Origin of the sequence: Pseudomonas lini, assembly GCF_001042905.1 — a bacterium.
Taxonomy (GTDB): domain Bacteria; phylum Pseudomonadota; class Gammaproteobacteria; order Pseudomonadales; family Pseudomonadaceae; genus Aquipseudomonas; species Aquipseudomonas lini.
This window is the reverse complement of record NZ_JYLB01000006.1, coordinates 57,672-284,777: the sequence shown is the minus strand read 5'-3', so window position 1 is coordinate 284,777 and position 227,106 is coordinate 57,672. Positions and strand designations below refer to the sequence as shown.

Annotated in this window: 218 protein-coding genes, 1 other RNA gene and 2 pseudogenes (1 of these 221 cut by a window edge); 87 read left to right on the top strand and 134 right to left on the bottom strand. The window is 59.5% G+C overall.

Annotated elements, in window-relative coordinates; translation table 11 throughout:
* Positions 1–665, top strand: partial view of an L-cystine transporter gene (locus tag TU81_RS19500; protein WP_038978386.1) — the 3' portion only. The gene continues 727 nt to the left of window position 1, outside the view; 665 of the gene's 1,392 nt are visible here — the last part of the coding sequence; its start codon lies beyond the left edge, outside the window; its stop codon occupies positions 663–665.
* Between the two features lie 110 nt (positions 666–775).
* Here the strand turns inward: TU81_RS19500 and TU81_RS19495 are convergent, their stop codons facing one another.
* Positions 776–1,288, bottom strand: a complete 513-nt coding sequence (locus TU81_RS19495) for a dihydrofolate reductase (protein ID WP_038980923.1) — start codon at positions 1,286–1,288, stop codon at positions 776–778.
* An 85-nt stretch (positions 1,289–1,373) separates the two neighbouring features.
* Between TU81_RS19495 and TU81_RS19490 the strand changes: the two genes are divergently transcribed.
* Together TU81_RS19490 and TU81_RS19485 are read left to right on the top strand one after the other, a co-directional pair.
* Positions 1,374–2,753 (top strand): DUF2868 domain-containing protein, encoded by a 1,380-nt coding sequence (locus tag TU81_RS19490; protein WP_048396329.1) that lies wholly within the window; start codon positions 1,374–1,376, stop codon positions 2,751–2,753.
* A complete protein-coding gene (locus TU81_RS19485) occupies positions 2,746–4,110 on the top strand; it encodes a GTPase/DUF3482 domain-containing protein (RefSeq protein ID WP_038980917.1) in 1,365 nt (454 codons plus the stop codon). Before TU81_RS19490 ends, TU81_RS19485 begins: the two co-directional genes overlap by 8 nt.
* A 147-nt stretch (positions 4,111–4,257) precedes the next feature.
* On the opposite strand, the gene TU81_RS19480 is transcribed toward TU81_RS19485, so the two are convergent.
* The 7 genes from TU81_RS19480 to TU81_RS19450 form a co-directional block, all read right to left on the bottom strand.
* Positions 4,258–4,815 (bottom strand): phosphonate degradation HD-domain oxygenase, encoded by a 558-nt coding sequence (locus TU81_RS19480; RefSeq protein WP_048396328.1) that lies wholly within the window; start codon positions 4,813–4,815, stop codon positions 4,258–4,260.
* A complete protein-coding gene (locus TU81_RS19475; protein ID WP_048396327.1) occupies positions 4,815–5,948 on the bottom strand; it encodes a TIGR03364 family FAD-dependent oxidoreductase in 1,134 nt (377 codons plus the stop codon). The genes TU81_RS19480 and TU81_RS19475 overlap by 1 nt, the downstream gene beginning before the upstream one ends.
* Positions 5,949–6,093: 145 nt before the next feature.
* A complete protein-coding gene (locus TU81_RS19470) occupies positions 6,094–7,119 on the bottom strand; it encodes a putative 2-aminoethylphosphonate ABC transporter substrate-binding protein (protein WP_038980913.1) in 1,026 nt (341 codons plus the stop codon).
* A 36-nt stretch (positions 7,120–7,155) separates the two neighbouring features.
* Positions 7,156–8,880, bottom strand: a complete 1,725-nt coding sequence (locus tag TU81_RS19465) for a putative 2-aminoethylphosphonate ABC transporter permease subunit (protein ID WP_048396326.1) — start codon at positions 8,878–8,880, stop codon at positions 7,156–7,158.
* A complete protein-coding gene (locus tag TU81_RS19460; RefSeq protein ID WP_048396325.1) occupies positions 8,880–9,956 on the bottom strand; it encodes a putative 2-aminoethylphosphonate ABC transporter ATP-binding protein in 1,077 nt (358 codons plus the stop codon). Before TU81_RS19460 ends, TU81_RS19465 begins: the two co-directional genes overlap by 1 nt.
* A 224-nt stretch (positions 9,957–10,180) precedes the next feature.
* Entirely contained in the window at positions 10,181–11,044 is an 864-nt protein-coding gene (locus TU81_RS19455; RefSeq protein WP_038980910.1) for a LysR family transcriptional regulator, read from the bottom strand.
* Positions 11,045–11,060: 16 nt separating this feature from the next.
* Positions 11,061–13,328 (bottom strand): heavy metal translocating P-type ATPase, encoded by a 2,268-nt coding sequence (locus tag TU81_RS19450; protein ID WP_038980909.1) that lies wholly within the window; start codon positions 13,326–13,328, stop codon positions 11,061–11,063.
* An 84-nt stretch (positions 13,329–13,412) separates the two neighbouring features.
* Here TU81_RS19450 and cadR point away from each other — a divergent pair, with 84 nt between their 5' ends.
* The gene (cadR, locus tag TU81_RS19445; RefSeq protein WP_007897786.1) at positions 13,413–13,862 is read left to right on the top strand and encodes a Cd(II)/Pb(II)-responsive transcriptional regulator; all 450 of its coding nucleotides are present in this window, start codon (positions 13,413–13,415) and stop codon (positions 13,860–13,862) included.
* Between the two features lie 122 nt (positions 13,863–13,984).
* Here the strand turns inward: cadR and TU81_RS19440 are convergent, their stop codons facing one another.
* From TU81_RS19440 to TU81_RS19430, 3 genes are all read right to left on the bottom strand, one after another.
* The gene (locus tag TU81_RS19440) at positions 13,985–14,956 is read right to left on the bottom strand and encodes a thymidylate synthase (protein WP_008068024.1); all 972 of its coding nucleotides are present in this window, start codon (positions 14,954–14,956) and stop codon (positions 13,985–13,987) included.
* A 65-nt stretch (positions 14,957–15,021) separates the two neighbouring features.
* Positions 15,022–15,828, bottom strand: a complete 807-nt coding sequence (lgt, locus tag TU81_RS19435; protein ID WP_038980908.1) for a prolipoprotein diacylglyceryl transferase — start codon at positions 15,826–15,828, stop codon at positions 15,022–15,024.
* Positions 15,829–15,911: 83 nt separating this feature from the next.
* On the bottom strand, positions 15,912–16,694 hold the full coding sequence (locus tag TU81_RS19430) for a sulfite exporter TauE/SafE family protein (protein ID WP_038980907.1): 783 nt from the start codon (positions 16,692–16,694) through the stop codon (positions 15,912–15,914).
* A gap of 134 nt (positions 16,695–16,828) precedes the next feature.
* On the opposite strand from TU81_RS19430, the gene TU81_RS19425 reads away from it, so the two are divergent.
* Complete coding sequence (locus TU81_RS19425) at positions 16,829–17,575, top strand: NRDE family protein (RefSeq protein ID WP_048396324.1); 747 nt, start codon at positions 16,829–16,831, stop codon at positions 17,573–17,575.
* Positions 17,576–17,662: 87 nt separating this feature from the next.
* On the opposite strand, the gene ptsP is transcribed toward TU81_RS19425, so the two are convergent.
* Both ptsP and TU81_RS19415 read right to left on the bottom strand, forming a co-directional pair.
* On the bottom strand, positions 17,663–19,942 hold the full coding sequence (gene ptsP, locus TU81_RS19420) for a phosphoenolpyruvate--protein phosphotransferase (protein ID WP_038980905.1): 2,280 nt from the start codon (positions 19,940–19,942) through the stop codon (positions 17,663–17,665).
* 22 nt (positions 19,943–19,964) lie between these two features.
* Positions 19,965–20,444 (bottom strand): RNA pyrophosphohydrolase, encoded by a 480-nt coding sequence (locus tag TU81_RS19415; RefSeq protein ID WP_007897732.1) that lies wholly within the window; start codon positions 20,442–20,444, stop codon positions 19,965–19,967.
* 143 nt (positions 20,445–20,587) lie between these two features.
* On the opposite strand from TU81_RS19415, the gene TU81_RS19410 reads away from it, so the two are divergent.
* Entirely contained in the window at positions 20,588–21,244 is a 657-nt protein-coding gene (locus TU81_RS19410) for a histidinol-phosphatase (protein WP_048396323.1), read from the top strand.
* A 104-nt stretch (positions 21,245–21,348) separates the two neighbouring features.
* Here TU81_RS19410 and TU81_RS19405 read toward each other — a convergent pair whose 3' ends face one another.
* Positions 21,349–21,777: a DUF2269 domain-containing protein gene (locus TU81_RS19405; RefSeq protein ID WP_048396322.1), complete on the bottom strand. Its 429-nt coding sequence runs from the start codon at positions 21,775–21,777 to the stop codon at positions 21,349–21,351.
* A 39-nt stretch (positions 21,778–21,816) separates the two neighbouring features.
* Positions 21,817–23,331, bottom strand: coding sequence for a threonine ammonia-lyase, biosynthetic (gene ilvA, locus TU81_RS19400; RefSeq protein ID WP_038980902.1), 1,515 nt, complete (start codon positions 23,329–23,331; stop codon positions 21,817–21,819).
* A gap of 308 nt (positions 23,332–23,639) precedes the next feature.
* On the opposite strand from ilvA, the gene rpiA reads away from it, so the two are divergent.
* The gene (gene rpiA / locus TU81_RS19395; protein WP_007897721.1) at positions 23,640–24,314 is read left to right on the top strand and encodes a ribose-5-phosphate isomerase RpiA; all 675 of its coding nucleotides are present in this window, start codon (positions 23,640–23,642) and stop codon (positions 24,312–24,314) included.
* 123 nt (positions 24,315–24,437) lie between these two features.
* Here rpiA and TU81_RS19390 read toward each other — a convergent pair whose 3' ends face one another.
* From TU81_RS19390 to TU81_RS19375, 4 genes are all read right to left on the bottom strand, one after another.
* Positions 24,438–25,355, bottom strand: coding sequence for an SdiA-regulated domain-containing protein (locus TU81_RS19390; RefSeq protein WP_038980901.1), 918 nt, complete (start codon positions 25,353–25,355; stop codon positions 24,438–24,440).
* Between the two features lie 106 nt (positions 25,356–25,461).
* Complete coding sequence (locus TU81_RS19385; RefSeq protein WP_038980900.1) at positions 25,462–26,391, bottom strand: SdiA-regulated domain-containing protein; 930 nt, start codon at positions 26,389–26,391, stop codon at positions 25,462–25,464.
* A 262-nt stretch (positions 26,392–26,653) separates the two neighbouring features.
* Positions 26,654–27,319: a fumarylacetoacetate hydrolase family protein gene (locus TU81_RS19380; RefSeq protein WP_038980899.1), complete on the bottom strand. Its 666-nt coding sequence runs from the start codon at positions 27,317–27,319 to the stop codon at positions 26,654–26,656.
* Between the two features lie 38 nt (positions 27,320–27,357).
* Positions 27,358–28,752 (bottom strand): FAD-binding oxidoreductase, encoded by a 1,395-nt coding sequence (locus TU81_RS19375; RefSeq protein WP_048396321.1) that lies wholly within the window; start codon positions 28,750–28,752, stop codon positions 27,358–27,360.
* A 205-nt stretch (positions 28,753–28,957) separates the two neighbouring features.
* Between TU81_RS19375 and serA the strand changes: the two genes are divergently transcribed.
* Complete coding sequence (gene serA, locus TU81_RS19370) at positions 28,958–30,187, top strand: phosphoglycerate dehydrogenase (protein ID WP_007897715.1); 1,230 nt, start codon at positions 28,958–28,960, stop codon at positions 30,185–30,187.
* A 63-nt stretch (positions 30,188–30,250) separates the two neighbouring features.
* On the opposite strand, the gene TU81_RS19365 is transcribed toward serA, so the two are convergent.
* Positions 30,251–30,676, bottom strand: a complete 426-nt coding sequence (locus TU81_RS19365; RefSeq protein WP_038980897.1) for a DUF4399 domain-containing protein — start codon at positions 30,674–30,676, stop codon at positions 30,251–30,253.
* A gap of 134 nt (positions 30,677–30,810) precedes the next feature.
* On the opposite strand from TU81_RS19365, the gene TU81_RS19360 reads away from it, so the two are divergent.
* Complete coding sequence (locus TU81_RS19360) at positions 30,811–31,395, top strand: transporter substrate-binding domain-containing protein (RefSeq protein WP_048396320.1); 585 nt, start codon at positions 30,811–30,813, stop codon at positions 31,393–31,395.
* Between the two features lie 124 nt (positions 31,396–31,519).
* On the opposite strand, the gene TU81_RS19355 is transcribed toward TU81_RS19360, so the two are convergent.
* On the bottom strand, positions 31,520–32,005 hold the full coding sequence (locus TU81_RS19355; protein WP_038980895.1) for a DUF523 domain-containing protein: 486 nt from the start codon (positions 32,003–32,005) through the stop codon (positions 31,520–31,522).
* Between the two features lie 2 nt (positions 32,006–32,007).
* Complete coding sequence (locus tag TU81_RS19350) at positions 32,008–32,640, bottom strand: 2OG-Fe(II) oxygenase (protein ID WP_038980894.1); 633 nt, start codon at positions 32,638–32,640, stop codon at positions 32,008–32,010.
* Between the two features lie 133 nt (positions 32,641–32,773).
* Between TU81_RS19350 and TU81_RS19345 the strand changes: the two genes are divergently transcribed.
* Complete coding sequence (locus TU81_RS19345) at positions 32,774–33,526, top strand: DUF2059 domain-containing protein (protein ID WP_038980893.1); 753 nt, start codon at positions 32,774–32,776, stop codon at positions 33,524–33,526.
* A gap of 132 nt (positions 33,527–33,658) precedes the next feature.
* Here the strand turns inward: TU81_RS19345 and TU81_RS19340 are convergent, their stop codons facing one another.
* Positions 33,659–34,606 (bottom strand): alpha/beta hydrolase, encoded by a 948-nt coding sequence (locus TU81_RS19340; protein WP_048396319.1) that lies wholly within the window; start codon positions 34,604–34,606, stop codon positions 33,659–33,661.
* A gap of 97 nt (positions 34,607–34,703) precedes the next feature.
* Here TU81_RS19340 and TU81_RS19335 point away from each other — a divergent pair, with 97 nt between their 5' ends.
* Positions 34,704–35,285, top strand: a complete 582-nt coding sequence (locus TU81_RS19335) for a DUF6436 domain-containing protein (protein WP_048396318.1) — start codon at positions 34,704–34,706, stop codon at positions 35,283–35,285.
* A gap of 103 nt (positions 35,286–35,388) precedes the next feature.
* Entirely contained in the window at positions 35,389–37,800 is a 2,412-nt protein-coding gene (locus TU81_RS19330) for a penicillin acylase family protein (RefSeq protein WP_048396317.1), read from the top strand.
* Between the two features lie 135 nt (positions 37,801–37,935).
* On the opposite strand, the gene TU81_RS19325 is transcribed toward TU81_RS19330, so the two are convergent.
* Positions 37,936–38,901, bottom strand: coding sequence for a GlxA family transcriptional regulator (locus TU81_RS19325; RefSeq protein ID WP_038980887.1), 966 nt, complete (start codon positions 38,899–38,901; stop codon positions 37,936–37,938).
* A gap of 268 nt (positions 38,902–39,169) precedes the next feature.
* Here TU81_RS19325 and TU81_RS19315 point away from each other — a divergent pair, with 268 nt between their 5' ends.
* Complete coding sequence (locus TU81_RS19315) at positions 39,170–39,811, top strand: HD domain-containing protein (RefSeq protein ID WP_048396315.1); 642 nt, start codon at positions 39,170–39,172, stop codon at positions 39,809–39,811.
* Positions 39,812–39,952: 141 nt separating this feature from the next.
* Here TU81_RS19315 and TU81_RS19310 read toward each other — a convergent pair whose 3' ends face one another.
* The 8 genes from TU81_RS19310 to TU81_RS19275 all read right to left on the bottom strand — a co-directional run bounded on the left by TU81_RS19310 (position 39,953) and on the right by TU81_RS19275 (position 49,122).
* A complete protein-coding gene (locus TU81_RS19310) occupies positions 39,953–40,843 on the bottom strand; it encodes an ABC transporter permease subunit (protein WP_007897694.1) in 891 nt (296 codons plus the stop codon).
* Positions 40,840–41,721 (bottom strand): ABC transporter permease subunit, encoded by an 882-nt coding sequence (locus tag TU81_RS19305; RefSeq protein WP_173667537.1) that lies wholly within the window; start codon positions 41,719–41,721, stop codon positions 40,840–40,842. Before TU81_RS19305 ends, TU81_RS19310 begins: the two co-directional genes overlap by 4 nt.
* A gap of 35 nt (positions 41,722–41,756) precedes the next feature.
* Complete coding sequence (locus TU81_RS19300; protein WP_048396314.1) at positions 41,757–42,899, bottom strand: ABC transporter ATP-binding protein; 1,143 nt, start codon at positions 42,897–42,899, stop codon at positions 41,757–41,759.
* A 61-nt stretch (positions 42,900–42,960) separates the two neighbouring features.
* Positions 42,961–44,058, bottom strand: a complete 1,098-nt coding sequence (locus TU81_RS19295; protein ID WP_048396313.1) for a polyamine ABC transporter substrate-binding protein — start codon at positions 44,056–44,058, stop codon at positions 42,961–42,963.
* Between the two features lie 188 nt (positions 44,059–44,246).
* Positions 44,247–45,344 (bottom strand): polyamine ABC transporter substrate-binding protein, encoded by a 1,098-nt coding sequence (locus TU81_RS19290; RefSeq protein ID WP_038980879.1) that lies wholly within the window; start codon positions 45,342–45,344, stop codon positions 44,247–44,249.
* Between the two features lie 182 nt (positions 45,345–45,526).
* Positions 45,527–46,891: an aspartate aminotransferase family protein gene (locus tag TU81_RS19285; RefSeq protein ID WP_048396312.1), complete on the bottom strand. Its 1,365-nt coding sequence runs from the start codon at positions 46,889–46,891 to the stop codon at positions 45,527–45,529.
* A gap of 58 nt (positions 46,892–46,949) precedes the next feature.
* Entirely contained in the window at positions 46,950–48,308 is a 1,359-nt protein-coding gene (locus TU81_RS19280; protein ID WP_038980876.1) for a glutamine synthetase family protein, read from the bottom strand.
* A 37-nt stretch (positions 48,309–48,345) separates the two neighbouring features.
* Positions 48,346–49,122: a gamma-glutamyl-gamma-aminobutyrate hydrolase family protein gene (locus tag TU81_RS19275; protein ID WP_048396311.1), complete on the bottom strand. Its 777-nt coding sequence runs from the start codon at positions 49,120–49,122 to the stop codon at positions 48,346–48,348.
* Positions 49,123–49,400: 278 nt separating this feature from the next.
* Between TU81_RS19275 and TU81_RS19270 the strand changes: the two genes are divergently transcribed.
* Both TU81_RS19270 and TU81_RS19265 read left to right on the top strand, forming a co-directional pair.
* Positions 49,401–50,777, top strand: a complete 1,377-nt coding sequence (locus TU81_RS19270) for a glutamine synthetase family protein (protein WP_048396310.1) — start codon at positions 49,401–49,403, stop codon at positions 50,775–50,777.
* Positions 50,778–51,029: 252 nt separating this feature from the next.
* The gene (locus TU81_RS19265) at positions 51,030–51,665 is read left to right on the top strand and encodes a TetR/AcrR family transcriptional regulator (protein ID WP_048396309.1); all 636 of its coding nucleotides are present in this window, start codon (positions 51,030–51,032) and stop codon (positions 51,663–51,665) included.
* 162 nt (positions 51,666–51,827) lie between these two features.
* Here the strand turns inward: TU81_RS19265 and TU81_RS19260 are convergent, their stop codons facing one another.
* The 7 genes from TU81_RS19260 to TU81_RS19230 all read right to left on the bottom strand — a co-directional run bounded on the left by TU81_RS19260 (position 51,828) and on the right by TU81_RS19230 (position 57,903).
* Positions 51,828–52,043, bottom strand: coding sequence for a TOBE domain-containing protein (locus TU81_RS19260; RefSeq protein WP_003229256.1), 216 nt, complete (start codon positions 52,041–52,043; stop codon positions 51,828–51,830).
* Between the two features lie 34 nt (positions 52,044–52,077).
* The gene (gene ssuB / locus TU81_RS19255) at positions 52,078–52,884 is read right to left on the bottom strand and encodes an aliphatic sulfonates ABC transporter ATP-binding protein (RefSeq protein WP_038980870.1); all 807 of its coding nucleotides are present in this window, start codon (positions 52,882–52,884) and stop codon (positions 52,078–52,080) included.
* Positions 52,881–53,663 (bottom strand): aliphatic sulfonate ABC transporter permease SsuC, encoded by a 783-nt coding sequence (gene ssuC, locus TU81_RS19250; RefSeq protein WP_038980869.1) that lies wholly within the window; start codon positions 53,661–53,663, stop codon positions 52,881–52,883. The genes ssuB and ssuC overlap by 4 nt, the downstream gene beginning before the upstream one ends.
* A gap of 6 nt (positions 53,664–53,669) precedes the next feature.
* Positions 53,670–54,635, bottom strand: coding sequence for a sulfonate ABC transporter substrate-binding protein (locus TU81_RS19245; RefSeq protein WP_048396308.1), 966 nt, complete (start codon positions 54,633–54,635; stop codon positions 53,670–53,672).
* A gap of 101 nt (positions 54,636–54,736) precedes the next feature.
* Positions 54,737–55,330, bottom strand: coding sequence for an NADPH-dependent FMN reductase (gene ssuE / locus TU81_RS19240; RefSeq protein ID WP_038980867.1), 594 nt, complete (start codon positions 55,328–55,330; stop codon positions 54,737–54,739).
* Between the two features lie 306 nt (positions 55,331–55,636).
* Positions 55,637–56,275, bottom strand: a complete 639-nt coding sequence (locus TU81_RS19235) for a peroxiredoxin (RefSeq protein WP_038980866.1) — start codon at positions 56,273–56,275, stop codon at positions 55,637–55,639.
* 293 nt (positions 56,276–56,568) lie between these two features.
* Positions 56,569–57,903 (bottom strand): OprD family porin, encoded by a 1,335-nt coding sequence (locus TU81_RS19230; protein ID WP_038980865.1) that lies wholly within the window; start codon positions 57,901–57,903, stop codon positions 56,569–56,571.
* Positions 57,904–58,271: 368 nt separating this feature from the next.
* Between TU81_RS19230 and tauA the strand changes: the two genes are divergently transcribed.
* Complete coding sequence (gene tauA, locus TU81_RS19225; protein ID WP_038980863.1) at positions 58,272–59,258, top strand: taurine ABC transporter substrate-binding protein; 987 nt, start codon at positions 58,272–58,274, stop codon at positions 59,256–59,258.
* A gap of 119 nt (positions 59,259–59,377) precedes the next feature.
* Here tauA and argA read toward each other — a convergent pair whose 3' ends face one another.
* Positions 59,378–60,676, bottom strand: coding sequence for an amino-acid N-acetyltransferase (argA, locus tag TU81_RS19220; RefSeq protein ID WP_008026003.1), 1,299 nt, complete (start codon positions 60,674–60,676; stop codon positions 59,378–59,380).
* 230 nt (positions 60,677–60,906) lie between these two features.
* Positions 60,907–62,070, bottom strand: a complete 1,164-nt coding sequence (gene argE, locus TU81_RS19215) for an acetylornithine deacetylase (RefSeq protein WP_038980860.1) — start codon at positions 62,068–62,070, stop codon at positions 60,907–60,909.
* A gap of 157 nt (positions 62,071–62,227) precedes the next feature.
* On the opposite strand from argE, the gene TU81_RS19210 reads away from it, so the two are divergent.
* Positions 62,228–63,595, top strand: coding sequence for a CYTH domain-containing protein (locus TU81_RS19210; protein WP_048396307.1), 1,368 nt, complete (start codon positions 62,228–62,230; stop codon positions 63,593–63,595).
* A 122-nt stretch (positions 63,596–63,717) separates the two neighbouring features.
* Here the strand turns inward: TU81_RS19210 and TU81_RS19205 are convergent, their stop codons facing one another.
* Positions 63,718–64,191 (bottom strand): Lrp/AsnC family transcriptional regulator, encoded by a 474-nt coding sequence (locus TU81_RS19205; RefSeq protein WP_008012567.1) that lies wholly within the window; start codon positions 64,189–64,191, stop codon positions 63,718–63,720.
* Positions 64,192–64,318: 127 nt separating this feature from the next.
* Here TU81_RS19205 and TU81_RS19200 point away from each other — a divergent pair, with 127 nt between their 5' ends.
* The 3 genes from TU81_RS19200 to TU81_RS19190 all read left to right on the top strand — a co-directional run bounded on the left by TU81_RS19200 (position 64,319) and on the right by TU81_RS19190 (position 67,017).
* Complete coding sequence (locus TU81_RS19200; RefSeq protein WP_048396306.1) at positions 64,319–64,657, top strand: hypothetical protein; 339 nt, start codon at positions 64,319–64,321, stop codon at positions 64,655–64,657.
* A gap of 90 nt (positions 64,658–64,747) precedes the next feature.
* Complete coding sequence (locus TU81_RS19195) at positions 64,748–66,532, top strand: GspE/PulE family protein (RefSeq protein WP_008012563.1); 1,785 nt, start codon at positions 64,748–64,750, stop codon at positions 66,530–66,532.
* A gap of 164 nt (positions 66,533–66,696) precedes the next feature.
* Positions 66,697–67,017, top strand: a complete 321-nt coding sequence (locus TU81_RS19190; protein WP_007899427.1) for a DUF2388 domain-containing protein — start codon at positions 66,697–66,699, stop codon at positions 67,015–67,017.
* 148 nt (positions 67,018–67,165) lie between these two features.
* Here TU81_RS19190 and gcvP read toward each other — a convergent pair whose 3' ends face one another.
* The 10 genes and pseudogenes from gcvP to TU81_RS19145 form a co-directional block, all read right to left on the bottom strand.
* Positions 67,166–70,039 (bottom strand): aminomethyl-transferring glycine dehydrogenase, encoded by a 2,874-nt coding sequence (gene gcvP / locus TU81_RS19185; RefSeq protein WP_048396305.1) that lies wholly within the window; start codon positions 70,037–70,039, stop codon positions 67,166–67,168.
* Between the two features lie 196 nt (positions 70,040–70,235).
* Positions 70,236–70,619, bottom strand: coding sequence for a glycine cleavage system protein GcvH (gene gcvH, locus TU81_RS19180; RefSeq protein WP_048396304.1), 384 nt, complete (start codon positions 70,617–70,619; stop codon positions 70,236–70,238).
* A 50-nt stretch (positions 70,620–70,669) separates the two neighbouring features.
* Positions 70,670–71,752, bottom strand: coding sequence for a glycine cleavage system aminomethyltransferase GcvT (gene gcvT / locus TU81_RS19175; RefSeq protein WP_038980850.1), 1,083 nt, complete (start codon positions 71,750–71,752; stop codon positions 70,670–70,672).
* A 156-nt stretch (positions 71,753–71,908) separates the two neighbouring features.
* Positions 71,909–73,525, bottom strand: coding sequence for an ABC transporter permease (locus tag TU81_RS19170; protein ID WP_038980848.1), 1,617 nt, complete (start codon positions 73,523–73,525; stop codon positions 71,909–71,911).
* A 177-nt stretch (positions 73,526–73,702) separates the two neighbouring features.
* Entirely contained in the window at positions 73,703–74,707 is a 1,005-nt protein-coding gene (locus tag TU81_RS19165) for an extracellular solute-binding protein (RefSeq protein ID WP_048396303.1), read from the bottom strand.
* Positions 74,708–74,953: 246 nt separating this feature from the next.
* Entirely contained in the window at positions 74,954–76,171 is a 1,218-nt protein-coding gene (locus TU81_RS19160) for a 2-octaprenyl-3-methyl-6-methoxy-1,4-benzoquinol hydroxylase (protein ID WP_167344825.1), read from the bottom strand.
* Between the two features lie 9 nt (positions 76,172–76,180).
* Positions 76,181–76,276, bottom strand: a pseudogene (locus tag TU81_RS29700) (tetrameric acyl-CoA thioesterase); the annotation flags it as partial.
* 10 nt (positions 76,277–76,286) lie between these two features.
* A complete protein-coding gene (gene ubiH / locus TU81_RS19155) occupies positions 76,287–77,474 on the bottom strand; it encodes a 2-octaprenyl-6-methoxyphenyl hydroxylase (protein ID WP_048396301.1) in 1,188 nt (395 codons plus the stop codon).
* The gene (gene pepP / locus TU81_RS19150) at positions 77,471–78,805 is read right to left on the bottom strand and encodes a Xaa-Pro aminopeptidase (protein WP_048396300.1); all 1,335 of its coding nucleotides are present in this window, start codon (positions 78,803–78,805) and stop codon (positions 77,471–77,473) included. Before pepP ends, ubiH begins: the two co-directional genes overlap by 4 nt.
* A 27-nt stretch (positions 78,806–78,832) precedes the next feature.
* A complete protein-coding gene (locus TU81_RS19145; protein WP_048396299.1) occupies positions 78,833–79,387 on the bottom strand; it encodes a YecA/YgfB family protein in 555 nt (184 codons plus the stop codon).
* Between the two features lie 267 nt (positions 79,388–79,654).
* Here TU81_RS19145 and TU81_RS19140 point away from each other — a divergent pair, with 267 nt between their 5' ends.
* From TU81_RS19140 to TU81_RS19130, 4 genes are all read left to right on the top strand, one after another.
* Complete coding sequence (locus tag TU81_RS19140) at positions 79,655–79,864, top strand: TIGR02449 family protein (RefSeq protein WP_007899405.1); 210 nt, start codon at positions 79,655–79,657, stop codon at positions 79,862–79,864.
* Positions 79,861–80,178 carry a cell division protein ZapA gene (locus TU81_RS19135; RefSeq protein ID WP_007899404.1) on the top strand — a complete coding sequence of 106 codons (318 nt, stop codon included), beginning with the start codon at positions 79,861–79,863 and terminating at the stop codon, positions 80,176–80,178. Before TU81_RS19140 ends, TU81_RS19135 begins: the two co-directional genes overlap by 4 nt.
* A 30-nt stretch (positions 80,179–80,208) precedes the next feature.
* Positions 80,209–80,387, top strand: a non-coding RNA gene (gene ssrS / locus TU81_RS29695) — 6S RNA.
* An 85-nt stretch (positions 80,388–80,472) separates the two neighbouring features.
* Positions 80,473–81,078: a 5-formyltetrahydrofolate cyclo-ligase gene (locus TU81_RS19130; protein ID WP_048396298.1), complete on the top strand. Its 606-nt coding sequence runs from the start codon at positions 80,473–80,475 to the stop codon at positions 81,076–81,078.
* A 35-nt stretch (positions 81,079–81,113) separates the two neighbouring features.
* Here TU81_RS19130 and TU81_RS30510 read toward each other — a convergent pair whose 3' ends face one another.
* Positions 81,114–81,263: a hypothetical protein gene (locus TU81_RS30510; protein WP_088500339.1), complete on the bottom strand. Its 150-nt coding sequence runs from the start codon at positions 81,261–81,263 to the stop codon at positions 81,114–81,116.
* A gap of 200 nt (positions 81,264–81,463) precedes the next feature.
* On the opposite strand from TU81_RS30510, the gene TU81_RS19125 reads away from it, so the two are divergent.
* A complete protein-coding gene (locus TU81_RS19125; protein ID WP_048396297.1) occupies positions 81,464–81,913 on the top strand; it encodes an EVE domain-containing protein in 450 nt (149 codons plus the stop codon).
* A gap of 106 nt (positions 81,914–82,019) precedes the next feature.
* Here TU81_RS19125 and TU81_RS19120 read toward each other — a convergent pair whose 3' ends face one another.
* Positions 82,020–82,427, bottom strand: a complete 408-nt coding sequence (locus tag TU81_RS19120) for a flagellar basal body-associated protein FliL (protein ID WP_038980837.1) — start codon at positions 82,425–82,427, stop codon at positions 82,020–82,022.
* 150 nt (positions 82,428–82,577) lie between these two features.
* Here TU81_RS19120 and TU81_RS19115 point away from each other — a divergent pair, with 150 nt between their 5' ends.
* On the top strand, positions 82,578–83,555 hold the full coding sequence (locus TU81_RS19115; protein WP_048396296.1) for an NADPH:quinone oxidoreductase family protein: 978 nt from the start codon (positions 82,578–82,580) through the stop codon (positions 83,553–83,555).
* Between the two features lie 220 nt (positions 83,556–83,775).
* The gene (gene glpT, locus TU81_RS19110) at positions 83,776–85,125 is read left to right on the top strand and encodes a glycerol-3-phosphate transporter (protein ID WP_007899392.1); all 1,350 of its coding nucleotides are present in this window, start codon (positions 83,776–83,778) and stop codon (positions 85,123–85,125) included.
* On the opposite strand, the gene TU81_RS19105 is transcribed toward glpT, so the two are convergent.
* From TU81_RS19105 to TU81_RS19080, 6 genes are all read right to left on the bottom strand, one after another.
* Positions 85,101–85,769, bottom strand: a complete 669-nt coding sequence (locus tag TU81_RS19105; RefSeq protein ID WP_038980835.1) for a gamma-glutamylcyclotransferase — start codon at positions 85,767–85,769, stop codon at positions 85,101–85,103. The genes glpT and TU81_RS19105 overlap by 25 nt on opposite strands.
* A 209-nt stretch (positions 85,770–85,978) precedes the next feature.
* The gene (locus TU81_RS19100) at positions 85,979–86,947 is read right to left on the bottom strand and encodes a CDP-6-deoxy-delta-3,4-glucoseen reductase (RefSeq protein ID WP_048396295.1); all 969 of its coding nucleotides are present in this window, start codon (positions 86,945–86,947) and stop codon (positions 85,979–85,981) included.
* Positions 86,947–88,413, bottom strand: coding sequence for a 4-hydroxy-3-polyprenylbenzoate decarboxylase (gene ubiD / locus TU81_RS19095; protein WP_007899385.1), 1,467 nt, complete (start codon positions 88,411–88,413; stop codon positions 86,947–86,949). Before ubiD ends, TU81_RS19100 begins: the two co-directional genes overlap by 1 nt.
* Positions 88,414–88,546: 133 nt before the next feature.
* Entirely contained in the window at positions 88,547–89,806 is a 1,260-nt protein-coding gene (gene rho, locus TU81_RS19090) for a transcription termination factor Rho (RefSeq protein ID WP_007899384.1), read from the bottom strand.
* A 247-nt stretch (positions 89,807–90,053) separates the two neighbouring features.
* Positions 90,054–90,383, bottom strand: a complete 330-nt coding sequence (gene trxA, locus TU81_RS19085) for a thioredoxin TrxA (RefSeq protein ID WP_007899382.1) — start codon at positions 90,381–90,383, stop codon at positions 90,054–90,056.
* A 123-nt stretch (positions 90,384–90,506) separates the two neighbouring features.
* On the bottom strand, positions 90,507–91,214 hold the full coding sequence (locus tag TU81_RS19080; RefSeq protein WP_048396294.1) for a FadR/GntR family transcriptional regulator: 708 nt from the start codon (positions 91,212–91,214) through the stop codon (positions 90,507–90,509).
* A gap of 257 nt (positions 91,215–91,471) precedes the next feature.
* On the opposite strand from TU81_RS19080, the gene TU81_RS19075 reads away from it, so the two are divergent.
* From TU81_RS19075 to ppx, 5 genes are all read left to right on the top strand, one after another.
* Positions 91,472–92,257: a transporter substrate-binding domain-containing protein gene (locus TU81_RS19075; RefSeq protein WP_048396293.1), complete on the top strand. Its 786-nt coding sequence runs from the start codon at positions 91,472–91,474 to the stop codon at positions 92,255–92,257.
* A 22-nt stretch (positions 92,258–92,279) separates the two neighbouring features.
* Positions 92,280–92,951: an amino acid ABC transporter permease gene (locus TU81_RS19070; RefSeq protein WP_008076077.1), complete on the top strand. Its 672-nt coding sequence runs from the start codon at positions 92,280–92,282 to the stop codon at positions 92,949–92,951.
* Complete coding sequence (locus tag TU81_RS19065; RefSeq protein ID WP_008012514.1) at positions 92,948–93,598, top strand: amino acid ABC transporter permease; 651 nt, start codon at positions 92,948–92,950, stop codon at positions 93,596–93,598. The genes TU81_RS19070 and TU81_RS19065 overlap by 4 nt, the downstream gene beginning before the upstream one ends.
* Complete coding sequence (locus TU81_RS19060; RefSeq protein WP_048396292.1) at positions 93,585–94,322, top strand: amino acid ABC transporter ATP-binding protein; 738 nt, start codon at positions 93,585–93,587, stop codon at positions 94,320–94,322. Before TU81_RS19065 ends, TU81_RS19060 begins: the two co-directional genes overlap by 14 nt.
* Positions 94,323–94,567: 245 nt before the next feature.
* Positions 94,568–96,070, top strand: coding sequence for an exopolyphosphatase (gene ppx / locus TU81_RS19055; RefSeq protein WP_048396291.1), 1,503 nt, complete (start codon positions 94,568–94,570; stop codon positions 96,068–96,070).
* Between the two features lie 192 nt (positions 96,071–96,262).
* Here the strand turns inward: ppx and ppk1 are convergent, their stop codons facing one another.
* Together ppk1 and hemB are read right to left on the bottom strand one after the other, a co-directional pair.
* On the bottom strand, positions 96,263–98,485 hold the full coding sequence (gene ppk1, locus TU81_RS19050; protein WP_038980823.1) for a polyphosphate kinase 1: 2,223 nt from the start codon (positions 98,483–98,485) through the stop codon (positions 96,263–96,265).
* Positions 98,486–98,503: 18 nt separating this feature from the next.
* Positions 98,504–99,517, bottom strand: a complete 1,014-nt coding sequence (gene hemB, locus TU81_RS19045; protein ID WP_038980820.1) for a porphobilinogen synthase — start codon at positions 99,515–99,517, stop codon at positions 98,504–98,506.
* Positions 99,518–99,724: 207 nt separating this feature from the next.
* Between hemB and TU81_RS19040 the strand changes: the two genes are divergently transcribed.
* Positions 99,725–100,357 (top strand): DedA family protein, encoded by a 633-nt coding sequence (locus TU81_RS19040; protein ID WP_007899360.1) that lies wholly within the window; start codon positions 99,725–99,727, stop codon positions 100,355–100,357.
* On the opposite strand, the gene TU81_RS19035 is transcribed toward TU81_RS19040, so the two are convergent.
* Positions 100,338–101,573 (bottom strand): sterol desaturase family protein, encoded by a 1,236-nt coding sequence (locus TU81_RS19035; RefSeq protein WP_038980818.1) that lies wholly within the window; start codon positions 101,571–101,573, stop codon positions 100,338–100,340. The two genes, TU81_RS19040 and TU81_RS19035, sit on opposite strands and share 20 nt — an antisense overlap.
* A 114-nt stretch (positions 101,574–101,687) precedes the next feature.
* Between TU81_RS19035 and elbB the strand changes: the two genes are divergently transcribed.
* Positions 101,688–102,356 (top strand): isoprenoid biosynthesis glyoxalase ElbB, encoded by a 669-nt coding sequence (gene elbB, locus TU81_RS19030; protein WP_038980817.1) that lies wholly within the window; start codon positions 101,688–101,690, stop codon positions 102,354–102,356.
* A gap of 112 nt (positions 102,357–102,468) precedes the next feature.
* Here elbB and TU81_RS19025 read toward each other — a convergent pair whose 3' ends face one another.
* Both TU81_RS19025 and TU81_RS19020 read right to left on the bottom strand, forming a co-directional pair.
* Positions 102,469–102,924: a YaiI/YqxD family protein gene (locus TU81_RS19025; protein WP_033060654.1), complete on the bottom strand. Its 456-nt coding sequence runs from the start codon at positions 102,922–102,924 to the stop codon at positions 102,469–102,471.
* A gap of 107 nt (positions 102,925–103,031) precedes the next feature.
* A complete protein-coding gene (locus TU81_RS19020; RefSeq protein WP_038980814.1) occupies positions 103,032–104,930 on the bottom strand; it encodes an FTR1 family protein in 1,899 nt (632 codons plus the stop codon).
* A 152-nt stretch (positions 104,931–105,082) separates the two neighbouring features.
* Here TU81_RS19020 and TU81_RS19015 point away from each other — a divergent pair, with 152 nt between their 5' ends.
* The 5 genes from TU81_RS19015 to TU81_RS18995 all read left to right on the top strand — a co-directional run bounded on the left by TU81_RS19015 (position 105,083) and on the right by TU81_RS18995 (position 109,838).
* Positions 105,083–106,477, top strand: a complete 1,395-nt coding sequence (locus TU81_RS19015) for a COG3014 family protein (protein WP_048396290.1) — start codon at positions 105,083–105,085, stop codon at positions 106,475–106,477.
* 205 nt (positions 106,478–106,682) lie between these two features.
* A complete protein-coding gene (locus TU81_RS19010) occupies positions 106,683–108,077 on the top strand; it encodes a COG3014 family protein (protein ID WP_048396289.1) in 1,395 nt (464 codons plus the stop codon).
* A gap of 15 nt (positions 108,078–108,092) precedes the next feature.
* On the top strand, positions 108,093–108,464 hold the full coding sequence (locus TU81_RS19005; RefSeq protein WP_038980807.1) for a YcfL family protein: 372 nt from the start codon (positions 108,093–108,095) through the stop codon (positions 108,462–108,464).
* Positions 108,465–108,503: 39 nt separating this feature from the next.
* On the top strand, positions 108,504–109,091 hold the full coding sequence (gene lpoB, locus TU81_RS19000; RefSeq protein ID WP_007899345.1) for a penicillin-binding protein activator LpoB: 588 nt from the start codon (positions 108,504–108,506) through the stop codon (positions 109,089–109,091).
* Between the two features lie 3 nt (positions 109,092–109,094).
* Positions 109,095–109,838: a hypothetical protein gene (locus tag TU81_RS18995; protein WP_038980805.1), complete on the top strand. Its 744-nt coding sequence runs from the start codon at positions 109,095–109,097 to the stop codon at positions 109,836–109,838.
* 232 nt (positions 109,839–110,070) lie between these two features.
* Here TU81_RS18995 and TU81_RS18990 read toward each other — a convergent pair whose 3' ends face one another.
* From TU81_RS18990 to TU81_RS18980, 3 genes are all read right to left on the bottom strand, one after another.
* Positions 110,071–110,703, bottom strand: coding sequence for a LysE family transporter (locus TU81_RS18990; RefSeq protein ID WP_048396288.1), 633 nt, complete (start codon positions 110,701–110,703; stop codon positions 110,071–110,073).
* Positions 110,704–110,954: 251 nt separating this feature from the next.
* On the bottom strand, positions 110,955–111,536 hold the full coding sequence (locus TU81_RS18985; protein WP_038980803.1) for a mechanosensitive ion channel family protein: 582 nt from the start codon (positions 111,534–111,536) through the stop codon (positions 110,955–110,957).
* Positions 111,536–113,446 (bottom strand): ATP-binding cassette domain-containing protein, encoded by a 1,911-nt coding sequence (locus TU81_RS18980; RefSeq protein ID WP_038980802.1) that lies wholly within the window; start codon positions 113,444–113,446, stop codon positions 111,536–111,538. The genes TU81_RS18985 and TU81_RS18980 overlap by 1 nt, the downstream gene beginning before the upstream one ends.
* A 50-nt stretch (positions 113,447–113,496) precedes the next feature.
* Here TU81_RS18980 and TU81_RS18975 point away from each other — a divergent pair, with 50 nt between their 5' ends.
* Positions 113,497–113,961 (top strand): TIGR02444 family protein, encoded by a 465-nt coding sequence (locus tag TU81_RS18975; RefSeq protein ID WP_048396287.1) that lies wholly within the window; start codon positions 113,497–113,499, stop codon positions 113,959–113,961.
* On the opposite strand, the gene TU81_RS18970 is transcribed toward TU81_RS18975, so the two are convergent.
* A complete protein-coding gene (locus TU81_RS18970) occupies positions 113,958–115,100 on the bottom strand; it encodes an AlgP family protein (RefSeq protein WP_048396286.1) in 1,143 nt (380 codons plus the stop codon). The two genes, TU81_RS18975 and TU81_RS18970, sit on opposite strands and share 4 nt — an antisense overlap.
* 192 nt (positions 115,101–115,292) lie before the next feature.
* Between TU81_RS18970 and TU81_RS18965 the strand changes: the two genes are divergently transcribed.
* Positions 115,293–115,958 (top strand): FKBP-type peptidyl-prolyl cis-trans isomerase, encoded by a 666-nt coding sequence (locus tag TU81_RS18965; protein ID WP_038980798.1) that lies wholly within the window; start codon positions 115,293–115,295, stop codon positions 115,956–115,958.
* A 61-nt stretch (positions 115,959–116,019) separates the two neighbouring features.
* On the opposite strand, the gene TU81_RS18960 is transcribed toward TU81_RS18965, so the two are convergent.
* The 7 genes from TU81_RS18960 to TU81_RS18930 all read right to left on the bottom strand — a co-directional run bounded on the left by TU81_RS18960 (position 116,020) and on the right by TU81_RS18930 (position 122,458).
* Positions 116,020–116,478: an Rsd/AlgQ family anti-sigma factor gene (locus TU81_RS18960; RefSeq protein ID WP_007899333.1), complete on the bottom strand. Its 459-nt coding sequence runs from the start codon at positions 116,476–116,478 to the stop codon at positions 116,020–116,022.
* Between the two features lie 179 nt (positions 116,479–116,657).
* Positions 116,658–117,209, bottom strand: coding sequence for a disulfide bond formation protein B (locus tag TU81_RS18955; RefSeq protein ID WP_038980796.1), 552 nt, complete (start codon positions 117,207–117,209; stop codon positions 116,658–116,660).
* Between the two features lie 261 nt (positions 117,210–117,470).
* Positions 117,471–118,709 (bottom strand): heme biosynthesis HemY N-terminal domain-containing protein, encoded by a 1,239-nt coding sequence (locus TU81_RS18950; protein ID WP_038980794.1) that lies wholly within the window; start codon positions 118,707–118,709, stop codon positions 117,471–117,473.
* Entirely contained in the window at positions 118,706–119,860 is a 1,155-nt protein-coding gene (locus TU81_RS18945; protein ID WP_038980793.1) for a uroporphyrinogen-III C-methyltransferase, read from the bottom strand. The genes TU81_RS18950 and TU81_RS18945 overlap by 4 nt, the downstream gene beginning before the upstream one ends.
* 16 nt (positions 119,861–119,876) lie before the next feature.
* Positions 119,877–120,644, bottom strand: a complete 768-nt coding sequence (locus tag TU81_RS18940) for a uroporphyrinogen-III synthase (RefSeq protein ID WP_038980791.1) — start codon at positions 120,642–120,644, stop codon at positions 119,877–119,879.
* Positions 120,641–121,582 (bottom strand): hydroxymethylbilane synthase, encoded by a 942-nt coding sequence (gene hemC / locus TU81_RS18935; protein ID WP_048396285.1) that lies wholly within the window; start codon positions 121,580–121,582, stop codon positions 120,641–120,643. The genes TU81_RS18940 and hemC overlap by 4 nt, the downstream gene beginning before the upstream one ends.
* A 129-nt stretch (positions 121,583–121,711) precedes the next feature.
* Entirely contained in the window at positions 121,712–122,458 is a 747-nt protein-coding gene (locus TU81_RS18930; RefSeq protein WP_007899317.1) for a LytR/AlgR family response regulator transcription factor, read from the bottom strand.
* A 461-nt stretch (positions 122,459–122,919) separates the two neighbouring features.
* Between TU81_RS18930 and argH the strand changes: the two genes are divergently transcribed.
* Positions 122,920–124,314 carry an argininosuccinate lyase gene (argH, locus tag TU81_RS18925; RefSeq protein WP_038980789.1) on the top strand — a complete coding sequence of 465 codons (1,395 nt, stop codon included), beginning with the start codon at positions 122,920–122,922 and terminating at the stop codon, positions 124,312–124,314.
* Between the two features lie 110 nt (positions 124,315–124,424).
* Here the strand turns inward: argH and TU81_RS18920 are convergent, their stop codons facing one another.
* Positions 124,425–125,084, bottom strand: coding sequence for a glutathione S-transferase family protein (locus TU81_RS18920; protein ID WP_048396284.1), 660 nt, complete (start codon positions 125,082–125,084; stop codon positions 124,425–124,427).
* A 124-nt stretch (positions 125,085–125,208) separates the two neighbouring features.
* On the opposite strand from TU81_RS18920, the gene TU81_RS18915 reads away from it, so the two are divergent.
* The 3 genes from TU81_RS18915 (at position 125,209) to TU81_RS18905 (ending at position 129,011) form a co-directional block, all read left to right on the top strand.
* Positions 125,209–125,493, top strand: a complete 285-nt coding sequence (locus tag TU81_RS18915; protein WP_048396283.1) for a hypothetical protein — start codon at positions 125,209–125,211, stop codon at positions 125,491–125,493.
* Between the two features lie 231 nt (positions 125,494–125,724).
* On the top strand, positions 125,725–125,970 hold the full coding sequence (locus TU81_RS18910) for a TIGR02647 family protein (RefSeq protein WP_007894898.1): 246 nt from the start codon (positions 125,725–125,727) through the stop codon (positions 125,968–125,970).
* A 194-nt stretch (positions 125,971–126,164) separates the two neighbouring features.
* Positions 126,165–129,011, top strand: coding sequence for a class I adenylate cyclase (locus TU81_RS18905; protein ID WP_048396282.1), 2,847 nt, complete (start codon positions 126,165–126,167; stop codon positions 129,009–129,011).
* 7 nt (positions 129,012–129,018) lie between these two features.
* Here the strand turns inward: TU81_RS18905 and rnk are convergent, their stop codons facing one another.
* The 3 genes from rnk to cyaY all read right to left on the bottom strand — a co-directional run bounded on the left by rnk (position 129,019) and on the right by cyaY (position 130,232).
* A complete protein-coding gene (gene rnk, locus TU81_RS18900; RefSeq protein WP_034147684.1) occupies positions 129,019–129,429 on the bottom strand; it encodes a nucleoside diphosphate kinase regulator in 411 nt (136 codons plus the stop codon).
* Between the two features lie 247 nt (positions 129,430–129,676).
* Positions 129,677–129,895: a DUF1289 domain-containing protein gene (locus TU81_RS29690; RefSeq protein WP_080772081.1), complete on the bottom strand. Its 219-nt coding sequence runs from the start codon at positions 129,893–129,895 to the stop codon at positions 129,677–129,679.
* 4 nt (positions 129,896–129,899) lie between these two features.
* The gene (cyaY, locus tag TU81_RS18895; RefSeq protein ID WP_038980783.1) at positions 129,900–130,232 is read right to left on the bottom strand and encodes an iron donor protein CyaY; all 333 of its coding nucleotides are present in this window, start codon (positions 130,230–130,232) and stop codon (positions 129,900–129,902) included.
* 307 nt (positions 130,233–130,539) lie between these two features.
* Here cyaY and lptM point away from each other — a divergent pair, with 307 nt between their 5' ends.
* Genes lptM through TU81_RS18865 form a run of 6 tightly spaced genes read left to right on the top strand, consistent with a single transcriptional unit; the run spans position 130,540 to position 135,162 of the window.
* Complete coding sequence (gene lptM, locus TU81_RS18890) at positions 130,540–130,725, top strand: LPS translocon maturation chaperone LptM (protein ID WP_038980782.1); 186 nt, start codon at positions 130,540–130,542, stop codon at positions 130,723–130,725.
* A gap of 9 nt (positions 130,726–130,734) precedes the next feature.
* Positions 130,735–131,982, top strand: a complete 1,248-nt coding sequence (gene lysA, locus TU81_RS18885; protein WP_048396281.1) for a diaminopimelate decarboxylase — start codon at positions 130,735–130,737, stop codon at positions 131,980–131,982.
* A gap of 4 nt (positions 131,983–131,986) precedes the next feature.
* Positions 131,987–132,817, top strand: coding sequence for a diaminopimelate epimerase (gene dapF / locus TU81_RS18880; RefSeq protein WP_038980780.1), 831 nt, complete (start codon positions 131,987–131,989; stop codon positions 132,815–132,817).
* A 13-nt stretch (positions 132,818–132,830) separates the two neighbouring features.
* Positions 132,831–133,556, top strand: a complete 726-nt coding sequence (locus tag TU81_RS18875; RefSeq protein WP_038980779.1) for a DUF484 family protein — start codon at positions 132,831–132,833, stop codon at positions 133,554–133,556.
* A 2-nt stretch (positions 133,557–133,558) separates the two neighbouring features.
* Entirely contained in the window at positions 133,559–134,458 is a 900-nt protein-coding gene (gene xerC, locus TU81_RS18870) for a tyrosine recombinase XerC (RefSeq protein WP_038980778.1), read from the top strand.
* The gene (locus TU81_RS18865; RefSeq protein ID WP_048396280.1) at positions 134,455–135,162 is read left to right on the top strand and encodes an HAD family hydrolase; all 708 of its coding nucleotides are present in this window, start codon (positions 134,455–134,457) and stop codon (positions 135,160–135,162) included. Before xerC ends, TU81_RS18865 begins: the two co-directional genes overlap by 4 nt.
* 184 nt (positions 135,163–135,346) lie before the next feature.
* Here TU81_RS18865 and sutA read toward each other — a convergent pair whose 3' ends face one another.
* From sutA to glnK, 4 genes are all read right to left on the bottom strand, one after another.
* Positions 135,347–135,670: a transcriptional regulator SutA gene (gene sutA / locus TU81_RS18860; RefSeq protein WP_030129119.1), complete on the bottom strand. Its 324-nt coding sequence runs from the start codon at positions 135,668–135,670 to the stop codon at positions 135,347–135,349.
* 104 nt (positions 135,671–135,774) lie between these two features.
* Positions 135,775–136,200 (bottom strand): secondary thiamine-phosphate synthase enzyme YjbQ, encoded by a 426-nt coding sequence (locus TU81_RS18855; RefSeq protein ID WP_007989493.1) that lies wholly within the window; start codon positions 136,198–136,200, stop codon positions 135,775–135,777.
* A gap of 214 nt (positions 136,201–136,414) precedes the next feature.
* The gene (locus TU81_RS18850) at positions 136,415–137,752 is read right to left on the bottom strand and encodes an ammonium transporter (RefSeq protein WP_038980776.1); all 1,338 of its coding nucleotides are present in this window, start codon (positions 137,750–137,752) and stop codon (positions 136,415–136,417) included.
* A 35-nt stretch (positions 137,753–137,787) separates the two neighbouring features.
* The gene (gene glnK / locus TU81_RS18845; protein ID WP_002555808.1) at positions 137,788–138,126 is read right to left on the bottom strand and encodes a P-II family nitrogen regulator; all 339 of its coding nucleotides are present in this window, start codon (positions 138,124–138,126) and stop codon (positions 137,788–137,790) included.
* A 416-nt stretch (positions 138,127–138,542) separates the two neighbouring features.
* Between glnK and TU81_RS18840 the strand changes: the two genes are divergently transcribed.
* Both TU81_RS18840 and TU81_RS18835 read left to right on the top strand, forming a co-directional pair.
* Positions 138,543–138,809, top strand: a complete 267-nt coding sequence (locus tag TU81_RS18840) for an accessory factor UbiK family protein (protein WP_007894783.1) — start codon at positions 138,543–138,545, stop codon at positions 138,807–138,809.
* Positions 138,810–139,285: 476 nt separating this feature from the next.
* On the top strand, positions 139,286–139,813 hold the full coding sequence (locus tag TU81_RS18835; protein WP_048396279.1) for a BRO-N domain-containing protein: 528 nt from the start codon (positions 139,286–139,288) through the stop codon (positions 139,811–139,813).
* An 11-nt stretch (positions 139,814–139,824) separates the two neighbouring features.
* Here the strand turns inward: TU81_RS18835 and TU81_RS18830 are convergent, their stop codons facing one another.
* Positions 139,825–140,088 (bottom strand): HigA family addiction module antitoxin, encoded by a 264-nt coding sequence (locus TU81_RS18830; protein ID WP_048396278.1) that lies wholly within the window; start codon positions 140,086–140,088, stop codon positions 139,825–139,827.
* A 535-nt stretch (positions 140,089–140,623) separates the two neighbouring features.
* Here TU81_RS18830 and TU81_RS18820 point away from each other — a divergent pair.
* A complete protein-coding gene (locus TU81_RS18820; protein ID WP_038980774.1) occupies positions 140,624–142,117 on the top strand; it encodes a YifB family Mg chelatase-like AAA ATPase in 1,494 nt (497 codons plus the stop codon).
* 6 nt (positions 142,118–142,123) lie between these two features.
* Here TU81_RS18820 and TU81_RS18815 read toward each other — a convergent pair whose 3' ends face one another.
* The 3 genes from TU81_RS18815 to TU81_RS18805 all read right to left on the bottom strand — a co-directional run bounded on the left by TU81_RS18815 (position 142,124) and on the right by TU81_RS18805 (position 146,682).
* The gene (locus TU81_RS18815) at positions 142,124–143,338 is read right to left on the bottom strand and encodes an aldose 1-epimerase family protein (RefSeq protein ID WP_038980773.1); all 1,215 of its coding nucleotides are present in this window, start codon (positions 143,336–143,338) and stop codon (positions 142,124–142,126) included.
* 261 nt (positions 143,339–143,599) lie between these two features.
* Entirely contained in the window at positions 143,600–145,576 is a 1,977-nt protein-coding gene (locus TU81_RS18810; RefSeq protein ID WP_048396277.1) for a methyl-accepting chemotaxis protein, read from the bottom strand.
* 185 nt (positions 145,577–145,761) lie between these two features.
* Complete coding sequence (locus TU81_RS18805; RefSeq protein ID WP_048396276.1) at positions 145,762–146,682, bottom strand: LysR substrate-binding domain-containing protein; 921 nt, start codon at positions 146,680–146,682, stop codon at positions 145,762–145,764.
* 157 nt (positions 146,683–146,839) lie between these two features.
* Between TU81_RS18805 and TU81_RS18800 the strand changes: the two genes are divergently transcribed.
* Positions 146,840–148,228, top strand: a complete 1,389-nt coding sequence (locus tag TU81_RS18800) for a NorM family multidrug efflux MATE transporter (protein ID WP_048396275.1) — start codon at positions 146,840–146,842, stop codon at positions 148,226–148,228.
* 105 nt (positions 148,229–148,333) lie between these two features.
* Here the strand turns inward: TU81_RS18800 and TU81_RS18795 are convergent, their stop codons facing one another.
* A complete protein-coding gene (locus tag TU81_RS18795; RefSeq protein WP_048396274.1) occupies positions 148,334–150,007 on the bottom strand; it encodes a putative bifunctional diguanylate cyclase/phosphodiesterase in 1,674 nt (557 codons plus the stop codon).
* A 263-nt stretch (positions 150,008–150,270) separates the two neighbouring features.
* On the opposite strand from TU81_RS18795, the gene rep reads away from it, so the two are divergent.
* Positions 150,271–152,280, top strand: a complete 2,010-nt coding sequence (gene rep / locus TU81_RS18790; protein ID WP_007894754.1) for a DNA helicase Rep — start codon at positions 150,271–150,273, stop codon at positions 152,278–152,280.
* A gap of 69 nt (positions 152,281–152,349) precedes the next feature.
* A complete protein-coding gene (locus tag TU81_RS18785) occupies positions 152,350–152,922 on the top strand; it encodes a xanthine phosphoribosyltransferase (RefSeq protein WP_007934646.1) in 573 nt (190 codons plus the stop codon).
* 129 nt (positions 152,923–153,051) lie between these two features.
* Here TU81_RS18785 and TU81_RS18780 read toward each other — a convergent pair whose 3' ends face one another.
* The 6 genes from TU81_RS18780 to dadA form a co-directional block, all read right to left on the bottom strand.
* A complete protein-coding gene (locus TU81_RS18780) occupies positions 153,052–154,974 on the bottom strand; it encodes an acetyl-CoA hydrolase/transferase C-terminal domain-containing protein (RefSeq protein WP_048396273.1) in 1,923 nt (640 codons plus the stop codon).
* Positions 154,975–155,093: 119 nt separating this feature from the next.
* Positions 155,094–155,519 (bottom strand): c-type cytochrome, encoded by a 426-nt coding sequence (locus TU81_RS18775; protein WP_082157860.1) that lies wholly within the window; start codon positions 155,517–155,519, stop codon positions 155,094–155,096.
* 170 nt (positions 155,520–155,689) lie between these two features.
* Positions 155,690–156,238 carry a cupin domain-containing protein gene (locus TU81_RS18770; RefSeq protein WP_007894746.1) on the bottom strand — a complete coding sequence of 183 codons (549 nt, stop codon included), beginning with the start codon at positions 156,236–156,238 and terminating at the stop codon, positions 155,690–155,692.
* A gap of 129 nt (positions 156,239–156,367) precedes the next feature.
* Entirely contained in the window at positions 156,368–157,441 is a 1,074-nt protein-coding gene (gene alr, locus TU81_RS18765) for an alanine racemase (protein ID WP_048396272.1), read from the bottom strand.
* Positions 157,442–157,539: 98 nt separating this feature from the next.
* Complete coding sequence (locus TU81_RS18760; protein WP_048396271.1) at positions 157,540–157,893, bottom strand: RidA family protein; 354 nt, start codon at positions 157,891–157,893, stop codon at positions 157,540–157,542.
* On the bottom strand, positions 157,865–159,169 hold the full coding sequence (gene dadA / locus TU81_RS18755; protein ID WP_048396415.1) for a D-amino acid dehydrogenase: 1,305 nt from the start codon (positions 159,167–159,169) through the stop codon (positions 157,865–157,867). The genes TU81_RS18760 and dadA overlap by 29 nt, the downstream gene beginning before the upstream one ends.
* A 156-nt stretch (positions 159,170–159,325) precedes the next feature.
* Between dadA and TU81_RS18750 the strand changes: the two genes are divergently transcribed.
* Positions 159,326–159,814, top strand: a complete 489-nt coding sequence (locus TU81_RS18750) for an Lrp/AsnC ligand binding domain-containing protein (protein ID WP_003206849.1) — start codon at positions 159,326–159,328, stop codon at positions 159,812–159,814.
* 124 nt (positions 159,815–159,938) lie between these two features.
* Here the strand turns inward: TU81_RS18750 and TU81_RS18745 are convergent, their stop codons facing one another.
* Positions 159,939–160,292, bottom strand: coding sequence for a YkgJ family cysteine cluster protein (locus TU81_RS18745; protein ID WP_007894729.1), 354 nt, complete (start codon positions 160,290–160,292; stop codon positions 159,939–159,941).
* Between the two features lie 147 nt (positions 160,293–160,439).
* Between TU81_RS18745 and TU81_RS18740 the strand changes: the two genes are divergently transcribed.
* Positions 160,440–161,753 (top strand): NAD(P)/FAD-dependent oxidoreductase, encoded by a 1,314-nt coding sequence (locus TU81_RS18740; RefSeq protein ID WP_048396270.1) that lies wholly within the window; start codon positions 160,440–160,442, stop codon positions 161,751–161,753.
* Positions 161,754–161,897: 144 nt separating this feature from the next.
* Here TU81_RS18740 and TU81_RS18735 read toward each other — a convergent pair whose 3' ends face one another.
* Positions 161,898–162,143: a DUF1127 domain-containing protein gene (locus TU81_RS18735; RefSeq protein ID WP_038980761.1), complete on the bottom strand. Its 246-nt coding sequence runs from the start codon at positions 162,141–162,143 to the stop codon at positions 161,898–161,900.
* 179 nt (positions 162,144–162,322) lie between these two features.
* On the opposite strand from TU81_RS18735, the gene TU81_RS18730 reads away from it, so the two are divergent.
* Both TU81_RS18730 and TU81_RS18725 read left to right on the top strand, forming a co-directional pair.
* Positions 162,323–163,744 carry an aminotransferase-like domain-containing protein gene (locus TU81_RS18730; protein WP_048396269.1) on the top strand — a complete coding sequence of 474 codons (1,422 nt, stop codon included), beginning with the start codon at positions 162,323–162,325 and terminating at the stop codon, positions 163,742–163,744.
* Positions 163,745–163,799: 55 nt separating this feature from the next.
* A complete protein-coding gene (locus TU81_RS18725) occupies positions 163,800–165,383 on the top strand; it encodes a phospholipase D family protein (protein WP_088500337.1) in 1,584 nt (527 codons plus the stop codon).
* Positions 165,384–165,471: 88 nt separating this feature from the next.
* On the opposite strand, the gene TU81_RS18720 is transcribed toward TU81_RS18725, so the two are convergent.
* Together TU81_RS18720 and TU81_RS18715 are read right to left on the bottom strand one after the other, a co-directional pair.
* Positions 165,472–166,614 carry an MFS transporter gene (locus TU81_RS18720; protein WP_048396267.1) on the bottom strand — a complete coding sequence of 381 codons (1,143 nt, stop codon included), beginning with the start codon at positions 166,612–166,614 and terminating at the stop codon, positions 165,472–165,474.
* A 259-nt stretch (positions 166,615–166,873) separates the two neighbouring features.
* On the bottom strand, positions 166,874–168,367 hold the full coding sequence (locus TU81_RS18715) for an aldehyde dehydrogenase (protein WP_038980753.1): 1,494 nt from the start codon (positions 168,365–168,367) through the stop codon (positions 166,874–166,876).
* A gap of 227 nt (positions 168,368–168,594) precedes the next feature.
* On the opposite strand from TU81_RS18715, the gene TU81_RS18710 reads away from it, so the two are divergent.
* The gene (locus TU81_RS18710) at positions 168,595–169,011 is read left to right on the top strand and encodes a cupin domain-containing protein (protein WP_048396266.1); all 417 of its coding nucleotides are present in this window, start codon (positions 168,595–168,597) and stop codon (positions 169,009–169,011) included.
* 136 nt (positions 169,012–169,147) lie between these two features.
* Here the strand turns inward: TU81_RS18710 and rpmG are convergent, their stop codons facing one another.
* Positions 169,148–169,303 (bottom strand): 50S ribosomal protein L33, encoded by a 156-nt coding sequence (rpmG, locus tag TU81_RS18705; protein ID WP_007894709.1) that lies wholly within the window; start codon positions 169,301–169,303, stop codon positions 169,148–169,150.
* Positions 169,304–169,314: 11 nt separating this feature from the next.
* Positions 169,315–169,548, bottom strand: a complete 234-nt coding sequence (gene rpmB, locus TU81_RS18700) for a 50S ribosomal protein L28 (RefSeq protein WP_007894701.1) — start codon at positions 169,546–169,548, stop codon at positions 169,315–169,317.
* Positions 169,549–169,992: 444 nt separating this feature from the next.
* On the opposite strand from rpmB, the gene TU81_RS18695 reads away from it, so the two are divergent.
* Entirely contained in the window at positions 169,993–171,582 is a 1,590-nt protein-coding gene (locus TU81_RS18695) for an ABC transporter substrate-binding protein (protein ID WP_048396265.1), read from the top strand.
* 186 nt (positions 171,583–171,768) lie between these two features.
* On the opposite strand, the gene radC is transcribed toward TU81_RS18695, so the two are convergent.
* Complete coding sequence (gene radC, locus TU81_RS18690; RefSeq protein ID WP_048396264.1) at positions 171,769–172,443, bottom strand: RadC family protein; 675 nt, start codon at positions 172,441–172,443, stop codon at positions 171,769–171,771.
* Between the two features lie 136 nt (positions 172,444–172,579).
* On the opposite strand from radC, the gene coaBC reads away from it, so the two are divergent.
* From coaBC to TU81_RS18640, 10 genes and pseudogenes are all read left to right on the top strand, one after another.
* On the top strand, positions 172,580–173,788 hold the full coding sequence (coaBC, locus tag TU81_RS18685; protein WP_007894693.1) for a bifunctional phosphopantothenoylcysteine decarboxylase/phosphopantothenate--cysteine ligase CoaBC: 1,209 nt from the start codon (positions 172,580–172,582) through the stop codon (positions 173,786–173,788).
* A gap of 5 nt (positions 173,789–173,793) precedes the next feature.
* The gene (gene dut / locus TU81_RS18680) at positions 173,794–174,249 is read left to right on the top strand and encodes a dUTP diphosphatase (protein WP_007894692.1); all 456 of its coding nucleotides are present in this window, start codon (positions 173,794–173,796) and stop codon (positions 174,247–174,249) included.
* Between the two features lie 65 nt (positions 174,250–174,314).
* Complete coding sequence (locus TU81_RS18675) at positions 174,315–174,515, top strand: hypothetical protein (protein ID WP_048396263.1); 201 nt, start codon at positions 174,315–174,317, stop codon at positions 174,513–174,515.
* A 17-nt stretch (positions 174,516–174,532) separates the two neighbouring features.
* Positions 174,533–175,909, top strand: a pseudogene (locus TU81_RS18670) (phosphomannomutase/phosphoglucomutase); the annotation flags it as partial.
* Between the two features lie 25 nt (positions 175,910–175,934).
* Positions 175,935–176,840 (top strand): acetylglutamate kinase, encoded by a 906-nt coding sequence (gene argB / locus TU81_RS18665; RefSeq protein ID WP_008007602.1) that lies wholly within the window; start codon positions 175,935–175,937, stop codon positions 176,838–176,840.
* 202 nt (positions 176,841–177,042) lie between these two features.
* Positions 177,043–177,303 carry a zinc ribbon-containing protein gene (locus TU81_RS18660; protein WP_048396261.1) on the top strand — a complete coding sequence of 87 codons (261 nt, stop codon included), beginning with the start codon at positions 177,043–177,045 and terminating at the stop codon, positions 177,301–177,303.
* Between the two features lie 17 nt (positions 177,304–177,320).
* Positions 177,321–177,893: a hypothetical protein gene (locus TU81_RS18655; RefSeq protein ID WP_038980739.1), complete on the top strand. Its 573-nt coding sequence runs from the start codon at positions 177,321–177,323 to the stop codon at positions 177,891–177,893.
* Positions 177,880–178,263, top strand: a complete 384-nt coding sequence (locus TU81_RS18650; protein WP_048396260.1) for a hypothetical protein — start codon at positions 177,880–177,882, stop codon at positions 178,261–178,263. The genes TU81_RS18655 and TU81_RS18650 overlap by 14 nt, the downstream gene beginning before the upstream one ends.
* Before the next feature lie 67 nt (positions 178,264–178,330).
* Positions 178,331–179,455, top strand: a complete 1,125-nt coding sequence (locus tag TU81_RS18645; RefSeq protein ID WP_231983811.1) for a type IV toxin-antitoxin system AbiEi family antitoxin — start codon at positions 178,331–178,333, stop codon at positions 179,453–179,455.
* Positions 179,443–180,312: a hypothetical protein gene (locus TU81_RS18640; protein WP_048396259.1), complete on the top strand. Its 870-nt coding sequence runs from the start codon at positions 179,443–179,445 to the stop codon at positions 180,310–180,312. The genes TU81_RS18645 and TU81_RS18640 overlap by 13 nt, the downstream gene beginning before the upstream one ends.
* A 58-nt stretch (positions 180,313–180,370) precedes the next feature.
* Here the strand turns inward: TU81_RS18640 and pyrE are convergent, their stop codons facing one another.
* Positions 180,371–181,015 carry an orotate phosphoribosyltransferase gene (pyrE, locus tag TU81_RS18635; protein WP_007894680.1) on the bottom strand — a complete coding sequence of 215 codons (645 nt, stop codon included), beginning with the start codon at positions 181,013–181,015 and terminating at the stop codon, positions 180,371–180,373.
* A gap of 82 nt (positions 181,016–181,097) precedes the next feature.
* Between pyrE and TU81_RS18630 the strand changes: the two genes are divergently transcribed.
* Complete coding sequence (locus tag TU81_RS18630) at positions 181,098–181,877, top strand: exodeoxyribonuclease III (RefSeq protein ID WP_008030595.1); 780 nt, start codon at positions 181,098–181,100, stop codon at positions 181,875–181,877.
* 189 nt (positions 181,878–182,066) lie between these two features.
* On the opposite strand, the gene TU81_RS18625 is transcribed toward TU81_RS18630, so the two are convergent.
* A complete protein-coding gene (locus tag TU81_RS18625; protein WP_048396258.1) occupies positions 182,067–182,435 on the bottom strand; it encodes a DUF4870 domain-containing protein in 369 nt (122 codons plus the stop codon).
* A gap of 29 nt (positions 182,436–182,464) precedes the next feature.
* Positions 182,465–183,187, bottom strand: a complete 723-nt coding sequence (gene rph, locus TU81_RS18620; RefSeq protein ID WP_030132447.1) for a ribonuclease PH — start codon at positions 183,185–183,187, stop codon at positions 182,465–182,467.
* 268 nt (positions 183,188–183,455) lie between these two features.
* Here rph and TU81_RS18615 point away from each other — a divergent pair, with 268 nt between their 5' ends.
* The 6 genes from TU81_RS18615 (at position 183,456) to TU81_RS18590 (ending at position 188,747) form a co-directional block, all read left to right on the top strand.
* Complete coding sequence (locus TU81_RS18615) at positions 183,456–184,319, top strand: YicC/YloC family endoribonuclease (protein ID WP_048396257.1); 864 nt, start codon at positions 183,456–183,458, stop codon at positions 184,317–184,319.
* Between the two features lie 12 nt (positions 184,320–184,331).
* Complete coding sequence (gene gmk, locus TU81_RS18610) at positions 184,332–184,952, top strand: guanylate kinase (protein ID WP_048396256.1); 621 nt, start codon at positions 184,332–184,334, stop codon at positions 184,950–184,952.
* Positions 184,953–185,119: 167 nt separating this feature from the next.
* Entirely contained in the window at positions 185,120–185,383 is a 264-nt protein-coding gene (rpoZ, locus tag TU81_RS18605; RefSeq protein ID WP_007894670.1) for a DNA-directed RNA polymerase subunit omega, read from the top strand.
* Positions 185,384–185,440: 57 nt separating this feature from the next.
* The gene (gene spoT / locus TU81_RS18600; RefSeq protein WP_038980727.1) at positions 185,441–187,546 is read left to right on the top strand and encodes a bifunctional GTP diphosphokinase/guanosine-3',5'-bis pyrophosphate 3'-pyrophosphohydrolase; all 2,106 of its coding nucleotides are present in this window, start codon (positions 185,441–185,443) and stop codon (positions 187,544–187,546) included.
* Positions 187,547–187,570: 24 nt separating this feature from the next.
* Complete coding sequence (locus TU81_RS18595) at positions 187,571–187,951, top strand: RidA family protein (RefSeq protein WP_003177257.1); 381 nt, start codon at positions 187,571–187,573, stop codon at positions 187,949–187,951.
* A gap of 55 nt (positions 187,952–188,006) precedes the next feature.
* A complete protein-coding gene (locus tag TU81_RS18590; protein WP_048396255.1) occupies positions 188,007–188,747 on the top strand; it encodes a hypothetical protein in 741 nt (246 codons plus the stop codon).
* Between the two features lie 143 nt (positions 188,748–188,890).
* On the opposite strand, the gene TU81_RS18585 is transcribed toward TU81_RS18590, so the two are convergent.
* Positions 188,891–189,745, bottom strand: coding sequence for an SDR family oxidoreductase (locus tag TU81_RS18585; RefSeq protein WP_048396254.1), 855 nt, complete (start codon positions 189,743–189,745; stop codon positions 188,891–188,893).
* Between the two features lie 189 nt (positions 189,746–189,934).
* Between TU81_RS18585 and exbB the strand changes: the two genes are divergently transcribed.
* From exbB to TU81_RS18555, 6 genes are all read left to right on the top strand, one after another.
* Complete coding sequence (exbB, locus tag TU81_RS18580) at positions 189,935–190,891, top strand: tonB-system energizer ExbB (protein WP_038980720.1); 957 nt, start codon at positions 189,935–189,937, stop codon at positions 190,889–190,891.
* Positions 190,892–190,897: 6 nt separating this feature from the next.
* Positions 190,898–191,326 (top strand): TonB system transport protein ExbD, encoded by a 429-nt coding sequence (gene exbD / locus TU81_RS18575; RefSeq protein ID WP_038980717.1) that lies wholly within the window; start codon positions 190,898–190,900, stop codon positions 191,324–191,326.
* Positions 191,323–192,069: an energy transducer TonB family protein gene (locus TU81_RS18570; protein ID WP_038980715.1), complete on the top strand. Its 747-nt coding sequence runs from the start codon at positions 191,323–191,325 to the stop codon at positions 192,067–192,069. The genes exbD and TU81_RS18570 overlap by 4 nt, the downstream gene beginning before the upstream one ends.
* 215 nt (positions 192,070–192,284) lie before the next feature.
* Complete coding sequence (locus tag TU81_RS18565) at positions 192,285–193,214, top strand: hydrogen peroxide-inducible genes activator (RefSeq protein WP_008007618.1); 930 nt, start codon at positions 192,285–192,287, stop codon at positions 193,212–193,214.
* Positions 193,215–193,223: 9 nt separating this feature from the next.
* Positions 193,224–195,299, top strand: a complete 2,076-nt coding sequence (recG, locus tag TU81_RS18560) for an ATP-dependent DNA helicase RecG (RefSeq protein ID WP_038980713.1) — start codon at positions 193,224–193,226, stop codon at positions 195,297–195,299.
* A 78-nt stretch (positions 195,300–195,377) separates the two neighbouring features.
* The gene (locus tag TU81_RS18555) at positions 195,378–196,778 is read left to right on the top strand and encodes an aminoacyl-tRNA deacylase and HDOD domain-containing protein (protein ID WP_048396253.1); all 1,401 of its coding nucleotides are present in this window, start codon (positions 195,378–195,380) and stop codon (positions 196,776–196,778) included.
* Positions 196,779–196,942: 164 nt separating this feature from the next.
* Here the strand turns inward: TU81_RS18555 and TU81_RS18550 are convergent, their stop codons facing one another.
* Entirely contained in the window at positions 196,943–197,326 is a 384-nt protein-coding gene (locus TU81_RS18550) for a hypothetical protein (protein WP_038980709.1), read from the bottom strand.
* Positions 197,327–197,915: 589 nt separating this feature from the next.
* On the opposite strand from TU81_RS18550, the gene TU81_RS18545 reads away from it, so the two are divergent.
* On the top strand, positions 197,916–198,296 hold the full coding sequence (locus TU81_RS18545; protein ID WP_038980707.1) for a DUF6124 family protein: 381 nt from the start codon (positions 197,916–197,918) through the stop codon (positions 198,294–198,296).
* Between the two features lie 55 nt (positions 198,297–198,351).
* Here TU81_RS18545 and TU81_RS18540 read toward each other — a convergent pair whose 3' ends face one another.
* The 27 genes from TU81_RS18540 to TU81_RS18410 form a co-directional block, all read right to left on the bottom strand.
* Complete coding sequence (locus TU81_RS18540; protein ID WP_038980705.1) at positions 198,352–198,792, bottom strand: hypothetical protein; 441 nt, start codon at positions 198,790–198,792, stop codon at positions 198,352–198,354.
* Between the two features lie 5 nt (positions 198,793–198,797).
* On the bottom strand, positions 198,798–199,364 hold the full coding sequence (locus tag TU81_RS18535; RefSeq protein ID WP_038980703.1) for a lysozyme inhibitor LprI family protein: 567 nt from the start codon (positions 199,362–199,364) through the stop codon (positions 198,798–198,800).
* Between the two features lie 204 nt (positions 199,365–199,568).
* Entirely contained in the window at positions 199,569–200,072 is a 504-nt protein-coding gene (locus TU81_RS18530) for a hypothetical protein (protein ID WP_007894620.1), read from the bottom strand.
* Positions 200,062–203,064, bottom strand: coding sequence for an EF-hand domain-containing protein (locus TU81_RS30555; RefSeq protein WP_048396252.1), 3,003 nt, complete (start codon positions 203,062–203,064; stop codon positions 200,062–200,064). Before TU81_RS30555 ends, TU81_RS18530 begins: the two co-directional genes overlap by 11 nt.
* Positions 203,061–204,092 (bottom strand): SEL1-like repeat protein, encoded by a 1,032-nt coding sequence (locus TU81_RS18520; RefSeq protein WP_038980699.1) that lies wholly within the window; start codon positions 204,090–204,092, stop codon positions 203,061–203,063. Before TU81_RS18520 ends, TU81_RS30555 begins: the two co-directional genes overlap by 4 nt.
* An 11-nt stretch (positions 204,093–204,103) precedes the next feature.
* Positions 204,104–206,140, bottom strand: a complete 2,037-nt coding sequence (locus tag TU81_RS18515) for a type VI secretion system Vgr family protein (protein ID WP_048396250.1) — start codon at positions 206,138–206,140, stop codon at positions 204,104–204,106.
* A gap of 28 nt (positions 206,141–206,168) precedes the next feature.
* A complete protein-coding gene (locus TU81_RS18510; RefSeq protein WP_048396249.1) occupies positions 206,169–207,185 on the bottom strand; it encodes a serine/threonine-protein kinase in 1,017 nt (338 codons plus the stop codon).
* On the bottom strand, positions 207,182–207,910 hold the full coding sequence (locus tag TU81_RS18505) for a PP2C family protein-serine/threonine phosphatase (protein WP_038980693.1): 729 nt from the start codon (positions 207,908–207,910) through the stop codon (positions 207,182–207,184). Before TU81_RS18505 ends, TU81_RS18510 begins: the two co-directional genes overlap by 4 nt.
* Positions 207,910–211,434 carry a type VI secretion system membrane subunit TssM gene (gene tssM / locus TU81_RS18500; RefSeq protein WP_048396248.1) on the bottom strand — a complete coding sequence of 1,175 codons (3,525 nt, stop codon included), beginning with the start codon at positions 211,432–211,434 and terminating at the stop codon, positions 207,910–207,912. The genes TU81_RS18505 and tssM overlap by 1 nt, the downstream gene beginning before the upstream one ends.
* A gap of 13 nt (positions 211,435–211,447) precedes the next feature.
* Positions 211,448–212,323 (bottom strand): type IVB secretion system protein IcmH/DotU, encoded by an 876-nt coding sequence (gene icmH, locus TU81_RS18495; protein WP_038980689.1) that lies wholly within the window; start codon positions 212,321–212,323, stop codon positions 211,448–211,450.
* A gap of 5 nt (positions 212,324–212,328) precedes the next feature.
* Complete coding sequence (gene tssK / locus TU81_RS18490; RefSeq protein WP_007894604.1) at positions 212,329–213,660, bottom strand: type VI secretion system baseplate subunit TssK; 1,332 nt, start codon at positions 213,658–213,660, stop codon at positions 212,329–212,331.
* A 2-nt stretch (positions 213,661–213,662) separates the two neighbouring features.
* Positions 213,663–214,163, bottom strand: a complete 501-nt coding sequence (tssJ, locus tag TU81_RS18485; protein ID WP_038980687.1) for a type VI secretion system lipoprotein TssJ — start codon at positions 214,161–214,163, stop codon at positions 213,663–213,665.
* 5 nt (positions 214,164–214,168) lie between these two features.
* A complete protein-coding gene (gene tagH / locus TU81_RS18480) occupies positions 214,169–215,365 on the bottom strand; it encodes a type VI secretion system-associated FHA domain protein TagH (protein WP_038980686.1) in 1,197 nt (398 codons plus the stop codon).
* A gap of 17 nt (positions 215,366–215,382) precedes the next feature.
* Positions 215,383–215,523, bottom strand: a complete 141-nt coding sequence (locus TU81_RS18475) for a hypothetical protein (protein WP_008150087.1) — start codon at positions 215,521–215,523, stop codon at positions 215,383–215,385.
* A 93-nt stretch (positions 215,524–215,616) separates the two neighbouring features.
* The gene (locus TU81_RS18470; protein ID WP_048396247.1) at positions 215,617–217,134 is read right to left on the bottom strand and encodes a sigma-54 interaction domain-containing protein; all 1,518 of its coding nucleotides are present in this window, start codon (positions 217,132–217,134) and stop codon (positions 215,617–215,619) included.
* 10 nt (positions 217,135–217,144) lie between these two features.
* Positions 217,145–219,802 carry a type VI secretion system ATPase TssH gene (gene tssH / locus TU81_RS18465; protein ID WP_162232627.1) on the bottom strand — a complete coding sequence of 886 codons (2,658 nt, stop codon included), beginning with the start codon at positions 219,800–219,802 and terminating at the stop codon, positions 217,145–217,147.
* 4 nt (positions 219,803–219,806) lie between these two features.
* Positions 219,807–220,814, bottom strand: coding sequence for a type VI secretion system baseplate subunit TssG (gene tssG, locus TU81_RS18460; protein ID WP_038980679.1), 1,008 nt, complete (start codon positions 220,812–220,814; stop codon positions 219,807–219,809).
* Entirely contained in the window at positions 220,778–222,565 is a 1,788-nt protein-coding gene (gene tssF, locus TU81_RS18455; protein WP_048396245.1) for a type VI secretion system baseplate subunit TssF, read from the bottom strand. The genes tssG and tssF overlap by 37 nt, the downstream gene beginning before the upstream one ends.
* Positions 222,566–222,592: 27 nt before the next feature.
* The gene (locus tag TU81_RS18450; RefSeq protein WP_048396244.1) at positions 222,593–223,018 is read right to left on the bottom strand and encodes a hypothetical protein; all 426 of its coding nucleotides are present in this window, start codon (positions 223,016–223,018) and stop codon (positions 222,593–222,595) included.
* Positions 223,011–223,433: a hypothetical protein gene (locus TU81_RS18445; RefSeq protein WP_048396243.1), complete on the bottom strand. Its 423-nt coding sequence runs from the start codon at positions 223,431–223,433 to the stop codon at positions 223,011–223,013. Before TU81_RS18445 ends, TU81_RS18450 begins: the two co-directional genes overlap by 8 nt.
* Positions 223,430–223,651, bottom strand: a complete 222-nt coding sequence (locus tag TU81_RS18440; protein ID WP_048396242.1) for a hypothetical protein — start codon at positions 223,649–223,651, stop codon at positions 223,430–223,432. The genes TU81_RS18445 and TU81_RS18440 overlap by 4 nt, the downstream gene beginning before the upstream one ends.
* A gap of 129 nt (positions 223,652–223,780) precedes the next feature.
* Positions 223,781–224,176: a hypothetical protein gene (locus tag TU81_RS18435; protein ID WP_038980671.1), complete on the bottom strand. Its 396-nt coding sequence runs from the start codon at positions 224,174–224,176 to the stop codon at positions 223,781–223,783.
* Positions 224,169–224,546, bottom strand: coding sequence for a hypothetical protein (locus tag TU81_RS18430; RefSeq protein ID WP_048396241.1), 378 nt, complete (start codon positions 224,544–224,546; stop codon positions 224,169–224,171). The genes TU81_RS18435 and TU81_RS18430 overlap by 8 nt, the downstream gene beginning before the upstream one ends.
* A gap of 165 nt (positions 224,547–224,711) precedes the next feature.
* The gene (locus tag TU81_RS18425) at positions 224,712–225,125 is read right to left on the bottom strand and encodes a hypothetical protein (RefSeq protein WP_048396240.1); all 414 of its coding nucleotides are present in this window, start codon (positions 225,123–225,125) and stop codon (positions 224,712–224,714) included.
* Entirely contained in the window at positions 225,122–226,090 is a 969-nt protein-coding gene (locus TU81_RS18420; RefSeq protein WP_048396413.1) for a DUF6402 family protein, read from the bottom strand. Before TU81_RS18420 ends, TU81_RS18425 begins: the two co-directional genes overlap by 4 nt.
* 61 nt (positions 226,091–226,151) lie before the next feature.
* Positions 226,152–226,676, bottom strand: a complete 525-nt coding sequence (locus TU81_RS18415; RefSeq protein WP_048396239.1) for a PAAR domain-containing protein — start codon at positions 226,674–226,676, stop codon at positions 226,152–226,154.
* Between the two features lie 43 nt (positions 226,677–226,719).
* Positions 226,720–227,097 carry a hypothetical protein gene (locus tag TU81_RS18410; protein ID WP_231669694.1) on the bottom strand — a complete coding sequence of 126 codons (378 nt, stop codon included), beginning with the start codon at positions 227,095–227,097 and terminating at the stop codon, positions 226,720–226,722.
* Positions 227,098–227,106 lie beyond the last annotated feature (9 nt).

Sequence of the window (227,106 nt, the reverse complement as noted above, 5' to 3'; positions counted from 1 at the left end):
CGCTGATGACCAAAGTGGTCGCCGGCTCCAACCTGCAAGACATCATCAAGCTCGGCAGTTTCGTGGTGGTGTCCTATATCGGACTGGGCTTGATGTTTGTGGTGCATGGCCTGCTGGTGTCGGCGGCCGGGATCAACCCGCTGCGCTTCTTCCGCAAGATCTGGCCGGTACTGACGTTTGCCTTCACCAGCCGCTCCAGCGCCGCCACCATTCCGCTGAGCATCGAAGCCCAGACCAGCCGTTTGGGTATTCCACAATCCATCGCCAGTTTCGCCGCCTCGTTTGGCGCGACCATTGGCCAGAACGGCTGTGCCGGTCTGTACCCGGCAATGTTGGCGGTGATGGTCGCGCCGACCGTGGGCATCAACCCGCTGGACCCATTATGGATCGCGACGTTGGTGGCGATTGTGACGTTGAGTTCGGCCGGTGTGGCCGGGGTCGGTGGCGGCGCGACCTTCGCCGCGTTGATCGTGCTCCCGGCCATGGGTTTACCGGTGTCACTGGTGGCGTTGCTGATTTCGGTTGAGCCGTTGATTGATATGGGTCGTACGGCGTTGAACGTGAGTGGTTCGATCACGGCGGGGGCGATTACCAGTCAGATGATGCAGCAGACCGATAAAGAGCTGCTGGATGCGGATGAGCATTCGGAGTTGGCTCAGGCTTAAGGCGTACCGATCGTTCCCACGCTCCCGCGTGGGAATGCCTCAAGGGACGCTCCGCGTCCAGTGACGCGGAGCGTCACGGGCTGCATTCCCACGCAGAGCGTGGGAACGATCTATGTACGCTCCCACACCTCAAAGCTATACGCCGGCTTGTCACCCTCCGCCGGATTCGGAACATTCGACACCAGTTTCCACTGGTTCAAATCAAACTCCGGAAACCACGCATCCCCTTCCGGGCTCAGCGCCACGCGGGTCAGGTATAGCCGATCAGCCTGTGCCAACCCTTGCGCATACAACTGCGCCCCGCCAATCAACATCACCTCATCGACACCCTGCTCGTTCGCCCATTGCTGCGCGCGAACCACCGCCGCCTCCAGCGACGGATAAACCTCCGCGCCTTCCAGCTGCAGATCTGCCTGACGGCTGACCACGATGTTCAACCGCCCCGGCAGCGGACGACCGAGCGAATCCCAGGTCTTGCGACCCATGATGATCGGCTTGCCGAGGGTAGTGGCCTTGAAGTATTTGAAGTCCCCCGGCAAGTGCCAGGGCATGCTGTTGTCGACGCCGATCACACGGTTTTCACCGAGGGCTGCGATCAGGCTGAGGGGGAGTGATTTAGTCATGTCGGCGAGGATACCAGAGCCTCCCTTACCCCGATAAGCGTCACAGCGGTTATGCTCACCGCTCAATTAAGCGACGGGAAGCCGCGTGACTGAACTGACTCCACTGCAAAACCTCTGGCTGAGCGAAACCATGCGCCTGCGTGAAGAACACGCGGGCCCCTTGGACGATCTGGAAGCCAATCGAATCGCCCGTAGCGCCGGCGGCGACCTGCCGACGCGTATTCAACGCCGCGCCCTATGGCTGGCCGAGCGCAACGGACAGACCCACGCCCTCAAACATTGGCTGCAAGGCGCGCGACTGGCGCTGATCGTGCTGGCCGTATTGGCGGTGATCAGTGGCGCCGGCCTGGCGTTTGCCGCGCTGGGCGACGGCCAGACCCCGGTCAATGTGTTCTGGGCGTTGGGCAGTCTGCTCGGGCTGAACCTGATTCTATTGCTGAGTTGGGCCTTGGGCCTGGTGTTCGCCGGGGAACAAGGTGCAGCCCTTGGACGATTATGGCTGTGGCTCAGTGAAAAACTCGCCCGCGATGCCAACGCCGCGCAACTGGCGCCGGCCCTGCTGCTGTTGCTGCAACGGCAGAAACTCAATCGTTGGGCGCTGGGCGTGCTGGTCAACGGATTGTGGTTGCTGGCGATGCTCAGTGCTTTAGTGATGGTGCTGATACTGATGGCGACCCGGCGCTACGGCTTCGTCTGGGAGACCACCATTCTCGGCGGCGACACCTTCGTCGCCATGACCCAAGCCCTCGGCGCCCTGCCGGCCTTACTCGGTTTCAGCGTGCCCAGCGTGGAGATGATCCGCGCCAGCGGCGATGCCGCGCTGAACATCGAAAGCGCCCGCCAGGCCTGGGCGGCGTGGCTGGTTGGGGTGCTGCTGGTGTACGGCGTTTTGCCGCGATTGTTGCTCGCATTGTTCTGCCTGTGGCGCTGGAAAACCGGCCAAGCAGCCCTGCATCTGGATTTGAACCTGCCCGGCTACGCCCAACTGCGCGAACGGCTGATGCCCACCAGCGAACGCCTGGGCATCAGCGATGCCGCGCCAGAACAACTTCATCGGGTTGAAAGCGCTGTCAGCGATCTGCAAAGCGATGGCGCGCTGTTGGTGGCCATCGAGCTGGATGACCAACGCCCTTGGCCGCCGCAATTGCCGAAAACCGTCAACAACGCCGGCATCCTCGACAGTCGTGAATCCCGACACAAACTGCTCGAACAGCTGAGCCGTTTTCCCCCGGCTCGCCTGGCCATTGCCTGTGACCCACGGCGCTCGCCGGACCGTGGCAGCCTGGCATTGATCGCCGAACTGGCCCGCAGCGCCAGCGCCACCCGTGTGTGGTTGTTGCAAGCGCCGCCCGGCGAAGCGCTGGATGCCGAACGCCTGGGCGACTGGCATGTTGCGCTACAACAACTGGACCTGCCGTTCGCCGATTGCGCGCCGTTGAACTGGCTGGAGACGGGTCATGACTAATCCATTAAAACTCGCCGTGGTCGGCCACACCAATGTCGGCAAAACCTCGTTGCTGCGAACGCTGACACGGGACGTCGGCTTCGGCGAAGTGTCCCATCGCCCCAGCACCACTCGCCACGTCGAAGGCGCGCGATTGTCGGTAGACGGCGAGCCATTGCTTGATCTCTTCGACACTCCGGGCCTGGAAGACGCCATCGCCCTGCTCGACTACCTCGAACGCCTGGAACGACCTGGCGAACGCCTCGACGGCCCGGCACGATTGGCGCGTTTTCTGGAGAGCAGCGAAGCCCGGCAGCGCTTCGAACAGGAAGCCAAGGTGCTGCGGCAATTGCTCGCCTCGGACGCCGGCCTCTATGTGATCGACGCCCGAGAGCCGGTGCTGGCCAAGTACCGCGACGAACTGGAAGTGTTGGCCAGTTGCGGCAAACCGCTGCTGCCGGTGTTGAATTTTGTCAGCAGCGCCCAGCATCGCGAACCTGATTGGCGCGAAGCACTGGCGCGGTTGGGCTTGCATGCCTTGGTGCGCTTCGACAGCGTCGCGCCACCGGAAGATGGCGAGCGTCGACTCTATGAAAGCCTCGCGCTGCTGCTGGAAAACTCCCGCGAACAACTGGAGCGCTTGATCGCCGACCAGCAGGCCCAACGTCTGGCCCGTCAGCAAAGTGCAGCGCGGCTGATTGCCGATTTATTGATCGATTGCGCCGCCTGCCGCCGCAGTGTGGTCAGCGAGGCGGCGCAGGAACAGCAAGCGATCAGCGAACTGCGCAAAGCAGTGCGTCAGCGCGAACAACGCTGCGTCGAGGCCTTGCTCAAGCTCTACGCCTTCCGCCCACAAGATGCGGCGGCCAGTGACTTGCCGTTGCTCGATGGCCGCTGGGGCGATGATCTGTTCAACCCGGAAACCCTGAAGCAGCTCGGTGTGCGGGTCGGCGGCGGTATCGCGGCCGGCGCGGCGGCCGGGGCCGGGGTTGATTTGCTGGTGGGCGGCCTGACCCTCGGCGCCGCGGCATTGGCCGGAGCGATTGCCGGCGGCGCCCTGCAAACCGCCCGCAGTTACGGCAGTCGCCTGCTGGGCAAGATCAAAGGGCAGCGAGAACTGACCGTCGACGACGGCGTGCTGCGGCTGTTGGCGTTGCGCCAGCGGCAATTGCTGCAGGCTCTGAATTCCCGTGGCCACGCGGCGATGGACAGCATTCAGGTCGCCACGCCGCAGGACAAAACCTGGCGCGAAGGCAAACTGCCCGAAGCGCTGAACAAGGCGCGGGCGCATCCGCAGTGGTCGTCGCTGAATCCGAATTCGAAGTTGAGTCAGGGGGAGCGGCAGGAGCAGGTTGAGGTGTTGGCGCAACAACTTTAAAGACCCGCAATCTGCGGTGTCAGCTCTGGCCTCATCGCGGGCAAGCCCGCTCCCACAGGGATCTTCGGTGTTCATACAATTTCTGTATCACCCGAGACCTTGTGGGAGCGGGCTTGCCCGCGATGGGCGCGACTCGATTGTGAAGCTTTACTCAGCCAGCAGCCGCAACGCCTTTTCCTTCAAGATGCCCAGATCCATCACCGGCACCCACAACTCCTTCGCCAACTCATCCCACTGACGCATCCGCAAACTGACCGCACACAACGGATCCTGCTCGAACGCCTCAGCCTCGGCAGCCGTCATCACCCCGCCCTGATACTCAAGCGTCCGCCGACTGGCTTCACTTAAACGCTCGTAGTACCCGGGCTCTTTGAGCGTCAGATAACGTTTCGCCTGAACGTGATATTCCACCAGCCGCGCCAGGCGTTCGCTGAAGCCGGCGCGACGCAAGTAATCCGCCCCCAGTCGCTCGTGGCTGACTATCCCAAAACCACCCATGTTCTCGGCACCCTCGGCGCAGATATGCCCGATGTCATGAAAGAACGCCGCCAGCACCACTTCATCATCGAACCCCTCGGCCATCGCCAGTTCCGCCGCCTGAGACATGTGCTCGATCTGCGACACTGGTTCGCCGATGTAATCGTTGTCGCCAAACCGCTCGTACAGACCGAACACCTCGGCGATCACTTGCTCATGGCGGCCCATCAACTGTCTCCCAATAAGGTCGCAACGTTACGTTCGGCCATCGCCGGCCCGACGCTCATGCCGACACCGGTGTGCATCAACGCCACGCTCACACCTGGCATCGGCTGCAGAAAGGAGAACGGCCCCGGCCCGCGTGAACCATAGACGCCCTGCCAGCGTTCGACCACTTGCACCTTGCAGCCCAACGTCTGCTCGGCCAGTTCAATCATCCAGTGATCCACCTGCTCGGCATTGAACGGTGATGGATCGCTGCCGTAATGGTGGGAATCGCCGATGATCAATTCACCGTAAGGCGTCGGGCTGATCAGCAGGTGAATGCCGTTTTCATGCAGATGGGGTGCGTCGCGCAGAATTTGCGCCTGTACCGCTGCGGCTTCCGGCAGATCGGCGAAGGCGCCGTAATGCACGCAACTCAGGCCGGTGAGCAGCGCGTGTTGCAGATCGAGGTTGATCTGCGGTCGGGCACGAAGCATTTGCAAGCGGCAGATTTGCGGATTCAGTTCGGCAATCGGCTCGGCCAACAGCGTTTGATAATCGTGGCCAGAGCAGACGATGATCTGCTCGGCGCCGAAGGTGCCGACGGTGCTGTGCAAGCGCCCCGGCTCGATGTCGCGCACCAGCGTGGAGAAGTGAAACTCGACGCCTAACTCGCGGCGCAGGTAGTCGATTAACGCCGGAATTGCTTCGCGGGAATACAGCTGCTGGTCGTCCATGCCGTGCAACGCGGCGCGGTGATGGCTGAACTGGCCCCCGTATAAATCGCGCAATGCCGCACCGCGCAGCAGGTCGACGCGGTAACCGTGCTCCATGGCGCGGCCGCCGCAGAAGGCTTCCAGCAGGTGCTCTTCCGCTTCGGTCCGGGCGAACAAGTATGAGCCGTTGCGCTTGAGTTGCAGGCCAGCCAGTTGTGCCCATTGGCCCCAGATGTCGCGGCTGGCCTTGGCCAGTTCAAGCATTGGGCCCGGAGGCTGGCCGGTGACCAGTGCCTGGCCGAAGTTGCGCACCGACGCGCCGAGTGGGGTTTCGCTGCGCTCGAAGACTTTGACCTTGAGGCCGCGTCTGGCGGCGGCATAGGCGTGGGACAGGCCGAGAATGCCGGCGCCTACGATCAGCATGTCGTTGTGGTGTGTCATCAAGAGATGTCCCGAATTCGAGACCGCCTTCGCGAGCAAGCCCGCTCCCACATTTGATCTGTGTCGTTCACAAATTTAGTGTCCGCTGGAGATCTACTGTGGGAGCGGGCTTGCTCGCGAAGAGGCCCTGTCAGCCTACGAAGATTTACTTGGCAGCCACTTTCTCGGACTTGCCGTCATAACGCTTACGCCATTCGGTAAGGATCTGGTCGCGATTCTTAGAGGCCCAGGCAAAGTCGTTCTTGATCAAACGCTGCTCATAATCCGCCGGCAATTCAGTCTGCGGCTTGGCGATACCCGGTTGCGCGAGCACGGCGAAGTTCTCCTTATAAAGCTCCATCGCCGCCGGGCTCGCAGAGAAGTCAGCCAGCTTCTTCGCCGCGTCTTCGTGCGGTGTGCCTTTGATCACGGCCGTCGCTTCGATCTCCCAGCCCAGGCCTTCTTTCGGCAGGATGATGTCAAGCGGCGCGCCCTGGCGTTTCAGCTGAACGGCCGGGTATTCGAAGGAAATACCGATCGGGAACTCCCCGGCGGCGGCGAGTTTGCACGGTTTGGAACCAGAGTGAACGTACTGGCCGATGTTCTGGTGCAGGTCGTCCATGTACTGCCAGCCCTGCTTCTCGCCGAAGGTTTGCAGCCAGGCGCTGACGTCGAGGAAACCGGTGCCGGACGAGGCCGGGTTGGGCATGACGATCTTGCCTTTGTATTCAGGCTTGGTCAGGTCCTGCCAGCTCACGGGTTTACTCAGACCCTGCTTTTCAGCCTCGACTGTGTTGAAGCAAATGGTCGCCGCCCAGACGTCCATGCCGACCCAGGCTGGCGGGTTAGCGGCGTCGCGATAGTTACCGCCGATCTTGCCCAGATCCTTCGGTGCGTAGCTTTGCAGCATCCCTTGCTGATCGAGGATCGCCAGGCTCGAGGCTGCCAGGCCCCAGACCGCGTCAGCTTGTGGACGAGCTTTTTCGGCCAGGAGTTTGGCGGTGATGATGCCGGTGGAATCGCGCACCCACTTGATCTCGACGTCCGGGTTGGCCTTTTCAAAGGCCTCTTTGTAGGTCTTCAGTTGTTCGGCTTCGAGAGCGGTGTACACCGTCAACTCGGTTTTCGCCGCAAAGGCATTCAGGCTGAAAGCGGTGAGGACAGCAGCGGCCAGGGCCAAAGGCTTGAACATGATCTTTTCCTGTTTGAGTTGAGGTGTGGGGGCAAATCAATGACTGGGCGCGGTCTGCCGCCAGGCCTGGGAGCGACGCAACAAACCGCGCGAGGCCCAGGCCAGCAGCAGGGACACGCCCGCCGAGGTGAACAGAATCAGGGTCGACATCGCCGCCGCGCCGCCGACGTTGCCGGCGTCGTCCATGTTCAACACCGCCACCGCCGCGAGGATGGTGTCAGGGCTGTAGAGGAAGATCGCCGCCGAGACGGTGGTCATGGCCGAGACGAACAGGTAGCGCACGATGTCCAGCAGCGCCGGCAGGCAGATCGGCACGGTGACCCGCAGGTAGTGCCGGTACAGCGGCGCCTTGAGCGACAGCGCGGCGGCTTCGAACTCGGCATCGAGTTGGCGCAGCGCGGTGGTGGCGGTCATTTGTGCAGTGGTCAAATAGTGAGCAATGGTGCAGACCACCAGCAGCGTCATGGTCCCGTAGAGCACATGCAGCGGGTTGCCGGTGAGGTTGAAGAAGAAGACGTAACCCAGGCCCAGCACCAGACCCGGCACCGCCATCGGTACGAAACTGAGCATGCGCAGTGTCAGATTCAGCCCGCGCTGGCCCTTGGTTTTTTCCATCAGGTAAGCACCGGTGAAGATCAGCACACTGCCGATCAACGCCGTACACAACGCCATTTTCACGCTGTTGCCGTAGGCCAGCCAGCCGCCGCCCGCCGTGTCGTTGAACTGGTAATGGTTGAGCGACAGCGACAGGTTGTACGGCCAGAATTTCACCAGCGACGAGTACACCGCCATGCCGAAGACCAGCAGCAACACCGCGCAGATCAACAGCACGATGGCCAGATAACAACCGTCGCGCAGCTTCGATGGAGCCGGTTGAAAGACTCGCGCCCGACCGCTCATGGAATCGCCATGGCGCCGACGCAGCCACGCATCGACGCCGAAGCTGAACAGCGCCGGCAGCAGCAACACCATGCCGATCAGCGCGCCGCGACCGAATTGTTGCTGGCCGACCACGGCTTTGTAGGCTTCCAGCGCCAGCACTTGATAGTCGCCACCGACCACCACCGGCACACCGAAGTCGGTGATGGTCAGGGTGAAGACGAGGCAGAACGCCGCGAACACCGCCTGACGGGTCGCCGGCCAGGTGATGCTGCGAAAGGCTTTCGCCGGACTAGCGCCCATGCTGGAAGCAGCATCGAACAGTCGCGCATCCGCCAGTGACAGCGCCGACAGCAAAATCATCAGCGCGTGTGGGAAGGTGTAGATGACCTCGCCCAGAACAATGCCCCAGAAGCCGTAGATATTGTCCGAGAGCAAACCGCGCAGCATGCCCTGATTGCCGAACAGATAAACCAGCGCAATCCCCGGCAGCATCGACGGCGCCATCAGCGGCAACAGCGACATGCCGCGCCAGATGCCTTTACCGGGAATCAATGTACGTTGCAGGGCGTAGGCAAACAGATAGGCCAGCGGTACGACGATGGCCGCGACGCTGAGGGAAACTTTCAAACTGTTGCCGAGCAACCAGTGGAAATTGGCACTGGTCAGCAGTTCACGGGCAGCCACCAGACCACCGCCCTGCCCGGCTTCAGAACTGAAACCGCGCCAGAAGATCGCCAGCAATGGCATCAACACCGCGACGCCGAGCAACACCAGCAGCAGAACCTTGCCGCCGACCACGAACAGACGGTCGCCGATCTCGGCACGGGAGGTCTGCCAAACCTGCTTGTGCGGTATCGGCAGGGCGACGTTCGCGCTCATCAGGCAAACACCTGCAGGCTGCGCGGCGGCAAGGCGACCATGATCTGCTGCGCGCCGAGACGCGGCATGGCTTCCGGCGCCAGTTCCGCCAGTAGCGCATGGCCCGGCAGTTGATCGAGTTCGAAGCTCATGCGGCAGCGGTTGCCGAGAAAAGTGATCTCGCGAACCTTGGCCGGGAACAGGTTTTCTTCATGCACCGGCGGGTTGACGTTGATGGCTTCGGGACGGCAGAACAAACGGCCCGAGGCAGTTTTAGCGCTGCCTTCAGCCAGACGCATGTTCATCCCGCCGACCTGGGCATGACTGTCGCTGCTACGGCGGAACGGCAGCCAGTTGCCCTGACCGACGAACTCGGCCACAAACGGTGTGGCCGGACGGTCGTAGATTTCCTGTGGCGTGGCGTACTGCTCGACCTTGCCGTTGTTCATCACGGCGATGCGGTCGGCCATCAGCATGGCTTCGTCCTGATTGTGGGTGACCATCAGGGTGGTGACACCGAGGTTGCGCTGCAATTGGCGCAGTTCGGTGCACAGATGCTCGCGGACCCGGGCGTCGAGCGCCGACATCGGTTCGTCCAGAAGCAACAATGAAGGGGCCGGCGCCAAGGCTCGAGCCAGTGCGACACGTTGCTGCTGACCACCGGACAATTGGCTGGGGTATTTTTTCTCACTGCCGATCAGGCCGACCAGTTCCAGCATCTGACCGACGCGCTGGCGCACTTCATCGCGACTGCTACTGGCGAGGCCGTAGGCGATGTTCGCCTCGACGGTGAGATTGGGAAACAGTGCGTAGGACTGGAAGAGAATGCCGTAGTCCCGAGCCTGAGGTGCCAGGTGGGAAACGTCGCGATCGCCGAGGTACAACTCGCCGCGGTCTTGTTTCTCGAGGCCGGCGATGCAGCGCAGCAAGGTGGTTTTGCCACAGCCCGACGGCCCCAAGAGGCACACCAGCTCACCGGCCGCCACGTCAAGGGAGACGTTATCCAGCGCGGTGAACGCGCCGAAGCGTTTCTGCACGCCGCGCACTTTCATCGGCGCGCCGGGGTTGGTCAGGGTAGTTGCAGTCGAGTGGTTCATGGACAGACCTCATCAAGCAGATGAGGGCCATCCTAGGTTTGCAATGCGTCCGTCATGTGGCAACGAGGCAAAAACGGCCGATAGTGGTATTCGGGGATTTGGGTTGGATGCGGCGGCGTACCGACGGACGCCTTCGCGGGCAAGCCTCGCTCCTACAGGGGAATGCGATCAACCTGTAGGAGCGAGGCTTGCCCGCGAAGAGGCCATAAGCATCGCCACAAGTCTCAGGCTGGGGCCATTTCCTGCGCCAACCCCAGAAACGCCGCCGGCAGCCGCGCACCTTTTCGCTCCTTGAGGCAGTACAGGTACTCGGGAATCTGCGGCGCATTTTCGATAGTCAGCACCCGCAATTGCGGATCGTGCGGCACTTCCTGCCGAGCAATGATGCTGATGCCGATGTTGCGCAATACCGCCTCACGAATCGACTCCCGGCTGCCAATCTCCAGCAACGGTCCAAAACTCACCCCCGCGTTGGCCAGCAATTCTTCGGTCAAGCGCCGAGTGGTCGAGCCCGACTCCCGCATCAACAAGGTATGGCCTGCCAGCGCACTGAGCGGTACATGATCATGCACCGCCAGCGGATGATTGCGGTGCACCGCCAGCACCAGTGGATCGCTGCCGAGCACCCGGCGAATCAGCCGCGCATCGTCCAGCAACTGCGAGGACGCAGCGACATCGACCCGGTAATCCTCCAGCGCCTCCAATACCTGTTGGGAGTTGCCGATTTCCACCGACACCTCCACCTGCGGCAAGCGCTCGCGAAAGGTCTTCACCAGGTCGAGGATGTAATACGGCGCCGTGGCAGCAATGCGCAACGTGCCCTGGACCTGACCGCTGTTACGCAGGAAAAACTCGATGTCAGCTTCCTGTTGCAACAGCGCCTTGACCATCGGCAACAACCGCGCGCCTTCGTCACTGACGCTGAGGCGGCGGCCGCCACGATAGAACAGCTCAACCGAGTACTGGCTTTCCAGATGCCGAATCTGGGTCGTCACCGTCGGTTGGCTCAGGCCGAGCTTTTTCGCTGCCAGGGTAATGCTGCCCAATCGGGCAACCATGTAAAACGCCTTCAGCTCGGCACTCAGCACGCCCTTCCCTCATCGTCTATTTGCGCAACAGGCGCAAACCGTTGAACACCACCAACAGGCTCACGCCCATGTCGGCGAACACCGCCATCCACATGGTGGCGATCCCGGCGAAGGTTACCCCAAGAAAGATCGCTTTGATGACCAATGCGAGAGCAATGTTCTGTTTGAGGATATTCGAGGTCTGCCGCGACAGGCGAATGAAAGCAGGGATTTTGCGCAGATCGTCGTCCATCAGAGCGACATCAGCGGTTTCAATGGCGGTGTCGGTGCCGGCGGCTGCCATGGCGAAACCGATCTCGGCCCGCGCCAGTGCCGGAGCGTCGTTAATGCCGTCGCCGACCATCCCGACCCGATGGCCTTGGGCATACAGCGTTTCGATAGCTTGCAGCTTATCGGTCGGCAACAGATCGCCCTGCGCCTGATCGATGCCCACATGGGCGGCGATGGCCTGGGCGGTGTGAACGTTGTCGCCGGTCAGCATCAGGGTTTTGATGCCCAACTCATGCAGCTGCTGGATCGCTTCGCGACTGGACGCTTTCACTGTGTCCGCGACGGCAAACAGCGCCAAGGGACCCGACTTGTCGAGCAACAGCACCACGGATTTGCCCTGTTTCTCCAGAGCAAACAGTTTCTCTTCCAGCGCTGGCGAACACAGGCCCAAATCTTCCACCAGGCGATGGTTGCCCAAGTGGTAGAGCTCACCGTTGATCTCGCCGCGCACGCCACGACCGGCCAGGGCTTCGAAGTTATCCACAATCAGCGGCTTGAGTTGTTTATCAACAGCCGCATTGGCGATGGCCAGTGACACCGGGTGATCCGAACGACCGGCCAGTGCCGCCGCAATGGCCGGGGCTATTTCATCTGCGATTGGGTCGAGGGACAAATAGTCGGTCTGCACCGGTTTGCCGTGAGTGAGGGTGCCGGTCTTGTCGAGGGCCAGGTAATCGAGTTTGTGGCCGTGCTCAAGATAAACGCCGCCCTTGATCAGAATCCCTTTGCGCGCCGCTGCCGCGAGGCCACTGACGATGGTCACCGGAGTGGAAATCACCAATGCACATGGGCAGGCGACCACCAGCAACACCAACGCCCGGTAGATCCAGTCGAACCACAGCGCGTCCATGAACAGCGGCGGGATCACCGCCACGGCCAGGGCCAGGATGAACACCGCCGGGGTGTAGATTTTCGAGAAGGCGTCGACGAAACGCTGGGTCGGAGCGCGTGCACCCTGAGCCTGTTCCACGGCGTGGATAATCCGCGCCAGGGTCGAATTGTTCGCTGCGGCAGTCACGGTATATTCCAGCGAACCGGACTGGTTGATGGTGCCGGCGAACACCTTGTCGCCGATGGTTTTCTCCACCGGGAGGCTTTCACCGGTGATCGGCGCCTGATCGATGGTCGAGTTGCCGGACAGCACTTCACCGTCCAGACCGATCCGTTCGCCGGGACGCACCCGCACCCGCGCACCCAGTTCGATGTCTTTAACCGGTTGGGCGACCCAACTGCCGTCGGCCTGCTGCACCGTGGCCTGCTCGGGGGCCATCTGCATCAGCCCGCCGATGGCGTTGCGCGCCCGGTCCAGAGACCTGGCTTCGATCAACTCGGCCACGGTGAACAGGAACATCACCATCGCCGCTTCCGGCCATTGGCCGATCAGGATCGCACCGGTCACTGCGATGCTCATCAGCGCGTTGATGTTCAGGTTGAGGTTTTTCAGGGCGATCCAGCCCTTTTTGTAAGTGCTGAGGCCACCGCTGAGGATCGAGATCAGCGCGATAACTGCCACCACCCAGTTTGGCGCCGCATTGGTGAAGTGGATAAGCTCGGCGGCCAGCGCCCCGACGCCGGACAGGGCAAGCGGCCACCAGGGCTTTTTCGCAGGTTTAGGGCTCGACGCCGGCGCTTCAGCGCCCTGCTCCATCGGCTCGGCGTGCATGCCGAGGGACTTGATCGCGTCGATGATCGGCGCGGTACTTGGCAGGTCATGGGTCACGCCCAACACCCGGTTGATCAGGTTGAATTCCAGTTGCTGCACACCCGAAAGCTTGCCGAGTTTGTTCTGGATCAGCGTCTGCTCGGTCGGGCAGTCCATCGCCTCGATGCGGAAACTGCTCAGCCGCGCACTGGCGGTCGGCGTCTCGCTCAACACAATCCGCGAAGGTGCCGCCGCTTTGGAGGAACAGCAGGAATCCCCGTGGCCACCATGGTTGTGCTGCTGCACAGGCTGCAGCTTGTGACTGTGATCGTGCCCGGCCTTGGGTTTGTGGGTGTGAAGAGAATCGCTCATTGGTCGCGTCCATGAAGGTGCCTGTTGCCAAGTAAAGACCCTGTAGCCACTATAGGGTCAAGCATCCTTTTGGAGATTGTCGCGATGAAAATCGGAGAACTGGCGAAACTCACCGACTGCGCCGTGGAAACCATCCGCTACTACGAGCGCGAAAACCTGCTGCCGGAGCCGGCCCGCAGCGACGGCAATTACCGCGTCTACACCCAGGCCCACGCCGAGCGCCTGACTTTCATCCGCAACTGCCGCACCCTGGACATGACCCTCGAGGAAATCCGCAGCCTGCTGGCCCTGCGCGACAGCCCGCAAGATCAATGCGAAAACGTCAACGCGTTGATCGACGAACACATCCACCATGTGAAGGCACGAATCGACGGTTTGCTGGCCTTGCAGACACAACTGCTCGACCTGCGCCAACGCTGCAGCGAAGGGCCGGATATCGATCAGTGCGGGATTTTGCAGCGGTTGGAAGTGAGCGGCGGGGTTGTGGCGACGGAGGTTGAGCATTCCCATGTCGGCAGAAGTCACGGCCACTAAGAACACCACAAAAACCTGTGGGAGCGGGCTTGCCCGCGATAGCGGTTTGTCAGTCACATCAATGTTGGATGTGGCGCCGTCATCGCGGGCAAGCCCGCTCCCACAGGTTCAGTAGTTGATCGTCAGACCGCCATTGGCGCGGTCATCGGCGCGTGGTGTTCATAGCCTTCCAACGAGAAATCACTCGGTTCGATCAACTCCAGCCATTCCGGCTGATAAACACCGGTCTTGGCAAACTCCGGCACGCGGTCGGAAATCACCAGTTTCGGCATCGGGAACGGCTCGCGCTTGAGCTGTTCGTTGAGCATGTCCAGGTGGTTTTCGTAGACGTGGGCGTCGCCGATGAAATAGGTGAACCAGCGCGGGGTGTAACCGGTCAAGCGACCGATCAGGCTCAGCAGCGCGGCGCCTTCGGTGAGGTTGAACGGCGTGCCCAGGCCCAGATCGTTCGAACGGATGTAGAGGGTCAAAGAAATCTCTTTGGTCTCGACGTTCGGGTGGAACTGGTACAGCAAGTGGCACGGTGGCAAAGCCATTTCATCAAGTTGCGCGACGTTCCAGCCGTGGAACAGGATGCGGCGGCTGCCCGGGTCCTTGATAATGGTGTCGACGCACTGGCGGATCTGGTCGATCGCCTTGTACAGCACCACGTAGGCCTGACCGTCTTCTTCGCCTTCGGCAATCTGACGATAACCCTGGCTCAACGTCTGCTCGATGGCGGCCTGGTTGCTGACCGGAATCTGCTTGTACGCCGGCCATTTGCGCCATTGCACGCCGTAGATCTCACCGAGGTCGTCTTCACCCTGACGGAACGGGTTGGCCAGCCACTGCGCATTTTCGTTGGCGTTCTGGTCCCAGACCTTGCAGCCCAGCGCACGGAATTCGGCGGCGTTGTTCACCCCACGCAGAAAACCGCACATCTCGCCGATGGCGGATTTGAAGGCCATCTTGCGGGTGGTGATCGCCGGGAAACCCTCCTGCAGATCGAAGCGCAGCATCGCGCCCGGAAAGCTGATGGTGTTCACGCCGGTGCGGTTGGCCTGTTTGGTCCCGTTCTTGATGACGTGGGCGACCAGTTCGAGATATTGCTTCATGAATTACCTGTGTCCTTGAACCCGGGGCCAAAGCCCGCGGGGTTCGAATTTATAGCGCCTGCTTCTTATACAGCAGCAGCGGGGGCCGCCGGGGCGCGTCGATAAGCCAGCCAGATCAGGAACAGCCCGCCGACGATCATCGGTACGCACAGCACCTGGCCCATGGTCAGCCAGTTCCAGGCCAGATAACCCAGTTGCGCGTCCGGCACGCGAACGAATTCGACGATGAAACGGAAGATGCCATAGAACAGCGCGAACATCCCGGACACCGCCATGGTCGGCCGCGGCTTGCGCGAGAACAACCAGAGAATGGCGAACAGCGCCACGCCTTCGAGGGCGAACTGATACAGCTGCGACGGGTGACGCGCCAGTTGCGCCGGATCGGTCGGGAAGACCATCGCCCACGGCACATCGGTGGCCTTGCCCCACAACTCAGCATTGATGAAGTTGCCGATACGTCCGGCGCCCAGACCGATCGGCACCATCGGTGCGACGAAGTCCATCAGCTGGAAGAACGACTTGCCGTTCTTTTTACCGAACCACAACGCGGCCAACATCACACCGATGAACCCGCCGTGGAACGACATGCCGCCCTTCCACACTTCGAAAATCAGCAGCGGGTTGGCGATGTAGGCGCTCAGGTCGTAGAACAGCACATAACCTAAACGGCCGCCGACAATGACGCCCATCGACATCCAAAACACCATGTCGGAGAGTTTCTCTTTGCTCCAGGTCGGGTCGAAGCGGTTCAGCCGACGGGACGCCAGCAGCCACGCGCCGCCGATGCCGATCAGGTACATCAGGCCGTACCAGTGGATTTTCAGCGGGCCGATGGCCAGGGCCACCGGGTCGATCTGCGGGTAAGGCAGCATTGCGACTCCTCGTTAGAGTTGAAACCTTCAAAATTCCCGGATGACGCTGTCACGCCAGGATTAAGCCAGGATTGCGCTGCGCGTCAGAGCAAGAAGCTCAAGCCGACGCAAAACAGCAAAGCGGCAAACAGTCTTTTCAGCAAGCGCGGCGACAGCGTGTGGGCCAGCCGCGCACCGAGGCGGGCGAAAACCATGCTGGTCAGGGCGATCCCCAGCAGCGCCGGCAAATAAACAAAACCGAGACTATGGGCCGGCAGCAGTGGATCGTGCCACCCCAGAATCATGAAACTTAATGCACTGGCCAAGGCGATAGGCAGGCCACAGGCCGACGAAGTGGCCACCGCCTGCTGCATCGGCACGCTGCGCCAGGTCAGGAACGGCACGGTCAACGAGCCGCCGCCGATCCCGAAAATCGCCGAGGCCCAGCCAATAATGCTGCCAGCCACGGTCAGACCGACTTTACCGGGGACCGTTCGGCTGGCCTTGGGCTTGAAGTCCAAAGCGAGTTGAACGGCGATGATCAGCGCAAATACACCGATGATCTTCTGCAAATTCGGCCCGGAAATCGCTTCGGCAGTCAGCGCACCGAAACCGGCACCGATCAGAATGCCCAGCGTCATCCAGGCAAAAATCGGCCAACGCACGGCCCCGCGGCGATGGTGCTCGCGAATCGCATTGACCGACGTAAAGATGATCGTCGCCAGCGAGGTGCCGACTGCCAGATGCGTCAGGATCGACGCATCAAATCCCTGCAAGGTGAAACTAAACACCAGCACCGGGACAATGATGATCCCGCCGCCTACTCCAAACAGCCCGGCCAGCACGCCCGCACAGGCGCCCAGCGCCAGATAGAGCAGAAATTCCATGTCCGCATCCCCAAGCATCCCGAATCAGGAGCGGCATGGTAACGGATGCATGGCCTCGGGCTCCACTGTGGATGGCGATGGATCGATGAGCGATGTCTGCGTAGAGTGAGCAAAAAACACACAAGGACCACCTTATGTGCCTGATTGTTTGTGCTTGGCGGCCGGGTCATGCCCAGCCGCTGATCGTGGCGGCGAACCGCGACGAATTCTACGCCCGGCCCAGCCTGCCCCTGGCGCAATGGCCGCAAGCTCCGCACGTGTATGCCGGTCGTCACCTTGAGGCTGGCGGTACGTGGCTCGGTGTCGGCGCCAACGGGCGCTTCGCCGCGCTGACCAACATCCGTGATCCCCTTCAACCACCAGCGCGCAAGTCGCGAGGCGAACTGGTGGCGCAGTTTCTCAGCGGGGACATGTCGATTGACGACTACTTAAGCGACGTTGTTGCACGTACGCTGGAATATGCCGGGTTTAACCTGCTGATCGGCAATGCCAATGAGCTATGGCACTTCAATGCCCGTGAGACAGAGGCAGTCATGCTCAAACCTGGGGTTTATGGCCTATCGAACGCGGGGCTGGATACGCCGTGGCCGAAAGTGCTCAAGGCCAAGGCAGCATTGAGCGAAGTGTTGGGCGATCCGCAGCCGCAGGCACTATTGGCCTTGCTCAGCGACCCGCAGACGGCGCCGCTTGCCGAATTGCCGGACACTGGCGTGGGGCAGGCTACCGAGACGTTGTTGTCGAGCGTGTTTATCAAGAGCCCGACTTACGGGACACGGGCGAGCACGGCGTTGATCGTTCAGGCGGATGGGGGGCGGCATATGGTCGAAAGGAGTTTCGGGCCGTATGGGGGGCATCTTGGAGAAGTGGAGATCAAAATCTAAAAGATCGCAGCCTTCGGCAGCTCCTACAGGGTTTTGCGTACACCTGTAGGAGCTGCCGAAGGCTGCGATCTTTTCGAGTCCACTCAGTCAGAGGGTCTTGACCGAAGCCGGATTAATCATCCGCGCCAACCCAAGGTTCTTCAGCGCCAACTGCAGCGAGCTGTGGATAACTTGCGGGTTGTCGATGGTCATCAGTTCCGCCAGCAATTCCTTGGCCTTGCTCAGGTTAATCTGACGCAGCATCCACTTCACTTTCGGCAAGTTGGTGGCGTTCATCGACAGGCTGTCGAAACCCATCGCCATCAACAACACCGCCGCCGCCGGGTCACCGGCCATTTCGCCGCAGATACTCACAGGCTTGCCTTCGGCATGAGCGTCACGCACCACGCTCTGAAGGGCTTGCAGCACCGCTGGGTGCAGGTAGTCGTAGAGATCGGCCACCCGCGGGTTGTTGCGGTCCACGGCCAGCAGATACTGGGTCAGGTCGTTGGAACCGACCGACAGGAAGTCCACTTGCCGGGCCAGTTCCTTGGTCTGATACACCGCCGCCGGAATCTCGATCATCACGCCAATCGGCGGCATAGGCACGTCGCAGCCTTCGTCGCGGACTTCGCCCCAGGCACGGTGGATCAGGTGCAGGGCTTCTTCCAGTTCATGGGTGCCGGAAATCATCGGCAGCAAAATGCGCAGGTTGTTCAGGCCTTCGCTGGCCTTGAGCATGGCGCGGGTCTGCACCAGGAAGATTTCCGGGTGGTCGAGCGTCACGCGAATGCCGCGCCAGCCAAGGAACGGGTTGTCTTCCTTGATCGGGAAGTACGACAGCGCCTTGTCGCCGCCGATGTCCAGGCTGCGCATGGTCACCGGTTGCGGATGGAACGCGGCGAGCTGCTCGCGATAGATCGCCAGCTGCTCTTTTTCGCTTGGGAAGCGCTGGTTGATCATGAACGGCACTTCAGTGCGGTACAGACCCACGCCCTCGGCACCGCGCTTCTGCGCCCGTGCCACGTCCGCCAGCAGGCCAGTGTTGACCCACAGCGGCATGCGGTGGCCGTCGACCGTTATGCACGGCAGGTCCCGCAATGCATCCAGACCGAGGGCCAGCTGTTTCTCTTCCTCGACCACCTCGGCGAACTGCTTGCGCAGCACGTCACTTGGGTTGGTATAGACCTCGCCGTGGTAGCCGTCGACGATCATCTGGATGCCGTCGACCTTGGAGTACGGCAAATCGACCAGGCCCATCACCGTCGGAATACCCATGGCACGTGCCAGGATCGCCACGTGGGAGTTGCCGGAACCGAGTACCGACACCAGACCGACCAGCTTGCCTTCCGGCACCTCGCCGAGCATCGCCGGCGTCAGTTCTTCGCTGACCAGAATGGTGTTGTCGGGGTAGACCAGGGTCTGCTGCCGCTCTTCCTGCAGATAAGCCAGCAAGCGTCGACCGAGGTCTTTGACGTCCGAGGCGCGCTCACGCAGGTAGGCGTCGTCCATCAATTCGAAACGGTTGACGTGTTCGGTGACCACTTGACGCAACGCGCCCTGAGCCCACTGACCGGTCTTGATCACCGTGGTGATTTCGCTGCCGAGCGAGGCATCGTCGAGCATCATCAGGTAAACGTCGAACAGCGCCCGTTCTTCAGGCCGCAGCTGGGTGGCCAGCTTGGCGGACAAGGCACGCATGTCGGCGCGCACGCCCTCGATGGCGGTCTTGAACAGGCCAAGTTCCGCGTTGATGTCGGTGATGGTCTTGTCCGGCACCACGTCCAGATCGGCCGGCGGCAGCATGACGACCGCGGTTCCGACCGCCGCGCCCGGCGAACCCGGTACACCGACGAACTTTGCTTCCTGGATACCTTTGCCCTGACGGCCCAGGCCACGGATCGAACCGGTGGCCTCGGCGTGGGCGATAACGCCGGCGAGTTGCGCGCTCATGGTCACGAGGAAGGCTTCTTCACCTTCATCGAACTGGCGGCGTTCTTTTTGCTGAATGACCAACACGCCGACAACGCGACGGTGGTGAATGATCGGCGCCCCGAGGAATGAGGCGTAGCGCTCTTCACCGGTCTCGGCGAAGTAACGGTAGCGCGGGTGATCCGCGGCGTTTTCGAGGTTCAGGGGTTCTTCACGCGTGCCGACCAGGCCGACCAGACCTTCGTTGGGTGCCATGCTGACTTTGCCGATCGAGCGCTTGTTCAAGCCCTCGGTGGCCATCAGCACGAAGCGGTTGGTCTCTGGGTCAAGCAGGTAGACCGAGCAGACCTGGCTGCCCATGGCCTCTTTGACGCGCAACACAATAATCCCCAACGCCGCCTTGAGATCCTTGGCGGAGTTAACTTCCTGGACGATCTTGCGCAGCGTATTGAGCATGGCTCGGGGTCGAACTCCGTCGTCAGTCGCGCGCTAAAAGGCGCGGGGCAAGCTCTTTGAGAGCGCGGCGATAAACCTCGCGCTTGAATGTCACCACCTGGCCCAACGGATACCAATAACTGACCCAGCGCCAGCCATCGAATTCCGGTTTACCGGTCAAATCCATCCGCACCCGCTGCTCGTTGGAGATCAGGCGCAGGAGAAACCATTTCTGCTTCTGGCCGATGCACAGCGGTTGGCTGTGCGTCCTGACCAGACGTTGCGGCAAACGATAGCGCAACCAGCCCCGGGTGCAGGCGAGTATTTCAACATCTTCGCGCTCCAGGCCCACTTCTTCGTTCAACTCGCGGTACAAGGCGTCTTCCGGCGTCTCCTGGGGGTTGATCCCTCCCTGTGGAAACTGCCAGGCATCTTGATTGATACGGCGAGCCCATAGCACCTGGCCGGCATCATTCGTCAGAATGATCCCGACATTGGGGCGGAAACCATCGGGGTCGATCACGGCAACAACCTCGCAAACGCATGTCGGGGCATTGTTCCACAAAGGTTGTGAAAGCAGCAACGAGCCGACCTACCTTATGTGCACTCTTGTGAAAAGTCCGTATTCTGGACACCTTTCTACAGACTTTTCAGCGAGTAACTGCAATGCGGCTGGCTTTATTCGACTTGGACAACACGCTTCTGGGCGGTGACAGTGACCACGCCTGGGGCGATTATCTGTGCGAACGCGGTTTCCTCGACGCCGTTGCCTACAAGGCACGCAACGACGAGTTCTATCAGGATTACCTGGCCGGCAAGCTGGATAACGACGCGTACCTGAACTTCTGCCTGGAAGTTCTCGGCCGCACCGAGATGGCCACACTGGAGCAATGGCATCTGGACTACATGCGCGACTGCATCGAACCGATCGTGCTGCCCAAGGGCATCGAACTGCTGGCCAGACACCGTGAGGCCGGCGACAAGCTGGTGATCATCACCGCCACCAACCGCTTTGTGACCGGGCCGATTGCAGCACGTTTAGGCGTCGAAACCCTGATCGCCACCGAATGCGAAATGATCGACGGTCGTTACAGCGGGCGCAGCACCGATGTTCCGTGCTTCCGTGAAGGCAAGGTGACCCGGTTGATTCGTTGGCTGGAAGAGACTGGCCACACTCTGGAAGACAGCTATTTCTACAGCGATTCGATGAATGACTTGCCGTTGCTGGAGCAGGTGGCGAATCCGATTGCTGTTGATCCGGATGTAAATCTGCGGGCCGAGGCTGAAAAGCGTGGTTGGCCGGTAATTTCGTTGCGCGATTGAACATCAAAAGATCGCAGCCTTCGGCAGCTCCTACAGGTGTACGCCAAACTCTGTAGGAGCTGCCGAAGGCTGCGATCTTTTCGGGGCATCTCTGGTTTCAAGCCTTAAACCGGCTTGGCCCCCATCAACCCCGCAATGGCGATAAAGCAGACAAAGCTGAACAACGCCAACGCAAACGTAAACTTCCCATTTCCCCCCGCGGGCGCCTTACGCAGCCGATTGAGCCGCACCACCAGCCAGAACCAGCCCAACGCCGCCACGGTATAGAGCACACTGGAAGCCAACAGCCAGGTCTGCCCCAACGGCCAGCCCACCAGATGCACCATCCACCAACCAGTGAACGGCATGCTCAGCAGCGCCAGGCCCATCAACAGCCAGATGAACACCTGCGGTCGTTGCAAGGTACGAGTGTGAGCCGTCGCGTCGCCGTTACGGCGTGTGCGCCAGACCCAGATCGCCAGTCCCAGCGCGCTGATCAACAGCAACACCGTCGCTACGCCATGAGCGATTTTGAGGGCGGTTAACGTTTCCATTGTTCGATTTCCTTATGACTTGCTCGTCAGCGTAGCCGCTCAGCCGAGAAACAGCTGATAGGCCGGGTTGTCGCTTTCGTCCCAGTACGGGTAACCGATTTCTTCCAGCGCGGCCGGTACCAGATGACGCTCGTCGTGCGGCACTTGCAGGCCTGCGACCACACGACCATCGGCCGCGCCGTGGTTGCGGTAGTGGAACATCGAAATGTTCCAGCGCCCGCCGAGTTTGTTAAGGAAGTTGAACAAAGCACCCGGACGCTCCGGGAACTCGAAACGCAGCACCACTTCATCGACAACCTGGGCGGCACGCCCGCCAACCATATGACGAATGTGCAACTTGGCCAGTTCGTTGTCGGTCAGGTCAAGCACCGGGAAACCCTGCTCGGTGAGACTGGCGAGCAGCGCACTGCGAGGGTCGTTGTCTGGATGCGTCTGCACGCCGACAAAAATGTGCGCTTCGCTGCCGGTGTTGTAGCGGTAGTTGAATTCGGTGATCTGGCGCTTGCCGATGGCTTCGCAGAACGCCTTGAAGCTGCCCGGTTTCTCGGGGATGGTCACGGCAATGATGGCTTCGCGGCCCTCGCCCAGTTCAGCGCGCTCAGCCACATGGCGCAAGCGGTCGAAGTTGACGTTGGCACCGGAGTCGATGGCCACGAAGGTATGCCCCGTGACACCGCGTTGCTCGACATACTTCTTGATCCCGGCCACGCCCAAGGCGCCGGCAGGTTCAGTGATCGAGCGGGTATCGTCGTAGATATCCTTGATTGCTGCGCAGATCTCGTCGGTGCTGACGGTGATAACTTCGTCTACGTAATCTTTGCAGATATCGAAAGTGTGCTGGCCGATCTGCGCCACCGCGACGCCATCGGCGAAGAGACCCACAGTTGGCAAAACCACGCGCTCGCCGGCCGCCATGGCGGCTTGCAGGCAGTTGGAGTCATCGGGTTCGACGCCGATGATTTTGATGTCCGGGCGCAGGTATTTCACGTACGCCGCGATCCCGGCGATCAGCCCGCCGCCGCCCACCGGAACGAAGATCGCATCCAGACGCCCCGGGTGCTGGCGCAGAATCTCCATGGCCACCGTGCCCTGCCCGGCAATGGTGTGGGGATCATCGTAAGGGTGAATGTAGACGTAGCCTTTCTCATCGACCAGTTTCAGCGAGTAGGCCAGGGCTTCCGGGAACGAATCCCCGTGCAACACCACTTTGCCGCCGCGCGAACGCACGCCTTCGACCTTGATCTCCGGGGTGGTCTTGGGCATCACGATGGTCGCTTTCACGCCCAGTACCTTGGCCGCCAGGGCCAGGCCTTGCGCATGGTTGCCCGCCGACGCGGTGACCACGCCGCGAGCACGCTCTTCATCGCTCAGTTGCGTCAGCTTGTTATAGGCGCCGCGAATCTTGAACGAGAACACCGGCTGCAAGTCTTCACGCTTGAGCCAGATATCGTTGCCCAGCCGCTCGGAGAGCTGGCGGGCAGTCTGCAATGGGGTTTCTACGGCAACGTCATAAACGCGCGAGGTGAGGATCTTTTTGACGTACTGTTCGAGCATCGGAAAGCATCACTGAGCGGGTTGGGCAGGGCCAAGGAGTCTAACCCGGCTTTTGGGCGGGCGACCACACGAATCAAGAGGTTTTAGCCTCACCAAGGGGATCATGACATCTGTAGGAGCGAGGCTTGCCCGCGAAGACGTCATCACATCCGATACAAGTGTTGGCTGATAGACCGCTTTCGCGAGCAAGCTTCGCTCCTACAGGTGGTGAATGTGACGTTGCGCCGTAAACACGGGCAATGACCTTCCCCCATCGCGAGGCCTATAATGCCGGCCTTTCGTTCCCCTTTCGGCACTTCGGAGCCCGCATGACCCAGGATCAACTCAAACAGGCCGTAGCCCAGGCCGCCGTCGACTTCATCCTTCCAAAACTCGACGACAAGAGCATCGTCGGGGTCGGCACCGGCTCCACCGCCAACTGCTTCATCGATGCCCTGGCCAAGCACAAAGGCGCGTTCGATGGCGCGGTCGCCAGTTCCGAAGCCACCGCCGCACGCCTCAAGGGCCACGGCATTCCGGTGTATGAGCTCAATACCGTCAGCGACCTGGAGTTCTACGTCGACGGCGCCGATGAAAGCGACGAGCACCTGAACCTGATCAAGGGCGGCGGCGCGGCCCTGACCCGCGAGAAGATTGTCGCGGCCGTGGCCAAGACCTTCATCTGCATCGCCGACGCCAGCAAACTGGTGCCAGTCCTCGGTGCGTTCCCGCTGCCGGTGGAAGTGATCCCGATGGCCCGCAGCCACGTGGCCCGCCAACTGGTGAAGCTCGGCGGCGACCCGGTTTACCGTGAAGGCGTGCTGACCGACAACGGCAACATCATCCTCGATGTGTTCAACATGCAGATCACCAACCCGGTGGAGCTGGAAACACAGATCAATGCGATCGTCGGCGTGGTCACCAACGGCTTGTTCGCAGCCCGCCCGGCTGATTTGCTGCTGCTGGGGACGAGTGAAGGCGTGAAAACCCTGCGCGCCCAATAAGGCAAACACCCAACAGTGTGGGAGCGGGCTTGCTCGCGAAGAGGGAGTGTCAGTCGACATCAATGTTGCTGACACACCGCTTTCGCGAGCAAGCCCGCTCCCACATTTGTTTTGGGGTGTTTATCAGTTTTGCGGTGGTTTTTTGAATACGTAGAAAAGATTCGGCTCGCTGACGAGGTACAAGGTGCCGTCGTCGTCCATGGCAATGCCCTCCGCTTGCGGCACAGTCTTCTGCAACCCCTGACGCCCCTTGCTCAGTGACAGGGTGGTCAGCGGTCGCCCATCGACATCCAGTTCCAGAATCAGTCGCGACTCATCCGACAGCGCCAGCAAATGGCCGCTGCGCTCGTCGTATTGCAGGCTCGACAGATCCCGTACGAACATCCCGGCATCACGTTTGGGGTTGTTTACCACATGCACCGCGTAGGACTTCTCCGGGTTGTAGTGCGGAAAACCCTGCACTTCGTAAATCAGCATCGGATCGCGCTCTTTGGCGACAAACAAGCGCTTGCCCACCGAGTCATAGGCCAACCCTTCGAAACCCTTGTTGCCACTCATATGCACGCCGAGGGTTATCTGCTCGGCGTCCGCGGCATCGAGGAACGTCGTGTCCTTCTCCAGATGAATCTTGATTAGCCGCTGCTGGCGCTCGTCGGTGATCACGTAAGTGTCAGCGCTGATGAATTCCACCGCCTCCGGGTCGCCAAACCCGACCAACGCCACACGCCGCAGGATTTTGCCCTCCAGGGACATCTCAATCAGTTCGGCATTTTTGTTGGTGACGGTGAACAGGCTTTTGCGCACGGGATCGAAGGTGAGGGCTGAAACATCGTCGTCCAGACCGTCAATGACTCGCGCCTCGATCACTACCTGATACTGATCCAGGCCAATCGACTGAGCATTCATCGGTTGCCATAGCGTCTGCACATTGAACCAGGTGCGCTCGAACAGACGCAGGTACTGGCCGACGGCAATCAGCACGATCAGCGCAATGACCGACAAGATCAGCATCAGGGGTTTGGGACGGGCAAGTCGGCGCATTCAGGCGAGCTCGGAAACAAGACGGGTGGATGAAATACCACGGCAGTATGAATTCAAGCTTAATGGCCACTGGCCTTCGACCACAATTACCGAAATTCGGCAGCCCCTACCGTTGTTTTTCGAAGCGATAGAACAGGTTCGGCTCACTCACCATGTACAGCGTGCCCGCTTCGTCCATGGTCACGCCTTCGGCACGGGGAATGGTTTTTTTCAGACCATTGAAACCACCCAGCAAAGTCATGAAGCTGACCTGCTCGCCTTTCTCGTCCAATTCCAGCAACAAGTGAGAGTCGGCGGACAGCACCAGGGTATGGCCAGTGCGCGAATCGATGGCCAGGGCTGACAGATTGCGAATATCCAGTTCATCGCTGGACAGCTTTTGCTTGTCTCCCTGGAGGATTGGGCTGCCGTCGCTTTTCCAGCTGAACAACACCGGTGGACGCTCTTCACCCAGCAACAGTTGCTGGTTGCGTGCATCCCAAACGATCGCTTCGAAGGCTTTATTCTGGTTTTTCGACGGACCCAGGTCATATTTCGGGAAACTGGCGATATTCAGTTCGCGAGTATCGGCATCGACCTTGACGATGGAGAGCAGGTGCGAGCGCTCATCGGTGATCGCCAACAAACCATTGCCCATGACCGCCACCCCTTCCGGGTTGCTCCAACCCACCAGCGGCATTTTGCGCAATACATCGCCCTGCAACGTCAGCTCGACCAGGAACGGGTTCTTGCCCATCACCGCAAACAGGGTTTTGGTCTGCGGGTCATAAGACACGTCTGACGCTTCATCCTTCTCCATGCCCGGCAGCTGCTTGGCGTCGATCACCGCCCGGTAATCCGGCAACCAGATACTCTCTTTTTTCTCAGCCGGGCTTTCGAAGCGCTCCATCACCCAGAGCAAGCCGCGATCATCCCAATGCATCGCAAACACGAGGCCATAGACGGCAGCCGCCACCAGCAAAAGCCAGGAATACCAACGCATGACAAAGCGCGAGCGGCGGGCAGTTTTCAGCTTGGGCAGCGGTTGGGTGGCCATGCAGGGATGCGTTCCAGAAATTCAGGCTATGGGTAATAGCACATTGGGACAGGCTCAGACGCCAGAAGCCTCGGAATTATCCAGACAAGATGTGAAAAAAACAGGAAATGGCGGGATTGCCCTGTGTGGACAGAAATTTGCGACCACTAGAAACCATTGTGGGAGCGGGCTTGCCCGCGATGAGGCCATAACAGTCAACATTGATGTTGAATGTCAGACCGCCATCGCGGGCAAGCCCGCTCCCACAGGGTTTTGTGTTGGGTCAGCGGACGCTGCTGGTGAAGCGGCTGGCGCCCGGCAGTTCGAGCACCAGTTCGTCACCGACATTCAGCGGGCCAACGCCCACCGGCGTACCGGTAAGGATCACGTCACCGGCCTGCAGCGAGAAGCAGCCAGCCATGTACTGGATCATTGGCACGATCGGATTGAGCATGTCCTTGCTGTTGCCATCCTGGCGCACTTCGCCATTGATGGTCAGGCGGATGCCAATGTCGGTCAGGTCGGCGAAGGTACTGCTCGCCACGAACGGCGCAATTACCGCCGCGCCATCGAAGGATTTGGCGATTTCCCACGGCAGGCCCTTGGCTTTCAGCTCGGCCTGTTTGTCGCGCAGGGTCAGGTCAAGGGCCGGGGCGATGCCGGAGATGGCATCCAGCACTTCTTCACGACTCGGTTTGGTCGACAACGGCTTGCCGATCAACACAGCGATTTCCGCTTCGTAATGCACCGAGCCACGCTCGGTCGGAATGCTGAAACCGCCTTCCAGCGGCACCACGCAACTGCCCGGCTTGATGAACAGCAGTGGTTCAGTAGGCACCGGATTATCCAGTTCCTTGGCGTGTTCGGCGTAGTTACGGCCGATGCATACCACTTTCCCCAACGGGAAATGAATACGCGTACCGTCGACATACTGGTGCTGATAGCTCATTGACCGACTCCTGCTTCGTGCTCTTAAAGTTCGAAGAATCAAACAGCGAAAATCTTGCCCGGGTTCATGATGCCGTTCGGGTCGAACACCGCTTTGACGGCTTTCATGTACTCGATCTCAACCGGCGAGCGACTGTAGGTCAAGTAGTCACGCTTGGTCATGCCCACGCCGTGTTCGGCGGAAATCGAACCGTTGTACTTTTCGACGGTTTCGAACACCCACTTGTTGACGCTCGCGCACTTGGCGAAGAACTCGTCCTTGCTCAGGTTATCCGGCTTGAGGATGTTCAAGTGCAGGTTGCCGTCGCCGATGTGGCCGAACCAGACGATTTCGAAATCCGGGTAGTGTTCGCCGACGATGGCGTCGATTTCCTTCAGAAATGCCGGGACTTTCGACACAGTGACCGAAATGTCGTTTTTATACGGCGTCCAGTGGGAAATGGTTTCGGAGATGTACTCGCGCAATTTCCACAGGTTCTGCAACTGGGTTTCACTCTGGCTCATTACGCCGTCCAGTACCCAGCCCTGCTCGACGCAGTGCTCGAAGGTTTCCAGAGCGTGGTTGGCCACTTCTTCAGTGGTCGCTTCGAATTCCAGCAGCGCGTAGAACGGGCAATCGGATTCGAACGGTGCCGGCACATCACCGCGCGCCATAACCTTGGCCAAGGCTTTATCGGAGAAGAATTCGAAGGCGGTCAGGTCAAGCTTGCCCTGGAATGCATGCAACACCGGCATGATCGAATCGAAATCGGCGGTGCCGAGGACCATCGCGGTGAGGTTTTTCGGCGCACGATCCAGGCGCATGGTGGCCTCGACCACAAAACCCAGCGTGCCTTCAGCGCCGATGAACAGCTGGCGCAGGTCGTAGCCAGTGGCGTTCTTGATCAGGTCTTTGTTCAGTTCCAGCAAATCGCCCTTGCCGGTGACGACTTTCATGCCGGCTACCCAATTGCGGGTCATGCCGTAGCGAATGACCTTGATCCCGCCGGCATTGGTGCCGATATTGCCGCCAATCTGACTGGAACCGGCCGACGCGAAGTCCACCGGGTAGTACAGACCGTGCTCTTCGGCCTTGTTCTGCAATTGCTCGGTAACCACGCCCGGCTGACAAACGGCCGTGCGGTCGGTCAGGTTCACGTCGAGGATCTGGTTCATGTAGTCGAAGGACACGACCACTTCGCCATTGGCCGCCACCGCCGCAGCCGAAAGCCCGGTACGACCGCCGGACGGCACCAGCGCCACCTTGTGTTCATTGGCCCAACGGACAATGGCCTGGACCTGCTCGGTAGTCTTGGGGAACACAATGGCCGTCGGGGCCGGGGCGAAATGTTTGGTCCAATCCTTACCGTAAGCATTCAGGGAGTCGGCGTCGGTCAGCACCTTGCCAGGCTCAACCAGGGTCTTCAGCTCATCAATCAGCGCAGGATTGGTCATCGACAGAACTCTCGAACAATTCATGGTCATCCTGAAGACGCTTCACGTCGCAGGAATGAGTGTTTAGCGGGGTGCATATGCTAGCATACCGACCCCGCAGGATAGTGCCCAAAGGCTGTTCTGCGGCGACGGCTGTCATGCCGCTCGGGTCAGCGTCTGCTGGCTACTTCCCTGCCAATTTTCTCCGGGATACAGGTTTACGCAGATGAGCAAGACTTCTCTCGATAAGAGCAAGATCAAGTTCCTTCTTCTCGAAGGCGTCCACCAATCGGCTGTCGACGTCCTCAAGGCGGCGGGCTACACCAGCATCGAGTACCTCACAGGTTCTCTGCCGGAAGCCCAACTGAAGGAAAAGATCGCTGATGCTCACTTCATCGGCATTCGCTCCCGCACTCAACTGACCGAAGAGATCTTCGATCATGCGAAGAAACTGGTAGCTGTCGGCTGTTTCTGCATCGGCACCAACCAGGTCGACCTCAACGCGGCTCGCGAACGCGGCATCGCGGTATTCAACGCGCCATACTCCAACACTCGCTCCGTAGCCGAACTGGTATTGGCCGAAGCGATCCTGTTGCTGCGCGGCATTCCTGAGAAGAACGCTTCCTGCCACCGTGGCGGCTGGATCAAGAGCGCAGCCAACTCCTTCGAAATCCGTGGCAAGAAGCTGGGTATCGTCGGTTACGGCTCGATCGGTACTCAGCTGTCGGTCCTGGCTGAAGGCCTGGGCATGCAGGTGTACTTCTACGACACCGTGACCAAGCTGCCACTGGGTAACGCCACCCAGGTCGGTAACCTGCACGAGCTGCTGGGCATGTCCGACATCGTCACCCTGCACGTTCCGGAAACCGCAGCCACCCAGTGGATGATCGGCGAGAAAGAAATCCGCGCCATCAAGAAGGGCGGCATTCTGATTAACGCTGCTCGCGGCACCGTGGTTGAGTTGGACGCCTTGGCGGACGCGATCAAGGACAAGCACCTGATCGGCGCGGCCATCGACGTATTCCCGGTGGAGCCGCGCTCCAACGAAGAAGAGTTCGAAAGCCCGCTGCGTGGCCTGGACAACGTGATTCTGACCCCGCACATCGGTGGTTCCACCGCTGAAGCGCAGGCCAACATTGGTCTGGAAGTGGCAGAAAAACTGGTCAAGTACAGCGACAACGGTACGTCGGTATCGTCCGTGAACTTCCCGGAAGTGGCTCTGCCGGCTCACCCTGGCAAGCACCGTCTGCTGCACATCCACGAGAACATTCCGGGTGTGATGAGCGAGATCAACAAGGTCTTCGCCGAAAACGGCATCAACATTTCCGGTCAGTTCCTGCAGACCAACGAGAAAGTCGGCTACGTCGTGATCGACGTCGATGCCGAATACTCGGAAATGGCGCAAGAGAAGCTGCAGCACATCAACGGCACCATTCGTTGCCGCGTGTTGTTCTGATCGCTGCTTGAGCGACAAAAAAGGGAGACCATCTGGTCTCCCTTTTTCATGCCTGTGGAAAAGTTACTTCACAGTCACGGTGATTTTCTTCGAAACGATCGGCGGATCGAACGGCATGTGACCGCTGTCGCCCAGCTCGAGCTGCAAGGTGTGCTTGCCCGGTGCCAGTTTGATGGTGGCCTCGGTTTGCGCCTTGCCGAAGTGCATGTGGTTGGCATCTGTCGGAATCGGTGCGCCTTCGGCAGGTAGCTTGTCGACATCGATCAGCAAGTGATGGTGACCCGTGTTTTTGGTGACATCACCGGCCGGGGCAAGTGAGATGTCCTTCACGCCAAACTTGACCTTGAACTCCTGCCCCACCGTCGCACCGTCTTCCGGGGAAACGATGAACGCTTGAGCACCTTTGGGAGCAGGTGTGGCAGCCGTTGCCAGCATCGATGCACCCAGCAACAGGCCAGCCAGTGCTGCACGTGACATAAAGCTTTTCATTCTCTTCTCCAGTTTTTCCGTAAAATTCGCTCGACCGTGACAACTTCACGGCCATTCGTTGTCGAAGGCACACGACAACCATAGCAAAGCGAGCCTGAACAGCGCGTCGCGATAAATGAATTCAAGGAGTGACCATGCGCTTTTTGCCTGGCCTGATCTGCCTGCTACCCCTTTTGAGCCCTTTGGCTCATGCCGAACTGATTGACGATGTAAACGACCGCGGCGAATTGCGCATTGCCCTTGAGGCTAATACCCCGCCCTTCAATTTCAAGGATGAGGACAAACTGACCGGGTTTGAGGTCGAGCTGGGGCAGTTGCTGGCCAACGAACTGGATGTCCGCGCCGACTTTGTCGTTACCGATTCCAACGATCTGCTGACCGGTGTCGAAAGCGGCAAGTACGACATCGCCATCAACCACATCACAGAGACCCCGGCGCTCACGGAACGTTTCGACTTCAGCCAACCTTACATTCAAACCAATGCGCAATTGATCGCGCAGAAAGAAGAGCCGCGCTCAATATTGCTGGTGCAGTCGCTGACGGAGGAAAAGCCGAAAGCCGACCAGACCGTGAGCCTGGCGATTCCGTTTCAGAAGGGTAACCCGGCATTTCATGCCAGCCTGGAAAACGCACTGCAGCGGATCAAGGCGGATGGTCGGCTGGAAGCGCTGTCACAGAAGTGGTTGGGTGCTGATACGAGTGTGGCGCCGAACCCCTAAAGCGCTGAAGATTTAATGTGGGAGCGGGCTTGCTCGCGAATGCGGTGTGTCAGGCAACATTAATGTCGACTGATACTCCCTCTTCGCGAGCAAGCCCGCTCCCACATGGGTTTTGGGCAAGACGTTAGTTCAGGGTTGCCAGGGCTGCCGCCGCTTGTGGCAACTCCAGTTCGCTGAAGACTTGAACGCCATTACGCTTGAGCAATGCCGCGGTGACACCCTCACCGCTGACCTTCACGCCACTGAACGTCCCGTCATAGGTCAACAGATTCCCGCAAGACGGGCTGTTGGCCTTGAGCACGGCAATGCGGATGCCATGCTTTTCCACGAGCGCCAGCGCCTGATAAGCCCCCGAAAGAAACGCGGCACTGACGTTCTCGCCCTCGGTGGTGATGACCGATGCAAGGCCATCAAGCACTTCACCGCCCTGCCCGCCCGGAATCTCTGCCGCGGCTCTTGGCGTCGGCAAACCGCCGGCGACTTCCGGGCACAACGGCACCACCCGGCCTTCGGCAATCCACTGTTCCAACAGATTGAATGGCCCACTGGCGCCACCGTCGTAACGGACGCGGTGACCGAGCAAACAGCGGCTTACCAGAATCTTTTGCATGATCAGAACGGCTCGTTGCCACGACGGCGGAACCAGCCCGTCAACGACAGGCGATCTCGGGTCGCGGGCAGGACTTCGTGGGGGACTTCGCCCGACAGGAACACCACCAGGCATCCGCCAGTGGGGACCACATCATGTTCGACACCTTCGTCCAGGTACATGCGCAACTGACCGCCATGCTCGGGCAGCCAGGCGTCATTGAGGTAGATCACCGCCGAGACCATGCGTCGGTCGTCGTCGCGGAACCGGTCGACATGCTTGAGGTAGAAAGCGCCAGGCGGGTACAGGGCGAAATGGCTCTCGAAATCTTCCAGGCCCAGAAACAAACTGCGATTCATCGCCTCACGCAGGCTGTCCATCAACCCCAGATAGCTGTCGCAGGCCTCGACCTGACCGGGTTCGAGCCATTGGATATGGTCACCGCGAATGCCCTCGCGGATCTCCGAAAACGGCCCGCGCCCCACAGCAGCAGGGGAGAGTTCGCCCTCGGCGGCACGTTTGCGGCACTCGGCCGCCAGTGCCCGGGTCAGATCCAGAGGCAGGAAAATATTCTGCTGCGACCAGCCACGCTCAGCCAGGTCGTCGACGATACGTAACAGCAGCGGATGATCAGAGGATATTTGCATGGCGCGCATAGTATTCCTGTGCCCGCAAATCCGACAGAGCCGCGCAGCGGAGGATTGGTCGGATAAGGCACGCAACCTGATACGAATTCTCGACAAGTACGAATGCCGCACGGAGAATAGTCGCCTGCTGACAGGAGTCCCTATGCGCCGTTTGCTTTTTTCACTGCTGATGTTCTGTGTTTTGCCCGCCTGGGCAGACGGCCACGACCAGTTGTACAAGGTCGCCGGTTGGCCAGAACAACGCGCGCATTTCAACGATGCTCTCTCCGCCGCTCAGCAGCGGTACCAGAACAGCCTGCCGCCGGCGGTGTTTCAGGCCCTGGTCAACAACAGCAATCAACGCTTTGCGCCCAAAGCCATGGATCAGCGTGCCGAAGCGCAACTGCGCAAGAAGCTTGCCGATCCGAAACCTGCGCTGACTTTCTTTCAATCGCCCCTGGGCAAGAAAATTGTCGCCGCCGAACTGCTGGCCACCCGTCGCGATCAATTGGCGAAAAACGCCAAGGGCTTGCCGAAAATGCAGGCCAGCGATACCCGTCAGCTGATCATCGGCCACCTCGCCCAGGCCCTGCCCGCCCGTGAGGCCGGTGCTGAAGTCAGCCTGGCGATTGCGGGTGTGGCGGCCGACAGCCTGAGCTCGATGATCCCCGGCCTGCTCGGTGGCGGTCAGGCTCAAGGCATGTTGAATGGTCAGCGCCAGCGCCTGATGGAGCAGATCGGCGCTGATCTGAACAACACGCTGCTGTATGTCTATCGCGACCTGTCGGATGAAGAGCTGGAAGAGTTCGCGACCTTTGCCGAATCCATTGAAGGCAAGGCTTACTACCAAGCGGCATTGGCGGCGATTCGGGCGGGGTTGGCGGTGGGGCAGAGTACGTCGAGCCTCAGTCAATAATATTCAGCGTCTGGAAGATCGCTTTCGCGAGCAAGCCCGCTCCCACACTTGATCTGTGGCGTACATAAATTCTGTATCCGCTGGAGATCTAATGTGGGAGCGGGCTTGCCCGCGATGAGGCCCTGACTACCACTAAAGATTCCGCCCCTTCATCCGCCGGGTCAAAAACCCGAAATACTCCTCCCGCAACCCCGGCGTCTCATTTGCCAGATGATGCCGCGCCTCAGGCAACATCAGCACCTGAGGCCGATCGAACTTGCCGCGCAATACATCAAGGTTGTGCTTCCAGTCCACGGTCATGTCCGCCTGCCCCTGCACGATCAGCGGCTGCCGCGGGCTCTTCGGTGCCGCTTCGATGCGCTTGATCCACCGTCCCAGCGCACCGACCCAAGCCGTGGGCAGACGCAGCGGTTGCAGCGGATCGGCTTGCAGGAACGTCAGGAAGTCAGGGTCGTTGGAGTTCTCGCTAAAACGCCGGGCGATGCCTTTGACGAACGGCTTGAGCAGGTAATAACTGAGCTGCGACCAGCCCCACGCTCGCGGCCGCACCAGTGGCGACAGCAGAATCACTTGCCCCTGGGCCGGACTGTTCGCGCCCTGATTGAGCACATGATCGATCACGATCGCCCCGCCGGTGCTTTGCCCGCACAAGTGCCAAGGCTGCGGAAGGCCCAGCGATTGCGCCTCGGCCAATAGCCCTTGCAGGGTGCTCTGATACTCGGCGAAATCCTTGATGCTCGCCCGTTCGCCACTGGACAAGCCATGCCCCGGCAGGTCACAGGCGATTACCGCAAAACCCTGGTCCAGCGCCCACTCGATCACATGCCGATAGAGCCCGGTGTGATCGTAAAAACCGTGAAACAAAAACAGCGTCGCCTTCGCCCGCTCGGGCCACCAGAGCTGGCTGACCACTTCATAGCCATCGACCTCGAAACGCCCCAGGCCACTGCGCAAGGTTCGCTGGGGAAAATCCAGCCCATAAAAATGCTGATAGGCCATGGCCTCCGTCGACAGCGGCTGCCACTCGGCCAATGGCCGCAGGCTGGCACGCAAATGATCGGGGTCGAAAGTGGCAGGCATGGGCTATTCCAGAGCGCGAAATGGACTTTATGGGCCTGCGATATTCATCTGTCGCGGCAAGCATGGCAAGCTAGCCGACCTTCGAGGATTGAAACCCATGCGTCCGGCCTACCGCACCACACTGCTTGCCAGCCTGCTCGCCCTAGTGTGTGCCGGCGTGCTGTGGGCCGCCTATGACTGGTTTCAGGGGCGCTACTTGCGCGCCTTCAGTTCGCACACTGCGGTGTTCTCCGGCGACCCGTTGCGCCTGCCGGACGAACTTGCCGGCCCCGGCGCCATTCGCCTGGTGCACTTCTGGGACCCAGCCTGCCCGTGCAATGTCGGCAACCAACAACACCTGACCGAACTGGTTGAGCAGTATGTACCGCAGGGCGTCGAGTTCTATGCGGTCCAAAAGCCCGGCAGCCATGGTCAATTGCCCAGCACGTTGAGTCGCCTCAAAACCATCTCTGTCCTGCCAGGTTCTGAACAGATCCCTGCCAGCCCGGCGGTGGCGATCTGGGACCGCAGTGGCAGGCTGGCGTATTTCGGTCCGTACAGCGAAGGCCTGACCTGCAATTCGAGCAACAGCTTTATCGAGCCCATTCTGCAAGCGCTGAATGAAGGCCGGGCGGTGAACGCCACCCACACGCTGGCGGTAGGTTGCTACTGCCCGTGGCCTGCTGAGGTGGTGAAGTAAGGCATTCCTGACTTTTCCAGGACCGCGATGCCCGGCACAGGAGGTCTGTGCTACACGTTTGCAGCCCACACGGGCGGCAATCCCGAAAGAACAAGGAGTCACCATGAAACGCGTCCTGACCGTACTTGCCTTGCTGATCGTCGTACTCGTCGCCGGGGGCGGCTGGTATGTGTACAGCAAGCAACCGACGCGCCAGGGCCAGGTGGAGTTGCAGCACCTGCAAGGTTCGGTGACCGTGCGCTACGACGTGCGCGGCGTGCCGCATATCCGTGCCGAAAACGAAACCGACCTCTACCGCGCCCTCGGCTACGTGCATGCTCAGGACCGACTGTTCCAGATGGAAGCCATGCGGCGCCTGGCCCGTGGAGAGCTGGCCGAAGTCCTCGGCCCGAAACTGATCGACACCGACAAACTGTTTCGCAGCCTGCGCATCCGCGAACGGGCTGAAAGTTACGTGGCCGCGCTGGATCGTCAGTCTCCGGCGTGGAAAGCGCTGCAAGCCTATCTGGACGGCATCAATCAATATCAGGACAGCCACGCTGCGCCGGTAGAGTTCGATGTACTGGGGATCCCCAAGCGCCCTTTCACCGCCGAAGACAGCATCAGCATCGCTGGCTACATGGCCTATAGCTTTGCCGCGGCGTTTCGCACCGAACCGTTGCTGACTTACGTGCGTGACCAACTGGGCGCCGAGTACCTGAACATCTTCGATCTCGACTGGCAGCCCAAGGGCGTGCTGGCCAAAAGGCGCACCAACCCTGCACCGGCCCTCACTGCCAATGACTGGACGGATCTGAACGCCCTCGCCCGTTTGAGTGAGCAGGCGCTGGCCGACAATGGCCTGCCGCAATTCGAAGGCAGCAATGCCTGGGTGATTTCCGGCAACCGCAGCAAAAGCGGTAAACCACTGCTGGCCGGTGACCCGCACATTCGCTTCTCGGTGCCGTCGGTGTGGTACGAAGCGCATCTGTCGGCGCCGGGTTTCGAGCTGTATGGCTACCATCAAGCACTGGTGCCGTTTGCGTTTCTCGGCCATAACCTGGACTTCGGCTGGAGCCTGACAATGTTCCAGAACGACGATCTGGACCTGATCGCAGAGAAGGTCAACCCGGACAACCCGAACCAGGTCTGGTATCGCGGCCAGTGGGTCGACATGGTCAACACCGAACAACAGATCGCGGTCAAAGGCCAGTCACCGGTCACGCTGACCCTGCGCCAGTCGCCCCACGGCCCGATCATCAACGATGCACTCGGCACCGCCGCCGGCAAGACGCCGGTCGCCATGTGGTGGGCCTTCCTCGAGACGCCGAATCCGATCCTCGATGGCTTCTACCAGCTCAACCGCGCCGACACCCTGGCCAAGGCCCGTGCCGCGTCGGCCAAGGTTCAGGCTCCGGGGCTGAACATCGTCTACGCCAACGCCAAGGGCGACATCGGTTGGTGGGCCTCGGCGTTGCTGCCCAAGCGCCCGACCGGGGTGAAGCCCGGTTTCATCCTCGACGGCAGCACCCCTCAGGCGGACAAGGAAGGTTTCTACCCGTTCAGCGCCAACCCACAGGAAGAGAACCCGGCGCGGGGCTATATCGTCTCGGCCAACTTCCAGCCGGTGTCGCCGACCGGCATGGAAATTCCCGGTTACTACAACCTCGCCGATCGCGGTCAGCAGCTCAATCGTCAACTCAGCGACAAGAACGTGAAGTGGGACAACGACTCCAACCAGAAGCTGCAACTGGGCACCACCACCGACTACGGTCCGCGCTTGCTGGCGCCGTTGCTACCGGTACTGCGTGAAGTGGTGAGCGATCCCGCCGAGCTAAAACTGGTCGAGCAACTGGCACAGTGGAGCGGCGATTACCCGCTGGACTCCATCAGCGCCACGCTGTTCAACCAGTTTTTGTTCAACCTTACCGACGCGGCGATGCGCGATGAACTGGGCAATGACTTCTTCGAAACGCTGCTCCCGACCCGAGTGATCGATGCCGCACTGCCGCGTCTGGCAGCCTCCGCCGACTCACCGTGGTGGGACAACCGCAACACCCCCGGCAAGGAAACCCGCGCCGATACGGTCAAGGTCGCCTGGCAAGCGAGCATGGCTCACCTCAAGACCACCCTGGGCGCCGATTCCACACAATGGCAGTGGGGCAAGGCGCACACCTTGACTCACGGCCATCCGCTGGGGACGCAGAAACCGCTGGAGCGGATCTTCAACGTCGGGCCGTTCGCGGCGCCCGGCACCCACGAAGTGCCGAACAACCTCTCGGCCAAGATCGGCCCGGCGCCGTGGCCTGTGACTTACGGCCCGTCGACGCGACGGCTGATCGACTTCGCCGACCCGGCCCACAGCCTGACCATCAACCCGGTCGGCCAGAGCGGCGTGCCGTTCAACAGCCACTATGCCGATCAGGCCGAGGCGTATATCGAAGGGGTTTATTACCAGGCGCATTTCAATGAGGAAGAAGTGACGGCCAATACCCGTAGTACGTTGAAGCTGTTGCCAGCGCGTTCGGGGCAATAGATTTTTTGTTGGCCCGGCTGACGCCTTCGCGAGCAAGCCCGCTCCCACATTAGACCGTGCCTGTCTGAACAACTCGGTCAACTGTGGGAGCGGGCTTGCTCGCGAAGGGGCCATGACAAGCAACACAATATGCCGCTAAACCATCACCGCAAAATTCAACCTGAACTGCTGCGGTGTCACTCCCAGCCTGCGGTTGAACACACTGCGCATGTGCTGGGCATCGCGAAACCCGCACTGATACGCCACGGTTTTCAGCGGCGCATGGGTGCTTTCGAGCATCACCCGCGCCGCGTCCACCCTCGCCCGTTCGACAAATTCCGCCGGGGTGATTTTCGCCTCCTTGGCAAACACCCGGGAAAAGTTGCGCGTGCTCATGTTGGCGGCGTTGGCCAGATCAGCAATGGTCAGGTCGCCATTGAGGTTGGCCAACACATAGAGCTGGACCAACGCCACCGCCGAAGTCGGTTCGGCATGGGGCGTGAGGAACGGGCTGAACTGCGATTGCCCGCCCGAGCGCTGAGTGAACACCACCAGCCGCTTGGCCACGCTGAGTGCCACGTCCGGCCCGTGATCCCGGGCCAGCAGATACAGCGACAAATCGATCCCCGCCGTAACCCCGGCCGAGGTGTAAAGCTCGCCGTCCTGCACGTACAAACGATCAGCCTCGACCTGAGTCGACGGGCACAACTGCGCCAGCGCCGCGGCATCACCCCAATGGGTGGTGACTGTTCGCCCATCGAGCAGTCCGGCCCGGGCGAGCATGAAGGCGCCGTTGCAGATCGAGCCAAAACGTTGCGCCCGCGCGCAGGCATCGCGCAACCAGGTATCGAACGCCGCGCCAAAATTCATGAACGGCAACTGCGGCCCGCCCGCCACCAACAGCAAGTCATAAGTTTCCAGCGCTTCACTGAAATGCCGGTGGGCATTGAGTGACAAACCGTTGGAGCACGCCATCACCCCATGCTCGACACCGATAACCTCCAGCCGATAGTGATCCTCCGGGGCCAGAAAGCGATTGGCTTCGGAAAACACATCCATGGGGCCGGTGACGTCCAGCGACTGGACGCCTGGGAACACCACGATGGCAATGGTTTTACTCATGGTTCAAGTTCACCTTCACATTGAAAAGATCGCAGCCTTCGGCAGCTCCTACATGGGATTGCGCCCCCCTGTAGGAGCTGCCGAAGGCTGCGATCTTTTCTGGCTGATCACCCTCAACCCTAGCCAATCCAAGCCCAACAAGCGAGGTTGGCGCGATAGGCAGGTTCATTGGCCGGGATCGCAGCCATGGATCGATTGTCCGGTTTCGGCTGCGCGAACAGACTGACCCCATCAGCGCCGCCACGGCGTTCCCCATGAGGAAAGCACCATGAGCAGCATCATCGCCGGTATCAAAATCCCCGACAGCGCGTTGGCCAGGGCCACCACTGAATACATTCGCGACATCGAGTCCGACCTGCTGTTTCACCACTCACGCCGGGTGTTTCTGTTTGGTGCCTTGAGCGGTGAGCGCAAGCAGTTGGCCTACGACCCGGAGCTGCTGTACGTCGGCGCGATGTTCCATGATTTGGGCCTGGTGGAAGGTTATCGCAGCGATGACGAACGCTTCGAAGTCGACAGTGCCAACGCAGCCAAAGCATTCCTCAAACCCTACGGTTTGTCCGACGACGATATCGAACAGGTGTGGCTGTCGATTGCCCTGCACACCACACCGGGCGTGCCGCAACACCTGCGTCCCAACGTGGCGCTGGTGACTGCCGGCGTCGAGATGGATGTGCTGGGCATCGACTATGCGGCGTTTTCCACCGTGCAGCGTGAAGCAGTGGTGCATGCGCATCCACGGGGTGAAGGGTTCAAGGAGTGCATCCTGTGTGCGTTCGCCAATGGCTTCAAACATAAGCCGGACAGCACTTTTGGCACCGTGAACGCGGATGTGCTGGTGGACAGCGAGCCGGGCTTCAAGCCGATGAACTTCGTCGAGATCATCCGCAAATCACCTTGGGTGGCATAAACCAATGTGGGAGCGGGCTTGCTCGCGAAGGCGGTGTGTCAGTCAACATGGATGTTGAATGTCAGTCCGTCTTCGCGAGCAAGCCCGCTCCCACAGTGGATTTGGGTTGGCCACACATGCGTGGTCAACCCGGCATCAAGCTCAAGCCGCTTCCGGCGCCTGCGCCCGGCGCACGTCCGGTTGTTTCCAGGAATCGGCGGCGCCTTCTTCGATGGCCTGCTGGATCGCACGCTTGCGAATCTCTTCGGCACGACGGCTGAAGTACCAGACCAGGAACGTCACCAGCGACACCGCCAGCAGAATCAGGCTGGCCACGGCGTTGATCTCGGGCTTCACGCCCAGGCGCACCGCCGAGAACACTTCCATCGGCAAGGTCGTGGAACCCGGACCGGACACGAAGCTCGCCAGCACCAGGTCATCCAGCGACAAGGCAAACGACATCATGCCCCCCGCCGCCAGCGATGGTGCGATCATCGGGATGGTGATCAGGAAGAACACCTTCCACGGCCGCGCGCCCAGGTCCATGGCCGCCTCTTCGATGGACAGGTCCAGCTCACGCAAACGCGCCGAGACCACCACCGCCACATACGCTGCACAGAACGTGGTGTGGGCGATCCAGATGGTGACGATGCCGCGCTCCTGTGGCCAACCGATCATCTGCGCCATGGCCACGAACAGCAGCAACAGCGACAGACCGGTGATCACTTCCGGCATCACCAGCGGTGCGGTGACCAGACCACCGAACAGCGTGCGGCCCTTGAAGTGGGTGATACGCGTCAGCACGAAGGCCGCCAGCGTCCCCAGTGCCACCGCTGCAATCGCCGTGTAGCAGGCGATTTCCAGCGAACGCACCACCGAGCCCATCAGTTGGGTGTTGTCCATCAACCCCACGTACCACTTGATCGACCAGCCGCCCCACACCGTCACCAGTTTCGAGGCGTTGAACGAGTAGATCACCAGGATCAGCATCGGCGCGTAGATGAACAGCAAACCCGCTACCAGCATGAAACTTGAGAAACGGAAGCGCTTCATTCCTTGCCCTCCATTTCTTTGGCCTGACTACGGTTGAACAGGATAATCGGCACAATCAGGATCGCCAGCATCACCACCGCAAGCGCTGACGCCACCGGCCAGTCACGGTTGTTGAAGAACTCTTGCCAGAGCACTTTACCGATCATCAGGGTTTCCGGACCACCGAGCAGTTCCGGGATCACGAACTCACCCACCACCGGAATGAACACCAGCATGCAGCCGGCGATGATGCCGTTCTTGGACAACGGAATGGTGATTTTCCAGAAGCTGTTGAAGGTGCTCGAACCCAGGTCGGACGCGGCTTCCAGCAGGCTGTTGTCGTGTTTAACCAGGTTGGCGTAGAGCGGCAGGATCATGAACGGCAGATAGGAATAAACGACCCCGATATAGACCGCGAGGTTGGTGTTGAGGATCTGCAGCGGCTCGTCGATCCAGCCCATGCTCATCAAGAAGCCGTTAAGCAGCCCGTTGTTACTGAGAATGCCCATCCACGCATAAACGCGGATCAGGATCGCGGTCCAGGTCGGCATCATGATCAGCAGCACCAGCACCGTTTGCAGCTCTTTGCGGGCGCTGGCAATGGCGTAGGCCATCGGGTAGCCGATCAGCAAACAGAGGACGGTGCTGATCAGCGCCATCTTCAATGAGCCGAGGTAAGCGGCGATGTACAACTCGTCATCGCCCAGCATCGCGTAGTTGCTCAGGTTAAGCAGCACCTGGAGCTTCTGGTCGATGAAGCTATAGATCTCGGTGTACGGCGGAATGGCCACGTCGGCTTCGGCGAAGCTGATCTTCAATACGATGAAGAACGGCAGCATGAAGAACAGGAACAGCCAGATGAAGGGAACCCCGATGACCAGCTGACGGCCACCGGGAATTATTCGATTGAGCCGGCGTTTGAATTTGCGCATGTTCATGAGCGAAGTACCACGCCGCTGTCGTCTTCCCAGTACACGTAAACCTGGTCACCCCAGGTTGGGCGCTGGCCGCGGCGCTCGGCGTTGGCGACGAAGGACTGCACCAGTTTGCCGCTCGGCAATTCGACGTAGAACACCGAGTGGCCGCCGAGGTAGGCAATGTCATGCACTTTGCCGCTGGACCAGTTGTGTTCGCAGGTCGGCATGTCGGCCGTCACCAGCAGTTTTTCCGGACGGATCGCGTAGGTCACGGACTTGTCCTGCACCGAGGTGCTGATGCCGTGACCCACATAGATACTGCGGTCCAGATCCTTGCAGGTGATCAGCGCATGGCCCTCGGCGTCGTCCACCACTTCGCCTTCGAATATGTTGACGTTGCCGATGAATTCGCAGACCAGACGGCTGGTCGGGGTTTCGTAGATGTCGATCGGGCTGCCGATCTGGGCGATCCAGCCCAGGTGCATGATCGCGATGCGCTCGGCCATGGTCATGGCTTCTTCCTGGTCGTGGGTCACCATCACGCAGGTCACGCCGACCCGCTCGATGATCTCGACCAATTCCAGCTGCATTTGCGAGCGCAGTTTCTTGTCCAGCGCGCCCATCGGTTCGTCTAGCAGCAACAGCTTCGGCCGCTTGGCCAACGAACGCGCCAGCGCCACACGCTGACGCTGACCGCCGGACAACTGATGGGGTTTGCGCTTGGCGTACTGGCTCATCTGCACCAGCTTGAGCATCTCGGCCACGCGAGCGTCGACTTCAGCCCCCGGAATCTTGTCCTGCTTGAGGCCGAAGGCGATGTTCTGCGCCACGGTCATGTGCGGGAACAAGGCATAGGACTGGAACATCATGTTGATCGGTCGCTCGTACGGCGGCATGTCCGTGATGTCTACGCCATCGAGGTAAATGCGCCCCTCCGTGGGCCGTTCGAAACCTGCCAGCATCCGCAGCAAGGTGGATTTGCCCGAACCCGAGCCGCCGAGCAAGGCGAAGATTTCGCCTTTCTTGATTTCCAGGGACACGTCGTCCACGGCAATCGTCTCGTCGAACTTTTTTGTGACCCGGTCGATTTTGACCAGCACCTGTTTAGGTGTCTGGTCGCCCTCGAGGGCTTTCTTATAGGCGCCGGAGGCAACTGCCATTTACGAAACTCCCAACAGAATTTGCAGTTCGCTCAACGTGGCGAACCTGGATAGTTTGAAGCTATTTGCCCGACTTGACCTTGGTCCAGCTGCGCGTCATCAAACGTTGAATGTTCGGTGGCAACTCGGTGGAGACGTATGTCTTGTCGAGGACCGCTTGCGGTGGATATACCGATGCGTCGGTGCGTATAGACTGTTCCATCAGTTTGTCCGACCCGGGATTCGGGTTGGCGTAGCCAACGGAATTGCTGACCTGGGCAATCACCTCGGGTTTCAGCAAATAGTTGATGAAGGCATGGGCTTCTTTGGCGTTGGCGGCATCCTTGGGGATCGCCAGCATGTCGAACCAGAGCGCGCCGCCTTCTTTCGGAATCGAGTAGGCGATGTTCATGCCTTTGCCGGCTTCATCTGCGCGGGCCTTGGCCTGGAACATGTCGCCGGAGAAACCGATCGCCACGCAGATGTCACCGTTGGCCAAGTCTGCGATGTATTTGGATGAGTGGAAATACGTCACGTAAGGCCGCACTGCCAGCAACTTGGCTTCAGCCTTTTTGTAGTCTTCGGGGTTGGTGCTGTTGGCGTTCAGGCCCATGTAGTTGAGGACCGTGGGCATCATTTCATCGGCGGAGTCGAGGAACGCCACGCCACAGCTGTGCAGCTTCTTGATGTTCTGCGGTTCGAACACCACATCCCAGGAATCGATCTTGTCGAGGCCCAGCACTGCCTTGACCTTGTCGACGTTGTAACCGATGCCGTTGGTGCCCCACAGATATGGTACAGCGTACTGATTGCCCGGATCGTTCTGTTCCAGGCGCTTGAGCAGTACCGGGTCGAGGTTGGAGTAGTTGGTCAGCTTCGATTTGTCGAGCTTCTGAAAAGCGCCAGCCTTGATCTGCTTGCCAAGGAAATGGTTGGACGGCACGACCACGTCATAACCGGTACGCCCGGCCAGTAACTTGCCTTCCAGGGTTTCGTTGGAATCGAATACGTCATACACCGGCTTGATGCCGGTTTCTTTCTGGAAGTCGGCCAGGGTGGTTTCACCGATGTAGTCCGACCAGTTATAAATATGCACTGTGCCAGCGGCCTGAACACTGACAGCCAGTGTCAGCCCGGCGCCGACCAGCAGGGCATTACGCAACAAAGAAAAAATAGGCACGTGGAGGTCCTCTAAAATTAGTTGGGCCCAAGTTGCCCCGCGTTACATGACAGCCATGGCTGCCTGGCAACAAAACCGGCGCGCAACTTACCCTCGAAAAACCGTTCCAGCAAAACTTTCTGTCATTTAATTATTCCTGTTGCCGCCGGCGCGTAGACGACGGCAACAGGTAGTTACCTCAAACCGGCTTACTTACCGGATTTGATCTTGGTCCAGCTGCGAGTCAGGATCCGCTGGGTCGCGGCCGGCAAGTCGGCAATCGCGTACAGCTTGGCCAGTACTTCCGCTGGCGGGTAGATGCCTGGATCGCTGGTGATTTCTTTATCAACCAGTGCGGTAGACGCCGCGTTACCGTTCGGGAAACGTACGGCGTTGGTGATTTCAGCCATGATTTCCGGCTTCTGCAGGAAGGTCATGAACTTGTAGGCGCCTTCGACGTTTTCGGCATCTTTAGGGATGGCGACCATGTCGTAGAAGCTGCCGGCACCTTCTTTCGGAATGTTGTAGCTGACTTTCACCTTGTCACCGGCTTCAGCGGCGCGAGCCTTGGCCTGGTAGATGTCACCCGAGTAACCCACGGCGACGCAGATGTTGCCGTTGGCCAGGTCGGAGATGTACTTGGACGAGTGGAAGTAGCCCACCGAAGGACGAATCTTCAGGAACAGCGCTTCGGCTTCAGCCAGTTGTTTCTTGTCCTGGCTGTCGGTTGGATAGCCCAGGTAATGCAACGCCACCGGAATCATCTCGGTTGGCGAATCGAGGAAGCTGATACCGCACGCCTTCAACTTGGCAGCGTTTTCAGGTTTGAACAGCAAGTCCCAGGAGTTGGTCGGTGCATCGGCACCCAATGCAGCCTTGACCTTCTCGGCGTTGAAACCGATACCGATCGAACCCCACATGTAAGGGAATGCGTGCTCGTTACCCGGGTCGCTTACCGATACCGCTTTAAGCAGGTCCGTGTTCAGGTTTTTCCAGTTAGGCAGCTTGGACTTGTCCAGCTTCTGGTAAACGCCGGCCTTGATCTGTTTGGCCAGGAAGTTGTTCGACGGCACGACGATGTCGTAGCCGGACTTGCCCGCCAGCAGCTTGGCTTCAAGGGTTTCGTTACTGTCGAACACGTCGTAGACGACTTTGATGCCCGACTCGGCCTCGAACTTCTTGACGGTATCCGGTGCGATGTAATCGGACCAGTTGTACACGTGCAGCACCTTGTCGTCAGCCTGAACGGCACCCGCCATCACGCCCATCAGGGACATGGCGAGGAGGGTCTTGCCAGCTATCTTCATACCTAATGCCTTCATGGGTAATGCTCCAATTTTTCTTTTTAACCACGTGCTCAGCGGCCTGTTACTGGGCATCCGAACAACCGGTAGTCTGGCAAGATCCAAGGCAGGCTTTCAAGGAAAGACCCATCCTTTGTTTGCACTGAGCGAAGTGCAATCTTCACACCTCGCTCAGAGCCTAGCACTTAGCCCTGCAACGCACTCAGGGTCAGGTCCAGGCACTTGCGCGCCTTGGTCACCAACTCGTCGATTTCAGCCGGTGTAATCACCAGTGGCGGAGCAATGATCATGGTGTCACCGACGGCGCGCATGATCAGGCCGTTTTCGAAGCAGAACGTGCGGCAGATCATGCCGACGCCCTTGCCTTCGTAACGTTTGCGGGTGGCTTTGTCCTGAACCAGTTCGATGGCCCCCAACAGACCGACCCCACGCACTTCCCCCACCAACGGGTGATCGCTCAGTTCCCGTAGACGCTTTTGCAAATAAGGTGCCGTTTCTGTACGCACGCGCTCGACAATTTTCTCGTCGCGCAGGATACGAATGTTTTCCAGCGCTACTGCAGCGGCCACCGGGTGCCCGGAATAAGTGAAACCGTGGTTGAAATCGCCACCTTCGTTGAGCACCTCGACCACGTCGTCATGCACGATCAGGCCACCCATGGGGATGTAGCCGGACGTCAGGCCTTTGGCGATGGTCATCATGTGAGGCTTGAGGTCGTAGAAATCGGTACCGAACCACTCACCGGTACGGCCGAAACCGCAGATCACTTCGTCGGCCACGAACAGAATGTCGTACTTGGCGAGGATTTCCTTGATGCGCGGCCAGTAGCTGTCTGGCGGAATGATCACGCCACCAGCGCCCTGGATCGGCTCGGCAATAAAGGCACCGACGTTGTCGACGCCGACTTCCAGAATCTTCTCTTCCAGCTGATTGGCCGCCCAGATACCGAACTCGTTCGACGTCATGTCGCCGCCTTCGCCGAACCAGTACGGCTGGGCAATGTGGACGATGCCCGGGATCGGCAAGTCGCCCTGTTCGTGCATGTACGTCATGCCACCCAGGCTCGCGCCGGCCACGGTAGAACCGTGATAGCCGTTCTTGCGACTGATGATGACTTTCTTCTTCGGCTGGCCCTTGATCGCCCAGTAGTGGCGAACCATCCGCAGCATGGTGTCGTTGCCTTCGGACCCGGAACCGGTGAAGAACACGTGATTCATGCCTTCAGGCGCGACGTCGGCGATGACCTTGGCCAGCTCCAGCACCGGCGGGTGAGCCGTCTGGAAGAACAGGTTGTAATAAGGCAGTTCGCGCATCTGCTTGCTGGCGGCATCGGCCAGCTCATCGCGACCGTAGCCGATCGCCACACACCACAGGCCGGCCATGCCATCGAGGATCTTGTTGCCTTCGCTGTCCCAGAGGTAAACGCCCTTGGCGCTGGTGATGATCCGCGGGCCTTTCTCTTTCAGCTGCTTGAAGTCGCTGAACGGGGCCAGGTGGTGATCGTTGCTCAGGGCTTGCCATTCACGGGTTTGCGGGTTGTTGCTGGTCATGCGAATTCTCCTAAGATTCGAGTGGAGGGCGCCGCCAAGCGCAGCGGCGCCCGGCGCATCAGACGGCGAAGAGCAGGAACTCCCGCTCCCACGAACTGATCACGCGCTTGAAGTTTTCATGCTCGGCCCGCTTGACCGCGATGTAGCCCGTGATGAATTTCTTGCCCAGGTACTTTTCGATGGTCTTGCTGTTTTCCATGCGTTCCAGGGCGTCTTCAATAGTCAGTGGCAGGCGCAGGTTGCGCCGCTCGTAACCACGACCCACAACCGGAGCACTCGGGTTATGCCCTTCGACCATGCCGATAAAGCCGCACAACAGGCTGGCGGCGATGGCCAGGTAAGGGTTGGCATCGGCACCCGGCAGACGGTTTTCCACCCGACGGTTCTGCGGCCCGGCATCCGGAACCCGCAGGCCCACGGTGCGGTTCTCTTCACCCCACTCCACGTTCACCGGTGCCGAGGTATCCGGCAGGAAGCGGCGGAAGGAATTGACGTTGGGTGCGAACAACGGCAGCAACTCAGGAATGAATTTCTGCAAGCCGCCGATGTGGTTGAGAAACAGCTGACTCATGGTCCCGTCTTCATTGGAGAAAACGTTTTTGCCGGTCTCGATGCTGATGATGCTCTGGTGCAAGTGCATGGCGCTGCCCGGCTCGCCGGTCATGGGCTTAGCCATGAAGGTCGCCGCCACGTTGTGCTTGAGTGCGGCTTCACGCATGGTGCGTTTGAACACGAGAATCTGGTCGGCCAGGGACAGTGCATCGCCATGACGGAAGTTGATTTCCATCTGTGCGGTGCCGTCCTCGTGGATCAGCGTGTCGAGGTCCAGCTCCTGCAGCTCGCACCAGTCGTAGACGTCTTCAAACAACGGATCGAATTCGTTCGCGGCTTCAATCGAAAAAGACTGACGACCGGTTTCCGGACGACCGGAGCGGCCAACCGGCGGTTGCAACGGGTAATCCGGGTCATCGCTGCGCTTGGTGAGATAGAACTCCATTTCCGGCGCCACGATCGGCTGCCAGCCGTGGTCGGCGTAGAGTTTCAGCACCTTCTTGAGCACGTTGCGCGGCGACAGTTCGATCGGATTGCCCTGCTTGTCGTAGGTGTCGTGGATCACCTGGGCGGTGGGCTCGATGGCCCAGGGCACCAGAAACACCGCGTTCTGGTCGGGGCGGCAAATCATGTCGATGTCGGCCGGGTCGAGCAGTTCGTAATAAATGTCGTCTTCGACGTAGTCGCCGGTCACGGTCTGCAACAGAACGCTTTCGGGCAGGCGCATGCCTTTCTCGGCAATGAACTTGTTGGTCGGCGAGATCTTGCCCCGGGTGATGCCGGTCAGGTCGCCAATCATGCATTCGACTTCTGTGATCTTGTGGTCTTTCAACCAATCGGTGAGCTGGTCGAGGTTGTTACTCATAAATGCCTCTTAGGCTGAGTTTCCTGACTCTTATAAGTCAGGCGTTGTTTGACGCATCGGCGTCGCGTTGTAGAGCATGCTTGCGGCAGGCATCGCCAAATGCCTGGAAAATCGCAAGGTAGTCAGGATTAAAGCTTACCTGCCATTCGGGATGCCATTGCACACCTAAAGCAAAAGCCTTGCCTTCAATAATAGAGACGGCTTCGATCAACCCGTCGGGCGCCACGGCTTCCACACGAAGGCCCGGCGCCAGACGCTCAATACCCTGACCATGAATCGAATTGACTTGAATCTCGCTCGCCAGGCCCAGCCCGGCCAGTACACCGCCCGGCTGGACGTGCACCGGGTGACTTGGCGCGTACTGCCCTTCCAGCGGCAGGCTGTCGTCTTCCCGGTGATCCATGAATGGACCGGCCTCGTGAACCTTCTGATGCAGACTGCCGCCGAACGCCACATTCATTTCCTGGAAGCCGCGGCAAATACCGAGCACGGGAACACCGGCCTCGACAGCGGCGCGAATCAGCGGGAGAGTGGTGGCATCGCGTGCAGAATCATGAGCAGTACCTGGCGCACTGGCCGGGCCGTTATAGTGAAACGGTTCTATATTAGAAGGAGAGCCTGTAAAGAGAATGCCGTCCAGAGCGTCCAGAATATCGGACGACGTCTGTAGATCCGCCAGGGATGGAAGAATCAACGGCAGGCCCTTGGCAGCTGATGCCACGGCGCGTACGTATTTGTCGCCACTGATGTGATAAGCATGCAGACCGATCTGCTTTGAGCAGGCGGTGACGCCGATTAACGGCAGGCGAGACATGAAGCACCCCGGTATTATTGCTGTTATGGGTTTAAATCGAGCTTAGCCTTGTTCATTTTTTTACACAACACCCCCGTAAAAAATACAACACGGCCGGCTCAAGCTCGCGGGCGCCAAGACCGCTAAAGTCAAAAAAACGCCCCAAAGTGCCTCAAAAAAGCCTCACGAGTGCTTTTTTAGGGCAGAAAAGGCCTCGCTTGACTTCGGCATGCCGTTCGGGTTGACTGGAATCCGAAGAGATCAATGATTGATATTTTTAACAACAAAGGTGTTGCATCATGTCGGTACCCCCGCGTGCCGTTCAGCTTAACGAAGCGAACGCGTTCCTTAAGGAACATCCTGAGGTTCTGTACGTTGACCTTCTGATTGCGGATATGAATGGTGTGGTGCGCGGCAAGCGCATTGAACGCACCAGTCTCCACAAGGTTTACGAGAAAGGCATCAACCTGCCGGCCTCTCTATTTGCTCTGGATATCAATGGCTCGACGGTGGAAAGCACCGGCCTGGGCCTGGACATCGGCGATGCTGACCGAATCTGCTATCCAATCCCCGACACCCTGTGCAATGAGCCCTGGCAGAAGCGCCCGACCGCGCAACTGTTAATGACCATGCACGAACTCGAAGGTCAGCCATTCTTTGCCGACCCACGTGAAGTGCTGGCCAATGTGGTGCGCAAGTTTGACGAAATGGGCCTGACCATCTGCGCCGCGTTCGAGCTGGAGTTCTACCTGATCGACCAGGAGAACGTGAACGGTCGCCCGCAACCACCTCGCTCGCCGGTTTCCGGCAAACGCCCGCACTCGACACAGGTCTACCTGATCGACGACCTCGACGAATACGTCGATTGCCTCCAGGACATTCTGGAAGGTGCGAAAGAGCAAGGCATCCCTGCCGACGCGATCGTCAAGGAAAGTGCCCCGGCACAGTTCGAAGTGAACCTGCACCACGTGGCCGACCCGATCAAGGCCTGCGACTATGCGGTCCTGCTCAAGCGTCTGATCAAAAACATCGCCTACGACCATGAAATGGACACCACCTTCATGGCCAAGCCTTATCCGGGCCAGGCGGGTAACGGTCTGCACGTCCACATCTCGATTCTTGATAAAGATGGCAAAAACATTTTTGCCAGCGAGGATCCCGAGCAGAACGCCGCACTGCGTCACGCGATCGGCGGTGTGCTCGAGACCCTGCCGGCGCAGATGGCTTTCCTCTGCCCGAACGTCAACTCCTACCGTCGTTTCGGCGCACAGTTCTACGTGCCGAACTCGCCGTGCTGGGGCCTGGACAACCGCACCGTGGCCATCCGTGTACCGACCGGTTCCTCCGATGCCGTGCGCATCGAGCATCGTGTAGCCGGCGCCGACGCCAACCCGTATCTGTTGATGGCTTCGGTTTTGGCAGGCGTGCACCACGGCCTGACCAACAAGATCGAGCCGGGCGCACCCGTGGAAGGCAACTCCTACGAGCAGAACGAGCAAAGCCTGCCAAACAACTTGCGTGACGCACTGCGCGAGCTGGATGACAGCGAAGTCATGGCCAAGTACATCGATCCGAAATACATCGATGTTTTTGTCGCCTGTAAAGAGAGCGAGCTGGAGGAGTTCGAACACTCCATCTCCGACCTTGAATACAACTGGTACCTGCATACCGTGTAAGCGGTTGCAGTAAAAACAACGCCGCCGGCCTCACAGCCTGCGGCGTTTTTTATGGCCCCTGTGGCGAGGGGGCTTGCCCCCGTTGGGCTGCGTAGCAGCCCCGAAAAAGGCGATTTCATTGAAACAGACATAACGCGTTTGCGGTAAATGGGAGTGCTACCCACTCCAACGGGGGCAAGCCCCCTCGCCACAGGGGATATGGAACATCTGCCCGCTCTGCGTACAATGCCCGCTGCCCCGCAGGAGACTTCAATGACGCGCACCGCCACCATTCGCAAACCCCGCGCCCGCAGCCAGGCCCGGATCGATTCGATACTCGATGCCGCCCGTACGCTGCTGGCCGCCGAGGGCGTGGCCAGCCTGTCGATCTACAGCGTTGCCGAACGCGCGGAGATCCCGCCCTCCTCTGTCTACCATTTTTTCGCCAGCGTCCCGGCCCTGCTTGAAGCCCTGACCGCCGACGTCCACGCCGCGTTCCGCGCCTGCCTGCAAGCGCCCATCGACCACCATGCCCTCAACGGCTGGCGCGACCTGTCGCGACTGGTGGAACAACGCATGCTCGCCATCTACGACGAAGACGCCGCCGCCCGCCAACTGATCCTCGCCCAGCATGGCCTGACCGAAGTCACCCAGGCCGACCGCCAGCACGACATCGAACTCGGCGACCTGATGCACAAGCTGTTCGACCACCACTTCGAACTGCCGACACTGCCAAGTGATGTCGATGTATTTGCACTGGCCATGGAGCTGGGGGATCGGGTGTATGCACGCTCGGTGCAGCAGCATGGGCAGATCACGCCGCGAATGGCTGAAGAAGGGATGCGGGTGTTTGATGCTTATCTGGGGTTGTATCTGCCGCCGTACCTACCGAAGCGCGCCGCGCTTTAAAAAGATCGCAGCCTTCGGCAGCTCCTACAGGGGTACGCATTCTTCCGTAGGAGCTGCCGAAGGCTGCGATCTTGGCGACTTAAAACACACCATCACTACAACTGCCCCCACAAAAAACCCCGAAGGGCTCACACCCTCCGGGATTGTAGTTGGCGCACGCGCTTACAACTTGGCGATCGACACCTCGGTGGATTTCACAAACGCAATCACTTCACTGCCGACCACCAGTTCCAGCTCTTTCACCGAACGAGTGGTAATCACCGAAGTGACGATGCCGGAGGCAGTCTGCACGTCGATTTCCGACAGCACGTCACCCAGCACGATTTCCTTGATCGAGCCTTTGAACTGGTTACGAACGTTGATGGCTTTGATAGTCATGATGTTGATTCCTGTCGTTGGATGAATCTTTAAGTTATTGAGCCCAACGCAATTGCGTAGGCAGTGGTGAAACAGGTTCCGGTTCCGGCGGTTGGCCAGGCAGGGACAGCACGCGGTTGAGTACTTCGGTTTCCAGCGCTGCCAGCCGATGGGAGCCACGGACCCGAGGACGCGGCAGTTCCACATGCAGGTCGAGGCCGACTTCGCCCTCTTCAATCAGAATCACCCGATCGGCAATCGCCACCGCTTCGCTGACGTCGTGGGTCACCAGCAACACGGTGAAGCCATGCTGTTGCCAGAGCCGTTCGATCAGTTGCTGCATTTCGATTCGGGTCAGGGCATCCAATGCGCCCAGCGGTTCGTCGAGCAACAGCAAGCGCGGTTGATGGATCAACGCGCGAGCCAAGGCCACACGCTGCTTTTGCCCGCCGGACAAGGCGGCCGGCCATTCATTGGCGCGATCGGCCAGACCGACCGAGTCCAACGCTTCCAGTGCTTGCGGCCGCCAGTTGCCCTTGAGCCCGAGACCGACGTTGTCGATGACCTTTTTCCAAGGCAGCAAACGCGCGTCCTGGAACATCAATCGAGTGTCTTCCCGCGCCTCACTCAGCGGTGCGGAACCGGCCAGCAGTTCACCGCCCGTGGGTTTGTCGAGACCGGCGAGCAAACGCAGCAAGGTACTTTTGCCGCAACCGCTACGACCGACCACGGCGACAAACTGACCGGCCGGGATGTGCAGATCGATCTCACGCAGCACTTGCCGCGAGCCAAAGGTTTTTTGCAGCTTGCGCACCGCCAGCGGAATTCCGCGCAGCAGGCGTGGAGGTTGTTGAGCCGTCATGCGGCACCTCCCTTGGCAACCTGATAGGCCGGATGCCAGCGCAGCCACACGCGTTCAAGCCCGCGGGCCGCGAGGTCGGCCAGCTTGCCGAGCACTGCGTACAAAAGAATCGCCAGTACCACCACGTCGGTCTGCAAGAACTCCCGGGCATTCATCGCCAGGTAGCCGATGCCGGAGCTGGCGGAAATGGTTTCGGCGACGATCAATGTCAGCCACATGAAGCCCAGCGCAAACCGTACACCGACCAGAATCGAAGGCAGCGCCCCCGGCAGAATCACCTGGCGGAACAGACTGAAGCCGGACAAGCCATAACTGCGGGCCATCTCCACCAGCGCCGGATCGACGTTGCGGATGCCGTGATACGTGTTGAGGTAGATTGGGAACAACGTGCCCAACGCCACCAGAAAAATCTTCGCCGACTCGTCGATCCCGAACCACAGGATCACCAGCGGAATCAGCGCCAGGTGCGGCACGTTGCGGATCATCTGCACCGAACTGTCGAGCAGGCGTTCGCCCCATTTCGACAAGCCGGTGATGAAGCCCAAGGCCAGACCGATGCCGCCGCCAATGGCGAAACCGAGCGCCGCGCGCCAGCCGCTGATGGCCAGGTGGGTCCAGATTTCACCGCTGCTGACCAGGCTCACACCGGCTTCGATCACCGCGATCGGCGCCGGCAGAATTCGCGTCGACAACCAGCCCGCCGACACCGACAACTGCCATACCACCAGCAACAAGACCGGTAACGCCCAAGGCGCGAGGTTGTGGATGATTTTCTTCATGGCGAATTACTGCACTTTGGCCACGGCGGCGGGTGGCGTCCAGATCACGTCTTTGATGCTCAAGGGTTTGGGAATCAGCTTGAGCTGGTAGAAGCTGTCGGCGATTTTTTGCTGGGCAGCGACGACTTCCGGCGTGAGGAACAGGGCGCCGTAGCCCTGGCGTTTCACCGAGGTCAGGGTGATGTCCGCTGGCAGGCCGAGCAGTGGCGAAACTTGCTGGGTCACGTCCTCGGGATTGGCCTTGGACCATTCGCCAACCGCGCGCACTTCTTCCACCAGAGCCTTGATCACTTCTGGATTTTTCTGCGCGTAAGGTTTGGTCGCCAGGTAGAACTGGTGGTTGTCGACGAGGCCTTTGCCATCGCGCAGAGTGCGTGCTTGCAGTTGCTGTTCGGCGGCAGCCTGGTACGGGTCCCAGATCACCCAGGCATCGACACTGCCACGCTCGAACGCGGCGCGGGCATCGGCTGGCGGCAGGAACACGGTCTGGATGTCGGTGTATTTGAGGCCGGCGTCTTCAAGCGCACGCACCAACAGGTAATGCACATTGGAGCCTTTATTGAGCACGATTTTTTTGCCCTTGAGGTCCTGCACTGATTTGATCGGCGAGCCCTTCGGCACCAGGATCGCTTCGCTGTGGGGCGCTGGTGGTTCATAGGCCACGTAGAGCAGATCGGCGCCGGCCGCCTGAGCAAACACGGGCGGCGTTTCACCGGTGACGCCAAAGTCGATGGAGCCGACGTTCAGGCCTTCGAGCAGTTGCGGGCCACCGGGGAATTCAGTCCATTGCACGTCCACGCCTTGGGCGGCGAGGCGTTTTTCGAGTGTGCCTTTGGCTTTGAGCAGCACCAGGGTGCCGTATTTTTGATAGCCGATCCGAAGGCTCTCAGCTTGGGCTTGAGTGATGGCGCCGAAGGTTACAGCCGCAGCAAACAGAGCGACCAGACCACGACGCAAAATGACAGTGCGCATAGCGCTCTCCTTTTTGCAGTTGGGTTTTGGCTGCACCTGCTTGGCCGTTAGCGACTGAGTAAGGTGAGGACTTCAAATTCAGGTGTGGCTTGAGTGCTGGCCTAAATGCTCCAGCGAGCACTCAGCAAACGTTCATTCAACAGGTTCGGATCGAGCGGCCTGGGCCGACGAGCCATGGCGCTGAAAAACTCCTCCAGCGCTTCAAACAATCGTTGCGCAAGCTCCGGCGCCAACTGTGCCTGAGCACTGCCTTCGCCGTAAGCGATCTGGCTGTCCACGGCGAAAATCCCCTGCAGCATTTCCTGGGCTTTCAACGCTGACAGCACCGGCTTGAGCGCATAATCCACCGCCAGCATATGGGCGATGCTGCCGCCGGTAGCCATCGGCAAAACCACCTTGTGGCTCAGGGCACGTTCGGGCAGCAGATCGAGTAAGGTTTTCAGCGCACCGGAGAACGACGCTTTGTAAACCGGCGTGGCGATCAGCAAGCCATCGGCGTTTTCAATCTGTTGCAGCAGGTCGATCACCTTCGGGCTGTCGAAGCGGGCATGCAGCAAATCTTCGGCCGGGAAGTCCCGTACCTGATAACTCACCACTTCCACCCCTTGCTCCTGCAACCAGCATCGCGAGCGCTCCAGCAAAACTCCGGAACGGGAGCGTGGGCTGGGACTGCCACCGAGTGAGACGACCAGCATTCAGACAATTCCTTGAGCGGTGTTGGCGATTCGCGGCTCGCGATCTCGCGTCGATGGAATGACCTTAACAGTTGATTTATATATCCATAAATCATATTTATTCATTTGGTTATTCTTTATAGAAATATAAAGAATGCCTTTTTCAGGCGAAAAAAAAGGCCGTCGAAACGGCCTGAAAACCCCTGCTTTGTGGTGATCGTTCCCACGCTCCGCGTGGTAATGCCTCAAGGGACGCTGCGCGTCCAGTGACGCGGAGCGTCACGGGCTGCATTCCCACGCAGAGCGTGGGAACGAGAGTTAGCTGAGTTACCTGTTCGGTTGAGGTGTCAGACGCAGGTATGGCTTCACTGCGCGATAGCCTTTGGGAAAGCGTCGCTTGATTTCGTCTTCGTCCTTGAGCGACGGCACGATCACCACTTCATCACCGTCCTGCCAGTTGGCCGGGGTGGCCACCTTGTAGTTGTCAGTGAGCTGCAGCGAATCGATCACCCGCAAGATTTCATTGAAGTTACGACCAGTACTCGCCGGGTAAGTAATCGTCAGCCGAATCTTCTTGTTCGGATCGATCACGAACAGCGAACGCACGGTCAGGGTGTCGTTGGCATTCGGATGGATCAGGTCATACAGGTCGGACACTTTACGGTCCGCATCGGCGAGGATCGGGAAGTTGACGATGGCATTCTGGGTTTCATTGATGTCCTCGATCCACTTGTGGTGCGAGTCCACCGGGTCGACCGACAGAGCAATGGCTTTGACGCCGCGCTGGGTGAATTCATCCTTGAGCCTGGCGGTGAAGCCCAGTTCGGTGGTGCACACCGGCGTAAAATCCGCCGGATGGGAAAACAACACGCCCCAGCTATCGCCCAGCCATTCATGGAAACGAATAGTGCCGGCGCTGGAATCCTGTTCGAAATCGGGGGCGATATCGCCAAGTCTGAGGCTCATGGTGCGGCTCCTTGTGAGTGCTTGTTGAGCCCAACTGTGCCTGTGTTCCTTATAGATTAAAAAGAATAAATATCGATTTATTTAGATCATAAGAGAATATTAAATATCTGTTCACTGGACCTGAATGCACATGAGGACGAATATCGCCGACAAGGTTCGAGAAGGCCTTGAGTTGCTGCAAAAGAGGGGAATTTCAAGGAGGGTTTACGGGGGTGAGCCGCCTTGAAAACGCAAAAGCCCCGCCCGGCGTGATGCCGGGCGGGGCTTTTTTTACGTCGATTACGCGAGTGCTGTTACAACAGCGGGATCGAGTAGCTGACGATCAGACGGTTTTCGTCCTGGTTACGCTGAGAGGCAACATCGGAGCGCAGGGTAGCGTTTTTCCACGCCAGGCCCAGACCTTTAAAGGTGCCTTGCTGTACTACGTAGCCGAGGGAGAAGTCGCGTTCCCACTCACCTTTGTCGCCAGTAGAGGTAGCGACGTTGTCCCCCTTGAGATAGATCACGGAAGTGGTCAGACCTGGCAAGCCAACGGTGGCAAAATCATAAGCATATTGAGCCAGCCAGGTGCGCTCACCGGCACGCTGGAACTTGCCGATCTGCGAGTCGGTGATCAGATAGGCAGACGCACCATCTCCCTGGTTCAGGAACGGGAAGTCGCTGGTGCCATTCACACGCTGGTAGCCGGCACTGAGCGCGTGGCCTTGCAGGCTATAGGTGAATTTCGCACTCCAGGTGCGGTTATCTACTTCACCACTGTTCTGGAAGCCAGAGGAGCGATAACCCGCCAGACGACCTTCCTGGCTAGAGTTCTTGCCATCGGAGTCACTGTTGAAGTAACGCAGGTCGGATTTCAGGCTACCCACTGGCAACGCTAGATTGTGGGTCAGCCCCAGGAAGTGCTGCGTGTAGAAATCTTCCAGGTTGCCGTAGTAGTACTGAGCGACCAGATCCTTGGTGATCTTGTAGTCGCCACCGGCATAGTAGAACTCGTTGCTGCGCTTGTTGGAGGTGGCAGTGGTCGTCGCCCCGTTGGAGCCAGCAATGGTCAGCGAATCGTTATTGGTCGAGTTACGACCTTTGGCATGTTCCAACTTACCGCCAACCAGAGTCAGGTTGTCGATGTCGTTGGACATGATCTGGCCACCTTCGAAGGTCTGCGGCAGCAGACGCCCGTCGTTGGAAGTTACCACCGGCAGTTTTGGCTGCAGGGTGCCCAGACGCAGTTCAGTCTTGGAGATTTTGGCCTTGGCGGTCAGGCCCAGGCTACCGAAATCGTCTACCGCACGACCGTCGCTGTCGCTTGGGAAAACGGTACCGCCCTTGTTCGCGCTACCGGCGTTGTAGGCAGTGCCTTTACCGGAATCCAGCTTGACGCCCAATAGACCGATCGCATCAACACCAAAACCAACAGTGCCTTGGGTATAACCGGAGGTAAAGTTGAAGATGAAGCCTTGGCCCCACTCTTCCTGCTTGGACGGATTGGCAGTGCCATCACGGTTATCCGTGTTGATGTAGAAGTTACGCAGCCCCAATGTAGCCTTGCTGTCTTCAATGAAACCGGCGGCGCCTGCCTGCTGCGCCAAAACCCCTACGGCCACAGCCAGGGCCAAGGTGGACTTCTTCATTGTTTCGCTCCTCTCGTTCTAATTTTTGTGTTCTTTGGTCTTGGGTCTAACGCCCTAGATCCAAAGATGCGCGATTAGCGCCAGACCGTGACAGACAAGTCAATCGTAACCATGTGTGTCTACGACCAAGGTCTAACCGCAGTGATTTGGTCCCTGCAGGGTAATGATTTCCTCATAAACCCAAAAAGAATTATTTCATTCTTTTTAATGCCATTTAGGAATATAGCTTTTCGCCAGTGATCCGAACCGGGACACAGGCTATCGGCTCATAAGCTAATTCCTAAATGGTATTTATTGGCCTTTTTTTAGATCGTTTAGCGTTGGCGTATTCCCCATACGTCAATCACTTTCGAAAAGGCGACGCCATCATGGCCAAACGCGCACTATCTAGTCAATTTGTTACAGTTTGTGTGTCGCTTATATTTTCTTTTTCCGCCCAGGCGGCGACTCTCACCGTCGGTTATCAAACCGGTATCGACCCCAGCAAAGTCCCTCAGGCCGATGGCATTTATGAGAAAACCATTGGCCAGAAAATCGATTGGCGACGTTTCAACAGTGGCCCGGAAGTGGTCACCGCCATTGCGTCCGGCGATGTGCAGATTGGCAACCTCGGCTCAAGCCCACTGGCGGCAGCCGCTTCGCGCAATCTGCCGATTGTCGCGTTCATTGTTTCGGCTCAGATCAACGCTGCCGAAGCACTTGTGGTGCGCAACGGCAGCGGCATCGATAAACCGGAAGATCTGATCGGCAAAACCATCGCCACGCCCTTCGTTTCAACCTCCCATTACAGCCTGCTCGGCGCGCTGAAGCATTGGGGCCTGGACGCCTCGAAAGTCAAAGTGGTGAACCTGCAACCGGCGGAAATCGCCGCAGCCTGGAAACGTGGCGACATCGATGGCGCGTTTGTCTGGTCGCCGGCGCTGGGGGAAATTCGCAAGACTGGCAAGACGTTGACCGACGCCGCACAGGTCGGCCAATGGGGTGCGCCGACCTTCGAGGTGTGGGTCGCTCGCAAGGATTACGCCGAAAAACATCCTGAAGTGGTGGCCCGATTTGCCAAGGTCACTCTGGATTCATTCGCCGACTATGCAGCCCATAAAGACAGCTGGACCGCCGATTCGGTACCGGTGCAGAAAATCGCCAAATTGACCGGTGCCAATCCCGCCGATGTGCCGGAGCTGCTGGCCGGTTCCGCATTCCCGGATGCCAAGGCACAACAGACCACCGCGCTACTGGACGGGGGTACAGCCAAGGCGATTGGCGAGACGGCGAAGTTTTTGAAGGAGCAAGGGAAGGTCGAGACGGTGCTGCCGGATTATTCGCCGTATGTCAGCACGAAATACGTCACCGAATAACACCCCGCCCCTGTAGGAGCGAGGCTTGCCCGCGAAGCAGACGACTCGATTTATCGGTTGTCCTTGGTGACGTCTTCGCGGGCAAGCCTCGCTCCTACAGGGTTCGGGTAGCCCGGAGGTCAGAGGGTTTTTTCGAAGATCTTCGAATTACGCTGGTAGTTGTAAAGCGACGCCCGCGCCGACGGCAGGCGTTCGACGCTGCTTGGCACGAAGCCCCGCTCACGAAACCAGTGGGCGGTCCGGGTAGTCAGCACGAACAAGGTTTTCAGCCCCTGAGCCCGGGCGCGGGTTTCGATGCGCTCCAGCAGTTCATCGCCGCGACCGCCATGACGGTACTCCGGATTCACCGCCAGACACGCCAACTCCCCGGCATCCGAATCGGCAATCTGATACAGCGCCGCGCAGGCGATGATCATGCCTTCGCGTTCGACCACGCTGAACTGCTCGATCTCACGCTCCAGCACCTCGCGGGAACGGCGTACCAGAATCCCCTGCTCTTCCAGCGGGCTGATCAAGTCCAGCAAACCGCCGACGTCCTCGATGGCCGCCTCACGCACAACCTCGAATTGCTCCTGGGCCACCAGCGTACCGCCACCGTCACGGGTGAACAGTTCGGTCAGCAGCGCGCCATCTTCGGCGTAGCTGACGATGTGACTGCGCGCCACCCCGCCCCGGCACGCTTCAGCCGCCGCGTCCAGCAGCTCGGCTTGATAGTTGCTGCCCAGACGCTGCAAATGCGCCGGCACTTGTTGCGGGCGCAATTCGCGGACCAGCCGGCCATTTTCATCGATCAAGCCCAAATCGGCACCGAACAGCAGCAGCTTGTCCGCCCCCAGATCGATAGCCGCTCGGGTGGCCACATCTTCGCAAGCGAGGTTGAAGATCTCACCGGTCGGCGAGTAACCCAAAGGCGACAACAGCACGATGGAGCGTTCGTCCAGCAGGCGATTGATGCCCTTGCGATCGACCCGGCGCACTTCGCCGGTGTGGTGATAGTCGACGCCTTCAAGTACGCCGATCGGCCGTGCAGTGACCAGATTGCCGCTGGCCACCCGCAAGCGCGAACCCTGCATTGGCGATGAGGCCATGTCCATGGACAGCCGCGCTTCGATGGCGATGCGCAGTTGGCCGACCGCATCGATCACACACTCAAGCGTCGCCGCATCGGTGATGCGCATGCCATGGTGGTAATGCGGGGTCAGGCCGCGAGCAGCGAGGCGGGTTTCAATTTGCGGACGCGAACCGTGAACCAGCACCAGTCGCACGCCCAGGCTGTGCAGCAGCACCAGGTCGTGGACGATATTGCCGAAGTTCGGGTGCTCCACGCCGTCGCCGGGCAGCATGACGACGAAGGTGCAGTCGCGGTGGGCGTTGATGTAAGGCGAAGCGTGACGAAGCCAATTGACGTATTCGGGCATGAACCTGGGCCTGTAATAAATAGCAGCCGAAAAAAGGGTAAAGCAGTAAACGCACAGCGGGCTGATGGTTATCGTCGGAACAGGCTTGGCGACACGCGCGCTCTCCTCATGAATACGGGTTGGGACATCGGCAATTTATACGCGCTCCCTGTAGGAGTTGCCGAAGGCTGCGATTTTTTGATCTTTGAATTTTAAAAGCAAGATCACAAGATCGCAGCCTTCGGCAGCTCCTACAGCATCGCTGTTTTGGCCGGCGTCAGGCAGTAATGTTCAATCAGTTGTCGTAATAGATGCACGGTAGGCTGCAAACGTGACATTTCGAGGTATTCCCCCGGTTGGTGGGCGCAGGCGATATCACCCGGCCCCAATACCAATGTTTCACAGCCAAGTCGCTGAAGATAAGGCGCTTCTGTGCCGAATGCCACTGCTTCGGCGCGATGGCCGGTGAGCTTCTCAGCGATCCTCACCAATTCCGAGTCCTCGGCCTGCTCGAAGGGTGGCACTTCGGGGAACAGCGGCGCGTAATCGATCTTCACCTGATGCCGTTCGGCAATCGGGTTGAGCTTCTGCAAAATCGCCGCGCGCAAGGCTTTGGGGTCCATGCCTGGCAACGGACGCAAGTCGAACTCCAGCGAGCACTGGCCACAGATGCGGTTGGGGTTATCGCCGCCGTGAATGCAGCCGAAATTCATCGTCGGTTGCGGCACGCTGAACTGCAGGTTACGGAATTCGCGCTGCCACGCCAGGCGCAAGCCGCGCAGTTCGCCGATGGCGTCGTGCATGGCCTCAAGGGCACTGTGGCCCAGGCGCGGGTCCGAGGAATGGCCGCTCTGACCGAGAATGTCGATGCGCTCCATCATGATGCCTTTGTGCATCCGGACCGGCTTCAGCCCGGTCGGCTCACCGATCACCGCCGCGCGACCTAATGGCCGCCCGGCTTCGGCCAGAGCGCGAGCGCCAGACATCGAGCTTTCTTCATCGCAGGTGGCGAGGATCAGCAAGGGTTGCTTGAACGGTTGGTCGAGCAAGGGTTTGACGGCTTCGATGGCCAAGGCGAAAAAGCCCTTCATGTCGCAACTGCCCAAGCCAACCCAGCGACCGTCCACTTCCGTCAGTTTCAGCGGGTCGGTCTGCCACAACGCCTCGTCGTACGGCACCGTATCGCTGTGACCGGCCAGCACCAGGCCGCCGGGGCCGGAACCAAAACTGGCCAGCAGATTGAATTTGCCGGGGCTGACCTGCTGGATATCGCAGGCAAAACCCAAGTCCCCGAGCCATGTCGCCAACAAGTCGATGACCGGCCGATTGGTTTGATCCAGGCTGGGTTGGGTACAGCTGACAGACGGCGCGGCGATCAGCGCAGCGAACTGATCTTTCATGGACGGCAAAGGCATCGCTGACTCCCAACTCCCGAATTGAAGTCCATCATAGAACCATCCGGCGACAGGAATAAACCGTTGCGGAGCCTATCTCGAACGAGTCCTGTACACTGCACGACCTTGGCAGCCACACATTCCCCCGGCTGCGTTCCCGATCCTGGATTTTCCGGCCATGCAGAAAGAAACCGAAATCAAACTCCGCGTCAGCCGCGAAACCCTCGCCGCCCTGCGCGAGCACCCGTTACTGAAAAAACGCAACAAAAGTGGCTGGGAACGCCGTGAGTTGATGAACCAGTACTTCGACACGCCTGAGCGCGACCTGGCCCGCGCCAAGGTTGCCCTGCGCCTGCGCCGCGATGGCGAAGAAGTGATTCAGACCCTCAAGACCCGTGGCCAGAGTGTCGCCGGTCTGTCCGAGCGTCACGAGTACGACTGGTCCCTGCCCAAAGCCAAACTCGACGTGAAGAAACTCGACGGTGAATGCTGGCCCGAAGAGCTGGCCGAGCTGGACAAGAAAACCTTGAAAGCCATCTTCACCACCGATTTCGTTCGCGAACGCGCGGAAATCGCTTGGGGCCGTGGCAAGACCAAAGTGGTCATCGAAGCCGCGCTGGACCTGGGCCACGTAGTAGTCGGCAAGCAGAAAGAAGAAATCTGCGAGCTGGAACTGGAGCTGCGCGAAGGCGAACCGGCCGCGTTGCTGGAACTGGCCGCCGAATTGGCTGCAACCCTGGCGCTGATGCCCTGTGACATCAGCAAGGCCGAGCGCGGTTATCGCTTGTTCGACGCCAACAGCTACTCGCTGAGCTTGCCGGCGCCGCAGATCACCGCCGAAATGCCGCTGGACGATGCGTTCGCCGCGTTGAGCTGGCATTTGCTGAGCAGCAGCCAGCGTCTGGCCGAGCAATATCGCTTCAATGGCCACTGGCGCCTGTTGCAGGACTGGGTCGAGAACCTCGCTGAAATGCGCGCGCTGATCAGCAGCCTCGGTCAGGCCGCACCGCGTCAGTCGACTCACGATCTGCGGGTCGCGCTGGATGCCCTGCTGGAAGACTGGCGCCCGCTGGTACAAGCCGGCCTGGACGACGAAGACGTGCGCAAAGCCGCGCCGGAGCAATTCCTCGAAGAACTGGAAGACGTGCGCTGGGGCCTGTTCTCACTGAACACTTCGCGCTGGTTGCTGGCCCGCACCTGGGCCGCCGATCGCAACACCCGCGGCAATCGCCAGGGTGCTGCACAACTGGGTAGCTGGCTGCCGCGCATGCTGGGCGAAGAAGCCAACTCGCTGCAATTGCAGCGTTACCAGCAACAGCCGGAAGACTTGGCCGAGCAGCTGCCGCGTATCGAGCGCATCCAGTCCTGGCTGCACCATGCCCGCGGCGTGCTGGAGATCCCGGAAATGGATCGCCTGTACGGTGAGCTGAACAAACTGACGCAACTGGCCAACGAGCCGATCACCGATGAATCGCTGGATGCGCGTAAGCACCAGGCGATTGCGGTGTATCAGAATCGCGCCTGGAAGATGCTCCTGCGTATGTAAGACCGCCATCGCGGGCAAGCCTCGCTCCTACAGGATTTGGTTGACCGCCCAATTGGGTTCGACCCAGATCCTGTAGGAGCGAGGCTTGCCCGCGAAGAGGCCCGCACAAACGCTGCAAATCTCTACCCCCGCAACACCGGCAAACTCGTCGTGGATTTGATTTCCGACAACGCCACGATCGAGTTGACCTCCTGAATCCCCGGCACCATCGACAGCTTCTCGAAGAAGAAGCGCTCATAAGCCTCGATGTCCGCCGTGACGATCCGCAGCAAGAAATCCACCGACCCCATCAGCACATAACACTCCAGCACTTCGGGAAAGCCGCGAATAGCCTCGGTGAACTCAGTGAAGTTCGAGCGTCCGTGGGCGTTGAGTTTGATCTCGGCGAATATCTGCGTGTTAAGGCCGATTTTCTTCCGGTCAAGCAACGTCACCTGACCGCGAATGATCCCCTCCTCTTTCATCCGTTGAATTCGCCGCCAGCACGGCGACTGCGAGAGCCCCACCTGTTCGGCGATCTGCGCGCTGGAGAGCGAAGCGTCCTCTTGCAGCAACGCGAGAATCTTGCGGTCGTAGCCATCCAGCTCGCTGTGCATAGAAAAACCTGTAGTGGGTACTAAATCGAATTGATCGATTCGATAAATGATCAATAAGCCCAATCATAGATAAGAAATGCCCCGCACCGAATGTAAAAATTCCTCCAGTGATTTTTGGAGACCGACCATGCCGCATTTAGAAGCCGTGAACACCCCGCCCGCCCGTGCCGATGTCTGGAACGTCAGCAACGCCCACTGCCGCGTTCACTATCAATTACTGGCCGAGGCCGAGCCGGATCTGCTGTGTCGGGCGCTCAACTTGTTCGCCTTGCAGTTTCTGACGCCGCAGCAGGTCAACGTGCAGCGTATGGACGATCTGCTGTCGATCGACATCGTCATGGACGGCCTGAGCTGGCACCGTGCTCAAGTGATCGCGGAAAAATTACGTAACCTGATCAGCGTCTGCTCAGTGAACCTGCAAGCAGCTGATTCTGCGTGGGGAGAGCCGGTTCAGGCAGCTGGCTGAAAAAGCCCGACATGTCTTGGTCGGGTAGTGGCCCAACGGTCTGCGGGTGCGCGGCTATCCTTTGCGAACGGTTGTTCATAAGGAGCCCGCATGTCCGTTCAACTCGCCACTCAGGACCGCTGGCTGGACCTCAATGATTTGCTGCGTGAATTGGTCGCCCAGGGCTTTATCAGTCAGGATTCGGCCGAACACGCACTCAACGCCCGCCGCCGTCACGCCATAAATGGTCAGCAGCACCCGCTGGAATTCATCGCCAGCCAACACCTGGACGACCTCAGCCGTCCCGGCAAACACCTCGATCTGGAAAGCCTGACGCTCTGGCTGTCTCAGCAGGCCGGTCAGCCTTACTTGCGCATCGACCCGCTGAAAATCAACGTCGCAGCCATTACGCCGCTGATGTCCTATGCCTTCGCCCAACGCCACAAGATTCTGGCGGTGTCCATCGACCGCGACGCCGTCACCGTGGCCAGCGCCCAGCCCTTCGTCAGCAGCTGGGAAGCCGACCTGACCCACGTGCTGAAGCTGCCGATCAAGCGCGTGGTGGCCAACCCGGTGGACATCCAGCGCTTCAGCGTAGAGTTTTTCCGCCTGGCTAAATCGGTCACCGGCGCCACCAACGCTGATCAACAAATAAGCACCCTGGGCAACTTCGAACAGTTGCTCAACCTCGGCGCCAGCGACCAGGAGCCGGACGCCAACGACGCGCATATCGTCAATATCGTCGATTGGCTGTTCCAGTACGCGTTCCAGCAACGGGCCAGCGATATCCACATCGAACCCCGGCGCGAGCAAGGCACGGTGCGCTTTCGCATCGACGGCGTGCTGCACAACGTCTATCAATTCCCACCGCAGGTGACCATGGCTATCGTCAGCCGCCTGAAAAGCCTGGGGCGGATGAACGTCGCGGAAAAGCGCAAACCCCAAGACGGCCGAGTCAAAACCAAAACCCCGGATGGCGGCGAAGTCGAGTTGCGGTTGTCGACATTGCCCACCGCGTTCGGCGAGAAGATGGTCATGCGGATCTTCGACCCGGAAGTGCTGCTCAAGGACTTCGACCAGCTGGGTTTTTCCGCCGATGACCTGCGTCGCTGGCAAGACATGACCCGCCAGCCCAATGGCATCATTCTGGTGACCGGGCCGACCGGTTCAGGCAAGACCACCACGCTGTACACCACCCTGAAGAAACTGGCGACGCCGGAGGTCAACCTCTGCACCATTGAAGACCCGATCGAAATGGTCGAGCCGGCGTTCAATCAGATGCAGGTCCAGCACAATATCGACCTGACCTTCGCCGCCGGCGTGCGCGCGCTGATGCGCCAAGACCCCGACATCATCATGATCGGCGAGATCCGCGACCTCGAAACCGCCGAGATGGCTATTCAGGCCGCACTCACCGGCCACTTGGTGCTGTCGACGTTACACACCAACGACGCCCCGAGCGCCATCAGCCGCCTGCTGGAACTCGGCGTGCCGCATTACCTGATCAAGGCCACGGTGCTCGGTGTCATGGCCCAGCGTCTGGTCCGGACCCTCTGCCCGCATTGCAAGGCGCCATTAACTTTGGGCGAGGACGACTGGCAAACCCTGACCAGGCCTTGGCAAGCGCCACTACCAGGCAACGCACAACGCGCCATCGGTTGCCTGGAATGCCGCGAAACCGGCTATCGCGGCCGCGCCGGGGTGTACGAAATCATGCAGCTGACTGACGGCATCAAAGCACTGATCAACCCTGATACCGATTTGCTGGCGGTCCGCCGTCAGGCATTCAAGGAAGGCATGCGCAGTTTGCGCTTATCGGGGGCGCAGAAAGTGGCGGCGGGTTTGACCACGATCGAAGAGGTGTTGCGAGTGACACCGCAGAGTGAGCAGAAGTAAGTCTGATACCGGTAGGAGCTGCCGCAGGCTGCGATCCTTTGATCTTGTTTTTAAAAGCGAAAATCAAAAGATCGCAGCCTGCGGCGAGCCGACTAACGTCACGGAACTCGATTGGGTTATTGGCAATCAAAGCCCGCAGTTAAAACCCAGTGGAGTCACCTTTTATGCGTCTCAAACTTGCTGTCGCTACCTTCGCCGTGTTGTCCCTTCAAGTCGGTTCGGCGATGGCTGATGACAGCTTTTTGCGTAACGTCCTTACGTCCGGTGCCACCACCGGTACGTCCTACCTGACCTCAAGGGATCACAAGCTGGTCGTCGCCGCCCAGGACGACGCCGGCAGCTTTGTCGCCAGTGACGGCGCTATTCGCGGGCCGTACCTGGAAGCCGCGATGCAGAAGGTCCGCGCCGATAACCCTGGCCTGCAAGCCACAGACATGGAACTGGCGAACGCAATCCTGGCGAAGAATGCCATCGCCTCGAAATAAGGTTCGTTGCTCAACAAAATGCCGCTCACATGAGCGGTATTTTTTTGCCTGACGCAAAACCCTGTAGGAGCGAGGCTTGCCCGCGAAGCTTTTGGCATTCTTGAGGACGCCTTCGCGGGCAAGCCTCGCTCCTACAGGGCCTGGTACTTCAACGGTATTCGTCCACCGGCACACACGCGCAAAACAGATTACGGTCACCGTAGACATTGTCCACACGGTTCACCACCGGCCAGTACTTATGGGCCTTGGTGTGCGCATCCGGCGTCACCGCCTGCTCAATGCTGTACGGGCGCTCCCAAACCCCGGTGATGTCAGCCAAGGTATGCGGCGAACGCTTCAGCGGGTTGTCCTCTGCCGGCCAGTTGCCGTTCTGCACCTCGGTGATTTCCGCGCGAATACTCAGCATCGCGCCGATAAAACGGTCCAGTTCCGCCTTCGACTCACTCTCGGTCGGTTCGACCATCAACGTCCCCGGCACCGGGAACGACATGGTCGGCGCATGGAAGCCATAGTCCATCAGGCGCTTGGCAACGTCCTCTTCACTGATTCCGGTCTGCGCCTTGAGCGGTCGCAAGTCGAGAATGCATTCGTGGGCCACTCGCTCGTTGCGCCCGGTGTAGAGCACTGGAAACGCACCGGCCAAATGCTGCGCCAGGTAATTCGCGGCGAGAATCGCCACCTCGCTCGCATCCGCCAGTTGCGGCCCCATCATGGCGATGTACATCCAGCTGATGGGCAGAATGCTTGCGCTGCCCCAAGGTGCCGCGCTCACCGCGCCGTTCTCCGGCAGCGGACCGTCGATCGGCACCACCGGGTGATTGGCGACGAATGGCGCCAGATGTGCCCGAACGCCGATCGGGCCCATCCCCGGTCCGCCACCGCCGTGGGGAATGCAGAAGGTTTTGTGCAGGTTCATGTGCGACACGTCGGCACCGATGTCGGCCGGCCGTGCCAATCCAACCTGCGCATTCAGGTTGGCGCCATCCATGTACACCTGACCGCCGTGGCTGTGGATAACTTCACAGATCTCGCTGATACCTTCCTCGTAGACCCCGTGAGTCGAAGGATAGGTCGCCATCAGGCAGGCGAGTTTATCCCCCGCCTCCGTGGCCTTTTCCTTCAGATCATTCAGATCGACATTACCCCCCTCGTCGCACTCGACGATCACCACCCGCATCCCGGCCATTTGCGCCGAGGCCGGGTTGGTGCCGTGGGCCGAGGACGGGATCAGGCAGATATCCCGCGCGCCCTGGTGGCGGCTCTCGTGATATTTGCGAATCGCCAGCAACCCGGCGTATTCGCCCTGAGCACCCGAGTTGGGTTGCATGCAGATCGCATCGAAACCGGTGATCGCGCAGAGCCAGCGCTCCAGTTCCTCGATCATCAAGGAATAACCCACCACCTGCTCTTTTGGCACGAACGGATGCAGGTTGGCGAACTGCGGCCAAGTGATGGGGATCATCTCGCTGGTAGCGTTGAGCTTCATGGTGCAGGAGCCCAGCGGAATCATCGATTGGTTGAGCGCCAGGTCTTTGTTTTCCAGCTGCTTGAGATAACGCAGCATTTCGGTTTCGCTGTGATGAGCGTTGAACACCGGATGACGCAGATAAGGCGTACTGCGCTGCAACCCGGCAGGAATGCCGGATGCCAGCGCTTCAGCGTCCAAGTCATCGACGTTAAGCCCATGATCGGCACCGAGAAACACATCGAACAGCTTCGCCACGGTGGTTTCGTCACAGGTTTCGTCGAGACTGAGGCCGAGCTGTCCACGGCCGAGAATGCGCAAATTGATCTGCGCCGCCTGGGCACTTTCAATGATCGCCGTCTGAGTGCCACCGACCTCCAGGGTCAGGGTGTCGAAGAAGTGTTGGTTGAGACGCGTAATGCCGTGACGCTCCAGGCCGGCAGCGAGGATGCAGGTTAGCCGATGAACGCGTTGGGCAATTCGTTTGAGCCCCTCTGGACCGTGGTAGACCGCGTAGAAACTGGCGATATTGGCCAGCAGCACCTGAGCGGTGCAAATGTTCGAGTTGGCCTTCTCCCGGCGGATATGTTGCTCGCGGGTTTGCAGGGCCATGCGCAGGGCGACGTTGCCGCGAGCATCTTTCGATACGCCGATGATCCGCCCGGGAATCGCCCGCTTGTATTCGTCGCGACTGGCAAAAAACGCCGCGTGCGGGCCGCCGTAGCCCATGGGCACGCCGAATCGCTGGGACGAACCGAACACCACGTCGGCACCCAACGCCCCCGGCGGGGTCAGCAACAGCAGGCTTAGCAGATCGGTCGCCACACAGGCCAAGGCTTGCTGGGCATGCAGATGATCGATCAATGGACGCAGATCGCGCACTTCGCCATGGGTGTCGGGATATTGCAGCAGCGCGCCGAACACCCGGTGCTGTTTCAAGTTATCCACAGCGTCGACGATCAGCTCGAAACCGAACCCTTCGGCCCGGGTCCGCACCACGGAAATGGTCTGCGAGTGGCAATTCTCATCGACGAAAAACAGGTTACTTCTGGATTTGGCCACACGTTTGGCCAGAGCCATGGCCTCGGCTGCCGCCGTGGCTTCATCCAGCAGTGAGGCGTTGGCCAGTTCCAGGCCGGTCAGGTCGATGGTCAGCTGCTGGAAATTCAGCAACGCTTCGAGCCGGCCTTGGGCGATCTCTGGTTGATAGGGCGTATAGGCAGTGTACCAACCGGGATTTTCCAGCACGTTGCGCAGGATGACGGCCGGCGTGAGGGTGCCGTGGTATCCCATGCCGATCAGGCTGGTCCAGACCTGGTTCTGCTCGGCGTAGCCCCGCAGCTTGGCCAGCGCGGCTTCTTCGTCGAGGGCCGGCGGCAAGTCCAGTGGCCGGTTGAGGCGTATTCCAGGCGGCACCGTCTGCTCGATCAGTTCGACCCGGCTGCCAAGACCAAGGCTGTCGAGCATCGCCTGCTGCTCGGCGGCATCGGGGCCCAAGTGGCGGCGCAGGAAAGTATTAGGGTCGCGTAACTGGCTCAAGGACGGCAACTGGGACATGACGGGCTCTCTCTTGACTGGCGCTCGGCGTCGATGCAATGCGGTCAAACCAGCATAGCAGTCGCTGTCACAGTGCCTTAAAGAAGGAGTCGTATGTAAACGATGTAGGAGCTGCCGAAGGCTGCGATCTTTTGACTTTGATTCTTAAAACAAGATCAAAAGATCGCAGCCTTCGGCAGCTCCTACGGGGCGAGCATTACTCGCCGATGGCAGCCTTGTAGGCTACCGGGTCGAGCAGGTTGTTCAGTTCAGAGGTATCGCTTGGCTCGAGTTTGAAGAACCAGCTGTCATAAGGCGCGCTGTTGACCAGTTCCGGGCTGTTGGCCAATTCTTCATTGACAGCAATGACTTTGCCGGAGACTGGCGAGTAGATATCGGACGCAGCCTTGACCGATTCCACTACACCCGCAGCCTCACCGGCAGCGAACACTTTGCCGATTTCCGGCAGTTCAACGAACACTACGTCACCCAAGGCTTCCTGAGCATGGTCTGAAATACCCACTTTCACGCCGCCATCATGGTCTAGACGGGCCCATTCGTGACTTTCGGCAAAACGCAGGTCGACAGGGATTTCGCTCATGTTCTGTGTCCTCAAGAAAAATGTCAGCGGTCATTGCCCGCCAAAAAAAGTTAGATCAAGGTTTTGCCGTGGCGTACGAAGGTCGGTTTGACCACTCGAACCGGGTACCACTTGCCACGGATTTCCACTTCAGCGCGGTCGGCGGTGGCCACCGGCACGCGCGCCAGTGCAATCGACTTGCTAAGCGTAGGAGAGAAACTACCACTGGTGATCTCCCCTTCGCCAACATCGGCGATGCGAACCACTTGATGCGCCCGTAACACTCCACGTTCTTCCAGGACCAGACCCACCAATTTGTGCTGCACGCCATCGGCCTGTTCGGCTTCCAGGGCAGTGCGGCCGATGAACTGGCGCGTGGCCGGTTCCCAGGCAATGCTCCAGGCCATGTTGGAGGCCAATGGCGAAACTTCTTGATGGATGTCCTGACCGTAGAGGTTCATGCCGGCTTCGACACGCAAGGTATCGCGGGCGCCGAGGCCGATCGGGGAAATACCCGCGCCCACCAGATCGTTGAAGAAGCCCGGTGCCTGATCGGCCGGCAGCACGATTTCCAGACCATCCTCACCGGTGTAACCGGTGCGCGCGATGAACCAGTCACCGTCGGTCTGACCTTCGAAATATTTGAGCTGCTGAATCAGCGTGCCACGGGACTGAGTCACCAGTTCGGCAATCTTGTGCCGGGCGTGAGGCCCTTGAATGGCCAGCATCGCCAACTCGGAGCGCTCGTTGAGCTGCACCTCGAAGTCACCGAGATGCGCCTGCATCCAGGCCAAATCCTGATTGCGGGTGGAGGCGTTGACCACCAGGCGATAACCGTCCTCGAGACGGTAGACGATCATGTCGTCGACGATGCCGCCCTGCTCGTTGAGCATGGCGCTGTACAGGGCACGGCCGGGGCTGTGCAGGCGTTCGACGTCATTGGCCAGTAAATACTGAAGCCAGGCCTTGGCCTGGGGGCCGTCAACATCGATCACGGTCATGTGGGATACATCGAAAACCCCGCAATCGCGGCGCACCTGATGGTGTTCCTCGACCTGCGAGCCGTAATGCAGAGGCATATCCCAACCGCCAAAATCGACCATCTTCGCGCCGAGGGCGAGATGAAGGTCATACAGAGGCGTACGCTGTCCCATGGGTTTCTCCTTCCGGGCGTGGCGAAGGTGCGGACAGGCGCTGTACGGGGTGAAATGCCTTGAAATAAAAGGCTTTCAGCCGTTTCAGCGACCCGGTCTGAAAGACGGACCGCACCGAATGCCGCGCATTGTAGCCGCAAGGTGTAGGACTGACACCTACGTGTTTCGATGCGCTGAACGTCGGATCAATCCGATGACCGGTAACAGCCCGACCAAAACCAGCGTCAGTGCTGGCAACGAGGCCCTCGCCCACTCGCCCTCGCTGGTCATTTCAAAGATCCGCACCGCCAGCGTGTCCCAGCCAAACGGGCGCATCAGCAGGGTTGCGGGCATTTCCTTGAGCACATCGACGAACACCAGCAACGCCGCGCTCAACGTGCCCGGCAGCAGCAGCGGCAGATACACTTTGAAAAACAGTCGTGGCCCACTGACGCCAAGGCTACGTGCTGCTTCGGGCAAAGATGGCCGTATTCGCGCCAGGCTGCTTTCAAGCGGTCCATAGGCCACCGCGATAAAACGCACCAGATAGGCCAGCAACAACGCCGACAGACTGCCCAGCAGCAACGGTTTGCCCGCGCCGCCAAGCCATCCCGACAGCGGGATCACCAGCTCGCGATCCAGGTAACTGAACGCCAGCATGATCGACACCGCCAGCACCGAGCCCGGCAAGGCGTAGCCAAGGTTGGCCAGACTGATGCCGGAACGGATCGCCCGGGTCGGCGCCAATCGACGGGCAAAGGCCAGTACCAGAGCGACACTGACGGTGATCAACGCCGCCATGCCGCCCAGGTACAAGGTATGGATGATCAATCCGGTATAACGCTCATCCAGATCGAAGCGCCCGCGTTGCCAAAACCACACCATCAGTTGCAGCACAGGAATGACGAAGGCGCAGGCGAATACCAGACCGCACCAGCTCATGGCCGCCAGCGCCTTGACCCCGCGCAGGTGATACAACGCCTTGACCCGTGGCCGTTCGTTGCTCGCCCGGTGGGCCCCGCGGGCACGGCGCTCGCCATACAGCACGACCATCACCACCAACAGCAACAGGCTGGCCAGTTGCGCGGCCGTGGAAAGACTGAAAAAGCCGTACCAGGTTTTGTAGATGGCGGTGGTGAATGTATCGAAGTTGAACACCGACACCGCACCGAAATCCGCCAGGGTTTCCATCAGCGCCAACGCCACTCCCGCGCCGATGGCCGGACGTGCCATCGGTAACGCCACTCGCCAGAATGCCTGCCATGGGGATTGCCCAAGGACTCGCGCTGCTTCCATCAAGCCTTTGCCCTGAGCCAGGAATGCGCTACGCGCCAACAGGTAAACGTACGGATAGAAAACCAGCACCAGCACCAGAATCACACCGCCGGTGGAGCGCACTCGCGGCAGCCTCAGGCCGCTGCCGAACCATTCGCGCAGCAAGGTTTGCACGGGGCCGGCGAAATCCAGCAGGCCGACGAAAACAAATGCCAGCACGTAAGCAGGAATCGCAAAGGGCAGCATCAACGCCCAGTCCAGCCAACGCCGCCCGGGGAATTCACAGAGGCTGGTGAGCCAGGCCAGGCTGACGCCCAGCAGCGTTACGCCGAAACCGACGCCGAGGACCAGCGTGAGGGTATTGCCCAGCAGCCGGGGCATCTGGGTTTCCCACAGGTGGGACCAGATCTGCTGATCGATGGTTTGCCAGGAAAGAAGCAGGACACTCAGGGGCAGCAGGACCAGCGCAGCAATGGCGAAGACCAAGGGATACCAGCGGCGTTGGGCGGGGTGGGCCAAAGAAAGCTCTCGTTTAAATGATTGTGCCCACGCTCTGCGTGGGCACACATCTTGTGACGCTCTGCGTCACGCCTCGACGCGGAGCGTCGGTGGATGCATTCCCACGCAGAGCGTGGGAACGATCAGGCCGGCTGGAACGCCGCCGACTTGATTCTGTGGCGCAGTATATCGACAGACTCAGTTCCAGCCAGCCCGATCCATCATCCGGATCGCTTCAGCCTGACGCTTGCCAGCCACTTCCACCGGCAGGGTATCGGCAACGAACTTGCCCCAGGCCGCGACTTCTTCCGAAGGAGCCACTGCCGGGTTGGCCGGGAATTCCTGGTTCACGTCAGCGAAAATCTTCTGCGCTTCAGGCGTGGTCATCCATTCCACCAGCGCCTTGGCGGCTTCCGGGTGTGGAGCGTGTTTGGTCAGGCCGATGCCCGACAGGTTGACGTGCACGCCACGGTCGCCCTGATTCGGCCAGAACAGTTTCACCGGCAGGTCTGGCTTCTGTTTGTGCAGACGGCCGTAGTAGTAAGTATTGACGATGCCGACGTCGCACTGGCCGGCGTTGATCGCCTCCAGCACGGCAATGTCATCGGAGAACACATCGGTGGACAGGTTGTTGACCCAGCCCTTGAGGATCTTCTCGGTTTTTTCGGCGCCATGGACTTCGATCATGGTGGCGGTCAGGGACTGGTTGTAGACCTTCTTCGCCGTGCGCAGGCACAGGCGACCTTCCCACTGCTTGTCGGCCAGCGCTTCGTAGGTGGTCAGTTCACCGGGTTTCACCCGATCGGTGGAGTAGGCGATGGTCCGCGCCCGCAGGCTCAGGCCGGTCCAGGCATGGGAGGAAGCGCGGTATTGCAATGGGATGTTGGCGTCGATCACCTTGGAAGTGAACGGCTGGAGGATGCCCATCTGTTCGGCCTGCCAGAGGTTGCCGGCATCGACGGTCAGCAGCAGGTCGGCGGTGGCATTTTCGCCCTCGGCCTTGATCCGCTGCATCAGCGGCGCTTCCTTGTCGGTGATGAACTTCACCTGCACGCCGGTTTTCTGGGTGTAGGCATCGAAGACTGGCTTGATCAGCTCATCGATACGCGAGGAGTAAACCACCACCTCGTCGGCGGCCTGGGCGGCGGTGCTGCCAATCAGGGTCAGGGCCAGTGCAGTCAGTAGACGCTTGGGTGCCAACATGGAAGCAGTCTCTCGAATGGGGAAGTGAGGCCAAATGATAAGGACTCACATTTCGCTTCTCAATCGAACAGTGGATTGAGGCGTTACCAGATGTTGCACAGCTGGGATTGGTGGTGGATGTACCGACGCCTTCGCGGGCAAGCCTCGCTCCTACAGGTTTTGTGTCGTTCGCCAATGTCGCGATTGACTCAATACCTGTAGGAGCGAGGCTTGCCCGCGAAGAGGCCATCAGCCCCAACGAAGATCTCAAGCCTTGGCCAACGCCGGCAGATCCCCGATCAACCCAAGCGCTTCGCGCACGAACAACGCCTTGGCCTCGGGCATCTGATCGACCATCTTCAACCCGGTATTGCGCAACCAACGCACCGGCAACGGATCGGCCTGGAACAACCGCTCGAACCCTTCCATCGCCGCCATCAACGCCAGGTTGTGGGGCATGCGCCGACGCTCATAGCGACTGAGCACTTTCACATCCGCCAACCGCTCACCCCGCGCAGCCGCTTGTAGCAGCACTTCGGCCAGCACCGCGGCATCGAGGAAACCGAGGTTAACGCCCTGCCCGGCCAGAGGATGGATGGTGTGGGCCGCGTCGCCGATCAGCGCCAGGCCTTCAGCCACATACCGCTTGGCATGACGCTGACGCAGCGGCACGCACAAACGCGGGTCGACGCTGAGCACTGTGCCGAGGCAACCCTCGAAGGCCCGTTCCAGCTCCTTGCAGAAGCCTTCGTCGTCCAGCGCCATCAGGCGTTCGGCTTCGCTCGGCGTGGTCGACCAGACGATCGAGCACCAATCCTGTTGACCGTCCCGCTCCAGCGGCAGAAACGCCAGCGGGCCATTGTCGGTGAAGCGCTGCCACGCGGTCATTTGATGAGGTTTTGAGCTGCGCACACTGGTAACGATCGCGTGGTGCATGTAATCCCACTCGCGAGTCGCAACGCCGGTCAGGCGCCGAACGGCCGAGTTGGCGCCATCCGCCGCAATTACCAAAGGCGCTCGCAAGGTTCGACCGTCGGCCAGGGTCAGCAGCCAGTCGTCACCGGAGCGGCGCATCTGCTCCAAACGCGCATTGGCCAGCATCCCGAGATCGCAGTCGTGCAGTCGATCGAGCAAAGCGTCCTGAACCACGCGGTTCTCGACGATATGCCCGAGCACTTCGGCATGGACACTGGTCGCCGAGAAATGGATCTGCCCGGTGCCGCTGCCATCCCAGACGTGCATGTCGGTGTACGGACTACTGCGCCGGCTGACAACGCCATCCCAGACGCCCAGGCGTTCAAGTATTCGCTGGCTGGCCGCCGACAAGGCACTCACTCGAGGTTCGAACGGAGCCTGCCCATCGAAGGGTTTGACGCTCAGGGGGCTACCGTCCAGCAGCAGGACTTCGAGCCCACTGTTTTGTAACGCCAGCGCCAGGGCACTGCCGACCATTCCGGCCCCGACAATCAGCAGATCTGCGCGCATTTCCATGCTTTAAGCCTGTCTCGCTTGCGGCTTGAGCCGCACGTAAAGGGTTTTTCCGACCCGCGTCACCAAAGTGCCGGTGCCGTCGTGAATATCGACTTGCAGATACGCCCTCTTAAACATCGGGACGCGTACCCAGGCCCATGGCCTGTCGAGCGAACCAGCGCTTGGCCGGCGGCAACAGATCGAGGCCGAGCAGCCCAATGTTGCGGCCCAGGGAAACCAGTGGCTGGGTGCTGCCGAACAAGCGGGTGACCTGATCGGAAAAACCCACGGTCAGGCTCTGGTCCAGACGCTGACGCTCGCGATAGGCCTGCAAGGTGGCGAAATCGCCGGGCGATGTCTCGCTGCCCAATAAATTGTCGGCCAGCGCCTGGGCGTCACGCAACGACAGGTTGAACCCTTGCCCGGCAATCGGATGCAGGCTATGAGCAGCGTTGCCGAGAATCGCCAGATGCGGGCGGACTTGTTCCTCGGCTTCGATCAGCGACAGCGGATACAAATGCCGTGCGCCGACCTGTTTCAGCGTGCCAAGGCGATAACCGAAGATGCCCTGCAACTCGCCGAGAAAGCTGCGGTCATCAAGGGCTGCAAGCCGTTGCGCATCCATACCCAGACGGGTCCAGACCAACGCGCAGCGATTGTCCGGCAACGGCAGCAAGGCCATCGGGCCATCGTCGGTGAAACGCTCGAAGGCCATGCCGTTGTGCGCTTCGCTGGGGGTGATGTTGGCGATCAGCGCGCTCTGGTTGTACGGGCGTTTCTTGATGCCGATCCCCAGTTGCTCACGCAAGCCGGAACGGCCGCCATCAGCGAGCACCGCAAGGTCGCATTCCAGCAGGGTTTCATCGTCGAGCGTCAGGCGATAGCCGTCGGTCAGGGGCTCCATGCCGGTGACTTCCGCCGGGCACCGCCAACCGACCACGTCCTTGTCCAGACCTTGCCAAAGGCATTGGCCGAGCCAGGCGTTTTCCACCACATAACCCAGCGCCGGAACGCCCTCTTCCATCGCCGACAGTCGCGCGGTGGAGAAACGTCCACGGTCGGAGACATGAATCTGCTTGATCGGCTCGGCGCGGCGGGAGATTTCCTGCCACACACCCAACCGTTGATAAATCTGCCGGGCGCCGAAGGACAACGCCGAAGAACGGGCGTCATAGCTCGGCTGGTAGGTGTGACCGGGGGCAAACGGTTCGATCAGCACGATCTTCCAGCCACGGGCCTTGGCCCCTGCCTGTAATGCCAACGCCAGGCTGGCGCCGACCAAACCACCACCGATGATTGCCAGATTGACTCGACTCATGCCGCTTGTGTCCGTGCGGCGGCCATCAAGGCCTCGATTTCGGCGACCGTTTTCGGCACGCCGTTAGTCAGGATTTCACAACCGGTTTTGGTGACCACCACGTCGTCCTCGATTCGCACGCCAATGCCGCGCCATTTCTTCGCTACGTTCTGGTTGTTCGGAGCAATGTAAATGCCCGGCTCGACCGTCAGCGCCATGCCGACTTCCAGCACGCGCCATTCGCCGCCGACCTTGTATTCGCCGACATCGTGCACATCCATGCCCAGCCAGTGGCCGGCGCGGTGCATGTAAAACGCTTTATAGGCTTCGCTGGCGATCAACTCGTCGACGTCGCCCTGCAACAGGCCCAACTTCACCAGACCGGCGGTAATCACCCGGACCGTGGCTTCGTGCGCCTGATTCCAGTGTTTGTTCGGCGCGATTTCGGCAAACGCCGCTTCCTGGGAAGCCAGCACCAACTCGTAAATCGCCTTCTGCTCCGGTGAATACTTGCCGTTGACCGGCCAGGTGCGGGTGATGTCGCTGGCGTAGCAGTCGATCTCGCAACCGGCGTCGATCAGCACCAGATCGCCGTCCTTGAGCACCGCGTCATTCTGCTGGTAGTGCAGGATGCAGCTGTTGCGCCCCGCCGCGACGATCGACCCGTACGCCGGCATCTTCGCCCCGCCCTTGCGGAACTCGTAATCGAGCTCGGCTTCAAGACTGAACTCATGCAAACCGGCACGGCTGGCCTGCATCGCACGAATATGTGCCTGGGCGGAAATCCGCGCAGCTTCGCGCATCACCTTCACTTCTGCCGCCGATTTATACAGGCGCATGTCGTGAAGCAGATGATCCAGGGCAACGAATTCGTTCGGCGGCTGGGCGCCGAGGTGCGCTTTAGAGCGGATCACGTTGATCCAGTCCATCAGGTGCCGATCGAATTCGGGGTTACTGCCCATGGCCGAGTACACCCGGTCGCGGCCTTCGATCAAGCCCGGCAGAATGTCGTCAATGTCGGTGATGGGGAATGCGTCGTCGGCGCCGAAGTCACGGATCGCGCCTTCCTGGCCGGCGCGCAGGCCGTCCCACAATTCCCGTTCGGCATTACGTTCCCGGCAAAACAGCACGTATTCGCCGTGCTCACGGCCGGGCATCAAGACGATGACGGCTTGAGGCTCGGGGAAACCGCTGAGGTACTGGAAGTCGCTGTCCTGACGGTAGACGTGCTCGACATCGCGGTTGCGGATGGCCACCGCGGCGGCGGGCAGGATGGCGATGCTGTTGGGTTCCATCTGCGCCATCAGCGCCTTGCGGCGACGGCTGTATTCCGATTTCGGGATATGAATCATGGGCAGATGGCTTTCCCTGGCACGCGATTAATGCAACGACGGTTTGGCAGCCGCTTCGTCGGTTTTCTTGGTTTCGGTGAACAGCAGCAACGGAGCGACGCGCAGGTACTCCATCACTTCCATGTAGTCGCTTTCGCCGTCGTCGGACTCTTCCAGCGCGTCTTGCACCTGGGCAATGGCGGCCAGATCCTGCAGCACTTCGGTGGCTTCAGTGCTCAAGGCATATTCGCGGCGGGTCAGACCGAAGCCGGTAAGGAAGCCCTGGCACCACTGGCCCAGTGCAGCCGCACGCTCGGTGAGCGGCGCGTCGTCAGTCGGCAGCAGCAGAACAACGGTCATGTCGTCGCTGGTAAGCTCGCCCTTGACCATCTCTTGCAGGCCGATCAAGGCGTTGCGAACGTTGTCTTGCGGCTCGCCTTCGAGCAGCTCGGCGGCATCGGCCAACCAGCTGTCGGCTTCGAAGCCGGCACCGGCGCAACTGCGACCGAGCAACAGGCCGTGCAGTTCGGCAGGCGAGACGGGATGGCCGCTGGTGCTCAGCAGGCTGGCAAAGGCTTGGTACGGAGAATTCTGAATGGGCATGGGCAGCTAGGCGCCAGACGGCGCTATGTCTAGAATGAAGGCCTTGTATCCTACATCGACAGACTCGCCAAGACTATTAAAGGCTGTCCGCCAGCCAGGCCTGTACGAAAACTCGCCGAGCGGCGATCAGGCAAGGCAAAAACAGGCGAGCAAGCGGAGTGTAGGGCCCTACATGAGCATTGCGAGCCTGTTTTTAACGCAGCATGATCGACGCGCAGGCAGTTTTGTACAGAGCCTGCCACCCATCAGACACAACCAGTGGACACAATGGAAGACACCGACCTGCAAGCGCTGATGGCCAGACTCGAACTGCTAATTACTCGAGTCGAGCAACTAAAGAGTCAGAATGGACTCCTATTAGCTCAGGAAAAGAGCTGGCGCGAGGAACGCGCGCACCTCATTGAAAAAAATGAAATCGCCCGGCGTAAGGTCGAATCGATGATTTCGCGCCTCAAGGCCCTGGAGCAAGACTCATGAGTTCAAGCAATAGCGTTACCGTGCAGATCCTCGACAAAGAATATTCGATCATCTGCCCCCAGGAAGAGCGCAGCAACCTGGTGAGCGCTGCCCGTTACCTGGACGGCAAGATGCGCGAAATCCGCAGCAGCGGCAAAGTCATCGGCGCCGACCGCATCGCCGTGATGGCCGCGCTGAACATTACGCACGATCTTCTGCACAAGGAAGAACGCCCGGATGTACAGGCCAGCGGCTCGACCCGAGAGCAGGTTCGCGACCTGCTGGACCGCGTCGATCTGGTGCTGTCGACCGATCCGGATGTCACCAAGGGCTGATTCGCGTGACCGCTTGGGGTATACTCGCATCACTCCCTGGGGTGCTTGCCAGTTGACGACGTCCCTGAGCCGATTCGCACTACCCTGGAGGTTGCACGTTGGGCTGGTGTGCATGTCCGCTAGACGGAAAGCCTTAAAGCCTACTGCATCTTCCACCTTGAACTTTCGGGTTCAAGGGCTAAGTCGACAGCGGTTCATCCGGGGAGCCTGATTCCAGTCCGATGCCGGTTTAATTACCGGCATCGGCTTTTTTACGGGTACGCTTTAGTACTCGCACTTCCGAAGCATGAATCCATGACCGAACCTGCGCTGCTGCCCCGCCCGCAACTTCGACGCATGCTGCGCAAGGCCCGCCGCGCACTGACCCCCAGTCAGCAGCGCGAGGCCTCTCGCGGGCTGTATAAGCAATTGGCCCAGCACCCGCTGTTCCGCCGCGCAAAACACATCTCTCTGTACCTGCCCAACGACGGTGAAATCGATCCGCGCCTGCTGATGCGTGCCGCGCAACGTCGGGGCAAGGCGATTTATCTGCCGGTGCTCAGTGCCTGGCCGCGAACCAAAATGGTGTTCCAGCGGATTCGTCCCGGCGAAAAGTTCAAACCCAACCGCTTTCGCATCCCCGAACCTCGGCACAATATCGCCCGACAACGCAAAGTCTGGGCGCTGGACCTAGTGTTGTTGCCGCTGGTGGGGTTTGACGATGTTGGCGGACGCCTGGGAATGGGCGGTGGTTTCTACGACCGGAGCCTGGCGTACCTGGCGCGTCGCAAAAACTGGCGCAAGCCGACGCTGCTGGGCTTGGCCCATGAATGTCAGAAGGTTCAACGATTGGCTCAGGCGAGCTGGGATGTGCCGCTGCAGGGAACGGTCACGGACAAGGCGTGGTATTTCGCGGACTAGACGCCACTGAAATCAGCGGCGCCCAAAAGACAGGTTCAGCGCTTGAAGGCCGACGGCTGTTGCTGTGCGATCTCGATGGGAGCATCGGGTTTGTTGTTCCACAGGCTTTGGGCATAGCCGGTGGTCACGACACCAAGGCCGAATAAAATTACCAAAATCCATAGTAAATCCGGTTTGCGTTTCATCGATTGCCCCCCAAAGGCACATCAACACGATGACAGCAGCGGTTTCCGTTGTAGGTGTAGGCCGTGCAGCAGCGTCAAGCTTAGAAGGCCGGCATTTTGCGACAACGTGAACCGACACGCAAACGCTGGCGTCAACCGACCGTCGGTTTGTCATAAAATTGCCCGACCGCTTGCCCACTCACCTCGCAAGGAGCAAAACCATGGCCTATTGGCTGATGAAATCCGAGCCCGACGAACTCTCGATCAAAGACCTGCAGAAGCTTGGCCGAGCGCGCTGGGACGGGGTTCGCAACTACCAGGCGCGTAATTTCCTGCGGGCCATGGCAGTGGGTGACGAGTTTTTCTTCTATCACTCCAGCTGCCCGGAGCCGGGAATTGCCGGGATCGGCAAGATTGTCGAAGCCGCGTACCCGGACCCGACGGCGCTGGAGCCTGAGAGTCATTACTTCGACCCGAAGGCCACTGCCGAGAAAAACGCCTGGACTGCGATCGATGTTGCGCATGTCGAGACGTTTTCCAAGGTGCTGAAGCTGGATTATCTGAAACAGCAAACGGCACTGGCCGAGATGCCACTGGTGCAGAAAGGCTCGCGACTGTCGGTAATGCCAGTGACGGTGGAGCAGTGGGCGGCGGTGATTGCATTACGTTGAAAATCGTTAAAAGATCGCAGCCTTCGGCAACTCCTACAGGGAAACTCGTTCGGCGTAGGAGCTGCCGAAGGCTGCGATCTTGGCAATCAATCAGACAATACAAGACTCACTGGATAATGAGGTTGTTGAACAACAAATCCTCAACCACCGGCTTGCCGGTTTCGTCGTTCATCACTTGCTGGGTCTGCTTCAAGGCTTCCTGACGCAGCTTTTCCTTGGCTTCGACGTTGTTCATGGCTTCAGTAGTCTGCTGCGCAAACAACGCCACCAACTGATTGCGGATCAAAGGCTCGTTGGCCTTCACCGCTTTGGTCGCCTCTTCGCCAGTCACCCGCAACGCCACATCGGCCTTATAGACCTTGAGCTTCGGCGTGCCGTCCAGCCCATAGTTGCCCACGAATGGCGGGCTCAGGGTGATGTAATTGACCTTCGGGGCTTCACCTTCTTTGGCTTCTTCGGCCATCGCTGCCACAGGCAGAGACAGGGCCAGCAACAACATGATCCACGCTTTCACAATTCGCTCCTTATCCGGTTTGCGGCCAAGCATAACGACCCGCCGCTCAAGCACAAGCTTATGGCTGACTATCAGGGTCGGGCATGCTCGTTGACCCAATGACTCACACACCTACACTTATCGGCCATCACTCCCAAAGGAATAGCCCTGATGAAAGCCGTGCTGAGCAAAGCCTTCGGCCCTGCCGAATCGCTGGTGCTGGAAGACGTCGCCAGTCCTGTCGCGAAGAAGAATGAAATCCTGCTGGACGTGCACGCGGCCGGGGTGAATTTCCCGGACACGTTGATCATCGAGGGTAAATACCAGTTCAAACCGCCCTTCCCGTTTTCTCCGGGTGGCGAAGCGGCCGGCGTGGTCAGCGCCGTGGGCGAGAAGGTCAGCCACCTCAAGGTTGGCGACCGGGTCATGGCCCTGACTGGTTGGGGCAGCTTCGCCGAGCAAGTCGCGGTGCCGGGCTACAACGTGTTGCCGATCCCGCCATCGATGGACTTCAACACCGCCGCTGCATTCAGCATGACCTACGGCACTTCGATGCACGCTCTCAAGCAACGGGGCAACCTGCAACCCGGCGAAACGTTGCTGGTGCTCGGCGCTTCCGGTGGTGTCGGCCTCGCAGCGGTGGAAATCGGCAAAGCCATGGGCGCCCGCGTTATAGCCGCCGCCAGCAGCGCGGAAAAACTCGCGGTGGCCAAGGCCGCCGGCGCCGATGAGTTGATCAACTACAGCGAAACCAGCCTCAAGGACGAGATCAAACGCCTGACCGACGGCCAGGGCGCTGACGTGATCTACGATCCGGTGGGCGGCGACCTGTTCGACCAAGCCATCCGCGCCATTGCCTGGAACGGCCGCCTTTTGGTAGTCGGTTTCGCCAGCGGACGAATCCCTGAGCTGCCAGTGAATCTGGCGCTACTCAAAGGCGCAGCGGTGGTCGGCGTGTTCTGGGGCTCCTTCGCCCAACGCCAGCCACAGGACAACGCGGCGAACTTCCAGCAACTGTTTGGCTGGTTTGCCGAGGGCAAGTTGAAACCGCTGGTGTCGCAGGTGTATCCGCTGAGCAATGCGGCGCAGGCCATCAATGATCTTGGCCAGCGCAAGGCGGTCGGGAAAGTGGTGGTTCAGGTTCGCTGATTGTTTACCTGACCTGATTTACCTATACCGGGTCGCAACCCTGCGACCCGGTTCCGCCATCCCCATACCGCCCTTCATTTATACCTGAGCGACATGTTCATAAAAGAACATGCGACCTCCAACATTTCCCCTGTTTGACCAATGTGAACCGGTGCTATTTTCGGTAACGAAACTGTAACATTCGCATCCGCAGTCAAAACAAGAAATCTGGAGCTCTTGAATGTTTGCTTTCTTTCGTCCTGCCGCACATCAGGCTCCATTGCCTGAAGAAAAAATAGACAGCACCTACCGACGCCTTCGCTGGCAGATCTTCGCCGGGATTTTCATCGGCTATGCGGGTTACTACCTGCTGCGCAAGAACTTCTCCCTGGCCATGCCGTACCTGATCGACGAGGGCTACACCCGTGGCCAACTGGGCCTGGCAATGTCGGCGATTGCGATTTCCTACGGCCTGTCGAAGTTCCTCATGGGCCTGGTGTCTGACCGCTCCAACCCGCGCTACTTCCTGCCGTTTGGCCTGTTGGTGTCGGCCGGCGTGATGTTCGTTTTCGGCTTCGCGCCTTGGGCAACGTCCAGCGTGACCATGATGTTCATCCTGCTGTTCATCAACGGCTGGGCCCAGGGCATGGGCTGGCCGCCGAGTGGCCGAACCATGGTGCACTGGTGGTCACAGAAGGAGCGCGGTGGCGTGGTGTCTGTGTGGAACGTGGCACACAACGTCGGCGGCGGCCTGATCGGCCCGCTGTTCCTGCTCGGCATGGGCCTGTTCAACGATTGGCACGCCGCGTTCTACGTACCGGCGGCGGTGGCTCTGGCAGTGGCGGTGTTTGCCTTCATGACCATGCGCGACACGCCACAGTCGGTGGGCCTGCCGCCAATCGAGAAGTACAAGAACGACTACCCGGAAGGCTACGACGCCAGCCACGAAGAGGAATTCAGCGCCAAGGAAATCTTCGTCAAGTACGTGCTGCGCAACAAAATGCTCTGGTACATCGCCATGGCCAACGTCTTCGTCTACCTGCTGCGTTACGGCGTGCTGGACTGGGCACCGACCTACCTCAAGGAAGCCAAAGGCTTCACCGTGGACAAAACCTCGTGGGCGTATTTCTTCTACGAGTGGGCGGGGATCCCGGGCACGCTGCTGTGCGGCTGGATGTCGGACAAGATCTTCCGTGGCAACCGTGGCCTGACCGGCATGGTGTTCATGGCGCTGGTGACCGTGGCGACATTGGTTTACTGGCTTAACCCGGCCGGCAACCCGACCGTCGACATGATCGCGCTCGTCTCGATCGGCTTCCTGATCTACGGCCCGGTGATGCTGATCGGTCTGCAAGCGCTGGAACTGGCGCCGAAGAAAGCCGCCGGGACTGCAGCAGGCTTCACGGGGTTGTTCGGTTATCTGGGTGGTTCAGTCGCGGCCAGTGCAGCGATGGGCTACACCGTGGACCACTTCGGCTGGGACGGCGGTTTCGTCTTGCTGATCGGCGCATGCCTGCTGGCGATGGCCTTCCTTGCGCCAACGCTGTGGCACAAGCAAGTCGCCAGTCAGAGCCGCGAAGCGATCGCCTGATCGGCCTTTGATTTGCAGCGCTTGAGCCGCGCCTCCAGATTACGGTCTGGCATGGCGTGGCTACGCAGGGCGTGAGCGGTCTGCTCGACATACTCGCGAGTGGTGCCGTAACGCCCGCAAGCGCTTTCGAACACCTGGCTCAGCACATGATCCGGCAAGTTGCCGGCATAGCTGGGCAGGTGCCGCTCCAAAACGAATCCCAATGCCTGAACCTGACTTCCGTCTTCGAGACGGCAGTTAAGCCAATGTGGGCGATAGGACGGAAATGGCATTTCACGCTGCCAGAGTGCATAAAGCGAAGCTTCGAGTTGTTCTTCAGGCAAGCGATAGGCAAACCCGCTGCATGAGCCGCCACGATCCAGGCCAAACACCAGCCCGGGCACTTCCGGCGTACCGCGATGTTCGTGGGACCACAGGTATAAACCGCGATGGTAGCCATGCACACGCCCGCGCACCCGCTCAACCGCCGCACATTCAGGGCGCCAGATCAGCGAACCATAAGCAAACAGCCAGACCGGCCCACCCTTGTGGCGCGCCATGGTCGCCTGCATTGAGCCGAGTAATTGTTCGTGCGTGAGCTGCGGCCCCAGATCGAGCCGCGGAGGGTAAGCCAGATTCAAAAAAGCAGATTCAATGGCGCTCATGGCGAATAGCGTTCAGCTCCCCGCGGGTAAAGAATTACTTAATAGAACGCACCGCTGTAACAATAAGGCACATATGTCTTAAGGCAATTTAAGTGCCATGGCGGAGTTCAAAACGTATTGCCTGAATGAGATATAACCTACCGGCATTTATATAAATCTATAAATACCGATCGGCTATATGGAGAGTTATAACGATTTAAAATCGGGGATCAAGATCGGGGCGCGTAAGCGAAAACGTCCGCGCGCATTTGATGGGCATCCATCCCCGCTTCGACCAGCGCATCCAGCGTGCCATAGACCATCGCCGGAGAGCCGCTGGCGTAGACGTGCAGGGCTTTCAGATCAGGGAAATCTTCACACACCGCCTCATGCAACATGCCGCAGCGCCCTCCCCAGCCGCATTGATCGCTGACGACTTTATGCAGATACAGATTGGGCAATTTCAACCATTCGTCCCAATGCTCAATGCCATAAAAGTCTTCGGGACGACGCACGCCCCAATACAGATGCACCGGATGCTTGAACCCCGTGGCCCGGCAATGTTCGATCAGGCTGTGGATCTGGCCCATGCCGGTACCGGCAGCGATCAGTACCAGTGGACCGTCCGGCAGTTCCGCCAGATGGGTATCGCCGAACGGCAGTTCGATGCGCACCATCGGGTTGCGCTGCAGCTGCTCGATCAGGCTCAGCGCACTGCTTTCGCGCGCCAGTACGTGAATTTCCAGATCGCGGCCGGAATGCGGTGCAGAGGCCAGGGAGAAGGCGGATTTCTCGCCGTTCTCACGCTCGATCATCAGGTACTGACCGGCGTGATAGCGCGGCGGCTTGCCCGCAGGCGCACGCAGACGAACGCGCCAGGTATCGCCGCCGACGTCCCTGCATTCAATGACCTGACACGACACGCTGCGCACCGGCAATTCTCCCCGCGCGAGCACGCCATCCCACAGCACGATGCAGTCTTCCAGCGGCTCTGCAATGCAAGTGTAGAACTCGCCATGGTCGCGCACATCGCCGGCTTGTTCGACCCGCCCTTCCACCAGCAACGCGCCGCACACATGGCAATTGCCGTTGCGACAGCTTTGCGGGCATTCATAGCCCAGGCGCCGCGCGCCATCGAGAATACGCTCGCCGGGCAGAATCTCTAGCACTGCTCCGGAGGGCTGCAAGGTTACACGCATCAATCTATTCCTAACTGATTCCAGATGGCATCGATCCGTTGGGTAACGGCTTCATCCTTGACGATAACCCGGCCCCACTCGCGAGTGGTTTCGCCTGGCCATTTATGCGTGGCATCGAGCCCCATCTTCGAGCCCAAGCCGGAGACCGGCGAGGCGAAGTCCAGGTAGTCGATCGGCGTGTTGTCGATCATCACCGTGTCACGCTTGGGGTCCATGCGCGTGGTGATGGCCCAGATCACGTCGTTCCAGTCCCGTGCGTTGATATCGTCGTCGGTGACGATAACGAACTTGGTGTACATGAACTGTCGCAAAAACGACCAGACACCGAGCATTACCCGCTTGGCATGGCCGGGATACGACTTCTTCATGGTCACGATGGCCATGCGGTACGAACAGCCTTCGGGCGGCAGGTAGAAGTCGGTGATCTCCGGAAACTGCTTTTGCAGGATCGGCACGAACACTTCATTCAGCGCCACGCCGAGAATCGCCGGCTCATCCGGTGGACGACCCGTGTAGGTGCTGTGGTAGATCGGTTTGATCCGATGGGTAATGCGTTCGACGGTAAACACCGGGAAGCTGTCGACTTCGTTGTAGTAGCCGGTGTGGTCGCCATACGGGCCTTCGTCGGCCATTTCGCCCGGATGGATCACGCCTTCGAGGATGATCTCGGCGGTGGCCGGTACCTGCAGATCGTTGCCGCGGCACTTCACCAGTTCGGTGCGATTGCCGCGCAACAGACCGGCGAAAGCATATTCGGAGAGGCTGTCCGGCACCGGCGTCACGGCGCCAAGAATGGTTGCCGGGTCAGCGCCCAGAGCCACAGACACCGGGAACGGCTGGCCGGGGTGTTTCTCGCACCACTCACGGTAGTCCAGCGCGCCGCCACGGTGGCTCAACCAGCGCATGATCACCTTGTTGCGGCCGATCACTTGCTGACGGTAGATGCCGAGGTTCTGGCGATCCTTGTTCGGCCCCTTGGTGACGGTCAGACCCCAAGTGATCAGCGGGCCGACGTCACCCGGCCAGCAGGTCTGTACCGGCAACATCGCCAGATCGACATCGTCGCCTTCAATGACCACTTCCTGGCACACCGCGTCTTTGACGACTTTCGGCGCCATGGCAATGATCTTGCGGAAGATCGGCAGCTTGGACCAGGCGTCCTTCAGGCCCTTCGGCGGCTCGGGCTCCTTGAGGAACGCCAACAGCTTGCCGATTTCGCGCAACTCGCTGACCGCTTCTGCGCCCATGCCCAGCGCCACGCGCTCGGGAGTGCCGAACAGATTGCCGAGTACTGGAATGTCATAACCGGTAGGGTTTTCGAAAAGCAGCGCAGGGCCCTTGGCGCGCAACGTGCGATCGCAGACCTCGGTCATTTCGAGCACTGGGGACACTGGAACCTGGATGCGCTTGAGTTCGCCGCGCTTTTCCAGGCCGCTGATAAAGTCGCGCAAGTCGCGATACTGCATGCGTGAGCCTCGTGTTGGCCGTGGCGTTCGGGGCAGGCAGTTTAGCGCCGAACCCCTCTATTCAGAACCACGAACATCAAAAATCAGATAGCAAAAAGCCGGGTTTCCCCGGCTTTTGCTGACTTTCTGCGATTTACTTACGTTTCATCGACAGGAAGAACTCGTCGTTGGTCTTGGTCTGTTTCAGCTTGTCGACCAGGAACTCGATGGCAGAGACTTCGTCCATCGGGTGCAGCAGCTTGCGCAGGATCCACATACGCTGCAGTTCGTCGTCGGCCGTCAGCAACTCTTCGCGGCGAGTACCGGAGCGGTTGATGTTGATGGCCGGGAACACACGCTTTTCGGCGATCTTGCGATCCAGAGGCAGTTCCATGTTGCCGGTGCCTTTGAATTCCTCGTAGATCACTTCGTCCATCTTCGAGCCGGTTTCAACCAGCGCGGTAGCGATGATGGTCAGCGAGCCGCCTTCTTCGATGTTCCGTGCAGCGCCGAAGAAACGTTTTGGTTTCTCCAGGGCGTGGGCATCGACACCACCGGTCAGTACCTTGCCGGAGCTCGGGATCACGGTGTTGTAGGCACGCGCCAGACGGGTGATGGAGTCGAGCAGGATCACCACGTCCTTTTTGTGTTCGACCAGGCGCTTGGCCTTCTCGATCACCATTTCGGCAACCTGCACGTGGCGGGTTGGCGGCTCGTCGAACGTCGAGGCAACCACTTCGCCGCGAACGGTGCGCTGCATTTCGGTCACTTCTTCCGGACGTTCGTCGATCAGCAATACGATCAGATGAACTTCAGGATTGTTACGTGCGATGTTCGCCGCGATGTTCTGCAGCATGATCGTTTTACCGGCTTTCGGCGGTGCAACGATCAGGCCGCGCTGGCCTTTACCGATCGGGGCGCACAGGTCGATGACACGACCTGTCAAGTCTTCGGTGGAACCGTTGCCGGCCTCCATCTTCATGCGCACGGTCGGGAACAGCGGGGTCAGGTTCTCGAAGAGAATCTTGTTTTTCGCGTTCTCGGGACGATCGTAGTTGATCGTGTCGACCTTGAGCAGTGCGAAATAACGCTCGCCTTCCTTTGGAGGGCGGATCTTGCCAACGATGGTGTCACCGGTGCGCAAGTTGAAGCGGCGGATCTGGCTCGGCGAGACGTAGATATCGTCTGGGCCGGCGAGATAGGAAGCGTCAGCGGAGCGCAGGAAGCCGAAGCCGTCCTGGAGAATCTCCAGCACGCCATCACCGGAGATTTCCTCGCCGCTTTTAGCGTGCTTTTTGAGCAGGGAGAAAATCACGTCCTGCTTGCGCGAACGGGCCATATTTTCTATGCCCATCTGTTCGGCCAATTCGAGCAGTTCGGTAATCGGCTTTTGCTTGAGTTCAGTCAGATTCATATAGGAATGACGTAATCATTTATGGAGGGGGGAAATTAAGCTTTTGGCTTAATGAGGCCGCGCCGCAGAGAAGGCGACAGGATCGCGTACTTATTCGAAAAGGAGTGCGTCGGCGACGGCTAGCAGGGGGCAGTGGAGAAACCAGTGCGGGGCCGAATGTACCACCTGAGTTTCGGAGCGTCTAGCCCTCAATAACGAAAAGGCCCCGCATTATGCGGGGCCTTTTCATGACGATTTATAACAACGCTTAGATGTTGGCGTCGAGGAAAGCAGCCAGTTGCGACTTCGACAGCGCGCCGACCTTGGTGGCTTCGACGTTGCCGTTCTTGAACAGCATCAGCGTCGGGATACCACGTACGCCGTGCTTGGCCGGGGTTTCCTGGTTTTCGTCGATGTTCAGCTTGGCAACGGTCAGCTTGCCAGCGTAGGTGCCAGCGATCTCGTCCAGAACCGGGGCGATCATTTTGCAGGGGCCGCACCACTCAGCCCAGTAGTCAACAAGCACAGGGCCAGCAGCCTTCAGTACTTCTTCTTCGAAGTTAGCGTCGGTGACGTGCTTGATAAGATCGCTGCTCATGGATGTCTCCGGGTTGTAAGCAATAAAAAAACGTGGCCCATCATAGCCGCCCTTCCCGTGTTCAGGAAGCCGCAGATGATTGAGTCTCGCTATGGTGGCCCATGAGTTTGGGTATAGCTCAAGTCATGAGGTGGCGGGAGCGACGAAAGCAATTCCGGTGCGCAGGGCGGCGTTGCGCACATGCTCTTGCATGGCCTTCTGCGCGGCGCCAGAGGCCCGACGCGCCAGCGCGCGGAGGATTTTACGGTGTTCCTGCCAGGTTTCCATGGCCCGTTCGGCCCGGATGAACGGTAGCTTCTGGCTCTCCAGGAAGATGTCGGCGCTGGCCGTCAGAATGCTCAGCATCGCCTGATTGCCGCTGGCGAGAAGAATGCGCCGGTGAAACTCGAAATCCAGTCGCGCCGCCGCCTCGAAGTCGGCGGCACGCAGTTCGTTGCGCATGGCGGCGACATTGTCTTCCAGGGCATCGAGCTCATCGGTGCTCAGGGTCACGGCCGCCAGCCCGGCGGCAAAACCTTCCAGCGCGTAGCGCAACTGGAAGATGTCCAGCGGCGATGCCTGAGCCGCGAACGGCCAGCCCGGCGCCGCATCGCCCCGGGGCAGATCGACCGGTGACTGCACGAACACGCCTTTGCCTGGCTGGATACTGATCACGCCCAGCGCACTCAGAGACGATAACGCCTCACGCAATGACGCCCGACTGACCCCCAATTGCACCGCCAGGTCCCGTTGCGAGGGCAAGGCATCCCCCGCCCCGAAACCTTGCTCGGCGATCAGTTTGCGGATGGCTTGCAGCGCCACTTCAGGTACGGCGCGGGAGATCGAGTTCATGGTTTTTTCAGACGAGCCAGGCCAATGAGCGGCTAGTTGTAAAGCTATTCGCGACGTCCGGCAAGTCGTGCCCCATGGGGGTTCGGGAATTTTCACGGGTGCGCCATCAGGGTGCGAAATGCCACCCAACTGTTCAGACCAGTAAGACCGAACGACACCAGCAAAACCGGGGCCTGCGCCCCCCAAAACCTAATCTTGGCATGGCCCGTGCTCTGTCGATCCGCAGAAATCACTTCCCGCCGATCCGGAGATTTGCCATGACCATGCGTTACAGCGTCCTCATCAAAGCCCTGTTCGCCAGCCTGATGCTGAGCCAGGCACCCGCCCACGCCGACGGCCTGGAGGATGTGGTCAAGCGCGGCACCCTCAAAGTCGCGGTGCCCCAAGACTTTCCACCGTTCGGATCGGTCGGCCCGGACATGAAACCTCGCGGCCTCGATATCGACACCGCCAAACTGCTGGCCGACCAACTCAAGGTCAAACTCGAGCTGACCCCGGTCAACAGCACCAACCGCATTCCGTTCCTGACCACCGGCAAAGTCGATTTGGTGATTTCCAGCCTCGGCAAGAACCCTGAGCGCGAAAAAGTCATCGACTTCTCCCGTGCCTACGCACCGTTCTACCTCGCCGTGTTCGGCCCGCCAGACGCCGCCATCAAGGGCCTGGATGATCTCAAGGGCAAAACCATCAGCGTCACCCGTGGCGCCATCGAAGACATCGAACTGACCAAAGTCGCCCCCGAAGGCGCGACCATCAAACGCTTCGAAGACAACAACTCGACCATCGCCGCCTACCTCGCAGGGCAAGTCGACCTGATTGCCAGCGGCAACGTGGTGATGGTGGCGATCAGCGAGAAAAATCCGAAACGCGTGCCGGCCCTGAAAGTGAAGCTCAAGGATTCGCCGGTTTACGTTGGCGTGAACAAGAACGAGCCGGCGCTGCTGGGCAAGGTCAACGACATTCTCACCACGGCCAAGGCTGACGGTGCGCTGGAAAAGAATTCGCAAACCTGGCTGAAAGAGCCGCTGCCGGCCGATCTCTGATCGTTCGCGCGGGAGACGATTTATGGCTTATCAGTTCGATTTCTTGCCGGTGGTGGAAAACACCGACCTGCTGCTGCGCGGTGCGCTGTTCACCCTTGAGTTGACGGCCATTGGCGCGGTGCTCGGGGTCGGTCTGGGTATCGTCGGGGCACTGGTGCGGGCGTGGAACATCCGCCCGTTCGCCGGCATTTTCGGGGTTTACGTCGAGTTGATCCGCAACACGCCATTCCTGGTGCAGTTGTTTTTCATCTTCTTCGGTTTGCCGTCGCTGGGCCTGCAGATTTCCGAATGGCAAGCGGCAGTGCTGGCGATGGTGATCAACCTTGGCGCCTATTCGACCGAGATCATCCGCGCCGGCATTCAAGCGATCCCCCGCGGGCAGCTGGAAGCCGCGGCCGCCTTGGCGATGACGCGCTTCGAAGCCTTCCGCCACGTGGTTCTGCTGCCGGCGCTGGGCAAGGTCTGGCCGGCCCTGAGCAGCCAGATCATCATCGTGATGCTCGGCTCGGCGGTCTGCTCGCAGATCGCCACCGAAGAGCTGAGCTTCGCCGCCAACTTCATTCAATCGCGCAACTTCCGCGCCTTTGAAACCTATGCCCTGACCACACTGATCTATCTGTGCATGGCGCTGCTGATCCGCCAATTGCTGAATTGGATCGGCCGGCGCTACATAGCCAGGAGCAGCAGCCAATGAGCGATTTCACCTTCTGGGACATCCTGCGCAACCTGCTCACGGGCCTGCAATGGACCTTGGCATTGTCGCTGGTGGCGTTTATCGGTGGCGGGCTGATCGGTTTGCTGATCATGGTGATGCGGATTTCAAAAAAATCCCTGCCCAGTAACTTCGCCCGCACCTACATCGAACTGTTCCAGGGCACGCCGCTGTTGATGCAGCTGTTTCTGGTGTTCTTCGGTGTGGCGCTGGCCGGTGTGGAGATTTCGCCGTGGATGGCGGCGGCGATTGCCTTGACGCTGTTCACCAGCGCTTACCTGGCGGAGATCTGGCGCGGTTGCGTCGACTCGATCCCCAACGGCCAGTGGGAAGCCTCGTCGAGCCTGGCACTCAACCCGCTGGAGCAACTGCGCTACGTGATCCTGCCGCAAGCCCTGCGCATCGCCGTGGCGCCAACCGTGGGCTTCTCGGTGCAAGTGGTCAAAGGCACCGCCGTCACCTCGATCATCGGCTTCACCGAACTGACCAAGACCGGCGGCATGCTCGCCAACGCGACCTTCGAGCCCTTCATGGTCTACGGCCTGGTGGCGCTCGGTTACTTCCTGCTCTGCTACCCCTTGTCCCTCAGTGCGCGCTACCTGGAAAGGAGACTGCATGCCTCTGCTTAGAATTTCCGCCCTGCATAAATATTACGGCGACCACCATGTGCTCAAAGGCATCGACCTGAGTGTCGACGAAGGCCAGGTGGTGGCGATCATCGGCCGCAGCGGCTCGGGCAAATCCACCTTGTTGCGCACCCTCAATGGTCTGGAGTCGATCAATGACGGCGTGATCGAAGTCGACGGCGAATACCTCGACGCCGCCCGCGCCGACCTGCGCAGCCTGCGGCAGAAAGTCGGGATGGTGTTCCAGCAGTTCAATCTGTTCCCGCACCTGACTGTGGGCGAAAACGTCATGCTCGCGCCGCAAGTGGTGCAGAAAGTGCCGAAAACCAAAGCCGCCGAGCTGGCGCGGCAGATGCTGGAACGGGTCGGGCTGGGGGAAAAGTTCGATGCGTTCCCGGATCGACTGTCTGGCGGCCAGCAACAGCGGGTGGCGATTGCTCGCGCACTGGCCATGTCGCCGAAGGTGTTGTTATGCGACGAGATCACCTCGGCACTCGACCCGGAACTGGTCAACGAGGTGCTGAGCGTGGTCCGGCAACTGGCCAAGGAAGGCATGACGTTGATTATGGTCACCCATGAAATGCGCTTTGCCCGCGAGGTTGGGGACAAATTGGTGTTCATGCACCACGGCAAGGTGCATGAGGTGGGGGATCCGAAGGTGTTGTTCGCCAACCCGCAGACGGCGGAGCTGGCGAATTTCATTGGGACGGTGGAAGCGGCGGGCTGAAAGACCGTCAGTGCCTTCGAGGCCGCCTTCGCGGGCAAGCCCGCTCCCACAGGGTTCGATGTGCGCCTCGATTGTTCGAACGACACAAAATCCATGTGGGAGCGGGCTTGCCCGCGAAGAGGCCGTCTGCAACGCCACGAATGCCACCCGCGCTAAAAGATCGCAGCCTTCGACAGCTCCTACGCGTTGGCGTCAGCGTTTGATCGTGGCAGGATGTCGAGGTTATCGACCGAGACCCCCTGACCATGCCGCAATCCCAAGCCAAGAATCTGTCCCTGATCGCCGCAATCGACCTGGGCTCCAACAGCTTTCACATGGTCGTGGCCAAGGCCCAGAACGGCGAAATCCGGATTCTCGAACGTCTCGGGGAGAAGGTTCAGCTGGCCGCCGGCATCGACGAAGAGCGCCAACTCAGCGAAGAATCCATGCAGCGCGGGCTCGATTGCCTGAAGCGTTTCGCCCAACTGATCAGCGGTATGCCGCCCGGCACCGTGCGGATCGTCGGCACCAACGCCCTGCGCGAAGCCCGTAACCGCGCCGAATTCATCCGTCGCGCCGAAGAAATTCTCGGCCATCCGGTAGAAGTCATCTCCGGCCGTGAAGAAGCGCGCCTGATTTACCTCGGCGTCTCCCATACCCTCGCCGACACACCGGGCAAGCGCCTGGTGGCCGACATCGGCGGCGGCAGTACTGAGTTCATCATCGGCCAGCGTTTCGAACCGCTGCTGCGCGAAAGCCTGCAAATGGGCTGCGTCAGCTTCACCCAGCGCTATTTCAAGGATGGCAAGATCACCCCGGCCCGCTACGCCCAGGCGTACACCGCGGCGCGGCTGGAGATCATGAGCATCGAACACGCCCTGCACCGCCTGACCTGGGATGAAGCCATCGGCTCCTCGGGTACCATTCGCGCCATTGGTCTGGCGCTGAAGGCTGGCGGGCATGGCACTGGCGAAGTGAATGCCGAAGGCCTGGCCTGGCTCAAGCGCAAGTTGTTCAAACTCGGCGATGTCGAGAAAATCGATTTCGAAGGCATCAAGCCCGACCGCCGGGCGATCTTCCCCGCCGGGTTGGCGATTCTCGAAGCGATCTTCGACTCCCTCGAACTGCAACGCATGGATCACTGTGAAGGTGCCCTGCGCGAAGGCGTGCTCTATGACCTGCTGGGCCGTCATCATCACGAAGATGTCCGTGAGCGCACGCTCAGCTCGCTGATGGAGCGTTACCACGTTGATCTGGAACAAGCCGCGCGGGTCGAACGCAAGGCGCTGCATGCCTTCGACCAGGTGGCCGTGGACTGGGAGCTGGATGACGGTGTCTGGCGCGAACTGCTGAGCTGGGCGGCCAAGGTCCATGAAGTGGGCCTGGACATCGCGCACTATCAGTACCACAAGCACGGCGCCTACCTGATCGAGCACTCGGACCTGGCCGGATTCTCCCGCGAAGACCAGCAAATGCTCGCGCTGCTGGTGCGGGGCCACCGACGCAACATTCCCAAGGACAAGTTCGCCGACTTCGGCGACGACGGCATCAAGCTGATTCGCCTGTGCGTGCTGCTGCGCTTTGCGATTCTGTTCCACCACATCCGCGGTACCCAGGAAATGCCACAAGTCGTGCTGCACGCCAACGGCGACAGCCTGGATGTGTTGTTCCCGGAACACTGGCTGGACGACAACCAGTTGACCCAGGCCGACTTCGCCCTGGAAGCGGAGTGGCTGACCCGCGTCAGCTTCGTGCTCAACGTCCGCTAATTACGCAATATCCCGTAGGAGCTGCCGAAGGCTGCGATCTTTTGATCTTGCCTTTCAGTAGCCCAGAAAAGATCAATATCAGAAGATCGCAGCCTTTGGCAGCTCCTACACGGGACAGGTTCGGCATAAACGTCAGGTGAAAACAAAAATGGCGATCCGCAGGGATCGCCATTTTTTTACGCTACGTCGAGGTTAACGTACGGCCAGAATCGGGCTGCCCAAACGCTCAAGCAAGGTTGCCTGGGCACTGCGCGGGTTCTGGTTACCGGTCGGCGTATTGCGGATGTAGCGACCGTCCGCCTGCAGGCTCCAGCTATGGGTGTTATCGGTCAGATAAAGCTCGAGCTCTTTCTTGACCCGCAAAATCAGCTTCTTGCCCTCGACCGGGAAGCAAGTCTCGACGCGCTTGTCGAGGTTGCGCTCCATCCAGTCGGCACTGGACAGGAACATCTGCTCTTCGCCGCCATTGAGGAAGTAGAAGACCCGGGTGTGTTCCAGGAAGCGACCGATGATCGAGCGCACGTGGATGTTGTGGGAGACGCCGGCAATGCCCGGGCGCAGACAGCACATGCCGCGCACCACCAGATCGATACGCACTCCGGACTGACTGGCCTTGTACAACGCGCGGATGACCTTCGGATCGGTCAGCGAGTTGAACTTGGCGATGATGTGCGCCGGTTTGCCGTCGAGGGCGAACTGAGTCTCCCGGGCAATCATGTCGAGCATGCCCTTTTTCAACGTGAACGGTGCGTGCAGCAGTTTCTTCATGCGCAGGGTTTTACCCATGCCGATCAACTGGCTGAACAGTTTGCCGACGTCTTCGCACAAGGCATCGTCGGAGGTCAGCAGGCTGTAGTCGGTGTACAGACGGGCGTTGGCCGCGTGGTAGTTGCCGGTACCCAAGTGGGCGTAGCGGACAATCTCGCCAGCCTCGCGACGCAAAATCAGCATCATCTTGGCGTGGGTCTTGAAGCCGACCACGCCGTAAATCACCACCGCACCGGCCGCTTGCAGACGGCTGGCCAGTTGCAGGTTGGATTCTTCGTCGAACCGCGCGCGCAATTCGATTACCGCCGTCACTTCCTTGCCGTTACGCGCAGCGTCCACCAGCGCATCGACAATCTCGGAGTTGGCGCCGCTGCGATACAACGTCTGACGAACCGCCAACACGTGTGGATCCTTGGCCGCCTGGCGCAGCAAGTCGACCACCGGGGTGAACGACTCGAACGGGTGCAGCAGCAGGATGTCCTGCTTGCTGATCACGCTGAAAATGTTCTCGCTGTTTTGCAGCAGTTTCGGGATCTGCGGGGTGAACGGCGTGTATTGCAGCTCCGGATGACTGTCCAGGCCGGTGATGCTGAACAACCGGGTCAGGTTGACCGGGCCGTTGACCTGATACAGCTCGGTCTCGTGCAGGTTGAACTGCTTGAGCAGGTAATCGGACAAGTGTTTCGGACAGGTGTCGGCCACTTCCAGCCGCACCGCGTCACCGTAGCGACGGGAGAACAACTCGCCGCGCAGGGCGCGGGCCAGGTCTTCTACATCTTCGGTGTCGACCGAAAGGTCGGCGTTTCGGGTCAGGCGGAACTGGTAGCAACCCTTGACCTTCATGCCTTGGAACAGGTCATCGGCGTGAGCATGGATCATCGACGACAGGAACACGTAGTTGTCGCCCGGGCCACCGACTTCTTCCGGCACTTTGATGATTCGCGGCAGCAGACGCGGTGCCGGAATGATCGCCAGACCGGAGTCGCGACCGAAGGCATCGATGCCCTCGAGCTCGACGATGAAGTTCAGGCTCTTGTTCACCAGCAACGGAAACGGGTGCGTCGGGTCGAGGCCGATCGGGGTGATGATCGGCGCAATCTCGTCACGGAAATAACGACGAACCCAGGTCTTGAGCTTGGTGGTCCAGTAGCGACGACGGATGAAGCGGACCTGATGCTTTTCCAGTTCCGGCAACAGAATGTCGTTGAGGATTGCGTACTGACGATCGACGTGACCGTGCACCAGCTCACTGATGCGGGCCAGAGCCTGGTGCGGTTGCAAGCCATCGGCGCCAGCCTGTTCACGGGCGAAGGTGATCTGCTTCTTCAGGCCGGCTACACGAATCTCGAAGAACTCGTCCAGGTTGCTGGAGAAAATCAGCAGAAACTTCAGCCGCTCCAGCAATGGGTAGGACTCATCCAGCGCCTGTTCCAGCACGCGGATGTTGAACTGCAGTTGCGAGAGCTCACGATGGATGTACAGGCTGCTGTCATCCAGGCCGGGAATGGCAATCGCTGGCGCCGCAACAACGGGCTCGGCCACCACCGCGGGTGGAGCAGGCTCCAGTTCCGGCGGGGTTTCGGCGATTTGCTCCACCACAGGTTGAGCGTCTTTTACGGCAACTTCAGTGAGTCCTTCGGTATTCATCGAATGTTCCTGGGAGGGCTATTTTTGCTCTCGTAACAATTGAGCAGCGCGGACGGCAAAGTAAGTCAGGATGCCATCAGCGCCTGCACGTTTAAAAGCGGTCAGGGATTCGAGGATAACCCCTTCGCTCAACCAGCCATTCTGGATCGCTGCCATGTGCATGGCGTATTCGCCGCTGACCTGATAAACAAAGGTCGGCACTTTGAATTCTTCTTTGACCCGGTAAAGGATATCCAGATACGGCATGCCTGGCTTGACCATGACCATGTCCGCGCCTTCTGACAAGTCCGCTGCCACTTCGTGCAGAGCTTCGTTGCTGTTGGCCGGGTCCATCTGATAGGAGGCCTTGTTGGCCTTGCCCAGGTTCAGCGCCGACCCCACCGCATCGCGGAACGGGCCGTAATAGGCGCTGGCGTATTTGGCCGAGTAAGCCATGATCCGCACGTTGACGTGATCGGCCAGCTCCAGCCCTTCGCGGATCGCCTGGATGCGCCCGTCCATCATGTCCGACGGGGCCACCACCTGAGCGCCGGCTTCGGCGTGGGACAGGGCCTGTTTAACCAGTGCGTCGACGGTAATGTCGTTCTGCACGTAGCCTTCTTCGTCGAGAATGCCGTCCTGACCGTGGGTGGTGAACGGGTCCAGGGCGACGTCGGTGATCACACCCAACTCCGGGAATCGATCACGCAGAGCTCGGGTAGCGCGCTGAGCGATGCCGTCGGGGTTCCAGGCTTCAGCGGCGTCCAGGGATTTAAGCTCTGGTGGTGTCACCGGGAACAGTGCCAACGCAGGAATCCCAAGCTCGACCCACTTGGCCGCTTCTTCAAGCAACAAATCGATGGTCAGGCGTTCGACGCCCGGCATCGAGGCCACCGCTTCGCGACGGTTTTCACCGTCCAGCACGAACACCGGCAAGATCAGGTCGTCGACGGTCAACACGTTTTCACGGACCAGTCGGCGCGAGAAATCATCACGACGGTTGCGACGCAGGCGGGTTGCAGGAAACAAACGGTTGGCGGGGGTAAAGCTCACGGCAGACTCCTGAGCCCGCGCAGACGGGCGAGCGTGACAGTTATAAGCGGCCATTATGACGAACACATGACAGTTGTGTGCACCCTGTGACACGTAGCCGCATTCCATTGTCCTTGTAGGAAATGTTCACGTCGAGACACATTTGGACACTTTCATGAATGTGCACGAAGGGTTAGGCTGCGCGTTCATTTCGCCAGCACCCAGACAATGCTCCAACAATTTCTGCATGACTTCGGCTATTTTGCCCTTTTTCTCGGCACGTTTTTCGAAGGCGAAACCATTCTCGTGCTCGCGGGCTTCCTTGCGTTCCGCGGATACATGGACATCAACCTGGTGGTGGTCGTGGCGTTCTTCGGCAGCTATGCCGGCGATCAGCTGTGGTACTTCTTGGGGCGCAAGCACGGGCGCAAATTGCTGGCCCGCAAACCGCGCTGGCAACTGATGGGTGATCGGGCGCTGGAACATATTCGCAAGCACCCGGACATCTGGGTGCTGAGCTTCCGTTTTGTCTATGGGTTGCGCACCGTAATGCCGGTGGCGATCGGTCTGTCGGGCTATCCGCCGGGACGTTACCTGCTACTCAACGGCATTGGCGCAGCGATCTGGGCCACCGCGCTGGCCGCAGCCTCTTATCACTTCGGCGCGGTACTCGAAGGCATGCTTGGCAGTATCAAGAAGTACGAGCTGTGGGTGCTGGGCGCCCTGCTGGTACTGGGCTTTGGCCTGTGGCTGCGGCGGCGCTTCAAGAATGCCCGTCTGGCTAAGAAGATCTATGCCGACGAGCAAGCGTTGAAAGCCGAACAGGCCAAGTCCAGCGAACCTACGACGCCCATCGAGTGAAGCGGTTTCTACAACAGTAGAGACCGATTCCGCTGAGCAGGCTGTAACTGAGCAGCCCCACCCAGCCCACCGCGCTGCCCGGCCATAGCCCGACCATCGGCGCCAGCCACACCAGCGGCAGGTTCGACGCCAGCCGCAACAGCTCCAGCTTCAATGCCTGCGGGCGATTTTCCAGGGCCGCGCCCAACACAAACAGCCCCCATCCCACAGCCCCCCAGCCCAACACCAGGGCCGACGTCGGCAGGCTCTGCTCCAGATTCATCAAGTAACTGCCCAAGGCGATGTAGACGCAAAATTGCAGCGCCACATACCACTGTTGGCGCCCATCCAGCGGCACCTCGAATTTGCGGAACTGGCTCAGGTCCGGTTTGTTCATCGGGTATTTGGCCGCCACATCCGCCGGCCGCCAACCGGTGCGCATGAACCAGATTCGCAGTTTGTCCCACCTGCTTTCGGCGCGCCGGGCGTCATCCCACAGCTGCACATAGAACTGCACGTTCGCCCACAACGGATTCCAGCTCGCCAGCGGTGTGGTCACGCCGAAAATCACCGGTTCGTTGTCGTCCTCTTCCTGGAACGAGCCGAACAGACGGTCCCAAATAATGAACACCCCGCCGTAGTTGCGATCCATGTAAAGAGCGTTCTGTGCATGGTGAGCCCGATGATTGGACGGCGTGACGAAGAACCATTCGAACCAGCCGAGCTTGGGAATGTGCCGGGTATGCACCCAGAATTGATACAGCAGATTCAGCGCCGCGACGCTGACAAACACCAGCAGCGGCACGCCGAGCATGGCCATGGGCAGGTAGAAAATCCAGCTGAGCAGAAAACCGGTGCTGGTCTGGCGCAAGGCCGTGGAGAGGTTGTAATCCTCGCTCTGGTGATGCACCGAGTGGGCGGCCCAGAGGATGTTGCGCTCGTGGCCCATGCGGTGCAGCCAGTAGTAGCAGAAGTCGTAGAAGACAAAGGCAAACACCCAGACCCAGACGCTGTCGGCCGACAGCTCAATCACGGCCAGATGCTTCAGGGCAAAGGCATAAGTCACCAGGCCGACCCCTTTGGTCAACAAGCCCGTGGTGGTCGACAGCACGCCAGTACTGACGCTGTTGATCGCGTCTGCCACGCGGTAATTGCTCACCCCGCGCCAACGGTCGGCCAGCAACTCGACCGCAATCAGCACAAAGAAAAATGGCACCGCATACAGAATGAAGTCCATGACGCGCCCTGATCAGAATTGTTCAGCAGAGATTAGGTGTAGCCGTGAATTAACCCTATGGCAACGAGTGACAAATTAGTGGACATTTAACGCCATGAATCTGGAGAAAAGCCCATGAGCAAAAAAATTGCAGTGATCCTTTCCGGTTGCGGCGTGTACGACGGAGCCGAGATCCACGAAAGCGTGATCACCCTGCTGCGGCTGGACCAGCGCGGTGCCCAGGTGCAGTGTTTCGCACCCGATATCGCGCAATTGCATGTGATCAACCACCTGACCGGCGAAGAAATGCCCGAGGCGCGCAACGTGCTGGTGGAATCGGCGCGGATCGCCCGGGGCAATATCAAGGACATCCGTGAAGCCAGCGTCGAAGACTTCGATGCGCTGATCGTTCCTGGCGGATTCGGGTCGGCTAAAAACCTGTCGAGCTTTGCCGTCGAAGGTGCCGGATGCAGCGTTCAGCCTGACGTCCTGGCGTTGACCGAAGCGTTCGCCGAAGCCGGCAAACCGGTGGGGCTGATCTGCATCTCGCCGGCCCTGGCCGCAAAAATCTACGGCCCGGGTGTGACCTGCACCATCGGCAACGATGCCGATACCGCCGCCGCGATGAACAAGATGGGCGCCACCCATGCCGAGTGCGCAGTGACCGACATCGTCGAAGACAAGGCGCGCAAATTGGTGAGCACTCCGGCGTACATGCTGGCGCAATCGATCAGCGAGGCCGCTTCCGGCATCAACAAACTGGTCGACCGCGTACTGGAACTGACCCACGAAAACGACGAGTAAAGAGGCAAGATCAAAAGATCGCAGGCTTCGCCAGCTCCTACAGGATTTTGCACTGACCCGTAATTTGCGTCGGTCACGGTCCGTGTAGGAGCTGCCGCAGGCTGCGATCTTTTCAGGCTTTGCGCGACAACCGCGTAAGTATCCGGTCCAGCGCATTGGCGAACGCCTGCTTCTCGCGCTCGCCAAACGGTGCCGGTCCGCCGCTCATCTGCCCCTGCTCGCGCAGATCAGTGAACAGGTTACGCACCGCCAGCCGATCGCCCATGTTCTGCGCATCGAACTCCTTGCCTCGTGGGTCCAGCGCCGCAACGCCTTTCTTCACCAACCGATCCGCCAGCGGCACATCGCTGCAAATCACCAGCTCACCTGGCACGGCGTATTCCACCAGGTAATCGTCGGCGGCATCCGGGCCGCTGGGCACCACGATCAGCTTCACCAGGGCGAGGCCCGGTTTGATCTGCGGCTGGCCGGCCACCAGCACTACTTCGAATTGGCGCTTGAGGGCGAATTTCACCACCAGATCCTTGGCTGCCCGCGGGCAGGCGTCGGCATCGATCCACACGCGCATAGTTATTTCCTCTGTTGAAAAGCATCGCGGGCAAGCCCGCTCCCACAAGGTTAGCGCTGAACCTGTGGGAGCGGGCTTGCCCGCGATTGTGAGCGCAGCGAATGCTTTTAAGAAGCCGACACCCGCCGCTTCTCCGCCATCCGACTGCGGCTGTACAGCACGATGATCGCAATGATCGCCACGGCTTGGGCACTCAGCGAATACGCATCAGCGTGGATCCCCAGCCAGTCGAAGTCAAAGAACGGTACCGGTCGCGTGCCGAAGACACCAGCTTCCTGCAACGCCTTCACACCATGGCCGGCAAACACCACCGACAACGCGCACAGCAATCCGGCATTGATGCCGAAGAACAACGCCAGCGGCAGTTTCGCCGAGCCGCGCAAAATCACCCAGGCCAAACCGATCAGCAATACCAGCGCCGTCGCCCCGCCCGCCATTACCGCGTTGTGCCCTGCCGGCCCGGCCTGCAACCACAGGGTTTCATAAAACAGGATCACTTCGAACAGCTCGCGATACACCGAGAAGAACGCCAGGATCGCAAACCCGAAACGCCCGCCGCCACTCACCAGGCTGCTCTTGATGTAGTCCTGCCAGGCCGCTGCGTGGCGACGGTCGTGCATCCACACGCCGAGCCAAAGCACCATGACACTGGCAAACAACGCCGTCGCGCCTTCCAGCAATTCACGCTGGGCACCGCTAACGTCGATCACATACGCCGCCACCGCCCAGGTCGCCAGCCCGGCCAGCAGCGCCAGGCCCCAACCGATGTTGACGCTGCGCACCGCCGATTGCTGACCGGTATTGCGCAGGAACGCGAGGATCGCCGCGAGCACCAGAATCGCTTCCAGGCCTTCTCGCAACAGAATCAACAGACCGGAAATATAGCTAAGCGACCAGCTCAAGCCATCACTACCAAGCAGGCCAGCGGACTCTTTCAACTTGGCCTTGGCCGCCTCCAGACGCTGCTCGGCCTGGGCTAACGGCAAGCCGTCCTGCAACGACTGACGGTAAGCCATCAGGGACTTCTCGGTGTCTTTGCGCACGTTGGCGTCGACGTTGTCCAGAGAGCTTTCGACCAGCTCGAAGCCTTCCAGGTACGCCGCCACCGACAGGTCATAAGCCTGATCGTGATCACCGGCGCGGTAGGCTGCGATGCTCTTGTCCAAGGTGGCCGCGGTGTAATCCAGCAACTGTCCCGGACCACGCTTGACCTGCGGCGGTTGCGCTCGCTGCTCGCGGAAGGTCGCGGCGGCTTGCGGACCTTCGGCGGCCTGCACTTCGGCTGGCGTCTGACGTGCCAGGTCGGCGATGTTGTAGGTTTTCCCGGACTTTGCCGCGGCCGGATCGGCGCTGAAGCTGGCGATGTAGGTCGCCAGGTCCCAACGTTGACGATCATCAAGCTGATCGGCGAAGGCCGGCATGTCGGTGCCTTCAACGCCCATGCCCAGCGTGTTGTAAATCGCGTAAAGGCTCAGGCGATCCAATCGCGCGGCATCGCGCAGATTGGCCGGCGGTGGCGTCATGCCGACGCCTGCCGGGCCGTCACCGGCGCCCGCATCGCCATGGCACACCGAGCATTGCTGGGCATACAGCGGCGCGCCGCGAGTCGGGTCTGGAGTGATAACCGGAGCCTGGCTGACCTCATAGGTCACCGCCAGTTTTGCGCCCAATTGCCGTGCCTGACGAGCGACATCCGCGCCATCTTTGCGAGCAGCGATTCCAGCACCAAGGCTGCTGACGCCCTGCTCCAGCTCTGCGCGTTCAGGTTTGGCCGGCAAATCGGCGATCAAACCTTGCAGCACCTTCAGGAATTCCTGCTGTTCACGGTATTCGGATTCATCGATGACTTTGCCCGCCTCGACCGTCGCCGGGTAATCGGCGCCAATGTAATCGAGCAAATGCAGGGCCTTGGGCGCACCTTCTGCGGTTTCGGCCAGCGCATTGAAGCTGCAGAACGCGATCATCGGCAGCACGAGCCACGCCAGAAAACGGGAGGAGGCAATCATGAACAAATCTCAAATGGAAATACGAAGTAACACATTGTTCACTTCCAATGAGTTTCACTCAAGCTTTGTTGGTATTTCCTGCGTAGCTGCGTATAAATTCAGCGGCCAATTGCCACCCTCCGTCGGTTTCGTTCAGGGAAGAATCAACGTCCATGCGTTCACTCCTGTTTTTCTCACTGCTGTTAAGCCTTGCCCTGACCGGTTGCGCCGCCTACCGTGACTACGACCTGGAACTGGAGCAAACGACCGCCCAGTTGAAAGCGGGAAATCCGCAGGGCGCTCTCCAACTGCTGGAGCTGCACAATCCGTCAGAAGAACGGGATTTGCTCTACTACTTCGAAAAAGGTGCAGTCCTGAGTGCCGGTGGTGCGCTGCCGCAAAGCCAGGTTGCCTGGCGCAGTGCAGAGCAAATGGTGATCCAGCGCCAGGACACCGTCGAGTCTGCCGGCACACAGCTCTTGTCCGCGATGGGCGATCATTGGGGCAGCATCATCAACGACAAACTGCGGCGCTACGATGGCTACGACTACGAAAAAGTCATGCTGACCACGCAAATGGCCCTGAACCAGTTGGCCGTGAATGACTTCGACGGTGCTCGCGCCGACATCAAGAAAACCCACGAACGTGAAGCACTGATTGCCCGTCAGCGGGAAAAGGAATACGAGCGACTTGAAGAAGAAGCCAAGGCCCAGGGCGTTCGCGTGCGCTACAAGGATCTCCAGGGCTATCCCGTGATGACCCTCGATGCGCCCGCCGTGATCGCGCTGAAAAACGGCTATCAGAGTGCGTTCAGTCACTACCTGGCCGGGTTTACCTATGAAGCGCTGGGCGAGCGTAATCTTGCCGCCCCGGGATATCGCCAGGCCATCGAGTTGCGACCCGACCTGCCCTTCTTCGAGCAGGCATTGCGCGAACTCGACAAACCTGCAGCCAAGGCAAATGAAAGTGATGTGCTGATCATCGTGCAAAGCGGCCTGGCGCCGGCGCGCAGTTCGGTTCGTGTCCCGTACCCGGTGCGCCTTGAAGACAACCAGGTGATCGTCGCCAACGTATCGTTTCCGGTGATGGTTCCCGACACGTCGACCCCAGCGTTCACGCAGATGACTATCGACGGTCGCAAACAGCAACTGATACCCGTCAACAGCCTCACCGACATGTCGCTGCGCACCTTGCGCGACGATATGCCAGGCATCATTCAACGTACCGCGTATCGCGCCTACCTGGCCGCTTCTGTCCAGGGCACAGACAACCGGCGCGACCCGAGCAAAGCCTCCTACGTGACGAAGCATGATGGCTTCGAGCACGCGGACACCCGAACCTGGCGCACCTTGCCCAACATCACCCTGGTGGCGCGCTTGCGCCTGAAAAAAGGTGAGCACCTGATCAGCCTGCCCAACGCGCCGGGCGCCACGCCCCTGAAAGTCCGCATCGAGCAGAACCATCAGGTCATAGGCCTGCGAGCGCTGGGCGAGCGGGTTTACAGCAACGGAGTGGCTTTCGAACCTGCCATTGCGCCTGAAAGCAGTGCGGTATCCGGTCTGAAATAAGTAGTGGCACGGTGTGAAAAGATGTAATTAAAAAGCCATTACATAGCCAGCATCCCTGTTTATAATGCCGCGCCGTCGTTATTGCGATATGGCATTTAAGCTCCTCTTTTTATGAGGAATTGGCAGGACGCCAGTCTCCCTGCCGATAGGTCCCAACAGCCCGACCCGCACGCGGCTGCTTATATTCAGGGAAGACGTACCCCTTATGGCATTCCGTGCCCCCACCTTGATCGCGCTCAGCGCTGTCACGTTGCTTTCCGGCTGCTCGGCCTTTCGTAACTACGATTCGGAACTTGCGCAAACCAACCAGCAATTGGCTTCCGGCAACGTCGACGGCGCATTGACCCTGCTGGAAAAGAACAACACCAGCAAAGACAAAGACCTGCTCTATTACTTCGAGAAAGGTGAATTGCTGCGCGCCAAAGGCGACTTGTCCGGCAGCCAGAATGCCTGGACCAGCGCCGATCAGGTGGTGGGCAAGTGGGAAGACGCGGTCAAGCTCGACACCGACAAATACCTGGCTCAGTTCGGCAGCTTCCTTGTCAACGACAAGGTTCGTCGCTACGAAGGCTACGACTACGAAAAAGTCATGCTGACCACGCAGATGGCCCTCAACCTGCTGGCGGTGAACGACTTCGACGGCGCACGCACCGCGATCAAGAAGACTCACGAACGTGAAGCGGTGATTGCCGACCTGCGTGACAAGGAATACCTCAAGAGCGAAGAGCAAGCCGAGAAAGAAGGCGTGAAAACCCAGTACAAGGATCTTCAGGGTTATCCGGTAGCCAGCCTCGACGCGCCAGAAGTGGTCAGCCTGAAAAACAGCTACCAGAGTGCGTTCAGCCATTATCTGGCCGGTTTCGTCTACGAAGCCCTGGGCGAGAAAGATCTGGCGGCACCGGGTTATCGCAAGGCCGCCGAACTGCGTCCGAACACGCCGCTGCTGGAACAGGCGCTGGTGAATCTCGACAAACCCGCCAAGAACGATGACAGCGACATCCTGATCGTTGTGCAAAGCGGTCTGGCGCCGTCCCGCGACTCGATCCGTATTCCGCTGCCATTGCCGATCAGCAACAACGTGGTGATCACACCGCTGTCGTTCCCGATCATCAAACCGGATACCTCCACTGCCGCCTTCGCCCAGATCGGCGTCGACGGTCAGCAGCTGGACCTGACCCAACTCAACAGCACCACTGCCATGTCCCGGCGCGCGCTGCGTGATGACATGCCAGGCATCATCCTTCGCACCACCGTGCGGGCGATCACTCGTGGTGTGGCACAGAAACAGATCAACGAAACCAACCCGCTGGCGGGTCTGGCGGTCGGTATCTCTTCAGCCGTACTCGAAGGTGCCGATACCCGTACGTGGCGTACGCTGCCGGACAACACTCAGGTGGTGCGTCTGCGCTTGAAGAAAGGCGAGCACAGCGTCACGCTGCCGAGCGCCGTGGGCGGCTCGGTGGTCAAGGTCACCGTCGATCAGCGCTTTCAGGTCATCACCCTGCGCGCCGTGGGCAATCAAGTATTCGCCAGCGGCCAGGCTGCGCACGTGAGCCCGAGCGCCAACCCGACCACCGTGGCCAGCCTCAAACAACCTTAAGAACGGAGTCTTTGCATGCGCTTCAAATTCATCGCTGTCGTCGCCCTGGCCTTGCTGGCCGGTTGCGCCACCCCGCCACCGCCGGAGCCAGGCAGCGCTGCCAGCAAGGTCGTGGCCATGGGCAAGCTCAAGAACATCGTAGTCGGCGCCATGCGCGTGGCCCGGGAAAACGGCTTCATGACGGTCAATGCGCAGCTGAGCAACACCAGCTACAACAACAAGACCTTCTACTACCGTTTTGCCTGGCTCGGCCCTGAAGGCTTCCCGGTTGCCGAAGAAGAAACCTGGAAAAGCCAGCTGATGTACGGCGAGCAGACCAGTTTCATTCAGGCCATTGCGCCAACCGCCAAAGCCGTGGATTTCCGTCTCGAAATCAAAACGCCTTAAGCCCGACACCCTATTCGTTCAGTTCTAGAGAGCATTCCCATGTTTGCACGCTTTTCGTTCATCGCCGTCATCGCCCTTCTGGCCAGCGGTTGCGCCAACACTTCGCCAACGCTGGGCAGCAAAAACATCAGCTACGGTGACACCAAAGCCGTGGAAACCGTGACCAACGAGTTCGGCTCCACCGACCTGCAGATGATCGCTGAATCCATGACCCGCTCCCTGGCTCAATCCGGCATCCTGCAAGGCCGTCCGGTGGTTCAGGTCTACGACGTGAAGAACAAGACCAGCGAGTACATCGATACCCGCGAAATCACCACCAGCATCAAGACCCAGCTGATGAAGACCGGCGTCGCCCGCTTCGCCAGCGACAACACTGCCATGCAAAGCCAGGTTGACCAGCTCAAGCTGCAAAACCAGAGCGGCCTGTACAAGAAAAGCACTGTGGCCAAGACTGGCAACATGATCGCTGCTCAATATCGCATCGAAGGTTCGATCAGCTCGATCGTCAAACGCAGCAGTGATTACAAGGACGTCTTCTACAAATTCAGCCTGCAGTTGATCGACGTTGAAAGCGGTCTGGCCGAGTGGATGGACGAAAAAGAGATTCGTAAAACCACGGAGCGTTAATCGATGCGCACATGGATTGGCATGATGGCCCTGGCTTGCGCGTTCAGCGTGCAAGCGGCCCCGAAAGTCGCGGTAGCGGACCTGGCGTATCAGGAACGGGTGGAGCAATACGTCCACACTATTTCTGCCCAGAGCAACCACAGCCAGAGCTATTACGGCGCCAGTGGTTCGTCCAGTTACGAAGAGTACGAAGCAACCAGCAGCTACATCGAGCAAGGTGAACTGCGTAAATTCACTGGCGACATCAAGGGCGAGATTCTGCGCACCGGCATGTTTCAGCTGGTTCAGGGCACGCCTTATACAGCCTCGTCCAAAGGTGACGTGTATGACGTGATCAAGCGGATCAAGGCCGGTAGCTTCAAGGGTGCCGACTACGTGCTGTTCGGTACCGTGTCAGACATCGACTTCACCCGCGACATGAACGAGCTGGCCAACACTGACAGCTATTCGGCGGTACTGGGGCTGACGCTGGTGGCGGATTTCAGTCTGATCAACACCAAGACCTATGAGATCACCTCGGCCTTCACGGCGATGGGCGAAGGTCAGGACACCAAACTGGTGAATGGCCGGGACATCCGGGTTTCCCTGAACCGCCCACGGGTGGTGCGTGACGTGTCCAAGGCGTTGGGTGAGGATGTGGCTGCGCAATTGAGCCAACAGCTTGGTGGCGGTGGCTACGAGCAGCCGGGGCAAGCGCCGCTGCGCAATAATCTGCCACGGGATACGGCGCCGGTGATTCTGCACTGATATTTCAGTAGGCACCTGTGGCCAGGGGACTTGCCTGTGGCGAGGGGGCTTGCCCCCGTTCGGCTGCGAAGCAGTCGTAAATCCCGTGTACGCTGTGTATCCGGGAAATTGAGGTCACTGGTTTTGGGGCCGCTTCGCGACCCAACGGGGGCAAGCCCCCTCGCCACAAAAGCTCCCCGCCACAAATGAAAAAGGCGACCTGTGATGGTCGCCTTTTTTGTGCCTGAAGGTTTTACACCGCGGCTTTGCGCAGGGTCGCCATGAACGCCGCCGCGCCAATGAACAGCCCGGCAAAGGTGCGGTTCATGCGTTTTTGCTGCTTGGGTGTGCGCAGCAAACGCAGCACCTTGGCCGCCAGCCCGGTGTAGCCAGCCATGACGATCAGGTCGACACAAATCATGGTCACGCCGAGGATCAGGTACTGGGCCACCAGCGGCGCGTGGGGGTCGATGAATTGCGGCAGCACTGCGAGCATGAACACCAAGGCCTTGGGGTTGCTGACGTTCACCAGAAAACCGCGGAACATCAGCGCTATCGGCTTGCCGATCTGCCGGATGGCCGCGTCGTCGTTCATATCATTGGGCAGCGCGCGCCATTGCTTGACCGCGAGGTAGACCAGGTAGGCCACGCCAAACCATTTAATCGCATAGAAAGCCGTAGCGGAGGCCGCGAGGATCGCACCGACACCGGCAGCGACAATCGCAATCTGCAACGCCAGACCCAGTTGCAAGCCTATGGCGTTCCAGTAACCGCGCCAGAAACCGTAGCGCAAACCGCTGGACATCGACGCAATGGCGCCGGCACCGGGAGAAAGACTGATCACCCAGCAGGCGGCAAAAAAAGCCAGCCATGTTTGAAGCACCATCGCACACCTCGACTCAGACTCCTGACAGACGTCTAAGCTAATGCGCCTTTGGGCCAATGACTACCGTTTTTTGCAGGACATGGCGACTGTCGACCAGCGTTTACGGCTTGAAGGGCCCATCGTCTGACGGACCGCCATCGCGAGCAAGCTCGCTCCCACAGGGTTTCGGGCTGATCACAAACCTGTAATCCAACCCAAAAAATGTGGGAGCGGGCTTGCCCGCGATGGCGGTGTATCAGGCAACAAAAGGCTTACTTTTCGAACCCGTTCGAAGGGAACACATCAGTGCCACGCCAGCGTCGAACCGAGCGCTGGAAGAACAGGCTATTGGGCACTTGCACCATGGCGCTGCCGGTGCCGAGTTCTTCGGCTTCGATCAGCGTGGTGTAGAGCAGATTGATCGCCACTACCCGGCCTTTGACACCGGGCTTGTCGGTGGTATCCACCAACTCGACCACATCGCCAATACGGAATGGGCCGACGGTAAAGATCAGGATCGCGCACAGCAGATTGGAGAGCACGCTCCACATGGCGAAAAACGCCACGGCGGCTACTGCAACGAAACCGGACAACGCCGTCCAGAGCACCGTGGCCGACACGCCAAGGCGTTCCAGCACGAAGATCAGCGCGCTGCCCATGATCAGCCAGCGCAAACCGCCGCGCAGCGGCATGAAAAACTGCGGCGGAAACGGGTAGCGCTCACCCAATCGAGTCAGGCATTTAGCGACGACTCGCTGGGCGATATAACCGGCCAGCAGGATTAGCAGGATTTGCGCGACCAGCCAGAGCGGCTCGCCCCACCCAGCCGGTAAAGGCAGCTTGAAGGCTTCCATCAGGACAGCGCCTCCAGCTCCGCCTGCATGCTTTCCAGCAGTTCCAGCGCTTCCATCCAGGCTTCTTCCAGTTCGGCTTCACGCACCTTCAGCCTGGCTTGTTCAGCCAGCAGATCACGCAAATCGTTCTTGCGCATCGGCTCGTAAATGTCGCTGTCGCCGAGGCTGGTATCGATCTTCGCCAGCTTCTCGTGCAGCTTGCCCAGTTCGGCTTCAAGCTTGTCAGCCTCGCGCTTGTGCGGAGCCAACTGCTGACGCAATGCAGCAGCGGCCTGGCGCTGGGCCTTCTTGTCGGTCTTGTCCGGATTGACCGGGGTATTGCTGACCGGGGCATTGCGTTGACGGTATTCGACCAGCCAACGGGCGTAGTCTTCCAGGTCGCCGTCGAACTCCTCGACCTTGCCGTCTGCCACCAGATAGAAATTGTCAGTGGTGCTTTTGAGCAGATGGCGATCGTGTGAGACCACCAGTACCGCGCCACTGAATTCCTGCAGGGCCATGGTCAGCGCCAGACGCATTTCCAGGTCCAGGTGGTTGGTCGGTTCGTCGAGCAGCAACAAGTTCGGTCGATCCCAAGCGATCAATGCCAAGGCCAGACGCGCCTTCTCACCGCCGGAGAAATTCAGTACCGGCTCATCGATACGCGCGCCGCGGAAATCGAAACCGCCGAGGAAGTCGCGCAGAGTCTGCTCACGCTCGGTCGGCGCCAGGCGCTGCAAGTGCAGCAACGGGCTGGCCCTGGAGTCGAGGGAGTCAAGCTGATGCTGGGCGAAGTAGCCGACGACGGTGTTTTCACCGCGCGTCAGGCGACCGGCCAACGGCTCAAGCTCACCGGCGAGGTTTTTGATCAGGGTCGATTTACCCGCGCCGTTCGGGCCGAGCAAGCCGATCCGCGCGCCTGGGGTCAGTTGCAGCTTGACCTTCTCCAGAATGGCTTTGTCGCCGTAACCCAGTCGAGCATCCGACAGGTCGATCAGCGGGCTGGAAATTTTCGTCGATTCGCGGAAGACGAAATCAAACGGAGAATCGACGTGGGCGGCAGACAGTTCTTCCATCCGCTCCAGCGCCTTGATCCGGCTCTGGGCCTGACGGGCCTTGGTGGCCTGGGCCTTGAAGCGGGCGATGTAGCTTTCCATGTGCGCACGTTGCGCCTGCTGCTTCTCGTAGGCCTGTTGTTGTTGGGCCAGACGTTCGGCACGGGCGCGTTCGAAGGCACTATAACCACCGCGATACAGGGTGATCTTGCGTTGATCGACGTGGGCTACGTGATCGACCACGGCATCGAGGAAGTCCCGGTCGTGGGAAATCAGCATCAAGGTGCCGGGGTAGCTTTTAAGCCACTCTTCGAGCCAGATGATGGCGTCGAGGTCCAAGTGGTTGGTCGGTTCGTCGAGCAGCAACAGGTCCGAAGGGCACATCAAAGCCTGCGCCAGGTTCAGACGCATCCGCCAGCCACCGGAGAAATCTCCTACTTGCCGATCCATCTGCTCATTGGTAAACCCAAGGCCGGCCAGCAGCTTTCGAGCCCGAGCGTCGGCGGTGTAGCCGTCGGCGCTGTCGAGTTCCGAGTGCAGGCGGGCCTGAGCGGCACCGTCATGGGCCGCTTCGGCTGCGGCGAGGTCGCGTTGCACCTCGCGCAGGCGCAGGTCACCATCGAGCACGTAGTCGACCGCGATGCGTTCGAGCGTCTCGATTTCCTGACGCATGTGGGCGATGCGCCAGTCGGCCGGCAAGAAGCAGTCACCCGAGTCCGGGTGCAGTTCGCCACGAATCAAGGCGAACAGGCTCGATTTGCCGGCGCCGTTGGCACCGATGAGGCCGGCTTTGTGGCCGGCGTGCAGGGTCAGCTCGGCGTCTTCTAGCAGACGTTGCGGGCCACGCTGTAAAGTCAGGTTCTGAAGTCGAATCATAATGGCGGCGGAGTCTACCAGCTTCGCTCGCAACTGGCGCGAGTAGCACTATGTCCTCTGACCTGTGGAGCTTTTCCCTTGGCACTTACGCCCGTCCCGGCGTTGAAGATGCCTGCCTGCGATTGCAGTCGAGAGGGGTGAACGTGTGTCTGCTGCTCTGTGGTCTGTGGCTGGGACAGCGGGGTGTCGCCTGCAACGAGCAACGAATAAAGCAGCTTCGCGACGTAGCCGAGCCCTGGGACGTGGATATCGTGCAACCGCTACGGGCGTTGCGTAGGCAATGGAAGGCCGGCGCGGCCGAAGACGTCGAACTGAATACGTTGCGCGAACAAGTCAAAACCCTGGAACTGCAAGCCGAGCGACAGCTGTTGTTGCGACTGGAGCGATCGGCAAAGAGCTGGCCGCAGGATGAGGCGACCGATCTCTCGGCCTGGCTGGAAGGTATGGCGGCAGGCGCCGCCAACCTGGACCGCGACGCGCTGCATCAGCTGCGCGTCGCGGTAACCGGCACTTAAGAAGCGCTGGTTGGGTTGGTGCTGGTGCTCGACGACGCGGCTGGCGTTGGCGCAGACGTGGTGGTCGAGGTGGTTGCTACAGGCGCGGGCGAAGCCGAGGAGGCCGGGGTCGGAGTTGCTGGCTTGATCGCTGGCGCAGCAACCGGCTTGGCAGTGGCGACTGGCTTTTTCACGGCCGGTTTTGCTGCTGGCTTGGCTGCGGGTTTGGCTGCTGGTTTTGCAGCCGGTTTTGCAGCGGCGGGTTTGGCAGCAGTGGCTGGCTTGGCAGCGGCAGCAGGTTTCGCAGCAGCAGTTTTGGCAGCCGGTTTCGCGGCGGGTTTGGCCGCAGCTTTTGCAGCGGGTTTAGCAGCTGGTTTTGCAGCAGGCTTGGCTGCGGCGGTTTTAGCCGCGACAGGTTTGGCGGCTGGCTTGGCAGCCGGTTTCGCGGCGGCAGTTTTAGCAGCTGGCTTGGCAGCAGTTTGAGCCGCTGGTTTTGCCGCTGCGGGTTTGGCAGCCGTGGTTTTTGCAGCCGGTTTAGCGGCAGCTGTTTTGGCAGCAGCGGGCTTGGCGGCAGGTTTGGCAGCCGTCGTTTTAGCCGCTGGTTTCGCAGCGCTGGCAGCAACTGGTTTTTTCGCAGCCGGTTTTGCGGCTGGCTTGGTTGCGGCTTTCACCGCAGCTTTGGCAGCAGGCTTGGCCGGTGCTTTTGCAGCAGCTGGTTTGGCAGCGGCTTTCTTCGCAGGTGCCGCAGCTGGTTTGGCCGAACGCAGGGACAACGCCTTGCCGACAGCCTCTTGGACACGACCGACACCCTGGGCCAGTTTCAGGCTTTCTTGAGCGTCGCGTTTGAGTTGCAGGATGTAGCTGCGCGTTTCGGACTGGCGATCCTTGAGGGCATCGAGCAAGTTCTCAAGTTCTTTCACCGCCTCTTTGGCCTTGGCTTGCGCCTTGGCTTTGCCGGCCGCCGCAGCGTCCTGCAATTTGGTCCGGGATTTGTGCAGTTTTTCCTGCGCTTTTCCGCGCTGCTTTTCCAACTTGGCGAGCAGTTTCTCAGCATCAGCCAGAGCTTGGGAACAAGCGTTTTCCAAATGCTCGAGCAAGCTGCCCGAGAGTTGTTGGAGTAAGTGCAACGGAGTATTTACAGGCTTCTTGGTGGCCGACATGGTTTACCTCCTGGCTGACGTGAATGCGGCTCATACTAGACCTCTGCTGCTACCGCCGCTAGGGCATGTTGACAGTATCGAAAGCACTCCGTTGCAACGAATCAAAAAAGTTCTGCGCTTAGGTAAAACCAGTTCACCTTCGAGCGCATTCGCACTGGCATAATCCTGCGCATCTCAGGTCGGAGAGTGCCCATGTCGCGCTACCTTTTCTTATCGCTGTGCGTGTTTTTTTCCGTGGCCCAGGCCGCCGAAAAAACCGCCGCAAATGACGCTCACGATCTCGCTTACAGCTTGGGCGCAAGCCTTGGCGAACGCTTGCGCCAGGAAGTTCCGGATCTGCAACTTCAGTCGCTGCTCGAAGGTTTGCAGCAAGCCTATCAAGGCAAGCCGCTGGCACTGAAAGATGAGCGGATCGAACAGATTCTGACCGAGCATGAGGCTCGGGTTGCCATGCAATCGCCTGTGCCGCAAAGCGAACTGGCTTTAGAAAACGAGCGACGGTTTCTCGTTGAAGAAAAAGCCAAACCCGGCGTTCGCGAACTGGCCGATGGAATATTGCTGACAGAGTTGGTGCCGGGCACCGGTGCCAAGGCCGGTCCGAATGGCAAGGTCCAGGTGCTGTATATCGGACGCCTGCCTGACGGCTCGGTGTTCGACCAGAACAGCCAGCCGCAGTGGTTCAGTCTTGATAGCGTAATCAGCGGATGGCGCAGTGCGCTGCAAAACATGCCGGTCGGCGCGAAATGGCGCCTGGTGATTCCATCGGCCCAAGCCTATGGTGCCGACGGTGCCGGCGACCTGATCGCGCCGTTCACACCACTGGTATTCGAAGTCGAATTGCGTGGTGCTACAAGCTGAAACCCGGAAACGAAAAACGGCGCGCATAGCGCACCGTTTTGAGGGTGTTGCTGGATAAGGTTCAGGCCTGAACCGAATCCTCTTCCTTGTGAGCGGTGTGCAGCACTTCGATCAGGCAGTCTTCCAGTTCGAAGCGTTCGTGTAACAAGCCACCCAGCTCTTTGAATTTCTCCGCGACACATTTACCGGCATCACACAGATCGTTAAACGCCAGCAGCTTCTCGGTAATGACGTCGATGCGCGGGTAGATCGTCTCGGCCAACTCCAGACCGCGAGTATCACCGAACGCCTTGGCTTCGCCGGTCAGCTGTTCGTAGATCTCGAAATGCCCGGCAGACACGTAGTCGACCAGCACACCGCAGAATTCCTGCAACGGTTTTCGGTTCTCGCCCAAAGCTTCGGGCTTGGCGCCGAGAGCATCATAGGCCCGAACCAGTTCGTGACGCTCCTGCAACCAGCGATCGATCAGCAGATGCACTCCACCCCAACGTTCCTGAGCATTCTGACAACTTTCGAGCATGGTGATTCTCTCTTCCCTTGTGGGTCATGCTGCTCTACACCTGTCGCACACTTGAAGACCAAGATTCGACCAGGCAGAGCGTCATTCGAGCAACATAAATCCAATGACACGTGCGGGCCAGATTATGCCCGCGCGCCTATGGCTTCAAGGTACGCAGGAGATAAAGTTCATACAAGTGTTTAATCGCCCGCCAGCACCCGGTGCGACGACTCGCCGCTGAGCGGTCGCTGACACGCGATCCAGACAAGGCGCAGCAACTGATGCCCGCCCAGAATCATCATCGCAACGAAGAACAGCAGACTCCACTCCGGGATGCTCAAGTCGAACAGCGTCCAGGAAATTTCCGCGCAATCGGCGGTTCCTTTGAACATGCGCTGCACGACACACAGCCAGGGTGTACTGGCGAACAGATCGGCAAGATCAGATGAGCATGCCGATAACTGATGCACTGGATCGCTCTGCAACACCACCTGCCGCCACGCCGTGATGGTACCCGCCAGACTGCAAAGCAGACCCAGCAACCAATACAGGAAGCATCCAAAGCGGCCAGGCCCCTGCACTGAAGCCGCCAGGCAGACACCCGTGAGCAGTGCCAGGCAAACCCGCTGCAACAGGCACAACCCGCAAGGCTTGAGGCCGACCACATATTCCAGGTGATAGGAAACGCCCAAGGCCAGGGCACCTGCAATGAAAACCATGAAAAACAAGGAGCGTGAGCAGGCCAAAGACATGGCTTTTCCGTAACAGTAGAGACAGGCGGTTACGGTAGAGGAAAGCGCGGCAGCCTTTCAAGGCAGACCACCACGGACACTTCACCAGAAGTGTAGGGAAATCCCGACAGCGTCGAGAGGATTTGATGTAGTCCTCTGTAGGACTTTGCCGGCGAAGGATTACAACGCTGAAACAGTGGGGGATTCAGAGCGACTGCGCTCTTATGACAAGATCAAAAGATCGCAGCCTTCGGCAGCTCCTACATAGGTCCGGCGCAGGAATCAGGCGTGAGCCGGCACCGGCAGCGGTGCCGCCAGCAAGCGCTCATCCAATAGTCCCAAGCCCTCCTGGAACAGCTGATTACTGCGTTCGGTGTCACCCAGTTGCGCCAGCAACCGCGCCAGTTCGGCGCAGGCTTCAGGGTTGCGCTGCACACGCAGGCTGCTCTCCAGATAATCCCGGGCCTTGCCCCACAGACTGCTTTGCAGACACAAACGGCCCAACGTCAGCAACAGGCTCGGGTCGGCGGGATGATCCTTGAGCCAACTCTCGGCGGTGTGCAGCTGCCTGGCCGGATCACTGCCACGAACCAACCCATACAGGCGTGCCAAATGGCTGTCGTATTTGCGTTTGAGGGCTGCACGCAGGACTTCTTCGGCCTCGACCTGCGCGCCCAGTTGCCGCAATTGCTCGGCATAGGCCAGCACCAGTTGCGGTTCCTGGCGCTGAGCAGCGGTGAGTTGCTGCCAGGCGCGATTGAGCGATTGCAAACCGACCGTTCCGTCCTCTTCCCGGTGCGCCGCCAACGAAAGATTTTCACCCCAGGCCCGGCGCTCCAGCTCAGCCAGTTCGGCCGGTGGCAACACCTTGTCCTTGCGTAACTCCGGCAACAAGCGAATCACTGCCGACCAGTCGCCCCGCTGCTGAAGCAGGCGCTGCAACTGGCGCAAGGTCTGGACGTTATGAGGATGACGCTCGTGCATGGCTTGCAGGGTCACCAGCGCGCCTTCAGTGTCACCGCGATCAGTCTGCAATTGGGCATGGTTCAAGGCAATCGCCAGCTCGGCCTGGGGCTGCCGCTCCAGAGCGCGCTCCAGCAGGTTGTCGCTTTCCTCGTAGTGACCTTGTTCGTTCGCGGCACGGGCGGCACCGAGGTAATAGAGCAACGGCTGGCGCTCGGCTTCCGCCGCGCGATACAGATGGCGCTGCGCACTGGCCCAGCGACCCTCGGCCAAATCCAGCTGACCGTGCTCGATCGCCACTTGCACTCGTCGACTGCGATTGCGCCGCGACCATGGATTGACCACTCCACCGGAAGTCGTCACCAGCTCGACCAACGCCTTGATGCCCCAGAACACCAGCCACAGCACGACTACCAGGGCCAGGGTTGCCCACAGGCTCGATTCGTAACGGAAAGTCTTGTAGGCGATCAGCACGTAACCGGAATGCTCGGCAATCGCCAGCCCCAGCGCGGCGGCCGCGGCGATGACCACGAACACGATCACATAGAGGCGCTTCATGGCGTGGCCTCCTGCATCGTGCTCGCGGCAGGTTTGGCCAGAGGTTTCACTGAGTCCTCGGCATTGACGTTGCGCCGCTCAAGGTAAGCCTGAACCGCACTCAACGTGCCCGTCAGATCTGGCGTGACCACCGTGACTGGCTGCTTGCTCAACTCGGCCACTTGCTCGAGCATGATTTTGCTTTGAGGGTTGTCCGGGTTGAAGTTGCCCTTGAGCACGTCCCGCGCTTCGGCCAGCGCCTGGGTGTAAACCGCGGCCTGGCCATTGAGCGCGGCCCACTGCGCCTGCTCCAGCGCCAGGCTGAGGGCCAGACGCACCTGGCCCAGGCTCTGCCCTGCCAGCAATGGACGGACATTCTTGTCGGCGTTGAAATCGATGCGGATATAACGCGAGATCTGATCCCACCATTGCGCCCAGCGACTGGCACCGTCGCCATCAGCGGTCAGGCCCAGCAGGGATTCGCCACGGTCCTTGTACTCAGGCGCCAGCTCGGTGAGGTTGATCACCTGGTCGCGCAAGGCACCCAGTCGCAGGAACAACCCGGTGCGATCCGGCTGTTCGGTACTACGAAGGGCTACCAGGGTTTTCGCCACTTGCTCACGAGCGGCAAAAGCCCCCGGGTCGTTCTGTTCACGGAGAATTTCATCGGCGCCCTGCACCAGGGCCTGGGCGCTGCTGATGTCCTGCAACGCCGACAGACGCAGGCTGGCCAGACGCAGCAAGTGCTCGGCTTCGGCCAGACGCCAGTCCTTGCGGCTCGCGCCGAGGACGGTTTCCAGGCGTTGATTCAGGCGTTGCTGATCGCCTTGGAGTTGAGTGACCAGACGACTGCGCGCGTCGAGTTCCTCGGCGGCCGGCATTTGCTCCAGGCGAGCCGTCAGGCGTTGCTCGTTGAGCTTCAGGCTCTGTGCCTGATCGTTCAACGCCTGTACCTGACTCAACTGCTGCTGGTTATTGGCTTGCAGGTGACGCACCTGCCAGACTCCCCAACCGCCCACGGCAACACCGGCAGCGCCCAACAGCAGCGCGACGATTGCCAACCCATTGCCTCGGCGCTGCTCAACAGCAGGTGGCGCAGTTTCAACCGGTGCATCAGCCGGTGCATCAAGCACGGGCCGGACGTCATCTTTAGGCAAGGCTGTTTCGCTCACGTATCCATCCTTTGCATTAGAAAACGGGCACGGGGTGTTCCCGTAACGCCGCCAGCAAGGCCGCGGCACTGGCGCCACGACAATCCACAACTGTTTGGGCCCCGGCGGCGCGTGCCAGCTCGGCGACCCTGGGGCTTGGAACAAACAACGGCAGCCGCACCATGCTCGGCCAGGCATCGCCAGCCAATCGGTGCAGGTGCTCAAAACCCTGTCCACTGCTGACCACCAGCCCGTTCAAGCGTTCCGCCTTGATCCGGTCAGGCAGCGTTGCCGACGGGTACTGCGGCAAACCGCGTCGGTACAACTCCAGATACTCGACACTAGCACCAAGCTCGCGTAAACGCTCAGCCAGCAGCTCGCGCCCACCCTCCCCGCGCATGATCAGCACCCGCGGATCGGGGCCCGCGACAGCCTCGCGCAACGGCGCAAGCTCAAGCAAGGCTTCGCTGTCGTCGCCGTCGACCGGGAAGCTCACATCCAGCCCGTTATCCTCGAGGATTTGCGCCGTCGCCGCGCCCACGCTGAACCACTTCAGATCCGGTGGCTGCGGCCAGTACTGGTTGAGCAGATCGACAGCGATTCTGGCGGCCGGTTTGCTGACCACGATCACCGCGCAATAGCTATCCAGGTTCTGAATCACTTCGCGCATTGTGTCAGAGGCAGGAATCGGCTCGATATCCAAAAGCGGCAAGCTGCTGCTGAAAACCCCCGCGTCGGCCAGCACACTGGCAAGCGCCGCCGACTCATCCGCAGGGCGCGTCAGCAACAGGCGCCAGCCAGTCACTCGTGCCCTGCCTCGCCATAGACTGCTTTCAGAATGTCGGCGGCGCCCTGGCTCAGCAGGTCTTCGGCCACTTGCACACCCAAAGCCTCGGCATCAGACCGTGGCGCCCGGGCATCGGCGCTGAGCAACAGGCCGCCGCTCGGATCACCCACCAACCCACGCAACCAGATCTGCTCGCCTTCAAGCACGGCGTAGCAAGCGATCGGCACCTGGCAGCCGCCATTCAAATGTTTGTTGAGAGCACGTTCGGCAGTAACACGAATGGCCGTGTCCTGATGATGCAGCGGCGCCAGTAGCGCGTGGATTTCAGTGTCGGCGCTACGGCATTCGATACCGACCGCGCCCTGGCCACCGGCCGGCAGACTGTCTTCGACGCTGATGGCCGAGGCGATGCGGCCTTCGAAGCCCAGGCGAATCAAACCCGCCGCGGCGAGGATGATGGCGTCGTATTCGCCGGCATCGAGCTTGGCCAGGCGAGTGTTGACGTTACCGCGCAGGAAGCGGATTTCCAGGTCCGGGCGACGGGTCAGCAGCTGAGCCTGACGACGCAGGCTGGAGGTGCCGACGATGCTGCCTGGCGGTAACTCATCCAGGCTGGCGTAGGTATTGGAGACAAAGGCATCGCGCGGGTCTTCGCGCTCGCAGATGCAGAACAGACCGAGGCCTTCGGGGAAGTCCATCGGCACGTCTTTCATGGAATGCACGGCGATGTCGGCTTCATTTTCCAGCAGCGCGGTTTCCAGTTCCTTGACGAACAGGCCCTTGCCGCCGATTTTCGACAGCGGCGAATCGAGCAGCTTGTCGCCGCGACTAACCATGGGAACCAACGTCACGAGCAGGCCCGGATGGGCCTTTTCCAGACGAGCCTTGACGTATTCGGCCTGCCACAGGGCGAGAGCACTTTTGCGGGTGGCGATGCGGATTTCGCGAGAGGACATGGATCAATCAATCCGTACTGAATAGATACGGCAGATAATAACAGCTCAGCCAAATCCACTTTGACTTGTATCAGAAACTGCGTGGCCTCCCTGGCCCTCAATGTCCGGTAATAGGGTAGAAATCCGCCCTTAAAGCTGTTGCATCATTTTGCGCACGCCGGCCACATGGCGTCGACTGACGATCAGGGCATCGCCGTTCAGACCTTTGAGGAATAGCTGGAAATGCCCCAAGGGCGTGCGTTGCAGCCGCTCGATGCGTTCACGAGCAACCAGTGCGTTGCGGTGGATCCGCACGAAACGGTCGCCAAATTCGTCTTCGAGGGCTTTGAGTGGTTCGTCGAGCAGCACTTCCCCGCCCTCATGACGCAAGGTGACGTACTTGTGGTCGGCAATGAAGTAAACCACCTGACCCAACGGAATCAGTTCGATACCTTTTCGGGTACGGGCGCTGATGTGGCTGCGCGGGCCGCTACCGGTTTCGGCTGCCGGACGAGTCAAGGCCGCGAGTTGGACGCGATTGGGTCGCTCGGCTTTCTTTAATGCTTCGTGTAACTGTTCTGTGCGCACTGGCTTCACCAGATAGCCCACGGCGCTAGCCTGTAGGGCTTCCACGGCAAATTCATCGGGCCCGGTGCAAAACACCACGGCGGGCGGGGTTTCGCGTTCGCACAATCGTGCAGCCACTTGCAGGCCATCAAGGCCGGGCATGCGAATATCGAGTAGCACGATATCCGGTTTGTGACTGTCGATCAGTGCCAACGCCTCTTCGCCGTTCGTGGCGCTGGGCTCCAGGACATTGTATCCCTCGAGTTCGCCGACCATTCGGCTCAGGCGCTCGCGGGCCAGGGGTTCGTCATCAACGATCAGGACATTCATATTGCGCTGGATTCCTGCGTGAGTCTCGCACAAGGATAGCGTAGACAGGTGAAGTGACGTCCGTCACCGCGATCCACGCTAAGACTAGCGCGAGGGCCAAAAAGTGCCGCGAGACCGGCGGCTAAATTTTTATCTGCCGCGTGACTGGCGGCCAAGGCCCGCACTGGCGAGGCATCGCCGTAGGGTTTGCTGATACACAATATGAACACCCCTCTTCTCTCTATAGTCAGCTGCAGCATCGAGAAGTGCGCTGATCCTCTGTCCAACTGTAGACGGTTGCCGGGACGATATTGCTCAATTGAAAAATATCGTTGCGCAATTTCCGTATCGCTTGCTTCGAGCAGGGGTGGCGCGATAAGAAAAAAACCTGTCGACCAGTGTCAGCGACAGGATTGGCAACCCTGTTATTATCCGCGTCAGCGTTCCACGCCATCTTTCTTCAAGCCGATACGAGCGAATTCATGAGCACTGACAAGACCAATCAGTCCTGGGGCGGCCGCTTCAGTGAACCCGTCGACGCCTTCGTCGCCCGCTTCACCGCCTCCGTCACCTTCGACCAGCGCCTGTATCGCCACGACATCATGGGCTCGATCGCCCACGCCAGCATGCTGGCCAAGGTCGGCGTGCTGACCGATGCCGAGCGCGACAGCATCATCGATGGCCTGAACACCATCCAGGGTGAAATCGAGGCCGGCCAGTTCGACTGGCGCATCGACCTTGAAGACGTGCACATGAACATCGAGGCGCGTCTGACCGACCGCATCGGCGTGACCGGTAAAAAGCTGCACACCGGCCGCAGTCGTAACGACCAGGTCGCCACCGACATCCGCCTGTGGCTGCGTGACGAGATCGACCTGATCCTCAGCGAAATCACCCGTCTGCAACAAGGCTTGCTGGAGCAGGCCGAGCGCGAAGCCGCCAGCATCATGCCGGGCTTCACTCACCTGCAAACCGCGCAGCCGGTGACCTTCGGGCACCACATGCTGGCCTGGTTCGAAATGCTCAGCCGCGACTACGAGCGTCTGGTCGACTGCCGCAAGCGCACCAACCGCATGCCGCTGGGCAGCGCCGCACTGGCGGGCACCACTTACCCGATCGACCGCGAATACACCGCTCAACTGCTGGGCTTCGACGCTGTCGGCGGTAACTCCCTGGACAACGTGTCCGATCGCGACTTCGCCATCGAGTTCTGCTCGGCCGCGAGCATCGCGATGATGCACTTGTCGCGTTTCTCCGAAGAGTTGGTGCTGTGGACCAGCGCGCAGTTCCAGTTCATCGATCTGCCGGACCGTTTCTGCACCGGCAGCTCGATCATGCCGCAAAAGAAAAACCCGGACGTCCCAGAGCTGGTTCGCGGCAAGACTGGCCGGGTATTCGGCGCGCTGATGGGCCTGCTGACCCTGATGAAAGGCCAGCCACTGGCCTACAACAAGGACAACCAGGAAGACAAGGAGCCGCTGTTCGACGCCGCCGACACCCTGCGCGATTCGCTGCGGGCCTTTGCCGACATGATCCCGGCGATCAAGCCCAAGCACGCGATGATGCGCGAAGCGGCATTGCGCGGTTTCTCTACCGCCACCGACCTGGCTGACTATCTGGTTCGCCGTGGCCTGCCGTTCCGTGATTGCCACGAGATCGTTGGCCATGCCGTGAAGTACGGCGTGGAAAGCGGCAAGGACCTGGCGGAAATGAGCCTGGAAGAACTGCGCAAGTTCAGCGATCAGATCGAGCAGGACGTCTTTGCCGTGCTGACCCTGGAAGGCTCGGTGAATGCCCGTGACCACATCGGCGGCACTGCGCCGGCGCAGGTCAAGAAGGCTGTTGCTCGCGGTCAGGCGTTGCTCGCCAGCCGTTAAAAGCTTCGCGGGCAAGTCGGATCGCCGCACCGCTCGCTCCTACAAAGACCGTGTTTGTTCTTGTAGGAGCGAGGCTTGCCCGCGAAGGCATTCTCAAGATCGTTACACGTCTACTTTTTGGACGCGATCATCTCCAGGAACGCTGGCATCGCCGCGTCCTTGTCCTTTGCGATTCGCTGCACATGCGGATTCTGCTCAAGACGCTTCAGCAGCGCCTTGGCCGCTGGCATCTCGGCCAACAGATCGATATCAAACAGCTTCTGCGCCACGGCACACGCCATCGGCACGCTGTAGACGAAATACAGATCGGCAACGCTCAGGCTGTCACCCGCCACATAAGGAGCGAATTTGCCGTGTCTGCCCAGCGCGGCAAACCCCAGCAGTAACTCTGCCTTGGTCTTTTCCTGGATAGCGTCCGGTACCGTCATGCCGAAAAACGCCGCGGGATAACAGGCGCGGCCGGGCAATTCGATGTACAGCTCGATTTCCTTGGCCAAAGCCAGGACCTGCGCTCGCTCGAAAGGATCGCTCGGCAACAGCGGCATGCCTTTCTGGCTCTGCTCGATGTATTCGAGAATAACGCTGGTTTCGTTGATGAAACCTTGTTCGACGGCCAGCACGGGAACCTTTCCACGTGGGCTGATGGCTAGCGTTTCCGGGGACGTGCCTGGGTAAAACGGCACTTCTTCAAATGGCAGTCCCTTCTCCAGCAACGCCAGCTTGACCATGTTGTAGTAGTTGCTGACGCAAAATCCATAAAGCTTGAGCATTACATAGCCTCCAGGCCGTGCAGGGGTTGGCAGCGCCAGTTATAGAACGCCCGGGCACTTCTTGCCAGCAGCATCACAGCGCTGAATGCAGGTAAACTGGCCGCCTTTCCTTGAGGAGCCTGCCATGAGCGAGCCAAACGATATCGACAACGACGAAGAAGAGTTCACCGAAACGACGCTGATCGAAGCGATCGAGAACCAGATCGAAAGCGATAACCCGCCAGCAGCCAAGGCGACCTTCAACAAGCTGACCCTGGTGGGTTACGAGCGTGAAGAAATCCTCAACCTGATGGCCCACGTGCTGGCGGTGGAAATCGACGCGATCCTCGAAGAAGACCGCGCGTTCAACACCGAATGGTACGAAGCTGCGCTGCGCGCTCTGCCAGAGTTGCCGCCGGAAAAGAAATAAGCCCATCCCCCATGTAGGAGCGAGGCTTGCCCGCGAAGGCCTCACCGCGGTCTTCCTGAAAAACCGCGTCATCGTTCTTCGCGGGCAAGCCTCGCTCCTACAGAAACCACGCCCCCGCCAGGGAATGCTCCCCCCGAGGCAAAAAACCCTGTTACGAGCACTGGACATGCTGCGCGAGTGGGATCACCTTAGGAGCGCTATCGTCCAATTCCTAGAAAGTCTGGAGTCCTTATGTCGCTTACCCCTGAGTTGGTTGCCGAACTGGAAATCCTCGCCCTCTTCAACCTGGACAGTTCCCAGGAAGGTTTGAAAATTCATCAGACCGCTGCCCCGAAAGCCATTGCCGCTGCCCAAAGACTGTTCGACAAAGAATTGATCACCCAGCCCGACGGCGGTTATCTGACCAGCCTGGGGCGTGACGCTGCGCAAAATGTGCAAACCGTTCTAACCATTCTGTCCGTGCGCGAAACAGCCTGAGCCTCACCGCATCGCCCACGGAAACCTCTGTCACGGGATTTCCGCGGGCACACTTTGGTGTCCGCTGTCGCCTTGCGATAGAAACCTGACACCAGAAATACAAAATCAGCTTAAAAGTCCCGGGGCCGAGGCGCTAAACTGCCCCTCATCCCGAGCCCTCCACGTCCGAGCCCCGCGAGCCGGATTGAGCTGACATGACCCGTACCCATGAAATCCGCCCCGATCTGGACGAGGGAATCGACCGAAAGGTTCTCAGCCAGCTGCGCGCCCGTTTTCTGAAGCTCAACGAGGGTCGCATGGCCCGTGCCATGGAAGGGTTGTCGACCCGCCAGCAAACGGTTCTGACCCTGCTGCCGCTGTTTTTCCATGTCAATCATCCGCTGTTGCCGGGTTATGTTTCGGGTAGCACGCCGGCCGGGCTATCGAATTTCGAACCTGACGCCAACGCCCTCGCCGAAGCCCAGCGCCTGACTCGCTCGTTTTCCTATAAGCCGCGCCACGGCAGCAATCCGCCGCGACCGATTCACGGTCTGTTTCTGATGGGCAGCCTCGGCACCCTGGCCCAGGCCGATCAGAGCGACATGGACGTATGGGTCTGTCACGGGCCGGACTTGAGCGAAAGCGAGCTCACAGAGCTGCGCAAGAAATGCCAGTTACTTGAAATATGGGCTGCCAGCCAGGGTGCCGAGGCGCATTTCTTCCTGATCGACCCTGCTCGCTTCGTGCTCGGCGAGCGCGATACCCAGCTGAGTTCGGAAGACTGTGGCACCACCCAGCACTATCTGCTGCTGGACGAGTTCTACCGCACCGCGATCTGGCTGGCCGGCCGTACACCCATCTGGTGGCTGGTGCCGGTTTATGAAGAGGCGGCTTACGACCGGTATACCCACACGCTGCTATCCAAGCGCTTCATCCGTGCCGACGAGACTCTGGACTTGGGGCATCTGTCGTATATCCCGCCCGGGGAGTTCATCGGTGCCGGGCTCTGGCAGTTGTTCAAAGGCATCGAGTCACCGTACAAATCAGTGCTCAAACTGCTGCTGACTGAGGTCTACGCCAGCGAACACCCCAAGGTCCAGTGCCTGAGCCTGCGCTTCAAACAGGCGGTGTTTGCCAATCGACTGGACCTTGATGAACTGGATCCATACGTGGTGGTTTACCGGCGCATCGAGGAATACCTCACGACCCGGGGCGAACCGGAACGGCTGGAGCTGGTACGCCGCGCGCTGTACTTGAAGGTCAATCGCAAACTCACCGGCAGCAGCGGTCGCACCCAGAGCTGGCAGCGTTCATTGCTCGAACGCCTGGCCAACGAATGGCATTGGGATCAGCGTCAGCTCGCATTGCTCGACAGCCGCAGCCAGTGGAAAGTCCGCCAGGTCAGCGACGAACGCCGAGCCCTGGTTGGCGAGCTGAATTACAGCTACCGCTTCCTGACGCAGTTTGCCCGCAATGAGCAGACCGTCAGCCTGATCAACAAGCGCGACCTCAATGTGCTGGGCAGACGGCTGTACGCGGCCTTCGAGCGCAAGGCCGACAAAGTCGAGTTCATCAACCCGGGCATCGCCCCCGATCTCGCCGAAGACACCCTGACGCTGGTGCAGGCGCCAAACAAGAAAGAACCGGGGCAAACCCAATGGGGTTTGTACAACGGCAGCCTGACCGTCCACGAGTGGGAGCATTTCTCACCGATCAAGCGCAGCCGTCAGTTACTGGAATTGCTCACTTGGTGCCACCGCAATGGCGTGATCGACAGCAGCACCCGCTTGGCCCTGCACCCCGGCACCAGCGACTTGAGCGAGTTCGAACTGTTCAACCTGCTCGGCAGCCTGCAACAAAGCATCGCCCTGCCCCTGACCACTGTCGCCGAAGAGCCTTTGCTACGCGCCAGTGTGCCGAGCGAAGTACTGATTCTGGTGAACGTCGGCATCGATCCGCTCAAGCACCATCGCGACCTGAACATCCTGATGACCACCGAGCGCACCGATTCCCTGAGCTACGCCGGCGTGCGGGAAAACCTGGTGCTGACCCTGGATCAGGTCACGCTCAATAGCTGGAACGAGGTGCTGGTCAGCCGTTTTGACGGCCCCCACGCCCTGCTCGACTGCCTGCGCGATTACCTCAACAACCTGCCGGACGGGCCACAACAGCCCAAGCTGCGGGTGCGGTGCTTCTGCCACAACCGCGCGCAATTCATTGCCCGGCGGGTCGAAGAAATCCTCGACACCGCGCAAAACCTGCTGCTGAGCAAACTCAATCATCGTTACCTGATTCAGGTCCAGCAGCACTACCACGTGCTGGAACTGGTGCCCGGCCAGGTCAATCACGTCGCCCTCGCCACCCTGCCGACGCTGTTCGACTACCTCGGCGAAGAACTGGCGAGCTACAGCCCGTTTCATCTGGACCCGATGGCACTGGAAGACCACGACCTGGCGCTGATCCTGCCCATGGGGCAACCCGACTGCGTGCAGGTGTTCTACCGGATCAACGAACACCAGGCCGATGTGTATGTACTGGATGAATTCAATGCCCTGTGGCAGCAGCGTTTGCCTTATCACGACGAACAAAGCCTGTTGGTGCCGCTGCAACGCTTCCTGCAATCGATCCAGTACCGGCGCGATGCCTTGCTGCCGATGGACGCAGCCCAGCCATTGAGCCTGGATACTTTGTATTACCAGTTGTTACCTTCAGGTACCGCACGGGCGCGTCGGGTCGAAGCCCGGCCGGCGCCGCAAACGCCGGTCAACAAACCGTTCTATGATGTGCAGGCGATCATCGGCAAGGCAGCACCAGGACAGGTGCAGGTCACGTTGTATTGCAATCAGCGGGAATTTTCGGAGCTGGAATATGGCGACCAACTGTTCAGCGTAGTCGCCTGGGAAATCGTCGAGCAGCGCCGCGGGACCGAACGCTATCGCTGCTACATCACCGACCTGGACCTGTCGGGCCTGCTCGGTGATGGTCAGGGTTCAAGTCAGCTGTATCTACGCTACAAGGCCGACCTGGAACGCGCACTGAACGAGGCGCTCGAGCAGGTCTGAAGGGATGTTATTCCGGGAAGTCGCCGCCATGAGCAGGCTGCGATTCAACTTCCAGCAGGGTCAGTTTGAGGGTCTTGCCGCCCGGTGCCGGCCAGTCGATGTGCTGGCCAACCTTCAGGCCGAGCAACGCACTGCCCACCGGCGCCAGAATGGAAATCCGGCCTTCGTCGGCGTTGGCATCCTTGGGGTAAACCAACGTCAGGTGATAGTCCTTGCCGCTGCTCTCTTCACGGCAATGCACACGGGAATTCATGGTCACGACATCGGCGGGCACTTCATCGTGACCGACCAGAGTATCGGCGCGATCCAGTTCGGTTTGCAGCGCGATAACGCCCGGCAGCGTGTCATCCAGGCTGTCGATCAGGCGCTCCAGACGTTGTACGTCCAGACGGGTAAGGGTGATGGAAGGTGCGGTCATGATCAGGGCAGACTCCTTTCTTCTGCACGAAAAAAGCAAAACCCCGCCAGAAAAAGGCGGGGTTTTCACGAGCCTCGATGGGTTGAGGCGTCTCTGGACACTATCACAGCTCAATAAATATACAAGCCGTCACCCGGCGGCGTAGGAGCTGCCGCAGGCTGCGATCTTTTGATCTTGATTTTTTACGGACCCGAAATCGCTGAAAATCAAAAGATCGCAGCCTTCGGCTGCTCCTACGGGGGTCGAGTTAGCCGCTTCTCTTTCGATCGAGGGCCTGCGCACAAATCACCCGCCGCCGCTCATCATCCGCCGAGCGCCATTCGCGGATATCTTCGACATGGCGGAAACACCCCAGGCAGACCTTCTGCTCATCCAGCCGACACACACCGCTGCACGGCGAAGGCACCGCCGGACTGACATTGCTGTAAAGCGGTTTGGGCGGACGAACGGGCGCAGGCTGGGTCACGATCTCACAGACCTTCGAAATCGAGTTCGACGTCGGCTTGCTGTTTGACGATGCGCTCAAGCATCTCACCAAGCTGCTCTTCACTCTTGTCACACATCCAGCGCTCGCTTTCTGCGTCGTAATCAAAGTGGAAGCCACCCGACACGGCCGCCAGCCACAACTGACGCAGCGGTTCCTGGCGACTAAAGATCAGCGCGCTGCCGTTTTCAAACTTGACGGTGAGCACACCGGCCGAGCTCTCCAGATCGATATCCAGGCCACTCTCGTCAAAAATATCCTCCAGCGACTGCTGGGTGGCATCGACCAGGTCGTGGAAACGGGCTTCGGTCAAACTCATTGCAGGAACCTCAAAAAGTGTCTACTCACGCTCAAGCGCCGCAAGATACGGGCGAGCCCCGGTGATTGCAAAGGATAACGTCCAAGTACCGCTCTGTGGGAGCGGGCTTGCCCGCGAGGGGGTCAGCACATTCAATATCTTTGTTGACTGAACCAACGCCTTCGCGGGCAAGCCCGCTCCCACAGGGACTTCATTAAACCGACGCGCATCAGGCAAAGGCCCGCCAGACGGGAGGCGCGTCGCATAGGCAAGCTGCCGGGTGGCCGGTATACTCCGGCGCAATTAACGCATTTTCAAGGATTTCGCCATGAAGCGCCTGATCTCTTCCCTTGCTGCGCTCGCTTCGCTCGTCGCTTTTGTCAGCTTATTATCGGCCTGTGGTCAAAAAGGCCCGCTGTACCTGCCTGATGAGAACCAGGATCCTGCCGAGCAGGCCAAGTCCTCGCAACAGCAGCCTGCCTCCAAGGCACACAAGCACGACGTCTACCAATAAGGGAACGCCATGGACGCTTTTAACTACCGTGACGGCGAGCTGTTCGCGGAAGGTGTTGCCCTGTCCGCCATCGCCGAGCGCTTTGGCACACCGACCTACGTCTACTCCCGTGCGCACATCGAAGCCCAATACCTGGCTTACGCCGATGCGCTGGCCGGCATGCCGCACCTGGTCTGCTTTGCGGTCAAGGCCAACTCCAACCTGGGTGTACTGAATGTCCTGGCGCGTTTGGGCGCCGGTTTCGACATCGTTTCCCGTGGCGAACTGGAACGCGTACTGGCCGCTGGCGGCACTGCTGACAAGATCGTGTTTTCCGGTGTCGGCAAGACCCGTGACGACATGCGTCGTGCGCTGGAAGTCGGCGTGCACTGCTTCAACGTCGAATCCACCGATGAGCTCGAACGCCTGCAAGTAGTGGCCGCCGAGCTGGGCGCTCGCGCGCCGATCTCGTTGCGCGTGAACCCGGACGTCGATGCCGGCACTCACCCGTACATCTCCACCGGTCTCAAGGAAAACAAGTTCGGCATCGCCATCGCCGACGCCGAAGACGTGTACATCCGTGCCGCGCAACTGCCTAACCTGGAAGTGGTCGGCGTCGATTGCCACATCGGTTCGCAACTGACCACCCTGCCGCCGTTCATCGACGCCCTTGACCGCCTGCTGGGCCTGGTCGACCGCCTCGGCGATTGCGGCATCTACCTGCGCCACATCGATCTCGGTGGTGGTTTGGGCGTGCGTTATCGCGATGAAGAGCCGCCATTGGCTGCCGACTACATCAAAGCCGTGCGCGAGCGTCTCGACGGTCGTGACCTGGCGCTGGTGTTCGAGCCGGGCCGTTTCATCGTCGCCAACGCCGGCGTGCTGCTGACCCAGGTCGAATACCTCAAGCATACCGAGCACAAAGACTTCGCCATCGTCGACGCAGCCATGAACGACCTGATCCGCCCGGCGCTGTACCAGGCCTGGATGGACGTCACCGCCGTGCGCCCGCGCAACAGCACCGCTCGTGCCTACGACATCGTCGGCCCGATCTGCGAAACCGGCGACTTCCTGGCCAAGGATCGTCAACTGGCCCTGGAAGAAGGCGACCTGCTGGCCGTGCATTCGGCCGGTGCCTATGGGTTTGTCATGAGTTCCAACTACAACACCCGCGGCCGTGCCGCTGAAGTGTTGGTGGACGGTGATCAGGCATTTGAAGTGCGTCGCCGTGAGACGGTAGCCGAGTTGTTTGCTGGCGAAAGCCTGCTGCCGGAGTAAAACCATGCTGCTGCGTTTTACCAAGATGCACGGCCTGGGCAATGACTTCATGGTTCTCGACCTGGTCAGCCAGCACGCGCACATCCTGCCAAAACACGCCAAGCAATGGGGCGATCGGCACACGGGGATCGGTTTCGATCAGTTGCTGATCGTCGAAGCGCCCAGCAACCCGGACGTGGATTTCCGCTACCGGATCTTCAACGCCGACGGCTCCGAAGTGGAACAGTGCGGCAACGGTGCGCGCTGTTTCGCCCGCTTCGTACTCGACAAGCGCCTGACCGCCAAGCGGCTGATTCGCGTCGAGACCAAAAGCGGCATCATCGAACTGGACATCCGCAACGATGGCCAGATCAGCGTCAACATGGGCGCTCCGCGCCTGGTACCGGCCGAGATTCCGTTCGAAGCCCCGAGCCAGGCCCTGAGCTATCAGGTCGACGTCGACGGCACCACGGTCGAACTGGCCGCGGTGTCCATGGGCAACCCCCATGCCGTGTTGCGGGTCAGCGATATCAACAACGCACCGGTGCATGAACTGGGACCGAAAATCGAACATCACCCGCGCTTCCCGGCGCGGGTCAATGTCGGTTTTCTCCAGGTCATCGACCGGAGCCGCGCGCAGTTGCGCGTCTGGGAACGCGGGGCCGGGGAAACCCAGGCGTGCGGAACCGGCGCCTGTGCTGCCGCAGTGGCCGCGATCAGCCAGGGGTGGATGGATTCGCCGCTATTGATCGACCTGCCCGGCGGGCGTCTGTCCATTGAATGGGCAGGCCCTGGCCAACCGGTCATGATGACCGGCCCGGCAGTGCGCGTATACGAAGGACAAGTGCGTCTTTGAGTGAGCGAAATCCATGACCGACAAGCCCCAGGTTCCCGCCCTACAGCCCGACGAATCTCCTTCCGAAAGCCTTGAGGCGGCGGCGATTGCCGCGTACCTGGAGGCTCATCCGGATTTCTTCATCGAGCACGAAGAACTGCTCCCGGCCCTGCGCATTCCGCACCAGCGCGGCGACACCATTTCGCTGGTCGAACGTCAGATGACCATCCTGCGCGACCGCAACATCGAGTTGCGGCATCGCCTTTCGCACTTGATGGACGTAGCCCGCGACAACGACCGACTGTTCGACAAGACCCGCCGCCTGATTCTCACGCTGATGGACGCCACCAGCCTGGAAGATGTGGTGATCAGCGTTGAAGACAGCCTGCGTCAGGACTTCCAGGTGCCCTTCGTCAGCCTGATCCTGCTGGGCGACAACCCGATGCCGGTGGGCCGCTGGGTGACGCATGCCGACGCGCAAACGGCCATCGGCGGCTTGCTCTCGGAAGACAAAAGCGTCAGTGGCAGCCTGCGCGAACACGAGCTGGACTTCCTGTTCGGCGAAGAACAGCGCAAGCAGATCGGCTCCACCGCCGTCGTCGCCATCAGCTACCAAGGCATCCACGGCGTCCTGGCCATCGCCAGCCGCGATCCGCAGCACTACAAGAGCTCGGTGGGCACGCTGTTCCTGAGTTACATCGCCGAAGTCATGGGCCGCGTGCTGCCACGGGTCAACAGCTCCCTGCGCTCGGTACGCTGACCATGGAACGACAACTGGACGCTTACTGCGAACACCTGCGCAGTGAGCGGCAGGTGTCGCCGCACACGCTGTACGCCTACCGCCGCGACCTCGACAAAGTGCTGGGCTGGTGCGTCAAACAGAACATCGACAGCTGGGCCGCGCTGGACATCCAGCGCCTGCGCAGCCTGATCGCTCGCCTGCACTCCCAAGGCCAATCATCCCGCAGCCTGGCACGGTTGCTGTCGGCAGTACGCGGGCTCTATCACTATCTGAACCGCGAAGGTCTGTGCGACCACGACCCGGCCAATGGCCTGGCACCGCCCAAGGGCGAACGTCGCCTGCCGAAGACCCTCGACACCGACCGCGCACTGCAACTGCTTGAAGGCGCGGTAGAGGATGATTTTCTCGCGCGTCGGGATCAGGCCATTCTGGAACTGTTCTATTCCTCCGGCCTGCGGCTTTCGGAACTGACCGGGCTCAACCTTGATCAGTTGGACCTGGCTGACGGCATGGTCCAGGTGCTCGGCAAGGGCAGCAAGACTCGACTGTTGCCTGTGGGCAAAAAGGCTCGCGAAGCGCTGGAGTTGTGGCTGCCGCTACGAGCCATGAGCAACCCGGCAGACGACGCCGTATTTGTCAGCCAGCAAGGCCGGCGCCTCGGCCCTCGGGCGATTCAGGTGCGGGTCAAGGCCGCCGGCGAGCGTGAACTGGGGCAGAACCTGCACCCACACATGTTGCGACACTCCTTCGCCAGCCATTTGCTGGAGTCCTCTCAGGACTTGCGGGCGGTGCAGGAATTGCTCGGCCACTCGGACATCAAGACTACCCAGATCTATACCCACCTGGACTTCCAGCACCTGGCGACGGTCTACGACAGCGCCCACCCACGGGCCAAACGCATTAAAGGCGATGATTCATGACCCTCCAATTGATCACCTTCGACCTCGACGACACCCTGTGGGACACCGCTCCGGTGATTGCCAGCGCCGAAGTCATATTGCGTGAATGGTTGACCGAGCACGCCCCGAACCTGGGCGCGGTGCCGGTGGAGCATCTGTGGTCGATTCGCGAGCGAGTGCTGAGCAACGAACCGAGCCTAAAACACCGCATCAGTGCCGTGCGTCGGCGGGTGTTGTTCCATGCGCTGGAAGAAGCCGGTTACGGACATACCGACGCATCCGACCTGGCCGAGCAGGGTTTCGAAGTGTTTTTGCATGCGCGGCATCAGCTGGAGATCTTCCCGGAGGTGCAACCGACCCTTGAAATTCTGGCCAATCACTATGCGCTTGGCGTGGTCACCAACGGTAATGCCGATGTGCGTCGGTTGGGGCTGGCGGATTACTTCAAGTTTGCCCTGTGCGCCGAAGACATCGGCATCGCCAAGCCCGATGCGCGACTGTTTCATGAAGCGCTGCTGCGGGGTGGCGCGACCGCCGAAACAGCGGTGCATATCGGCGACCATCCCGGCGACGACATTGCCGGCGCCCAGCAGGCGGGGTTGCGGGCAATCTGGTTTAACCCGGCAGGCAAGGTGTGGGAAGCCGAGAAGGCGCCGGATGCCGAGATTCGTAGCCTGAACGAATTGCCGGGGTTGTTGGCGCGGTGGAATTCGGCTTCCGCCTGATACATAACCTGTGGGAGCGGGCTTGCCCGCGATAGCGGTGTGTCAGACGACATCAATTTCGAATGTAACGCCCCCATCGCGGGCAAGCCCGCTCCCACAGGGATCAGCGTGAATTTTGAATTTCTGCGCCCATGAAAAAGCCCGCAGCGACGGCGGGCTTTTTCAGCAAGCAAGAAGCAGGCGCTTAGATAGGCCGGCTGCCGTACTTGTTATCAGGCTTCTTGGGAGGATCGGCGACCACATTGGCCTCCACTTCCTGCACCTTGCCGCCGCGCGCAAGAAACTCTTCCATGGCCTTGGCCAAGGCGTCGCGTTCCTTGTTCTTGGCTTCGACGCTCGGCAGCTCATCGACCGATACCGCAGCCTTGGCCTTGCCTTTGGCAGTCGGAACGGGCGTATCACCGCCATCATCTTCAGCGACGTCTTCTGCCGCCGCTTCAAGGCCTTCTTCGGTTTCGTCTTCGTCGCCTACTTCGAGGTCGTCGTTTTCCAGATCATCGTCGCTCATGTTCTACCTCATGACTTGCGAAAAGCAGATTAGTTATAGCCCAGCTTTGCCGTCTGTCGACGGCTGCCGGAAAAAAATCAACCACCGCTGGTAACCAGCGGTTTTTATGCCCCTTCACCGTGCACGGTGGCGAGGACTTTACGGGCACCGCCGTGATCACGGTGCTCGCCCAGATAAACACCTTGCCAGGTCCCCAACGCCAGTCGGCCTGCCGAGATCGGCAAACTGAGCTGACAGCCAAGTACGCTGGCCTTGAAGTGCGCCGGGAGGTCGTCCAGGCCTTCGTCGTTATGCTCATAGCCGTCTGTTCCTTGTGGGATCAGACGATTGAAAAATCGTTCGAAGTCGCGACGTACCGCCGGATCGGCGTTCTCGTTGATGGTCAACGACGCCGAGGTATGCTGTAGCCACAAATGCAACAGACCGACCCGACACGCTTTGAGTTCAGGCAAGCCGGCGAGTAATTCGTCCGTTACCAGATGAAACCCTCGGGGTCGTGCTCGCAAGGTGATCAGAGTCTGTTGCCACATACTGTTCTCCGCACGTTCGGGGCGCATTCTAGCGCGCTCTGGAAAAAAACAAAGGCCCTAATATTCCTTCAATCGTGTAAGCCATTGGCCGCAGAAAAACGCCCGTCGTAAACGCGACCGAACGTGTCAGAAAAAACCTTTCAGCCCTTCCTTCACTGACAAATCCCGGACAAAAAAATGCCCGGCAAGCCGGGCAAATTTTTCATGCGCGTGCTTACAAGTTGTAGCCGCGTTCGTTGTGAAGCGCCAGATCGATGCCGACAGCTTCTTCTTCCTCGGTGACACGCAGACCCATGACAGCGTCCAGGACCTTGAGGATGATGAACGTGACGATCGCGGTGTAGATCACCGTGAAGCCCACGCCTTTGCACTGAATCCAGACTTGTGCACCGATGTCGGTGACGGTGCCGAAGCCACCGAGAGCCGGTGCCGCGAACACGCCGGTCAGGATCGCGCCGAGGATACCGCCGATACCGTGCACGCCGAACGCATCCAGGGAGTCGTCATAACCGAGTTTGCGTTTCAGGGTGGTGGCGCAGAAGAAGCACACCACGCCCGCCGCCAGACCGATCACCAGGGCGCCCATCGGGCCCACGGTGCCTGCCGCCGGAGTGATCGCGACCAGACCGGCCACCACACCCGAAGCGATACCCAGTGCGCTTGGTTTGCCGTGGGTGATCCACTCGGCAAACATCCAGCCCAGCGCCGCAGCAGCGGTGGCGATCTGGGTGACCAGCATCGCCATGCCGGCAGTGCCGTTGGCGGCGGCAGCGGAGCCGGCGTTGAAGCCGAACCAGCCGATCCACAGCATCGCGGCGCCCATCAGGGTGTAGCCGAGGTTGTGCGGGGCCATCGGGGTGGTCGGGAAGCCTTTACGCTTGCCCAATACCAGGCAGGCAATCAGACCGGCCACACCGGCGTTGATGTGCACCACGGTGCCGCCGGCGAAGTCGAGAACGCCCCAATCCCACATCAGGCCGCCGTTGCCGGACCAGACCATGTGCGCAATCGGTGCGTAAACCAGGGTGAACCAGATACCCATGAAGATCAGCATGGCGGAGAACTTCATCCGCTCGGCAAAAGCACCGACGATCAACGCTGGGGTGATGATGGCAAAAGTCATCTGGAAGGTGATGAAGACCGCCTCGGGGAACAGCGCCGCGGGGCCAGTCAGGCTCGAAGGCGTGACACCGGCGAGGAATGCCTTGCCCATCCCGCCGAAGAACGAGTTGAAGTTGACGACGCCCTGCTCCATGCCGGTGGTGTCGAACGCAATGCTGTAGCCATAAATGACCCACAGAATGCTGATCAGACCGGTAATGGCGAAGCACTGCATCATCACGGAAAGAATGTTTTTCGAGCGAACCATGCCGCCGTAGAACAGCGCGAGGCCGGGAATGGTCATGAACAGCACGAGGGCTGTCGAGGTCATCATCCAGGCGGTATCGCCGGAGTTGAGGACTGGGGCCGCCACTTCGTCTGCCGCCATGGCCAGGCCGGGCATTACGAGGGACAACAGGGCTCCTAGCCCTGCGAATTTACGCAGAGTCATATTGTTTTCTCCTGGGGCGTTGGGTTTGTGGCGGCTTAGATTGCGTCGGTATCGGTTTCGCCGGTACGAATGCGAATCGCCTGTTCCAGATTGACCACGAAGATCTTGCCGTCACCGATCTTGCCGGTGTTGGCGGCCTTGGTTATCGCCTCGATAACCCGGTCCAGATCCTTGTCGTCAATGGCGACATCGATCTTCACCTTGGGCAGAAAATCGACCACGTACTCCGCGCCGCGATACAGCTCGGTGTGACCCTTCTGCCGACCGAAGCCTTTGACTTCAGTAACGGTAATGCCCTGCACGCCGATCTCGGACAGTGACTCGCGCACGTCGTCCAGTTTGAACGGCTTGATGATGGCAGTGACTAGCTTCATGAAAACTCTCTCCCGAATTGGTGGACTTGCCCCAGGAAAACAAACCCGACTCAAGTCTAAGCGCAGTGCCTGGCTTTGTAACGCATCGTCGGCCTTACCTGCCCGTCCGACGCCAGCGAACCACTCCGCACGAAACTTCCCCCGTTCCGCTTGGCGCACTGCATTCGTCACAGCGACTGCATCAGTGCATGGGTCACCAGCGACTAAGCAGAAAGCTTGCCATCTATCCAAAACCCATTGATTTCAATACCTTGGCCGCTGCCCAAGAGCCTTTCGCCCGATTGACACAACCGTTACGCACAACAACAGTGCGCGGCTGCCCACTCGACTGCGCGAAAAGCGTGCATCGCAGCTGCCGAGATTGACTATAGACACTGCGTGATACACTGCCCGCCATTGTTGACAGGACACTTCCCATGCTCGCGCCCAAAGACTTCCTCGACGCCCTGAGCGGCACCGCCTCCCGCCTCTTCAGCGGCGACACCCCACTGCCAAAAAGCGAAATCGAAAGCCAGTTCAAGGCTCTGTTGCAGAGTGGCTTCAGCAAGCTGGATCTGGTGAGCCGGGAAGAGTTTGATAGCCAGATGGTCGTGCTGGCACGCACCCGGGCACGGTTGGAGAGCCTTGAGGCGAAAGTGGCTGAGCTGGAAGCGAAGCTCAATCCTCCTGCTGACGCCGAGTAAGCTGATCGTTCCCACGCTCCGCGTGGGAATGCCGCCAGGGACGCTCCGCGTTCCGCTTCAGGATGTGACGCAGAGCGTCACGGGATGCATTCCCACGCAGAGCGTGGGAACGATCATTCAATGTGTCCTGTAGGAGCTGCCGAAGGCTGCGATCTTTTGATCTTAAGCCCCGCAAACATCCCGGCAACGTCCTACAAAGAACACACCGCCGTCCGATTGCGCCGCAAAGCCCCGGTTCCTAAGCTCACCCTCAGCTGAATATTCAGCACTGGGTTTGGCGACCTGAAAGCTTAAGGTGCACAACGACCATCCGACGGCGGGCTAATTTCCGCCACATCGAGTCATGGCGGCTGTGCGTGGGAGATCTTCGGGTCTGCCGGGTTCCTTTTGCTCCGGTTCGCCAACCCGCGTACAGCTGCCACCCAATCGTTTGGCGACGGTTGACGGCAGCCCCTTTAGCAAAAGGAGCTGTATCAATGAATAGCGATGACACTTACCTGACCCCACACATCTTCACCCGCCACAAACTCCACCTCCACGCCCTCCTCCTGGAAAACCAACCCTGGTTTAGCGCCCGCGACCTCGGCCGATTGCTCAGGCTATTCCTCGACGAACGAGCGCTACGCAAACTCGATCCCGACCAACACCAGAATCTGCAGACACTCATCCACGGCACCGTCGAAAACACACTGCTGATCAGCGAATCCGGCGTCTACGCGCTACTGGTCTACCATTACTGCCCCGAATACCGAGGCCTTCGCGAATGGCTGACCCACGACGTGGTGCCTGCGCTCAGAGACGCCCAGCAACCCACCTCAACAGAGCGCCCGATTCTGAGCCTGCTGAATTGGCCGCAGATGTCATTGAGCTTGCTGCACTGGAATAACCAGCCGTGGATTCGGTTGCAGGATGTTCCGCAGCTGCTGCCGAATGAGGAACGACCGCGAAGTACGGTCAATGCTCCGTGGTGGAAGCGTGCTTCGCGGGTGCTGCAGTCTTTTTAAGTACCCGAAGCTCAACCACGCTCGATTTCGGCTCTGCGCTGATCGTAGGTCGATTGCAGGTTTAGCCAGAACTCGGGCGTGGTTTTCAGGCAAATGGAAAGCCTCTTGGCAAGGTCAGGGCTTACACCTCTCTCCCGCATCACAAGGGCGCTCACTTCGCCCGCGACCTCTCTCAACGAACTAGCCAAACCATCCGCTGTAATACCCAGCGGCTCAAGAAATTCCTTTTTTAGGATTTCGCCAGGATGAATCGGCCGCATTCCAGAATTGCTCATTCCCCCTCCTGAGGACTAGATCAGCTGTGATCATAAGCAGCCACCTCGATCCGACAAGTGCGGCCGTGAGTTTTCACCGAAGTCCTTCATCTATCCAAGACCGGTCCTACAAAAAACAGCTCTCGCGGCTGATTACGTCAGCCATTCCCCTTCACTTACGATTCACCAAAAACCAAGTATCCAATAACGAGGTGCCTATGAACCCCAAGAAGCGAAAGCCCAAATCAGTATGGATTGCTGAACTTCATGCTGAAGCACTTCGCTTGGCTGGCAACGTTTCTGCCAGCCAACATCGCTTTTTTAAAGTGGCGACAACATATGGCAAAGAACTTGAACCTGATGGCTTGCACGAGTCTGACCAGGCTCCCCGAAGAAACCGCCCGAGTGGCGGTTTTTTTGTGCCTCGCGATTGGCCTGCTTCCTACTTGCAACATCCAGTGAAAGTTTGTCGCCCCAAACATCCCACCAAATCCCCCTCCCCCTACTACCCTTCAAAAACCGCAGGAAGCGGTGCTCTTCAGCTCAAGGAACGACCATGTCCCTCTCCATCGTCCACAGCCGCGCCCAGGTCGGCGTAGAAGCACCCGCCGTCACCGTAGAAGTCCATTTGGCCAATGGTTTGCCGTCGCTGACGATGGTCGGTTTGCCCGAAGCGGCGGTGAAGGAAAGCAAAGACCGGGTGCGCAGCGCGATCATCAATTCAGGCCTGCAATTTCCGGCACGACGTATCACCTTGAATCTCGCTCCGGCCGATCTGCCAAAGGACGGGGGGCGATTCGATCTGGCGATTGCCTTGGGAATTCTCTCGGCCAGCGTGCAAGTGCCAACGTTGACGCTGGATGACGTCGAGTGCCTGGGAGAGTTGGCACTGTCGGGCGCAGTGCGGGCGGTTCGTGGTGTGTTGCCCGCTGCGCTGGCGGCGCGTAAGGCCGGGCGCACGCTGGTGGTGCCACGAGCGAATGCCGAGGAGGCCTGCCTCGCGTCGGGATTGAAGGTGATTGCGGTGGATCATTTGCTGGAGGCGGTCGCACATTTCAACGGCCACACACCCATCGAACCCTATGCGTCCAATGGCTTGCTCTACGCCAGCAAACCCTACCCCGATTTGAATGAAGTGCAGGGACAACTCGCGGCCAAGCGCGCGTTGCTGATTGCGGCGGCGGGGGCTCATAACTTGCTGTTCAGCGGACCACCAGGGACGGGGAAAACATTGTTGGCGAGTCGTCTGCCGGGGCTGTTACCGCCGTTGGCCGAGAGTGAAGCGCTGGAAGTTGCGGCAATTCAATCGGTCGCCAGTTGTGTGCCGTTGAGTCATTGGCCGCAGCGTCCCTTCCGACAGCCACACCACTCCGCTTCAGGCCCGGCACTTGTGGGCGGCGGCTCAAAACCGCAACCCGGCGAAATCACCCTCGCCCACCACGGTGTGCTGTTCCTCGATGAGCTCCCGGAATTCGATCGCAAGGTGTTGGAGGTGTTAAGGGAACCGCTGGAATCCGGCCACATCGTGATATCCCGCGCCAAGGATCGAGTGAGGTTTCCGGCCCGCTTTCAATTAGTGGCCGCAATGAACCCGTGTCCCTGTGGATATCTTGGCGAGCCCAGTGGTAAATGCAGTTGTACACCGGACATGGTTCAGCGCTATCGCAACAAACTGTCGGGGCCGCTGCTGGACCGCATCGATCTGCACCTGACGGTTGCTCGCGAAGCCACGGCGCTGAATCCTGCGTCGAAACCCGGCGACGACACTGCCACCGCCGCCGAGTTGGTCGCCGATGCACGAGAACGGCAACAAAAACGCCAGGGCTGCGCCAATGCATTCCTCGATTTGCCCGGCCTGCGCAAACATTGCAAGTTATCCACAATCGACGAAACCTGGCTGGAAACGGCGTGTGAACGGCTGACCTTGTCGCTGCGAGCGGCTCATCGACTGCTCAAGGTTGCTCGCACGTTGGCGGACCTTGAGCAAGTCGATGGCATTACCCGCGAGCACTTGGCCGAAGCGCTGCAATATCGGCCGACAACGCTCTAATCGGCATCACCCCTTGGTGAGATCAACCAACGGCGTCTGTCGCACCTCAGTCTCCCGCCCACCCTGAATCTCGCTCACCCGCTTCAACGCCTTATCCACAGCAGCCTTATCCGCCAACAAGCTGTAGCTGATCCCGAACTGCTTCTGTTCCTTAGGCCCAATCGTCGGCACCAGATTCAGTGGCCGCTGATACCGGCGGTTGTAGGAAAAACTCGTCCCCGGCTCCAGCCCCGTGACATAGCCCTGCCCTTGGGTATCGGTGTTTTTCCACAGGGAGAACACTGGCAGTGTTTGAGTGTTGAAGCCGACCGAAACCCCCAAGCTGCCGGCCTTGTTATGCAACACGGTCAATGTGTCGCCCTTGGCATCGGCATACGGCACCACGTTGTAGACCGTTTCGTCGTAGTCCTTGGTCGGTGCGCGGTAGGTTTGCCAGTCGGGCAGATCGCCCTTGGCCTTGTCGTTGAATGGCGACACTTGTTTCACCGGCGCGGCGAAGCGGGCGCCCTGTTCCAGGAATGGGGTGCTGAAGTTGCTGTGATACAGCGCCTGGTATTCCTTCGGATAGTCGCCGTTATTGGTCAGGGTGTCGTTGAGGGCGAACGCTACGCTGCCGGGTTCGGTGACCAGTTCGGTCGCGACGGAGAAGTCGACTTTCTTGAACGCCTGTTCTTTAAGCTCGCCGCGCAGAGTGATGGCGTACGGCGGTTTTTCATCGATGTGCAGGGTGACTTTGTTCGCAGGGATGTTAGCGGCCCGGCCGTGCAGGGTCAGCAGTTCGCCGTTGTCCATGCCGGGGTGGCCTACCCATTCGTAGCCGCAGCGGGTGACCAGTTCATTGAAACCTTCCAGCCAGCCCAGGCCACCACGGCCGTTGAGTTCGATGAAGGAAGGATTGACCACTTCCTTGACCGGCGAATCCCAGCCCATGCGCACATCGCCGACCGAGGCCTGCAGGACGTTCATGCCGCGAGTCGGTACTACCGAAAGTTTCATCGTGCCGTTATCGATGTCGACGATGCTGACCCCTTCTTGCCGACCGCCGTGCAAGGTGCGCAGGGTGACGCTGAAGGGTTTGTCGGTTTTTACGCCGAGTTGCTGGCTGGTGATTTGCCAGTTCTGGGCGGCTTTATCGGTATCGAGCAGGACATAGTCCCAAGCCATGGCTTGGGAGGCAGCGGACAGTGCGCTGAGGGCAACAAAGAGTTTGAGCGGGGTCATGGCAGCAGCCTTTCTTGGAGTTGTGCCAATTTTATAGACTTGAAGAAACGTTTCAGCAAGCATAAAAATCGAGACACTGGTGCTAAATGCCAAGGAAGACTATTAGTGAGGAATTGATCCACAGCGTTGAGACAAATTGGGAATCGAGTCGATCCCTTCGCGGGCAAGCCCGCTCCTGATCTCCAGCGTTCACAAATACTGTGTTCACCGCAGATCTACTGTGGGAGCGGGCTTGCTCGCGAAGGCGATTTCAGAGGCGACTCAACGAAACCGGTCAACCTCATGCCGCAAGTCCGCCGCCAGCTTCTCCAGCTCTTTGGCAGTCACAGCCAGGTTCGACACCACTTCGCGCTGCTCACTGTTCGCCAAAGCGATACTTTGCAGATTGCTGCTGAGCAAGGTCGCGGTGCTGCTTTGCTCCTGGGTCGCAGTGGTGATCGCGGCGAATTGCTGACCGGCCGAGCGGCTTTGTTCATCGATCCGTGCCAGCGCCGAGGCGACGTTGGCGTTGCGCGACAGGCCTTCCTGCATCAGCACGTTGCCCTGCTCCATGGTGCTGATGGCGTTGCCGGTTTCCTGCTGGATGCTTTGGATCATCCCGGAAATTTCGTCAGTGGCCTGGCGGGTACGTGAGGCAAGGTTGCGCACTTCATCGGCCACCACCGCAAACCCACGACCTTGCTCTCCGGCGCGGGCAGCTTCGATGGCGGCGTTGAGCGCCAGCAAGTTGGTTTGCTCGGCGATCGCGGTAATCACCCCGACAATGCCGCCGATTTCCTGGGAGCGCTGCCCCAAGGTATTGATCACCGTCGCGGTGCTGTTCAGTGCACCGGCGATTTGCTCCAGGGATGAGGACGCTTCGTCCATCGACGTACGACCGATCTGGGTTTGCTGTGCGTTTTCCTGCGCCAGACGCTGGGTGTTGCCCATGTTGTCGGCGATGTTCAGCGAGGTGGCGCTGAATTCTTCTACGGCGCCAGCCATGCTGGTGATCTCGCCAGACTGCTGCTCCATCCCTTCATAGGCACCACCGGACAAACCGGATAAGGCCTGGGCACGGCTGTTGACTTCTCCCGACGCTCGGCGGATGTGCTCGACCATGGTCGACAAGGCCTGGCTCATCTGGTTGAAGGCGCGGGCAAGTTGACCGATTTCGTCATTGCTCGACACGTTCAGGCGAACGCTCAAATCACCGGCACCCAAGGCTTCGGCCTGACGCACCAGATCACCCAGTGGAGCCAGTTTGCTGCGCAGCAACCAGACCGCCGCACCGACCGCCAGCAGCATCGCCAGCAGACTGCCGATCGCCAATTGAATGCCGACGCTCCAGGTCACGGCGCGGATTTCGGTTTTCGGCATGCTCGCCACCACCGACCACGGCCCGCCTTCGAACGGCACGGCAACACTGTAAAAGTCTTGCGACTTGTCGTTCCAGAAGTCGCCTTTGCCCGGTGTCTTGGCCAGACCGACGATGCTCGAGACCGCCTGATCCAGCGCTTGTACACCGGCAATCGGCACCAGCCATTTGCCTTGTTCATCCAGCAACGCCAGGGAACCGGTCTGGCCGATGCGGAAGCGTTTGAGGTTGGCGAACTGCGCGTTCTGCGCGTCGGTGTAATCGAATCCTACGTACAGCACGGCAATGATCTTACCGCTGCTGTCGCGTACAGGAGTGTACTGCGACATGTAGAAGCGTTCGAAAAGCAACGCTCGACCCACGTAGCTCTGCCCCGCCATCAAACGGGCGTAAGCCGGGTTCGCGTGGTCGAGCAGAGTGCCGATGGCACGGCTGCCATCTTGTTTGCTGACATTCGTGCTGACCCGAATGAACTCCTCACCGCTGCGCACGAACACGGTCGCGACGCCTGCGGTCATCTGCTTGAACTCGTCGACTTCTGCGAAGTTGTTGTTCAACACTTCACTGCCCAAGTGCAGGCCCGGAGTCTGCACACCCGCCACGGTCACCGGCTCATCCGGATGCACGCTCAAACCGGCGCTGAAGCGCTTCTCGAACAGGCCGGCCAGGCGCTGGGTGCTTTCACGCAAGGTGCCGTGAAAGGTGCTCAGCTGATCGGCAAGCAAGCGGGCCTCACTGGCCAGATGCTCTTCGCGGGTGGCGAGGTTGGCGGTGTCCAGCGAGCGCAGGGCGAATACTGTACTGCCACTGATGACAATCGCCAGAATCACGGCAAGCGCAAGACCCAGCTGTGAGGCAATCCGAGCACGAGGTTGAGACATGACAGCTCCTGACCCAGTGGCCGGATCATTCTGATCCCATCGCACACTCGGCAAAATTTCTGATTGTGGGGAAAACATGGAACCTGCACGAAGGTCCCATCAGCAGATTTTCGGCGGCAAAGCTGAATACTTGAGTAATTAACGGGGATATGGCTCAAGGCCGCCATTGCGGCGGCTCCATCGATTCAGCCCAGGCGTTCGACATCCGGTAATTCCATGGCCCGGACCTCGCCTTGCAGGAAATCGCTGAGGCGGCGCAAACGTTCACCTCCAGGGCGGGTTTTCGGCCAGACCAGGTAATAATTCTCACCACTGGCGACGGCCGTCGGCCACGGCAAACTCAGACGTCCCTGCGCAACATCCTCCGCCACCATCAGCAAGTCGCCCATGGACACGCCGTAACCTCGGGCGGCAGCAATCATGCCCAGCTCCAGCGTGTCGAACACCTGACCGCCCTTGAGCGAGACTTGATCGGTCAGGCCCATGCGCTCCAGCCAGTTGCGCCAGTCACGGCGGTCCGGCGTCGGGTGCAGCAACTCAGTACTGGCCAGGCGCGCAACGTCCCACGGTTGATCCTTCAGAAGATTCGGCGCGCCCACCGGAATCAGCTCTTCGGGGAACAGGAAAGTCGCCTCCCAGTCCGGTGGAAAATGCCCATTGCTGAGAATGACGGCGCAGTCGAAGGGTTCGTGGTTGAAGTCCACCCGATCGATGTCCATCCAGGCGCTGGTCAATTGCACTTCGTTCCCCGGTCGCAGGTGGCGAAAACGGCTGAGCCGGGCCAACAACCAACGCATGGTCAGGGTCGATGGGGCTTTCATGCGCAAGATGTCGTCCTCGGCGCGCAAGGTATTGCAGGCCCGTTCGAGGGCGGTGAAGCCTTCGCGAATGCCGGGCAGGATCAGCCGCGCCGATTCGGTCAGTTGCAGGTTGCGCCCGCTGCGATGAAATAGCCGACAGGCGAAATGCTCTTCGAGCGTACGAATGTGCCGACTGACCGCACTTTGCGTGATCGACAGTTCTTCGGCGGCGCGGGTAAACGAGCTATGCCGCGCCGCCGCTTCGAATGCTCGAAGGGCATACAAGGGAGGAAGACGACGAGACATCGGGAAAGCTCCTATAGCGCGATTGCATCAACTTATCAGAAACTCCCCAGCATGAGTTTTAATCATGCCACCCATCCTTTTTATCCCTTTGTGCAAACCCCGCAGAGCGCCGAGAATCGACGCTTCCTGTTCTCTCTGACAATCGAGCGTGATGATCATGCAGCATCCAGCGCGTATTGAACTCTGGGCCATCCTGCGGCTGGCGGGGCCGTTGATTGCCTCGCAGTTGGCGCACATGCTGATGGTTCTCACCGACACGTTGATGATGGCGCGCCTGAGCCCCGAGGCATTGGCCGGCGGAGGCCTGGGCGCGGCGACGTATTCATTCGTGTCGATTTTCTGCATCGGCGTGATCGCCGCCGTCGGCACCCTGGTGGCGATCCGTCAGGGCGCGGGCGACATCATTGGCGCGGCGCGACTGACCCAGGCCGGGTTGTGGCTGGCATGGTTGATGGCGCTGGTGGCGGGTTTGCTGCTGTGGAACCTCAAACCGGTGTTGCTGCTGTTCGGCCAGACCGAAACCAACGTCCAGGCTGCCGGCCAGTTTCTGTTGATTCTGCCGTTCGCCCTGCCCGGCTACCTGAGCTTCATGGCGCTGCGCGGCTTCACCAGCGCCATCGGCCGGGCGACGCCGGTGATGGTCATCAGCCTCGCCGGTACTGTGGCCAACTTCCTGCTCAACTATGCATTGATCACCGGCATGTTCGGTCTGCCGAAAATGGGTCTGGTGGGCATCGGCCTGGTCACGGCGATCGTTGCCAACCTCATGGCGCTGGCGCTCGCGCTGCACATTCGTCGGCATCCGGCCTACGACGCGTATCCGTTGCGCCAGGGTCTGTCGCGGCCCAACCGTCAGTACTTGAAGGAATTGTGGCGCCTGGGCCTGCCGATTGGCGGCACTTATGCGGTGGAAGTCGGCCTGTTTGCCTTCGCTGCGCTGTGCATGGGCACCATGGGCAGTACGCAACTGGCGGCGCATCAGATCGCCCTGCAAATCGTCTCGGTGGCGTTCATGGTGCCGGCGGGGCTTTCCTACGCGATCACCATGCGCATCGGCCAACATTATGGGGCAGGCCAATTGCTTGATGCGCGGCTGGCCGGACGGGTCGGGATCGCCTTCGGGGCGGCGGCAATGCTCGGCTTCGCAATGGTCTTTTGGCTGCTGCCGCATCAATTGATCGGCTTGTTCCTGGACCACAACGATCCGGCGTTCCGCGAAGTTATCAACCTGGCCGTGAGCCTGCTGGCAGTGGCGGCGTGGTTCGAGCTGTTCGATGGCACACAAACCATCGCCATGGGCTGCATCCGCGGGCTCAAGGATGCCAAGACCACATTCCTGGTGGGTTTGGGTTGCTACTGGCTGATCGGCGCACCGGCCGCCTGGTGGATGGCCTTCCATTTGAACTGGGGGCCAACGGGGGTCTGGTGGGGGTTGGCGCTGGGGCTGGCGTGTGCGGCGGTGAGTCTGACACTGGCGTTTGAGTGGAAGATGAAGCGGATGATCAGGCGGGAGCCGTCGTCAGAGCAGAATTTCGAGATCGCCTAGCCCTGTAGGAGCGAGGCTTGCCCGCGAAGGCGTCGTGTCAGTTAACAACAATGTCGACTGACACGACGCCTTCGCGGGCAAGCCTCGCTCCTACAGGGCCTGAGGTTAGCTCACGACTTCCAGTACGTGCTGCTGACTGCTGCCGAAGGTCAAATACTCAACCAACTCCGTCAACGGCAACGGCTTGCTGATCAGATATCCCTGAACTTGATCGCAACCAAACCCGCGCAACAAATCCAGTTGCTCCAGCGTTTCCACGCCTTCGGCAACCACTTCGAGGTTGAGGTTGTGCGCCAGGTTGATCATCGCGTGGACCAGTTTGCGATTCTCTTCCCGCTCCTCCATGCCGCCGACAAAGCTCTTGTCGACCTTCAACAAGGCAATCGGCAGGCTGTTAAGGTGCACGAACGAAGAGAACCCGGTGCCGAAATCATCCAGTGAGAAGCGCACGCCCAAACGCCCGAGGGCGTCCATGGTCTGCTTGACCAGATCGCTGCGACGCATCACCGCGGTTTCGGTCAGTTCGAATTCCAGCCATTGCGCCTCGACGCCTCGCTCGGCAATCAGCCGGCTCAGGGTCGACAGCAACTGGCTGTCCTGAAACTGCCGGAACGACAGGTTGATTGCCATGTGCAGCGCTGGCAGACCTCGTTCGCGCAACGCTTGCATGTCCCGCAGGGCCCGGGAAATCACCCAATAACCCAACGGCACGATCAAGCCGCTTTGCTCGGCCAGCGGCACGAATTCGCTGGGGGGCAACAAGCCGCGTTCGCCATGACGCCAGCGCACCAAGGCTTCGAGGCCGACGATCTGGCCGTCCTCAAGGTTCAGGCGCGGCTGGTAATGCAATTCCAGCTCATCGCGGCGCAAGGCCCGGCGCAGCTCGCTTTCGAGGTCGGCGATGCTGCGGGCATTGCGATTGATCCGTTCGTTGAAGATGTGAAAGGTGCAGCCCTGAGTGCTCTTGGCTTGCTGCATGGCGATGTGCGCGTGCCACATCAATGGGTCGGCGCCGGCCTGCGCTCGTGCGTGAGCGATGCCGAGGCTGGAACCGATCAACAGGCTTTCGCCATCGACCCAATAGGGTTCGGACAGGGCTTCGGTAATGCGTTCGGCCATCCATTCGGCGCGCTGAGGGGCGCGGCGAGTATCGATCAGCAGGGCGAATTCATCGCTGCCCAGCCGCGCCAGTTGATCGCTGGCCTCCAGTTGGCTTTTCAGCCGCGAGACCACTTGCAGGATCAACCGATCGCCGGCCTGGTGGCCGAGGGCGTCGTTGGCGTGTCGGAAGTTGTCGAGATCAAGGTGACCGAGGGCCAACCCGCGGCCTTCGTTTTCAGCCAGGCGCGCCGCCAGCAAGGTCTGGAAACCCTGACGGTTGGCGATACCGGTCAACGGGTCCTGCTCGGCCAGGCGCTGCAAAGTGTTTTCCAGCACGCCGCGCTCACGCACATGGCGCAGGCAGCGGCGCAACATGCCGGGATCCAGCAGATCGCGCACCAGCCAGTCGCTCACACCGTCGGGCGGCGCCAGCGGCTCGTGTTCAAGCAGCAACACGGTCGGCAAGTTGCAACGGCCGGGTGCTGGCTGGAGAGCAGGAATCGTCAACAACACCGCGCTGCGGTTGTCATCGAACAGGTTGCTGACTGACTCCCAGCTCGGCGCGCTGAGCAGCACAGCCGAACTCCCCATCGGAGCCAGACACTCGCGCAACAACGCTGCCCACGCCGGCTCTTCGGCCAGTAGCAGCAAACGCAAGGGTTCGACAGGCGTAGACAAGCTAGCTCCCTAGACTCTGCAAAGATGTAGGCGGCGGGCATTATGCCGCGCAGATAACCAATGACAACATGACATCGGTTATCAAACACGACTTTGGCGTATTGAATACGAACATTAGACGCAAATTCACTGCGCATCCTGCGTGAAAGAAGCAAAACCGGCAAATAGAGATAGCGTGTTGGGTCACAAGTCGGAGAGAGCAGCACAATTCGCTGAGCCTGTTAAAATGCCGGCCCATTTCGCTAATGACTCCCTGATTTCGTATGTCCCGACTCAATCCCCGGCAGCAAGAAGCCGTGAGCTACGTCGGCGGCCCTCTTTTGGTGCTCGCCGGCGCAGGCTCCGGCAAGACCAGCGTGATCACTCGCAAAATTGCGCACCTGATCCAGAGCTGTGGCATCCGCGCCCAATACATTGTCGCCATGACCTTTACCAACAAGGCCGCGCGCGAGATGAAGGAACGCGTTGGCACGCTGCTCAAGGGCGGCGAAGGCCGCGGCCTGACGGTCTGCACCTTCCACAACCTGGGCCTGAACATCATCCGCAAGGAACACGTGCGGCTGGGCTACAAACCGGGCTTCTCGATCTTCGACGAGACCGACGTCAAAGCCCTGATGACCGACATCATGCAGAAGGAATACTCGGGCGACGACGGCGTCGACGAGATCAAGAACATGATCGGCTCGTGGAAAAACGACCTGATCCTGCCGCCCGAAGCCTTGGAAAACGCACGCAATCCCAAGGAACAGACCGCCGCCATCGTCTACACCCACTACCAGCGCACGCTCAAGGCGTTCAACGCGGTGGACTTCGACGACCTGATCCTGCTGCCGGTAAAACTGTTCCAGGAACACGACGATATCCTGGAAAAATGGCAGAACAAGGTTCGCTACCTGCTGGTGGACGAATACCAGGACACCAACGCCAGCCAGTATTTGCTGGTGAAATTGCTGATCGGCAAGCGTAACCAATTCACCGTGGTGGGCGACGACGACCAGTCGATCTACGCCTGGCGCGGCGCCCGTCCGGAAAACCTGATGCTGCTCAAGGACGATTACCCGTCCCTGAAAGTGGTCATGCTCGAGCAGAACTACCGCTCCACCAGCCGCATCCTCCGTTGCGCGAACGTGTTGATCTCGAACAACCCGCACGAGTTCGAAAAGCAGCTGTGGAGTGAGATGGGCCATGGCGACGAAATCCGCGTGATCCGTTGCCGCAACGAAGACGCCGAAGCCGAGCGCGTGGCCGTGGAACTGCTGACCCTACACCTGCGCACGGACCGGCCATACAGCGATTTTGCGATCCTGTATCGCGGCAACTACCAGGCCAAGCTGATCGAGCTGAAGCTGCAGCACCACCAGATTCCGTATCGCCTGTCCGGCGGCAACAGCTTTTTCGGACGTCAGGAAGTGAAAGACCTGATGGCCTACTTCCGATTGATCGTGAACCCGGACGACGACAACGCCTTCCTGCGGGTGATCAACGTCCCACGCAGGGAGATCGGTTCGACCACGCTGGAGAAGCTGGGCAACTACGCCACCGAGCGCAAAATCTCGATGTACGCCGCCACCGACGAAATCGGCCTGGGCGAGCATCTGGACACGCGCTTCACCGATCGCCTGTCGCGCTTCAAGCGTTTCATGGACAAGGTCCGCGAGCAGTGTGCCGGCGAAGACCCGATCTCCGCCCTGCGCAGCATGGTCATGGACATCGACTACGAGAACTGGCTGCGTACCAACAGCTCCAGCGACAAGGCCGCCGATTACCGCATGGGTAACGTCTGGTTCCTGATCGAGGCGCTGAAAAACACCCTGGAGAAAGACGAAGAAGGCGAGATGACCGTCGAGGACGCCATCGGCAAACTCGTTCTGCGCGACATGCTGGAGCGTCAGCAGGAAGAGGAAGACGGCGCCGAAGGTGTGCAGATGATGACCTTGCACGCCTCCAAGGGTCTGGAGTTTCCCTACGTGTTCATCATGGGCATGGAAGAAGAAATTCTCCCGCACCGCTCCAGCATCGAAGCCGACACCATTGAAGAGGAACGTCGCCTGGCCTACGTCGGGATTACCCGAGCGCGTCAGACGTTGGCGTTCACCTTCGCCGCCAAGCGTAAGCAATACGGCGAGATCATCGACTGCGCGCCCAGCCGTTTCCTCGATGAACTGCCGCCGGACGACTTGGCCTGGGAAGGTAATGACGACACTCCCGTTGAAGTCAAAGCCGTCCGCGGTAATACCGCACTGGCGGATATACGCGCGATGTTAAAGCGCTAGAATTGAGCACTTTTTAACCGAACACTTTTTACAAGCTAGGCGCACACGGCGCCGGTAGAGGAAAGCTTCATGGAAGCACTGCACAAGAAAATTCGCGAAGAAGGCATCGTGCTTTCCGATCAGGTTCTGAAAGTCGACGCCTTTCTGAACCACCAGATCGACCCGGCCCTGATGAAGCTGATCGGCGACGAATTCGCCACGCTGTTCAAGGATTCGGGCATCACCAAGATCGTCACGATCGAAGCCTCGGGCATTGCCCCGGCGATCATGACCGGCCTGAACCTTGGCGTGCCGGTGATTTTCGCCCGCAAGCATCAGTCCCTGACCCTGACTGAAAACCTGCTGTCGGCGACCGTTTACTCGTTCACCAAGCAAACCGAAAGCACCGTGGCAATCTCCCCGCGCCACCTGACCAGCAGCGACCGCGTGCTGATCATCGACGACTTCCTGGCTAACGGTAAGGCGTCGCAAGCGCTGATCTCGATCATCAAACAGGCCGGCGCGACCGTTGCAGGCTTGGGTATTGTGATCGAGAAGTCGTTCCAGGGCGGCCGTGCGGAACTGGATGCCCAAGGTTATCGCGTTGAATCGTTGGCGCGGGTGCAGTCGCTGAAGGATGGCGTTGTAACCTTCATCGAATAAACCGCCACACCGCAAAACCAGTGTGGGAGCGGGCTTGCTCGCGAATGCGGTGTGTCAGTCGACATCAACTTTGACTGACACACCGCATTCGCGAGCAAGCCCGCTCCCACATTTGGTCTCCGCTGGCCGTTACAAAGCGGTGGCTTTCAGGCCGGTGAGCAGTAGCCGTTGAAACAAATCCTCTTTCAACCCCTCCGGCTTGGTCAGCTGCATCCTTTCCAGATGCGCCGGGAATTCCGAAGCCGCTGGCGCATCCAGTGCAGCCTTGCCCAATTCCAGAATCTCCGTGAGCTTGAACTTGCTCTTCAACCAGTTCAGCGCCCGTAATAAATCCCGCTCTTCAGCGGTGAAATCGCAGCCCAACGGATATTCCGGAAACAGATTCGAATGCCGCGCTTGAATGGCCTGCAACCGCTGTGGGCTGTTGTCGGCGAAACGCGGATCGAGGCGAAAATGCTTCGGCAATTTGCCAACGCTCTGCGCCTGCTCGATCAGCCCCGGTTGGAAGCGTGAGTCGCTGATGTTCAGCAACGCCTCGATCACCGCCGCGTCGGTCTTGCCCCGCAAATCGGCGATGCCGTACTCGGTGACGACGATGTCCCGCAGGTGCCGTGGGATCGTGCAGTGGCCGTATTGCCAGACGATATTCGAACTGACGTCACCGCCCGACTCGCGCCAACTGCGCAGCAGCAGGATCGAACGCGCGCCTTCCAGCGCATGGCCCTGGACGACGAAGTTGTATTGCCCGCCGACACCGCTCAGCACCCGCCCGTCTTCGAGTTGATCGGCCACGCCGGCACCGAGCAAGGTCATGGTGAAGACGGTGTTGATGAAGCGCGCATCGAGGCGCTGCAAGCGTTTGAGTTCTTCCTGACCGTAGAGCTCGTTGATGTAGCTGATGCGGGTCATGTTGAATTCGAGCCGTTTACCTTGAGGCATCTCCCGCAGGCGTTCATAGAAACTGCGCGGCCCGAGGAAAAACCCGCCATGCACCGAGATGCCGTCAGTCTGCGCGGCCTCGTCCAGCGTTCCGGCATTTGCCTGCTGCTGGGTCGGCACGTCCGGGTAAACTTTGCGCCGCACGATCCCGGCGTCGGCCAACACCAGCAAGCCGTTGACGAACATTTCGCTGCAACCGTAAAGGCCCTTGGCGAACGGTTCGATACCCCCTTCGCGCTCAATCAACTGCGCCCACTGGCTGAGATTCAGATCCGCCAACAACGCCTTGTAACCCTCACTGTCAGCCTGTCGCGCCAGCAACGCTGCCGTCAGGGCATCACCCATGGCGCCGATGCCAATCTGCAGCGTGCCGCCATCGCGCACCAGCGTACTGGCGTGCAGCCCGATGAAGTGATCCTGGAAACCCACCGGCATATTCGGCGTGGAAAACAGCGTGGTGCGGTCCTTCGCGTCGATCAGCAGGTCGAAGGAGTCGATGCCGATTTCCGCATCGCCGGGCATGTACGGCAAATCGTTGTGCACCTGGCCCACCAGAAGGATCGTTTCCCCCGCCGCCCGGCGCTTGGCGATCATTGGAAACAGGTCGAGGGTGATGTCCGGATTGCAGCTCAGGCTCAGGCGATCGGGATGCTCACTATGGCTGGCGACCAGTTGCGCGATCAGGTTCAATCCGGCGGCATTGATGTCCCGGGCGGCGTGGCTGTAATTGCTGCTGACGTAATCCTGCTGGGCCGATGCGCTGTTAAGCAGGCTGCCTGGCTGCAGGAAGAATTGATGGACGTGAATGTTGGCAGGCAGGCTGTCGCGATGCAGGTCGGCGAGAAAATCCAGCTCCGGATAATCGCCGAACACCCTTTCGATGAAGGGTTCGAGGAAGCGCTTTTGCAAGCCATCTCCCAATGGCGGGCGTCCGAGGCACAGGGCGGTGTAAATCGTCAGTTGCCGCTTAGGCAGTTGCGCGATCCGTTGATACAGCGCGTTGACGAAGTGATTGGGCTTGCCCAGCCCCAGCGGCAATCCCATGTGAATGTGCGCTGGTAACCGCGCCAGAACATCATCGACCGCCTGCTCGATAGAGCACAACTGCACCATCTGATCCTCCCGCCCGTTCCATGAATTGGGGTTGGGTCTTTGCAGCAAAGAATAGCCTCAGGGAAAAATCGCAGGCACAAAAAAGCCGCTCGAAAGCGGCTTTTCGTTGAAGACCGGGCTTACTTCAGACCGGACATCTTCTGGATGGCGCCCTTGAGATCGGCATCAGAGCAATCGGCGCAGGTGCCTTTTGGTGGCATCGCGTTGACGCCGGAGATCGCTTTCGCCAGCAAGCCGTCAAGGCCGCCTTCTTTCTTGGCGCGCTCGCCCCAGGCTGCGGCATCACCGACTTTCGGTGCGCCCAACAGGCCGGTACCGTGGCAAGCGTTGCAATGTTTTGCAATCACCGAGTCAGGGGTCTTGGCATCACCACCCCCCGCAGAAGCAGTGACTTCCATCCCCTTGCACTCTTTGCCCTGCACACAAACCTGGCCGACTGGCTCAAGACGTTTAGCGATATCGTCGTTGGTCGCTGCTTGTGCGCTGACTGCCCAAAGGGCCAATACGGTTGCTGGTACGGCCAGCATTTTCATAATTAGATTCACGCGTTCACCCTCAATGGTGGCTAGTCACGCCCACGGCCACGGTTCGCAGGCGGGCGCAAGTATAGCGGTAAGCCCGCCACACTGAAACAACCCCAAAGTCGAAGGGGTCTTGTCGTGGGACGGGAATACAGCATGGGCGTCTCCACAATCCGGGCAGGACGCCTCTTCTCTTAGAAATTCGCTGGGGTAGCTGCGCTGATTAGTCGCGCCGGGGCATCGAACGGATTACGGAAGCGGTGCGGCTTGGTACTTTCAAAGTAGTAGCTATCGCCGGCTTCGAGCACAAATGTTTCGAGCCCGACCACCAGCTCCAGCCGACCTTCCACCAGAATCCCGGTTTCCTCGCCCTCATGGGTGAGCATCTCGTCACCGGTATCGGCGCCTGGCGGGTAGATTTCGTTGAGGAACGCGATAGCCCGGCTCGGGTGAGCCCGACCGACCAGTTTCATGGTCACTGCCCCATCGGAAATATCGATCAGCTCGTGGGCTTTGTAGACGATCTGAGTCGGTTTTTCCTGCAGGATTTCTTCGGAAAAGAACTCGACCATGGACATGGGAATCCCGCCCAGTACCTTCCTCAGCGAACTGATCGAGGGGCTGACGCTGTTCTTCTCGATCATCGAAATGGTGCTGTTGGTTACACCCGCGCGTTTGGCGAGCTCACGCTGGGAAAGACCTTTGAGCTTACGGATCGATTGCAGTCGTTCACCGACGTCCAATGCTGGAGCCTCCAGGGATTCAGGTTTGCAGGAATATTGAGCGTTATCATGGCGACAGCGTTCAGTATTTACAACACTTGGACCTGAATCCTGTTTGGCGAAGCGACTTTCGGTCGGGAACCTTATTCGTCAGGCCCCGGAATAGAGCAGCGGCACTCGACGCAGGTTGCAGAAGATCTGGTAAGGAATCGTGCCCGCGGCCGTCGCAACGTCACTGGCGAGGATATTTTTGCCCCACAACTCGACGGGCGAACCGAGGCCGGCTTGCGGCACGTCGGTCAGGTCGATGCAGAGCATGTCCATCGACACGCGGCCAATCAACTGGCTGCGCTGCCCGGCGACCATCACGGGCGTACCGGTCGGTGCCTGACGTGGATAGCCGTCGGCATACCCCATCGCCACCACGCCAACGCGCATTGGCTTGGGGGTGACGAATTTCGCGCCGTAACCAATCGGCTCGCCGGCCGGCAGTTCACGCACGCAAATCACTTTCGATTCCAGGGTCATCACCGGTTGCAGGCGGGCTGCCACGGCATTGGCCTCTTCGAAAGGTGTCGCGCCGTAGAGCATGATGCCCGGACGCACCCAATCGCTCGGAATCTGCGGCCAACCGAGCACCGCTGGCGAATTACGCAGGCTGATTTCAGCCGCCAAACCCTGACGCGCCGCCTCGAACACCGCGACCTGCTCGGCGCTGGTCTGGTAATGTAGCTCATCGGCGCGAGCGAAGTGACTCATCAGCACGATCTTCGCCACTTTGCCGCTGGCCAGCAGCCGTTGATAGGCCGCCTGGTAATCCGCCGGGTGCAAGCCAACCCGATGCATGCCCGAGTCGAGCTTGAGCCAGACTGTGATCGGTTTGCTCAGCGCGGCTTTTTCGATGGCTTCGAGCTGCCACAGCGAATGCACCACGCACCAGAAATCATGCTCGACGATCAGCGACAGCTCATCAGCTTCGAAAAAACCTTCGAGCAACAACACCGGCGCACGAATACCGGCGGCACGCAGCTCCAACGCCTCTTCGATGCACGCCACGGCAAACCCGTCCGCCTCGGCTTCCAGCGCCTGGGCGCAGCGTACCGCGCCATGGCCATAGGCATCGGCCTTGATCACCGCGAGGGCTTTTGCCCCTGTGACTTCACGGGCGATCCGGTAGTTGTGGCGCAGGGCTTGAAGGTCGATCAGGGCACGGGCTGGACGCATGGCGGCAGACTTCTAGTCGGTCATTTGAAAAAAAACCGGCGCTGGCTGACAGCGTGAACCGCCAACAGCGCCGGGAGAGGGATCTTTCTGGCTGAGCGTTATGGCAGCGCGGCAACAACCGACAGCTCGACCAGGATTTCCGGTTCGCACAGCTTCGATTCAACGGTAGCGCGGGCCGGGGCGACGCCTTTTGGCAGCCACTGGTCCCACACCGAATTCATGCCTGCGAAGTGCGCATCGATGTCTTTCAGGTAAATCGTCACCGACAGCAGACGGTTCTTGTCGGTCCCGGCCAGATCCAGCAAACGCTCGATGTTGGCGAGGGTTTCACGGGTCTGCTGTTCAATCCCGGCGCTCATGTCATCGCCGACCTGCCCTGCCAGATACACGGTACTGTTGTGGACAACGATCTGGCTCATGCGCTCATTGGTGAGCTGGCGCTGGATTGACATGTTTTGCAGACTCCTTGAGTTTGTTGCCATAACGGGAAATATCGAGGCCTTCGGCGCTGATCTGCGGCGTTCTCTTGGCCATCAGGTCCGCCAGCAAACGACCGGAACCACAGGCCATAGTCCAGCCGAGCGTACCGTGGCCCGTGTTCAGAAACAGATTTTTGAACGGCGTGGCACCGACAATCGGCGTGCCATCCGGAGTGGTCGGACGCAGACCGGTCCAGAAACTCGCCTGAGGCAGATCGCCGCCCTGAGGATAAAGGTCGTTGACGATCATCTCCAGGGTTTCGCGTCGACGCGGATTCAACGACAGGTCAAAACCGGCAATTTCCGCCATGCCGCCGACGCGGATGCGGTTGTCGAAACGTGTGATCGCGACCTTGTAGGTCTCGTCGAGAATGGTCGACGTCGGGGCCATCGCCGGATTGATGATCGGCACGGTCAGCGAGTAACCCTTGAGCGGATACACCGGAGCCCGGATGCCCAACGGCTTGAGCAATTGCGGCGAGTAGCTGCCCAACGCCAGCACGTAGCGGTCGGCAGTTTCCAGCTTGCCGTCGATCCATACGCCGTTGATGCGATCACCGGCGAAGTCGAGGCGCTGAATGTCCTGGCCGAAACGGAATTCCACACCCAGTTTCGTGGCCATTTCGGCCAGGCGGGTAGTGAAGATCTGGCAGTCGCCGGTCTGGTCGTTTGGCAGGCGCAAGGCACCGGCGAGGATGTCGGTGACACTGGCCAGGGCCGGTTCGACCCGGGCAATGCCTGCGCGGTCGAGCAATTCGAACGGCACGCCGGACTCTTGCAGCACGGCGATGTCTTTGGCGGCGCCATCAAGCTGCGCCTGGGTGCGGAACAGCTGGGTAGTCCCCAGGCTGCGGCCTTCGTAGGCAATGCCGGTTTCGGCGCGCAATTCGTCGAGGCAGTCGCGGCTGTACTCGGACAGGCGCACCATGCGTTCCTTGTTCACCGCGTAACGGCTGGCGGTGCAGTTGCGCAGCATCTGCGCCATCCACAGATATTGGTCGATGTCGGCGGTGGCCTTGATCGCCAATGGCGCGTGACGCTGCAACAGCCACTTGATGGCTTTGAGCGGCACGCCCGGCGCGGCCCACGGCGAGGCATAACCCGGCGAAACCTGCCCGGCGTTGGCGAAACTGGTTTCCATGGCCGCTGCTGGCTGACGGTCAACCACCGTCACCTCAAAGCCGGCCCGTGCCAGATAATAGGCACTGGCGGTACCGATGACGCCGCTACCCAAGACCAGAACGCGCATTTTCATATCCCTCATCGCGGCTTACCGCTGACGTTTATTGTGCAGACCGAAGATGTGGGCAGTTTAAAAAAGATTAGCCAGTGCTTTTCACTATATAAGTGCCTATATTTGGCGACAATTCTCGGCAAAAACCCTTTTCACGGAGGCGCATCCCCTATGCGGACCAACACTCAGACCAAACGTGAGCTGGACAAGATCGACCGCAACATCCTGCGGATCCTACAAGCGGACGGGCGCATTTCCTTTACCGAACTGGGGGAAAAGGTCGGCCTCTCCACCACGCCCTGCACCGAGCGGGTACGGCGACTGGAGCGCGAAGGGATCATCATGGGCTACAACGCCCGCCTGAATCCGCAGCACCTCAAGGGTAGCTTGCTGGTGTTCGTCGAGATCAGCCTCGACTACAAATCCGGCGATACTTTCGAAGAGTTCCGACGCGCGGTGCTGAAACTGCCCCACGTACTGGAATGCCATTTGGTGTCAGGTGACTTCGATTACCTGGTGAAAGCACGGATTTCCGAGATGGCCTCGTACCGCAAACTGCTGGGCGACATCCTGCTCAAGCTACCGCATGTGCGCGAATCCAAGAGCTATATCGTGATGGAAGAAGTGAAAGAGAGCTTGAACCTGCCGATTCCGGATTGAGGCTTTGTGGTGCATGTTCGGGCCCCATCGCGGGCAAGCCCGCTCCCACAAGATCGGCGCAACACCTGTGGGAGCGGGCTTGCCCGCGATGGAGTCGACTCGGTGAGGCTGATTCACGCAACAGTCAGACCAACACCTGTCGGGTAGAAGCCATGTACTCATGAATCTGCTTCTCGACCCGCGGATGGATCAGCTCCACCGGTCGTCGCCCATTGGGGCATGGCAACGTCTTGGTGGTACCGAACAGCCGACAGATCAGCGGTCGCTCGTCATACACTGTGCAACCGTTGGGCCCCAAATGAACGCAATTGAGTTCATCCATCGCCGCATCCTGCTCCGCCCGGGTCTTGCGCGGCAGGCGGGACATTTCTTCGGGCGAGGTGGTCACCGGCCCACAGCAGTCATGGCAGCCGGGCACGCACTCGAAAGAGGGAATCTGCTGGCGTAGCGTGCGAATCTTCTGACTGTTGCAACTCATCGAAGCGGTGACCGAATGTGGAATAGACCGGGATTCTGACGCAAAAGCCCCGATCCAGACAGCGCCAACCGACCGGTGTTGCTCGCGTGCGAAGCGGCGGCTTATGCTCCGTCAACTTTTTCAAACACACGCATCAGGATGACGGATATGAACGCCCCCGTTCAGCAACCTGCCTCGAGCCATCAACACGCGGCCTCTTATTACGCCGCCAGCAGCTTGCCGCAACCCGATCTTGCGGTGCTCACAGGTGAGCTGGTTGCGGACGTGTGCGTGGTGGGCGGCGGATTCTCCGGGCTGAACACCGCGATTGAATTGGCCGAGCGTGGCTTCAGCGTAGTGCTGCTGGAAGCGCACAAGATCGGTTGGGGCGCCAGCGGACGCAATGGCGGGCAATTGATTCGTGGTGTCGGGCATGGCCTTGATCAGTTCACCAACGTGATCGGCGTCGACGGTGTGCGTCAGATGAAACTGATGGGCCTGGAAGCGGTGGAAATCGTCCGACAGCGGATCGAGCGTTTTCAGATCCCTTGCGACCTGACCTGGGGTTACTGCGACCTCGCCAACAAGGCTCAAGACCTGGAAGGCTTCGCCGAAGACGCCATCGAGCTGCACAGCCTCGGTTACCGTTACGAAACCCGTCTGCTGCAAGCCCACGAAATGCACAGCGTGGTGGGTTCCGACCGCTATGTCGGCGGCTTGATCGACATGGGCTCCGGGCATCTGCATCCCTTGAACCTGGCACTCGGCGAAGCGGCCGTCGCCGGGCAATTGGGCGTGAAGCTGTTCGAACAATCGGCGGTGACCCGCATTGATTACGGCCCCGAGGTCAAAGTCCACACCGCCCAAGGCACGGTTCGCGCGAAGACACTGGTGCTGGGTTGCAACGCGTACCTCAACGATCTCAATTCGCAACTCGGCGGCAAGGTGCTGCCCGCCGGTAGTTACATCATCGCCACCGAACCCTTGAGTGAAGAACAGGCTCACGCCTTGCTGCCGCAAAACATGGCGGTCTGTGATCAACGGGTGGCGCTGGATTATTACCGACTCTCGGCGGACCGACGCTTGCTGTTCGGCGGCGCCTGCCATTATTCAGGACGCGACCCGAAAGACATCGCCGTGTACATGCGACCGAAGATGTTGGCGGTGTTCCCGCAACTGGCCGGAGCGAGAATCGACTATCAATGGGGCGGGATGATCGGCATCGGCGCCAATCGCCTGCCGCAGATCGGCCGGCTCAAGGAGCAGCCGAATGTGTATTACGCCCAGGCCTATTCCGGTCATGGGTTGAATGCCACGCACTTGGCGGGGAAGTTGTTGGCTGAGGCTATCAGTGGTCAGCAGAGTGGAGGGTTCGATCTGTTCGCCAAGGTGCCGCACATCACCTTCCCCGGCGGCAAGCATTTGCGTTCGCCGTTGTTGGCGTTGGGGATGTTGTGGCATCGGTTCAAAGAATTGGTCTGAAAGATTTTCGGCGTCTGTATCGACGCCTTCGCGAGCAAGCCCGCTCCCACATTTAATCGTTGTCGAACACAAAATCTGCGTTCGTTGACGATCAAATGTGGGAGCGGGCTTGCTCGCGAATCGATTTAAAGAACACCGCAAAACTCAGATCCGCCAGAACGGTTTAAGCCCCTCCTCCAACGCCTGCTCCTGACTCAATCCGACATCCCTGAGCTGCTCCGGCGTCAATTCCAGCAACGCCTTGCGCGTGTGCAGACGATGCCAGAACAGGCCCCAGCGACCCAGGCCGGACGGTGCGTTGCGCATGACCGCCTCGCGTGCGCCGTTTTTTTGCCCTGCCGCCAGTTCCTGACTGTGTAACGTCAGCCGCACATCGCTCAAGCCGTTCATTTTCATTGCTCCTGTTTACTTGGGTAGCCAGAGCTTTCATGATGCGCGGACGGCGAAAAGCATTACAGATTCAACGATGGTGTATTAACTCCATACAGATTTTTCGTTTCAGCCTCTGAATCACATATTTTTGCCCCATCTGTACTGGTTAACCGAATCACCCACCCCGAGACTGCGCTATGACCCTTTACGTCAACCTCGCCGAATTGCTCGGCACGCGTATCGAACAGGGCTTCTATCGCCCCGGCGACCGGTTGCCCTCGGTGCGGGCACTGAGTGTCGAACACGGGGTCAGCCTGAGCACGGTGCAACAGGCCTATCGAGTGCTGGAAGACGTTGGTCTGGCGATGCCCAAACCCAAGTCCGGCTACTTCGTACCGGTGAGTCGCGAACTGCCGGAGCTGCCAGTGGTCGGCCGGCCAGCCCAACGACCAGTGGATATTTCGCAGTGGGATCAAGTGCTGGAACTGATCCGCGCCGTACCGCGCAAAGATGTCGTGCAACTAGGTCGCGGCATGCCGGACATCACCACGCCGACCATGAAACCGCTGCTGCGCAACCTGGCGCGAATCAGCCGTCGGCAGGACATGCCCGGTCTGTATTACGACAACATCTGCGGCACCCTCGAACTGCGCGAACAGATCGCGCGGCTGATGCTCGATTCCGGCTGCCAGTTGAGCGCCAACGATCTGGTGATCACCACCGGTTGTCACGAAGCTCTATCCACTAGCATCCGCTCCATCTGCGAACCGGGCGACATTGTCGCCGTGGATTCGCCAAGCTTTCACGGCGCCATGCAGACGCTCAAAGGCCTGGGCATGAAAGCGCTGGAAATTCCCACTGATCCGCTCACCGGCATCAGCCTCGAAGCTTTGGAACTGGCGTTGGAGCAATGGCCGATCAAAGCCATACAGTTGACCCCCAACTGCAACAACCCGCTGGGCTACATCATGCCGGAGTCACGCAAACGTGCGTTGTTGACGCTCGCACAGCGATTCGACGTGGCGATTATCGAGGACGATGTGTATGGCGAACTGGCCTACACCTACCCGCGCCCCCGCACGATCAAATCCTTCGACGAAGACGGCCGCGTTTTGCTCTGCAGTTCTTTTTCCAAGACTTTGGCACCAGGCCTGCGCATTGGCTGGGTCGCACCGGGCCGTTATCTGGAACGGGTGCTGCACATGAAGTACATCAGCACCGGCTCCACCGCGCCGCAACCGCAGATTGCGATTGCCGAATTTCTCAAGGCGGGGCATTTCGAACCGCATTTGCGGAAGATGCGCACGCAATACCAGCGCAATCGCGACGCAATGATCGACTGGGTGACCCGCTATTTTCCCGCCGGCACCCGGGCCAGCCGTCCGCAAGGCAGCTTCATGCTGTGGGTCGAACTGCCGGAGGGCTTCGACACCCTGAAACTCAATCGGGCGCTGCATGATCAAGGCGTACAGATTGCTGTCGGCAGTATCTTTTCCGCCTCGGGTAAATACCGTAATTGCCTGCGAATGAACTACGCAGCCAAACCAACACCACAGATCGAAGAAGCGGTGCGCAAGGTCGGCGCGGCGGCGATCAAACTGCTGGCGCAAACCGACTGACCTTTCCGCGGGATCCGGCGTCCATATGCTAACCGCCACCACCGGAACACGCGCCGTGAGAATCAGACAGCCCTTGCTCGCTCTTCTGTTACTCGCCTCGTTCCTGGGTGGCTGCGCGACACTCAACGTCCCTCGCGAACCGAGTCAGGCCCTGCCGGCGGCCGATTCAGCGTTCGGCCGTTCGATCCAGGCACAGGCCGCCCCCCATAAGGGCCAATCGGGCTTTCGCTTGCTCTCCGATAGCGCCGAAGCCTTCACCGCCCGCGCCGAGCTGATTCGCAACGCCCAAAGCAGCCTCGATCTGCAGTACTACATCGTCCATGACGGCATCAGCACACGAATACTGGTGAGCGAACTGCTCAACGCCGCCGACCGCGGCGTGCGGGTGCGGATTCTGCTCGACGACACCACCAGCGATGGCCTGGACCGGATCATCGCAACCCTCGCCGCCCACCCGAAGATTCAGATCCGCGTGTTCAACCCGCTGCACCTGGGCCGCAGCACCGTCGTTACGCGAACCATGGGCCGATTCTTCAACCTGTCGCTGCAACACCGGCGCATGCACAACAAACTGTGGGTGGCGGACAACAGCGCTGCGATCGTTGGCGGGCGCAACCTGGGGGACGAGTATTTCGACGCTGAGCCCAACCTGAATTTCACCGACATCGACATGCTCAGCGTGGGCCCGGTTGCAGAGCAATTGGGGCACAGCTTCGACCAGTACTGGAACAGCGCCCTGAGCAAGCCGATCGAACAGTTTCTCTCAAGCAAGCCGACAGCCAGGGATCTGAGAAACACCCGGACCCGACTGGACGAATCCCTGGAGGAAACGCGCAAACAGAACCATGCCCTTTATCAGCAGTTGATGGCCTACACCACTCACCCGCGCCTGGATGTCTGGCGCCGGGAGTTGATCTGGGCGTGGAACCAGGCGTTGTGGGACGCACCGAGCAAGGTATTGTCCAAGGGCGAGCCGGATCCGCACTTGTTGCTGACCACCCAGTTGGCGCCCGAACTCAATGGGGTCAGCAAGGAGCTGATCATGGTTTCGGCTTACATCGTGCCCGGCCAATCGGGGCTGGTGTACCTGACCGGTCGCGCTGATGCAGGCGTGTCGGTGAGTTTGCTGACCAATTCACTGGAAGCCACCGATGTACCGGCCACGCACGGTGGTTACGCACCTTATCGCAAAGCCTTACTGGAGCATGGCGTGCAGCTGTTCGAATTACGCCGCCAGCCCGGCGACAATGGAGACAATGGCGGCAGCGGACCGAGCCTGTTTCACAGCGGGAGCAGCTCTTACCGTAGTTCCGACTCCAGCCTGCACAGCAAGGCGATGATTTTCGACCGACAGAAAGCCTTCATCGGCTCGTTCAATTTCGACCCGCGCTCGGTACTGTGGAACACCGAAGTCGGGGTATTGGTGGACAACCCGCAGCTTGCCGGGCGGGTGCGCGAACTGGCACTGGAGGGCATGGCGCCTGCCCTCAGCTACCACGCCCGACTGGAAAAGGGTCAGATCGTCTGGGTCACCGAAGATGACGGCAAGCAGCACACATTGACCGAAGAACCGGGAGGTTGGTGGAGACACTTCAATTCATGGCTCAGCAGCATGGTTGGGCTGGAGCGGATGTTGTAGCTTAAATTGCCAGGATCGCAGCCTTCGGCAGCTCCTACAGGGATCGCATTTCAAATGTAGGAGCTGCCGAAGGCTGCGATCTTTTGATCTATGCCGGCTGCACCACACCAAACGCCCCTTGCCGCGACACCAGAATCACCAGCCCCAACGCGCCCGCCGCCATCAGCAATGGCAAGGCATGCCCGCTGATCCACTGGCTCCCGGCACCGGCCGCCAAGGGCCCGATCAGGCAACCAATTCCCCATAGCTGGGCGATATGGGCATTGGCGCGCACCAAGGCATCGTCGCGATAACGTTCGCCGATCAGGATCAGCGACAAGGTGAATAACCCGCCGGCACTGGCGCCAAACAACACCCACAGCGGCCAGATCAGTAGCGTGTCGATCAGCAATGGAATCGCCAGGCTCGACAGCAGCAAGAGCATCGCGCAACCGGTAAACAATGTACGCCGCGACAAGCGATCGGCCAGCGCACCAATCGGCAACTGCAGCAAGGCATCACCCACCACCACCGTGCTGACCATCGCCAAGGCGATTTCCGTGGTGAAGCCCTGGCGCAGGCAGTAAACCGGCAGCAAAGTCAGGATCATCGCTTCAAACGCCGCGAACAGCGATACCGCCCAGGCAATTGCCGGCAAGCCGCGGCAGAAGGTCAACAAGTCACCGAGGGTTACGCTGCAGGCTTCGCTGGTGGGTGCTCCGCCGCGACCCAGCAGCAGGAGCGGTGACGTCATCAGTAAACCGACACCAACCCAGAAGCCGTAATCGTGCTCGGTGCCCAATGCGCCCAACAGCAACGGCCCGGCCAACTGACTCAGCGCATAGCTACTGCCATACAGCGCCACCAGCCGACCGCGCCATTGCTCGACCACCAGTTGGTTGATCCAGCTTTCGCCGAGGATGAAGACGAGGGTCAGGATCACCCCGATCATCAACCGCAGCACCAGCCAGATCGGATAGCTCAGCCACAGCGCAAGCAAGCCGATGGAGACCGCCCCGGCCCACAGGCAAAGGCGCATCAGATTAGCCGTGCCAAGACGGGCTGCGAGGTGGCTGGAAATTTTCGCCCCCAGCAGTACGCCAATGGCCGGCATCGCCGCCATCACGCCGATCGCGAACGAGCCGTAACCCCAGCCTTCCAGACGCAGCGATACCAACGGCATGCTGACACCCAGGGCCAGGCCGACGCTCAAGACAGACGCCAAAACGGCGAAATACGTCGCCCAACGCATGTTCCACACTCCTGTGGATATTTTTATGTACAGCACAAAACAGTGTGGGAGTGGGCTTGTGTGGCGAGGGGGCTTGCCCCCGTTGGGTCGCGGAGCGGCCCCAAAACCTGCAATTGCGGTGCATCAAGTACGCCGCGCGCAACGATTTTGCGACTGCTTCGCAGCCGAACGGGGGCAAGCCCCCTCGCCACACAAGCCCGCTCCCACAGGGATCTGTGTCCTTCAGGAGCCCGATGTTCAATCGGGCTCCCTTACTGACTTACAACTTGATCCAGGTCGCCTTCAGCTCGGTGTACTTGTCGAACGCGTGCAGCGATTTGTCGCGACCGTTGCCGGACTGTTTGAAGCCACCGAACGGCGCGGTCATGTCGCCGCCGTCGTACTGATTGACCCACACGCTACCGGCGCGCAAAGCCTTGGCGGTCAGGTGAGCCTTGGAGATGTCAGCGGTCCAGACCGCCGCAGCCAGACCGTAAGGTGTGTCGTTAGCGATCTGGATGGCTTCTTCAGCGCTGTCGAAGGTGATGACCGACAACACTGGCCCGAAGATCTCTTCCTGGGCGATTTTCATCGCGTTGCTTACGCCATCAAAAATCGTCGGTTCAACGTAAGTGCCACCGGTTTCCTGAAGAATGCGCTTACCGCCAGCCACCAGTTTGGCGCCATCGGTGTGACCGGATTCGATGTAGGACAACACAGTGTTCATCTGCTGGGTGTCCACCAGTGCACCGACGTTGGTCGCAGGGTCCAGCGGATTGCCCGGCTTCCAGGTTTTCAGGGCTTCGATCACCAGCGGCAGGAATTTGTCCTTGATCGAACGCTCGACCAACAGGCGCGAACCAGCAGTGCAGACTTCGCCCTGGTTGAAGGCGATGGCACCGGCAGCGGCTTCGGCGGCGGCTTGCAGGTCCGGCGCATCAGCGAACACGATGTTCGGGCTCTTGCCGCCAGCTTCGAGCCAGACGCGCTTCATGTTCGATTCGCCGGAGTAGATCAGCAGTTGCTTGGCGATCTTGGTCGAACCGGTGAACACCAGGGTGTCGACGTCGTTGTGCAGGGCCAGGGCCTTGCCGACGGTGTGACCGTAGCCCGGCAGCACGTTCAGCACACCTTTCGGGATACCGGCTTCAACGGCCAGCGCCGCAATGCGAATGGCCGTCAGCGGCGATTTTTCGGAAGGTTTGAGGATCACCGAGTTACCGGTGGATAGCGCCGGGCCGAGTTTCCAGCAGGCCATCATCAACGGGAAGTTCCACGGCACGATCGCACCGACCACGCCGACCGGCTCGCGTGTCACCAGACCCAGCTGATCGTGCGGAGTGGCGGCGACCTCGTCGTAGATCTTGTCGATGGCTTCACCGCTCCAGCTCAGGGCTTGCGCCGCGCCGGGAACGTCGATGTACAGGGAATCGCTGATCGGCTTGCCCATGTCCAGGGTTTCGAGCAGGGCCAGCTCTTCGGCGTGCTGTTTCAGCAGGCCGGCAAAACGAATCATGGTGGCTTTGCGTTTGGTCGGCGCCAGGCGCGACCAAGCGCCGGAATTGAAAGTGGCGCGGGCGTTGTCCACGGCACGTTGGGCATCGGCGGCGTCACAGCTGGCAATCTTGCCCAGCAGACGGCCATCGACCGGGCTGATGCACTCGAAAGTCTCACCGGAGACGGCATCGGTGTATTCGCCATTGATGTAGGCGCGGCCTTCGATCTTCAGATCGCGAGCCCGTTGTTCCCAGTCGGCACGAGTCAGGGTGGTCATTCGAGTGTCCTCCTCTTATTGAATACGAGTGCCCCGCGTTCTATGCGGGCGCTGTCAGGAATTCTGCCCGGCCAGCCTGCTTTTCGGCTCAAGGCAACCGTTACCCTAAACCAGCGGCCGGTAAAGTTTCAATATATTTGACACAAGGCCAGCAAACGGCCTTGCGATGTTCATTTTAATAAACATAGACTTTCAATTTTCCAGCGCAATCACGGGGGAATACCAGCATGAGCATTCAGGATATCGTCGATTTCAGCCAGGCCAACACCCAGCCCGATCGTTATCGGCCCGACCCGGCAAAAGTCCTCAAGGGCGACCCCGAGCAAGCGGTGTACAACCACTACAACAGCCCGTGCGGCCAGATGAGTGCAGGTGTCTGGGAAGGCGAAGTCGGCCAGTGGCTAGTGAACTACACCGAGCACGAATACTGCGAAATCGTCCAAGGGGTTTCAGTGCTGCGCGACGGCGATGGCAACGCCAAGACCCTGCGTGTGGGCGATCGCTTCGTGATTCCGGCCGGTTTCAAAGGCACCTGGGAAGTGCTGGAGCCGTGCCGCAAGATCTATGTGGTGTTTGACAGAAGGCCTGAGAACTTGTGCTGCCCCGGCCGGCCCCTTCGCGAGCAAGCCCGCTCCCACATTTGATCTGCGTCGTTCACAAATCCAATGTGGGAGCGGGCTTGCTCGCGAAGAGGCCGGTCCAGGCAATACAAAATAGACAGGCAACAAAAAAGGCCCATATCTCGCGATACGGGCCTTTTTCGTAAGAGGGAAAAATCAATTACTTGATTTTGCCTTCTTTGTAGATCACGTGCTTACGAACAACCGGATCAAATTTCTTGATCTCGATTTTGTCCGGAGTAGTGCGCTTGTTCTTGTCGGTAGTGTAGAAGTGACCAGTACCGGCGCTCGAAATCAAACGAATCAATTCACGCATGATTAGCTCCCTTAGATCTTGCCAGCTTTGCGGATTTCGGCCAGCACGACAGTGATGCCACGCTTGTCGATGATACGCATGCCTTTGGCAGATACGCGCAGACGCACGAAACGTTTCTCTTCTTCAACCCAGAAGCGGTGATGCTGCAGGTTCGGCAGGAAACGACGACGGGTTTTGTTGTTTGCGTGGGAAATGTTATTCCCAGTCACCGGACCCTTACCGGTAACTTGACATACTCTCGACATGCCTCAGCCCTCTAAAACCACATGCCCAACCCGGCATGGGTTGGCCGCTTAATCTCTCAGTCATTTGGCGCCAGGCGCCGCGTTTCTTTAGAGGTCTTACCGGCTACACCTACAGTGAAGGAACCGGGCCCCTAGAAAAGAGCGCTGCTTTATACCAGAAAGACTGGAGAGCAACAACATTCCGTGTGCGCGGACTCGATAAATTCCCCATTTTTCGGGCGGCGGGCGCCTTGGATAAAGGCTGTGGTCAATGAAGACCGCTCGTCGCAGAGAATCGGCCAACCGACCGATTCCGGGTTTTCCTCGGCCCGCATCACGGAAACAAGCGCCCATAGTCCCCTTAAAACGAAAAAGGGGATAGTCATTTGCAAAAGAGCCTACTAGGGTAAGCCTTTTCCAGACTGCACTTGCAGATGGGCCTTCGATCTGTAAAGGAATCCGACCATGCGCCTCGCTGCCCTACCGCTGCTGCTCGCCCCGCTTCTACTGAGCCCACAGGCTATGGCTGCCGCCCTGAGCGTCTGCACCGAAGCCAGCCCGGAAGGGTTCGACGTGGTGCAATACAACTCGCTGACCACCACCAACGCCTCGGCCGACGTGCTGATGGACCGCCTGGTGGACTTCGACACGGCCAGCGGCAAAGTGGTCGCCAGCCTGGCGGACAGCTGGGAAGTCACACCCGATGGCCTGACCTACGTCTTCAAATTGCACCCACAGGTGAAATTCCACAGTACCGAATACTTCAACCCGACGCGCGACCTGACCGCCGAAGACGTGAAGTTCAGCTTCGACCGCATGCTCGACCCGGCGAACCCGTGGCACAAAGTCGCCCAGAGCGGCTTCCCGCACGCCCAGTCGATGCAGTTACCGGCGCTGATCAAGAAGATCGACGCACTGGACCCGCTTACCATCCGCTTCACCCTCGATCACCCGGACTCGACTTTCCTGCCCACCCTGAGCATGGGTTTCGCCTCGATCTATTCGGCCGAATACGCCGACCAACTCATGAAGGCCGGCACTCCGGAAAAACTCAACAACCAGCCGATCGGCAGCGGCCCGTTCATCTTCTCGCGCTTCCAGAAAGATGCCTCGATTCGCTACAAGGCCAACCGCGACTACTTCCGCGGCAAGCCATCGGTAGACCCGCTGATCTTCGCCATCACCCCCGATGCCAACGTGCGCCTGCAGAAATTGCGCCGCAACGAGTGCCAGATCGCCCTATCGCCCAAGCCGCTGGACGTACAGGCCGCGCTGAAAGAGCCGACCCTGAAAGTCGAAAAGACTGACGCCTTCATGACCGCCTTCGTTGGCATCAACAGCCAACATCCGCCGCTGGATAAACCTGAAGTACGCCAGGCGATCAATCTCGCGTTCGACAAGGCCAACTACGTCAAAGCCGTGTTCGAAGACACCGCCGAACCCGCCAACGGCCCGTACCCACCTAACACTTGGAGCTACGCCAAAGGCTTGCCGGGCTACCCGCATGACATCGAAAAGGCCAAGGCACTCATGACCAAGGCCGGGTTCAAGAATGGTTTCCAGACCACCATCTGGACCCGCCCTTCCGGCAGTCTGCTAAACCCGAACCCAAGCCTCAGCGCGCAAATGCTGCAATCCGACCTTGCGGAAATCGGCATTCAGGCCGAGATTCGCGTGATCGAATGGGGCGAGCTGATTCGCCGCGCCAAGGCCGGCGAGCACGACCTGCTGTTCATGGGCTGGGCCGGCGACAACGGCGACCCGGACAACTTCCTCACGCCGCAGTTTTCCTGCGCGGGGGTCAAATCCGGCACCAACTTCGCCCGCTACTGCAACCCGGACCTGGACAAACTGATCAGCGCCGGCAAGACCACTGGTGAGCAAGGTGTACGCACCAAGCTCTACGAACAGGCCCAGGCGCAGATCCAGCAACAGGCGTTGTGGCTGCCACTGGCTCACCCGACGGCGTTTGCGCTGACGCGCAAAGACGTCGAGGGTTATGCAGTCAGCCCGTTTGGTCGCCAGGACTACTCCAAGGTAGTCCTCAAGCCATAAGCACCAACACACAACCTGTGGGAGCGGGCTTTTGTGGCGAGGGGGCTTGCCCCCGTTGGGCTGCGAAGCAGCCCCCAAATCTCTGATGCACCAAAAATCTTGTGAGTGCTACGCACTCAAACGGGGGCAAGCCCCCTCGCCACAGGACCGCTCCCACAGGGACTCACTTAGCTTCGAATCCCTCGTTCACATCCACCCATACTCGGCCATGGACAGCGGATCGCCGTCCCCGATGATGAAATGGTCCAGCACCCGCACGTCGATCAGGTCCAGCGCCTCTTGCAGACGCTTGGTCAGCGTGCGGTCGGCTTGACTGGGGCTGGCATTACCCGACGGATGGTTGTGGCAGAGGATCAACGCGGCGGCGTTGTGGGCCAACGCGCGTTTAACCACTTGTCTCGGATAGACACTGGTGTTGTCGATGGAGCCGCGAAAGAGCACCTCGAAGGTCAGCACTTGATGCTTGGAATCCAAAAACAGACACCCAAACACCTCGTGAGGCTCGTGGCGCAGCATCGATTTCAGGTAATCACGAACCGCCTGCGGATTTTCCAGTGCCGATTTTTGGCGTGCACGTTCGGCCAAATGCCTTCTGCCCATTTCCTGTGCCGCTTGCAACTGAGCGAACTTCGCTGGCCCAAGCCCCAATTGCCTGCTGAACGCAGCCTGATCGGCCTCTAGCAGTGAGCGCAGGCTGCCAAACTGATTCAGCAGGTGTCGCGCCAGATCAACTGCGCTTTTACCCGACACGCCGGTCCTTAAAAAAATCGCTAGCAGTTCGGCGTCCGAAAGACTCCCCGAACCCAACTCAAGTAACCTCTCCCGTGGCCGCTCGGCCACCGGCCAATCGCGAATACTCATAGCACCTCCCTGGAATGTGGGCGCCGCTGTTCCATAGCGGTCGCTGTGATATCGTAGCCCATCTTTTTTGCTGGCGAATTCATCCCTGGGGAGGGGGTATCGCCAAGCAGTCATCAACGAAATGAAAGGCAGACCTATGCAGCGGCTGTATCGGAAACGCATCGTTCTGGGCGTCGGCGGCGGCATTGCTGCCTACAAGAGCGCCGAGCTGGTTCGCCGCCTGATCGACCAGGGCGCCGAAGTGCGCGTGGTCATGACCCGTGGTGGTAGCGAATTCATTACCCCGCTGACCATGCAGGCGTTGTCCGGGCATCCGGTCCATCTCGATTTGCTGGACCCGGCGGCCGAAGCCGCGATGGGCCACATCGAGCTGGCCAAATGGGCCGACCTGGTGCTGATCGCTCCCGCCACCGCGGACCTGATCGCCCGCCTGGCCCAAGGCATTGCCGACGACCTGCTGACCACGCTGGTGCTGGCCACCGACGCCGTGGTCGCGGTTGCCCCGGCGATGAACCAGGCCATGTGGCGCGACCCGGCGACCCAGGCCAACCTGCAAACCCTCGAAAGCCGCGACCTCAAGGTCTTCGGCCCAGCCTCCGGCAGCCAGGCCTGCGGCGACGTCGGCATGGGTCGCATGCTCGAAGCCACCGACCTCGCCCAGTGCGCGGCAGACTGCTTCCAGCGCCAGGCGCTGACCGGCAAACATGTGCTGATCACCGCTGGTCCGACCCAGGAAAACATCGACCCGGTGCGCTACATCACCAACCACAGCTCCGGAAAAATGGGCTTTGCCCTGGCCGAAGCCGCGGTAGAAGCTGGCGCCCGCGTGACCCTGATCACAGGTCCCGTGCACCTGCCGACCCCGGATCGTGTCACGCGCATCGATGTGGTGAGCGCCCGCGACATGCTCGCTGCGTGTGAAGCGGCGATCCCTTGCGACCTGTTCATCGCCTCTGCCGCGGTCGCGGACTACCGTCCGGAAGTCGTCGCCCCACAGAAACTCAAGAAAGATCCTACGAACGGCGACGGCTTATTGCTACAGATGGTCCGCAACCCGGACATCCTGGCAACCATCGCCACCCGTCCCGACCGTCCGTTCAGTGTCGGCTTCGCTGCCGAAACCGAACATCTGCTCGATTACGCTGCCCGCAAGTTGAAAGACAAAAACCTCGATCTGATCGTCGCCAACGACGTCGCGAACCCGAGTATTGGCTTCAACAGCGAAGAAAACGCCTGCAGCGTGATCGACCGTGAGCTGCACGCCACACTCTTCGCCCAGACCAGCAAGAGCAAAATCGCTCGCCAGCTGATCACTTTTATCGCCGAACGTCTGAACCAGGTTTAATTTACATGCACGCTTTGCAAGCCAAGATCCTCGACCCCCGCATTGGTACCGAATTTCCGCTGCCGCAGTACGCCACGCCAGGCTCCGCCGGCCTCGACCTGCGCGCCATGCTGGAAAAAGACACCGTCATCAAGCCGGGCGAAACCCTGCTGATTCCGACCGGCCTGTCCGTCTACATTGGCGATCCAGGTTTAGCCGCGCTGATTCTGCCGCGCTCCGGCCTGGGCCATAAACACGGCATCGTGCTCGGCAACCTGGTCGGCTTGATCGACTCCGATTACCAGGGCCCGCTGATGGTGTCGTGCTGGAACCGTGGCCAGACCGATTTCAACATGGTGGTAGGCGAACGCCTGGCCCAATTGGTGCTGGTACCAGTGGTTCAAGCGCATTTTGAAATGGTCGAAGAGTTCGTCGAAACCCAGCGCGGCACTGGCGGGTTCGGCCATTCGGGTAGCCACTGATCATCGGCATTCAGGCTGGGAGCCCTACCCGGCCAGACCTGCCCTCTGCATTTTAAGGATGAAAATTGCAAAGACGTCATCTGGAAGGTTTACCACTGGAAATCAAGGCATTGGCCGGCCAATTGCTCGTCGATGTTGATGGCATGGCCTTTTCACACCACGAACTCTCGGTGGAAAACACCGTCATACCCTTCAGTTTGCGCCTGCCGACGAGTTTTTCGCCGGCAGGTCCAGCCACTTTCAAGATGGAGCATTCCTACAGATGAGCACCCCAGCCCAAGTCGCACCCAAGTTCCCCGACAGCATCTTCCGCGCCTACGATATTCGCGGCACCGTCCCGGAATTCTTGAACGCTGAAACCGCTTATTGGCTTGGTCGCGCCATCGGCTCCCAGAGCCTGGCCCAGAACGAACCCAACGTGTCCGTCGGCCGCGACGGTCGCCTGTCCGGCCCGGAACTGGTCGAGCAACTGATCCAGGGCCTGGCCGACAGCGGTTGCCACGTCAGCGACGTCGGCCTGGTGCCAACCCCAGCGCTGTACTACGCCGCCAACGTACTGGCTGGCAAATCCGGCGTGATGCTCACCGGCAGCCACAACCCGTCGAACTACAACGGCTTCAAAATCGTCATCGCTGGCGACACTTTGGCCAACGAACAGATCCAGGCCCTGCACGACCGCCTCAAGACCAACAACCTGAGCAGCGGCAAGGGCAGCATCACCCAGGTCGAAATCCTCGACCGTTACAACACCGAAATCGTCCAGGACATCAAACTGGCCCGCCGTCTGAAAGTGGTGGTCGATTGCGGTAACGGCGCGGCTGGCGTGATCGCGCCGCAGCTGATCGAAGCCCTGAACTGCGAAGTCATCCCGCTGTTCTGCGAAGTCGATGGCAACTTCCCGAACCACCACCCGGACCCGGGCAAGCCTGAAAACCTGGTGGACCTGATCGCCAAGGTCAAGGAAACCAACGCCGACCTGGGCCTGGCTTTCGACGGCGACGGCGACCGTGTAGGCGTTGTTACCAATACCGGCAGCATCGTTTTCCCTGATCGCCTGTTGATGCTGTTCGCCCGCGACGTCGTGGCGCGCAACCCGAACGCGGAAATCATCTTCGACGTCAAATGCACCCGTCGCCTGATCCCGCTGATCAAGGAATACGGCGGTCGGCCGCTGATGTGGAAGACCGGTCACTCGCTGATCAAAAAGAAAATGAAACAATCCGGCGCCCTGTTGGCCGGCGAAATGAGCGGGCACATCTTCTTCAAGGAGCGCTGGTTCGGTTTCGACGACGGTATTTACAGCGCCGCGCGGCTGCTGGAGATCCTGAGCAAGGAAAAATCCACCGCGGAAGAGCTGTTCGCAACCTTCCCGAACGATATTTCTACGCCAGAGATCAATATCCATGTGACCGAAGAGAGCAAATTCAGCATCATTGATGCACTGCACGATGCGCAATGGGGTGAAGGCGCCGACCTGACCACCATTGACGGCGTGCGAGTCGACTATGCCAAAGGCTGGGGCCTGGTTCGCGCCTCCAACACCACACCGGTGCTGGTGCTGCGCTTCGAGGCCGATGACGAGGCTGAATTGCAGCGCATCAAGGATGTGTTCCACGTCCAGCTGAAACGCGTTGCCCCTGATCTCCAATTACCGTTTTGATCTTCTGAAGCACCCGGAGCCCTGAATGACCCTCGAACGCGAAGCCGCCGCCAACACCGCCAAGGTCCTGTCCGAAGCGCTGCCTTACATTCGCCGCTATGTCGGAAAGACGCTGGTGATCAAATACGGCGGCAACGCGATGGAAAGCGAGGAGCTGAAAACCGGCTTCGCCCGCGATATCGTGCTGATGAAAGCCGTGGGCATTAACCCGGTGGTGGTTCATGGTGGCGGCCCGCAAATCGGCGACCTGCTCAAGCGCCTGTCGATCGAGAGCCACTTCATCGATGGCATGCGCGTGACTGACGCGCAGACCATGGACGTGGTGGAAATGGTCCTCGGCGGACAGGTCAACAAGGACATCGTCAACCTGATCAACCGTCATGGCGGCAGCGCCATCGGCCTGACCGGTAAAGACGCCGAGCTGATTCGTGCGAAAAAGCTCACTGTTACCCGTCAGACACCGGAAATGACTCAGCCGGAAATCATCGATATCGGCCAGGTGGGCGAAGTGGTCGGCATCAACACCGACCTGCTGAACCTGCTGGTCAAAGGCGATTTCATTCCGGTGATCGCGCCAATCGGCGTCGGTGCCAACGGCGAGTCGTACAACATCAACGCCGATCTGGTGGCCGGTAAAGTGGCCGAGGCACTAAAGGCTGAAAAGCTGATGCTGCTGACCAACATCGCCGGCCTGATGGATAAGTCGGGCACGGTTCTGACCGGCCTGACGACTCAACAGGTCGACGACCTGATCGCCGACGGCACTATCTACGGCGGCATGCTGCCGAAGATTCGGTGCGCGCTGGAAGCGGTACAGGGCGGCGTGGGTAGCTCGTTGATCATTGATGGTCGGGTGCCGAACGCGATTCTGCTGGAAATCTTCACCGATACCGGTGTGGGCACTTTGATCAGCAATCGCAAGCGTCACTGATTCAAACCTTAAAAAGATCGCAGCCTTCGGCAGCTCCTACAACAGCGGATTTTCGGATGTACGAAAACCCTGTAGGAGCTGACGAAGTCTGCGATCTTTTTTATGCGCGCAGGAAATGCCTGACCTGACTAAGCGAAACGTCTGACATCGCGAAGTAAGCAATCTGCATAGGATCTTCCCTGAGCCCACAGGAGATCTATCCATGCAAAAAGACTATGTTCCATACGGCAGCGATGTTGCACCTGGCACCTATGCCTGCGTCGATTGCGGTCATGAGTACTCGAATCAGGCCAAGACCTCGATGCCGCCGTGCCCGCAACTCCGGAAAACACCACACACCCGTCATGGCTGGAAAATTCTTACCGGTCAGGGCGATGCGGCTATTGATCCGTACCCAGAGAAAACCAATAAACCCGTCGGGATCAAAAAGGCCGAGACGCTCAGCAGCACCAGCAAAAAATAATCCTGGAGGACTGAGCCATGCAGATCTCGTTCACGATCGACGCCCAGGCCTTCGACCTGGAACAAAAGGAACCGGTCAAAAAGACGCTGAGGATTTCCGACCACGAAATCGCTCATGCCCTACAGCGAATAGCCAAGGCGAGCCTGACCGAATACCTGAAAATGCTGGTCGAAGGCGGCATGCCAAGCAGGGCCGATGAGGCGAAACAGGATCGTCTGCTGTATCTGATTCAGAGTTACTTCGGGCAAACGCTGCCGACCGAATCGCAGATATCAACGATCTTCCAACTGACCCAGAGCCAAAGCAAAACGCTCCTGAAGAACACGGTCTCTCGGTTTCGCAATCAACTCGACGACATCCTGCAGAACAGCATGCGGGCCGTCATCGAAACCGCAGACCATGCGCAGACGGTTTACCTGGTGGTCATCAGCTCCGACGTCATTCGTGATGAATTGAACATGCTGATCACCCAGAACGAGCCGACCTTCAAACCCATCACCAAACGCAAAGGCAGCGCCGGGCTGTTCGAAATCAGTGAAGACTCTCACGACCTGTTGTGCCGGACGCTTGGCCTGAATGCCGTTCAGTGACATCGTCGCGGTCAGCGGCCTGCTGCTGACCCTGACCACTTTCATGTTCAACCTGGCGTGGCCCAGGCTGCATGAAGCGCTGGAACTGGATGAAAAACAATCAGGTCCGCAGGCGAGAAAACGCAGCCGAGGAAAGGTTTTTGGTGCTTTACTCGGTTGCGCCCTACCCCTGACAAGCGCCTTCATGGCACTTTTTTACGTCAACCTACCGGCCGCCATTAGCATCATTCGTGGCAGCAGGTTGGATCTGTGGGATTTTGACGTGGATCGTACCCTTTACGTGATGGTCGTCTGGGTGCTGTTGGTATTTGCGCTGCTCAATGGATGGCTGACTGCGCGGCTCATCGACAAATGGCGGAAGCTGGGCTAGCAGTAGGTCAGTTTCCATATTTTCAGTACCTATCCAATTTCAACAACTGTTGAAATAAGCTTATTCGGTGAAAGCCCTCGACTATTTTCAGCAAAATGGCTATTTTCAGCATTCGTTGAAAAAGGTCAAATCAATGAAAGAGCTCGAAATACACTCAAGAGAGGCGCTGCACAACCTCCTGAGCAAGGTACCGATACTCGAGATTAAAAGCCTGAAATCTGCCCCGCTTTCAAAAGCCTGGACTCCCGACTTCATTGTCGACATAAACACATCAGGGAAATCGCACTCTCTGGTCTGCGAGGTGAAAGCAAGTGGCCAGCCCAGATTCATCAACGCAGCCATACTTCAGCTTCGCGACTATGTAAACGAGCGGGGCATAGATGTTACACCTATCGTAGTCGCACCTTATCTTTCGCCCGCTGCCAGACAAGCGTGTCGGGAAAAAGGTGTCGGATATCTGGACCTGGAAGGTAATTCCTGGATTTCGTTCGATGGTGTATTCATTGACCATCAAGTTACTGACAAGCCGCCCTCGGAGAATAGGGAACTGAAGTCTCTCTTCAAACCAAAGTCAGCTCAAATCATTCGTATGATGCTTCGGGAACCGGACCGTGCCTGGCGGGTGATGGAACTCTCCGAAGCTGCCAGAGCGAGTCTGGGTCAAGTCAGTAATGTCCGCACAGCGCTGCTGAATCGAGAATGGGCACGAGCCACAAATGAGGGAGTATGTTTATCCGATCCTCAATCCCTTTTGGATGCATGGGTCGAAGCGTATGAGCTTCCATCAGGGGACCGTAAAAAGTTCTATACCACCTTACATGGCAGCGCATTGGAAAATGCGGCACGGAACGCGATCAGCGAAAGAAGCAACGGACACGCGCTTTTTTCCTCATTTTCTGCCGCCCAATGGCTCGCTCCCTATGCTCGAGTCAGCACAAATTACTTCTATACGGACATTGAAGGTCTGGAAAAATTGGTCAAGGCATTACAACTAGTTCCCGCATCAAAGGGAGAAAACGTAGTGATCACTTTACCCAAGGACGAAGGACTTCTATTGGACACCACTGAAGCCGCTCCGGGCGTCATATGCACCAGTCCAGTTCAGACCTATCTGGACCTATCGGTTGCAGGAGAACGCGGAAAGGAAGCCGCCGAGTATCTACGCCAGGAAAAACTGACATGGCCCCGTTAGTACCTCAAGAGCCTCAATCTGCTTCGGATTATGACAACAGAACGACAACTGCAGTGAAGGCGGTACTAGTCGAAATGGGTCAAATTCTTGGTTCCTTCAGAGGCAAGTTTGCAGTGATCGGTGGAGCGGTGCCGTGGCTTCTACTTGCGAATGACGATATGCAACATGTTGGGACCCTTGATGTCGATTTGAGCCTGGACGCAGAGGCTCTCGGTGATGGTGAGTACGCGACATTGATCGAGGCACTGATGGGTAATGGGTATGAGCAAAGAGGGGAACTTCGGCGATTCCAACTCGTTCGCCAGGTTCCCGTGCAGGATGGTGGAGCGGCTATAGATGTGATCGTGGACTTCTTAATGCCGCGCGACGCCGAAATCATCCAAAATAAGCCGCCCATTCTCAACGACTTTGCAGTTCAACGCGCAGACGGCGCCGACTTGGCCATGCGTTTTTATCAGATGGTTGCAATTGAGGGCCCAATGCCTACGGGCGGCACTAATCGTGTCGAGGTCGCTGTATGCTCGATCCCCGCACTACTTGCGATGAAGGGATACGCCCTGAATGGAAGACATAAACAGAAGGACGCGTACGACATCTACTATTGCGTTCGTAATTATCCCGGAGGTATAGACGCGCTCGCAGAAGAGTGTCGGCCAGTACTTGAAATGGGAAGTGGCGAACAGGGTTTTCAGTTCATCTGCGAAAAGTTTGATATCGCCGAGGGCTACGGCCCGACCTCAGTAAGACGTTTCGTCGAAGACAGCCAAATCCTCGGTGATCGCACACCGGATCAGTGGCAACAGGACGCCTTCGGGCAAATTGATGCCTTGTTACGCGCCTTGCACCTACGGGAGTAACAGCCTCCCGGACACCAGCACTCACAAAATAAGGCCCTGTTCTCACAGGGCCTTTTCTTTAGACGCCGAATTGGGCGCGGTAGGCTTCAACTGCCGGCAGGTGTTGCTTGAGCTGCGGGTCATCCGCCAGGAACTCGAGCACCTGATTCAGCGAAACAATGCTGATCACCGGGATGCCGAAGTCACGCTCCACTTCCTGGATGGCCGACAATTCGCCGTTGCCACGCTCCTGACGGTTCAGGGCGATCAACACGCCCGCGGCCTTGGCGCCGTCCTGGGAAGCGATGATCTGCATCACTTCCCGGATGGCGGTGCCTGCGGTGATCACGTCGTCGATGATCAGCACGTCGCCGGTCAATGGCGCGCCGACCAGGCTGCCGCCTTCGCCGTGGGCCTTGGCTTCCTTGCGGTTGAAGCACCATGGCAGATCACGGCCATGATGTTCGGCCAGCGCCACGGCAGTAGTCGCCGCCAGCGGGATGCCTTTGTAGGCCGGGCCGAACAGCACGTCGAACGAAATACCGCTCTCGACGATGGCTGCCGCATAGAAACGACCCAGCTGCGCCAGGGCGGAACCCGAGTTGAACAGGCCGGCATTGAAGAAGTAAGGACTGGTGCGTCCGGACTTCAGGGTGAACTCACCGAAGCGCAAAACGCCACGATCAATGGCAAAACGAATGAAGTCGCGCTGATACGCTTGCATGAAAAAAACCCCAAATACCACGGATTTAGCTAATTAGGTAGACGCCGTGTATCATACCCGCACGCGATTTTTGGGGCCACTTATGCGGATCATCAGTGTGAACGTCAATGGTATTCAGGCTGCAGTCGAGCGTGGTTTGCTCAGTTGGCTGCAAGCACAGAATGCCGACGTCATCTGCCTGCAGGACACCCGCGCCTCCGCCTTTGAACTGGACGATCCAGCCTTCCAACTGGATGGCTACTTCCTTTATGCCTGCGAAGCTGAAGTTCCCGCCCAAGGTGGCGTGGCTTTGTACTCGCGGTTGCAACCGAAGGCAGTCATCAGCGGTCTCGGCTTCGAGACGGCCGACCGCTACGGGCGTTACCTGCAAGCCGATTTCGACAAGGTCAGCATCGCGACCTTGCTGCTCCCTTCGGGGCAGAACGGCGATGAAGACTTGAACCAGAAGTTCAAGCTAATGGACGACTTCGCCCGTTATCTGGATAAACAGCGACGCAAACGTCGCGAGTACATTTATTGTGGCTCGCTGTACGTGGCGCAACAGAAGCTGGATATCAAGAACTGGCGCGACAGCCAGCAATCTCCGGGCTTCCTGGCACCTGAGCGTGCCTGGATGGACGAGATTGTCGGCAACATGGGTTATGTCGATGCCCTGCGCGAAGTCAGCCGTGAAGGCGACCAGTACAGCTGGTGGCCGGACAACGAACAGGCCGAGATGCTTAACCTGGGCTGGCGCTTCGACTACCAGATACTGACCCCGGGCCTGCGCCGCTTCGTACGCAGCGCACGCCTGCCACGTCAGCCACGGTTCTCGCAGCATGCACCGCTGATCGTGGACTACGACTGGACGCTGACTATCTAAGCGTGTTTTCGCAGATGCAAAAAAGCCGACATCGCTGTCGGCTTTTTTGTGGGCAATGATTTTCTAATGCGGGAGCGAGCTTGCTCGCGTAGGCGTCGTGTCAGGCGACATTAGTATCGACTGACCCACCGCATTCGCGAGCAAGTCGAATCGTCGCACCGCCGCTCCCACAGGGGATCAGCGGCGTACTTATGTCACCAACCGCCAGGTGAAGGGATAACGATAAGGCACCCCGTCATTGGCCTTGAGCCCGGCAATGATGCACAGCACCATCGCCCCGATCAGCACCAACGGCAGCAGCGCAAAGCCAATCAACACCAGCATCAGCAGATAACAGATGCCCGAGACCAGGGCCACGGTGATCTGAAAGTTCAGTGCTTCCTTGCCTTGGGCGTCGATGAACGGATCGGTTTCACGCTTCCACTGCCAGAGTATCAGCGGCCCGATCAGGTGACCGAATGGAAACCAGACACCGAGAAACGCCGAGAGGTGACAAAACATCGCCCACTGGCGAGCCTCGGGACTCGGGGTGGGAAGCAACTGCTGCTCATCACTCATGGCGCTCTCCTTGCCGGGCGTCAAAACAATCAGTCGGCCAGTGCAGCCTTCTGCAGTTCGAAAATCTCGTTCATGCCTTTCTTCGCCAGCGCCAGCATCGCGTTCAGCTCTTCCGGCTGGAACGGCGCGCCTTCGGCAGTGCCCTGAACTTCGATGAAACCGCCAGTGCTGGTCATCACCACGTTGAGGTCAGTCTCGGCAGCCGAGTCTTCCAGGTAGTCGAGGTCAAGCACAGGCTCGCCCTGGTACATGCCCACCGAAACGGCCGCGATCATTTGCTTGAGCGGGTCGCCACCTTTCAGGCCGCCGCGCTTCTTGATCACTTTCAAGGCGTCGATCAGTGCAACCATGGCACCGGTGATGGACGCGGTGCGGGTGCCGCCGTCAGCCTGGATCACGTCGCAGTCGACGTACAGGGTGACGTCGCCCAGCTTGGACATGTCCAGCGCAGCGCGCAGGGAACGGCCGATCAAACGCTGGATTTCCAGAGTACGGCCGCCTTGCTTGCCGCGGCTCGCTTCACGCTGGTTACGTTCGCCAGTGGCGCGCGGCAGCATGCCGTATTCTGCGGTCAACCAACCCTGGCCCTGACCTTTCAGGAAACGTGGCACGCCATTCTCGACGCTGACGGTGCAGATGACTTTGGTATCACCGAACTCGACCAGTACAGAACCCTCGGCGTGTTTGGTGTAGTTGCGGGTAATGCGGATCGAGCGGAGCTGATCGGCAGCGCGACCACTTGGACGTTTCATAGGGATTACCTGTACGGGGGACGGAAAACTGCCGAGCATTATAGAGCCGTGGGCCGCGTGTGGGCACTTCTAAAAAAATCGCCCGACGATTGAAGCCCCTGAATAGAGCTTAGCCGACGGCCTGCAGCTCTTTGTCACAGCGTGTGTTTGGGCGCATCCGCCCCACTGCGCTACAATCCTGCGCCTTTGCTGCCTGTCGGCTTTAATTCACAGATAGCGGGTCCGCGAACCATGGGTTACGCGCCGACCTGCATTGCGAGGTACCTCCATGGTGCACAGCATGACCGCCTTCGCCCGCGTCGAGAAAGCCGGCGTCCAGGGCACCCTGAGCTGGGAATTGCGCTCGGTCAACAGCCGCTACCTGGAACCCCACCTGCGTTTGCCGGAATCTTTCCGCGACCTCGAAGGCGCGGTCCGCGAAGGCCTGCGTCAGGAACTGTCCCGGGGCAAGCTCGAATGCACCCTGCGCTTTACCGAAGAAAGCACCGGCAAACCGCTGCAAGTGGACCGCGAGCGCGCCGCGCAACTGGTCGCCGCCGCCGAGACGGTCGCCGGTCTGATCAAGAACCCGGCCGCACTGAACCCGCTGGAAGTCCTGGCCTGGCCCGGCGTGCTGGTCGCCGATGCCGCCGACCCGCAAGCGCTGAATGCCGAAGCCCTGGCGCTGTTCCATCAGGGCCTGAAAGAACTCAAGGCCGGTCGCGAGCGCGAAGGCACTGAGCTGGCGCGATTGATCAACGAGCGCCTGACCTCTATTGAAGGGGATGTGGTGATCCTGCGTGAGCTGGTCCCGCAGATGCTCGCCACCCAACGCCAGAAAGTTCTCGACCGCTTCACCGACATGAAGGCCGACCTCGACCCGCAGCGACTGGAGCAGGAAATGGTCATGCTCGCGCAAAAGAGCGACGTCGCCGAAGAACTGGATCGCTTGAGCACTCACATCATCGAAGTTCGCCGAGTGCTCAAATCCGGCGGCGCTGCCGGTCGGCGCCTCGACTTCCTGATGCAGGAACTCAACCGCGAAGCCAACACACTGGGCTCCAAAGCCTTCGACCCGCGCAGCACGACAGCGGCGGTCAACCTCAAAGTGTTGATCGAGCAGATGCGCGAACAAGTGCAGAATATTGAGTAAGGCAAACCCGACATGACCCACAGCACCGGCACCCTGTACATCATTTCCGCCCCTTCGGGCGCGGGCAAGAGCAGTCTGGTCAAGGCCCTGACCGACGCTGATCAGGAGATCCGTGTCTCGGTCTCCCACACCACCCGCGCCATGCGCCCCGGTGAAGTGAACGGCGTGAACTATCACTTCGTCGAACGCAGCGAGTTCGTGAAGATGATCGAGCACGGGGATTTCCTCGAGCGCGCCGAAGTGTTCGGCAATCTCTATGGCACCTCGCAAAGCCACCTGCAGCAGACCCTGGATGAAGGCCACGACCTGATTCTGGAAATTGACTGGCAGGGTGCCGAGCAAGTGCGCAAATTGATGCCCCAAGCACGTTCGATCTTCATCCTGCCGCCGTCCCTGGAAGCCTTGCGTCAGCGCCTGAACAATCGCGGCCAGGACAGCGACGAGATCATCGAAGGCCGGATGCGCGAAGCCGTCAGTGAAATGAGCCACTACGTCGACTACGACTACCTGATCATCAACGACGATTTCGCCCACGCGCTGCGCGATTTGCAGGCGATTTTCCGCGCCAATCAGCTGCATCAGAAGCGTCAGCAGCAGCGTCATGGCAAATTATTGGCTGAATTGCTCGGCTAAACAGCGCTTCCCAAAACCGCTGCAAGGGCTTTACATTGGCACTTATAGCGCGTTGAAGAGCCTGGTCAAAAAATCAGCGCTTCCCTAATCGCTGGTGATTTTTTAAACTGTTGAGTCCGCTCGCCCACCCGGGCAGCGCGCATATTGCATTCGCTCCGAGGAATACCATGGCCCGCGTAACCGTTGAAGACTGCCTGAACCACGTGGAAAACCGTTTTGAACTGGTCATGCTGTCCACCAAGCGTGCCCGTCAACTGGCCACCGGCGGCAAAGAGCCCCTGGTTCAGTGGGAAAACGACAAGCCTACTGTTGTAGCGCTGCGTGAAATCGCCGAAGGCCTGATGAGCTACGAGTTCATCGCCAACGCAGAAATCGTCGAAGACGAACCGCTGTTCGCAGCGTTCGAGGACGAGTCCAACGAGGCAGTATAAGTCCATGCCTGGTCGACGTAGCACGGCGCGGGGTCACAACGAACGGCAGGAATTATCATGCCGAGCATAGACGCCCTCGCCGATCGCTTATCGACCTACCTCGGCAAGGACCAGGTCAATCTGGTCCGCCGAGCGTACTTCTACGCCGAACAAGCCCACGATGGCCAACGCCGCCGCAGCGGTGAGGCGTACGTCACGCACCCACTCGCGGTTGCGAATATTCTTGCCGACATGCACATGGACCATCAGAGCCTGATGGCTGCGATGCTGCATGACGTGATCGAAGACACCGGTATTGCCAAGGAAGCGCTGCAAGCGCAGTTCGGCGAAACCGTGGCCGAACTGGTCGACGGGGTCAGCAAACTGACCCAGATGAACTTCGAGACCAAAGCCGAAGCCCAAGCCGAAAACTTCCAGAAAATGGCCATGGCCATGGCGCGCGACATTCGCGTGATCCTGGTCAAGCTGGCCGACCGCCTGCACAACATGCGCACGCTGGAAGTACTGTCCGGCGAAAAACGCCGGCGGATCGCCAAGGAAACCCTGGAAATCTATGCGCCCATCGCCAACCGGCTGGGCATGCACGCCATCCGCATAGAGTTCGAAGACCTCGGCTTCAAGGCGATGCACCCGATGCGTTCCGCGCGGATCAACCAGGCGGTCAAACGCGCCCGGGGCAACCGCAAGGAAATCGTCAACAAGATCGAAGAGTCCCTCAGCCACTGCCTGGCCATCGACGGCATTCAGGGCGAGGTCAGCGGTCGTCAGAAACACCTCTACGGCATCTACAAGAAAATGCGCGGCAAGCGTCGGGCCTTCAACGAGATCATGGACGTCTACGCGTTCCGGATCATCGTCGACAAGGTCGATACCTGCTACCGCGTGCTGGGCGCTGTACATAATTTGTACAAACCGTTGCCGGGGCGCTTCAAGGATTACATCGCGATCCCCAAGGCCAACGGCTATCAGTCGTTGCACACCACGCTGTTCGGCATGCACGGCGTACCGATCGAGATCCAGATCCGCACCCGTGAAATGGAAGAGATGGCCAACAACGGCATCGCCGCCCATTGGCTGTACAAATCCAGCGGCGACGAGCAGCCCAAAGGCACTCACGCCCGCGCCCGCCAGTGGGTCAAAGGCGTGCTGGAAATGCAGCAACGGGCCGGCAATTCGCTGGAATTCATCGAGAGTGTGAAGATTGACCTGTTCCCGGACGAGGTCTACGTGTTCACGCCCAAAGGCCGGATCATGGAGCTTCCCAAAGGCTCCACGGCAGTCGACTTCGCTTATGCGGTGCACACCGACGTGGGCAACAGCTGCATCGCCTGTCGGATCAATCGTCGTCTCGCGCCGCTGTCAGAACCGCTGCAAAGCGGCTCCACGGTCGAGATCGTCAGCGCCCCGGGCGCGCGGCCGAACCCGGCTTGGCTCAACTTCGTGGTCACCGGCAAAGCGCGGACGCACATCCGCCATGCGCTGAAACTGCAACGCCGTTCCGAGTCCATCAGCCTCGGCGAACGCCTGCTGAACAAGGTACTCAACGGTTTCGACAGCTCCCTGGAAAAAGTCCCGGTCGAGCGCGTGCAGTTGATGCTCCACGAATACCGCCTCGAACTCATCGAAGACCTGCTCGAAGACATCGGCCTGGGCAATCGCATGGCTTACGTGGTCGCCCGCCGCCTGCTCGGCGAAGGCGAGCAATTGCCAAGCCCGGAAGGTCCGCTGGCGATTCGCGGCACCGAAGGTCTGGTGCTCAGTTACGCCAAGTGCTGCACGCCGATCCCGGGCGACCCGATTGTCGGGCACCTCTCCGCCGGCAAAGGCATGGTGGTGCACCTGGACAACTGTCGCAACATCAGCGAAATCCGCCACAACCCGGAAAAATGCATCCAGCTCTCGTGGGCCAAGGATGTCACCGGCGAATTCAACGTCGAGCTGCGCGTCGAACTGGAACACCAGCGCGGCCTGATCGCCCTGCTGGCCAGCAGCGTCAACGCGGCCGACGGCAATATCGAAAAAATCAGCATGGACGAACGCGACGGTCGTATCAGCGTGGTCCAACTGGTGGTCAGTGTGCACGACCGCGTGCATCTGGCCCGCGTGATCAAGAAACTGCGCGCCTTGACCGGGGTGATTCGCATCACCCGCATGCGCGCGTAGCCCACCCTTCACAAGGAGTCATACATGACCAAGACCGTTATCAACAGCGACAAGGCCCCGGCCGCCATCGGTACTTACTCCCAGGCGATCAAGGCTGGCAACACCGTTTACATGTCGGGTCAGATTCCTCTGGACCCAAAAACCATGGAACTGGTCGAAGGCTTCGAAGCCCAGACCGTCCAGGTGTTCGAGAACCTCAAAGCCGTGGCTGAAGCGGCCGGTGGTTCGTTTAAGGACATCGTCAAACTGAACATCTTCCTCACCGATCTGAGCCACTTCGCCAAGGTCAACGAGATCATGGGCAAGTACTTCGACCAGCCTTACCCAGCCCGCGCCGCCATCGGCGTAGCAGCCCTGCCAAAGGGTTCGCAGGTTGAAATGGATGCCATTCTGGTCATCGAGTAATGTGTCCGGCGCAACCCCAGAGGTTGCGCCGATTTCGTTCTGAAAGGATTCCACCATGCGCCAAGCGCTAGCTCTCTCGCTGGTCGCCCTTCTCTTGGGCGGTTGTGCCAGCGACCCTGCCGACCGTGATATCAGCGGCACCTGGATCAATCAGTCGGCGATCGATGCTGCATCCAAAGGCGGCCCCCTGCGCGAAGCGCTCCAGGCCTATGGCCCGAATCTGGAATGGGACGTCAACACCAGGGCCGGCCAGGCCCGCTACACCAATGGTTTTGAAAATGTCGAAGGCAAGCTGCTGGGCGAAGAGTCCGGCGCCTGGAAAGTCGACTTTTATGGCAGCTCCGCCAGCGAGCTGAAGCGTGATGGCAAGCAACTGAGCCAGGCCGCCAACGACAACGAGCCGGAGCAAGTCTTCGACCGTGCAGCGGTCCCGGTGCCGGAAGGCGCACCGATTGGCGCGAGTTTCGAGCGGGCACTGTATTCGGCCTATATGGGCGGCAGCTGGAAAATTCTCAGCGGCCCGGGCGAAGGCAACACCGTGCAATTCCAGGCCGATGGCCAGGTTGCCGGCCTGCCCGGTGCGGATCGTTATGCCCTGTGCCTGGCGGGCGATTGCGCGTCGATGAGCGGCGGCAACGATAACATCTGGCTGCAGGCGAACGGCCAGGGCAATACCTGGATCTTTGCGCGCAAGGGCAAGGAACTGGAGATTTTCCAGACCGTGAATACCGCACTGGCGGACGAGATGCCTTCGTTTACGCCGGGTGATCGCAAGTGGTTGCTGGAAAAGCAGTAACCCGGCCCTAAGGCCAACGCAGAATCCATGTGGGAGCGGGCTTGCTCGCGAAAGCGGTGTAACAGTCAACGATGATGTTGAATGTTATGACCCCTTCGCGAGCAAGCCCGCTCCCACATTTGGTTTGTGGTGACTGGAAATCATCAGCGGCCTTCGAGGATCGCAGCGTAGCCTTCGCGGAAACTCGGATACTTCGGCACCCAACCCAACGCCTTCGCCCGGGCATTGCTGCAGCGCTTGCTGCCGGCACGACGCACACTCGCATCCTCGGCCCATTCGGTCACGCCCAGATACTCACGCAACCAGCCCACCACCTCAGCCAATGACGCGGGCGCATCGTCGACGCCTATATAGACATCATCCAGCGCCACGCCACGCCAATCCGCCTCAAGCAGGAATGCCAGCAACCCCACCGCGTCGTCGACGTGAATGCGGTTGGCGTACAACGGTGGATCGATCGCCACGCGATAACCGCGACGGACCTGGGTCAGCAGAAACTCTCGGCCCGGACCGTAGATCCCGGTCAAGCGCACGATGCTCGCCGGGATGCCGCTATCACGCGCCACTTGCTCGGCCTCCAGCATCACACGCCCTGAATAGCCAGCTGCCACGGTCGGCGAGTTCTCGTCGACCCACTCGCCCTCTTGCTGGCCGTAAACGCTGCTGCTGGAAACGAATAGCAGTCGATTGGGCACTTGCCCATAGTCGCCCAGCCATTCCAGCACGTGCTGCAAACCCTGAATATAAGCGGCTCGGTATCCGGCCTCATCGTGATCGGTAGCCGCCGCGCAATACACCAGGTAATCCACCGCTCCGATTGGCCAGGTCGCCGGGCAGTCTTTATTGAACAAGTCACCGGCAACGCCAATCACCCCTTGGGGTAGGCGTGAGACGTCACGCCGCAAGCCGTGAACCTCCCACCCCGAATTCAACAATTGCGTGGCCAGACGACTGCCGACATCACCGCAGCCGGCGATCAAAACAGAAGGCGCGGACATCAGAAAACTCCTATCGGAAAGCTACAGACTAGCGTCGACAAAGGACACGCGGCTAGCAATGCAGGAAAAAAAGATACTCTATTACTTTTGTTAACAAGAATTACTTGCAATAATGCACGCCACTTTTGTTCTCGGCCTCACGAGGCCTGGAAGAACATTTACCGTCTTTTCCTTTCAGGTCCGGCCAGCATGACACGCAATCAATTCCCCGCTTCGCCAACCAAACGACCTCGCGCCTGGAGCGCGGTGGCCGCCCTGCTGCTCAGCCTGATGCTGGCGCCGACCGCCGCCTTCGCTGATGCACAAGCGCCGGCCACACAGCCTGCCGCCGCTCAAACACCCGCCGCGCCTGCCGTGACCCCAGCCGCGACCGATCCGGTCCAGGCCGTAGACGCCGCTGACGTGCCGGAAGTCCTCGAAGCCGACAACACCCTGGGCATGGCCCATGACCTGTCGCCGTGGGGCATGTACCAGAACGCCGACATCATCGTGAAGATCGTGATGATCGGCCTGGCCATCGCCTCGATCATCACCTGGACCATCTGGATCGCCAAGGGCTTCGAGCTGATAGGCGCCAAGCGTCGTCTGCGCGTTGAAATCGCCCACCTGAAAAAAGCCGCCACCCTTAAGGAAGCCAGCGCTACGGCGGCCAAGGAAGGCACCCTCGCCAACCTGCTGGTCCATGACGCGCTGGAAGAAATGCGCCTGTCGGCCAACAGCCGCGAGAAAGAAGGCATCAAGGAACGCGTGAGCTTCCGCCTGGAGCGCCTCGTCGCTGCCTGCGGTCGCAACATGAGCAGCGGCACCGGCGTACTTGCCACCATCGGTTCCACCGCGCCGTTCGTCGGTCTGTTCGGCACCGTATGGGGCATCATGAACAGCTTCATCGGCATCGCCAAAACCCAGACCACCAACCTCGCCGTCGTAGCTCCCGGCATCGCCGAAGCCCTGCTGGCAACCGCGCTGGGTCTGGTTGCAGCGATTCCTGCGGTGGTCATCTACAACGTCTTCGCCCGCTCCATCGCCGGTTACAAGGCGCAAGTGTCCGACGCCTCGGCAGAAGTCCTGCTGCTGGTCAGCCGTGATCTCGACCACCTGCCGGCCGAGCGTAGTAGCTCGCAACCGCACATGGTGAAAGTGGGGTAATCGGCCATGGGCCTGCATTTGAAAGAAGGCGCAGACGACGATCTGGCCGAGAACCACGAAATCAACGTCACGCCGTTCATCGACGTGATGCTGGTGCTGTTGATCATCTTCATGGTGGCGGCGCCGCTGGCCACCGTGGACATCAAGGTCGACCTGCCTGCTTCCACCGCCAAACCGGCGCCGCGGCCAGAGAAACCGGTGTTCCTCAGCGTGAAAGCTGACCAGCGCCTGTTCCTCGGCGAAGACGAAGTGAAGGCCGAAACCCTCGGCGCCACACTCGACGCCAAGACGAAGGGCAAGAAAGACACGACGATCTTCTTCCAGGCCGATAAAGGCGTGGACTACGGCGACCTGATGAGCGTGATGGACGCCCTGCGCGCCGCCGGTTACCTGAAGGTCGGCCTGGTCGGACTCGAGACGGCAGCCAAGAAATGATCAACACGCGCCAAAAGCTGACGCGTTACAGCGGGAGCCTGGCCGTGGTGCTGGGCGTCCATGCGCTGGCCATTGCGCTGGCGCTGAACTGGACGTCGCGCCCGCCGATCGAGCTGCCGCCGCAGGCGATGATGGTCGAACTGGCGCCGGTTCCGGCCCCGCCACCGCCCGCACCGCCGAAGGTGATCACGCCGCCACAGCCACCGGCCCCGGTGGAAGAACTGCCGCTGCCAAAACTCGCTGAAGCGCCGAAGGCCGAGATTGCCGTGCCCAAGCCGGTCAAACCCAAGCCGAAGCCTCAACCGCCCAAGCCTGTGGAGAAAAAGCCGGAGCCGCCGAAGGAAAAGCCTTCCGAGGAAAAACCGAGCGACGCGCAACCGACTCAGGCACCGACGGAGAAATCCGCTCAGCCGGCACCCGGCCCATCGCCAGCGCAACAAGCTGCCAAGGCCAGCTGGCAAGGCACCCTGCTCGCACACTTGGCCAAGTACAAAAAGTACCCGGCCAGTGCACAGGCGCGGGGCAAGGAAGGTTTGAACCGTCTGCGCTTCGTGGTCGATGCTGAAGGCAACGTGTTGTCGTTCGAACTGGTGGGCCGCTCCGGCAACGCCGATCTGGACCGGGCCACCCTGGAAATGATCCGCCGCGCCCAACCGCTGCCCAAGCCACCGGCCGACATGCTGAACAACGGCTCCATCGAAATCGTTGCACCGTTTGTTTACTCGCTGGAACGTCGCCGTTAAAACAGAAGATCAAAACATCGCAGCCTTCGGCAGCTCCTACCTGGGATTGATGTACATCCTGTAGGAGCTGCCGAAGGCTGCGATCTTTTTGCTTTTTGCATATCCGCAAACGCCAAACCTGCATTGCCCTGTGTCACTCAACACACTCAGTCTGATAACGTGCGTCTATCGATTGCAGCCGGTATGCTTGGCCCGCAACTTCATGGACGCTTGCTATGACTCTTACAGAATTACGCTACATCGTTACCCTCGCCCAAGAGCAGCACTTCGGCCATGCGGCCGAGCGTTGCCACGTCAGCCAACCGACCTTGTCGGTGGGCGTGAAAAAGCTTGAAGACGAACTCGGTGTGCTGATTTTCGAGCGCAGCAAGAGCGCCGTGCGCCTGACCCCGGTCGGCGAAGGCATTGTCGCCCAGGCACAGAAAGTCCTGGAACAGGCCCAAGGCATCCGCGAACTGGCCCAGGCCGGCAAGAACCAGCTGACTGCCCCGCTCAAAGTCGGCGCGATCTACACCGTCGGCCCATACCTGTTCCCGCACCTGATTCCCCAACTGCACCGGGTCGCCCCGCAGATGCCGTTGTACATCGAAGAAAACTTCACCCACGTGCTGCGCGACAAACTGCGCAACGGCGAGCTCGACGCGATCATCATCGCCCTGCCGTTCAACGAAGCCGACGTGCTGACCTTGCAACTCTACGACGAGCCGTTCTACGTCTTGATGCCGGCCCAGCACCCGTGGACCCAAAAAGAATCCATCGACGCCGCCCTGCTCAACGACAAGAGCCTGCTGCTGCTCGGCGAAGGCCACTGCTTCCGCGATCAAGTACTGGAAGCCTGCCCGACTCTGGCCAAAGGCAACGACGGCGCCAAACACACCACGGTGGAATCCAGCTCGCTGGAAACCATTCGCCACATGGTTGCGTCCGGCCTGGGCATTTCGATCCTGCCGCTGTCGGCGGTCGACAGCCATCACTACGCTCCCGGCGTGATCGAAGTGCGCCCATTGAGCGCGCCAGTGCCGTTCCGCACCGTGGCCATCGCCTGGCGCGCGAGCTTCCCGCGGCCGAAGGCGATTGAAATCCTCGCCGACTCCATTCGCCTGTGCTCGGTGGCCAAGCCGCCAGCGCCGGTGGTGGCCGGTTAAGTCGCTGCCATGACCGAGTTGTCGCAAGTGTCGGTGACGGCACTCAAGGGTGTCGGCGAAGCCATGGCCGAGAAACTGGCCAAGGTCGGCCTGGAGAATCTCCAGGACGTGCTGTTCCACTTGCCGCTGCGTTATCAGGACCGCACCCGTGTGGTCCCGATCGGCCATTTGCGACCGGGTCAGGACGCCGTGATCGAAGGCACCGTCAGCGGCGCCGACGTGGTCATGGGCCGACGCCGCAGCCTGGTTGTCCGTCTGCAGGACGGCACCGGCGGGCTCAGCCTGCGTTTCTACCATTTCAGCAACGCCCAGAAAGAAGGCCTCAAACGCGGCACGCGCATTCGTTGCTACGGCGAAGCGCGGCCCGGTGCGTCGGGGCTGGAGATCTACCACCCGGAATACCGCGCCATTACCGGCGATGAGCCGCCGCCCGTGGATGAAACCCTGACCCCGGTCTACCCGCTCACCGAAGGCCTGACCCAGCAGCGTTTGCGCCAACTGTGCATGCAAACGCTGACCCTGCTCGGCCCCAGCAGCCTGCCCGACTGGCTGCCGACCGAACTGGCCCGGGACTATCAACTGGCACCGCTGGCCGACGCGATCCGCTACCTGCATCACCCGCCCGCCGATGCCGATGTCGACGAACTCGCCCTCGGTCATCACTGGGCGCAGCATCGGCTGGCCTTCGAAGAACTGCTGACCCATCAACTGTCCCAGCAGCGCCTGCGCGAGAGCATGCGCTCCTTGCGTGCCCCGGCCATGCCGAAAGCCACGAAGCTGCCAGAACAGTATTTGGCCAACCTAGGCTTCACGCCGACCGGCGCCCAGCAACGGGTCGGCAACGAAATCGCTTACGACCTTAGCCAGCACGAACCGATGTTGCGGCTGATTCAGGGAGACGTTGGCGCCGGTAAAACCGTGGTCGCCGCCCTCGCCGCACTTCAGGCGCTGGAAGCGGGTTATCAGGTCGCATTGATGGCGCCCACAGAAATCCTCGCCGAACAGCACTTCATCACCTTCAAACGCTGGCTCGAACCGCTGGGCATTGAAGTCGCATGGCTGGCCGGCAAGCTCAAGGGTAAAAACCGCGTCGCCGCGCTGGAGCAGATCGCCAACGGAACGCCCATGGTGGTCGGCACCCACGCGCTGTTCCAGGACGAAGTGCAGTTCAAGAACCTGGCACTGGCGATCATCGACGAACAACACCGCTTCGGCGTGCAGCAGCGTCTGGCATTGCGGCAAAAAGGCGTCGGCGGGCGGATGTGTCCGCACCAGCTGATCATGACCGCCACGCCGATCCCCCGAACGCTGGCCATGAGCGCCTACGCCGACCTCGACACCTCGATCCTCGACGAACTGCCGCCCGGCCGCACCCCGGTGAATACGGTGCTGGTCACCGACACCCGGCGCGTCGAAGTGATCGAACGGGTGCGCGGCGCCTGTGCCGAAGGGCGTCAGGCCTATTGGGTATGCACGCTGATCGAAGAGTCGGAAGAGCTGACTTGCCAGGCCGCCGAAACTACTTTTGAAGACCTGACCGCCGCCCTCGGCGAGTTGAAAGTCGGGCTGATCCACGGCCGCATGAAGCCCGCCGAGAAAGCCGCGGTGATGGCCGAGTTCAAGGCCGGCAACCTGCAACTGCTGGTCGCCACCACTGTGATCGAGGTCGGCGTTGATGTGCCCAACGCCAGCCTGATGATCATCGAAAACCCTGAACGCCTCGGGCTCGCGCAACTGCACCAATTGCGTGGCCGCGTCGGTCGGGGCAGCGCCGTCAGCCATTGCGTGCTGCTTTACCATCCGCCGCTGTCGCAGATCGGCCGTCAGCGGCTGGGCATCATGCGCGAAACCAACGACGGTTTTGTCATCGCCGAAAAAGACCTCGAACTGCGCGGTCCCGGCGAAATGCTCGGCACGCGCCAGACCGGTCTGCTGCAATTCAAGGTCGCGGACCTGATGCGCGACGCCGATTTGCTGCCCGCCGTGCGCGACGCCGCTCAAGCATTGCTCGAGCGTTGGCCGGATCACGTCAGCCCGCTGCTCGACCGCTGGCTACGCCATGGGCAGCAATACGGCCAAGTGTGAGCACTGTCGCAGTTTCTGAACCCTGGCTTTAAACAAGCTGGTTATACTCCCGCAATTGTTTGCAAACGGATACAGACCATGACAGAAGCTGCCCTTGCCCCCGAAACCCCGCACGCTCCGTCTGTTATTCGGCTGCTGCTCGGCAAGCTGGGCATCGCCTACGAAGAAGTCCTCGACCATCACAGCCTGAACGCCGCACGCAAAGTGCAGGCAGTTCTGCTGGACGATGCCGTCGGCGCGCTCATGGTGCTGTTCCCCCAGAGCCAATTGCTCGACCTCAACCGCCTCGCCGAACTCACCGGCCGCCGGTTGACCGCCGTATCCACCGAACGCCTGAAAAAAATGCTCGGCAAACACAGCCTGAGCCTGCTGCCCGGCCTGCCGGCGCTCACCAGCTCGCCGTGCCTGTACGAAGAAAGCCTGCTGCGCGAACCGAAGCTGCTGATCAACTCGGGCGAGCCGAATGTGCTGCTGGAAATCTCCAGCGATGCTTTCAAAACCATGCTCACCAAGGCCAGCGCCGGCAACTTCGGCGAAGCCCTGACCAGCATCCGCCCGAACCTCGACCGCCCCCACGATGACCGCGAGGAAATCACCCAGGCCGTACAAGCGTTCACCGCGCGGCGCATCCAGCAGCGTCTGGAAGAGACCATCGAGATTCCACCGCTGGCCGAAACCGCGCAGAAAATCATCAAACTGCGGGTCGACCCCAACGCCACCATCGACGACATCACCGGCGTGGTCGAAACCGACCCGGCCCTGGCCGCACAAGTCGTCAGCTGGGCAGCCTCGCCGTTCTACGCCTCGCCGGGCAAGATTCGTTCAGTGGAAGACGCCATCGTCCGTGTGCTCGGTTTCGACCTGGTGATCAATTTGGCGCTGGGCCTGGCCCTCGGCAAAACCCTCAGCCTGCCGAAAGACCACCCGCAACACACCACACCGTACTGGCAGCAATCGATCTACACCGCCGCCGTCATCGAAGGCCTGACCCGCGCCATGCCCCGCGCCCAGCGCCCGGAAGCCGGCCTGACCTACCTCGCCGGCCTGCTGCACAACTTCGGCTACTTGCTACTGGCCCACGTATTCCCGCCGCACTTCTCGCTGATCTGCCGCCACCTGGAAGTCAACCCGCACCTGTGCCACAGCTACGTGGAACAACACCTATTGGGCATCAGTCGCGAACAAATCGGCGCGTGGCTGATGCGCTTCTGGGACATGCCCGAAGAACTGGCCACCGCCCTGCGCTTCCAGCACGACCCAAGCTACGACGGCGACTACGCCGAATACCCGAACCTCGTGTGTTTGGCGGTGCGTTTACTGCGCAGTCGCGGGATTGGGTCTGGGCCGGATGAAGACATCCCCGACGCCTTGCTGGAGCGTGTTGGCCTGACCCGCGACAAGGCCAACGACGTGGTCAGCAAAGTGCTTGAAGCTGAAGTCCTGTTGCGCGAACTCGCCTCACAATTCAGCCAAGCCTAAAAGCATCGCGGGCAAGCCACGCTCCCACAGAATTCAGGCGATCCCTGTGGGAGCGGGCTTGCTCGCGATGAATCCACCTCGGGCTACCTGACCCCATTGATCGTTCCCACGCTCTGCGTGGGAATGCATCCCGTGACGCTCTGCGTCACCGCATCACGCGAAACTCAAGCCTTAGCCTTCGCCTTCCGCGGCTTCAAATACTTGGTCAACCCCTGAAACCAGATCACCAACGCCGGGTTGCCCTTGATCTGAATCGACTTGTCCTGAATCCCCGTCATAAACGCCAACTGCTTATTCTTCGCCTGCATCGTGGCAAAACCATACGCCGCGTCCTTGAATGCAATCGCAAACGCAGGCTCGGCATACACGCCCGACTTGCTGGTAATGCGCTGATCCTTCACAAAGAAATGCCGCGCCACCTTCCCGTCCAGGGTCTGTAATTGGAAAACAAGCTCCTTGTCACCCAACTGCTGCTGAAACGCAGGATTAGTCCGACTGGCCTTACCCATCAACAAACCCAGCATCCACAGAAGAAAACGAAATTTCATGCGCACAGCCTCAAAAGAAAAATGAACGGCCGGCGCAGTGTAGCGGCTTCAAGCAAGAACGCCACTGTCGGGTTGCGTTAGAAGAAGATGAACCGCTTTTCCCGCATGATGACCACCAAGTCACGCGCTCCCTCCTCCACCTTGATCATTCCCACGCTCCCGCGTGGGAATGCATCCCGTGACGCTCCGCGTCACACCCAACACCCGCCCTACACCTGAAGAAACACATTCCTGTAGGAGCTGCCGAAGGCTGCGATCTTTTGATCTTGATGCCCTCAAACCTCTGGGAAATTTCCTTCAAAACGCCGGGCTGTCCATGAACTAGGCAGCCCTCACCTTCACCGATAACCTCTGTTCGTCACCGCAAAAAACGGTGACACGGACGTGCAAGTCCGGTGGAGTACACATTCGGTTATGGCAATTCATCGAGCGTTTTCCTATGCTCGCGAATCGTTATGGCGGCTGTGTATGGGAGATCTTCGGGTCTGCCGGGTGACTCCACCGGTCTTGCACACCTATGCACAGCTGCCACCTCTTTCGAAGTGCACGCGAAACGGTGTCAGCTCCTTAAATCATGGAGTAACACTTAATGATCAAGCCAACACCCAATCCTCCAGAAAACCCAGCCACATCCCCCTACGAATCCTTCGATTCGAAAAAGCTCCACGAAGCCGCCGAACGCGCCCTCGACCACCATTTCGCCCCACCACCCAACGAAAAACCCAAGCGTAAAGGCAAACTCTTCACCGTCTCCCCCGACATCGACACCGAAGCCCTCCTGGCCAACGCCTCGGAAGACCTGCTGTCCATCAGCGCCATCGCCGCCAACTTGGCCGACGATGTTGATGGAACACGGCGCTCCTTAGCCTTGGCGCTAAGCAGATTGGCGGATGGGGTTCGGTTGTTGGTGGAGCGAGCGCTGGATCACATTGATTCGCCGAATCCGGCGGAGCATCGGGCTAAGGCATAACGGACAGCGGATAGAAAAAGGGGACGTTAAGTCCCCTTTCTTGATGACCCCTGGCTCACCACTGGCAGCCTGTCTCGGGCGGCGAGTCCATATTGCTATCCTGCTCGAATACGTATTTCTTTCCGGATTTGTAGTTCGTATAGACCATTCCGTAAATCAGAGCCCCCTGACCGACCATTCCATAATCTCCGGTCACCGAACCTTCAGACACTTCAACCCATCTTGTCGTGAACTGAGAGGGCCGACTCGGATCGAGCACCTCTTCTTCGGAATCTTTATAGACGAGAGAAATGGCCTCCTTCGATTTACTGTACTTGACGCTTGCGCCGCTCCATTTGGAAACCGAGTCGTAATAGCTTCTAAACTCAAAATTGATGTCTTTGCCTTCCTGCGAGCGGAAGCAATAGACCTCAGTTGTGACTTCGCTGTGAGCCGCCATCGGACAGATGAGTAGCAGGGCTACAAAAAACAACGAAAAAGACTTCAACCCGATCATTCCTTTTAGCGGTTCATGGGCAACTGAAAGCGCATTCGCACAGCGCAATAAGCGAGGTCTTCACGAAACAGTCGAAAACTCATCTCACACTGCCCATCCGCATATTGCTTCCAAACCGGATCGTCGAAGTCACCCCCTCCCAGCAGATTGATCGAGGTCTTCAGACCGTTTTCACGGTCCTGCCCTGCCATCAACGATGCAGCTTTGTAAAAGCCATCATTGGGCAGGCCGGTCTGTAGATAAATGAGCTCACCCAAGCGGGCACTGGTTGTCTGCGCCAAACACGCTAGCTTCTCGATAGGCGCCTCAGCTCCCGGCAAAACGGCCTGATACAGATCCTCGCAATACGCCTCTTTGAAGCGCACCCAACTCCTTTGCACATCGGTTAGTTGCTTCTTGTCTGTGAGAGACAAGCTGGTCAGGGTTTTCTTGTATTGCTCATTCAACACAGCGTCGACTTTTTCGTAGCTTTGCTGGCCGCAAGTGATCAAATCGGGATTGGTAAAGCTGTCGTGGTTGCAGGTTTCCTGTGCATGAACCGAAACCATCGACGCCGCGAAGGCGACGCTCATCAGTGCTACGGCAGACCTTTTAAACTTCGTTGTCACGGTTGACCCTCGACGCCACGACCGATCACAGGAGAAAAATAATAAAGCATAGAAAAGCGGGACAGATTTACTTACCCACACCTAACTTTCTTTACATAAACCCACCTGCTTTTTTGACAGCCGCTCATGTACCAGACTCATATTAAACCAAAACTTTCTACCACCCCACTACCTATCTTCACTGGCAACCAAATGGAATTCCTTACCATCAAACTCATAATATCTAGTTCTATATTTTCGCGAGACTTTATTGTTGTTAGCATCCACTTCCCGATTTTGAGCGACCCCCATTATCACAACCAACCTGCTATTAGCCCTAAAGTCTATATCGAACGACTCCTCAGTTTCCTCATCGTCTGCCTTGTAAGCATTCGGCAAGCTCCTTACAACCTCCCCAGTTTTCGCATCAATGACTTCTCCACAAATTGAACCACCACCACACTCACCGGTAAAAAGAATGTAATGACCTGCAAAGTTTACTGCTTTTTTTGCGGCATTATTTCTTAATTCATCCCAGCGCTGACCCGCGGTATCAATTTTAGCTAACGGATGACTTGCGCCCTTATACAAAGTGCCGGCGTCGTATTCTGAAAATGATGGAGGCGCCGCAAACGCTAAAGCACTAATAAAACAAAGCAATAGAAGTGTTTTAGACAAAAATTTACCCAGCATTTCTTTTAGACTCCTCGAGTGCACGGACCATTTCGTCGGGTGTAATATGAGCAGAGTTCAGCCCATCGCCTTGATAGAAAGATACTCCTTCCGACTGAGCATGTCGCTCGACCCACTGTTTTTTATGAGTTACAGGGTGAAGAATTGGGACGCCTGCAGCATCCTTCAAAACTATAGAGCTGATTTTCTTTCCTTGCCTTACGCCTGCCGACGCAAATTCTTTCGCCCATGCGTAAATTGCATCCTCCACATCACCATCCCCTTCCAGATAGTTAATTATGGCTTTCCTTTTTATTTTAATCAGGTAATCAACAAATATTCTATCCTGCATCGCCTCATCATATTTTTGAGACGTATCCAAACCAAGCTTATCTACGGCCTCAGCTAGAGTAGGCGTGATAAGTTGGTACCGCCCTGTTGCAAACATTTCATCATTTTCTTGCTTCTGCTGAACCTCAGCAATTGTCAGAGATGTCAGATTTGTATTGTAGAATGATTTAAGTACAGGTGTTGTAGCATTGTAAGCCGTGTAATCGTTATTCGATTCCACTTTACCCAACAAATTTGCAAATGCGCTATGGGCCCATCCAGACGGCGCACGCTTCAACAAGTGCGTACTGACAAACTCAACCGGATGAAAGTGCCAAACAACTTCAGAGTTGATAACTGCGCTCCCAGAAAGCTCCTCCCAAAACACATACTTACTTATTCTTTCTTTTTCATGCTTCAACGTTTTCGGCGACAGCTCCAACAAGTTATCTAACTTACTCCACTTAGGTGCATCGGCTTTACTCTTCCACTCAGTCGGATGATGAGCAATAAATTTGGCCCACTGATCTCTCGTATCAGCGTTCTTCAGTGCGTCAGCGAGCTCGCCCGGATCAACTTCACCATCGTGGTTTTTGTCAATTTTTGCAAAGAGATCCTTGAAAAATTGCGGCATGTCTTCCGGATCGAGAAAACCATCCGCTGTGGCGTTTGTTTCCTCAACAATCTGAAAACCCATCTTCTCCCAATCATGCTGCGTGATGACTTCTGCGCCGGCCTTCTTTACAAGGCCAGTGATCGATTGGTCATCCTCTGTCACTTTGACTTCGTAATAGTCGTCGCTGCCCTCTTTGATAACTGGAGCCTTACGCAGATCAACGGCATGTTCCTTCTTAAGTGGCGTGGTGCCAGTTGCCGGTGCTTTTTTCTTCAGTTCGGCCCCCACCGGTAGATACAGATACTGCTTGCCAATCTTCAAACCGGCAGAGTTCTTAAGGAATTCTTTCACGTCAGCTTCGGCAGTGAATATCTCGACATGTACTTGATACTTGCTTGCCACGCCACCGTTTTCGCCTGTGAGGTTTTCGGTTTGTCCCAAGTAACCAATCGGATCGCCAGCCTTGATGCCGGTTCTGGTTGATGCAACGCTATCAAAGTCCGTAGGAGTCACCGTCTCCCACTGCACATACTGGCTTGCCGGATCGTTTTCGACGTTCGTCCAGAATGTCGGCGGTGCATTCCCCGTTGGCTGCCATACTCCGCCAGACACCAGTGTGCATGAGGCCATGCGCCTTAATTTATTGCCAATCACTAGGTTAACGATTTCTTTGCTATCGAACTCGATAACACTATTGACGGCCAACTCCAGGCCGCCATCGACGGGCGCACCGGCAGGCTGTCCGTTCGTTGGATTCGCCGGACTCTGATGTATAGGCAACCGTTTAGTCGCCCTAGCTTTAACCTTTCCTTGCCAGTAATTTGGCCGGGCGCGCTCTGGAATGACGTCTGCTGTCCAAATGCGGTGATGTTGGGAGTTTTTGTATGGCTCACCATCCTTCAAATAGGCGAACCAAATTTCAGTCCCTACGTCGCGAACTTTGTTCGAACCAGCCTTCACGCTGCCGGAAAGAATTTTGCCTTTGGCGTATGTGATGTTGTTAACGTCTTTCTGCTCCAGGACTTCAAGCTTGGTACCGTTCGTCACTTTACCAGGGGAGATTATGTCGCTCGACAAGGGCGCCTCGTCATAAGCCTTGAAGTCCCCTACCTTCATGGTCACCTTCGGTTTTGGCGTTTCATCCGGTGATAACGGATAGCGCTTATACGGTAAGAGGTGCATGTAGAGGCTGTAGAAGATCAGCTTGTTTTGCTTACCCTTGTTCGGTCCTTCTTCCGGGTTAGGCGTCGACTTGTACTCGTGACGTACCAGGCAAAAGGAGTTGGAGTATTTCAGCTTTTTCTCATTGTCACCAAAGGTTGACTCCAGATAGTCCTGATTGAGCCGATACGCAACGACCTCACCATCAGCCATACAACGTACTGGTTCATTCAGCACGCACTGAGGAGCACTTTTGTCGGTGATGTGAATACCACCGTGCCAAAATTTGTTGCTACCCAGCAGGTAATGACCCGAGGTCTCACCCTCAAGGACTTTGTAGATTTCTTCAGCATCTGTGAATTGCTTACCGTCAGCCTTGCGAAACGGATATTGGAAGTTCATCAGCGGCGCAGGGCCCGCCGGAGCAGGTGCTGGAGCGGGAGCGGGAGCGGGAGCAGCCGCCGGCGCCGGTTGCGCACCAGTTCTATATTGGGGTTTTGGACGCAAGAACTTTTCTGGCATTGGCCAGTAACCACTACCGTTCCCGAACTTGGCGGACTTAGGCCCCGATGAGGTTTGCGAACCGAAAAAATCCCCCGCATTGCGCACCGAATTGATGCTCTCGACTACCCCCGTATGCCCGTGAAAATTGATCCAGAGTGCAATATCACCAGGCTCGACGTTCGCGAGCGGAACGACGACAAAATGGGTTACGTCAACATTCAGCTGTCCCGTTGTCAGGTATGGAATTGAATAACCCGCGTCCTTCAGCATTCGGTACAACAGACCTGAACAGTCGATTTCCTTTCGACCGTCGCCGTCGGCATCGGCATAGCCTTTCGCTGGACCGTATTCATATTGGGTATGCGGGTAGTTGGCCCGCTGTTCGAGTAGTCCGGTACTCATCGGAAGCTCCCTGCTTTAAGACATTGAATTGAGTTATCAGCGACGACGCCTTGGGCCGCCAAGTGGTCAACACCTCGCGTGCCGGACTCAGGATCCTTTTTCTGAACCTCCTGATAACACGCCATTGCTCGGGGCAGGTCAGCAGGGGCGACGGTGCCGACTTCATACACCTCGCCAAGTTGGCTCAGCGCATCTACCGAGCCTCGGCTCGCGGCGCTTTCCAATGCAGCCATTGACAGTTGCGGGTTGATACAGACTTGCTTGTCGTCGTATTCGCCCTCATCGCAGTAAAAATTCGCAAGCGTCACGCCTGCGTCGGGAATGCTTTTTGAAGCAGCAATCAAAAGATCCACAATTTTGCTGTTATCCAGGCGGGGAGCTTGCCCAGAAAGACTGATTCCCGCAGCAGCGAGTGCAGCTTGCGGCGAACCTTCTTGCGCTCCGGCCAAGTAGCTATCCAGTGCTGCTGCGTACAAATAAACACCCGATTCAGGCGATGCATGATTAGCCAGCCTGTCAAACCATGCACCTTTCCTCAGCTCTCGCTGACCTGGCAATAGTTTCTCTGTTCGAGACACAACATCAGATACGTTTTCAAGCGACCAATCTTCGACACGATCCAGAACCCAACAGTCGCCGTGTTTGAAGACGAAAACCTTTAGAAATTTGCCTGCCTGGTCACGAACGATCAGCTTGTTCGGTAAATCGACCTTAATAGTTAGGCTCGACGCAGCAGCATTTTCCGGCACAAGAACGTTCAACTCGGTAGCGTCCAGCGCTTTGATATTGCGCTGGACAACCTTTGGCTTGTCGCCATCGGCAACCACTCGAAGTTCCTGAACGGACGAGGCAATAGATGCCTTCTGTATCTCAGGTTGGGATGAGAAAACCTGGGCGAACTCTGCAAAGTTGCCGCTCGGGCATTGCGGGTCACTGGGCGATGAGGCAACGGCGCCGCTGCACATACCCAACGTCAGCAGTGCGATGGAGCACCACCTGAACTGCCTTGCGTTTTTGTTTGTTGTCATCACGAAACTCATCACTCAGAAAACACAAAAAAAGCCTTCGGTTTAACCTTCTCAGGCACCGCATTCCCCAACGCCTGATCCATCAAACTCCCCGCCTTATCCTTATCCGCAGCCCCCGGCAACACGGGCGGCTTAATCCCGATCCCGGTCCCCGAGCCTGCCGACCCACCGGCATTAATCTTCACCACCGGCCCAACAACCGTCACACCACCCGCATCGAGTTTGATAAAACTCCCCCCAGCCTTGACCGTGAGCTCCATCCCGGCCTCGATGACAATCTTGTCCCCAGCCTTGAGATGTATTTCCTTCCCCGCACTGGTCAGCTGCGCAGTCCCAAGCTTGATGTGCTGGTTCTGCCCAATCGTCAGATGATCATCCACCCGCACTTCGCTCTTGCGATCAGCAATCGTGGTGCGGTGTTCTTCAGCCTTCAGCTCGGTGTAGGTGTTCTTCACCACCGTATCGTGGCGTTCATTCCCCACCCGAATCTTCTGATCGTGCTCGATGTTTTCATCCCAATCCCGCTGGGCATGAATGAAGATCTGCTCCGCCCCCTTCTTGTCTTCAATCCGCAGTTCATTGAACCCACCGCCCCCCGGTGAGCTGAGGGTTTTGAACACAGTGCGAGTCTTGTTCGCTGGCAGGTCGTAGGGAACCTGGTTTTCCTTGTGGTACAGGCACCCGGTTACCAACGGCTGGTCGGGGTCGCCTTCAAGGAAGGTGACGAGCACCTCCATACCGATACGCGGAATAACGATGGCGCCGTATCGATCCCCAGCCCAACTCGAAGAAACACGCATCCAGCAGCTGGTTTTGTCATCAGCCAACCCTTCGCGGTCCCAGTGGAATTGCACTTTGATGCGGCCGTATTGGTCGCAGTGGATTTCTTCGCCTTTGGGGCCGGTGACCATGGCCGTCTGGCTGCCGAGGACGCGGGGTTTCGGGTGTTCCAGGGCCGGGCGGTAGAACACGGCCCATGGGGTGGCGAGGAAGCGGTTGCGGTAGCCCTGGTGGAAGTCGTCTTTGTAGTCGGTGGTGTCGCTGGTCACGCCTTCTTCGAGCACTTGCGGCTGTTTGCCTTCGTGGACGACTTCGGTGAGCAGCCAGAGGTCGTTCCACTCGGTGCGCGGGTGGTCGGAGATTTCCAGGAAGTGGCCGCTGACGAGGGTGGTCTGGTCGCCATGGCCTTCGGCTTGCTGGTAGTCGGCGCGGTGGCGTTCGAGGGCGCGTTGGCTGAGGAATTTGCCGCGCGCGCGGTCGAGGAAGCGGCCGGGGTAGTCGTAGTCTTCGAGGTCCGGCTCTTCGCTCTGAACATCAGGTTTATAGGCAGCTTCCAATTGCAGGCGCGGTTTTTCAAAGTCGTAGTCGCGGCGGGTAGTCCGACTGGTGCGGGTTTCCAGGCGCAGTTTGAAGCCTTTGATCACGGGTTCGTCGGCGACCATGCCGCTGCCTTGCACATAAGCGGTGGGCTGGCCGAGTTTCGGAAACACCGTTTGATCGTCACCGAATACCAATAAATGACCTTTGGAGGTGTGCTGGAAGTGGTAATGAATGCCTTCCTCCTCGCACAGGCGCTGGACGAAGTGCAGGTCGGTTTCGTCGTATTGCACGCAGTAGTCGCGGTCCGGGCACGGCTGGCTCAATTGGAATTTGTAGGCGTTGCCTTTGATGCCGTGTTCTTCGAGGATCAGCGCGATGATTTTCGGCGCCGACATCTGCTGGTAGATGCGCTGGTTGGTGCGGTGATGCAGGTATTGCAACTGCGGCACCAGGGAGACTTTGTAGCGGGTCAAGCGCTTGCCGGCATCGCCTTGGGCGACGCGGTAGATCTGGCCGTGGATGCCGGAACCCTTTGGATCGAACGCCAAAAAGGCCTGCTTGTGCAGGAGCTTTTCCAGGTCCAGGTCCGGGTTTTCGCTGACCAGTTCCAGGTCGAAGCGATACGGCTGGCTGATGCCTTCGGTGCCGGTGAACGACAGCACTTGCAGGTCGCCTACGTAGTCTTCGACGGTCAGGCTGAAATGCGTTTCGTTGGAAGGGTTAAACATTGTTTGCTCCCTGTTCGGTAGTCATCCGTTACGCCCGGAGTCGCAGACGTTGCAGCCAAGACGATGTGGCGCCCATAGCGTCACGCAGTTGGGCGGCAGTGATCGTTCGATCTGCCGCATCGAAAGCCAGCGCCGTTCGCAGGGCTGGCCAGCAGTGTTTCGGTAGGTTTCGGGGTGCGTGCAGCTCGCGCTCGAGGCGTCCGTCGCGGGCCTCGGTCGACGGCAAGCGGCGGAACGGGTGTTTGCCGCCCGCCAGTTCGTAAATCACGCAGGCCACGCCGTACACGTCCGCGCTGGCCGACAGCGGCTGGCCTTCGAGCAGTTCGGGGGCGGCGTAGCCGGGGGTCCAGGCGTTGAAGCGGTTACGGCTCAGGTGCGGCAGGCCGGGCAGGATGCCCTCTTCCGCCTGGCCGAGGCCGAAGTCGAACAGGCGCACGCCTTCTTCGCTGAGCATGACGTTGCTCGGCTTCATGTCGCCGTGCAGCACGCCGCGAGCGTGGGCGTAGGCCAGCGCGTCGAGCAGCGGCAGCGCGATGTCGCGCAGCTCTTTCCACGGCAGGCCCAAGGGGCGCTCGCAGAGTAATTTGTCCAGGGTCAGCCCACGCATGAGTTCCATGGTGATGAAGGCGCGCTGGCAGTCGGTGTCCACTTCAAAGGTGTGCGGTCGCAGCACGTTGTTGTGGCGCAGGCGTCGGGTCAGGGCGAACTCGCTGTAGAGCAAGGCGCTGGCGTCCGGCGATTCGGCAAATTCTTCGCTGAGGATTTTCAGCGCGATGTAAGGGTCGGGATCGCCGAACTGTTCGTGCAGCAGATCCCGTGCACGGTAAACCGCGCCCATGCCACCGGCACCGAGCAGGCGCTCGATGCGGTAACGGCCTGCGAGCACGTCGGGCAGCGCACCGACGCTGGCCCGGGTTGGCGCCAGCGCAGGCTCGGCCACATGCGGCTTTCCGTTTAAAGGCTTGGCGAACGCAAAGTAAGTCAGGTTATTGGCTTCTTCCTCGGTCACCAGCAGGTCGTCGATCGGTGGCATGAATTCAGTCATTGGCGGATCACCACGGCAGTCAGATTGTCCCGGGCCGAACCACGCAGAGCGCCGTCGAACAGACGTTCCAGCGCAACGTGCGGCGCGGTCAGGCTCAAGGCGTTGCCCAGGGCATCGCTGCTCAGCCCTTGATACAAACCGTCGCTGCACAACAGAAATGCATCGCCGGGATAGACCTCGAGTTCGAGCACATCCAGGGTCAGCTGCTCGGCAGCCCCGACCGCGCGGGTCAGGGCGTGGGCGGCGGGGTGAGCCTGGGCTTGCTCGACGCTCATGTTCTGCTCGTCGATCAGTTGCTGTTGCAGCGAATGGTCCTTGGACAGCTGATACAAACGCTGGCCGCGCCACAGGTAGCAGCGGCTGTCGCCGGCCCAGATGCAGGCCGCGCGATTACCTTCCACCAGCAGCGCCACCACGGTGCTGCCCATGATGCTGTCATGGCGCCCGGCGGTGACGGTCAACTCCTGACCCAAGCGGCGGTTGAGCCAGTGCAGGCACTGGCGAATACCTTTGAGTCGTTCGTCGAAGTCGTCCTGCACCGGCAGTTCCGCCAGGCTGGCGACAATCAACTGGCTGGCGATGTCGCCACCCTGATGACCGCCCATGCCGTCCGCGACCACCCACAGCCCCTGCTGGGGACAGTCGAGAAAAGCATCTTCGTTGCGCGCCCGAACCTTGCCCGGGTCGGTACGCGCAGCGCTGCGCCAGGGACTGGCAACCTGCATCAGAGCTGCACCGGCATACGGAAAGTACGCAGTACGCCCATGTCAAACGGGTTCGGCGTGCGCTGGCTCGACAGCAAGTAGTTGGCGCGCAGGCCACCCACGTCAGCTTTCAGCACAAGCACATCGCGACCGGTCAGGTACTCGGTCTGCATCAGGTCGAACAGACGGAACAGCGACCATGGGCCGGTGTTCTTTTCGATACCGATCGGGCGGCCGGCCATTTTGTCGAGGACCAGGCTGGTGCGACCGTCTTCAGCGTCGGTCGGCCATTTGAACGACACCGGCACGATCGGGCCGTGACGGTATTCAATGGTCTTGTCGCCGAACTTGAACTCGGAACGGCTGACGGCCGGGTCGAGGGTGTACGGCTCCAGTTTGAACTGCACTTGCGGCTCGGCCGGGTTGATCGAGAAGAAGCTCTGGCGGATCACTTGTGCCGCGGCCATCTGGTCGAGGTAAACCTTGGAGATCGGCATGCTGTGACCGTCAACGCTGCGCAGGCGGTAGTTGCCTGGATCGCCACTCACGAACGGACGCATGTAGTTCTCGAAGAAGCGATCGGCAATGCCCTGGGCCTTGAAGAACTCGCGGAAGTCGCTGATCGCGACGTCGCTGGTGCTGTGGGCACTGAACGGGTAACGCTTGTTGATCGCCTTGCCGTAAAAGCTGTACAGCTCGCTCTGATAACGCTGGTTCAGGTACTGGTAAGAATCGTTGAGCACCAGACGCCAGGTGTCTTCGGCCAGCACGTTGAACCACACGCTGACTGGACGCGGCAGACGATTCGACGCGTTGCGCAAGTTGCTCAGCGCATCACGCTGGCCGCTCATGCGGGTCTTGGCCATTTCGAATGCAGCCTGCTCCGGCGCGCTGGCGCGGGCCAGGCTCGACAGTTGCAGTTGCAGGTCGTTGAGTGCTGTCAGGGCCGGGGTCAAATCAGCGGCCGGGCCGTTGTTGTCATCCAGCAAACGGTGCAGTGGTTCGAAGCGACGTTGCAGGGATTTCTTCGCGGTGTCCGGCAAGTTCTTCGCCATGTCCGACGCTTTGTCCGCGGCGGCCGCAGCGAGTTTGCCGAGCTTGCCGCCCTTCTCGCCCAGTTTGTCCGCCGCATCGGCGGCTTCATCGGCGCTGTCTGCGATGACCTGGAAACGGGTGTTCTCGCGCACTTCCACCAGCAGTTGCAGCACCGGCGAGTTAGCCGAAGTCAGGCCCGCCAGTTGCTCGGCGCCTTCACCGGCGTCGTTGATCGGTGGCAATGCCACCTGGCCGACCGCTTCGCTCCAGAAGTTGGCGTAGTCTCGGAAGTACAGCTGCTCCAGTTCGACCATCAGGCGACGCAAGTCCATGCCGCTGATGCCCGAACCTTCGCCCAGCACCCAGTTGTCACGCAGGATGTCGGTGACCAGTGCAGTGCCCTGGACCGAGAAGTACTGCTGATAACCCTGTTGGGTGTAGAACCCCGGGATCACGTAATCGGTGCCGACAAACAGCGCACCCTGTGGGCCCAAGTGTTGGCTGAAACGGTATTCCGGCAGATTGCGAGCCTGCTCGCGCAGCATCCGGTAAACCACGTTGGCCAGCGACTCGCTGCGCAAAACCTGACGCGCCTGCGCTACCAGTTGATCGTTCAGCGGGTAGATAAACGGCTGCTTGAGCAAACGTTCGAAGTGGGTGTTCAAGCCGTTCTGCACCGCTGTGTTGCCGGCATAACGCAGGGACCAGTCAGTGGCGACCCAATCCTTGAGCCACGTAGCATCGCGGCGATCTTTCATGTTCAGCATCAGGTACGCACGCAGGCTGTTGAGCAGGCGTTCGCGGTCCTTCATGTTGGCGCGGATCTGGCCTTCCAGCAGCGTTGCAACCCGTGGCAGCAGTTGCGCTTCAAGTTCACGCTCGTAGGCGCTCTTGACCACTGGATTGACGTCTTCGCCTTGGTACAGGCCACCGCGTTCGTGGTACGACACGTCACCTTTTTGCGGGAAGACCTGCGTTGCCGCGTAACGGGTGTCGAGGGTCTTGAGTACCGCCATCGAATCATCACGCGCAGTCAGGGCCGAGCGTTGCTGATTCCAGTTTTGTGCCAGGTTACGCAGGTTTTCCAGACGCTCGTAGTTGGCCGAGAAACCACCAGCCCACAACATGCCGAACAGCGCCAGTGCCGCCAGTGCGCCCACGTACAGGGCACGTTGGCCCCAATGGATGCGGCTGCGTTCGCGCTTGTCCAGACCGGCCAGATCGGCCTCGGGGAAAATCACTCGGCTGAGCAAATGGTGAATAAACCGCGAACGGCCACTGCGCAGGGTCGGCAGCATGCCAGCGTTCATGCCCAGGTTCGCGCCGATGCCGGCGGTGGTCTGGTCCATCTCTTGAGTCAAGTGCGGTGCGCTGGTCAGGTAGAAACCGCGCAACTGGCTGACACGCTGGTAGCGGTTGCCGGTGAACGCCATGTCGACGAACAGGCACAGGCGCTCGCCGATCTGCCCCAGTTGATGCGGGAAGTCGAGGATGCGGCCACGGCGTTGGGTGTCACGCTCCTGGTGCATGCGCATGATCACCTGGCTGTTCAGGCGACGCAGCAGCTCTTCGAACTCGGCGCGCAGCACGGCCACGTCAGTGCCGCTCTGCTCTTTGCGGAAACTGGTGCCGAGTACCTGGTCGCTTTCTTCGCGGGTCAGTTGATCGAAGAATTCGTCGAAACCGAGCAGGCGATCGGCCTTGCTCAACACTAGATAAATCGGCACGTCGACATGGAGTTTCTGATGCACGTCTTGCAGACGCGCACGCACCTGGCGGGCCAGGGTGTCGAGGTCTTGCTCGGTGTTGCCCAGCAGCATTTCCACCGGGATGGTCACCAGCACGCCGTTCAACGGACGGTTGCGGCGACGCTTGCGCAGCAGGTCGAGCAAGGTGCTCCAGGCGCTGCCATCGACTTCGGCATCCGGTTGGGTCAGGTAACGCCCGGCGGTGTCGATCAACACGCCGTGGTCGGCAAAGTACCAGTCGCAATGCCGGGTGCCGAGGGTGTCGCGGGTGAGTTTGCGGTCGATCTTGTTGATCGGAAACTCAAGGCCCGAGAAGTCCAGCAGGCTGGTCTTGCCGCTGCCCTGCGGGCCAATCAGCAAGTACCACGGCAAATCACTGCGCCAGCGTTCGCTGCGACCGCGATACAGGCTCGAGGTCTTCAGGGTTTTCAACGCATCCTTGAAGCGTACGCGAAGCTCTTTCTGCTCTTCGTCGATCAGCTCATCACGACGGATACGGTCCTGGCCGTCTTCGGTTTCTTCCACAGCCTTTTTGCGCACACCGGCGCGCCAGCTGACGAAGACCATGGTCAGGCCCCAGATCAGGAACAGCACACTGATCGTCAGCAGACGGGAGGTCGAACCTTCCCAGAACTTGTAGTCATTTACCGCCAACAGCGGCCCGACGAACCACACCAGCAGCGCGACGAACAGCACCAGCAGCAAGGTCCAGACCCAGGTCTGGCGCAGGAATGCGCCAACTTTCTTGAAAAACTTTTTCATCACACGTCCCTGTTTACGGCTGCGACTGCGGCTTAACCGCGGTCGGTTCTAGCTGCTGATAAGGTTGCAGAACGGTTTCGCGTTGCTCGCCCAGCACCCAGGCAAAACCCGAATACATCACCACCAGGCAGACCACAGTGAACAGCACCACCATCCACGCCGGCACGATGCGCACCAGGCTGCGACGCTGATCGTTCAGGCCTTCCCAATGCGGCGACAACTCACGCGGCACGTCGCCACGCAGTTGACGAATCTGCCGATACAAGGCGTCGCGGATGCCTTCGAGTTCAAGCATGCCGCGCGCTTGCACCCGGTACTTGCCTTCGAAACCGAGGGACAGGCACAGGTACATCAGCTCCAGCATCGGCAGGTGCTTGACCGGGTTTTTCGACAGGCGATCCAGCAGCTGGAAGAACTTCTCGCCACCGAAGGTTTCGTTGTGGAAGCTGCTGAGCAGGCTCATTTGCGACCACTCGCTTTCGTTGCCCCACGGCGTGGTGACGACAGCTTCGTCGACCACGGTGCACAGCACGTAACGCGCGGCCATCACCTGGCTGCTTTCGGCGCCGTTGTGCAGCGCCCGTACTTCAAACAGCTTCAGCCCGGCGGTCAGCCGCTCGTTGAGCGCGTACAGGTCTTCGCGGGTATCGCTGTGCTTGAGGCGCACCACTTCCGACAGCAGCTCGGACGCCGCTGCCACCAGCGAATTGAGGCTGATGTTGAAGGCTTCGGCCGGGCGCAAACGCGCGGCGTAGATCATCCGCTCTTCCAGCTGTTCGAAACGCGGAGGTGCAGCGAAGTCAGTCAGCGGACTCGACGCCGGGCCGTGGCCCTGACGGTCGAGCAGGACGGTTTTGTCGTCCTGGTTGTATTCCATGTCCTTGATCATGTCGGTCAGTTCCTGATGGCCCAGAATTTCAGTTCAAGCTCGGCGAATTCGCCGGACACGTGGAACGCGAAGCCGCCGGAGCGCTCGAGTTGCGCCAGGTCTTCGGAACTGAGTTCGAGGATGAAATAGGTTTTGTTGGAGTGGAACGCGATCTGCCGTGGGGCCACCGGCAACGGTTTGACCTTGATGCCTGGCAGATGCAGGTTGACCAGTTGGCGAATGCGCTCCACCGGGCCGACCTTGAGGTGCGCCGGCAAGCGATGGCGCAGTTCTTCGGAGTCGCAGTTGGCACTGGCCGCCAGCACGAACGAGGCCGAACCCAGCAGTTTGTGGTCGTGCAACGGCGACACGATGATCCCGTACTGACGCGCTTGCAGCACCAGTTCGATGGCGTGCTGTTCGAGCACCATCGACAGCACCTGACGAATCGCTTCCATCAGTTTGCGGAAACTCGCGCCCTGGTCGCTGTGCTGGTAACGGCTGTCCAGGCGCGGGCGTTTGCTCTCGCTGGAAAACGTCGCCAGATCACCGAGCATGGTCAGCAGCGTGCGGTACAACTCTTCCGGGTGAACCTGTTCCAGGCCGAGGTAATGGCGCAGCAGCATTTCTGTGCGGTTGATCAGTTGCAGCATCATGAAGTCGCCGATTTCCGCGCCACCGACCTTGCCGTTGGAGCTGATCCGCTCGGCAATGGTATCGCCCCGGTGGCCGAGCATGCTGATGACTTCTTTGAGGCACGACAGCAGGTAGCTGGACGAATGCGCTTGAATGTAGGTCGGCACGAAGTCGGGGTCGAGGCTGATCACGCCATCGGGCGTGGTGTCGAGCACTTCGCAGATTTTCAGCTTCACGTAGGCCTGGTCGCTCTGCTGCTCACCGAGCAACAGTTTGAAGTCCGGACGACCGCAGCTGACCTGGCTGGCGGAGTCGTCGCCGGCGTTGGAGTCGGCGACTTCCGCGTCGTACGCGGTGTAGCGCGCCAGCACGTCGGACTGCTCCGGGCGGCGAGACTCGATGTGGTTACCGGTCACCAGTGGCAGCGCCAGATAAATCGGCGTGTTGCCGGTGTTCGGCGGCACGTCCAGGGCCAACGGCTCGGTGTTGCCGCCGAGTTCGAACAGGCTGCCGTCCGGCAGAATCCCCGAGGCCTGGCTGATCACCAGCTTGCCCATGTTGAGGAACTGCAAGTCGATTTCCAGGTTGAGGAAGCCCCAGATGTAGCTGCCCAGCAACTGGGTACGCGTCTTCATCTGGTGGTCGTAGTAACGATCGTTGTGCTGGAAGTGCTGCGGACGCAGCAGCATGCCTTCCTGCCAAATGACTTTATGGGAATTCATGATCAGTCATCCGCCTTGGCGAGCGTTTCATGGGTATTGCGGATGCCGGCCTGATCGAGGGTCAGGTCAGCCACGGTGACTTCCAGCGGAGTGATTTGCACGGTGTAGCGCCATTTGGTTTCCGGCAGGTCACGGTAGGCCGCGAGTACGCCGACGTAGCGACTGCCCTCCTCCACGCTGAGCTTGAGCTCGATGGTTTCACCCGGGCGCAGCTCGAGTTCTTCGCTGGCCACCAGGTCCGGGACCAGGGATTCCTTGGCGCGCTCGTAGAGGCTGAAGAAATCAGCGTTCTCGAAAGTCACCGGGTGCTTGAGCTCCAACAGGCGCACAACAATCGGCGACGGACGACCGTTGAGGTCCGGGTTCAGCTGATCGCTGGCGGTCAGCTTCAGGTTGAGCTTGGTCACGGTGGAATACGGCGACAACGACGAGCAACCGGCCAACAGCACGAGGGCAGTGAGCGCAGTCAGTGTCTTGAAAAAAGCGGTCGAGCAGCGAGACATGCGCATCATCCTTGGTGGTCGGTGTGAAGGGTGGAAATCAGTCGGATCTGTTCTTCGTAGGCCTGGGCAAAGTCGCGGGCCAGCAGGCGTTCGCTCCAGTCATCGTCCTGACGCAGGGCCTGGTGATAACGCCCATAGGCTCTCCAGCGACTGCCGGAGGTGGCGAGCAGCGGCTTGCTGTCGCGCTCAAAGCGCAGGGTCAGCTGTTGTGGCGAGAAGTGTTCCAGGGTGCCGCGAACGGCGGCGCGGCTGGCGGTCAGCAACGCCACCTGATGCGCCTGCAAATCGCGGAACGCACGGGAGATCGCTTGCTCCGCCGGCAACTGGCCCGGCTTGTTGCCCTGCAACAAAATGCCCAGCGCTTCACCGGCATCGACGGCGAATTTCAGTGGATTCTTGTGGTTGCCTTGCACGGTGGTCTGGGCCAGGCGCAGTTCGTTTTTCAGTTCACTGCGGGTACGCAGGCTCTGCTGCAAACCGCCGACGCTCTGCTTGAGCAGGCGCGCGGCGTTCAGGGCCAGGGCTTCGCGGGCGTCGTGGTCGAGGCCTTTGAGATCCACGCCGAGGGCGGCACCGAAGTGCTCCCAGAAACCTTCGCTCTGACGTTCGACCGCTTTCGGCGGAGGGGCTGGTGCAGGCTCTGCCGGGGCGTCGATCAGCTCCGGGACCATCAGGCTTTCCATGTCGATGCGCGCGTAGTCGGCACGCTGACGGGTGTCTTCGATCGTGGTGCTCGGGGAAATCAGTTCGTCGATTTCCGAGTACACGCGCTCTTGCTGTTCGAGGGCGTTGAGCGGATCGAGATCGAGGAAAGCATCATCCGGAATGATGCTGCCCGCCGCCCGTGGACGGCCCACTTCACCGTCGAACGTCGCCGGGTCGCGCACCAGTCGCGCACGGATCTCGAAGTCACCCAGCACATAAATGCTGCCGTGCTCGATGCGCATCGGCTCGCCCTTGCGCAGGCGCGCGCCGCTTTCGCCGTCCTGAACACCGTTACTGCTGGTATCGGTCAGGAAAAACGTGCCTTCGCGGTAGCTGATCACCGCGTGGTGGTTGGACAGGTGACGCTTGCGGTCGGGGATGATCCAGTCGCAATCCTCGCCCCGGCCGATCACGCCACCGGCCTGCTTGAAGGTCTTCTGGCACAAATCCGTGGGCACGAACTGCTTGGTGTTCAGCATTTCGAAAACCAGTTCCATGGTGATACTCCTTGCGGTCACTTGCCGCGATTGACCGCCTGCGGATCACCCAATGGGCGATAGGTGTTGTCGTTGTATTTGTAGTTGCCGCTACAGCCGCCGAGGCCGCATAGAACGACGAGGGTCAGCAGGACGGCTTGCCAGTGACGAACAGACATCAGAGGGTCTCCAGGGATAGACAAAGCACAAAGCGCCGACCCGTTTGGGTGGCGCTGTTAGAAGCGAATGAGGTGAAATCGACGGTCTTTTGCCTACCCACCGAAGTCACCCAAATTGATATTCAGGCGACCAAGGCGATACAGCAGCGTGCGGCGCGGCAACCCGAGTTCGCGGGCGGCGAGGGTCTGGTTGCCGTCGTTTTTGCGCAGGCAGTCGAGCAGCAGGCTGCGTTCGACCTGCTCCAGACGTTCGCGCAGGTTCAGGCCGCTGTCTTCCGGCATGGCTTCCATGCGCAGGGAGAAATGCTCGGCCAGCAACTCGCCGCCTTCGCACAGCAATACCGCGCGCTCGACCAGACCTTTGAGTTCGCGCACGTTGCCGGGGAAGGCATAACCGGACAGGTGATCCAGCGCCGCGTCGGACCAACGCACCGCATCCCGTTGCAGAAACGCGCAAGCCTTGTCGGCGAAGTGCCGGGCCAGGTCGAGGATGTCGCCTTCGCGCTGACGCAGGGCCGGCAACTCGATCGGGAATTGCGCGAGGCGGTAGTACAAGTCCTCGCGGAATTTGCCTTCGCTGACCAGCACCGACAAATCCCGGTGCGTCGCAGCGATGATGCGCACGTCAATCTTGTGGGTGTCGTTAGAACCCAGCGGACGGATCTCGCCTTCCTGCAACACGCGCAGCAATTTGGCTTGCAGCGACAACGGCATGTCGCCGATTTCATCGAGCAACAAGGTGCCGCCATTGGCTGCGTCGAACAGCCCGGCACGGTCGCGGTCGGCGCCGGTGAAAGCACCTTTGCGGTAGCCGAACAGCTCGCTTTCCAACAGGTTTTCAGGGAACGCCGCGCAGTTCTGCACGATGAACGCCTGGGAACGTCGCGGGCCGCAGTCGTGAATCGCCCGCGCGACCACTTCCTTACCGGTGCCGGTCTCGCCGCGCAGCAGCACGGTGTAAGGGCTGTGCAAAACTTTACTGATCAGCGAATAGGTCTGCCGCATCGCCGAGCTCTTGCCGATCAGGCCATAACCGCTGGCGCTCGGGACGTTGACCGGAGTCGGCCGTGTATTGCCGGTCGGCTGACGCAAACGCTGCAGCAAGTGCAATTGGCCGAGCACGAACGAGCCCAGTTGACCGAGGGAATCGGCAAAGCCTTGCAGGTCGATATGCCGGCGACTGGCGCACAGCAGCAAACCTTCGACAGCCTTTTGCTGATTAACCAACGGCACGCACAACAGCGACTGCCAAGGCGTGGCCTGGAGCGGCAGGAAACTCGTTTCGTGCAGGCTGCCGCTCAGCTCGCTGAGGCTCACCACGCGGTTCTGGCACAGGGCGAATTGCAGCAGTTGTTCACCGTTGTAATCCGCCGGCAGGCTCGCCCCTTCCCGGGGTTGCAGAATGCCGTTCAGGCATTCGGCGTTCATCCCCAGGCAGGTGTGGGTCGCGTCCAGCAGGTAAAGTTGCGTCAGCTCGCAACCGCTGAGCTCGGCCAAACCGCGCACGAAGTCACCCAGCAGCGCAGCACCGTCCGCCGCGCGCGACAGGCTGGCGAACTGCGCCAGCAAGGCTTCGGCATAGACCAGCGGTTGCGGCACTTGAGTGAACATCACACCCACCTCAGGCGAACTCGCACATCACGCTGGCGTCGCCGTCGAGCGTCGCATGCACACGCTTGAGGCTTTCACCGGTGGCCATTGCATCGAGCAAACGGTCAGCCACCAGCGGCAGCACGTGCAGGTCGAGCAAGTGGTCGATCAGGCGCGCGCCGCTGTCGCTTTGGGTGCAGCGTTCGGCCAGGTGATCGACGAGGTCCTGCGAGTAAGTGAAATCGAGCTGACGACGGTTCAGGCGCTCGCCCAAACGACCGAGTTTGATTTCGATCAGCTCGCGCAGCACCGGGCCACCGACCGGGTAATAAGGCACCACGCGCATGCGCGCCAACAGCGCCGGTTTGAAGTGTTTGCTGAGTACCGGGCGAATAGTCTCTTCCAGCACTTCGGCGGTAGGGCGCGCGCCGTTTTCGCAGAGTTCGCTGATGCGGTCGCTGCCCAGGTTCGAGGTCATCAGGATCAGCGTGTTGCGGAAGTCGATCTCGCGCCCTTCCCCATCGTTGGCCACGCCTTTGTCGAAGATTTGGTAGAACAGGTTGAGCACGTCCGGGTCGGCTTTCTCGACTTCATCGAGCAACACCACGGAGTACGGCTTCTGGCGCACGGCTTCGGTGAGCATGCCGCCCTCGCCGTAACCGACGTAGCCCGGTGGCGCACCGATCAGACGGGAGACGGTGTGCTTCTCCTGGAACTCGGACATGTTGATAGTGGTGATGAAGCGATCACCGCCGTAGAGCAAGTCGGCCAGGGCCAGGGCGGTTTCGGTCTTGCCGACACCGCTTGGACCAACCAGCAGGAACACGCCGACCGGTGCATCAGGCTTGTTGAGGCCTGCGGCGGTGGCGCGCATCGAACGGTCCAGTGCATGAACCGCTTGTTCCTGACCACGAATACGGGTGCGCAGGTCGGTGGCGAAGCTCGCGACCTTGGCATTGTGTTCGCGGGCCAGTTGCGCCAACGGCACGCCGGTCCAGGCGCTGATGACTTCGGCCACCAGACGCGGGCAGACTTCGAAACTGACCAGACGCTCTTTGACTTGAGCTTCGGTCAGGGCGCGGTGGGTTTCGTTGAGTGCAGTTTCCAGGGACGCGACGCTTTGTGCTTCGTCTACGGGCAGGGTTTCAATCACGGTGCCTTCAGCGTCTTCTTCAACCGTGATGGTCGGTTCGACGGCAGCGGCTTCACGGGCCTTGGCCAATTGCTGACGCAGGTCCAGCAGACGCTCGGCCAGTGCTTTTTGTTCGGTCCAGAGGGTTTCCAGAGCGACCATTTCGTCTTCGGCGTCGGCCAGGCGATCTTCCAGAGCATCCAGTGCTTCATGATCGATCAGCAGACCGGCCTCGGCGTCGCGACGCAGGGCCTGACGCTGACGGCCACCTTCGGCCAGCTCGCCACGCAGGCGTTCCAGGCTTTCCGGGGCGGCGGCGAGGCTGATGCGTACTCGGGCGCACGCGGTGTCGAGCACGTCGACGGCTTTGTCCGGTAGCTGACGGCCTGCCAGGTAACGGGCAGACAACTCGGCCGCCGCCACCACCGCGTCATCACGCAGGTAGATGCCGTGGCTCTTCTCGTAAACCTGGGCCAGGCCACGCAGGATGGTCACCGCTTCGCTGACGGTCGGTTCGTGCAGTTGCACCGGCTGGAAACGACGGGCCAGGGCCGGGTCTTTCTCGAAGTATTTTTTGTACTCCGCCCACGTGGTGGCGGCGATGGTGCGCAACTCGCCACGGGCCAGGGCCGGTTTCAGCAAGTTGGCCGCGTCGGAACCACCGGCATTGCCGCCTGCGCCGATCAGGGTGTGAGCTTCGTCGATAAACAGAATGATCGGTTTTGGCGAGGCTTTGACTTCGTCGATCACGCCTTTGAGGCGACGCTCGAATTCACCTTTGACGCTGGCACCAGCCTGCAACAGGCCCATGTCCAGCGACAGCAATTCGACACCTTTGAGTACCTGTGGCACTTCACCGGCTGCGATGCGCGACGCCAGGCCTTCGACGATGGCGGTTTTGCCGACGCCGGCTTCACCGACCACGATCGGGTTGTTCTTGCGGCGACGGGCGAGGATGTCGACCATCTGACGGATCGCGCCATCACGGCACAGCACCGGGTCGAGTTTGCCGTCGCGGGCCTGTTGGGTCAGGTTGTGGGTGAAGCGCTGCAACAGCGATTCGCCCTGCGCCGCCGGTTTGCCGTTAGCCGCCGGTTGCTCCTGTTGCGACAGGGCAAATTCTTTCAGGCGATCGATGTTCAGCTTGGCGAGCAGCGGCTGATAGCGACTGCCGGCGTAGCGCATCGGATTGCGCAGCAGAGCGAGGATCAGCGCAGCGTCTTCAACCTGGGTCTGACCCAGTTCGAGGTTGGCCACCAGCAGCGCATCTTGCAGCCACTGCACCAGTTCCGGGGCGAACACCGGGTTGCGCGAAGCGCTGTGTTCGACCCGCGATTGCAGCGCGGCGCTGAGTTCACCGGCATCGACATCGGCGTCCTGCAACGCGCGTGCGAGTAAGCCGTTCGGACGCTCCAGCAGGCCGAGCATCAAGTCCTCGACGAGGATCTTGCTGCCGCCACGGGCGACGCAACGCTCGGCCGAACGCTCCAGATCACGGCGGGTTTCGGCGTCCAGCGCCTGGATGAGTTGTTGCAGGTCTACGTTGATCATGCTCACGTCCTTAATGAATTTTGCTGCCCAAGGTCACCACGCCGTCCGCTTTTTCGCGGCCCAGCCAACTGGTCCACCCCAGGCGACAGGCGTTCTGCTCACCGATGCGCAGTTCGCGGATTTCTTCCTGGCGCAACACCAGGCGAATGTCGTAATCGAGCGGGTCACGCAAGGTGAACCGCACCAGCGCGCACAGCGGCTGATAGCCGAAACCGATCGGCAGGAATTCGTGGAAGCGTTGCCAGTCGAGCTCGCGGATGTGAATGCGGAATTTGCCGCTGCGGTCGCGCACGTGTTCGCCCAGCACCAGGTCTTCGCCGAGCAGGCTGTTGGCGCGGCCCAGGCGATTGCGCTGCTCGTCGAGGATTTCGACGCGGCGCTCGATGCATTGCTCGATGGTCAGTTCGGCGTGCTTGAAGTAGTAACGCAGCACCGCTTCGATCAGCGCCGCCGAGTGCGCCCGCAAGCTGAGCAAACCGAGGTACGGCAGCAGGCGTTTCCAGTTCAGTTCCTGGGCCCTGCGGATCTCTTCGCCACCGAGGCCGATCAACGCAAACAGCTGCGCCGAAAACGGGTCGAGCGCCCCGCTCTGGAAGCTTGCGCGGTAGCGGTATTTTTTCCAGATCGGCAGCATCAGCCGTTGCAGGCGATGGTGGAACAGGTCGAGGAAGTTGCGGGTCGGATTGCCGTCTTCGCTGTCACCCAGGGCCTGTTCGCCATAGAACGCCGGCAGCGGCGAACCGGAACCGACCAGGCCAATCAGGTTGAAACGCAGACGCGCACGCATCTGCCCGTGCTCTTTGAAAAACTCCACGCGATCGACGTCGCTGCCAGGGAAACCCAGGCTCGGATTGGCCTGGAATTCCAGCTGGTCGTACAGGTCGTCTTCGCTCAGGTGCGGGTGTGCATCGCGCAGCCGGTCAATGACCAGCAGCACTGCCTGAAACAGCGAGTACTCGCGTATTACCCGGGTCAGCCCGCTTAAAGCAGGGGCTGCAGGCCCATACGTGGTGTCCATTGGTACACCTCTCCCTGTGTGCTTTTTACCCGCAGCTCGTGGAACGAATTGAGACTGGCGTAAAGCGCGAAAAACTCGTTAAGAACCGAAGCGAACACGAACAGGTCGCCCTCGCCGATATACCCTTCCGGGTCGATGGTCAGCTCGGTGCGCAACCCGCGTACCGGCAACCCTCGGTGCAATCTGTCGACGTGTTGGTGCTTGATCGACTTGAGCCCGCCCAGCAGGCGCTTGCTGACTTTTTCCGCGTGTTGGTCGTAGTAGCGCGGCAGGTCGTAGGTTTCGAGAATCACCTTCAACGCATTAACGTCGGCCAGCGACAGATAGTTGAGCGACATGTTGCTGATCAGCTTCCAGAGGAAGTCACGGTTCAGCGGCGGTGCGAAACTCGACGTGGCCGGGGTGATGTTGCGGAAGCTGAGGAACTCCGGGGTCTCTTCGCAGGCCATGCAGATGTCGCCGAGCTTGAGCTTGCGCGGCAGGTTCTGATTGGTGCACATCAGCTCGATCGACAGGGTTTCGTGGGCTTCGGTATGGCGGATGCCGAAGCTCAGGTAGGTGTCGAGGCCGTCGTGCAGCAAGGACGAACGCTGGCGGATGCTGTAATGCGGACGGCTGGTGGGCACGTCGAAACTCGGGTCGTGTTCGAAGGATTCGAACGGCACGTACTCCTGATAACCGAGGCCGCCGGGCTTCCAGCCGGTCACGGTTTCCACCGAAAACACGCCGCAGTTTTCCAGGTCGTATTCGGCCGGCAACAGCAGGTATTCGTCCTGCTTGCCATCGAGGCGAATCGGCAGCGCGTCGTGCTCGAACAGGTTAACGATTGGCGTGCAGTAGAGCTTCACGTTGTCCAGGGTCGGCCGCATGCGCATGATGCCGCTCTTGCGAATATCGAAGCGCAACTCCAGGCCGCGCATCTGCTTCAACGTGTCTTCCGGCAGCGCCTTGAGTAGATCCAGACCGTTGACATCGACGAACAGGAACTTGTCCTGGAAGGCGAAGTATTCCTGCAAATAGCGGTAGCCGCGGAAGGTGTTCAGCGGATACGGAATCAACGCTTCTTCCTCGGCAAAACCCACCGGCTGCACACGGTCGCCAGGCATCTTGAACGCCATCGGCTGGCCGTTCACACCGTTGATGGGCTTGCCGGCGCCGTCCAGCGGGATCAACTCGATGCCTTCGAGGTTGCGCAACAGGCTCAGGTAAAGCATCTGGCTGATGTAGCGCTCACCGGCGAAGTGCAGACGCAGACGACTCAGCTCCAGCTCGCCGAGGTGACCATCAGCGCTCATCTCCAAACGCAGGCTCAACAGCGAACCATCGCCCTTCACCGAGTAGGTCAACGCGGCCAGATCCAGCGCCTGGACTTCAGTCGGGTAGCACGTGCGGAAGCGGCAACGCACGTCATCGACCGGCACACTCTCCACCGGTGTATCACGCTCGACCTTCAACGCAGGCCCGGAACGCTTCAGCGGGTCGAACTGCAAAATGCTGAACGCCGGCAGCGGCCGCATGTAGTTGGGCCACAGCAACTGCATCAGCGAATGGCTGAGTTCCGGCAACTCGTCGTCGAGCTTCTGGCGCAGGCGACCGGTCAGAAAGGCAAAGCCCTCCAGCAACCGCTCCACATCCGGATCCCGCCCGGCCTGCCCAAGGAAAGGCGCCAACGCCGGGCTACGCTCGGCGAAACGACGACCTAACTGGCGAAGTGCGGTGAGTTCGCTTTGGTAGTAGTGGTTAAAGGACATGGGTTACCTGCCTGGTGGTGGTACTCATCAAAAAAATATCCTGTAGAGCGCGACCGTTACGCCGGCACAGACATAACCGGCGATCAGTAGGAAAGGCACAACCATGGTCCAGCCGAACGCCATGTAAGCGTCCTGAGACTGCCCAGCGATCAAACAACACACGCCATAAATCACCCATGGCACGATGTAAAAAGGGATGAACTTCACCGGCGCCCACCAGACCATTCGCAGCGCTTGTTGCTCGTTTCGGCTCTTCGCGGATCGGGACATCCACAGCGAAAATCCCAAAAGCCCAGGAATGCCCCACCACAACAGGTACTCCCAATGGGTGTGGGATGAATCGAACGTCGTGTACTCGCCAATCCACAGCTGATAGGAAGAGATCGTCAGTACAGCAAGCAATGGCCACCACAAGGCAACCATGAAGAAACTCAGTTGCGCGCGGCTAAGCATGGTCGGCCCCCGACGCGAGCTTCGAGGCTTTGGCGCCTGCAAATTTGCGCTTGTACCAGCTATCCAGCCCTGTGCTGAGAAGGATCGCCGTCAAGGTGAATGTCCCTTGGCCAATGCCATAGAGCAGCGCCCGCAGCGGATGATCCGGCAGCATCCACAAGAGAATCAGCCCCACCCAGATCGCCCACAGGATCAACTTCACACGTAGCACAGGAATCAGCGCCAGCACCGCGTTGAAGACGAGAAAAAACTCGTAGAGGAATTTGCTGGTAAGACGAATGTTCACGCCACGGGAGGTCAAACCGCCGTAGGTCGAGATGTACCAGTCGGCCGCGAAGTTATTCAGAAACGTATAACCCACACAGAAAACACTGTGGATCAACAGGCAGCAGATGATGCGCGTCGGCATGTTCATGCGGGAGGCACCGATGAGTAGCAACTGCCGGCGATTTCGATGGCCACCAACGAAATCAGGACCATGAAAGTCAGCGCGCAATGCAGCCATGACTGGCGCAGTCGCTTGCTGATTGCCGTAACAATCAGCAGAAAACTCAAGATCGCGATGCCGCCGAACAGATTGCTGTCGGCGATGAACATCAGGTACATGCGCATCTCGTCTGATACGTCAATCATGGGCAAAAGGCTCCATCCTTGAGGGTCCAACTGCGCTGAAGATCCTCGCGTTCGCGTTTGACGGAGCACGGTCGCGCCGATCAGGGATCGCAATCAACGCAACGGGCGATATTGTTCGACGGTTGCGCATCACGACTGGGCCGCTCCCTGTTTCCCGCGCAAGCGGACAAAGGCTGCGTTCATGACATGGCTCAGCACAATCGCCAACAGCGTCAAACCACCCGCCAACGCGCAATACGCCATGGCGCGAACGGGGTATTGCGGTAGCAGGTAAAACAGGATCGCCAGCATCATGAAGACCGTCACGCCAAACTTGATGGCCAGGCGATTGATTAAGACCAGAGCAACATTGAGGAAAACAAAAAAGTAAAAAACCAGGTACATGCCCATGCCGATGGCCACGCCACGTGAGGTCAGGCCGCCGACGAGCTGTTTGTAGATAGGCACTGCAAAGTTATTGAGCACGATGTAGAGCACGCAGGCCAGCGCATGCACGATCAGACCGATGACTCGACGGCTATTCATGCTCAGCTCCGGTCATGGCTCTATCGGCACTCAGAATCTGGCGTTGCTGAAGATAAATAACGCCCTCGCCGGCGAAGAACATCACGTTATCGACAGTGAATGGCTCACTGTTTTCTTCTCCAGATTTCAGCCAACCTTGATCCCACAATGATCCATCATCATTTCTGATCTGAACGAAATAATAGGGCCGTTCAGATTTGGTGATTTCGACGAACTGGCCACCCTCAGCACCGCCACGCCATTTCGCATTCGGGTACTCGCTCAACACGCGAGGCTGATCTTTCGAAAAGTCCATGTAGGAAACGATCACCACGAGCGCCACGCAGGCGAGCGCACCCATCGCCATCAGGAAGCGCTGTAGCCAGATCATTTCGACACAGTCCGGGCGAACGGATGGGGACGCAAGAGGCGAGTCATCTCAGCTCCAACAATAACTTTCAAATCATGCTTCCCATATAAAATATTAGGGACAGCCCACTTTTTCGTTCTTTTTTTTCGTGCTCTTGCAAAGAGCATCCCGATCACTGAACCCAGCTCAATTTTCCAGAACCCTGTAAGGTGTATTGCTGATAAAAAAATTCAACCAATGCTTTTTCGGGCTAGAAAGCCCCAACGTAAAAGCCTTGCTCGACTTATCAAATTCTATAAATACAACACCCACTGTTTTTTCATCTTCGTCGGCGCGCATATCCAACTCCAACTCGGAAAAAAGAGGTGTACGGTAAACCTGACTGGGGTTGTTTAAATCGGTGAATCGCAGATAGACAAAGTCTCGCGGGGTCAAAAGCGAGCTTGCAGGAACAGACTCGATAAGATATTGGCCAGACGGACTTTTTTTCGAATAGTCTGGCGCACGACCTAAAACCTCAACCACAATTATTGCAATAGCAATCAACAAGCTACACAACAAGACAGCCAAGCTTATGGCGTACTTATGTCCGATCTTCATTTAGCAGATATCTCAATAAGTGCAGACGTTACGGGTTCGTACATAATGTCCGAATACACGCGAAAATCGCCGCCCTTCTTATTCAGATCACGATAGTCTCGAAAGTCACTGTTTTGAACGAGCATGTAGTGTTTGCCTTCGAGCTCTCGATATCGACGTACGGCCTCATCTTTTTGCTGTGTGCTTTGCTGTCCTCTCACACCCTGATATTGCGACTCCGCCATAACGGCATTCATTTGGGCAGCCAGTTTCGCGTTAGCTTTTGCTCCCTCAACGGGGTCCGTCACTAACTTATCGAAATTCCAGTAGCCAAGAATCTGACTGAACAGAGCTACTCCATCGTTGAAATCGTAGGAATCCTCGATATAAAAGCCCAATTGCGACGGGGTAAACACGATACTCTTATCCGTTACAACGACTACACCTTCAGCAATAGCTCGCATGTTGAAGTTAGCCAGTGCCGCTCGAAGCTCATTCACCTCATCAGAGCCTGCCTGCTCAAACTCGACTACTTTGTTATTTGAATAACCAAATTTCTCAGCAGCACTGGCAACACCATTAAACGCAACCGGATAACACCCAGAGGCTTTACCGGAAAACGCTCGACGGAGCCTGCTTTTGATCAGAGTGACTCCAGCTGGACTATTCCAAGTCTCCCTCAAATGCTTTATCGCAGAATTTGCACGTTCAAAACCGGAAACCCAACTCATTTTAACGATGGATTCTTCTATGTATTCCTTGGGCGCGAAAACATCATGCTTCTTTACTTCATCATCCATCCCGCCTTCATCAGTCGGCCATGGCTTACCATTGAACCAATGGTTCATAAGGTCTGCGGCAACTGGCCATTTCATTTTTTTCATCGTATCTGGAATATCAGTGATCTTGAACTGACGCGCAGTCGCAGACTGTCCGACTTTATTACTTGCCGGAGTCATGGTCGTTGCCACTGTTGTTGCTGCCATTTCCATATCCCTCTAACAGTTACTCCAGGATCCGATTGTCACTGGCGGTGAAAGCAAATAACTAAGCGAGTACAACTCTGGTTTGAGGCTCAATGACCAACTCAACCGCCTCCGCAGTAGCCGAGAAGACTCTTTGTGTTTTGCCGTCCGCTCCCGTCACACCGCTAATGATCTTCCCCGAGGCCGTTTTAAGCGTGTACTCCACCCCGGCGAGCGGCTTTCCGCTCTCTTGGCAATTGATCACAAAGTGCTCGTTAAACGGCCACTGAATCTCCACCGGCAACGGCGGAACAAACGGCACCGGCGTATGCGAATTCCCGATAATCACCGTCGAAGACCCAGCCGTAACCTTATTGCCATGAGTACCAACAGAACCCACCGTTGCCGCCGACTTACCATTGATCAAAACGGTCGTCGCAAGGTCGCCAACCAACGCGCCACCGCACGCCGAGGCATCGCCTTGGCTGGCAGCTGCGAGGCCGTCGAAGAACACGTCGCCGGACCCGGCGACGATCGGGTTGGTGCCGTGGCCGGGGAGCGGGCAAGCGGTGGGGTCGGTGACGCGTGCTGCGGGTTTTCCTGACATGGGGCTCTCCTTAATTGACCTTGGCTTGATGACTGTTCATTGCTCAACCACACACTGGAATTTTCCAGCCCTCGTAACCCGTCGCTGTCGGATAGATCGCATGAGCGTTTACCCATTGCGCCCGTTCATCCGTCGTGAATTCGTTCTGCCAAATCAACCATTCAGACGACTTCAACAACGTGCCGTCTTTTGCGTACACCCTGAAAAAGGCTTCACTGGTGAAAAGACGGAAGATCTTTCCGGGGATGCCCAGAGCCGAATACTGCGGAATGTAGGAATTGATGTAACAAGTCCCAGGCTCGTTCCAGACTGTGGAGTACACGTGAGCGAGCCTTGAAGCCGTCACTTTCATGTAGCAGGCAGCCAACATCAGGGCAGCGGCAGTCAGGGCGATCAGCAGCAAAGCGCGGCGCACGATCATTGCCAACGT

Bases quoted from the DNA above. Each gene is read 5' to 3' on its own strand.
- recG (WP_038980713.1), top strand. From the start codon at position 193,224: ATGACCGAGTTGTCGCAAGTGTCGGTGACGGCACTCAAGGGTGTCGGC.
- cyaY (WP_038980783.1), bottom strand. From the start codon at position 130,232: ATGAGTTTGACCGAAGCCCGTTTCCACGACCTGGTCGATGCCACCCAG.
- TU81_RS19410 (WP_048396323.1), top strand. From the start codon at position 20,588: ATGCGGCTGGCTTTATTCGACTTGGACAACACGCTTCTGGGCGGTGAC.
- TU81_RS18510 (WP_048396249.1), bottom strand. From the start codon at position 207,185: ATGACTGAATTCATGCCACCGATCGACGACCTGCTGGTGACCGAGGAA.
- TU81_RS18415 (WP_048396239.1), bottom strand. From the start codon at position 226,676: ATGTCAGGAAAACCCGCAGCACGCGTCACCGACCCCACCGCTTGCCCG.
- TU81_RS19495 (WP_038980923.1), bottom strand. From the start codon at position 1,288: ATGACTAAATCACTCCCCCTCAGCCTGATCGCAGCCCTCGGTGAAAAC.
- TU81_RS18445 (WP_048396243.1), bottom strand. From the start codon at position 223,433: ATGAACATGCCGACGCGCATCATCTGCTGCCTGTTGATCCACAGTGTT.
- TU81_RS19365 (WP_038980897.1), bottom strand. From the start codon at position 30,676: ATGAAAAGCTTTATGTCACGTGCAGCACTGGCTGGCCTGTTGCTGGGT.
- TU81_RS18915 (WP_048396283.1), top strand. From the start codon at position 125,209: ATGAGCGAGCCAAACGATATCGACAACGACGAAGAAGAGTTCACCGAA.
- tssM (WP_048396248.1), bottom strand. From the start codon at position 211,434: ATGAAAAAGTTTTTCAAGAAAGTTGGCGCATTCCTGCGCCAGACCTGG.
- TU81_RS19315 (WP_048396315.1), top strand. From the start codon at position 39,170: ATGAGCAGCATCATCGCCGGTATCAAAATCCCCGACAGCGCGTTGGCC.
- TU81_RS18430 (WP_048396241.1), bottom strand. From the start codon at position 224,546: ATGATCTGGCTACAGCGCTTCCTGATGGCGATGGGTGCGCTCGCCTGC.
- TU81_RS19010 (WP_048396289.1), top strand. From the start codon at position 106,683: ATGGCATTCCGTGCCCCCACCTTGATCGCGCTCAGCGCTGTCACGTTG.
- argA (WP_008026003.1), bottom strand. From the start codon at position 60,676: ATGCCCGAATACGTCAATTGGCTTCGTCACGCTTCGCCTTACATCAAC.
- tssK (WP_007894604.1), bottom strand. From the start codon at position 213,660: ATGAATTCCCATAAAGTCATTTGGCAGGAAGGCATGCTGCTGCGTCCG.
- rnk (WP_034147684.1), bottom strand. From the start codon at position 129,429: ATGACCGCACCTTCCATCACCCTTACCCGTCTGGACGTACAACGTCTG.
- TU81_RS19340 (WP_048396319.1), bottom strand. From the start codon at position 34,606: ATGCCTGCCACTTTCGACCCCGATCATTTGCGTGCCAGCCTGCGGCCA.
- TU81_RS18810 (WP_048396277.1), bottom strand. From the start codon at position 145,576: ATGTCTCAACCTCGTGCTCGGATTGCCTCACAGCTGGGTCTTGCGCTT.
- TU81_RS19330 (WP_048396317.1), top strand. From the start codon at position 35,389: ATGAAACGCGTCCTGACCGTACTTGCCTTGCTGATCGTCGTACTCGTC.
- TU81_RS18555 (WP_048396253.1), top strand. From the start codon at position 195,378: ATGACAGAAGCTGCCCTTGCCCCCGAAACCCCGCACGCTCCGTCTGTT.
- TU81_RS18530 (WP_007894620.1), bottom strand. From the start codon at position 200,072: ATGCTGGGTAAATTTTTGTCTAAAACACTTCTATTGCTTTGTTTTATT.
- pepP (WP_048396300.1), bottom strand. From the start codon at position 78,805: ATGATTCATATCCCGAAATCGGAATACAGCCGTCGCCGCAAGGCGCTG.
- TU81_RS18730 (WP_048396269.1), top strand. From the start codon at position 162,323: ATGACCCTTTACGTCAACCTCGCCGAATTGCTCGGCACGCGTATCGAA.
- coaBC (WP_007894693.1), top strand. From the start codon at position 172,580: ATGCAGCGGCTGTATCGGAAACGCATCGTTCTGGGCGTCGGCGGCGGC.
- rpiA (WP_007897721.1), top strand. From the start codon at position 23,640: ATGACCCAGGATCAACTCAAACAGGCCGTAGCCCAGGCCGCCGTCGAC.
- TU81_RS19115 (WP_048396296.1), top strand. From the start codon at position 82,578: ATGAAAGCCGTGCTGAGCAAAGCCTTCGGCCCTGCCGAATCGCTGGTG.
- TU81_RS18930 (WP_007899317.1), bottom strand. From the start codon at position 122,458: ATGAATGTCCTGATCGTTGATGACGAACCCCTGGCCCGCGAGCGCCTG.
- dadA (WP_048396415.1), bottom strand. From the start codon at position 159,169: ATGCGCGTTCTGGTCTTGGGTAGCGGCGTCATCGGTACCGCCAGTGCC.
- tssG (WP_038980679.1), bottom strand. From the start codon at position 220,814: ATGGACACCACGTATGGGCCTGCAGCCCCTGCTTTAAGCGGGCTGACC.
- TU81_RS18785 (WP_007934646.1), top strand. From the start codon at position 152,350: ATGGAAGCACTGCACAAGAAAATTCGCGAAGAAGGCATCGTGCTTTCC.
- TU81_RS18470 (WP_048396247.1), bottom strand. From the start codon at position 217,134: ATGTTCACTCAAGTGCCGCAACCGCTGGTCTATGCCGAAGCCTTGCTG.
- TU81_RS18850 (WP_038980776.1), bottom strand. From the start codon at position 137,752: ATGACTCTGCGTAAATTCGCAGGGCTAGGAGCCCTGTTGTCCCTCGTA.
- TU81_RS19350 (WP_038980894.1), bottom strand. From the start codon at position 32,640: ATGCGCGCCATGCAAATATCCTCTGATCATCCGCTGCTGTTACGTATC.
- TU81_RS18655 (WP_038980739.1), top strand. From the start codon at position 177,321: ATGCAGATCTCGTTCACGATCGACGCCCAGGCCTTCGACCTGGAACAA.
- TU81_RS19470 (WP_038980913.1), bottom strand. From the start codon at position 7,119: ATGTTCAAGCCTTTGGCCCTGGCCGCTGCTGTCCTCACCGCTTTCAGC.
- pyrE (WP_007894680.1), bottom strand. From the start codon at position 181,015: ATGCAAGCGTATCAGCGCGACTTCATTCGTTTTGCCATTGATCGTGGC.
- dut (WP_007894692.1), top strand. From the start codon at position 173,794: ATGCACGCTTTGCAAGCCAAGATCCTCGACCCCCGCATTGGTACCGAA.
- TU81_RS19195 (WP_008012563.1), top strand. From the start codon at position 64,748: ATGTCCGTTCAACTCGCCACTCAGGACCGCTGGCTGGACCTCAATGAT.
- TU81_RS19235 (WP_038980866.1), bottom strand. From the start codon at position 56,275: ATGAGCCTCAGACTTGGCGATATCGCCCCCGATTTCGAACAGGATTCC.
- TU81_RS19025 (WP_033060654.1), bottom strand. From the start codon at position 102,924: ATGCGCGTGTGGATCGATGCCGACGCCTGCCCGCGGGCAGCCAAGGAT.
- TU81_RS19230 (WP_038980865.1), bottom strand. From the start codon at position 57,903: ATGAAGAAGTCCACCTTGGCCCTGGCTGTGGCCGTAGGGGTTTTGGCG.
- TU81_RS19205 (WP_008012567.1), bottom strand. From the start codon at position 64,191: ATGCACAGCGAGCTGGATGGCTACGACCGCAAGATTCTCGCGTTGCTG.
- TU81_RS19200 (WP_048396306.1), top strand. From the start codon at position 64,319: ATGCCGCATTTAGAAGCCGTGAACACCCCGCCCGCCCGTGCCGATGTC.
- TU81_RS18820 (WP_038980774.1), top strand. From the start codon at position 140,624: ATGTCCCTCTCCATCGTCCACAGCCGCGCCCAGGTCGGCGTAGAAGCA.
- TU81_RS18975 (WP_048396287.1), top strand. From the start codon at position 113,497: ATGTCCTCTGACCTGTGGAGCTTTTCCCTTGGCACTTACGCCCGTCCC.
- TU81_RS18660 (WP_048396261.1), top strand. From the start codon at position 177,043: ATGCAAAAAGACTATGTTCCATACGGCAGCGATGTTGCACCTGGCACC.
- TU81_RS18955 (WP_038980796.1), bottom strand. From the start codon at position 117,209: ATGTCTTTGGCCTGCTCACGCTCCTTGTTTTTCATGGTTTTCATTGCA.
- rho (WP_007899384.1), bottom strand. From the start codon at position 89,806: ATGAATCTGACTGAACTCAAGCAAAAGCCGATTACCGAACTGCTCGAA.
- glpT (WP_007899392.1), top strand. From the start codon at position 83,776: ATGTTTGCTTTCTTTCGTCCTGCCGCACATCAGGCTCCATTGCCTGAA.
- TU81_RS18715 (WP_038980753.1), bottom strand. From the start codon at position 168,367: ATGACCACCCTGACTCGTGCCGACTGGGAACAACGGGCTCGCGATCTG.
- TU81_RS18420 (WP_048396413.1), bottom strand. From the start codon at position 226,090: ATGGCAGCAACAACAGTGGCAACGACCATGACTCCGGCAAGTAATAAA.
- TU81_RS18970 (WP_048396286.1), bottom strand. From the start codon at position 115,100: ATGTCGGCCACCAAGAAGCCTGTAAATACTCCGTTGCACTTACTCCAA.
- TU81_RS18980 (WP_038980802.1), bottom strand. From the start codon at position 113,446: ATGATTCGACTTCAGAACCTGACTTTACAGCGTGGCCCGCAACGTCTG.
- rpmB (WP_007894701.1), bottom strand. From the start codon at position 169,548: ATGTCGAGAGTATGTCAAGTTACCGGTAAGGGTCCGGTGACTGGGAAT.
- TU81_RS19140 (WP_007899405.1), top strand. From the start codon at position 79,655: ATGGAAGACACCGACCTGCAAGCGCTGATGGCCAGACTCGAACTGCTA.
- TU81_RS19015 (WP_048396290.1), top strand. From the start codon at position 105,083: ATGCGTTCACTCCTGTTTTTCTCACTGCTGTTAAGCCTTGCCCTGACC.
- tssJ (WP_038980687.1), bottom strand. From the start codon at position 214,163: ATGTCTCGCTGCTCGACCGCTTTTTTCAAGACACTGACTGCGCTCACT.
- tauA (WP_038980863.1), top strand. From the start codon at position 58,272: ATGGCCAAACGCGCACTATCTAGTCAATTTGTTACAGTTTGTGTGTCG.
- TU81_RS19475 (WP_048396327.1), bottom strand. From the start codon at position 5,948: ATGACACACCACAACGACATGCTGATCGTAGGCGCCGGCATTCTCGGC.
- TU81_RS18985 (WP_038980803.1), bottom strand. From the start codon at position 111,536: ATGGAAGCCTTCAAGCTGCCTTTACCGGCTGGGTGGGGCGAGCCGCTC.
- TU81_RS18550 (WP_038980709.1), bottom strand. From the start codon at position 197,326: ATGAAATTTCGTTTTCTTCTGTGGATGCTGGGTTTGTTGATGGGTAAG.
- ssuE (WP_038980867.1), bottom strand. From the start codon at position 55,330: ATGCTGGTCGTCTCACTCGGTGGCAGTCCCAGCCCACGCTCCCGTTCC.
- TU81_RS18425 (WP_048396240.1), bottom strand. From the start codon at position 225,125: ATGAAGATCGGACATAAGTACGCCATAAGCTTGGCTGTCTTGTTGTGT.
- TU81_RS18595 (WP_003177257.1), top strand. From the start codon at position 187,571: ATGACCAAGACCGTTATCAACAGCGACAAGGCCCCGGCCGCCATCGGT.
- TU81_RS18840 (WP_007894783.1), top strand. From the start codon at position 138,543: ATGCTCGCGCCCAAAGACTTCCTCGACGCCCTGAGCGGCACCGCCTCC.
- TU81_RS18440 (WP_048396242.1), bottom strand. From the start codon at position 223,651: ATGATTGACGTATCAGACGAGATGCGCATGTACCTGATGTTCATCGCC.
- glnK (WP_002555808.1), bottom strand. From the start codon at position 138,126: ATGAAGCTAGTCACTGCCATCATCAAGCCGTTCAAACTGGACGACGTG.
- icmH (WP_038980689.1), bottom strand. From the start codon at position 212,323: ATGATCAAGGACATGGAATACAACCAGGACGACAAAACCGTCCTGCTC.
- TU81_RS19270 (WP_048396310.1), top strand. From the start codon at position 49,401: ATGTCGGTACCCCCGCGTGCCGTTCAGCTTAACGAAGCGAACGCGTTC.
- TU81_RS19160 (WP_167344825.1), bottom strand. From the start codon at position 76,171: ATGCGCGCAGATCTGCTGATTGTCGGGGCCGGAATGGTCGGCAGTGCC.
- TU81_RS19075 (WP_048396293.1), top strand. From the start codon at position 91,472: ATGACCATGCGTTACAGCGTCCTCATCAAAGCCCTGTTCGCCAGCCTG.
- xerC (WP_038980778.1), top strand. From the start codon at position 133,559: ATGGAACGACAACTGGACGCTTACTGCGAACACCTGCGCAGTGAGCGG.
- TU81_RS18875 (WP_038980779.1), top strand. From the start codon at position 132,831: ATGACCGACAAGCCCCAGGTTCCCGCCCTACAGCCCGACGAATCTCCT.
- TU81_RS18855 (WP_007989493.1), bottom strand. From the start codon at position 136,200: ATGTGGCAACAGACTCTGATCACCTTGCGAGCACGACCCCGAGGGTTT.
- ssuB (WP_038980870.1), bottom strand. From the start codon at position 52,884: ATGACGGCTCAACAACCTCCACGCCTGCTGCGCGGAATTCCGCTGGCG.
- TU81_RS19460 (WP_048396325.1), bottom strand. From the start codon at position 9,956: ATGAACCACTCGACTGCAACTACCCTGACCAACCCCGGCGCGCCGATG.
- rph (WP_030132447.1), bottom strand. From the start codon at position 183,187: ATGAAACGTCCAAGTGGTCGCGCTGCCGATCAGCTCCGCTCGATCCGC.
- TU81_RS19385 (WP_038980900.1), bottom strand. From the start codon at position 26,391: ATGGCCACCCAACCGCTGCCCAAGCTGAAAACTGCCCGCCGCTCGCGC.
- TU81_RS18710 (WP_048396266.1), top strand. From the start codon at position 168,595: ATGAGCATTCAGGATATCGTCGATTTCAGCCAGGCCAACACCCAGCCC.
- argB (WP_008007602.1), top strand. From the start codon at position 175,935: ATGACCCTCGAACGCGAAGCCGCCGCCAACACCGCCAAGGTCCTGTCC.
- TU81_RS30555 (WP_048396252.1), bottom strand. From the start codon at position 203,064: ATGAGTACCGGACTACTCGAACAGCGGGCCAACTACCCGCATACCCAA.
- ubiD (WP_007899385.1), bottom strand. From the start codon at position 88,413: ATGCAGTATCGCGACTTGCGCGACTTTATCAGCGGCCTGGAAAAGCGC.
- exbD (WP_038980717.1), top strand. From the start codon at position 190,898: ATGGGCCTGCATTTGAAAGAAGGCGCAGACGACGATCTGGCCGAGAAC.
- gcvP (WP_048396305.1), bottom strand. From the start codon at position 70,039: ATGTCCCAGTTGCCGTCCTTGAGCCAGTTACGCGACCCTAATACTTTC.
- TU81_RS19325 (WP_038980887.1), bottom strand. From the start codon at position 38,901: ATGAGTAAAACCATTGCCATCGTGGTGTTCCCAGGCGTCCAGTCGCTG.
- tssF (WP_048396245.1), bottom strand. From the start codon at position 222,565: ATGTCCTTTAACCACTACTACCAAAGCGAACTCACCGCACTTCGCCAG.
- TU81_RS18695 (WP_048396265.1), top strand. From the start codon at position 169,993: ATGCGCCTCGCTGCCCTACCGCTGCTGCTCGCCCCGCTTCTACTGAGC.
- TU81_RS19450 (WP_038980909.1), bottom strand. From the start codon at position 13,328: ATGAGCGATTCTCTTCACACCCACAAACCCAAGGCCGGGCACGATCAC.
- TU81_RS18965 (WP_038980798.1), top strand. From the start codon at position 115,293: ATGTCGCGCTACCTTTTCTTATCGCTGTGCGTGTTTTTTTCCGTGGCC.
- TU81_RS19125 (WP_048396297.1), top strand. From the start codon at position 81,464: ATGGCCTATTGGCTGATGAAATCCGAGCCCGACGAACTCTCGATCAAA.
- TU81_RS18590 (WP_048396255.1), top strand. From the start codon at position 188,007: ATGCGCCAAGCGCTAGCTCTCTCGCTGGTCGCCCTTCTCTTGGGCGGT.
- TU81_RS19360 (WP_048396320.1), top strand. From the start codon at position 30,811: ATGCGCTTTTTGCCTGGCCTGATCTGCCTGCTACCCCTTTTGAGCCCT.
- TU81_RS18740 (WP_048396270.1), top strand. From the start codon at position 160,440: ATGAACGCCCCCGTTCAGCAACCTGCCTCGAGCCATCAACACGCGGCC.
- rpoZ (WP_007894670.1), top strand. From the start codon at position 185,120: ATGGCCCGCGTAACCGTTGAAGACTGCCTGAACCACGTGGAAAACCGT.
- elbB (WP_038980817.1), top strand. From the start codon at position 101,688: ATGAGCAAAAAAATTGCAGTGATCCTTTCCGGTTGCGGCGTGTACGAC.
- TU81_RS19100 (WP_048396295.1), bottom strand. From the start codon at position 86,947: ATGCGTGTAACCTTGCAGCCCTCCGGAGCAGTGCTAGAGATTCTGCCC.
- dapF (WP_038980780.1), top strand. From the start codon at position 131,987: ATGCTGCTGCGTTTTACCAAGATGCACGGCCTGGGCAATGACTTCATG.
- TU81_RS19275 (WP_048396311.1), bottom strand. From the start codon at position 49,122: ATGTCTCGCCTGCCGTTAATCGGCGTCACCGCCTGCTCAAAGCAGATC.
- radC (WP_048396264.1), bottom strand. From the start codon at position 172,443: ATGAGTATTCGCGATTGGCCGGTGGCCGAGCGGCCACGGGAGAGGTTA.
- TU81_RS19390 (WP_038980901.1), bottom strand. From the start codon at position 25,355: ATGCGCCGACTTGCCCGTCCCAAACCCCTGATGCTGATCTTGTCGGTC.
- TU81_RS18615 (WP_048396257.1), top strand. From the start codon at position 183,456: ATGGTGCACAGCATGACCGCCTTCGCCCGCGTCGAGAAAGCCGGCGTC.
- TU81_RS19290 (WP_038980879.1), bottom strand. From the start codon at position 45,344: ATGAAGATAGCTGGCAAGACCCTCCTCGCCATGTCCCTGATGGGCGTG.
- TU81_RS19380 (WP_038980899.1), bottom strand. From the start codon at position 27,319: ATGAGCTATCAGCACCAGTATGTCGACGGTACGCGTATTCATTTCCCG.
- TU81_RS18515 (WP_048396250.1), bottom strand. From the start codon at position 206,140: ATGTTTAACCCTTCCAACGAAACGCATTTCAGCCTGACCGTCGAAGAC.
- TU81_RS19430 (WP_038980907.1), bottom strand. From the start codon at position 16,694: ATGGAATTTCTGCTCTATCTGGCGCTGGGCGCCTGTGCGGGCGTGCTG.
- ssuC (WP_038980869.1), bottom strand. From the start codon at position 53,663: ATGAAGAAAATCATCCACAACCTCGCGCCTTGGGCGTTACCGGTCTTG.
- TU81_RS19065 (WP_008012514.1), top strand. From the start codon at position 92,948: ATGAGCGATTTCACCTTCTGGGACATCCTGCGCAACCTGCTCACGGGC.
- TU81_RS18585 (WP_048396254.1), bottom strand. From the start codon at position 189,745: ATGTCCGCGCCTTCTGTTTTGATCGCCGGCTGCGGTGATGTCGGCAGT.
- TU81_RS19105 (WP_038980835.1), bottom strand. From the start codon at position 85,769: ATGAGCGCCATTGAATCTGCTTTTTTGAATCTGGCTTACCCTCCGCGG.
- TU81_RS19130 (WP_048396298.1), top strand. From the start codon at position 80,473: ATGACCGAACCTGCGCTGCTGCCCCGCCCGCAACTTCGACGCATGCTG.
- TU81_RS18720 (WP_048396267.1), bottom strand. From the start codon at position 166,614: ATGCGTTGGGCGACGTATTTCGCCGTTTTGGCGTCTGTCTTGAGCGTC.
- TU81_RS19260 (WP_003229256.1), bottom strand. From the start codon at position 52,043: ATGACTATCAAAGCCATCAACGTTCGTAACCAGTTCAAAGGCTCGATC.
- TU81_RS18830 (WP_048396278.1), bottom strand. From the start codon at position 140,088: ATGAGCAATTCTGGAATGCGGCCGATTCATCCTGGCGAAATCCTAAAA.
- TU81_RS18625 (WP_048396258.1), bottom strand. From the start codon at position 182,435: ATGAGTGATGAGCAGCAGTTGCTTCCCACCCCGAGTCCCGAGGCTCGC.
- TU81_RS18735 (WP_038980761.1), bottom strand. From the start codon at position 162,143: ATGAACGGCTTGAGCGATGTGCGGCTGACGTTACACAGTCAGGAACTG.
- ilvA (WP_038980902.1), bottom strand. From the start codon at position 23,331: ATGCTCGAACAGTACGTCAAAAAGATCCTCACCTCGCGCGTTTATGAC.
- TU81_RS19375 (WP_048396321.1), bottom strand. From the start codon at position 28,752: ATGACCAATCCTGCGCTGATTGATGAGCTGAAGACCCTGGTTGAGCCT.
- ppk1 (WP_038980823.1), bottom strand. From the start codon at position 98,485: ATGAATACCGAAGGACTCACTGAAGTTGCCGTAAAAGACGCTCAACCT.
- TU81_RS18990 (WP_048396288.1), bottom strand. From the start codon at position 110,703: ATGGTGCTTCAAACATGGCTGGCTTTTTTTGCCGCCTGCTGGGTGATC.
- TU81_RS18540 (WP_038980705.1), bottom strand. From the start codon at position 198,792: ATGATCGGGTTGAAGTCTTTTTCGTTGTTTTTTGTAGCCCTGCTACTC.
- TU81_RS19210 (WP_048396307.1), top strand. From the start codon at position 62,228: ATGCAGAAAGAAACCGAAATCAAACTCCGCGTCAGCCGCGAAACCCTC.
- TU81_RS18865 (WP_048396280.1), top strand. From the start codon at position 134,455: ATGACCCTCCAATTGATCACCTTCGACCTCGACGACACCCTGTGGGAC.
- TU81_RS19060 (WP_048396292.1), top strand. From the start codon at position 93,585: ATGCCTCTGCTTAGAATTTCCGCCCTGCATAAATATTACGGCGACCAC.
- hemC (WP_048396285.1), bottom strand. From the start codon at position 121,582: ATGTCCTCTCGCGAAATCCGCATCGCCACCCGCAAAAGTGCTCTCGCC.
- gmk (WP_048396256.1), top strand. From the start codon at position 184,332: ATGACCCACAGCACCGGCACCCTGTACATCATTTCCGCCCCTTCGGGC.
- TU81_RS18475 (WP_008150087.1), bottom strand. From the start codon at position 215,523: ATGTCTGTTCGTCACTGGCAAGCCGTCCTGCTGACCCTCGTCGTTCTA.
- lpoB (WP_007899345.1), top strand. From the start codon at position 108,504: ATGTTTGCACGCTTTTCGTTCATCGCCGTCATCGCCCTTCTGGCCAGC.
- cadR (WP_007897786.1), top strand. From the start codon at position 13,413: ATGAAAATCGGAGAACTGGCGAAACTCACCGACTGCGCCGTGGAAACC.
- TU81_RS18630 (WP_008030595.1), top strand. From the start codon at position 181,098: ATGCGGATCATCAGTGTGAACGTCAATGGTATTCAGGCTGCAGTCGAG.
- spoT (WP_038980727.1), top strand. From the start codon at position 185,441: ATGCCGAGCATAGACGCCCTCGCCGATCGCTTATCGACCTACCTCGGC.
- rep (WP_007894754.1), top strand. From the start codon at position 150,271: ATGTCCCGACTCAATCCCCGGCAGCAAGAAGCCGTGAGCTACGTCGGC.
- lgt (WP_038980908.1), bottom strand. From the start codon at position 15,828: ATGCTGCCTTACCCGCAGATCGACCCGGTGGCCCTGGCCATCGGCCCG.
- TU81_RS18920 (WP_048396284.1), bottom strand. From the start codon at position 125,084: ATGCTCAAGCTTTATGGATTTTGCGTCAGCAACTACTACAACATGGTC.
- TU81_RS19440 (WP_008068024.1), bottom strand. From the start codon at position 14,956: ATGAAGCAATATCTCGAACTGGTCGCCCACGTCATCAAGAACGGGACC.
- exbB (WP_038980720.1), top strand. From the start codon at position 189,935: ATGACACGCAATCAATTCCCCGCTTCGCCAACCAAACGACCTCGCGCC.
- TU81_RS18505 (WP_038980693.1), bottom strand. From the start codon at position 207,910: ATGCAGGTTGCCAGTCCCTGGCGCAGCGCTGCGCGTACCGACCCGGGC.
- TU81_RS19465 (WP_048396326.1), bottom strand. From the start codon at position 8,880: ATGAGCGCGAACGTCGCCCTGCCGATACCGCACAAGCAGGTTTGGCAG.
- TU81_RS19040 (WP_007899360.1), top strand. From the start codon at position 99,725: ATGCTCCAACAATTTCTGCATGACTTCGGCTATTTTGCCCTTTTTCTC.
- TU81_RS18545 (WP_038980707.1), top strand. From the start codon at position 197,916: ATGATCAAGCCAACACCCAATCCTCCAGAAAACCCAGCCACATCCCCC.
- TU81_RS18815 (WP_038980773.1), bottom strand. From the start codon at position 143,338: ATGACCCCGCTCAAACTCTTTGTTGCCCTCAGCGCACTGTCCGCTGCC.
- TU81_RS19310 (WP_007897694.1), bottom strand. From the start codon at position 40,843: ATGAAGCGCTTCCGTTTCTCAAGTTTCATGCTGGTAGCGGGTTTGCTG.
- TU81_RS19135 (WP_007899404.1), top strand. From the start codon at position 79,861: ATGAGTTCAAGCAATAGCGTTACCGTGCAGATCCTCGACAAAGAATAT.
- TU81_RS18760 (WP_048396271.1), bottom strand. From the start codon at position 157,893: ATGTCAATCCAGCGCCAGCTCACCAATGAGCGCATGAGCCAGATCGTT.
- TU81_RS19480 (WP_048396328.1), bottom strand. From the start codon at position 4,815: ATGGGCCGCCATGAGCAAGTGATCGCCGAGGTGTTCGGTCTGTACGAG.
- TU81_RS18520 (WP_038980699.1), bottom strand. From the start codon at position 204,092: ATGACAACAAACAAAAACGCAAGGCAGTTCAGGTGGTGCTCCATCGCA.
- TU81_RS18640 (WP_048396259.1), top strand. From the start codon at position 179,443: ATGGCCCCGTTAGTACCTCAAGAGCCTCAATCTGCTTCGGATTATGAC.
- TU81_RS18995 (WP_038980805.1), top strand. From the start codon at position 109,095: ATGCGCACATGGATTGGCATGATGGCCCTGGCTTGCGCGTTCAGCGTG.
- TU81_RS18800 (WP_048396275.1), top strand. From the start codon at position 146,840: ATGCAGCATCCAGCGCGTATTGAACTCTGGGCCATCCTGCGGCTGGCG.
- TU81_RS18535 (WP_038980703.1), bottom strand. From the start codon at position 199,364: ATGAGCGTCGCCTTCGCGGCGTCGATGGTTTCGGTTCATGCACAGGAA.
- sutA (WP_030129119.1), bottom strand. From the start codon at position 135,670: ATGAGCGACGATGATCTGGAAAACGACGACCTCGAAGTAGGCGACGAA.
- TU81_RS19070 (WP_008076077.1), top strand. From the start codon at position 92,280: ATGGCTTATCAGTTCGATTTCTTGCCGGTGGTGGAAAACACCGACCTG.
- TU81_RS18450 (WP_048396244.1), bottom strand. From the start codon at position 223,018: ATGCTTAGCCGCGCGCAACTGAGTTTCTTCATGGTTGCCTTGTGGTGG.
- lysA (WP_048396281.1), top strand. From the start codon at position 130,735: ATGGACGCTTTTAACTACCGTGACGGCGAGCTGTTCGCGGAAGGTGTT.
- TU81_RS19245 (WP_048396308.1), bottom strand. From the start codon at position 54,635: ATGCGCACTGTCATTTTGCGTCGTGGTCTGGTCGCTCTGTTTGCTGCG.
- TU81_RS19425 (WP_048396324.1), top strand. From the start codon at position 16,829: ATGTGCCTGATTGTTTGTGCTTGGCGGCCGGGTCATGCCCAGCCGCTG.
- TU81_RS19300 (WP_048396314.1), bottom strand. From the start codon at position 42,899: ATGGCAGTTGCCTCCGGCGCCTATAAGAAAGCCCTCGAGGGCGACCAG.
- ubiH (WP_048396301.1), bottom strand. From the start codon at position 77,474: ATGAGTCGAGTCAATCTGGCAATCATCGGTGGTGGTTTGGTCGGCGCC.
- argE (WP_038980860.1), bottom strand. From the start codon at position 62,070: ATGCCTTTGCCGTCCATGAAAGATCAGTTCGCTGCGCTGATCGCCGCG.
- TU81_RS19485 (WP_038980917.1), top strand. From the start codon at position 2,746: ATGACTAATCCATTAAAACTCGCCGTGGTCGGCCACACCAATGTCGGC.
- TU81_RS19190 (WP_007899427.1), top strand. From the start codon at position 66,697: ATGCGTCTCAAACTTGCTGTCGCTACCTTCGCCGTGTTGTCCCTTCAA.
- TU81_RS19080 (WP_048396294.1), bottom strand. From the start codon at position 91,214: ATGAACTCGATCTCCCGCGCCGTACCTGAAGTGGCGCTGCAAGCCATC.
- TU81_RS18905 (WP_048396282.1), top strand. From the start codon at position 126,165: ATGACCCGTACCCATGAAATCCGCCCCGATCTGGACGAGGGAATCGAC.
- TU81_RS19335 (WP_048396318.1), top strand. From the start codon at position 34,704: ATGCGTCCGGCCTACCGCACCACACTGCTTGCCAGCCTGCTCGCCCTA.
- TU81_RS19265 (WP_048396309.1), top strand. From the start codon at position 51,030: ATGACGCGCACCGCCACCATTCGCAAACCCCGCGCCCGCAGCCAGGCC.
- TU81_RS19005 (WP_038980807.1), top strand. From the start codon at position 108,093: ATGCGCTTCAAATTCATCGCTGTCGTCGCCCTGGCCTTGCTGGCCGGT.
- TU81_RS18745 (WP_007894729.1), bottom strand. From the start codon at position 160,292: ATGAGTTGCAACAGTCAGAAGATTCGCACGCTACGCCAGCAGATTCCC.
- TU81_RS19405 (WP_048396322.1), bottom strand. From the start codon at position 21,777: ATGGAAACGTTAACCGCCCTCAAAATCGCTCATGGCGTAGCGACGGTG.
- TU81_RS19165 (WP_048396303.1), bottom strand. From the start codon at position 74,707: ATGTTGGCACCCAAGCGTCTACTGACTGCACTGGCCCTGACCCTGATT.
- TU81_RS18780 (WP_048396273.1), bottom strand. From the start codon at position 154,974: ATGGTGCAGTTGTGCTCTATCGAGCAGGCGGTCGATGATGTTCTGGCG.
- TU81_RS19020 (WP_038980814.1), bottom strand. From the start codon at position 104,930: ATGATTGCCTCCTCCCGTTTTCTGGCGTGGCTCGTGCTGCCGATGATC.
- TU81_RS18565 (WP_008007618.1), top strand. From the start codon at position 192,285: ATGACTCTTACAGAATTACGCTACATCGTTACCCTCGCCCAAGAGCAG.
- TU81_RS19035 (WP_038980818.1), bottom strand. From the start codon at position 101,573: ATGGACTTCATTCTGTATGCGGTGCCATTTTTCTTTGTGCTGATTGCG.
- alr (WP_048396272.1), bottom strand. From the start codon at position 157,441: ATGCGTCCAGCCCGTGCCCTGATCGACCTTCAAGCCCTGCGCCACAAC.
- lptM (WP_038980782.1), top strand. From the start codon at position 130,540: ATGAAGCGCCTGATCTCTTCCCTTGCTGCGCTCGCTTCGCTCGTCGCT.
- trxA (WP_007899382.1), bottom strand. From the start codon at position 90,383: ATGAGCAGCGATCTTATCAAGCACGTCACCGACGCTAACTTCGAAGAA.
- TU81_RS19345 (WP_038980893.1), top strand. From the start codon at position 32,774: ATGCGCCGTTTGCTTTTTTCACTGCTGATGTTCTGTGTTTTGCCCGCC.
- TU81_RS18570 (WP_038980715.1), top strand. From the start codon at position 191,323: ATGATCAACACGCGCCAAAAGCTGACGCGTTACAGCGGGAGCCTGGCC.
- serA (WP_007897715.1), top strand. From the start codon at position 28,958: ATGAGCAAGACTTCTCTCGATAAGAGCAAGATCAAGTTCCTTCTTCTC.
- argH (WP_038980789.1), top strand. From the start codon at position 122,920: ATGAGCACTGACAAGACCAATCAGTCCTGGGGCGGCCGCTTCAGTGAA.
- TU81_RS18835 (WP_048396279.1), top strand. From the start codon at position 139,286: ATGAATAGCGATGACACTTACCTGACCCCACACATCTTCACCCGCCAC.
- TU81_RS18435 (WP_038980671.1), bottom strand. From the start codon at position 224,176: ATGAATAGCCGTCGAGTCATCGGTCTGATCGTGCATGCGCTGGCCTGC.
- tagH (WP_038980686.1), bottom strand. From the start codon at position 215,365: ATGGAACTGGTTTTCGAAATGCTGAACACCAAGCAGTTCGTGCCCACG.
- TU81_RS18410 (WP_231669694.1), bottom strand. From the start codon at position 227,097: ATGATCGTGCGCCGCGCTTTGCTGCTGATCGCCCTGACTGCCGCTGCC.
- TU81_RS18805 (WP_048396276.1), bottom strand. From the start codon at position 146,682: ATGTCTCGTCGTCTTCCTCCCTTGTATGCCCTTCGAGCATTCGAAGCG.
- TU81_RS18650 (WP_048396260.1), top strand. From the start codon at position 177,880: ATGCCGTTCAGTGACATCGTCGCGGTCAGCGGCCTGCTGCTGACCCTG.
- TU81_RS18750 (WP_003206849.1), top strand. From the start codon at position 159,326: ATGCGGACCAACACTCAGACCAAACGTGAGCTGGACAAGATCGACCGC.
- TU81_RS19285 (WP_048396312.1), bottom strand. From the start codon at position 46,891: ATGACCAGCAACAACCCGCAAACCCGTGAATGGCAAGCCCTGAGCAAC.
- TU81_RS30510 (WP_088500339.1), bottom strand. From the start codon at position 81,263: ATGAAACGCAAACCGGATTTACTATGGATTTTGGTAATTTTATTCGGC.
- TU81_RS19145 (WP_048396299.1), bottom strand. From the start codon at position 79,387: ATGCCCATTCAGAATTCTCCGTACCAAGCCTTTGCCAGCCTGCTGAGC.
- TU81_RS19280 (WP_038980876.1), bottom strand. From the start codon at position 48,308: ATGAGTAACAACCTCGACCAGCTCACCGATTGGTTGAAAGACCACAAG.
- gcvH (WP_048396304.1), bottom strand. From the start codon at position 70,619: ATGAGCGAAATCCCTGTCGACCTGCGTTTTGCCGAAAGTCACGAATGG.
- ppx (WP_048396291.1), top strand. From the start codon at position 94,568: ATGCCGCAATCCCAAGCCAAGAATCTGTCCCTGATCGCCGCAATCGAC.
- rpmG (WP_007894709.1), bottom strand. From the start codon at position 169,303: ATGCGTGAATTGATTCGTTTGATTTCGAGCGCCGGTACTGGTCACTTC.
- TU81_RS18960 (WP_007899333.1), bottom strand. From the start codon at position 116,478: ATGCTCGAAAGTTGTCAGAATGCTCAGGAACGTTGGGGTGGAGTGCAT.
- ptsP (WP_038980905.1), bottom strand. From the start codon at position 19,942: ATGCTCAATACGCTGCGCAAGATCGTCCAGGAAGTTAACTCCGCCAAG.
- TU81_RS18910 (WP_007894898.1), top strand. From the start codon at position 125,725: ATGTCGCTTACCCCTGAGTTGGTTGCCGAACTGGAAATCCTCGCCCTC.
- TU81_RS19355 (WP_038980895.1), bottom strand. From the start codon at position 32,005: ATGCAAAAGATTCTGGTAAGCCGCTGTTTGCTCGGTCACCGCGTCCGT.
- TU81_RS18950 (WP_038980794.1), bottom strand. From the start codon at position 118,709: ATGAAGCGCCTCTATGTGATCGTGTTCGTGGTCATCGCCGCGGCCGCC.
- gcvT (WP_038980850.1), bottom strand. From the start codon at position 71,752: ATGGGACAGCGTACGCCTCTGTATGACCTTCATCTCGCCCTCGGCGCG.